Origin of the sequence: Salmonella sp. SAL04157, assembly GCF_046551635.1 — a bacterium.
Lineage (GTDB): Bacteria > Pseudomonadota > Gammaproteobacteria > Enterobacterales > Enterobacteriaceae > Salmonella > Salmonella enterica.
In genome coordinates, this window is record NZ_JBGDVS010000003.1 from 80,869 (window position 1) to 306,071 (window position 225,203).

The 225,203-nt window shown below is 51.8% G+C and carries 236 protein-coding genes, 4 tRNA genes, 2 other RNA genes, 18 pseudogenes and 1 riboswitch (1 of these 261 running past the window's edge); of the genes and pseudogenes, 101 read left to right on the forward strand and 159 right to left on the reverse strand.

The annotated features are described in order from the left end of the window. The first annotated feature begins 121 nt into the window (after positions 1-121). The 3 genes from ACLJRE_RS07085 to ACLJRE_RS07095 all read left to right on the forward strand — a co-directional run bounded on the left by ACLJRE_RS07085 (position 122) and on the right by ACLJRE_RS07095 (position 548). Positions 122-253, forward strand: a non-coding RNA gene (locus ACLJRE_RS07085) — RtT sRNA. Between the two features lie 34 nt (positions 254-287). Further along, positions 288-372 (forward strand) — tRNA-Tyr (locus ACLJRE_RS07090). 44 nt (positions 373-416) lie between these two features. Continuing rightward, a non-coding RNA gene (locus ACLJRE_RS07095) (RtT sRNA) lies at positions 417-548 on the forward strand. A gap of 210 nt (positions 549-758) precedes the next feature. Here the strand turns inward: ACLJRE_RS07095 and narI are convergent. The 5 genes from narI to ACLJRE_RS07120 form a co-directional block, all read right to left on the reverse strand. Beyond that, positions 759-1,436, reverse strand: coding sequence for a respiratory nitrate reductase subunit gamma (narI, locus tag ACLJRE_RS07100; RefSeq protein ID WP_000545592.1), 678 nt, complete (start codon positions 1,434-1,436; stop codon positions 759-761). Then, a complete protein-coding gene (gene narJ / locus ACLJRE_RS07105) occupies positions 1,436-2,146 on the reverse strand; it encodes a nitrate reductase molybdenum cofactor assembly chaperone (protein ID WP_000571668.1) in 711 nt (236 codons plus the stop codon). Before narJ ends, narI begins: the two co-directional genes overlap by 1 nt. After that, the gene (gene narH, locus ACLJRE_RS07110; protein WP_023212651.1) at positions 2,143-3,678 is read right to left on the reverse strand and encodes a nitrate reductase subunit beta; all 1,536 of its coding nucleotides are present in this window, start codon (positions 3,676-3,678) and stop codon (positions 2,143-2,145) included. Before narH ends, narJ begins: the two co-directional genes overlap by 4 nt. Beyond that, positions 3,675-7,418: a nitrate reductase subunit alpha gene (locus ACLJRE_RS07115; RefSeq protein ID WP_023212652.1), complete on the reverse strand. Its 3,744-nt coding sequence runs from the start codon at positions 7,416-7,418 to the stop codon at positions 3,675-3,677. Before ACLJRE_RS07115 ends, narH begins: the two co-directional genes overlap by 4 nt. Positions 7,419-7,804: 386 nt before the next feature. After that, positions 7,805-9,202, reverse strand: a complete 1,398-nt coding sequence (locus ACLJRE_RS07120; RefSeq protein WP_023212653.1) for a NarK family nitrate/nitrite MFS transporter — start codon at positions 9,200-9,202, stop codon at positions 7,805-7,807. 340 nt (positions 9,203-9,542) lie between these two features. Here ACLJRE_RS07120 and narX point away from each other — a divergent pair, with 340 nt between their 5' ends. Together narX and narL are read left to right on the forward strand one after the other, a co-directional pair. Further along, positions 9,543-11,339 (forward strand): nitrate/nitrite two-component system sensor histidine kinase NarX, encoded by a 1,797-nt coding sequence (gene narX, locus ACLJRE_RS07125; RefSeq protein ID WP_023212654.1) that lies wholly within the window; start codon positions 9,543-9,545, stop codon positions 11,337-11,339. Further along, positions 11,332-11,982 carry a two-component system response regulator NarL gene (gene narL, locus ACLJRE_RS07130; protein ID WP_001064598.1) on the forward strand — a complete coding sequence of 217 codons (651 nt, stop codon included), beginning with the start codon at positions 11,332-11,334 and terminating at the stop codon, positions 11,980-11,982. Before narX ends, narL begins: the two co-directional genes overlap by 8 nt. Here narL and ACLJRE_RS07135 read toward each other — a convergent pair whose 3' ends face one another. Further along, positions 11,983-13,407, reverse strand: a complete 1,425-nt coding sequence (locus ACLJRE_RS07135) for a YchO/YchP family invasin (protein WP_024147017.1) — start codon at positions 13,405-13,407, stop codon at positions 11,983-11,985. Positions 13,408-13,583: 176 nt separating this feature from the next. Between ACLJRE_RS07135 and ACLJRE_RS07140 the strand changes: the two genes are divergently transcribed. Beyond that, positions 13,584-13,937: a DsrE/DsrF/TusD sulfur relay family protein gene (locus tag ACLJRE_RS07140; RefSeq protein ID WP_001179795.1), complete on the forward strand. Its 354-nt coding sequence runs from the start codon at positions 13,584-13,586 to the stop codon at positions 13,935-13,937. 79 nt (positions 13,938-14,016) lie between these two features. On the opposite strand, the gene chaB is transcribed toward ACLJRE_RS07140, so the two are convergent. Further along, on the reverse strand, positions 14,017-14,247 hold the full coding sequence (chaB, locus tag ACLJRE_RS07145; RefSeq protein ID WP_001146392.1) for a putative cation transport regulator ChaB: 231 nt from the start codon (positions 14,245-14,247) through the stop codon (positions 14,017-14,019). A gap of 266 nt (positions 14,248-14,513) precedes the next feature. Here chaB and chaA point away from each other — a divergent pair, with 266 nt between their 5' ends. Beyond that, on the forward strand, positions 14,514-15,614 hold the full coding sequence (gene chaA, locus ACLJRE_RS07150; RefSeq protein WP_000148418.1) for a sodium-potassium/proton antiporter ChaA: 1,101 nt from the start codon (positions 14,514-14,516) through the stop codon (positions 15,612-15,614). Between the two features lie 53 nt (positions 15,615-15,667). On the opposite strand, the gene kdsA is transcribed toward chaA, so the two are convergent. Genes kdsA through hemA form a run of 6 tightly spaced genes read right to left on the reverse strand, consistent with a single transcriptional unit; the run spans position 15,668 to position 20,971 of the window. Continuing rightward, complete coding sequence (gene kdsA / locus ACLJRE_RS07155) at positions 15,668-16,522, reverse strand: 3-deoxy-8-phosphooctulonate synthase (RefSeq protein WP_000811046.1); 855 nt, start codon at positions 16,520-16,522, stop codon at positions 15,668-15,670. A gap of 37 nt (positions 16,523-16,559) precedes the next feature. Beyond that, on the reverse strand, positions 16,560-17,369 hold the full coding sequence (sirB1, locus tag ACLJRE_RS07160) for an invasion regulator SirB1 (protein WP_001257065.1): 810 nt from the start codon (positions 17,367-17,369) through the stop codon (positions 16,560-16,562). A 3-nt stretch (positions 17,370-17,372) separates the two neighbouring features. Beyond that, positions 17,373-17,762, reverse strand: a complete 390-nt coding sequence (gene sirB2 / locus ACLJRE_RS07165) for an invasion regulator SirB2 (RefSeq protein WP_000150667.1) — start codon at positions 17,760-17,762, stop codon at positions 17,373-17,375. Then, entirely contained in the window at positions 17,759-18,592 is an 834-nt protein-coding gene (gene prmC, locus ACLJRE_RS07170; protein WP_023212656.1) for a peptide chain release factor N(5)-glutamine methyltransferase, read from the reverse strand. The genes sirB2 and prmC overlap by 4 nt, the downstream gene beginning before the upstream one ends. Then, positions 18,592-19,674 (reverse strand): peptide chain release factor 1, encoded by a 1,083-nt coding sequence (prfA, locus tag ACLJRE_RS07175; RefSeq protein ID WP_000804708.1) that lies wholly within the window; start codon positions 19,672-19,674, stop codon positions 18,592-18,594. The genes prmC and prfA overlap by 1 nt, the downstream gene beginning before the upstream one ends. Before the next feature lie 40 nt (positions 19,675-19,714). Beyond that, positions 19,715-20,971 carry a glutamyl-tRNA reductase gene (hemA, locus tag ACLJRE_RS07180; RefSeq protein ID WP_000173208.1) on the reverse strand — a complete coding sequence of 419 codons (1,257 nt, stop codon included), beginning with the start codon at positions 20,969-20,971 and terminating at the stop codon, positions 19,715-19,717. A gap of 313 nt (positions 20,972-21,284) precedes the next feature. On the opposite strand from hemA, the gene lolB reads away from it, so the two are divergent. The 4 genes from lolB (at position 21,285) to dauA (ending at position 25,779) form a co-directional block, all read left to right on the forward strand. Then, positions 21,285-21,908, forward strand: coding sequence for a lipoprotein insertase outer membrane protein LolB (lolB, locus tag ACLJRE_RS07185; protein WP_000174484.1), 624 nt, complete (start codon positions 21,285-21,287; stop codon positions 21,906-21,908). Next, on the forward strand, positions 21,905-22,756 hold the full coding sequence (gene ispE, locus ACLJRE_RS07190; RefSeq protein ID WP_023212657.1) for a 4-(cytidine 5'-diphospho)-2-C-methyl-D-erythritol kinase: 852 nt from the start codon (positions 21,905-21,907) through the stop codon (positions 22,754-22,756). The genes lolB and ispE overlap by 4 nt, the downstream gene beginning before the upstream one ends. A 265-nt stretch (positions 22,757-23,021) precedes the next feature. Then, positions 23,022-23,969: a ribose-phosphate diphosphokinase gene (gene prs, locus ACLJRE_RS07195; RefSeq protein WP_001518537.1), complete on the forward strand. Its 948-nt coding sequence runs from the start codon at positions 23,022-23,024 to the stop codon at positions 23,967-23,969. A 124-nt stretch (positions 23,970-24,093) separates the two neighbouring features. Next, a complete protein-coding gene (dauA, locus tag ACLJRE_RS07200) occupies positions 24,094-25,779 on the forward strand; it encodes a C4-dicarboxylic acid transporter DauA (RefSeq protein WP_001037188.1) in 1,686 nt (561 codons plus the stop codon). 44 nt (positions 25,780-25,823) lie between these two features. Here dauA and ychH read toward each other — a convergent pair whose 3' ends face one another. Then, positions 25,824-26,102: a stress-induced protein YchH gene (ychH, locus tag ACLJRE_RS07205; RefSeq protein ID WP_000823878.1), complete on the reverse strand. Its 279-nt coding sequence runs from the start codon at positions 26,100-26,102 to the stop codon at positions 25,824-25,826. A gap of 275 nt (positions 26,103-26,377) precedes the next feature. On the opposite strand from ychH, the gene pth reads away from it, so the two are divergent. Together pth and ychF are read left to right on the forward strand one after the other, a co-directional pair. Further along, a complete protein-coding gene (gene pth, locus ACLJRE_RS07210) occupies positions 26,378-26,962 on the forward strand; it encodes an aminoacyl-tRNA hydrolase (protein WP_000985595.1) in 585 nt (194 codons plus the stop codon). Between the two features lie 116 nt (positions 26,963-27,078). Next, positions 27,079-28,170: a redox-regulated ATPase YchF gene (gene ychF, locus ACLJRE_RS07215; RefSeq protein WP_000505850.1), complete on the forward strand. Its 1,092-nt coding sequence runs from the start codon at positions 27,079-27,081 to the stop codon at positions 28,168-28,170. Positions 28,171-28,328: 158 nt separating this feature from the next. On the opposite strand, the gene ACLJRE_RS07220 is transcribed toward ychF, so the two are convergent. After that, positions 28,329-29,594 carry a DUF4427 domain-containing protein gene (locus ACLJRE_RS07220; RefSeq protein ID WP_023137110.1) on the reverse strand — a complete coding sequence of 422 codons (1,266 nt, stop codon included), beginning with the start codon at positions 29,592-29,594 and terminating at the stop codon, positions 28,329-28,331. A gap of 492 nt (positions 29,595-30,086) precedes the next feature. On the opposite strand from ACLJRE_RS07220, the gene hyaA reads away from it, so the two are divergent. From hyaA to ACLJRE_RS07275, 11 genes are all read left to right on the forward strand, one after another. Beyond that, complete coding sequence (gene hyaA / locus ACLJRE_RS07225; RefSeq protein ID WP_001058312.1) at positions 30,087-31,205, forward strand: hydrogenase 1 small subunit; 1,119 nt, start codon at positions 30,087-30,089, stop codon at positions 31,203-31,205. Then, positions 31,202-32,995, forward strand: coding sequence for a Ni/Fe-hydrogenase large subunit (gene hyaB / locus ACLJRE_RS07230; RefSeq protein WP_000070982.1), 1,794 nt, complete (start codon positions 31,202-31,204; stop codon positions 32,993-32,995). The genes hyaA and hyaB overlap by 4 nt, the downstream gene beginning before the upstream one ends. Before the next feature lie 18 nt (positions 32,996-33,013). Next, positions 33,014-33,745 (forward strand): Ni/Fe-hydrogenase b-type cytochrome subunit, encoded by a 732-nt coding sequence (gene hyaC / locus ACLJRE_RS07235; protein WP_000147032.1) that lies wholly within the window; start codon positions 33,014-33,016, stop codon positions 33,743-33,745. Further along, complete coding sequence (hyaD, locus tag ACLJRE_RS07240; protein ID WP_000993804.1) at positions 33,742-34,338, forward strand: hydrogenase 1 maturation protease; 597 nt, start codon at positions 33,742-33,744, stop codon at positions 34,336-34,338. The genes hyaC and hyaD overlap by 4 nt, the downstream gene beginning before the upstream one ends. Continuing rightward, positions 34,328-34,732 (forward strand): hydrogenase-1 operon protein HyaE, encoded by a 405-nt coding sequence (gene hyaE, locus ACLJRE_RS07245; RefSeq protein WP_001262570.1) that lies wholly within the window; start codon positions 34,328-34,330, stop codon positions 34,730-34,732. The genes hyaD and hyaE overlap by 11 nt, the downstream gene beginning before the upstream one ends. Further along, a complete protein-coding gene (locus ACLJRE_RS07250; RefSeq protein WP_023212659.1) occupies positions 34,729-35,577 on the forward strand; it encodes a hydrogenase expression/formation protein in 849 nt (282 codons plus the stop codon). The genes hyaE and ACLJRE_RS07250 overlap by 4 nt, the downstream gene beginning before the upstream one ends. Before the next feature lie 74 nt (positions 35,578-35,651). Next, entirely contained in the window at positions 35,652-37,196 is a 1,545-nt protein-coding gene (gene appC / locus ACLJRE_RS07255; RefSeq protein WP_023138859.1) for a cytochrome bd-II oxidase subunit 1, read from the forward strand. 11 nt (positions 37,197-37,207) lie between these two features. Continuing rightward, positions 37,208-38,344, forward strand: a complete 1,137-nt coding sequence (gene appB / locus ACLJRE_RS07260; protein ID WP_000888110.1) for a cytochrome d ubiquinol oxidase subunit II — start codon at positions 37,208-37,210, stop codon at positions 38,342-38,344. A gap of 12 nt (positions 38,345-38,356) precedes the next feature. Beyond that, complete coding sequence (cbdX, locus tag ACLJRE_RS07265) at positions 38,357-38,446, forward strand: cytochrome bd-II oxidase subunit CbdX (RefSeq protein WP_000270306.1); 90 nt, start codon at positions 38,357-38,359, stop codon at positions 38,444-38,446. Between the two features lie 394 nt (positions 38,447-38,840). Then, a complete protein-coding gene (locus ACLJRE_RS07270) occupies positions 38,841-40,115 on the forward strand; it encodes a Glu/Leu/Phe/Val family dehydrogenase (protein WP_001519734.1) in 1,275 nt (424 codons plus the stop codon). A gap of 213 nt (positions 40,116-40,328) precedes the next feature. Next, a complete protein-coding gene (locus tag ACLJRE_RS07275; protein ID WP_000612818.1) occupies positions 40,329-42,041 on the forward strand; it encodes an alpha,alpha-trehalase in 1,713 nt (570 codons plus the stop codon). Positions 42,042-42,103: 62 nt separating this feature from the next. Here the strand turns inward: ACLJRE_RS07275 and ACLJRE_RS07280 are convergent, their stop codons facing one another. Beyond that, positions 42,104-42,358 carry a GlsB/YeaQ/YmgE family stress response membrane protein gene (locus tag ACLJRE_RS07280; protein WP_000511320.1) on the reverse strand — a complete coding sequence of 85 codons (255 nt, stop codon included), beginning with the start codon at positions 42,356-42,358 and terminating at the stop codon, positions 42,104-42,106. 168 nt (positions 42,359-42,526) lie between these two features. On the opposite strand from ACLJRE_RS07280, the gene ycgR reads away from it, so the two are divergent. Continuing rightward, positions 42,527-43,261 carry a flagellar brake protein YcgR gene (gene ycgR, locus ACLJRE_RS07285; protein ID WP_000017411.1) on the forward strand — a complete coding sequence of 245 codons (735 nt, stop codon included), beginning with the start codon at positions 42,527-42,529 and terminating at the stop codon, positions 43,259-43,261. Positions 43,262-43,274: 13 nt separating this feature from the next. Here ycgR and emtA read toward each other — a convergent pair whose 3' ends face one another. Then, positions 43,275-43,886 (reverse strand): membrane-bound lytic murein transglycosylase EmtA, encoded by a 612-nt coding sequence (gene emtA, locus ACLJRE_RS07290; RefSeq protein WP_000776974.1) that lies wholly within the window; start codon positions 43,884-43,886, stop codon positions 43,275-43,277. Between the two features lie 170 nt (positions 43,887-44,056). On the opposite strand from emtA, the gene ldcA reads away from it, so the two are divergent. Together ldcA and ACLJRE_RS07300 are read left to right on the forward strand one after the other, a co-directional pair. Continuing rightward, on the forward strand, positions 44,057-44,971 hold the full coding sequence (ldcA, locus tag ACLJRE_RS07295; RefSeq protein ID WP_023212660.1) for a muramoyltetrapeptide carboxypeptidase: 915 nt from the start codon (positions 44,057-44,059) through the stop codon (positions 44,969-44,971). Positions 44,972-45,067: 96 nt separating this feature from the next. After that, positions 45,068-46,801 (forward strand): potassium/proton antiporter, encoded by a 1,734-nt coding sequence (locus tag ACLJRE_RS07300; RefSeq protein WP_000338376.1) that lies wholly within the window; start codon positions 45,068-45,070, stop codon positions 46,799-46,801. Between the two features lie 62 nt (positions 46,802-46,863). Here the strand turns inward: ACLJRE_RS07300 and dadX are convergent, their stop codons facing one another. Both dadX and ACLJRE_RS07310 read right to left on the reverse strand, forming a co-directional pair. Continuing rightward, positions 46,864-47,934, reverse strand: coding sequence for a catabolic alanine racemase DadX (dadX, locus tag ACLJRE_RS07305; protein ID WP_023212661.1), 1,071 nt, complete (start codon positions 47,932-47,934; stop codon positions 46,864-46,866). 13 nt (positions 47,935-47,947) lie between these two features. Then, complete coding sequence (locus ACLJRE_RS07310) at positions 47,948-49,246, reverse strand: D-amino acid dehydrogenase (protein WP_001266935.1); 1,299 nt, start codon at positions 49,244-49,246, stop codon at positions 47,948-47,950. Positions 49,247-49,568: 322 nt separating this feature from the next. Between ACLJRE_RS07310 and ACLJRE_RS07315 the strand changes: the two genes are divergently transcribed. Next, complete coding sequence (locus tag ACLJRE_RS07315; protein WP_000190831.1) at positions 49,569-51,101, forward strand: SpoVR family protein; 1,533 nt, start codon at positions 49,569-49,571, stop codon at positions 51,099-51,101. 46 nt (positions 51,102-51,147) lie between these two features. On the opposite strand, the gene fadR is transcribed toward ACLJRE_RS07315, so the two are convergent. Further along, positions 51,148-51,867 carry a fatty acid metabolism transcriptional regulator FadR gene (gene fadR / locus ACLJRE_RS07320; RefSeq protein WP_000234826.1) on the reverse strand — a complete coding sequence of 240 codons (720 nt, stop codon included), beginning with the start codon at positions 51,865-51,867 and terminating at the stop codon, positions 51,148-51,150. A 219-nt stretch (positions 51,868-52,086) separates the two neighbouring features. Between fadR and nhaB the strand changes: the two genes are divergently transcribed. The 3 genes from nhaB (at position 52,087) to ACLJRE_RS07335 (ending at position 54,753) form a co-directional block, all read left to right on the forward strand. Beyond that, positions 52,087-53,631, forward strand: a complete 1,545-nt coding sequence (nhaB, locus tag ACLJRE_RS07325; protein WP_410957347.1) for a Na(+)/H(+) antiporter NhaB — start codon at positions 52,087-52,089, stop codon at positions 53,629-53,631. Between the two features lie 141 nt (positions 53,632-53,772). Then, entirely contained in the window at positions 53,773-54,303 is a 531-nt protein-coding gene (gene dsbB, locus ACLJRE_RS07330; protein ID WP_000943475.1) for a disulfide bond formation protein DsbB, read from the forward strand. A gap of 108 nt (positions 54,304-54,411) precedes the next feature. Beyond that, on the forward strand, positions 54,412-54,753 hold the full coding sequence (locus ACLJRE_RS07335; RefSeq protein ID WP_000018967.1) for a DUF1971 domain-containing protein: 342 nt from the start codon (positions 54,412-54,414) through the stop codon (positions 54,751-54,753). A gap of 71 nt (positions 54,754-54,824) precedes the next feature. Here ACLJRE_RS07335 and ACLJRE_RS07340 read toward each other — a convergent pair whose 3' ends face one another. The 5 genes from ACLJRE_RS07340 to ACLJRE_RS07360 all read right to left on the reverse strand — a co-directional run bounded on the left by ACLJRE_RS07340 (position 54,825) and on the right by ACLJRE_RS07360 (position 57,221). Beyond that, a complete protein-coding gene (locus ACLJRE_RS07340; protein ID WP_001083582.1) occupies positions 54,825-54,998 on the reverse strand; it encodes a GnsA/GnsB family addiction module toxin in 174 nt (57 codons plus the stop codon). A 192-nt stretch (positions 54,999-55,190) separates the two neighbouring features. After that, a complete protein-coding gene (locus tag ACLJRE_RS07345; protein WP_001519337.1) occupies positions 55,191-55,328 on the reverse strand; it encodes a hypothetical protein in 138 nt (45 codons plus the stop codon). Positions 55,329-55,679: 351 nt separating this feature from the next. Further along, the gene (locus ACLJRE_RS07350; protein WP_001285703.1) at positions 55,680-56,126 is read right to left on the reverse strand and encodes a YcgN family cysteine cluster protein; all 447 of its coding nucleotides are present in this window, start codon (positions 56,124-56,126) and stop codon (positions 55,680-55,682) included. A 92-nt stretch (positions 56,127-56,218) separates the two neighbouring features. Then, a complete protein-coding gene (locus ACLJRE_RS07355; RefSeq protein ID WP_023196939.1) occupies positions 56,219-56,878 on the reverse strand; it encodes a fumarylacetoacetate hydrolase family protein in 660 nt (219 codons plus the stop codon). A gap of 49 nt (positions 56,879-56,927) precedes the next feature. Continuing rightward, complete coding sequence (locus tag ACLJRE_RS07360) at positions 56,928-57,221, reverse strand: YcgL domain-containing protein (protein WP_001537109.1); 294 nt, start codon at positions 57,219-57,221, stop codon at positions 56,928-56,930. Between the two features lie 125 nt (positions 57,222-57,346). Between ACLJRE_RS07360 and minC the strand changes: the two genes are divergently transcribed. Genes minC through minE form a run of 3 tightly spaced genes read left to right on the forward strand, consistent with a single transcriptional unit; the run spans position 57,347 to position 59,160 of the window. Continuing rightward, on the forward strand, positions 57,347-58,054 hold the full coding sequence (minC, locus tag ACLJRE_RS07365; protein ID WP_000072527.1) for a septum site-determining protein MinC: 708 nt from the start codon (positions 57,347-57,349) through the stop codon (positions 58,052-58,054). A 23-nt stretch (positions 58,055-58,077) separates the two neighbouring features. Next, positions 58,078-58,890, forward strand: a complete 813-nt coding sequence (minD, locus tag ACLJRE_RS07370) for a septum site-determining protein MinD (RefSeq protein WP_000101047.1) — start codon at positions 58,078-58,080, stop codon at positions 58,888-58,890. 3 nt (positions 58,891-58,893) lie between these two features. Then, positions 58,894-59,160 (forward strand): cell division topological specificity factor MinE, encoded by a 267-nt coding sequence (minE, locus tag ACLJRE_RS07375; protein WP_001185666.1) that lies wholly within the window; start codon positions 58,894-58,896, stop codon positions 59,158-59,160. A 121-nt stretch (positions 59,161-59,281) separates the two neighbouring features. Here minE and rnd read toward each other — a convergent pair whose 3' ends face one another. The 5 genes from rnd to ACLJRE_RS07400 all read right to left on the reverse strand — a co-directional run bounded on the left by rnd (position 59,282) and on the right by ACLJRE_RS07400 (position 65,688). Continuing rightward, complete coding sequence (gene rnd, locus ACLJRE_RS07380; protein ID WP_001109124.1) at positions 59,282-60,409, reverse strand: ribonuclease D; 1,128 nt, start codon at positions 60,407-60,409, stop codon at positions 59,282-59,284. A gap of 72 nt (positions 60,410-60,481) precedes the next feature. Continuing rightward, a complete protein-coding gene (gene fadD, locus ACLJRE_RS07385; RefSeq protein ID WP_000758418.1) occupies positions 60,482-62,167 on the reverse strand; it encodes a long-chain-fatty-acid--CoA ligase FadD in 1,686 nt (561 codons plus the stop codon). Positions 62,168-62,371: 204 nt separating this feature from the next. Then, entirely contained in the window at positions 62,372-62,953 is a 582-nt protein-coding gene (locus ACLJRE_RS07390; RefSeq protein ID WP_000290594.1) for a Slp family lipoprotein, read from the reverse strand. Between the two features lie 71 nt (positions 62,954-63,024). Continuing rightward, positions 63,025-63,720, reverse strand: a complete 696-nt coding sequence (gene tsaB / locus ACLJRE_RS07395; RefSeq protein WP_023212662.1) for a tRNA (adenosine(37)-N6)-threonylcarbamoyltransferase complex dimerization subunit type 1 TsaB — start codon at positions 63,718-63,720, stop codon at positions 63,025-63,027. Between the two features lie 57 nt (positions 63,721-63,777). Further along, entirely contained in the window at positions 63,778-65,688 is a 1,911-nt protein-coding gene (locus ACLJRE_RS07400) for an ATP-dependent DNA helicase (RefSeq protein ID WP_000128796.1), read from the reverse strand. Positions 65,689-65,818: 130 nt separating this feature from the next. Between ACLJRE_RS07400 and ACLJRE_RS07405 the strand changes: the two genes are divergently transcribed. After that, positions 65,819-66,163, forward strand: coding sequence for a RidA family protein (locus tag ACLJRE_RS07405; RefSeq protein ID WP_000029550.1), 345 nt, complete (start codon positions 65,819-65,821; stop codon positions 66,161-66,163). Between the two features lie 5 nt (positions 66,164-66,168). On the opposite strand, the gene ACLJRE_RS07410 is transcribed toward ACLJRE_RS07405, so the two are convergent. Further along, entirely contained in the window at positions 66,169-66,348 is a 180-nt protein-coding gene (locus ACLJRE_RS07410) for a YoaH family protein (RefSeq protein ID WP_000457328.1), read from the reverse strand. Between the two features lie 80 nt (positions 66,349-66,428). On the opposite strand from ACLJRE_RS07410, the gene pabB reads away from it, so the two are divergent. The 4 genes from pabB to ACLJRE_RS07430 all read left to right on the forward strand — a co-directional run bounded on the left by pabB (position 66,429) and on the right by ACLJRE_RS07430 (position 71,742). After that, positions 66,429-67,793: an aminodeoxychorismate synthase component 1 gene (gene pabB, locus ACLJRE_RS07415; protein WP_000978464.1), complete on the forward strand. Its 1,365-nt coding sequence runs from the start codon at positions 66,429-66,431 to the stop codon at positions 67,791-67,793. A gap of 3 nt (positions 67,794-67,796) precedes the next feature. After that, positions 67,797-68,375 (forward strand): CoA pyrophosphatase, encoded by a 579-nt coding sequence (locus ACLJRE_RS07420; RefSeq protein WP_023212663.1) that lies wholly within the window; start codon positions 67,797-67,799, stop codon positions 68,373-68,375. 263 nt (positions 68,376-68,638) lie between these two features. Next, a complete protein-coding gene (gene sdaA, locus ACLJRE_RS07425) occupies positions 68,639-70,003 on the forward strand; it encodes an L-serine ammonia-lyase (protein WP_000624280.1) in 1,365 nt (454 codons plus the stop codon). 137 nt (positions 70,004-70,140) lie between these two features. After that, a complete protein-coding gene (locus ACLJRE_RS07430; RefSeq protein WP_001192522.1) occupies positions 70,141-71,742 on the forward strand; it encodes an EAL domain-containing protein in 1,602 nt (533 codons plus the stop codon). 21 nt (positions 71,743-71,763) lie between these two features. Here the strand turns inward: ACLJRE_RS07430 and yoaE are convergent, their stop codons facing one another. Continuing rightward, positions 71,764-73,323, reverse strand: a complete 1,560-nt coding sequence (gene yoaE / locus ACLJRE_RS07435) for a CNNM family cation transport protein YoaE (protein WP_000421815.1) — start codon at positions 73,321-73,323, stop codon at positions 71,764-71,766. After that, positions 73,311-73,643, reverse strand: a complete 333-nt coding sequence (locus ACLJRE_RS07440; RefSeq protein WP_011233029.1) for a protein YoaL — start codon at positions 73,641-73,643, stop codon at positions 73,311-73,313. Before ACLJRE_RS07440 ends, yoaE begins: the two co-directional genes overlap by 13 nt. Positions 73,644-73,795: 152 nt before the next feature. Between ACLJRE_RS07440 and manX the strand changes: the two genes are divergently transcribed. The 5 genes from manX (at position 73,796) to mntP (ending at position 77,974) form a co-directional block, all read left to right on the forward strand. After that, entirely contained in the window at positions 73,796-74,764 is a 969-nt protein-coding gene (gene manX, locus ACLJRE_RS07445) for a PTS mannose transporter subunit IIAB (RefSeq protein ID WP_000150523.1), read from the forward strand. Positions 74,765-74,816: 52 nt separating this feature from the next. Beyond that, positions 74,817-75,617: a PTS mannose transporter subunit IIC gene (manY, locus tag ACLJRE_RS07450; protein WP_000406918.1), complete on the forward strand. Its 801-nt coding sequence runs from the start codon at positions 74,817-74,819 to the stop codon at positions 75,615-75,617. Between the two features lie 12 nt (positions 75,618-75,629). Next, a complete protein-coding gene (locus ACLJRE_RS07455) occupies positions 75,630-76,481 on the forward strand; it encodes a PTS mannose transporter subunit IID (RefSeq protein ID WP_001518647.1) in 852 nt (283 codons plus the stop codon). 58 nt (positions 76,482-76,539) lie between these two features. Beyond that, complete coding sequence (locus ACLJRE_RS07460) at positions 76,540-76,998, forward strand: DUF986 family protein (RefSeq protein WP_000156280.1); 459 nt, start codon at positions 76,540-76,542, stop codon at positions 76,996-76,998. Between the two features lie 196 nt (positions 76,999-77,194). Then, positions 77,195-77,296: riboswitch (yybP-ykoY riboswitch) on the forward strand. Positions 77,297-77,407: 111 nt separating this feature from the next. Beyond that, positions 77,408-77,974 carry a manganese efflux pump MntP gene (gene mntP / locus ACLJRE_RS07465; protein ID WP_001518359.1) on the forward strand — a complete coding sequence of 189 codons (567 nt, stop codon included), beginning with the start codon at positions 77,408-77,410 and terminating at the stop codon, positions 77,972-77,974. Here the strand turns inward: mntP and rlmA are convergent. The 6 genes from rlmA to mgrB form a co-directional block, all read right to left on the reverse strand. Further along, complete coding sequence (gene rlmA / locus ACLJRE_RS07470; protein ID WP_023212664.1) at positions 77,971-78,780, reverse strand: 23S rRNA (guanine(745)-N(1))-methyltransferase; 810 nt, start codon at positions 78,778-78,780, stop codon at positions 77,971-77,973. The two genes, mntP and rlmA, sit on opposite strands and share 4 nt — an antisense overlap. 65 nt (positions 78,781-78,845) lie before the next feature. After that, positions 78,846-80,591: a peptidoglycan glycosyltransferase FtsI gene (gene ftsI / locus ACLJRE_RS07475; RefSeq protein WP_000730322.1), complete on the reverse strand. Its 1,746-nt coding sequence runs from the start codon at positions 80,589-80,591 to the stop codon at positions 78,846-78,848. Between the two features lie 219 nt (positions 80,592-80,810). Next, positions 80,811-81,020 carry a transcription antiterminator/RNA stability regulator CspE gene (cspE, locus tag ACLJRE_RS07480; protein ID WP_001062678.1) on the reverse strand — a complete coding sequence of 70 codons (210 nt, stop codon included), beginning with the start codon at positions 81,018-81,020 and terminating at the stop codon, positions 80,811-80,813. Between the two features lie 12 nt (positions 81,021-81,032). Next, positions 81,033-81,176, reverse strand: coding sequence for a DUF2627 domain-containing protein (locus tag ACLJRE_RS07485; protein ID WP_001537930.1), 144 nt, complete (start codon positions 81,174-81,176; stop codon positions 81,033-81,035). 648 nt (positions 81,177-81,824) lie between these two features. Beyond that, positions 81,825-82,112: a YebO family protein gene (locus ACLJRE_RS07490; protein WP_001667129.1), complete on the reverse strand. Its 288-nt coding sequence runs from the start codon at positions 82,110-82,112 to the stop codon at positions 81,825-81,827. 70 nt (positions 82,113-82,182) lie between these two features. Beyond that, positions 82,183-82,326 (reverse strand): PhoP/PhoQ regulator MgrB, encoded by a 144-nt coding sequence (gene mgrB / locus ACLJRE_RS07495; RefSeq protein WP_000714547.1) that lies wholly within the window; start codon positions 82,324-82,326, stop codon positions 82,183-82,185. 157 nt (positions 82,327-82,483) lie between these two features. Between mgrB and yobH the strand changes: the two genes are divergently transcribed. Continuing rightward, entirely contained in the window at positions 82,484-82,723 is a 240-nt protein-coding gene (yobH, locus tag ACLJRE_RS07500) for an invasion protein YobH (RefSeq protein ID WP_001236780.1), read from the forward strand. Between the two features lie 211 nt (positions 82,724-82,934). On the opposite strand, the gene kdgR is transcribed toward yobH, so the two are convergent. Further along, positions 82,935-83,726 (reverse strand): DNA-binding transcriptional regulator KdgR, encoded by a 792-nt coding sequence (gene kdgR / locus ACLJRE_RS07505; RefSeq protein WP_001262195.1) that lies wholly within the window; start codon positions 83,724-83,726, stop codon positions 82,935-82,937. A gap of 175 nt (positions 83,727-83,901) precedes the next feature. On the opposite strand from kdgR, the gene ACLJRE_RS07510 reads away from it, so the two are divergent. Next, positions 83,902-85,275, forward strand: coding sequence for an MFS transporter (locus tag ACLJRE_RS07510; protein ID WP_410957349.1), 1,374 nt, complete (start codon positions 83,902-83,904; stop codon positions 85,273-85,275). A 47-nt stretch (positions 85,276-85,322) separates the two neighbouring features. On the opposite strand, the gene htpX is transcribed toward ACLJRE_RS07510, so the two are convergent. The 4 genes from htpX to ACLJRE_RS07530 form a co-directional block, all read right to left on the reverse strand. Beyond that, complete coding sequence (gene htpX, locus ACLJRE_RS07515; RefSeq protein ID WP_000984498.1) at positions 85,323-86,204, reverse strand: protease HtpX; 882 nt, start codon at positions 86,202-86,204, stop codon at positions 85,323-85,325. Between the two features lie 193 nt (positions 86,205-86,397). After that, on the reverse strand, positions 86,398-88,446 hold the full coding sequence (gene prc, locus ACLJRE_RS07520) for a carboxy terminal-processing peptidase (RefSeq protein WP_001091237.1): 2,049 nt from the start codon (positions 88,444-88,446) through the stop codon (positions 86,398-86,400). Between the two features lie 19 nt (positions 88,447-88,465). After that, positions 88,466-89,152, reverse strand: coding sequence for an RNA chaperone ProQ (gene proQ, locus ACLJRE_RS07525; RefSeq protein WP_000431401.1), 687 nt, complete (start codon positions 89,150-89,152; stop codon positions 88,466-88,468). 97 nt (positions 89,153-89,249) lie between these two features. Then, a complete protein-coding gene (locus tag ACLJRE_RS07530; protein WP_001518229.1) occupies positions 89,250-89,747 on the reverse strand; it encodes a GAF domain-containing protein in 498 nt (165 codons plus the stop codon). A gap of 128 nt (positions 89,748-89,875) precedes the next feature. Between ACLJRE_RS07530 and yebS the strand changes: the two genes are divergently transcribed. The 5 genes from yebS to ACLJRE_RS07555 all read left to right on the forward strand — a co-directional run bounded on the left by yebS (position 89,876) and on the right by ACLJRE_RS07555 (position 95,940). Further along, complete coding sequence (gene yebS / locus ACLJRE_RS07535; protein WP_023212561.1) at positions 89,876-91,159, forward strand: membrane integrity lipid transport subunit YebS; 1,284 nt, start codon at positions 89,876-89,878, stop codon at positions 91,157-91,159. Next, positions 91,128-93,767, forward strand: a complete 2,640-nt coding sequence (locus ACLJRE_RS07540) for a PqiB family protein (RefSeq protein WP_023212562.1) — start codon at positions 91,128-91,130, stop codon at positions 93,765-93,767. The genes yebS and ACLJRE_RS07540 overlap by 32 nt, the downstream gene beginning before the upstream one ends. 77 nt (positions 93,768-93,844) lie before the next feature. Further along, positions 93,845-95,284: a 16S rRNA (cytosine(1407)-C(5))-methyltransferase RsmF gene (rsmF, locus tag ACLJRE_RS07545; RefSeq protein ID WP_001633706.1), complete on the forward strand. Its 1,440-nt coding sequence runs from the start codon at positions 93,845-93,847 to the stop codon at positions 95,282-95,284. 117 nt (positions 95,285-95,401) lie between these two features. After that, a complete protein-coding gene (locus tag ACLJRE_RS07550; RefSeq protein WP_024131167.1) occupies positions 95,402-95,638 on the forward strand; it encodes a YebV family protein in 237 nt (78 codons plus the stop codon). A 110-nt stretch (positions 95,639-95,748) separates the two neighbouring features. Beyond that, positions 95,749-95,940 (forward strand): YebW family protein, encoded by a 192-nt coding sequence (locus ACLJRE_RS07555; RefSeq protein ID WP_000457838.1) that lies wholly within the window; start codon positions 95,749-95,751, stop codon positions 95,938-95,940. Between the two features lie 18 nt (positions 95,941-95,958). Here ACLJRE_RS07555 and pphA read toward each other — a convergent pair whose 3' ends face one another. The 3 genes from pphA to sopE2 form a co-directional block, all read right to left on the reverse strand. Beyond that, positions 95,959-96,609, reverse strand: a complete 651-nt coding sequence (gene pphA / locus ACLJRE_RS07560) for a protein-serine/threonine phosphatase (RefSeq protein ID WP_023212563.1) — start codon at positions 96,607-96,609, stop codon at positions 95,959-95,961. Positions 96,610-96,833: 224 nt separating this feature from the next. Then, positions 96,834-96,998, reverse strand: a complete 165-nt coding sequence (locus tag ACLJRE_RS07565) for a hypothetical protein (protein WP_001134848.1) — start codon at positions 96,996-96,998, stop codon at positions 96,834-96,836. 284 nt (positions 96,999-97,282) lie between these two features. Continuing rightward, positions 97,283-98,005 carry an SPI-1 type III secretion system guanine nucleotide exchange factor SopE2 gene (gene sopE2, locus ACLJRE_RS07570; protein WP_000182069.1) on the reverse strand — a complete coding sequence of 241 codons (723 nt, stop codon included), beginning with the start codon at positions 98,003-98,005 and terminating at the stop codon, positions 97,283-97,285. A 683-nt stretch (positions 98,006-98,688) separates the two neighbouring features. Here sopE2 and ACLJRE_RS07575 point away from each other — a divergent pair. Beyond that, positions 98,689-99,084: a DUF1398 domain-containing protein gene (locus ACLJRE_RS07575; RefSeq protein WP_000422887.1), complete on the forward strand. Its 396-nt coding sequence runs from the start codon at positions 98,689-98,691 to the stop codon at positions 99,082-99,084. A gap of 328 nt (positions 99,085-99,412) precedes the next feature. Then, complete coding sequence (locus ACLJRE_RS07580) at positions 99,413-99,889, forward strand: hypothetical protein (protein WP_023212564.1); 477 nt, start codon at positions 99,413-99,415, stop codon at positions 99,887-99,889. A 128-nt stretch (positions 99,890-100,017) separates the two neighbouring features. Here ACLJRE_RS07580 and ACLJRE_RS07585 read toward each other — a convergent pair whose 3' ends face one another. Continuing rightward, positions 100,018-100,437, reverse strand: a complete 420-nt coding sequence (locus ACLJRE_RS07585) for a GNAT family N-acetyltransferase (protein ID WP_000354406.1) — start codon at positions 100,435-100,437, stop codon at positions 100,018-100,020. A gap of 368 nt (positions 100,438-100,805) precedes the next feature. Between ACLJRE_RS07585 and ACLJRE_RS07590 the strand changes: the two genes are divergently transcribed. Next, positions 100,806-101,075: a hypothetical protein gene (locus ACLJRE_RS07590; RefSeq protein ID WP_077909932.1), complete on the forward strand. Its 270-nt coding sequence runs from the start codon at positions 100,806-100,808 to the stop codon at positions 101,073-101,075. A gap of 165 nt (positions 101,076-101,240) precedes the next feature. Next, on the forward strand, positions 101,241-101,381 hold the full coding sequence (locus tag ACLJRE_RS07595) for a hypothetical protein (protein ID WP_001576018.1): 141 nt from the start codon (positions 101,241-101,243) through the stop codon (positions 101,379-101,381). A gap of 145 nt (positions 101,382-101,526) precedes the next feature. On the opposite strand, the pseudogene ACLJRE_RS07600 reads toward ACLJRE_RS07595, so the two are convergent. Then, positions 101,527-102,055, reverse strand: a pseudogene (locus ACLJRE_RS07600) (transposase); the annotation flags it as partial. A gap of 9 nt (positions 102,056-102,064) precedes the next feature. Then, a pseudogene (locus tag ACLJRE_RS07605) lies at positions 102,065-102,232 on the reverse strand (DUF4113 domain-containing protein); the annotation flags it as partial. Between ACLJRE_RS07605 and ACLJRE_RS07610 the strand changes: the two are divergent. The 4 genes and pseudogenes from ACLJRE_RS07610 to ACLJRE_RS07625 form a co-directional block, all read left to right on the forward strand. Continuing rightward, a pseudogene (locus tag ACLJRE_RS07610) lies at positions 102,219-102,784 on the forward strand (fimbrial protein); the annotation flags it as partial. The pseudogenes ACLJRE_RS07605 and ACLJRE_RS07610 overlap by 14 nt on opposite strands. A 791-nt stretch (positions 102,785-103,575) precedes the next feature. Then, the gene (locus ACLJRE_RS07615) at positions 103,576-104,490 is read left to right on the forward strand and encodes a DMT family transporter (protein ID WP_001233453.1); all 915 of its coding nucleotides are present in this window, start codon (positions 103,576-103,578) and stop codon (positions 104,488-104,490) included. 132 nt (positions 104,491-104,622) lie between these two features. Further along, entirely contained in the window at positions 104,623-104,781 is a 159-nt protein-coding gene (locus tag ACLJRE_RS07620) for a DUF5993 family protein (protein ID WP_000480735.1), read from the forward strand. 9 nt (positions 104,782-104,790) lie between these two features. After that, a complete protein-coding gene (locus ACLJRE_RS07625; protein WP_000848066.1) occupies positions 104,791-105,405 on the forward strand; it encodes a disulfide bond formation protein B in 615 nt (204 codons plus the stop codon). Between the two features lie 326 nt (positions 105,406-105,731). Here ACLJRE_RS07625 and ACLJRE_RS07630 read toward each other — a convergent pair. After that, positions 105,732-105,878 (reverse strand): annotated as a pseudogene (locus ACLJRE_RS07630) (helix-turn-helix domain-containing protein); the annotation flags it as partial. Between the two features lie 14 nt (positions 105,879-105,892). On the opposite strand from ACLJRE_RS07630, the gene ACLJRE_RS07635 reads away from it, so the two are divergent. Then, the gene (locus tag ACLJRE_RS07635) at positions 105,893-106,039 is read left to right on the forward strand and encodes a hypothetical protein (protein ID WP_001537204.1); all 147 of its coding nucleotides are present in this window, start codon (positions 105,893-105,895) and stop codon (positions 106,037-106,039) included. Positions 106,040-106,552: 513 nt separating this feature from the next. Here ACLJRE_RS07635 and ACLJRE_RS07640 read toward each other — a convergent pair. After that, positions 106,553-106,678 (reverse strand): hypothetical protein, encoded by a 126-nt coding sequence (locus ACLJRE_RS07640; protein ID WP_000457876.1) that lies wholly within the window; start codon positions 106,676-106,678, stop codon positions 106,553-106,555. Between ACLJRE_RS07640 and ACLJRE_RS07645 the strand changes: the two are divergent. Then, positions 106,669-106,870 (forward strand): annotated as a pseudogene (locus ACLJRE_RS07645) (IS3 family transposase); the annotation flags it as partial. The gene ACLJRE_RS07640 and the pseudogene ACLJRE_RS07645 sit on opposite strands and share 10 nt — an antisense overlap. Before the next feature lie 377 nt (positions 106,871-107,247). After that, a complete protein-coding gene (locus tag ACLJRE_RS07650; RefSeq protein ID WP_031603924.1) occupies positions 107,248-107,448 on the forward strand; it encodes a PagK family vesicle-borne virulence factor in 201 nt (66 codons plus the stop codon). A gap of 96 nt (positions 107,449-107,544) precedes the next feature. On the opposite strand, the pseudogene ACLJRE_RS07655 reads toward ACLJRE_RS07650, so the two are convergent. The 5 genes and pseudogenes from ACLJRE_RS07655 to ACLJRE_RS07675 form a co-directional block, all read right to left on the reverse strand. Further along, positions 107,545-108,033 (reverse strand): annotated as a pseudogene (locus ACLJRE_RS07655) (tail fiber assembly protein); the annotation flags it as partial. Continuing rightward, positions 108,000-108,374, reverse strand: a pseudogene (locus tag ACLJRE_RS07660) (macro domain-containing protein); the annotation flags it as partial. The pseudogenes ACLJRE_RS07655 and ACLJRE_RS07660, both read right to left, overlap by 34 nt. Further along, a pseudogene (locus tag ACLJRE_RS07665) lies at positions 108,366-109,598 on the reverse strand (tail fiber protein); the annotation flags it as partial. The pseudogenes ACLJRE_RS07665 and ACLJRE_RS07660, both read right to left, overlap by 9 nt. Continuing rightward, positions 109,597-110,164, reverse strand: a pseudogene (locus ACLJRE_RS07670) (phage terminase large subunit family protein); the annotation flags it as partial. The pseudogenes ACLJRE_RS07665 and ACLJRE_RS07670, both read right to left, overlap by 2 nt. Next, on the reverse strand, positions 110,151-110,642 hold the full coding sequence (locus ACLJRE_RS07675) for a DUF1441 family protein (protein WP_001629197.1): 492 nt from the start codon (positions 110,640-110,642) through the stop codon (positions 110,151-110,153). The gene ACLJRE_RS07675 and the pseudogene ACLJRE_RS07670, both read right to left, overlap by 14 nt. A 54-nt stretch (positions 110,643-110,696) precedes the next feature. On the opposite strand from ACLJRE_RS07675, the gene ACLJRE_RS07680 reads away from it, so the two are divergent. Together ACLJRE_RS07680 and ACLJRE_RS07685 are read left to right on the forward strand one after the other, a co-directional pair. Then, a complete protein-coding gene (locus ACLJRE_RS07680; RefSeq protein ID WP_024134652.1) occupies positions 110,697-110,879 on the forward strand; it encodes a hypothetical protein in 183 nt (60 codons plus the stop codon). Between the two features lie 64 nt (positions 110,880-110,943). Further along, complete coding sequence (locus tag ACLJRE_RS07685) at positions 110,944-111,111, forward strand: lytic enzyme (protein WP_000789530.1); 168 nt, start codon at positions 110,944-110,946, stop codon at positions 111,109-111,111. A gap of 256 nt (positions 111,112-111,367) precedes the next feature. Here ACLJRE_RS07685 and ACLJRE_RS07690 read toward each other — a convergent pair whose 3' ends face one another. Continuing rightward, positions 111,368-111,901 carry a DUF2514 domain-containing protein gene (locus ACLJRE_RS07690; protein ID WP_001633683.1) on the reverse strand — a complete coding sequence of 178 codons (534 nt, stop codon included), beginning with the start codon at positions 111,899-111,901 and terminating at the stop codon, positions 111,368-111,370. Further along, a pseudogene (locus ACLJRE_RS07695) lies at positions 111,898-112,146 on the reverse strand (glycoside hydrolase family 19 protein); the annotation flags it as partial. The gene ACLJRE_RS07690 and the pseudogene ACLJRE_RS07695, both read right to left, overlap by 4 nt. Between ACLJRE_RS07695 and ACLJRE_RS07700 the strand changes: the two are divergent. Further along, positions 112,138-113,289 (forward strand): annotated as a pseudogene (locus ACLJRE_RS07700) (exonuclease VIII); the annotation flags it as partial. The pseudogenes ACLJRE_RS07695 and ACLJRE_RS07700 sit on opposite strands and share 9 nt — an antisense overlap. A 29-nt stretch (positions 113,290-113,318) precedes the next feature. Further along, on the forward strand, positions 113,319-114,398 hold the full coding sequence (locus ACLJRE_RS07705; protein WP_001633682.1) for a tyrosine-type recombinase/integrase: 1,080 nt from the start codon (positions 113,319-113,321) through the stop codon (positions 114,396-114,398). 382 nt (positions 114,399-114,780) lie between these two features. Here ACLJRE_RS07705 and ACLJRE_RS07710 read toward each other — a convergent pair whose 3' ends face one another. The 3 genes from ACLJRE_RS07710 to yobA are packed head-to-tail and all read right to left on the reverse strand — an operon-like array spanning position 114,781 to position 116,401. After that, entirely contained in the window at positions 114,781-115,134 is a 354-nt protein-coding gene (locus ACLJRE_RS07710; RefSeq protein ID WP_000722368.1) for a YebY family protein, read from the reverse strand. Positions 115,135-115,150: 16 nt separating this feature from the next. Beyond that, entirely contained in the window at positions 115,151-116,026 is an 876-nt protein-coding gene (copD, locus tag ACLJRE_RS07715) for a copper homeostasis membrane protein CopD (protein ID WP_001633680.1), read from the reverse strand. Next, positions 116,027-116,401, reverse strand: coding sequence for a CopC domain-containing protein YobA (yobA, locus tag ACLJRE_RS07720; RefSeq protein ID WP_001633679.1), 375 nt, complete (start codon positions 116,399-116,401; stop codon positions 116,027-116,029). It abuts the gene before it with no gap. Positions 116,402-116,538: 137 nt separating this feature from the next. Here yobA and ACLJRE_RS07725 point away from each other — a divergent pair, with 137 nt between their 5' ends. From ACLJRE_RS07725 to exoX, 3 genes are all read left to right on the forward strand, one after another. Next, the gene (locus ACLJRE_RS07725; RefSeq protein ID WP_000856225.1) at positions 116,539-116,769 is read left to right on the forward strand and encodes a DNA polymerase III subunit theta; all 231 of its coding nucleotides are present in this window, start codon (positions 116,539-116,541) and stop codon (positions 116,767-116,769) included. A gap of 107 nt (positions 116,770-116,876) precedes the next feature. After that, entirely contained in the window at positions 116,877-117,533 is a 657-nt protein-coding gene (locus ACLJRE_RS07730) for a carbon-nitrogen hydrolase family protein (RefSeq protein ID WP_000100257.1), read from the forward strand. Positions 117,534-117,556: 23 nt separating this feature from the next. Next, a complete protein-coding gene (gene exoX / locus ACLJRE_RS07735) occupies positions 117,557-118,255 on the forward strand; it encodes an exodeoxyribonuclease X (RefSeq protein WP_000944280.1) in 699 nt (232 codons plus the stop codon). Positions 118,256-118,291: 36 nt separating this feature from the next. Here exoX and ptrB read toward each other — a convergent pair whose 3' ends face one another. From ptrB to yebG, 4 genes are all read right to left on the reverse strand, one after another. After that, complete coding sequence (ptrB, locus tag ACLJRE_RS07740; protein WP_000936990.1) at positions 118,292-120,343, reverse strand: oligopeptidase B; 2,052 nt, start codon at positions 120,341-120,343, stop codon at positions 118,292-118,294. Between the two features lie 212 nt (positions 120,344-120,555). Beyond that, complete coding sequence (locus ACLJRE_RS07745) at positions 120,556-121,215, reverse strand: tellurite resistance TerB family protein (protein WP_000024707.1); 660 nt, start codon at positions 121,213-121,215, stop codon at positions 120,556-120,558. Between the two features lie 93 nt (positions 121,216-121,308). Further along, positions 121,309-121,662 carry a protein YebF gene (gene yebF, locus ACLJRE_RS07750; RefSeq protein WP_001042123.1) on the reverse strand — a complete coding sequence of 118 codons (354 nt, stop codon included), beginning with the start codon at positions 121,660-121,662 and terminating at the stop codon, positions 121,309-121,311. A 67-nt stretch (positions 121,663-121,729) separates the two neighbouring features. Then, positions 121,730-122,020 carry a DNA damage-inducible protein YebG gene (gene yebG, locus ACLJRE_RS07755; RefSeq protein ID WP_000257723.1) on the reverse strand — a complete coding sequence of 97 codons (291 nt, stop codon included), beginning with the start codon at positions 122,018-122,020 and terminating at the stop codon, positions 121,730-121,732. A gap of 130 nt (positions 122,021-122,150) precedes the next feature. On the opposite strand from yebG, the gene purT reads away from it, so the two are divergent. After that, positions 122,151-123,329, forward strand: coding sequence for a formate-dependent phosphoribosylglycinamide formyltransferase (gene purT / locus ACLJRE_RS07760; RefSeq protein ID WP_023212567.1), 1,179 nt, complete (start codon positions 122,151-122,153; stop codon positions 123,327-123,329). A 99-nt stretch (positions 123,330-123,428) separates the two neighbouring features. Here purT and kdgA read toward each other — a convergent pair whose 3' ends face one another. The 3 genes from kdgA to zwf all read right to left on the reverse strand — a co-directional run bounded on the left by kdgA (position 123,429) and on the right by zwf (position 127,629). Then, the gene (gene kdgA / locus ACLJRE_RS07765; RefSeq protein WP_000800494.1) at positions 123,429-124,070 is read right to left on the reverse strand and encodes a bifunctional 4-hydroxy-2-oxoglutarate aldolase/2-dehydro-3-deoxy-phosphogluconate aldolase; all 642 of its coding nucleotides are present in this window, start codon (positions 124,068-124,070) and stop codon (positions 123,429-123,431) included. A 37-nt stretch (positions 124,071-124,107) separates the two neighbouring features. Further along, on the reverse strand, positions 124,108-125,919 hold the full coding sequence (edd, locus tag ACLJRE_RS07770) for a phosphogluconate dehydratase (protein ID WP_001069118.1): 1,812 nt from the start codon (positions 125,917-125,919) through the stop codon (positions 124,108-124,110). 234 nt (positions 125,920-126,153) lie between these two features. Then, positions 126,154-127,629, reverse strand: coding sequence for a glucose-6-phosphate dehydrogenase (gene zwf / locus ACLJRE_RS07775; RefSeq protein WP_000301711.1), 1,476 nt, complete (start codon positions 127,627-127,629; stop codon positions 126,154-126,156). A 341-nt stretch (positions 127,630-127,970) separates the two neighbouring features. On the opposite strand from zwf, the gene ACLJRE_RS07780 reads away from it, so the two are divergent. Beyond that, positions 127,971-128,840 carry a MurR/RpiR family transcriptional regulator gene (locus ACLJRE_RS07780; RefSeq protein WP_001056719.1) on the forward strand — a complete coding sequence of 290 codons (870 nt, stop codon included), beginning with the start codon at positions 127,971-127,973 and terminating at the stop codon, positions 128,838-128,840. Between the two features lie 123 nt (positions 128,841-128,963). Further along, the gene (gene pyk, locus ACLJRE_RS07785) at positions 128,964-130,406 is read left to right on the forward strand and encodes a pyruvate kinase (protein WP_000091156.1); all 1,443 of its coding nucleotides are present in this window, start codon (positions 128,964-128,966) and stop codon (positions 130,404-130,406) included. Positions 130,407-130,478: 72 nt separating this feature from the next. Here pyk and lpxM read toward each other — a convergent pair whose 3' ends face one another. From lpxM to znuA, 3 genes are all read right to left on the reverse strand, one after another. Next, positions 130,479-131,450: a lauroyl-Kdo(2)-lipid IV(A) myristoyltransferase gene (lpxM, locus tag ACLJRE_RS07790; protein ID WP_000448397.1), complete on the reverse strand. Its 972-nt coding sequence runs from the start codon at positions 131,448-131,450 to the stop codon at positions 130,479-130,481. Positions 131,451-131,566: 116 nt separating this feature from the next. After that, a complete protein-coding gene (gene mepM, locus ACLJRE_RS07795; RefSeq protein WP_001184030.1) occupies positions 131,567-132,886 on the reverse strand; it encodes a murein DD-endopeptidase MepM in 1,320 nt (439 codons plus the stop codon). 15 nt (positions 132,887-132,901) lie between these two features. Continuing rightward, positions 132,902-133,846 (reverse strand): zinc ABC transporter substrate-binding protein ZnuA, encoded by a 945-nt coding sequence (znuA, locus tag ACLJRE_RS07800; RefSeq protein ID WP_000939597.1) that lies wholly within the window; start codon positions 133,844-133,846, stop codon positions 132,902-132,904. A gap of 78 nt (positions 133,847-133,924) precedes the next feature. Between znuA and znuC the strand changes: the two genes are divergently transcribed. Both znuC and znuB read left to right on the forward strand, forming a co-directional pair. Next, positions 133,925-134,680 carry a zinc ABC transporter ATP-binding protein ZnuC gene (gene znuC / locus ACLJRE_RS07805; RefSeq protein WP_000203023.1) on the forward strand — a complete coding sequence of 252 codons (756 nt, stop codon included), beginning with the start codon at positions 133,925-133,927 and terminating at the stop codon, positions 134,678-134,680. Next, entirely contained in the window at positions 134,677-135,462 is a 786-nt protein-coding gene (gene znuB / locus ACLJRE_RS07810) for a zinc ABC transporter permease subunit ZnuB (RefSeq protein ID WP_000571508.1), read from the forward strand. The genes znuC and znuB overlap by 4 nt, the downstream gene beginning before the upstream one ends. A gap of 78 nt (positions 135,463-135,540) precedes the next feature. Here znuB and ruvB read toward each other — a convergent pair whose 3' ends face one another. The 3 genes from ruvB to ACLJRE_RS07825 all read right to left on the reverse strand — a co-directional run bounded on the left by ruvB (position 135,541) and on the right by ACLJRE_RS07825 (position 138,222). Continuing rightward, complete coding sequence (ruvB, locus tag ACLJRE_RS07815) at positions 135,541-136,551, reverse strand: Holliday junction branch migration DNA helicase RuvB (protein ID WP_000568504.1); 1,011 nt, start codon at positions 136,549-136,551, stop codon at positions 135,541-135,543. 8 nt (positions 136,552-136,559) lie between these two features. Continuing rightward, on the reverse strand, positions 136,560-137,171 hold the full coding sequence (gene ruvA, locus ACLJRE_RS07820; protein ID WP_000580333.1) for a Holliday junction branch migration protein RuvA: 612 nt from the start codon (positions 137,169-137,171) through the stop codon (positions 136,560-136,562). A gap of 358 nt (positions 137,172-137,529) precedes the next feature. Then, positions 137,530-138,222 carry a hypothetical protein gene (locus ACLJRE_RS07825; RefSeq protein ID WP_023212497.1) on the reverse strand — a complete coding sequence of 231 codons (693 nt, stop codon included), beginning with the start codon at positions 138,220-138,222 and terminating at the stop codon, positions 137,530-137,532. Between the two features lie 208 nt (positions 138,223-138,430). Here ACLJRE_RS07825 and ACLJRE_RS07830 point away from each other — a divergent pair, with 208 nt between their 5' ends. Continuing rightward, the gene (locus ACLJRE_RS07830; RefSeq protein ID WP_000716739.1) at positions 138,431-139,030 is read left to right on the forward strand and encodes a YebB family permuted papain-like enzyme; all 600 of its coding nucleotides are present in this window, start codon (positions 138,431-138,433) and stop codon (positions 139,028-139,030) included. Position 139,031: 1 nt separating this feature from the next. On the opposite strand, the gene ruvC is transcribed toward ACLJRE_RS07830, so the two are convergent. The 4 genes from ruvC to aspS form a co-directional block, all read right to left on the reverse strand. After that, complete coding sequence (ruvC, locus tag ACLJRE_RS07835; protein WP_000022509.1) at positions 139,032-139,553, reverse strand: crossover junction endodeoxyribonuclease RuvC; 522 nt, start codon at positions 139,551-139,553, stop codon at positions 139,032-139,034. Positions 139,554-139,589: 36 nt separating this feature from the next. Next, entirely contained in the window at positions 139,590-140,330 is a 741-nt protein-coding gene (locus ACLJRE_RS07840) for a YebC/PmpR family DNA-binding transcriptional regulator (protein ID WP_000907242.1), read from the reverse strand. 29 nt (positions 140,331-140,359) lie between these two features. Continuing rightward, the gene (nudB, locus tag ACLJRE_RS07845; protein ID WP_000653693.1) at positions 140,360-140,812 is read right to left on the reverse strand and encodes a dihydroneopterin triphosphate diphosphatase; all 453 of its coding nucleotides are present in this window, start codon (positions 140,810-140,812) and stop codon (positions 140,360-140,362) included. A gap of 102 nt (positions 140,813-140,914) precedes the next feature. After that, the gene (gene aspS / locus ACLJRE_RS07850) at positions 140,915-142,687 is read right to left on the reverse strand and encodes an aspartate--tRNA ligase (protein WP_001258629.1); all 1,773 of its coding nucleotides are present in this window, start codon (positions 142,685-142,687) and stop codon (positions 140,915-140,917) included. Between the two features lie 324 nt (positions 142,688-143,011). On the opposite strand from aspS, the gene ACLJRE_RS07855 reads away from it, so the two are divergent. The 3 genes and pseudogenes from ACLJRE_RS07855 (at position 143,012) to ACLJRE_RS07865 (ending at position 144,572) form a co-directional block, all read left to right on the forward strand. Then, complete coding sequence (locus ACLJRE_RS07855; RefSeq protein ID WP_000916144.1) at positions 143,012-143,578, forward strand: hydrolase; 567 nt, start codon at positions 143,012-143,014, stop codon at positions 143,576-143,578. Further along, positions 143,575-143,670 (forward strand): annotated as a pseudogene (locus ACLJRE_RS07860) (hypothetical protein); the annotation flags it as partial. The gene ACLJRE_RS07855 and the pseudogene ACLJRE_RS07860, both read left to right, overlap by 4 nt. Before the next feature lie 230 nt (positions 143,671-143,900). Next, the gene (locus ACLJRE_RS07865) at positions 143,901-144,572 is read left to right on the forward strand and encodes an SOS response-associated peptidase (RefSeq protein WP_023223468.1); all 672 of its coding nucleotides are present in this window, start codon (positions 143,901-143,903) and stop codon (positions 144,570-144,572) included. Positions 144,573-144,597: 25 nt separating this feature from the next. Here the strand turns inward: ACLJRE_RS07865 and ACLJRE_RS07870 are convergent, their stop codons facing one another. The 48 genes and pseudogenes from ACLJRE_RS07870 to ACLJRE_RS08105 all read right to left on the reverse strand — a co-directional run bounded on the left by ACLJRE_RS07870 (position 144,598) and on the right by ACLJRE_RS08105 (position 177,383). After that, complete coding sequence (locus ACLJRE_RS07870) at positions 144,598-145,029, reverse strand: hypothetical protein (protein WP_023223469.1); 432 nt, start codon at positions 145,027-145,029, stop codon at positions 144,598-144,600. Positions 145,030-145,114: 85 nt separating this feature from the next. Next, complete coding sequence (locus ACLJRE_RS07875) at positions 145,115-146,383, reverse strand: Y-family DNA polymerase (protein WP_023223470.1); 1,269 nt, start codon at positions 146,381-146,383, stop codon at positions 145,115-145,117. A 2-nt stretch (positions 146,384-146,385) separates the two neighbouring features. After that, the gene (locus tag ACLJRE_RS07880) at positions 146,386-146,805 is read right to left on the reverse strand and encodes a translesion error-prone DNA polymerase V autoproteolytic subunit (protein ID WP_198902088.1); all 420 of its coding nucleotides are present in this window, start codon (positions 146,803-146,805) and stop codon (positions 146,386-146,388) included. 172 nt (positions 146,806-146,977) lie between these two features. After that, positions 146,978-147,109 (reverse strand): annotated as a pseudogene (locus tag ACLJRE_RS07885) (helix-turn-helix domain-containing protein); the annotation flags it as partial. Between the two features lie 33 nt (positions 147,110-147,142). Continuing rightward, positions 147,143-147,544: a tail fiber assembly protein gene (locus tag ACLJRE_RS07890; protein WP_096753325.1), complete on the reverse strand. Its 402-nt coding sequence runs from the start codon at positions 147,542-147,544 to the stop codon at positions 147,143-147,145. A gap of 6 nt (positions 147,545-147,550) precedes the next feature. Next, complete coding sequence (locus ACLJRE_RS07895) at positions 147,551-148,645, reverse strand: gp53-like domain-containing protein (RefSeq protein WP_079972651.1); 1,095 nt, start codon at positions 148,643-148,645, stop codon at positions 147,551-147,553. Continuing rightward, entirely contained in the window at positions 148,632-149,219 is a 588-nt protein-coding gene (locus ACLJRE_RS07900; protein ID WP_079972650.1) for a YmfQ family protein, read from the reverse strand. The genes ACLJRE_RS07895 and ACLJRE_RS07900 overlap by 14 nt, the downstream gene beginning before the upstream one ends. Positions 149,220-149,221: 2 nt before the next feature. Next, the gene (locus ACLJRE_RS07905) at positions 149,222-150,301 is read right to left on the reverse strand and encodes a baseplate J/gp47 family protein (protein ID WP_410957352.1); all 1,080 of its coding nucleotides are present in this window, start codon (positions 150,299-150,301) and stop codon (positions 149,222-149,224) included. Then, positions 150,294-150,707, reverse strand: coding sequence for a phage GP46 family protein (locus ACLJRE_RS07910; RefSeq protein WP_071646069.1), 414 nt, complete (start codon positions 150,705-150,707; stop codon positions 150,294-150,296). Before ACLJRE_RS07910 ends, ACLJRE_RS07905 begins: the two co-directional genes overlap by 8 nt. A gap of 4 nt (positions 150,708-150,711) precedes the next feature. Then, positions 150,712-151,245, reverse strand: coding sequence for a phage baseplate assembly protein V (locus tag ACLJRE_RS07915; protein ID WP_410957353.1), 534 nt, complete (start codon positions 151,243-151,245; stop codon positions 150,712-150,714). After that, a complete protein-coding gene (locus ACLJRE_RS07920; RefSeq protein WP_099826090.1) occupies positions 151,245-152,303 on the reverse strand; it encodes a phage baseplate assembly protein in 1,059 nt (352 codons plus the stop codon). Before ACLJRE_RS07920 ends, ACLJRE_RS07915 begins: the two co-directional genes overlap by 1 nt. Continuing rightward, positions 152,300-153,640: a DNA circularization protein gene (locus tag ACLJRE_RS07925; RefSeq protein ID WP_410040299.1), complete on the reverse strand. Its 1,341-nt coding sequence runs from the start codon at positions 153,638-153,640 to the stop codon at positions 152,300-152,302. The genes ACLJRE_RS07920 and ACLJRE_RS07925 overlap by 4 nt, the downstream gene beginning before the upstream one ends. A 59-nt stretch (positions 153,641-153,699) precedes the next feature. Next, positions 153,700-154,149, reverse strand: coding sequence for a hypothetical protein (locus ACLJRE_RS07930; protein WP_044144629.1), 450 nt, complete (start codon positions 154,147-154,149; stop codon positions 153,700-153,702). A gap of 16 nt (positions 154,150-154,165) precedes the next feature. Then, positions 154,166-156,091: a phage tail tape measure protein gene (locus tag ACLJRE_RS07935; RefSeq protein ID WP_410957354.1), complete on the reverse strand. Its 1,926-nt coding sequence runs from the start codon at positions 156,089-156,091 to the stop codon at positions 154,166-154,168. Positions 156,092-156,175: 84 nt separating this feature from the next. Further along, positions 156,176-156,502 carry a phage tail assembly protein gene (locus ACLJRE_RS07940; protein WP_410957355.1) on the reverse strand — a complete coding sequence of 109 codons (327 nt, stop codon included), beginning with the start codon at positions 156,500-156,502 and terminating at the stop codon, positions 156,176-156,178. After that, positions 156,496-156,855, reverse strand: a complete 360-nt coding sequence (locus tag ACLJRE_RS07945; RefSeq protein WP_410957356.1) for a phage tail tube protein — start codon at positions 156,853-156,855, stop codon at positions 156,496-156,498. The genes ACLJRE_RS07940 and ACLJRE_RS07945 overlap by 7 nt, the downstream gene beginning before the upstream one ends. Beyond that, a complete protein-coding gene (locus ACLJRE_RS07950) occupies positions 156,855-158,351 on the reverse strand; it encodes a phage tail sheath subtilisin-like domain-containing protein (protein ID WP_410957357.1) in 1,497 nt (498 codons plus the stop codon). Before ACLJRE_RS07950 ends, ACLJRE_RS07945 begins: the two co-directional genes overlap by 1 nt. Next, positions 158,341-158,505, reverse strand: a complete 165-nt coding sequence (locus tag ACLJRE_RS07955) for a DUF2635 domain-containing protein (RefSeq protein WP_000497739.1) — start codon at positions 158,503-158,505, stop codon at positions 158,341-158,343. The genes ACLJRE_RS07950 and ACLJRE_RS07955 overlap by 11 nt, the downstream gene beginning before the upstream one ends. 3 nt (positions 158,506-158,508) lie before the next feature. Further along, on the reverse strand, positions 158,509-159,069 hold the full coding sequence (locus ACLJRE_RS07960) for a hypothetical protein (protein ID WP_024155056.1): 561 nt from the start codon (positions 159,067-159,069) through the stop codon (positions 158,509-158,511). Further along, positions 159,066-159,578 (reverse strand): hypothetical protein, encoded by a 513-nt coding sequence (locus tag ACLJRE_RS07965; protein WP_024155055.1) that lies wholly within the window; start codon positions 159,576-159,578, stop codon positions 159,066-159,068. The genes ACLJRE_RS07960 and ACLJRE_RS07965 overlap by 4 nt, the downstream gene beginning before the upstream one ends. Beyond that, the gene (locus ACLJRE_RS07970; protein ID WP_024155054.1) at positions 159,550-159,954 is read right to left on the reverse strand and encodes a phage head closure protein; all 405 of its coding nucleotides are present in this window, start codon (positions 159,952-159,954) and stop codon (positions 159,550-159,552) included. Before ACLJRE_RS07970 ends, ACLJRE_RS07965 begins: the two co-directional genes overlap by 29 nt. Continuing rightward, a complete protein-coding gene (locus ACLJRE_RS07975; protein WP_410957358.1) occupies positions 159,951-160,274 on the reverse strand; it encodes a head-tail connector protein in 324 nt (107 codons plus the stop codon). The genes ACLJRE_RS07970 and ACLJRE_RS07975 overlap by 4 nt, the downstream gene beginning before the upstream one ends. Before the next feature lie 79 nt (positions 160,275-160,353). Further along, positions 160,354-161,583 (reverse strand): phage major capsid protein, encoded by a 1,230-nt coding sequence (locus ACLJRE_RS07980; RefSeq protein WP_410039198.1) that lies wholly within the window; start codon positions 161,581-161,583, stop codon positions 160,354-160,356. A gap of 9 nt (positions 161,584-161,592) precedes the next feature. After that, complete coding sequence (locus tag ACLJRE_RS07985) at positions 161,593-162,195, reverse strand: HK97 family phage prohead protease (RefSeq protein WP_024155051.1); 603 nt, start codon at positions 162,193-162,195, stop codon at positions 161,593-161,595. Further along, positions 162,188-162,322, reverse strand: a pseudogene (locus ACLJRE_RS07990) (phage portal protein); the annotation flags it as partial. The gene ACLJRE_RS07985 and the pseudogene ACLJRE_RS07990, both read right to left, overlap by 8 nt. Before the next feature lie 3 nt (positions 162,323-162,325). Further along, a pseudogene (locus ACLJRE_RS07995) lies at positions 162,326-163,405 on the reverse strand (phage portal protein); the annotation flags it as partial. Next, positions 163,395-163,556 (reverse strand): hypothetical protein, encoded by a 162-nt coding sequence (locus tag ACLJRE_RS08000; RefSeq protein ID WP_024155049.1) that lies wholly within the window; start codon positions 163,554-163,556, stop codon positions 163,395-163,397. The gene ACLJRE_RS08000 and the pseudogene ACLJRE_RS07995, both read right to left, overlap by 11 nt. Then, the gene (locus ACLJRE_RS08005; RefSeq protein WP_024155048.1) at positions 163,553-165,283 is read right to left on the reverse strand and encodes a terminase large subunit; all 1,731 of its coding nucleotides are present in this window, start codon (positions 165,281-165,283) and stop codon (positions 163,553-163,555) included. Before ACLJRE_RS08005 ends, ACLJRE_RS08000 begins: the two co-directional genes overlap by 4 nt. Beyond that, the gene (locus ACLJRE_RS08010; RefSeq protein ID WP_024155047.1) at positions 165,283-165,720 is read right to left on the reverse strand and encodes a phage terminase small subunit P27 family; all 438 of its coding nucleotides are present in this window, start codon (positions 165,718-165,720) and stop codon (positions 165,283-165,285) included. Before ACLJRE_RS08010 ends, ACLJRE_RS08005 begins: the two co-directional genes overlap by 1 nt. 145 nt (positions 165,721-165,865) lie before the next feature. Beyond that, the gene (locus tag ACLJRE_RS08015; protein ID WP_410957359.1) at positions 165,866-166,216 is read right to left on the reverse strand and encodes an HNH endonuclease; all 351 of its coding nucleotides are present in this window, start codon (positions 166,214-166,216) and stop codon (positions 165,866-165,868) included. Positions 166,217-166,239: 23 nt separating this feature from the next. After that, positions 166,240-166,779, reverse strand: coding sequence for a DUF2514 domain-containing protein (locus tag ACLJRE_RS08020; RefSeq protein WP_000127618.1), 540 nt, complete (start codon positions 166,777-166,779; stop codon positions 166,240-166,242). Beyond that, positions 166,776-167,393, reverse strand: coding sequence for a glycoside hydrolase family 19 protein (locus ACLJRE_RS08025; protein ID WP_001075993.1), 618 nt, complete (start codon positions 167,391-167,393; stop codon positions 166,776-166,778). The genes ACLJRE_RS08020 and ACLJRE_RS08025 overlap by 4 nt, the downstream gene beginning before the upstream one ends. Continuing rightward, a complete protein-coding gene (locus tag ACLJRE_RS08030) occupies positions 167,393-167,674 on the reverse strand; it encodes a phage holin family protein (RefSeq protein WP_000226307.1) in 282 nt (93 codons plus the stop codon). Before ACLJRE_RS08030 ends, ACLJRE_RS08025 begins: the two co-directional genes overlap by 1 nt. Beyond that, on the reverse strand, positions 167,661-168,050 hold the full coding sequence (locus tag ACLJRE_RS08035; protein ID WP_024134813.1) for a phage holin family protein: 390 nt from the start codon (positions 168,048-168,050) through the stop codon (positions 167,661-167,663). The genes ACLJRE_RS08030 and ACLJRE_RS08035 overlap by 14 nt, the downstream gene beginning before the upstream one ends. A gap of 88 nt (positions 168,051-168,138) precedes the next feature. Further along, positions 168,139-168,711: a hypothetical protein gene (locus ACLJRE_RS08040; protein WP_000765639.1), complete on the reverse strand. Its 573-nt coding sequence runs from the start codon at positions 168,709-168,711 to the stop codon at positions 168,139-168,141. 12 nt (positions 168,712-168,723) lie between these two features. After that, positions 168,724-169,467 (reverse strand): hypothetical protein, encoded by a 744-nt coding sequence (locus ACLJRE_RS08045; RefSeq protein ID WP_223163519.1) that lies wholly within the window; start codon positions 169,465-169,467, stop codon positions 168,724-168,726. A 379-nt stretch (positions 169,468-169,846) separates the two neighbouring features. Beyond that, complete coding sequence (locus ACLJRE_RS08050; protein ID WP_410957360.1) at positions 169,847-170,599, reverse strand: antitermination protein; 753 nt, start codon at positions 170,597-170,599, stop codon at positions 169,847-169,849. 13 nt (positions 170,600-170,612) lie between these two features. Then, positions 170,613-171,602, reverse strand: a complete 990-nt coding sequence (locus tag ACLJRE_RS08055; protein ID WP_012543375.1) for a DUF968 domain-containing protein — start codon at positions 171,600-171,602, stop codon at positions 170,613-170,615. A 7-nt stretch (positions 171,603-171,609) separates the two neighbouring features. Then, positions 171,610-172,470 carry a KilA-N domain-containing protein gene (locus ACLJRE_RS08060; RefSeq protein WP_410957361.1) on the reverse strand — a complete coding sequence of 287 codons (861 nt, stop codon included), beginning with the start codon at positions 172,468-172,470 and terminating at the stop codon, positions 171,610-171,612. A gap of 16 nt (positions 172,471-172,486) precedes the next feature. After that, positions 172,487-172,876 (reverse strand): RusA family crossover junction endodeoxyribonuclease, encoded by a 390-nt coding sequence (locus ACLJRE_RS08065; protein ID WP_000779148.1) that lies wholly within the window; start codon positions 172,874-172,876, stop codon positions 172,487-172,489. 8 nt (positions 172,877-172,884) lie between these two features. Next, positions 172,885-173,766, reverse strand: coding sequence for a DNA adenine methylase (locus ACLJRE_RS08070; protein ID WP_410957363.1), 882 nt, complete (start codon positions 173,764-173,766; stop codon positions 172,885-172,887). Then, positions 173,763-174,236, reverse strand: coding sequence for a PerC family transcriptional regulator (locus tag ACLJRE_RS08075; protein WP_410957364.1), 474 nt, complete (start codon positions 174,234-174,236; stop codon positions 173,763-173,765). The genes ACLJRE_RS08070 and ACLJRE_RS08075 overlap by 4 nt, the downstream gene beginning before the upstream one ends. Next, the gene (locus ACLJRE_RS08080; RefSeq protein WP_410957365.1) at positions 174,233-175,207 is read right to left on the reverse strand and encodes a conserved phage C-terminal domain-containing protein; all 975 of its coding nucleotides are present in this window, start codon (positions 175,205-175,207) and stop codon (positions 174,233-174,235) included. The genes ACLJRE_RS08075 and ACLJRE_RS08080 overlap by 4 nt, the downstream gene beginning before the upstream one ends. Continuing rightward, positions 175,204-175,428 carry a hypothetical protein gene (locus ACLJRE_RS08085; RefSeq protein WP_023223562.1) on the reverse strand — a complete coding sequence of 75 codons (225 nt, stop codon included), beginning with the start codon at positions 175,426-175,428 and terminating at the stop codon, positions 175,204-175,206. Before ACLJRE_RS08085 ends, ACLJRE_RS08080 begins: the two co-directional genes overlap by 4 nt. Then, positions 175,425-176,387 carry a Rha family phage regulatory protein gene (locus ACLJRE_RS08090; RefSeq protein ID WP_335695453.1) on the reverse strand — a complete coding sequence of 321 codons (963 nt, stop codon included), beginning with the start codon at positions 176,385-176,387 and terminating at the stop codon, positions 175,425-175,427. Before ACLJRE_RS08090 ends, ACLJRE_RS08085 begins: the two co-directional genes overlap by 4 nt. Then, a pseudogene (locus ACLJRE_RS08095) lies at positions 176,341-176,436 on the reverse strand (DUF4222 domain-containing protein); the annotation flags it as partial. The gene ACLJRE_RS08090 and the pseudogene ACLJRE_RS08095, both read right to left, overlap by 47 nt. 139 nt (positions 176,437-176,575) lie before the next feature. Beyond that, on the reverse strand, positions 176,576-177,130 hold the full coding sequence (locus ACLJRE_RS08100; RefSeq protein WP_000509731.1) for a YmfL family putative regulatory protein: 555 nt from the start codon (positions 177,128-177,130) through the stop codon (positions 176,576-176,578). A gap of 28 nt (positions 177,131-177,158) precedes the next feature. Then, entirely contained in the window at positions 177,159-177,383 is a 225-nt protein-coding gene (locus tag ACLJRE_RS08105) for a helix-turn-helix domain-containing protein (protein ID WP_001191666.1), read from the reverse strand. Between the two features lie 97 nt (positions 177,384-177,480). Between ACLJRE_RS08105 and ACLJRE_RS08110 the strand changes: the two genes are divergently transcribed. From ACLJRE_RS08110 to cmoB, 15 genes and pseudogenes are all read left to right on the forward strand, one after another. Beyond that, complete coding sequence (locus ACLJRE_RS08110) at positions 177,481-178,176, forward strand: XRE family transcriptional regulator (protein WP_410957366.1); 696 nt, start codon at positions 177,481-177,483, stop codon at positions 178,174-178,176. 814 nt (positions 178,177-178,990) lie between these two features. After that, complete coding sequence (locus tag ACLJRE_RS08115) at positions 178,991-179,362, forward strand: hypothetical protein (RefSeq protein WP_000997190.1); 372 nt, start codon at positions 178,991-178,993, stop codon at positions 179,360-179,362. Between the two features lie 57 nt (positions 179,363-179,419). Continuing rightward, a complete protein-coding gene (locus tag ACLJRE_RS08120) occupies positions 179,420-180,247 on the forward strand; it encodes a YfdQ family protein (RefSeq protein ID WP_023223560.1) in 828 nt (275 codons plus the stop codon). A 136-nt stretch (positions 180,248-180,383) separates the two neighbouring features. Then, positions 180,384-180,923, forward strand: a complete 540-nt coding sequence (locus ACLJRE_RS08125; protein ID WP_000008351.1) for a hypothetical protein — start codon at positions 180,384-180,386, stop codon at positions 180,921-180,923. Positions 180,924-181,035: 112 nt separating this feature from the next. Continuing rightward, positions 181,036-181,614, forward strand: coding sequence for an ead/Ea22-like family protein (locus tag ACLJRE_RS08130; protein WP_371062426.1), 579 nt, complete (start codon positions 181,036-181,038; stop codon positions 181,612-181,614). A 1-nt stretch (position 181,615) separates the two neighbouring features. Further along, positions 181,616-182,935: a phosphoadenosine phosphosulfate reductase family protein gene (locus ACLJRE_RS08135; RefSeq protein WP_410957367.1), complete on the forward strand. Its 1,320-nt coding sequence runs from the start codon at positions 181,616-181,618 to the stop codon at positions 182,933-182,935. A 10-nt stretch (positions 182,936-182,945) separates the two neighbouring features. Then, positions 182,946-183,066: pseudogene (locus ACLJRE_RS08140) on the forward strand (DUF550 domain-containing protein); the annotation flags it as partial. 165 nt (positions 183,067-183,231) lie between these two features. Continuing rightward, entirely contained in the window at positions 183,232-184,065 is an 834-nt protein-coding gene (locus tag ACLJRE_RS08145) for a hypothetical protein (protein WP_410957368.1), read from the forward strand. 3 nt (positions 184,066-184,068) lie between these two features. Then, positions 184,069-184,638 (forward strand): 3'-5' exonuclease, encoded by a 570-nt coding sequence (locus ACLJRE_RS08150; RefSeq protein WP_006669542.1) that lies wholly within the window; start codon positions 184,069-184,071, stop codon positions 184,636-184,638. 38 nt (positions 184,639-184,676) lie between these two features. Next, positions 184,677-184,913, forward strand: a complete 237-nt coding sequence (locus ACLJRE_RS08155) for an excisionase family protein (RefSeq protein ID WP_006669544.1) — start codon at positions 184,677-184,679, stop codon at positions 184,911-184,913. A gap of 58 nt (positions 184,914-184,971) precedes the next feature. Continuing rightward, positions 184,972-186,285 carry a tyrosine-type recombinase/integrase gene (locus tag ACLJRE_RS08160; RefSeq protein ID WP_006669545.1) on the forward strand — a complete coding sequence of 438 codons (1,314 nt, stop codon included), beginning with the start codon at positions 184,972-184,974 and terminating at the stop codon, positions 186,283-186,285. Further along, positions 186,264-187,037: a DUF72 domain-containing protein gene (locus tag ACLJRE_RS08165; RefSeq protein WP_045888880.1), complete on the forward strand. Its 774-nt coding sequence runs from the start codon at positions 186,264-186,266 to the stop codon at positions 187,035-187,037. Before ACLJRE_RS08160 ends, ACLJRE_RS08165 begins: the two co-directional genes overlap by 22 nt. A 52-nt stretch (positions 187,038-187,089) precedes the next feature. Continuing rightward, positions 187,090-187,485: an MAPEG family protein gene (locus tag ACLJRE_RS08170; protein WP_000252975.1), complete on the forward strand. Its 396-nt coding sequence runs from the start codon at positions 187,090-187,092 to the stop codon at positions 187,483-187,485. Between the two features lie 40 nt (positions 187,486-187,525). Then, positions 187,526-188,269, forward strand: coding sequence for a carboxy-S-adenosyl-L-methionine synthase CmoA (cmoA, locus tag ACLJRE_RS08175; protein WP_000019609.1), 744 nt, complete (start codon positions 187,526-187,528; stop codon positions 188,267-188,269). Further along, on the forward strand, positions 188,266-189,237 hold the full coding sequence (cmoB, locus tag ACLJRE_RS08180; protein WP_000569026.1) for a tRNA 5-methoxyuridine(34)/uridine 5-oxyacetic acid(34) synthase CmoB: 972 nt from the start codon (positions 188,266-188,268) through the stop codon (positions 189,235-189,237). Before cmoA ends, cmoB begins: the two co-directional genes overlap by 4 nt. Before the next feature lie 235 nt (positions 189,238-189,472). Here the strand turns inward: cmoB and cutC are convergent, their stop codons facing one another. Both cutC and ACLJRE_RS08190 read right to left on the reverse strand, forming a co-directional pair. Continuing rightward, on the reverse strand, positions 189,473-190,219 hold the full coding sequence (gene cutC, locus ACLJRE_RS08185; RefSeq protein WP_001185781.1) for a copper homeostasis protein CutC: 747 nt from the start codon (positions 190,217-190,219) through the stop codon (positions 189,473-189,475). Positions 190,220-190,238: 19 nt separating this feature from the next. After that, positions 190,239-190,808 carry a VOC family protein gene (locus tag ACLJRE_RS08190; RefSeq protein WP_000024794.1) on the reverse strand — a complete coding sequence of 190 codons (570 nt, stop codon included), beginning with the start codon at positions 190,806-190,808 and terminating at the stop codon, positions 190,239-190,241. Between the two features lie 236 nt (positions 190,809-191,044). Here ACLJRE_RS08190 and argS point away from each other — a divergent pair, with 236 nt between their 5' ends. Together argS and mrdA are read left to right on the forward strand one after the other, a co-directional pair. Then, the gene (argS, locus tag ACLJRE_RS08195; protein WP_023212498.1) at positions 191,045-192,778 is read left to right on the forward strand and encodes an arginine--tRNA ligase; all 1,734 of its coding nucleotides are present in this window, start codon (positions 191,045-191,047) and stop codon (positions 192,776-192,778) included. Positions 192,779-192,966: 188 nt separating this feature from the next. Further along, positions 192,967-194,838, forward strand: coding sequence for a penicillin-binding protein 2 (gene mrdA / locus ACLJRE_RS08200; RefSeq protein ID WP_000142868.1), 1,872 nt, complete (start codon positions 192,967-192,969; stop codon positions 194,836-194,838). A gap of 53 nt (positions 194,839-194,891) precedes the next feature. Here mrdA and ACLJRE_RS08205 read toward each other — a convergent pair whose 3' ends face one another. From ACLJRE_RS08205 to flhD, 15 genes are all read right to left on the reverse strand, one after another. Further along, positions 194,892-196,031: a glycoside hydrolase family 105 protein gene (locus tag ACLJRE_RS08205; protein ID WP_000989909.1), complete on the reverse strand. Its 1,140-nt coding sequence runs from the start codon at positions 196,029-196,031 to the stop codon at positions 194,892-194,894. A gap of 236 nt (positions 196,032-196,267) precedes the next feature. Next, positions 196,268-196,660, reverse strand: a complete 393-nt coding sequence (gene flhe, locus ACLJRE_RS08210; RefSeq protein ID WP_001233619.1) for a flagellar protein FlhE — start codon at positions 196,658-196,660, stop codon at positions 196,268-196,270. Beyond that, on the reverse strand, positions 196,660-198,738 hold the full coding sequence (flhA, locus tag ACLJRE_RS08215) for a flagellar biosynthesis protein FlhA (protein WP_023212499.1): 2,079 nt from the start codon (positions 198,736-198,738) through the stop codon (positions 196,660-196,662). The genes flhe and flhA overlap by 1 nt, the downstream gene beginning before the upstream one ends. After that, positions 198,731-199,882 (reverse strand): flagellar biosynthesis protein FlhB, encoded by a 1,152-nt coding sequence (flhB, locus tag ACLJRE_RS08220; RefSeq protein WP_000797093.1) that lies wholly within the window; start codon positions 199,880-199,882, stop codon positions 198,731-198,733. The genes flhA and flhB overlap by 8 nt, the downstream gene beginning before the upstream one ends. Before the next feature lie 193 nt (positions 199,883-200,075). Further along, the gene (gene cheZ / locus ACLJRE_RS08225) at positions 200,076-200,720 is read right to left on the reverse strand and encodes a protein phosphatase CheZ (RefSeq protein WP_000983586.1); all 645 of its coding nucleotides are present in this window, start codon (positions 200,718-200,720) and stop codon (positions 200,076-200,078) included. A gap of 10 nt (positions 200,721-200,730) precedes the next feature. After that, complete coding sequence (gene cheY / locus ACLJRE_RS08230) at positions 200,731-201,120, reverse strand: chemotaxis response regulator CheY (protein WP_000763861.1); 390 nt, start codon at positions 201,118-201,120, stop codon at positions 200,731-200,733. 17 nt (positions 201,121-201,137) lie between these two features. Further along, complete coding sequence (cheB, locus tag ACLJRE_RS08235; RefSeq protein WP_000036389.1) at positions 201,138-202,187, reverse strand: protein-glutamate methylesterase/protein glutamine deamidase; 1,050 nt, start codon at positions 202,185-202,187, stop codon at positions 201,138-201,140. Further along, positions 202,184-203,050, reverse strand: a complete 867-nt coding sequence (gene cheR / locus ACLJRE_RS08240) for a protein-glutamate O-methyltransferase CheR (RefSeq protein WP_000204362.1) — start codon at positions 203,048-203,050, stop codon at positions 202,184-202,186. Before cheR ends, cheB begins: the two co-directional genes overlap by 4 nt. A gap of 153 nt (positions 203,051-203,203) precedes the next feature. After that, on the reverse strand, positions 203,204-204,865 hold the full coding sequence (tar, locus tag ACLJRE_RS08245; RefSeq protein ID WP_000483279.1) for a methyl-accepting chemotaxis protein II: 1,662 nt from the start codon (positions 204,863-204,865) through the stop codon (positions 203,204-203,206). 236 nt (positions 204,866-205,101) lie between these two features. Continuing rightward, entirely contained in the window at positions 205,102-205,605 is a 504-nt protein-coding gene (cheW, locus tag ACLJRE_RS08250) for a chemotaxis protein CheW (protein WP_000147295.1), read from the reverse strand. Positions 205,606-205,625: 20 nt separating this feature from the next. Next, the gene (gene cheA, locus ACLJRE_RS08255) at positions 205,626-207,641 is read right to left on the reverse strand and encodes a chemotaxis protein CheA (protein WP_023212500.1); all 2,016 of its coding nucleotides are present in this window, start codon (positions 207,639-207,641) and stop codon (positions 205,626-205,628) included. A 4-nt stretch (positions 207,642-207,645) separates the two neighbouring features. After that, on the reverse strand, positions 207,646-208,575 hold the full coding sequence (gene motB / locus ACLJRE_RS08260; RefSeq protein WP_000795653.1) for a flagellar motor protein MotB: 930 nt from the start codon (positions 208,573-208,575) through the stop codon (positions 207,646-207,648). Continuing rightward, a complete protein-coding gene (gene motA / locus ACLJRE_RS08265; RefSeq protein ID WP_000906312.1) occupies positions 208,572-209,459 on the reverse strand; it encodes a flagellar motor stator protein MotA in 888 nt (295 codons plus the stop codon). Before motA ends, motB begins: the two co-directional genes overlap by 4 nt. 124 nt (positions 209,460-209,583) lie before the next feature. Next, positions 209,584-210,168: a flagellar transcriptional regulator FlhC gene (gene flhC / locus ACLJRE_RS08270; protein WP_000605987.1), complete on the reverse strand. Its 585-nt coding sequence runs from the start codon at positions 210,166-210,168 to the stop codon at positions 209,584-209,586. Then, positions 210,165-210,506 carry a flagellar transcriptional regulator FlhD gene (gene flhD / locus ACLJRE_RS08275; protein ID WP_001518146.1) on the reverse strand — a complete coding sequence of 114 codons (342 nt, stop codon included), beginning with the start codon at positions 210,504-210,506 and terminating at the stop codon, positions 210,165-210,167. Before flhD ends, flhC begins: the two co-directional genes overlap by 4 nt. A gap of 682 nt (positions 210,507-211,188) precedes the next feature. On the opposite strand from flhD, the gene ACLJRE_RS08280 reads away from it, so the two are divergent. Beyond that, complete coding sequence (locus tag ACLJRE_RS08280) at positions 211,189-211,305, forward strand: hypothetical protein (RefSeq protein ID WP_031601778.1); 117 nt, start codon at positions 211,189-211,191, stop codon at positions 211,303-211,305. Continuing rightward, entirely contained in the window at positions 211,302-211,730 is a 429-nt protein-coding gene (gene uspC, locus ACLJRE_RS08285) for a universal stress protein UspC (RefSeq protein WP_000122606.1), read from the forward strand. Before ACLJRE_RS08280 ends, uspC begins: the two co-directional genes overlap by 4 nt. Positions 211,731-211,747: 17 nt before the next feature. Here the strand turns inward: uspC and otsA are convergent, their stop codons facing one another. The 4 genes and pseudogenes from otsA to ACLJRE_RS08305 form a co-directional block, all read right to left on the reverse strand. Then, positions 211,748-213,169 (reverse strand): alpha,alpha-trehalose-phosphate synthase, encoded by a 1,422-nt coding sequence (gene otsA, locus ACLJRE_RS08290; protein ID WP_000089042.1) that lies wholly within the window; start codon positions 213,167-213,169, stop codon positions 211,748-211,750. Next, positions 213,144-213,947, reverse strand: coding sequence for a trehalose-phosphatase (gene otsB, locus ACLJRE_RS08295; protein ID WP_000840114.1), 804 nt, complete (start codon positions 213,945-213,947; stop codon positions 213,144-213,146). Before otsB ends, otsA begins: the two co-directional genes overlap by 26 nt. A 222-nt stretch (positions 213,948-214,169) precedes the next feature. Next, positions 214,170-214,351, reverse strand: a pseudogene (gene araH, locus ACLJRE_RS08300) (L-arabinose ABC transporter permease AraH); the annotation flags it as partial. A 228-nt stretch (positions 214,352-214,579) separates the two neighbouring features. Continuing rightward, complete coding sequence (locus ACLJRE_RS08305) at positions 214,580-215,137, reverse strand: DJ-1/PfpI family protein (RefSeq protein WP_000754801.1); 558 nt, start codon at positions 215,135-215,137, stop codon at positions 214,580-214,582. A gap of 550 nt (positions 215,138-215,687) precedes the next feature. Here ACLJRE_RS08305 and ACLJRE_RS08310 point away from each other — a divergent pair. Then, the gene (locus ACLJRE_RS08310; RefSeq protein WP_000741707.1) at positions 215,688-216,191 is read left to right on the forward strand and encodes a non-heme ferritin-like protein; all 504 of its coding nucleotides are present in this window, start codon (positions 215,688-215,690) and stop codon (positions 216,189-216,191) included. Between the two features lie 178 nt (positions 216,192-216,369). Here the strand turns inward: ACLJRE_RS08310 and ACLJRE_RS08315 are convergent, their stop codons facing one another. Beyond that, positions 216,370-217,008, reverse strand: a complete 639-nt coding sequence (locus ACLJRE_RS08315; RefSeq protein WP_000684804.1) for an RpiB/LacA/LacB family sugar-phosphate isomerase — start codon at positions 217,006-217,008, stop codon at positions 216,370-216,372. Positions 217,009-217,263: 255 nt separating this feature from the next. Here ACLJRE_RS08315 and ACLJRE_RS08320 point away from each other — a divergent pair, with 255 nt between their 5' ends. Next, positions 217,264-217,599: a YecR-like lipofamily protein gene (locus ACLJRE_RS08320; RefSeq protein ID WP_000803229.1), complete on the forward strand. Its 336-nt coding sequence runs from the start codon at positions 217,264-217,266 to the stop codon at positions 217,597-217,599. 239 nt (positions 217,600-217,838) lie between these two features. Continuing rightward, on the forward strand, positions 217,839-218,336 hold the full coding sequence (gene ftnA, locus ACLJRE_RS08325; RefSeq protein ID WP_000920619.1) for a non-heme ferritin: 498 nt from the start codon (positions 217,839-217,841) through the stop codon (positions 218,334-218,336). Positions 218,337-218,381: 45 nt separating this feature from the next. Here the strand turns inward: ftnA and ACLJRE_RS08330 are convergent, their stop codons facing one another. Continuing rightward, the gene (locus ACLJRE_RS08330) at positions 218,382-218,621 is read right to left on the reverse strand and encodes a YecH family metal-binding protein (protein ID WP_000377241.1); all 240 of its coding nucleotides are present in this window, start codon (positions 218,619-218,621) and stop codon (positions 218,382-218,384) included. Between the two features lie 226 nt (positions 218,622-218,847). Here ACLJRE_RS08330 and tyrP point away from each other — a divergent pair, with 226 nt between their 5' ends. Beyond that, the gene (gene tyrP / locus ACLJRE_RS08335; RefSeq protein WP_001562965.1) at positions 218,848-220,059 is read left to right on the forward strand and encodes a tyrosine transporter TyrP; all 1,212 of its coding nucleotides are present in this window, start codon (positions 218,848-218,850) and stop codon (positions 220,057-220,059) included. Positions 220,060-220,133: 74 nt separating this feature from the next. Here tyrP and ACLJRE_RS08340 read toward each other — a convergent pair whose 3' ends face one another. From ACLJRE_RS08340 to uvrC, 9 genes are all read right to left on the reverse strand, one after another. Then, the gene (locus tag ACLJRE_RS08340; RefSeq protein WP_023212501.1) at positions 220,134-220,799 is read right to left on the reverse strand and encodes a YecA family protein; all 666 of its coding nucleotides are present in this window, start codon (positions 220,797-220,799) and stop codon (positions 220,134-220,136) included. 238 nt (positions 220,800-221,037) lie between these two features. After that, positions 221,038-221,364: a hypothetical protein gene (locus ACLJRE_RS08345; protein WP_023212502.1), complete on the reverse strand. Its 327-nt coding sequence runs from the start codon at positions 221,362-221,364 to the stop codon at positions 221,038-221,040. Positions 221,365-221,576: 212 nt separating this feature from the next. After that, complete coding sequence (locus tag ACLJRE_RS08350) at positions 221,577-223,016, reverse strand: SH3 domain-containing C40 family peptidase (protein ID WP_077917719.1); 1,440 nt, start codon at positions 223,014-223,016, stop codon at positions 221,577-221,579. A 213-nt stretch (positions 223,017-223,229) separates the two neighbouring features. Further along, positions 223,230-223,562: a hypothetical protein gene (locus ACLJRE_RS08355; protein WP_001556026.1), complete on the reverse strand. Its 333-nt coding sequence runs from the start codon at positions 223,560-223,562 to the stop codon at positions 223,230-223,232. Between the two features lie 248 nt (positions 223,563-223,810). Next, positions 223,811-223,897 (reverse strand) — tRNA-Leu (locus ACLJRE_RS08360). 11 nt (positions 223,898-223,908) lie between these two features. Further along, positions 223,909-223,982: transfer RNA gene (locus tag ACLJRE_RS08365), tRNA-Cys, on the reverse strand. A 51-nt stretch (positions 223,983-224,033) separates the two neighbouring features. Beyond that, positions 224,034-224,109: transfer RNA gene (locus tag ACLJRE_RS08370), tRNA-Gly, on the reverse strand. A 151-nt stretch (positions 224,110-224,260) separates the two neighbouring features. Next, a complete protein-coding gene (gene pgsA, locus ACLJRE_RS08375; RefSeq protein ID WP_001160192.1) occupies positions 224,261-224,809 on the reverse strand; it encodes a CDP-diacylglycerol--glycerol-3-phosphate 3-phosphatidyltransferase in 549 nt (182 codons plus the stop codon). Between the two features lie 56 nt (positions 224,810-224,865). After that, positions 224,866-225,203 carry the 3' portion of an excinuclease ABC subunit UvrC gene (gene uvrC / locus ACLJRE_RS08380; protein WP_001289475.1) on the reverse strand. It continues 1,495 nt past the right edge of the window, so 338 of the gene's 1,833 nt are visible here — the last part of the coding sequence; the start codon falls outside the window, past its right edge; it ends in the stop codon at positions 224,866-224,868.

Sequence of the window (225,203 nt, forward strand, 5' to 3'; positions counted from 1 at the left end):
TCCCGAGCGGCCAAAGGGAGCAGACTGTAAATCTGCCGTCATCGACTTCGAAGGTTCGAATCCTTCCCCCACCACCATTATTCACTACAGCGATGTAGTTAACTTGATGAGCAATGCAGAAGTTTGCACTTGTCGGGGAAGGGTGAGAACCTTCGATTAAGGTTCGACTTGAGCGAAAGCGAGAGAACGTTGCCAACGGCAACGGCCCGTAGGGTGAGGAGCGAAGCGACGAATAATCCTTCCCCCACCACCATCTTCAAGCTTTACCTACAATTTGAATTACCCCTGGTGGGGTTCCCGAGCGGCCAAAGGGAGCAGACTGTAAATCTGCCGTCATCGACTTCGAAGGTTCGAATCCTTCCCCCACCACCATCACTCTCGTCGCGTATCTTATCCCCGTTAAGCACAGTGCCTCATATCTCTCCGTACGGGGAAGGATGAGAAGCTTCGACTAAGGTTCGATTCGAGCGAAAGCGAGAAAGCGTTGCCGCAGGCAACGACCCGAAGGGCGAAGCGCGCAGCGCTGAGTCAACCTTCCCCCACCACCATCACTTCCCAGTCGCACTTCAGCAAGATCAAACCTTAATGTCCTATATTCTGCCCTCAATACTTGCCCGCAATATGCCTGATGCGCTGCGCTTATCAGGCCTACAGGAGAGTTGACGCCTGCGTAGGCCGGATAAGGCATTTATGCCGCCATCCGGCAAACAGCCATAAAAAAACTCCGCCGAAGCGGAGTTTAGGGCATCGAGAGAAAATCAGTGACGTGCACGAACAATCTGGTATTTGCGGGTCAGGTACTCGACCGGCACGCTCCAGATATGCACCAGGCGCGAGAATGGGAATAACAGGAACAGCGTCATCCCCAGTACCAGGTGCATACGGAAGATAAAGGCTACACCGTCCAGATGTGCGGATGCGCCACCGTGGAAGGTCACAACTGACTGCGCCCACCCGACCAGCTTCATCATTTCACTCCCGTCCATATGCTGGGCGGAGAACGGAATGGTCAGCAGACCCAGCGCGCACTGAATCACCAGCAATGAGAGAATCAAAATATCTGCGGCGGTAGTAGTGGCGCGGACACGTGGGCTAAACAGGCGACGCTTGAGCAGTAAAATACCGCCAACCAGCGTCAGCACGCCGCAGGCGCCGCCGGCAATCATCGCCATCTTCTGTTTCACGTCGACCGGCAGAAAAGCTTCATACATCCAGTGCGGCGTTAACATGCCCAGGAAGTGACCGGCGAAAATACCCAGAATCCCAATGTGGAACAGGTTTGACGCCAGGTTCATTCCTTTGCGATCCAGCATCTGACTGGAAGCCGCCCGCCAGGTGTACTGGCCGTAGTCGTAACGTAACCAGCTACCGATCAGAAATACCGATCCGGCAATGTACGGGTAGATATCAAAGAAGAACATATTCAGGAAGTGCATTAGTGCTGTCCTCCGGTGGTGATATTCAGATATTGCGGCGCCACGGCCCCGGCAAAACGACGCTGGTGAGCGGAGATTTCCGACTCGCCACACCCTTGATCGGCGAAGAATTTCACCTGCTCTTCTTCCCAGACCGCATCCAGCGCTTGTGGGGTATCATCACGTGCTTCATTCGCAATTTTTTCAGCCACTTTATCGCTGTCGATAACGGTATTCGCCAGTTTTAACAGCAGATCGAACAGCACCGCATAACGGCTGTCACGCTGTTGCAAACGTGCGCTGAGCAGCGCCAGAATCGGCGCGATATCCTGTAACCCCCCTAACGCTTCGCTTTTCGGCAACTGCGCAAGGTATTCCAGATACAGCGGCAGATGATCGGGAAGTTCGCGGCTGTCGAGCTGCAAACCGTGCTGCTCATACTGTGCCATCAGGTCAACCATCGCCTGACCGCGATCGCGGGATTCCCCGTGTACATGTTCAAACAGCAGCAGCGATGTGGCGCGACCACGGTCAAACAGTTCACTGTAGGCGGCCTGTACATCCAGCATGTCCTGCGCGGTTAAATCGCGCAGGAAAACGCCCAGAGTCTGGGCATCCTCTTTATCCAGGTTCTCAGATGACGCGAGCGCATCGAACAACTCCTGCTGATGCTGCCACAGGGCAGCATCCGGGTACTCGAGCAGACGCGAAACAATGACGAGTTCAATCATGCGTGCGGCTCCGTTTTGCTGGTCACATCAACAGCGTCGATGCGGCGGCTGTTGAACAGATTGAATTTGGTATCAGACCCGTGGCAACCATCGCCGAAGGTAAAGCCACAACCGTTTTTCTCCGGGAATGCGTCACGCGCCAGTTCACGATGGCTGCTCGGTACCACAAAGCGATCTTCATAGTTGGCAATCGCCAGATAACGATACATTTCCTGCGCCTGGGCTTCGCTTAAACCCACCTCTTCCAGCGCGCGAGTATCCACTTTACCGTCTACGGTTTCCGCACGTTTGTAGTGACGCATCGCCAGCATCCGTTTCAGTGCCAACAGTACCGGCTGAGTGTCGCCAGCGGTCAACAGGTTCGCCAGGTACTGCACCGGGATACGCAGACTGTCTACATCCGGCAGAATACCGTTGCTGCCCAGCTCACCCGCGTCGGCGGCAGACTGAATCGGCGACAGCGGCGGCACGTACCAGACCATCGGCAGCGTGCGGTATTCCGGATGCAGCGGCAGCGCCAGCTTCCAGTCCATCGCCATTTTGTACACTGGCGATTGCTGCGCCGCATCGATCACGCTCTGCGGCACGCCGTCCTTCAGCGCCTGTTCAATGACAGCCGGATCGTTCGGATCGAGGAACACGTCCAGTTGACGCTGGTACAGATCTTTTTCGTTTTCCGTACTGGCGGCGCTTTCAATGGCATCGGCGTCATACAGCAGTACGCCAAGGTAGCGGATACGCCCCACGCAAGTTTCCGAGCAAACGGTCGGCTGACCGGCTTCGATACGCGGGTAGCAGAAGATGCACTTCTCGGACTTGCCGCTCTTCCAGTTGAAGTAAATTTTCTTGTACGGGCAACCGGTGATACACATCCGCCAGCCGCGGCACTTGTCCTGGTCGATCAGCACGATGCCATCTTCTTCACGCTTGTAGATAGCACCGCTCGGGCAGGTCGCCACGCACGCCGGATTGAGGCAGTGCTCGCACAGGCGCGGCAGGTACATCATGAAGGTGTTTTCGAACTGGCCGTACATCGCCTTCTGCATGTTTTCGAAATTCTGATCTTTGGCGCGTTTTTCGAACTCGCCGCCCAGAATCTCTTCCCAGTTTGGCCCGCTGGTAATTTTGTCCATCCGCTGGCCGGTAATCAGCGAGCGCGGACGCGCGATCGGCTGATGTTTGCTTTCCGGCGCGGTATGCAGGTTCTGGTAGTCGTAATCAAACGGCTCGTAGTAGTCGTCGATGCCCGGCAGATGCGGGTTAGCGAAGATTTTACCCAGCAGCAGCGCCCGGTTGCCTATGCGCGGCTGTAGTTTGCCGTTGATTTTGCGGATCCAGCCGCCTTTCCATTTTTCCTGATTTTCCCAGTCATTCGGAAAACCAACGCCAGGCTTACTTTCTACGTTGTTGAACCACGCGTATTCCATACCTTCGCGACTGGTCCAGACGTTTTTACAGGTGACTGAACAGGTATGACAGCCGATGCACTTATCGAGATTCAGCACCATGCCGACTTGTGAACGAATTTTCATTTTACGCTCTCCTGTACCTGGTCATTGCCTTCGCCATCCAACCAGTTAATGTTCTTCATCTTACGTACCACCACAAACTCATCGCGGTTGGAGCCGACGGTACCGTAGTAGTTAAAGCCGTAGGCTAACTGCGCATAGCCGCCGATCATATGGGTCGGTTTCGGCGTAATGCGCGTCACCGAGTTATGAATACCGCCGCGCTGCTGGGTAATTTCCGACCCCGGCAGGTTTACGATACGTTCCTGCGCGTGGTACATCATGGTCATGCCCGCCGGTACACGCTGGCTGACCACTGCGCGTGCGGTCAATGCGCCGTTACTGTTGAAGACTTCGATCCAGTCGTTATCTTCAATGCCCAGATCTTTGGCGTCGGTTTCGCTCATCCATACAATCGGGCCGCCACGCGACAAGGTCAGCATCAACAGGTTATCGCTGTAGGTCGAGTGGATACCCCATTTCTGGTGCGGCGTCAGGAAGTTGAGCGCCTTCTCCGGATTACCGTTGGATTTACGCCCCATCACCGCTTTCACCGAGCGGGTGTCGATCGGTGGACGATACACCAGCAGACTTTCGCCGAAGTCGCGCATCCACTGGTGATCCTGATACAACTGTTGGCGGCCAGACAGCGTACGCCATGGAATCAACTCGTGAACGTTGGTATAACCGGCGTTATAAGAAACGTGCTCATCTTCCAGACCAGACCAGGTCGGGCTGGATATAATTTTGCGCGGCTGGGCCTGAATATCGCGGAAGCGGATTTTCTCTTCTTCTTTATTGGTTGCCAGATGCGTATGGTCGCGACCGGTAAACTCGCTCAGCGCCGCCCAGGCTTTCACCGCCACCTGACCGTTGGTTTCCGGCGCTAACGTCAGGATCATCTCTGCCGCGTCAATCGCCGTGTTGAGCATCGGCTGGCCTTTCGCCGGACCGTCCGCTTTGGTGTAATTGAGCTTACGCAGCAAGTCCATTTCGCTCTGCGTGTTCCAGGCAATTCCTTTCCCGCCGTTGCCGATTTTCTCCATCAGCGGGCCGATAGAGGTAAATCGCTCATAGGTGGCCGGATAATCACGCTCAACGGTCATGATGTGCGGCGCGGTTTTCCCTGGAATCAGGTCGCATTCGCCTTTTTTCCAGTCTTTCACGTCCAGCGGCTGCGCCAGTTCAGCGGCAGAATCGTGCTGGATCGGCAGCGTCACGACGTCAGTCTCTTTACCCAGGTGGCCTACACAGACTTCGGAGAATTTCTTCGCAATGCCTTTGTAGATTTCCCAGTCGCTTTTCGATTCCCAGGCCGGATCTACGGCGGCAGACAGCGGATGAATAAACGGATGCATATCCGAGGTATTCATATCGTCTTTTTCATACCAGGTGGCGGTCGGCAGTACGATATCGGAGTACAGGCAGGTGCTCGACAGGCGGAAGTCCAGCGTCACCACCAGATCCAGTTTGCCGTCCAGGCCATTGTCACGCCACTCCACTTCTTCCGGCTTCACACCGCCCTGTTTACCCAGATCCAGCCCCTGAATACCATGCTCAGTACCCAGCAGATATTTCAGCATGTACTCATGGCCCTTACCGGAAGACCCAAGCAGGTTAGAACGCCAGATGAACAGGTTACGCGGGTGGTTTTTACCGTTTTCCGGCTGCTCGGCGGCAAAGCGAATCGAACCCTCTTTCAGGGATTTGACGGTATAATCTACCGGTGTCATACCGGCTTTTTCCGCTTCACGCGCAATATACAGCGGGTTAGTGCCTAACTGCGGCGCCGACGGCAACCAGCCCATACGCTCGGCGCGCACATTGAAGTCAATCAGATGACCGCTATAGCGGGATTTGTCCGCCATCGGCGACAGTAACTCCTCGGCGGTCACCGTCTCGTAGCGCCACTGGCTGGAGTGGTTATAGAAGTAAGAGGTGCTATTCATGTGACGCGCCGGACGCTGCCAGTCAAGGGCAAACGCCAGCGGCTGCCAGCCGGTCTGCGGACGCAGTTTTTCCTGGCCGACGTAGTGCGCCCAACCGCCGCCGCTCTGACCAACGCAACCACAGAACACCAACATATTGATCAGCCCGCGATAGTTCATATCGAGGTGATACCAGTGGTTCAGACCGGCGCCAACGATAATCATTGAACGCCCGTGCGTTTTGTCCGCGTTATCGGCGAACTCCCGTGCGATACGGATGATCTGCGCCCGCGGCACGCCGGTGATCTGCTCGGCCCATGCTGGCGTATACGCTTTGGTATCATCATAACTGGCGGCACAATTTTCATCGTTGAGGCCGCGTTCCAGACCATAGTTCGCCATGGTCAGATCGTAAACGGTGGTCACCAGCGCGGTAGAACCATCGGCCAGTTGCAGACGTTTTGCTGGCAGTTTATGCAGCAGGACGTTATCCAGCGCCACATGATTAAAGTACTCTGAACCTTCGCCGCCGAAATACGGGAAGCCCACGTCAGCAATCTCATCCTGGCTGCCCAGCAAGCTGAGCTGCAATTCAGTTTCTGCACCGGTAGCCCCGTCGCGCTGCTCGAGGTTCCATTTGCCTTTTTCACCCCAGCGGAAACCAATTGAACCGTTTGGCGCCACCATTTCACCGTTGCTGTTAATGGCGACGGTTTTCCATTCCGGGTTATTTTCCTGCCCCAGCGAATCAACGAGATCGGCAGCGCGCAGCATACGACCTGCGGCATAATAACCATCACGCTCTTCAAGCATCACCAGCATTGGCATGTCGGTATAGCGACGGACATAATCGGTGAAGTACTGGCGCGGGTTGTCGAGGTGGAACTCGCGCAGCATGACGTGGCCCATCGCCAGCGCCATCGCCGCATCGGTCCCCTGCTTCGGCGCCAGCCACAGATCGCACAGTTTGGCGATTTCAGCATAGTCCGGCGTCACCGCGACGGTTTTAGTGCCTTTGTAACGTACTTCGGTAAAGAAGTGGGCATCCGGCGTACGGGTTTGCGGCACGTTAGAGCCCCAGGCGATAATATAGCTGGAGTTGTACCAGTCAGCGGATTCCGGCACGTCGGTCTGCTCGCCCCAGGTCTGCGGGGAGGCTGGCGGCAGGTCGCAGTACCAGTCGTAAAAGCTCAGGCAGGTACCGCCAATCAGCGAAAGATAACGTGCGCCGGAAGCGTAGGAAACCATCGACATCGCCGGAATGGGTGAGAAGCCCGCGACGCGGTCAGGGCCATAGGTTTTCACGGTGTACACGTTGGAGGCGGCGATCAGCTCGTTCACTTCCTGCCATGAGGAGCGAACAAAGCCGCCACGACCACGCGCCTGTTTGAAGCTTTTGGCTTTATCGGCATCTTCAATGATGGAGGCCCATGCCTCTACCGGATCGCGATGCAGTTTTTTCGCCTCGCGCCACATCTTCATCAGACGTTTGCGCATTAGCGGATATTTCAGTCGGTTAGCGCTGTAGAGATACCAGGAGTAACTTGCCCCGCGCGGGCAGCCGCGAGGTTCATGGTTTGGCATATCAGGACGGGTGCGCGGGTAATCGGTTTGCTGTGTTTCCCAGGTCACCAGACCATTTTTGACATAAATTTTCCAGCTACAAGAACCGGTGCAGTTCACCCCATGGGTTGAGCGCACAATTTTGTCATGCTGCCAACGTTGGCGGTATCCGTCCTCCCAGTCCCGGTTTGTTTCGAGAAGCTGGCCGTGCCCATCGGCAAAGGTTTCGCCCTTCTGCTTGAAGTAGCGAAACCGGTCCAGGAATTTACTCATCGGGTTTCTCCTGTGTGGAACCTTACGGCTCTCTGATAAATCGACATTGCTTAACTAAGGGCGAAGGTAACGCGCTGAATGGGCGTGAGAATTGATAACGATCAAGGCGGACAGGGATGCAAATGGCGCGCAAACCTCCTGCATACTCCTTTTGGAGGAGGAATTTTATTTATATATCTTATTGATTTAAATGTATAAAATTAAATTTACGCACGACGTAAATGTTAAATTTTCAACAAGTGGGTATTAAGGGGTATCCCCTGGATGACCGATAAAGATGAGCGTGGTCAGCCCTGTCGAGCCTCTCTTTTTGACTATAAGTATGTTGTAACTAAATTCGGGTAAAAAAAAGCGCGGTCTAACGCCGCGCAAAGGATAATCAAAAGTTACTTTTTATTTTTAGAATGACGTCCATATACCGCCCAGGTAATAACGACGCAGGCGATATAGAAAATAAGAAAGACCTTCATCGCGCCGACTGGCGAACCAGTTAATGCTAAAGATGAACCAAATGCTTTCGGAATAAAAAAGCCGCCAATCGCGCCAATCGCGGAAATAAAGCCCAGCGCCGCCGCCGTATCGGTCGCCGCTTCACGCATGGCTTTTTCTTCCGACCCGCCTTCCGCTTTTACCCGGTCCATCGTCAGTTTACGGAAGATAACGGAGATCATCTGGAAGGTAGAACCACTCCCCAGCCCAGCCGTCAGGAACAGCGCCAGAAATACCCCGTAGAATGCGATAAAGCTACCGCCAACGCCGCCAGTAGGTAATGTCAGGAACAGCAGACCGCTGAAAATCGCCATCAGGACAAAGTTGATAAGCGTGACGCGAGTCCCCCCCAGACGGTCAGAAATTGCGCCGCCTGCCGAACGCGCCAGCGCGCCGATAAACGGACCGAAAAACGCATAATGCAGGATCTGCACATCCGGGAATTGCGTTTTAGACAGCATAGCGAACCCCGCGGAGAAACCGATAAACGATCCGAAGGTCGCCAGATACAGCAGACTCATGATCCACAGATGACCACGTTTGAGCACCGGCAGTTGCTCTTTTAGCGAGGCCTTAGACGTCGCCAGTTCGTTCATGCCGAACCACGCCGCCAGCGTAAAAATGGCCAGGAAAGGCACCCAAATCCAGGCTGCGTTCGCCAGATAGAGCTGAGAACCGTCCGGCTGCTCTACACCGTGGCTGCCAAAGGCGGCAAAGATAGAGAGCGAAACCACCAGCGGCGCAACCAGCTGCATCACGCTCACGCCCATATTGCCCAGACCGCCGTTCAGACCCAGCGCGCCGCCCTGCTTTTGTTTAGGAAAGAAAAAGCTGATGTTCGCCATACTGGAGGCAAAGTTCGCGCCGGCAAAACCACACAGCAAGGAAATAATAATGAAAGTGCTAAAGGGCGTACTGGTATCCTGAACGGCAAAGCCTAACCATACGCAAGGCACGATGAGGATACCGGTACTGAACGCTGTCCAGCGACGTCCGCCAAATAGCGGCACCATAAAGGAGTAAGGCACCCGTAGCAGCGCGCCGGAAACAGATGGCAGCGCAGTCAACATAAAGAGCTGATCGGTCGTAAAATTAAATCCCACTTTCGGCAGGTTCACCGCCACTGCGCTGAATAGCATCCAGACGCAAAACGCCAGCAGTAAACACGGGACAGAAATCCACAAATTACGGCTAGCGACACGATGGCCGCGCTGCTGCCAGAACGCCGGATCTTCCGGACGCCATTCCGTGATAACAGCGCCAGTTGCCCTTTCCGGGACGGATGAGTGACTCATAGACACCTCTGATTCTTGATTTGATGTCTGCCACATTAGGGTTTACTGCCGAAGGTAAGTTGATATAAATCAAAGGAAAAGTCGTCATCACCGGCGACTAAAAAGCGTTATTACCCTTAATGAGTAGGCTATTTTGGTAAAAAAGCTGTGGTTTTTCACCATGCTGTGTCTGTCTACTCCTTCCCGTCGCAGATACCTCTCTACGGCGGCAATTAAGGAGTAACTCGTTATAGGTATGGGTATACTCCGCTGTATCGTTGAGAATAGCGGCACAGCCGATTGACGCCCCTCTTTTTTGCTACGTTTTTTCGGCGACATTACCCCGAAGAAAGAAGGTAACATGTTTAAACGGTGTTTCTCTCCTCTTACGCTGGTTAACCAACTGGCGCTGATTGTCATGCTCTCTACCGCTATCGGCGTGGCGGGGATGGCGGTTTCCGGCTGGCTGGTTCAGGGCGTACAGGGTAGCGCTCATGCGATTAATAAAGCGGGCTCATTGCGTATGCAAAGCTATCGACTACTGGCCGCTGTCCCGCTGGATGCTAAAGATCAAAAGCTGCTGGATGAGATGGAGCAAACGGCATTCAGCCCTGAACTGACCCGCGCCGCTGAGCGAGACGGGCAGCAGAAGCAGCTTAAAGCGTTGCAGGATTACTGGCATAACGAACTCTCGCCAGGGCTACAGCACGCGCAAAACGCGCACGCGGTCGCAGAAGATGTCACGCGCTTTGTGGCGGGCCTGGATCGCCTGGTGACGTCGTTCGACCATACTACTGAATTGCGTATCGAACGCGTGGTATTAGTTCACCGGGTAATGGCGATCTTTATGGCGCTATTGCTGGTATTTACGATTATCTGGCTACGTGTTCGCCTTTTGCAGCCCTGGAAACAGTTATTATCAATGGCGCGCGCCGTCAGTCAGCGCGACTTTACCCAACGTGCCAATATCAGTGGACGCAATGAGATGGCCGCGTTGGGTTCTGCGCTCAATAATATGTCTGAAGAACTGGCCGAAAGTTATGCGGTACTGGAACAGCGCGTACAGGAAAAAACAGCCGGTCTGGAACATAAAAACCAGATTCTCTCGTTTTTGTGGCAAGCCAACCGCCGACTGCATTCACCGGCTCCGCTATGTGAACGTCTTTCACCGGTACTGAATGGCCTGCAAAATTTAACCCAGTTGCATGATATTGAGCTGCGAGTCTATGACCTGGAAGATGAAGATAATCACCAGGAATTTACCTGTCAGTCGGACATCAGTTGCGATGATAAAGGCTGCCACCTTTGCCCACGTAGCGCCCTGCCGATGATTAACGGCGGCACCACCTTAAAATGGCGGCTCACCGACTCTCACACCCAATACGGTATTTTGCTGGCGACGCTGCCCTATGGACGCCATCTCAGCCACGATCAGCAACAGTTGGTGGACACGCTGGTTGAACAGCTTACCGCGACTCTGGCGCTCGACAGGCATCAGGAGCGCCAGCAGCAGTTGATTGTCATGGAAGAGCGTGCCACCATTGCCCGCGAACTGCATGATTCTATTGCCCAGTCGCTCTCTTGTATGAAGATGCAGGTGAGCTGCCTGCAAATGCAGGGCGACGTGTTACCGGAAAGCAGCCGTGAGTTACTCAGCCAAATTCGCAATGAGCTAAACTGCTCATGGGCGCAACTGCGCGAACTGTTAACCACTTTCCGGTTACAGTTGACGGAACCCGGGCTACGTCCGGCGCTGGAGGCAAGCTGCCAGGAGTTCAGCGCCCGGTTTGGCTTTACGGTAAAACTGGATTATCAGCTTCCCCCCCGCCTGGTGCCTTCACACCAGGCGATACACCTGTTGCAAATTGCCAGGGAAGCCCTCAGCAACGCCCTTAAACACTCTCATGCCGACGATGTGGTGGTGACAGTGACGCAATGTGGCAAACAGGTCAAACTAAAAGTGCAGGATAATGGCTGCGGCGTCCCGGAAAACGCCGAACGCAGTAATCACTACGGCATGATCATCATGCGCGATCGGGCGCAAAGTTTGCGCGGCGATTGCCAGGTACGCCGACGCGAGACTGGAGGAACAGAGGTCACTGTTACTTTTATTCCAGAAACAAACTTCACAGAAACCCAGGGAGATACCCATGAATAATCAGGAACCGGCAACCATCCTGTTAATCGACGACCATCCGATGCTACGCACGGGTGTAAAGCAGCTTGTGAGTATGGCGCCCGATATCAGCGTGGTCGGAGAAGCCAGCAACGGTGAGCAGGGTATTGACCTGGCGGAATCGCTCGATCCCGATCTGATCCTCCTTGATTTGAATATGCCGGGAATGAATGGTCTCGAAACGCTGGATAAATTACGCGAAAAAGCGCTGTCAGGACGTATTGTCGTTTTCAGCGTATCCAACCATGAAGAAGATGTCGTCACGGCGCTAAAGCGCGGCGCGGACGGTTATCTGTTGAAAGACATGGAGCCGGAGGACTTGCTCAAAGCGTTACAACAGGCCGCCGCTGGCGAAATGGTATTAAGTGAAGCGTTAACGCCGGTACTGGCGGCCAGCCTGCGGGCCAACCGCGCCACCACCGATCGCGATGTAACGCAACTCACCCCGCGTGAGCGCGATATTCTGAAGCTCATCGCGCAGGGATTGCCAAATAAGATGATTGCCCGGCGTCTGGATATCACCGAAAGTACGGTCAAAGTGCACGTGAAACATATGCTCAAGAAAATGAAGCTGAAATCGCGCGTGGAGGCCGCCGTCTGGGTGCATCAGGAACGCATCTTTTAATTATTGCTCCTGGAACGGTTGCCAATGCGGATTATCGTCCGGCATCGTGATAAACGGTTCAGTCAGCGTGAGCGTGATCTCATTGGAAGAGACACGCTGACCTTTTTCATCCTCAACCACCACCGATAAACGCCAGCGATTTGCCGCGCCTTCGCGGTGATCCCAGGCCGGCATAATGATTGTCCAGCCCTCGGTACTGCGGGTGTCCGTTCCTGCCGTCAAACTTAAGGCCTGTGTATCGCCCTGCCAGCTCAAATGACGAATACCGTGCACGCTGCGCACCTGCAATTTTAACGCAACCGTCTCACCAGGCGTAAGATCCCAGGGCGGCGTCGCCAGAAAAACCGTTAACGTTTTACGCTGCCGATACTCCATTGTCGGCAGCGAGTTACGTCGCGGCGTATCATAGCGGCTACCGCGTAATGACTGGCTTTGCGCCACTTCACTGGCGGCAAGCTGCTTTTTGAGCGGCACGCCGAAGCGGTAGTTAAGCGTCAGCCCCAGGTTATTTTGACTGACCCCGCTCTCGCCCTGTTTGTGCTGGGCGGTCATGGTAAGCAAAGGTACTGGCGTATAGTTGAGACCCAGTTTTAACGCGACAGGATTGTGATACCCCGTTCCGGAGTCAAACAGATCCACGCTATCGCCAAAGTACTGCTCCAGACTAACGCTGGTATTGATATGCTGGTAAAACGGCAGCCGCATTTGCGCGTTGATATCATATCCGCGCGCCATTCGCTGTTCTAAGGTCGCCGTATGCGTCTGCCAGTCGGCAAAAGGCTGATAATAGTTGGCGGATAAACGCAAATATTCTCCCCACGCCTCCGCGCCAAAGCCGGCGCGCTGCAGATTTTCATCCAGCAGATTATCGTAAAAGGTATTATAGCCAAGAAGCCAGCCATCCTGCGCCCAGCGCTGTCCTACGCCAATGTTGCTTACCAGTCCGTCAGTCTGTTGCGTAAGACCAAGCTGGCTCCAGGTCAGATAGCGCTGTTTATCCTGTAAAGGGATAAACCAGCTTCCGCGACTGCCGTTAAAATGACCTTCGTTATCGACGTTAATATCCACGCTGGCGCTGCCCCAGGCTGATAGCCAGCTTTCAAGCTGCTGGTTAACCTGCTCGCTGACCACATCGCGTACCTGTCCGAAAGCAAATTGCCGCGCCTGTTCACCGGTATCCAGATCGTTATTTTTCATGCTGGCTTCGCCAAACGCTTTGGCCATCTCGGCAAAATGCTTTTCCCCTTCGTGGGATTCCGGCATCATGCCTAAATCCGGCAGACGGTTTTGCGTGAAAGGGTCTTGCGCCTGCGCACAGATCGTACCGCTGGCAGTCAGCAAGAGAAGCGAGAGTGAGAATGAACGAAAAACAATACGGCTCAACGTGTCGGCAACTTCTACAACAAAAGATAAGAGGAATGGCATCAGAGTAAACCATAACGTGTCCGGACAGGTTTTGCAGCCTTTTCTCGTGCTTCCAGGAATATCCTTATTTTTTCCGCAGAGCGTCCCGGGATTTTATCCACGCATTTGGCGGCACCCGGTTCCCGAGGTAACATAACGCCATTGCCGACAAAATTTCTCGAGGAGAAGGGTTATTCATGCAAAATATCGTCATTATCGCTAACGGCGCCGCCTACGGCAGCGAATCATTATTTAATAGCCTGCGTCTGGCCATTGCGCTGCGCGAGCAGGAAAGCCATCTCAATTTACGCCTGTTTTTGATGTCAGATGCCGTAACCGCAGGGTTACGCGGTCAAAAACCAGCCGAGGGCTACAATATTCAGCAAATGCTGGAAATTCTGACCGCGCAAAACGTACCGGTAAAATTATGCAAAACCTGTGCGGACGGACGTGGTATCACTCCCCTGCCGCTGATTGACGGTGTGGAAATCGGAACGCTGGTCGAGCTGGCGCAATGGACGCTGGCGGCGGACAAAGTGCTGACATTTTAAATCTGTACGCGGGAAAAGCTCCCGCGTCAGGATAGACTTCCGGCAAGAAAATCAGGCTAACACGCGAGTAATACCGCGTTTATTTTTTCTTATGCCATTTATCATCCTCGCCTTTTTCATAATCGTTTTTAACCGCCGCCCAGGCGACTTTGTGTGCGGTTTCCTCGCGGCTGGCGTCATCACGACGATCGGCTTTATCTTTATATTGCTCCCAGGCGCTATTAAACGCTTCTTTGTAAATGTCCTGGGCATGGGCTGGAAGAACATTCCGCACATTATCGGGTAAATCACTTTTGGCTTTATACGGCATCAGCGCCTCCGTCTTCAGGGAAAACATTAAGTGTGGTAAACAATGCGTTATTACGCCAGTCGAGGAGGATTTTTGCTTTTTACGGAAATTAACTTTTTGTTATTTAAACACTGTTAAAACAAGATGCTTGTTTTACTGACCTTGAAAGAAAAAAATCGTCTACGCCGTAAAACTACGTAAAAAACCACTAAAAAAATACAAATTTCTGCTATTTTTACCTTCTTTACTCTTTCCAAAATATTAACACCTGCACAAGGGAGACCCTCATGACACATGCCTGTGAGGCGGTGAAAACCCGCCATAAGGAGACTTCGCTTATTTTCCCGGTTCTTGCGCTGGTAGTGCTGTTCCTTTGGGGAAGCAGCCAGTCACTACCAGTGGTTATTGGCATCAATATCCTTGCACTTATTGGTATTTTAAGCAGCGCATTTAGCGTGGTCCGTCATGCCGATGTATTAGCGCATCGACTCGGCGAACCCTATGGATCGCTTATTTTAAGCCTGTCCGTCGTTATTCTTGAAGTGAGTTTAATTTCAGCGCTGATGGCCACCGGCGATGCTGCGCCAACGCTTATGCGTGATACGCTCTACTCTATTATTATGATTGTCACCGGGGGACTGGTCGGTTTCTCGTTGTTGTTGGGCGGGCGTAAATTCGCAACGCAATATATGAATTTATTCGGGATTAAGCAGTATCTTATCGCGCTGTTTCCGCTGGCGATTATTGTGCTGGTTTTTCCAATGGCATTGCCGCAAGCCAATTTCTCTACCGGTCAGGCATTATTGGTCGCGTTAATTTCCGCCGCGATGTACGGCGTATTTTTGTTGATTCAAACCAAAACGCACCAGAGCTTATTTATCTATGAACATGAAGATGAAGGCGATGATGACAATCCACACCACGGTAAACCCTCCGCGCACAGTAGCGGCTGGCATACGGTCTGGTTACTCATTCATTTAATTGCGGTCATTGCCGTTACCAAAATGAATGCCAGCCCGCTGGAGGCGTTGCTGACCAGCATGAACGCCCCGGTCGCCTTTACCGGTTTCCTGGTCGCGCTGTTAATTCTCTCGCCGGAAGGACTGGGCGCGCTGAAGGCGGTACTGAATAATCAGGTTCAACGGGCAATGAATCTGTTCTTCGGATCGGTGTTGGCGACGATTTCATTAACCGTGCCGGTCGTCACGCTCATCGCCTGGGCGACAGGTAATGATCTGGTGTTTGGTTTAGGCGCGCCGGAAATGGTAGTGATGGTAGCCTCGTTAGTGCTGTGCCATATTTCGTTCTCTACCGGACGCACCAACGTGCTAAACGGCGCGGCGCATCTGGCTTTATTTGCCGCCTATCTGATGACGATTTTTGCCTGATATAAAAAAGCCGGATAGTATCTTATCCGGCCTACACAAGCTAAAAACCGCAATCAGTTCTCGGTATCCAGCTCGTCGAAGCTTTTCACCAAATCATCAATCGCTTTTATCTGGGTCAGGAACTGCTCCAGTTTCGCCAGCGGCAGCGCGGAAGGACCGTCGCACTTCGCGTTAGCCGGGTCCGGATGCGACTCCAGGAACAGGCCCGCCAGACCGACAGCCATACCGGCGCGCGCCAGCTCGGTCACCTGACCACGACGACCGCCAGAGGCGGCGCCAAATGGGTCGCGGCATTGCAGCGCGTGGGTAACGTCGAAAATCACCGGCGAGTTGCCGGAGACCTTTTTCATCACGCTAAAGCCCAGCATATCTACCACCAGGTTGTCATAACCGAAGTTCGCGCCGCGGTCGCACAGAATCACCTTATCGTTGCCGCCCTCATGGAACTTATCCACGATATTGCCCATCTGACCTGGGCTTACGAACTGCGGCTTTTTCACGTTAATCACAGCGCCGGTTTTCGCCATCGCTTCCACCAGGTCGGTCTGGCGCGCCAGAAACGCCGGGAGCTGAATCACGTCAACCACATCAGCAACAGGCTGCGCCTGGCTGGCTTCATGGACGTCAGTGATCACTTTTACGCCAAATGTCTGTTTGAGTTCCTGGAAGATTTTCATCCCTTCTTCCAGACCCGGCCCACGGTAAGAGTGAATAGAGGAACGGTTGGCTTTATCAAAAGAGGCCTTGAACACGTAAGGAATACCCAGCTTCTGGGTAACGGTTACGTAGTGCTCACAAATGCGCATTGCCAGATCGCGTGACTCCAGCACGTTCATACCGCCAAACAGCACAAACGGCAGATCATTTGCCACCTTAATGTCGCCAATGTTAACCACTTTTTGTTTCATAGGATCGCCTTACACTTATAGGTAAAATGTCGGTTAATTAATGTAGAACAATTTGCTTGTGCGCAATGGTGTTGATCTGCGCACGAATCATTTCGCTGATCGGGTCTTCCGGACACTGTTCAACGAAGTAGCTTAAATCAGTCAGCGCAACGTGTTCACACTCAAGCTGCGCGTAGATCAACCCGCGGTCACGGATTTCGTAAGGATCTTCCGGGTTAAATTGCAACAATGCTTCGCTAACGCGCAGCGCCAGCTCCATTTGCCGTTCCTCCATCAGCGAGGATTTCAGCGTATCCAGTAGCTTACGAATCACTTCGGCGTTATCCGCCTCGTCCAAATCTTCGTTAAACAACTCGGCGACAGGACTAATATTGCCTTTTAACCAGACTTCGAGGGTATGTTCATCAAGCGTTTCACCGTTGAACGGGTTAATCAGCCACATTTCCCCTTCCAGCGATTCAATACGCAAAATCAACTGCGTTGGGAAGATAACGGGCACCAACGGCAAATCAAGACGGTTTGCTATCCATAATAAAATAGCGCCCAACGATACCGCGCTACCCTGGCGTTTTTTCAGGACTTTATCGAGCCATAAAGCATCAGAAAGACGGTAGACGCCGCGGGAATCCGTGAACCCCCACTCGCCGTAAAAAAGTGCCAGCAATTTTTCCAGTTGCTCATCCTGAGACAGGAGCTGGCTAATTTCTTCCTGCGCCAGACTGACCAGACGTTCCAGTTCGTCGTAGACAAACTGCGTGGGAAAATCCAGGCGAATCATCTCTGATGCCAGGATCATGCCATCACACAGCGGCGCATTGTTAAATTCGAAATCAGCTAACGACCTCATGACTTACCCCAGTAACGGTATTTTTGTGGTGGCGAGTTTAATGATGATGTACAGCACCACCAGCGCCAGCGGGAAAGCGATAAAACGCGCCTGCTGGCTGCGCGCCTGACGATAATCAAGCGCAATAAAACCCAAAACGATGTAGATGATAACGCCAAACAGTTTTTCAGTCAGCCATGAGCCCGACTCCGTGAATGGCAGGATGTGCGTTTTAACGATTAACCCAATACCGCTAAGCAGTAACAGGGTATCTATGACGGGAGGCACGATTCGTGTCCAGCGCGCGGCGGCCAACGCATGGCCGCAATAGCGCCACCAGTAACGAGCGACAAACAAACTGACGGAGAGCGCAACACAGATAAGATGAAGCGTGAGCAACATTGCAATTGTCATGGCGTAAAACGTCCGCAGGTCACGCGTTCATTACCACCATAATCACGACACGTTTCTACATCCGAGTAACCAGACCGCCTGAAAACCGCTCTTACCGCTTCGCCTTGCTGCCAACCGTGTTCCAACAGCAGGAAGCCGCCGGGCGTTAACATCAGGCGGGCGTTATCGATAATATGCGTAAGATCCGCCATACCGTTTTCGTCCGCCACCAACGCCGAGCGCGGTTCAAAGCGTACATCACCTTCGCTAAGGTGCGGGTCCTGCGCATCAATGTAGGGCGGATTGCTGACAATCATGTCGAACTGCTGCCCCGATAGCGCGCTGAACCAACAACTTTGCAGTATACGCACATTCCGGATGGCCAAATGTTCCGCGTTGCGTATCGCCAGCGCAACCGCATCAGGCATACGATCGACCGCAGTCACCTCGCAATCCGGTCGCTCGCAGGCCAGCGCCAGCGCAATCGCGCCGGTTCCGGTGCCTAAATCCAGAATACGACAGGTTTTGACCGGCAATCGCGCCAACGCCTGTTCAACCAGACATTCGGTATCCGGGCGCGGGATTAGCGTGGCGGGAGAAACGAAGAGCGGCAGCGACCAAAATTCGCGTAAGCCCGTCAGGTACGCAATGGGTTCGCCCTGTCTACGCCGCTGCAGCAGATCCGCGAGCTGTTGTTGCTGGACGTCAGTAAGCGGCGTTTCGCCAAAGGCCATGATATACGTCCGCCCCTTGCCCGTAACGTACTCAAGCAGGATCTCGGCGTCGCGCCGGGGGCTGTCGCTGTCCCGGAGCTGGTTTACCGCCTCATGCAGCCAGTGCTGAAAATCCATTATTCCTGCTCGGACAACGCGGCTAACAGGTCAGCCTGATGTTCCTGAACAATCGGCTCAATCAGCATATCCAACTTACCTTCCATCGTTTCATCAAGGCGATATAACGTCAGATTAATACGATGATCGGTCACGCGCCCCTGCGGGAAATTATAGGTCCGGTTACGATCGCTGCGATCGCCGCTGCCAAGCAGGTTGCGGCGCGTTGACGCCTCGGCCTGCTGGCGTTTTGCCGTTTCGGCGGCGTGAATACGCGCCCCGAGCACCGAGAGCGCTTTCGCTTTGTTTTTATGCTGCGAACGCTCGTCCTGGCATTCCACCACGATGCCGGTCGGCAAGTGGGTAATACGGATAGCGGAGTCGGTGGTGTTAACGTGCTGACCGCCCGCGCCGGAAGAACGAAACGTATCAATGCGCAGATCCGCCGGGTTAATATCCGGCAGCTCGGCTTCCGGCAGCTCCGGCATCACGGCGACGGTACAGGCGGAGGTATGGATACGCCCCTGCGACTCGGTCGCCGGAACACGCTGTACGCGGTGTCCGCCGGACTCAAATTTCAGTCGGCCATACACGCCGTCGCCGCTGATTTTGGCGATGATCTCTTTATAACCGCCATGCTCGCCTTCGCTCATGCTCATGATCTCCACGCGCCAGCGGCGCGATTCGGCATAACGGCTGTACATGCGGAACAGATCGCCGGCAAACAGCGCGGCTTCATCGCCGCCGGTGCCGGCGCGAACCTCAAGGAACGCGTTTCGTTCATCGTCCGGATCTTTCGGCAGCAGCAGTACCTGTAACTGTTGCTCCAGTTGTTCGCTTTTTTCTTTCGCTTCGCGCAGTTCTTCCTGCGCCATTTCTCGCATTTCAGGATCGTCGAGCATCATCTGAGCCGTCTCGATATCGTCCTGAACCTGTTGCCAGTCCGTAAAACAGCGAGAAACGTCGCTTAATTGCGCATATTCGCGCGACAATGCGCGAAAGCGGTCCTGGTCGGCGATAATTCCCGCATCGCCCAGCAACGCCTGAACTTCCTCATGGCGTTCGTGCAGGGCTTCCAGTTTGGCAACGATAGAAGGCTTCATAGGCGTAAATTCACCCTGTAAAAAAGTGTGGTGTGTGCTGCTACTCCAGCCCGAGGCTGTCGCGCAGAATATTCAGGCGTTCGTCATCCCCGTCACGGGCAGCCTGTTGAAGTGATTTCGTTGGCGCATGAATCAGGCGGTTGGTCAGTTTCCATGCCAGATCCTGCAAGATGGCTTGCGCATCGCCGCCCTGTTGAAGGGCCGACAGCGCTTTGGTAGTCAGTTCGTCACGAATCTGCTCCGACTGACTACGGTATTCCCGAATGGTCTCGCTGGCCCCCTGGGCGCGTAGCCAGGCCATAAACTCGCTGGCTTCCTGCTCAACAATCGTTTCCGCTTCCACCGCCGCAGCCTGACGCTGCGCCAGATTGTGCGAAATGATGCTCTGTAAATCATCGACGCTATAAAGATAAGCGTTCGCCAGTTTGCCGACTTCCGGCTCAACGTCGCGCGGTACGGCGATATCCACCAGCAGCATCGGCTGGTTGCGACGGCTTTTTAATGCGCGCTCCACCATGCCTTTACCGATAATCGGCAGCGGGCTAGCGGTCGAACTGATGATAATATCGGCATCCTGCAAACGGGCGTCGATATCGCTGAGCGAGATAACCTCAGCGCCTACTTCATCCGCCAGGGCTTGCGCGCGCTCGCGGGTTCGGTTGGCGATAATCATCTTTTGTACTTTATGCTCGCGCAGGTGACGCGCCACCAGTTCAATAGTTTCGCCCGCGCCAACTAACAGTACAGTGACCGTCGAGAGCGATTCAAAGATTTGGCGGGCGAGCGTACAGGCGGCAAACGCGACGGAGACGGCGCTGGCGCCGATATCGGTTTCAGTCCGCACTCGCTTGGCGACGGAAAAAGACTTCTGAAACATTCGCTCCAGCGCGCTGGCGTTAAGGTGGCCTTTTTGCGAATCCGCAAACGCTTTTTTCACCTGACCGAGGATTTGCGGTTCGCCCAGCACCAGTGAATCCAGACCGCTGGCGACGCGCATCAGGTGGCTGACGGCGTCATTGTCCTGATGCCAGTACAGACTGTTGCGCAGATCGTCCTCGTTCAGGTTATGGTAATCGCATAACCAGCGGATCAGCGCTTCCTGCAGGTTATCCTGCTCTTCCACGCTCAAATACAACTCTGTACGGTTACAAGTTGACAGCACGACCCCGCCCTGCACCATTGGCTGCGCAAGCAGGCTGTCCAGCGCCTGATCAAGCGTGTCCGGCGAAAACGTTACGCGTTCTCGCAGCGATACAGGTGCCGTTTTATGGTTAATACCGAGCGCTAAAAGGGTCATGTCTGCGGGAGTAGTACCAGCGTTGATATGGTTAGTCTGCTTGCATCATACAGGATGCGCGTGGTCAATAAAAGAGAGAGCCCCCTTTTGGAGTAATTGGCAGCGCTCGCTAATTTGATGATTTAAGACAACTTGAAAGTAGACGATGTCACCAGGCGGCGCTAGCATTAAAGGCTATAACTGTAACCGATAGCAAAAATTTGCCGAATCGCGGCGCGAACGTTTTTACAGCCTGCAGGTTCAGTTTTCAGGCCTGATAAGCGTAACGCCATCAGGCAATTATTGCACCGTATCACAAGGATTCGTCATCACTATGACCCTGCCCGATTTTCGCCTGATTCGTCTACTGCCGTTAGCAAGCCTGGTTCTCACCGCCTGTACGCTTCCTGGGCATAAAGGCCCGGGCAAGAGCCCGGATTCCCCTCAGTGGCGCCAGCATCAGCAAGAGGTGCGTCATCTGAATCAATACCAGACGCGCGGCGCCTTTGCTTACATCTCAGATGATCAGAAAGTCTATGCGCGCTTCTTCTGGCAACAGACCGGACAGGATCGCTACCGCCTGCTGCTTACCAACCCGCTGGGCAGCACCGAGCTGGAGCTTAACGCCCAGCCGGGCAACGTCCAGTTGGTGGATAACAAAGGCCAGCGTTATACCGCCGATGACGCCGAAGAGATGATCGGCAAACTCACCGGGATGCCGATTCCGTTAAACAGCCTGCGGCAGTGGATCCTCGGCCTGCCTGGCGATGCCACCGACTACAAACTGGACGACCAGTACCGCCTGAGCGAAGTGAACTACCGCCAGGATGGTAAAAACTGGAAAGTGGTTTACGGTGGCTATGACAGCAAAACGCAGCCTGCCATGCCTGCCAATATGGAGCTTTCAGACGGCAGTCAGCGCATTAAGCTGAAAATGGATAACTGGATTGTGAAATGATGACCCATTGGCCTTCTCCGGCAAAATTAAACCTGTTTTTATATATCACCGGACAGCGTGCAGACGGCTACCACACGCTGCAGACGCTGTTTCAGTTTCTGGATTATGGCGACACACTCCACATCGAACCGCGTCACGATGGCGAAATCCATTTATTAACGCCGGTTACCGGCGTTGAAAATGAAGACAATCTGATCGTCCGCGCCGCGCGGCTGTTGATGAAAGCCGCCTCGGAGAGTGGGCGCCTGCCCGCCGGAAGCGGCGCGGATATCAGCATTGAGAAGCGCCTTCCCATGGGCGGCGGTCTGGGCGGCGGCTCGTCTAACGCCGCGACCGTTCTGGTGGCGCTCAATCATCTTTGGCAATGCGGGCTTTCCATTGATGAACTGGCGACGCTCGGCCTAACGCTCGGCGCCGACGTCCCGGTCTTTGTTCGTGGCCACGCCGCGTTTGCCGAAGGCGTAGGCGAAATATTAACGCCGGTGAATCCGCCGGAAAAATGGTATCTGGTCGCGCACCCTGGCGTAAGCATTCCGACACCGGTTATCTTTAAAGATCCTCAATTGCCGCGTAATACGCCAAAAAGGTCAATAGATACGTTACTAAAATGTGAATTCAGCAATGATTGCGAGGTTATCGCAAGAAAACGTTTTCGCGAGGTTGATGCGGCGCTTTCCTGGCTGTTAGAATACGCGCCATCGCGCCTGACTGGGACAGGGGCCTGTGTCTTTGCTGAATTCGATACAGAGTCTTGTGCTCGCCAGGTGCTTGAGCAAGCCCCGGAATGGCTCAATGCTTTTGTGGCGAAGGGTGTCAACCTCTCCCCATTGCATCGAGAGTTACTCTAACGCATTCGGGTTTCAGGAAGATGGCGAAATGACGAGTCGCCGGTCATATATGCCGTATTTGACCGGTGTGAGACATCGATACCAGCGCACATGAAACGTGAATGAAGACGAGTAAGCCGGGCAAGCTGAGCTTCGGTGACAACGTCACCTTGTTCCAGACGTTGCATCGCGCTCTTTAATACACCGCCTGGATAGGATTTTGCCTGGCCCGCACAGTTTTCGGCAAATCTTTTCCACCAATGGACGCATGCCTGAGGTTCTTCTCGTGCCTGATATGAAGCTTTTTGCTGGTAACGCCACCCCGGAACTAGCACAACGTATTGCCAACCGCCTGTACACTTCTCTCGGCGACGCCGCCGTAGGTCGCTTTAGCGACGGCGAAGTCAGCGTACAAATCAACGAAAATGTACGCGGTGGTGATATTTTCATCATCCAGTCCACTTGTGCCCCAACCAACGACAACCTGATGGAATTGGTCGTTATGGTTGATGCCCTGCGTCGTGCTTCCGCAGGTCGTATCACCGCCGTTATCCCCTACTTTGGCTATGCACGTCAGGACCGTCGCGTACGTTCCGCCCGTGTGCCGATTACCGCAAAAGTTGTCGCTGACTTCCTGTCCAGCGTCGGCGTTGACCGCGTTCTCACCGTAGATCTGCATGCTGAACAGATCCAGGGCTTCTTTGACGTTCCGGTTGATAACGTGTTCGGTAGCCCAATCCTGCTCGAAGATATGCTGCAACTGAATCTGGATAACCCGATCGTGGTTTCTCCGGATATTGGCGGCGTGGTTCGTGCCCGCGCTATCGCTAAGCTGCTGAACGATACCGATATGGCTATCATTGATAAACGTCGTCCGCGCGCGAACGTTTCTCAGGTGATGCACATCATCGGCGACGTCGCTGGCCGTGACTGCGTGCTGGTTGATGATATGATCGATACCGGCGGTACTCTGTGCAAAGCAGCAGAAGCATTGAAAGAACGTGGCGCTAAACGCGTGTTTGCCTACGCGACGCACCCGATCTTCTCAGGCAATGCGGCAAACAACCTGCGCAACTCCGTCATTGATGAAGTCGTTGTCTGCGACACCATTCCGCTGACCGACGAAATCAAAGCGCTGCCGAACGTGCGTACCTTGACCCTGTCAGGTATGCTGGCCGAAGCGATTCGCCGCATCAGCAACGAAGAATCGATTTCCGCCATGTTCGAGCATTGATCGAACCCGGATCTCAAACCCGCTGCGGCGGGTTTTTTTGTCTGTAACACCCTTTTGTATGACTTATGCCTCCTTCACCTGCCATTTAGTTGACAGATGATGCGCTCATGGATGAAACATTATTGTGAACAAATTATTTTCCTCACATGTGATGCCTTTCCGCGCTCTCATCGATGCTTGCTGGAAAGAAAAATATACCGCCTCCCGGTTCACCCGTGATGTGATAGCCGGGATCACCGTCGGGATTATTGCTATCCCGCTGGCGATGGCGCTGGCAATTGGCAGTGGCGTTGCGCCGCAATATGGCCTCTATACCTCCGCTGTCGCCGGGATCGTGATCGCGCTAACCGGCGGCTCGCGCTTTAGCGTTTCCGGCCCTACCGCCGCGTTTGTGGTGATTTTGTATCCGGTATCGCAACAGTTTGGTCTGGCGGGCCTACTGGTCGCCACGCTGATGTCGGGCTTCTTCCTGATCCTTTTCGGCCTGGCGAGACTGGGGCGATTGATTGAATATATCCCGGTGTCGGTCACGTTGGGTTTTACCTCAGGGATTGGTATTACCATCGGTACCATGCAGATTAAAGATTTTCTTGGTCTGCAGATGGCCCATGTGCCAGAGCACTATTTGCAGAAAGTCGGCGCGCTGTTTATGGCGTTGCCCACCGTCAATATTGGCGATGCCGCCATTGGCGTGGTAACGCTGGGAACGTTGATTTTCTGGCCGCGTCTCGGTATTCGTCTGCCAGGACATCTTCCCGCGCTGCTGGCCGGTTGCGCCGTAATGGGGATTGTTAATCTGCTGGGCGGCAATGTGGCGACTATCGGCTCACAGTTCCATTACGTTCTGGCTGACGGCACCCAGGGCAACGGCATCCCGCAGCTCCTGCCGCAACTGATGCTGCCGTGGAGTCTTCCTGGCTCCGATTTCACGCTAAGCTGGGATTCACTGCGCGCGCTGCTGCCAGCGGCCTTCTCGATGGCAATGCTGGGGGCAATCGAATCATTGCTCTGCGCCGTCGTGCTGGACGGCATGACCGGCACCAAACATAAAGCTAACAGCGAACTTATCGGCCAGGGGCTGGGGAATATGGTCGCGCCGTTCTTTGGCGGCATCACCGCCACCGCCGCGATTGCCCGCTCTGCCGCCAACGTCCGCGCTGGCGCGACCTCTCCCGTCTCAGCGGTAATTCACGCTATCCTGGTTATTCTGGCGCTACTGGTCTTAGCCCCGCTACTCTCCTGGCTGCCGCTTTCCGCGATGGCGGCGCTACTGCTGATGGTGGCATGGAATATGAGTGAAGCCCATAAAGTGGTGGATCTGTTACGCCATGCACCGAAAGACGACATTATCGTTATGCTGCTGTGCATGTCATTAACGGTTCTGTTTGATATGGTCATCGCCATCAGCGTGGGGATTGTCCTTGCTTCCCTGCTGTTTATGCGCCGTATTGCGCGAATGACTCGACTTGCGCCGGTCAATGTCGATGTGCCTGAAGATGTGCTGGTGCTGCGTGTTATCGGGCCGCTCTTTTTCGCTGCGGCGGAAGGGCTGTTTACCGACCTTGAGTCACGTATTAAGGGCAAACGTATCGTCGTTCTGAAATGGGACGCAGTGCCAGTACTGGATGCAGGCGGGCTTGATGCTTTTCAGCGTTTTGTGAAGCGTCTGCCGGAGGGTTGCGAATTGCGTATCAGTAACCTGGAGTTCCAACCGCTGCGCACAATGGCGCGTGCCGGTATCAAACCTATTCCCGGGCGTCTGACCTTCTTCCCGAACAGGACGGAGGCGTTAGCGGATTTACTCAGTTAATGGACAATGCCCGGTGGCGATAACGCTTACCGGGCCTAAACCGGTTAGCTATGACGACGATTGTCGTTACGGCGGCAACGTTTGTCATAATGACGTACCCACCAATATTTGTCGCTCACCTGCTCATGCCCCCCTACACGAGCCCCCGCCAGCCAAAGAACTGCACCGACAAAAATGCTCAGTATTGCGCCATGCGCAAAAAATTGCGGCAAATTAAACTGCGGCAGTTGGTTTAAAATAGAGTAACCCACGCCGACAACCATCACGACCAGCCCCAACCCCATCAGCACGTTACCGAATAACGAAGCGTTTTTGCGTTTCATATGTCACCTCCGGAACTTTTGGGTTGTTTTTAGGAAATCCCCCTAAACTTTATGTGTAAAGTATAGACAACACTTCCATTTGTAAGTGCGGGTGCGATCACAAATGTAAAGTTTCATTTAACAAAACTTTACAAATAACACACTGAACAGTTTACATTTTTAATAATAAATGCTGGCAATTATTTAATTTACTTCAGAGTGTCGCTGTGTTTTGTCAAGCGGGCAGACAGACAGTAAACTACGCGCCAGTTATGGATCTACTCAGGACAAAAAACGTGGCAATTAAATTGATTGTTGGTCTGGCGAATCCCGGCGCGGAATATGCCGCGACGCGACACAATGCAGGCGCATGGTACGTCGATTTACTGGCGGAGCGCCTGCGCGCGCCGTTGCGTGAAGAGCCTAAATTCTTTGGCTATACCTCACGCATCACGCTGGAAGGGGAAGATGTTCGCCTGCTAGTACCCACCACGTTCATGAATCTCAGTGGTAAAGCAGTTGGCGCAATGGCCAGTTTTTACCGTATTCAGCCGGACGAAATTCTGGTCGCTCATGACGAGCTGGATCTCCCTCCGGGCGTGGCGAAATTTAAACTTGGCGGCGGCCACGGCGGCCACAATGGTCTGAAAGACATCATCAGCAAGCTGGGCAATAATCCCAACTTTCACCGCTTGCGCGTTGGAATTGGTCATCCAGGCGATAAAAATAAAGTTGTTGGTTTCGTGCTGGGTAAACCCCCTGTTTCTGAACAAAAATTAATTGATGAGGCCATTGACGAAGCGGCACGCTGTACGGAATTGTGGTTCAAAGAGGGTCTGGCCAAAGCAACAAGCCGTTTGCATACCTTTAAGGCGCAATAACCAGTGATGTGCGGCATTTTTGCCGCACGCCGTGTATAATAGGCGAAGTTATTTCCATTTCTGCAATCTGTTTTCTATAACAGGTTGATTATTAAGATATTAAGGTGAGTTAAATCATGGGATTCAAATGCGGTATCGTCGGTCTGCCCAACGTCGGGAAATCCACCCTGTTCAACGCGCTGACAAAAGCCGGTATTGAAGCGGCAAACTTTCCGTTCTGCACTATCGAACCGAATACCGGTGTCGTGCCGATGCCCGATCCGCGTCTGGACCAGTTGGCTGAGATTGTTAAACCGCAACGCATTCTACCAACCACGATGGAGTTCGTGGATATCGCCGGTCTGGTGAAAGGCGCGTCCAAAGGCGAAGGGTTGGGTAACCAGTTCCTGACCAATATCCGTGAAACCGAAGCTATCGGTCACGTGGTTCGCTGCTTTGAGAACGACAATATCATCCACGTGGCGGGTAAAGTAAATCCGGCAGAAGATATTGATGTTATCAATACCGAGCTGGCGCTGGCTGACCTCGATACCTGCGAGCGCGCTATCCATCGCGTACAGAAGAAAGCCAAAGGCGGCGATAAAGACGCCAAAGCGGAACTGGCCGCGCTGGAAAAATGCCTGCCGCACCTGGCCGAAGCGGGGATGCTGCGTTCGCTGGACCTGACGGACGAAGATAAAGCGGCTATCCGTTATTTAAGCTTCCTGACGCTGAAGCCGACGATGTATATCGCTAACGTCAATGAAGACGGTTTTGAAAATAACCCGTATCTCGACCAGGTTCGCGAAATCGCCGCCAAAGAAGGTTCGGTCGTGGTTCCGGTGTGTGCCGCCGTCGAAGCTGATATTGCTGAGCTGGATGATGACGAGCGCGACGAATTTATGGCTGAACTGGGTCTGGAAGAACCGGGGCTGAACCGCGTTATTCGCGCAGGTTATCGCCTGCTGAACCTCCAGACCTACTTTACCGCCGGGGTGAAAGAAGTTCGCGCATGGACCATTCCGGTTGGCGCAACCGCGCCGCAGGCGGCAGGTAAAATCCATACCGACTTCGAAAAAGGCTTTATCCGCGCCCAAACTATCGCCTTTGACGACTTTATTACCTATAAAGGTGAACAAGGCGCGAAAGAAGCCGGTAAGATGCGAGCGGAAGGCAAAGATTACATCGTTAAAGATGGCGATATAATGAACTTCCTGTTCAACGTCTAAATAACATTTGTTGTCTCATGAGGTTTCATTGAACCTCATGAGAGGCAAAGAAAGTCATAAAATCCACGCAGCCGCGTGGATTTTTTATTTCATAATATCTCAACTCATGCTGACAGGCTCAATTAACGCAGAGCTAACAGGGTAAGTTCTTTTCTTAATTACCAGTCGACATTCACTGTATGATTATAAAAAGGATGCTGTTCCTTTAGCGGCGTCTCATAACTTGGGATCGCATCATAATGATCTTTTCCCTGAACGGAATACCTTCCCGCTTCGATATCAAAACGATGTTTGAGCCATCCCGCAATATGACTTGCGAAAGCTTCTTTTCTTCTTAATGGCCAATCAACAGAAGCCAAATTAACATCTAATAAGTACCGCCCTTCTTTATTAACCTCGATCATTCCAGCCTGCAGTAACGCCCGTACCACCTGGGATTGGTTATCATGAATCCAGACCCAGGCATTTCCAAATTCCATTGCATAGCTATCATTTAGAAAATCTTTTTTTGAATATAATTCACTTACATAATCATTGATAGAATCAGCATAATTTTTTACTTTAGATGCAGATAAATCAAAAAAAGCTTCAAATCCGAAAGTATTATCATTAATACAAGTCAGTAACGCGCCCGGTTCCGAGAGCTGGGTCCATGATTGTAAACTCTCTACAGCTATAATGAATTTGAAAGTATTTCTTCCGATTACACCCCGGTCAATTAAAGTTAAAATATCGTGAGCTACGGTAGGGATATCTTCTACAAATGGGACGATTATTCCCGCACCATTTATTTCGCTTGATTTAAAATCAAACCCTGGGGTGCTTTCAATGTTTTCCGGAATACCATACTCTTTAATATGATTAAGGAAATTTTTAATATCGCCACGATATGGCCATCGCCATTCGCGTTCATGTGTCCAGTCAATCTTACCTGGAACATAAGTAACATATCTATATTGTTCAATCAAAGGAAGAACCGTTTCATCAAGAATACGTTCCCCGTTTCTGCCTTGCGAGTATCGAGCATTGTTATGCTGATCTAACCCATATATTACTGGCCTTGCCCCATAATTAAACATTTGCTCTTTAGGTAAAACGATTGCATATAAACCGATTTTTTCATTTCGTTCTAATCGGCGAACACCAGTTTCTAAATAAGCTGCAATCGGCATATCTGTAAAGCATACCACCGGGGAGTCACCATATACGGTTCGTTGCCCATTTCGGTATGACCAGGACGAGAAAATTTTATGACTGCGTAAAGATAATCGAAGTAAATATTTAGCATCAATGAAACATGCGTGGTGCTGATTATTAAAACCACAGTGTTCAGGCAAATAAATATGGCTACCGGTCTCTAAATCAACGTCCCGAAAAAAATGAATCAAATAATCGGACAAGTCAAATCTGATGTTATTTTTCATGGGACGCCCTCTTTCAAACGGTCTCTTTTTTGCATTCCTTTAAAACCAGCATCACTATTTTATATAAAAATCTTCACGAAGTATGCTTCTTTTAACGATGACATCAAATCCTCCCTCCTTTTGCGTCAACTTACGTATCCTGAAATGGCGAGACCAGGCTAAATCTACCCGAGGTCACTCGCTGAAACCTCATCCTGGAACAAGCTCAACCGTCCTTCCCCGCCACGGCCCTTTCGCCGAAAAACCGATAATGGGTATAAATATACCGCTATAAGCTATACCCACACACTTCACATTGTTTCTTATCGTTAATCCGATACGCTTTTTTCACATTATTTCTGGCGATATACGCCGGTGCAAAGTGAATCGGGCTCGTTTCCGCGCTCGCGCGTAACACAATGATTTGCCTTGCTGGCGGAACGTCAACGGACCCGCAAAAGCGCCTTATGCCCCTGGCGGAGCGTGGTGCAAAAAGGAGAAAAAATACGCGTTATGAATAACGAGGAGACCTTTTATCAAGCCATGCGTCGTAAGGGAGTGACCCGACGCAGCTTTCTCAAATTCTGTAGCCTTGCCGCCACATCGCTGGGACTGGGCGCCGGAATGACGCCAAAGATCGCCTGGGCGCTGGAGAATAAACCGCGGATTCCGGTGGTCTGGATTCATGGACTGGAATGCACCTGCTGTACCGAATCCTTTATCCGTTCCTCGCACCCGCTAGCCAAAGATGTGATCCTCTCGCTGATTTCCCTCGATTATGACGACACCCTGATGGCCGCCGCCGGCGCACAGGCCGAAGAAGTCTTTGACGATATTACCACTCGCTACGCCGGGAAATACATTCTGGCGGTGGAAGGCAATCCACCGTTAGGAGAACAAGGGATGTTCTGTATCAGCGGCGGTCGCCCGTTTATTGAAAAACTGAAGAAAGCCGCCGCGGGCGCCAGCGCTATTATTGCCTGGGGAAACTGCGCTTCCTGGGGTTGCGTCCAGGCCGCCCGCCCCAATCCGACCCAGGCAACGCCTATCGATAAAGTGATCACCGACAAGCCGATCGTGAAGGTCCCTGGATGTCCGCCAATCCCGGATGTCATGAGCGCCATTATCACCTATATGGTGACGTTTGATCGTCTGCCGGAACTCGATCGCATGGGCCGTCCACTAATGTTCTACGGTCAGCGTATCCACGATAAATGCTACCGCCGCGCCCATTTTGACGCCGGTGAATTTGTCGAGAGCTGGGATGATGACGCCGCCCGCAAGGGATACTGCCTGTACAAGATGGGCTGTAAAGGGCCAACCACCTATAACGCCTGCTCCTCCACACGCTGGAATGACGGCGTCTCCTTTCCTATCCAGTCCGGTCACGGATGTCTGGGATGTTCAGAAAATGGTTTCTGGGATCGCGGCTCGTTTTATAGCCGCGTGGTGGATATTCCTCAGATGGGTACCCATTCAACCGCCGATACGGTGGGGCTGACCGCGCTGGGCGTGGTCGCGGCGGGCGTTGGCGGTCACGCTGTCGCCAGCGCGCTCAACCAACGTAAACGCCACAAACAACAGTTAGCGCAAGCCGAACAACAGCCGGACAATGAGGATAAACAGGCATGAGTAACCAGTATCAAACCCAGGGTTATACCGTTAACGACGCCGGCCGTCGTCTGATCGTGGACCCGATTACCCGCATCGAAGGGCATATGCGCTGCGAAGTGAACATTGATGAGCAAAACGTCATTACCAATGCCGTTTCCTGCGGCACGATGTTCCGCGGGCTGGAGATCATTCTGCAAGGCCGTGACCCGCGTGACGCCTGGGCGTTTGTTGAACGTATTTGTGGTGTCTGTACCGGGGTACATGCTCTGGCATCGGTGTACGCTATCGAAGATGCGATTGGTATCCAGGTGCCGGATAACGCCAATATTATACGTAACATCATGCTGGCTACGTTGTGGTGTCACGATCATCTGGTCCATTTTTATCAGTTAGCCGGTATGGACTGGATTGATGTTCTGAATGCGCTGAAAGCCGATCCGCGCGCCACCTCGCAGTTGGCGCAAAGCCTTTCCGCCTGGCCGATGTCATCGCCGGGCTACTTCTTTGACGTACAAAATCGATTAAAGAAATTTGTCGATGGCGGTCAGCTTGGGATATTCCGTAACGGCTATTGGGGACATCCACAGTACAAACTGTCGCCAGAGGCTAATCTGATGGGTTTTGCCCACTATCTTGAAGCCCTCGACTTCCAGCGCGAGATCGTCAAAATCCATACCATATTTGGCGGTAAGAACCCCCATCCTAACTGGATCGTCGGCGGGATGCCGTGCGCGATCAATCTCGATCAAAGCGGCGCGGTCGGGGCTATCAATATGGAGCGCCTCAACCTGGTGCAGTCGATCATCACCCGCACCGCCGACTTCATTAACAACGTGATGGTTCCGGACGCGCTGGCTATCGGCCAGTTCAATAAAGCATGGAGTCAAATTGGCACCGGTCTGTCGGATAAATGCGTGCTGAGTTACGGCGCATTTCCGGACATTGCCAACGACTTCAGCCAGCAAAGCCTGTTAATGCCGGGCGGCGCGGTGGTCAATGGCGATTTTAAAAATGTCATGCCGGTAGATTTGGCCGATCCGCAGCAGATACAGGAGTTTGTGGATCACGCCTGGTACCGCTATCCGGACGATCGGCTGGGTCGTCATCCTTTTGACGGCATTACCGATCCCTGGTACAACCCGGGTGATGTCAAAGGCAGCGATACACATATCCAGCAGCTCAACGAGCAGGAACGTTACTCCTGGATTAAAGCGCCGCGCTGGCGGGGTCATGCCATGGAAGTCGGCCCGCTTGCCCGAACGCTTATCGCGTACCACAAAGGGGATGCCGCCACCATAGAGTCGGTAGATCGCATGATGTCCGCCCTTAAACTGCCGCTCTCCGGTATCCAGTCTACGCTTGGCCGTATTTTATGCCGCGCGCACGAAGCGCAATGGGCCGTCGGTAAGCTGCAGTATTTTTTCGACAGGCTTATGACCAACCTGAAAAACGGCGACCTGGCCACCGCCAATACCGAGAAATGGGAACCGGCCAGTTGGCCGCAGCACTGCCGCGGCATCGGTTTTACCGAAGCGCCTCGCGGAGCGTTGGGACACTGGGCGTCAATACGCGATCAGAAGATTGAACTCTATCAGTGCGTGGTTCCCACCACCTGGAACGCCAGCCCACGCGATCCTAAAAAACAGATCGGCGCCTATGAAGCGGCATTGATGGGAACGCAAATGGCGATTCCCGACCAACCGTTAGAAATCCTGAGGACGCTGCACAGCTTCGACCCCTGCCTCGCCTGTTCAACCCACGTGCTCGGCGACGACGGCAGCGAACTGATTGCCGTCCAGGTACGCTAAGCGTTAAGGAAAAGAACGATGACTGGAAAGCTATCTCCACGCGTCGGGGAGGCGCGTGATACTGCCGTCAGCCACTATGTGTTTGAAGCGCCGGTACGCCTGTGGCACTGGCTAACGGTGGCCTGCATGTTGGTACTGATGGTAACAGGCTACTTCATTGGCCGACCGCTGCCGTCAGTGAGTGGCGAGGCGACCTATCTGTTTTACATGGGCTATATCCGGCTGATCCACTTTGCCGCCGCGATGATCTTTACCGTGTTACTGCTGGGGCGAATTTATTGGGCCTGTGTCGGCAACCGCTATTCGCGAGAGCTGTTTATCGTCCCGGTCTGGCGTCGCAGTTGGTGGCAAGGCGCTTTCTCCGTGGTCCGCTGGTATCTGTTTCTGGAGAAAAAACCGGGGAGCGACATCGGACATAACCCTGTCGCGCAGGCCGCGATGTTCGGCTATTTCCTGTTATCGGTATTTATGATCCTCACCGGTTTCGCTCTGTTTGGCGAGCATAGCCAGTACGCCATCTTTGCGCCGTTCCGCTATGTAGTTGAATTTTTCTACTGGACCGGCGGCAACTCCATCGATATTCACAGTTGGCACCGACTGGGCATGTGGCTGATCGCCGCCTTCATCGTCGGGCACGTTTACCTCGCTATCCGGGAAGACATTATGTCCGACGATACGGTGATCTCCACCATGATCAATGGCTATCGCAGCCACAAATTCCCCAAACCGCACGACAAGGAGTCCTCATGAATGCGCAACGCGTAGTGGTGATGGGGTTAGGAAACCTGCTGTGGGCCGATGAAGGATTCGGTATCCGGGTCGCGGAGCGTTTGTATGCCCGATATCACTGGCCTGAAGAGGTAGAAATTGTGGACGGCGGTACGCAAGGGCTAAACCTGTTAGGTTATGTAGAGCAAGCCAGCCATCTCCTGCTCCTTGACGCGATCGATTATGGCCTGGCGCCGGGCAGCCTGCGAACCTATGCCGGCGAGAAAATCCCCGCGTATCTCAGCGCCAAAAAAATGAGCCTGCATCAAAACAGTTTTTCCGAAGTTCTGGCGCTGGCCGACATCCGCGGGCATCTGCCCTGTCACATTGCGCTGGTCGGCCTGCAACCGGCGCTACTGGACGACTACGGCGGTAGCCTGAGCGAAATAGCTCGCAGCCAGCTACCGGCGGCGGAACAGGCCGCCCTGGAGCAACTGGCCGCCTGGGGGATCGTACCGCAGGCAAACGAGGTCGCACGCTGCCTGAACTATAAATGCCTGTCGATGGAAAATTATGAGGGAGTGCGCATACGTCAGTATCAGACACGTCTGGAGGGCAAAAGAAGTGGCGAATGACACCCCGTTCTCTGCGCTATGGCAACGCCTGTTAACCCGGGGATGGCAACCGGTAGAGGCTTCCACGGTAGACGACTGGATCAAACTGGTTGGAGATGGCGTCATCCTGTTAAGTAGCGATCCGCGGCGTACGCCGGAAGTCAGCGATAACCCGGTGATGATTGCCGAACTCCTGCGTGAGTTCCCGCAGTTTGACTGGCAGGTGGCGGTGGCCGACCTTGAACAAAGCGAAGCTATCGGCGATCGCTTTAATGTTCGTCGGTTTCCGGCGACGTTGGTTTTTACAGACGGCGAGTTACGCGGCGCGCTCAGCGGCATTCATCCCTGGGCTGAACTGCTCACGCTGATGCGTTCGATGGTTGACACTCCCGCAGCGCAGGAGACAGCACAATGAGCAACGCCTTTTTTCATCTGCTGGGGCCAGGTACGCAGCCTGATGACGCCAGTTTCTCGATGAATCCCTTACCGCTCACCTGTCAGGTCAATGGCGACCCAAGTATGGCGGCGCTGGAGCGCTGCGCTCACAGCCCGGCGGTGATGGCATTGTTGACCGATCTGCGAGGTCAGCTTGCCCGGTGCATTCCGGAAGTCGGCGACGTGCTGGGATGGGAGTTATCTCCCCTGAATGCCGATGATCTCTCATTCCTCAATACGTTATTGGGAGAAGGCGAAGTCTCGGTACGCATTCAGCATCCGGACGGGAGTGAAAGCGAGATCCAGGAGACCATCTTCTGCGGCCTGTGGCGGGTACGCCATCTGCATAACCGACGCCTGCTGACGGATCGTCTGGAAGCGGGTAGCGCGCCCCTGACATTGTGGCAAGCGGCGACTGCCGATACGCTGTCTGACGACTCTCTGCTGCCTCCGCCTGTCGCTGGCCTGATGAATGGACTGCCGCTGGCCCATGAGTTATTGGCGCACGTACGCGATCCGGCGTTGCAACCTCACAGCATCAATTTGACCCAACTGCCACTCAGCGAGGCCGATCGTCTTTTTCTGGCGCGTTTATGCGGACACGGGAACATCCAAATTCGCATCTCCGGGTATGGCGAAAGCCAAATCAACGCCACAGCATTGCGCCATCTCTGGCATGTGCGCTGTCTGGACGCCCTTAAAGGGCCGTTGCTCGATAGCTATGAGATTTGTCCTTTGCCGGAGCTGGTACTGGCGGCACCGGAAGATCTGGCCGATTCGCGCCAGCGCCTGGATGAAGTCTGCCGATGGCTGGAGACGCGCTAACGCTCTCAACAGGAACGTAACCGGTGTCCGGTACTGATTAGCTTTTTACTCTCTTTCTGCCTACAGGAGTTAGCATGTGGGATGTCATTGACTTATCGCGCTGGCAGTTTGCGCTGACCGCGCTGTATCACTTTTTATTTGTTCCTCTTACGCTTGGGCTGATTTTTTTGCTGGCCGTCATGGAGACGATCTATGTGGTGACGGGGAAAACCGTCTACCGCGATATGACGCGTTTCTGGGGCAAGCTCTTCGGGATCAATTTTGCTCTCGGTGTGGCTACCGGCCTGACCATGGAGTTTCAGTTCGGGACTAACTGGTCGCTCTATTCCAACTATGTGGGCGATATTTTCGGCGCGCCGCTGGCGATGGAAGCGTTACTGGCCTTCTTTCTCGAATCCACTTTTGTCGGCCTGTTCTTTTTCGGCTGGCAGCGGCTGAATAAATACCAACACCTGCTGGTCACCTGGCTGGTGGCCTTCGGCTCCAATATTTCAGCATTATGGATTCTGAATGCCAATGGCTGGATGCAGCATCCTACCGGCGCTCATTTCAACATCGATACGTTACGGATGGAAATGAGCAGCTTCAGCGATCTGGTCTTTAACCCGGTGAGCCAGGTGAAATTCGTCCATACCGTCATGTCCGGTTATGTCACCGGCGCCATGTTTATTATGTCCATCAGCGCCTGGTATCTGCTACGTGGCCGCGAGCGTGAAGTGGCCTTGCGCTCGTTTGCTATCAGCTCAGTATTCGGCACCCTGGCCATTCTGGGAACCCTGCAACTGGGGGACAGTTCGGCCTACGAGGTCGCCCAAATTCAGCCGGTGAAACTGGCGGCGATGGAAGGCGAATGGCAAACCGAACCCGCGCCCGCGCCGTTTCATCTGATTGCCTGGCCGCAGCAGGAACAGGAGCGTAATGCGTTTGCCGTGAAGATCCCCGCTCTGCTGGGTATTCTGGCCACCCATTCGCTGGATACGCCGGTTCCGGGGTTAAAAAACCTGATGGACGACACTCTGCCGCGCCTGAAGCGTGGCCGGGAGGCCTGGCTACTCATGCAGGAGATAGCGCAAGGCAATCGCTCGCCGCAGGTACTGAATGCGTTTCACGCCGTTGAGGGCGATCTGGGGTACGGCATTCTGCTGGCGAAATATGCCCCGGATATGAACCATGTGACGCCGGAGCAGTATCGTGCGGCCCAGCGTGGCGCTATTCCTCAGGTGGCGCCGGTGTTCTGGAGTTTCCGTATTATGGTCGGCTGCGGTTCGCTGCTGTTAGTGGTGATGTTGATTGCGTTGATACAGACGCTGCGAATGCGTATCGACCAGCATCGCTGGGTATTGCGTATGACGCTCTGGAGCCTGCCGTTACCGTGGATTGCCATTGAAGCCGGTTGGTTTATGACGGAGTTTGGCCGTCAGCCCTGGGCGATTCAGGACATTCTGCCGACCTGGTACGCTCACTCCGCGCTGACGCCGGGCCAGTTGGCCTTCTCAATGGGACTTATCCTCGGACTTTACACCCTGTTTTTAATCGCGGAAGTCTATCTGATGCAGAAGTACGCGCGTCTTGGGCCAAGCGCCATGCAACATCAACAACAAGCGCAACAACAGGGATAAAGGAGACAATCATGTTGGATTATGAAACGTTGCGGTTCATTTGGTGGCTGCTGATCGGCGTTATCCTGGTGGCATTTATGGTAACTGACGGGTTTGATATGGGTGTCGGTTGCCTGCTCCCGCTGATAGCGCGCAACGATGACGAACGCCGGGTGTTGATCAATAGCGTCGGCGCCCACTGGGAAGGAAACCAGGTATGGTTGATTCTCGCGGGCGGGGCATTATTCGCCGCCTGGCCACGGGTCTATGCCGCCGCGTTTTCCGGTTTTTATGTGGCGATGATCCTGGTGCTGTGTGCCCTCTTCTTTCGCCCGCTGGCCTTTGATTATCGGGGAAAAATCGCCAATGCCCGCTGGCGCGCGCTGTGGGATACCGGTCTGGTTATTGGCAGCCTGGTTCCCCCAGTCGTATTCGGTATCGCGTTCGGCAACCTGTTTTTAGGCGTGCCGTTTGCCTTCACGCCGCAGCTTCATGTTGACTATTTTGGCACCTTCTGGCAGTTACTCTCGCCCTTTGCCCTACTGTGTGGATTATTGAGTCTGTCGTTGGTGATTATGCAAGGAGGCGTCTGGTTACAGTTGAAAACGGAGGGCGTTATTCGTCAACGGGCTCTGTCGGCCACCCGCCACAGCGCGCTGCTGATCGTGATCTGCTTCCTGCTGGCCGGTTACTGGCTGTGGGCCGGCGTTGATGGCTTTGTCTTACTCACGCAAGATGCCAACGGCCCTTCCAATCCGCTCTTAAAAGGCGTGGCGATACTCCCTGGCGCATGGATGAACCATTTTATACGCTCGCCGCTACTGCTCATCATCCCGTTGCTCGGTATGATCCTGCCGATTCTGGCTTTCTATGCCTGCCTTCGCGGTCAGACTATTCGTGGATTTCTGTTCGCTTCCCTGACCCAGGCCTGCGTCATCTTTACCGCCGGCATAACGCTATTTCCTTTTGTGATGCCGTCGAGTGTTAGTCCTCTCTCCAGCCTGACGGTGTGGGACAGCACCTCCAGCCAGATGACGCTCGAAATCATGCTGGTGATTGTGCTGATTTTTCTGCCGATCGTACTGCTCTATACGCTGTGGAGCTATTACAAAATGTTGGGGCGTATCAACCTGGAGACCCTCCGCCGCAACGATCATGAACTTTATTAGGGAGCGGAAGCGATGTGGTATTTACTGTGGTTTGTCGGCATTCTGCTGATGTGCTCACTGTCGACACTGGTGTTGGTATGGCTTGAGTCGCGTCAACAATAAAGAGGTAAACCGGGGTCAGCGCCGTCTGACTCCGGTTATTTTTATCTTTTTACGCGCCTGGTGAAGACGTTTCCCCGCCGACAGGACGACATAACATTGATACATGTCGTTATCATAATGTTTACTTTTAGAGGTGCGTCATAATTATGACAAATAGCCGCCTTGCACATATTACGCATATTTAAGCAATTAATTGCATAATTAGCGATATATCACCTCTTATATAGGATAGTTAACCACTTCCCATCCAAAATCATAACGAAAATCCAACTGCCTGCCATTTTTGATCTGAGTTAATTGTTTAAAAAAGTGTTAAATTTATCGCTACATGGTGTGATCTACTATGTACCACGGTCAATTAAAGAACATATTACTTTTATCACTAAGGTTTATCATGGATAAGTTATCTTACGCTTCAGATAGCAGCACATCTGCCTGGAATACCTACCTGCAACAAATCGAGCGTGTGGCCCCTTATCTGGGCGAGTTATCCCCCTGGGTGGATACTCTGCGCCACCCAAAACGCGCTCTGATCGTCGATATTCCGGTACAAATGGATGATGGCACTATTCGTCATTTCGAAGGATATCGCGTGCAGCACAACCTCTCCCGAGGTCCGGGTAAAGGCGGTGTTCGCTACCATCCTGACGTTGATCTCAATGAAGTGATGGCCCTGTCAGCATGGATGACCATCAAATGTGCCGCGCTGAATCTGCCGTACGGCGGCGCCAAAGGCGGCATCCGCGTCGATCCGTTCTCGCTGTCGGAAGGTGAACTGGAGCGTTTGACCCGCCGCTATACCAGCGAGATCGGCATTATCATCGGGCCGCAGAAAGATATTCCTGCGCCGGATGTCGGCACCAACGGTAAAGTGATGGCCTGGATGATGGATACGTATTCCATGAATCATGGCACGACGGTCACTGGCGTCGTCACCGGTAAGCCTATCCATCTTGGCGGTTCGCTGGGCCGTGAAAAAGCGACGGGGCGCGGCGTTTTCGTCAGCGGGCTGGAAGCCGCGCGTCGGGCGAATATCGCCGTTGAAGGCGCTCGCGTTGCGGTTCAGGGTTTTGGTAACGTCGGCAGCGAAGCCGCGCGTCTGTTTGCAGGCGCTGGCGCCCGTGTCGTGGCGATTCAGGATCATACCGCAACGCTGTTTAACGCCACCGGTATTGACATGAAGGCGCTCACGGCATGGCAGACAGAACACAAACAGATAGCCGGTTTCCCGGGCGCGGAAACTATCGCCAGCGATGCGTTCTGGCGTCTGGAGATGGATATTCTGATCCCGGCGGCGCTTGAAGGCCAGATAACTCGTCAGCGCGCGGAAGCCCTGACGTGTAAGCTGGTGCTGGAAGGGGCTAACGGCCCGACCTATCCGGATGCTGATGATGTTCTGGCCAGCCGTGGTATCCTTGTGGTGCCTGACGTGGTCTGTAACGCAGGCGGCGTAACCGTCAGCTACTTCGAATGGGTACAAGATATGGCCAGCTTCTTCTGGAGCGAAGAAGAGATCAACGCGCGCATGGACAAAATCATGACCGACGCTATCGTCCATGTCTGGGAGAAAGCGACTGAGAAATCCTGTTCTCTGCGCACCGCAGCCTATATTGTCGCCTGTGAGCGCATTCTGCTGGCCCGTAAAGATCGCGGTATCTATCCAGGTTAAGGCGACAAATCATTGCGCTAAAATCCACGTCCCGGCGTGGATTTTTTGTCTGTATACCCCGTTTTCCACGCGCGCGCCGATAAATTCTGTCTCAATAAAATGTCTGTTTGTTCGCAAAATAGCGGTTCAATCACGCGTATCTGGTCATCGTAGACTAAGGTTTTGTCATGGTAAATGCCGTTGGCTTTGGCTCACCGCTAAGGAGATAACTTGATGATACCCCCAGAGATTCGCCGTTCTGTTCTACTGCAGAAAGCCATAAAACTGGCGCTGGCAGGGACGCTGCTGACGTTTGCATCGTTTTCGGCGACTGCCGCAGACCCGTCTTCCGACACTGAAACTCCGCAGCCGCCGGATATTTTGCTTGGCCCGCTCTTTAATGATGTCCAGAATGCAAAACTCTTCCCCGATCAGAAAACCTTTGCTGACGCCATACCTAATAGCGATCCGCTCATGATTCTTGCGGATTATCGTATGCAGCGGAACCAGTCCGGCTTCGATTTGCGTCATTTTGTTGATGTTAACTTCACCCTGCCGAAAGCGGGTGAAAAATATGTCCCGCCTGCCGGGCAGTCATTGCGTGAACATATTGATGGCCTGTGGCCGGTGCTGACCCGTTCAACTAAAAACGTCGAAAAGTGGGACTCGCTCTTGCCGTTGCCTGAATCCTATGTCGTGCCGGGTGGGCGATTCAGAGAGATTTACTACTGGGACAGCTACTTTACGATGCTGGGGCTGGCGGAAAGCGGGCACTGGGATAAGGTGGCGGATATGGTGGCGAACTTTGGTTACGAAATTGACGCCTGGGGGCATATTCCCAACGGCAACCGTACCTACTACCTGAGTCGTTCGCAGCCGCCTTTCTTTGCGTTTATGGTTGAGTTACTGGCGGAACATGAAGGTGACGATGCGCTGAAAGAATACCTGCCGCAACTGCAAAAAGAGTACGCCTACTGGATGGAGGGCGTTGAGACATTGCAGCCAGGGCAACAAAACCAACGCGTCGTCAAACTGGAGGACGGCAGCGTTCTCAACCGCTACTGGGACGATCGGGATACGCCCCGCCCTGAATCCTGGGTTGAAGATATCGCTACCGCCAAAAGCAACCCCAACCGCCCGGCAACGGAGATCTATCGAGACCTCCGCTCTGCCGCCGCCTCTGGCTGGGATTTCAGCTCCCGCTGGATGGATAATCCGCAGCAGCTCAGTACCATTCGCACCACCACGATTGTCCCTGTCGATCTTAACGCTCTGCTGTATCAGCTGGAGAAGACCCTCGCCCGCGCCAGCGCTGCGGCGGGCGATCGGGCCAAAGCCTCGCAATATGACGCGCTGGCCAACGCGCGGCAAAAAGCCATTGAAATGCATCTGTGGAATAACAAAGAGGGTTGGTATGCCGACTACGATCTGCAGAACAATAAAATCCGCAACCAACTCACCGCTGCCGCGCTGTTCCCGCTCTATGTAAACGCCGCCGCGAAAGATCGCGCCGCGAAAGTGGCGGCGGCGGCCCAGGCGCATCTGCTACAGCCTGGCGGGCTGGCTACCACCTCGGTTAAAAGCGGACAGCAGTGGGATGCGCCAAACGGCTGGGCGCCGTTACAATGGGTCGCTGCCGAAGGATTGCAAAATTATGGGCAGGATGACGTGGCAATGGAAGTCACCTGGCGCTTTTTAACCAATGTGCAGCACACCTACGATCGCGAGAAAAAACTGGTCGAAAAATATGATGTCAGCAGTACCGGAACCGGCGGTGGCGGCGGCGAATATCCCCTTCAGGACGGCTTTGGCTGGACCAACGGCGTGACGCTGAAAATGCTCGATCTGATTTGTCCGCAGGAAAAACCGTGTGATAGCGTACCGTCTACTCGTCCGGCATCGTTAAGCGCAACGCCGACAAAAACGCCGTCTGCAGCGACGCAGTAACGCGTGTTTATAGTAGGTTGACCCGGTGCTGACCGGGTCAACGCTTAAACGTTTTGCAGCGGTTAGCCGCGTCGCAGAAGGCGGAAAATCACCAGCACCACGATCGCGCCCACCACGGCGACCAGGAAACTGTGCAGATTAAAGCCGCTGATACTGCCGCCAATACCAAACATCGTCGCCAGCCATCCGCCAACGACCGCCCCGACGATACCGAGAATACAGGTCAGGATAAATCCCCCGCCATCGCGCCCCGGCATAAGCAATTTGGCGATAACGCCGGCAATCAAACCAAAAATAATCCAGGCGATAATTCCCATTTGCAAACCCTCTTTCCAGTAAAAACGTTTTAAGTATAGGCAAAGTCGAGCGTCGCATTTCTGAACACTGATTTATCTCGCGGACATAAAAATTTATTTATCGCTATTAAGTTCTTTCTACCGATGCCGATAACCCAACGATAGTCTGCGTATCAGGGGTTATTTCGTGTGAGTGGTTACAATGAGCAGTTCCTGAAAAAAAATCCATTAGCGATATTAGGCGTGCTACGGGATTTAAATAAAAATCAGGTTCCACTGCGTATTTCATGGGCGCATGGTCAATTCATCAGTAAAATTTTGGCGGTAGACCCGGAAAAACTCATCGTAGATTACGGCAGCCAGGAATATGAAAATAGCGCCGTATTACGTGCCGGGCAGGTAGCCATTATCGCAGAAACGCAGGGCGCAAAAGTCGAGTTCACGTTGCCGCAACTCGTTACAGGTGAATATCAGCGGCTGCCGGCCTTTATCACGCCCCTGCCGTCGTCACTGTGGTTTGTCCAGCGCCGGGAGTATTTTCGCATTGGCGCGCCGCTGTATCCGCCTTATTACGGCGTCACCACGCTACCGGACACCCATACGTTACGTTTTCGCCTGTTTGATCTTTCCCTGGGCGGCATGGGCGCGCTACTGGAATCCGCCATCCCCGACGGGCTAACAGAAGGCGCGCGCTTTTCGCAGGTTGAACTGAACATGGGGCAATGGGGGATTTTTCACGTTGACGCCCAGCTTATCGCCATCAGCGAGCGTAAGGTGATTGATGGGAAAAATGAAACGATCACCACTCCCCGCCTGAGCTTTCGTTTCCTTAACGTTAGCCCGGCGGTGGAGCGGGAGTTGCAGCGGATTATTTTTTCGCTTGAGCGCGAGGCCCGAGAAAGAGCGAATAAAGTGCGAGAATAATCTTCACACTAAACTACATGGCGTCCAGCGCCTGCTGAAGCTTCCAGATATAGCGCGGCGCCTGCGGCGCGGGATGATTATCAACAACATGCTCAAAAAACTCGTCCGCATCCAGATCGTTAATTTTTTCTATCGCCTTCTTCCTGTCGGATGAAAAAGTACGCAATAACGCGCCTGCGCCGTTAGCATAAGAGACGACCAGCGCATATTGCATCACCTGCGGATCTTTGATGCCGGCCAGCGGCCCATTTTCCAGAATGCTCAGATACGCCGCGCCCATTGAGATGTTACGCTCAGGGTTTTTCAGCTCGCTGGTGGTCGGTTCGCCACGCCAGCCCATGCGACGGTAAACGTCGCGCCCGGAGGTCGACGCCTTTAACTGCATCAGGCCAATCGCATTGGATTTACTGACCGCGTTAGGGTTGCCGCCGGATTCAATGGCGATAATCGCGGTGATTAAATGCGGATCAACCCCCCATGCCGCCCCGGCTTTTTCACTGATGGGCATCCACTGCATCGCACGCTTTACAGGCACTTCGGCATTCCACGGCGGATTCCTGTAATCCTGTTTTGAGCTACAGCCAGCGAGTATTACTACCAAAAAAGCAAACCATCTTAATTTCACGTCATCTATCCTTATAGCCGTAACTTATCTGCCGAAGAGGTCATACCGCCCCGGCCAGGTACTTAGGTTGCCTCCCTGGTGCGCATCCAGAAACGTCGCACAACGAGGGACATCGCCTAATATATGCGGCATGATATACATTTGCATTCTATTGTCAGCAAGGAATTACCATGTCTCTGTTTCATTTAATCGCCCCCTCGGGCTACTGTATTAACCAACAGGCCGCGTTACGCGGCGTTCAGCGCCTGACTGACGCGGGTCATCAGGTGGAGAATGACGAGGTGATTCGTCGCCGCTATCAGCGTTTTGCCGGTACGGACGCGGAACGGCTGGCCGATGTTAATTCGCTGGCCTCGCTAACTTCGCCGGATACGATCGTCATGCCGGTTCGCGGCGGCTATGGCGCCAGCCGCTTGCTGGATCGTATCGACTGGCAGTCGCTCGCCTCCAGGCAACAGCGCAATCCCTTACTGATTTGCGGTCATAGCGATTTTACGGCGATTCAGGCTGGACTCCTGGCGCAGGCCAATGTCATCACCTTTAGCGGTCCTATGCTGGCGGCAAATTTTGGCGCCGAAACGCTGAATACGTTCACCGAGCAACATTTCTGGCTGGCGCTACGCAAGGCGCAATTTACCGTAGAGTGGCAAGGCGACGGCCCTCAGTGCAACGCACAGGGCACCTTATGGGGCGGAAATCTGGCGATGTTGATTTCCCTTATCGGTACGCCCTGGATGCCGACTATCGATAAAGGAATTTTAGTGCTGGAAGATGTCAATGAGCGTCCTTTCCGGGTGGAGCGTATGCTTTTGCAACTGGAGTACGCCGGAATTTTAAACCGTCAGAGCGCCATCGTTCTCGGCAGCTTTAGCGGCGCGGCGCCCAACGAGTATGACGCTGGCTATTCTCTGGAGAGCGTCTACGCGTTTTTACGTTCCCGTCTGTCCGTTCCGCTGATTACCGGTCTCGACTTCGGGCATGAACAGCGTACGGTGACGCTCCCTATCGGGGCAAACGCGACGCTTAAAAATACGCGCCAGGGGACTCAACTCACTTTATCTGGCCATCCTACGCTGCAATTGTAAAAAAAGTCCCCGACAGGCTAAGTAAAACGCTGCCCTGGCCGTTATTATGTTAATGTTAAATAATACGAAGTCGTGTGAGTCAGGAGATATAAAACGTTGGATGCTGCAACAATTATTAGTCTATTTATTTTAGGTTCCATCCTTGTAACCAGCAGTATCCTGTTAAGTTCATTCTCATCGCGACTGGGTATCCCGATTCTGGTCATTTTCCTCGCCATTGGGATGTTAGCGGGGGTGGATGGCATTGGCGGTATTCCTTTCGATAATTATCCTTTCGCTTATATGGTCAGTAACCTGGCGCTGGCGATTATTTTACTCGATGGCGGCATGCGCACCCAGGCCAGCTCTTTCCGGGTAGCGCTGGGCCCCGCGCTGTCGCTGGCGACGCTCGGCGTACTGATCACGTCGGGTTTAACAGGTATGATGGCCGCCTGGCTGTTTCATCTGGATCTTATTGAAGGTCTGCTCATTGGCGCGATAGTCGGTTCCACTGACGCCGCGGCGGTCTTTTCTCTGCTTGGCGGCAAAGGGCTAAACGAACGTGTAGGCTCCACGCTGGAGATCGAATCGGGAAGTAACGACCCGATGGCCGTTTTTCTGACCATTACATTAATTGAGATGATCCAGAAACATGAAACCGGTCTGGACTGGATGTTTGCCGTCCATATTATCCAGCAGTTCGGTCTCGGTATTGTTTTTGGTCTCGGCGGCGGTTACCTGCTACAGCAGATGATCAACCGCATTTCTCTGCCCAGCGGCCTGTATCCGATGTTGGCGCTCAGCGGCGGTATTCTGATTTTTGCTTTGACGACCGCGCTTGAAGGCAGCGGTATTCTAGCGGTCTATCTGTGCGGATTCCTGTTAGGAAACCGCCCGATTCGCAACCGTTACGGCATCCTGCAAAACTTTGACGGACTGGCCTGGCTGGCGCAGATCGCGATGTTCCTGGTCCTGGGGCTGTTGGTGACGCCTTCCGATCTGTGGCCGATTGCCGTCCCTGCGCTCATTCTCTCTATCTGGATGATTTTCTTCGCCCGCCCACTGTCGGTGTTTACCGGCCTGCTGCCATTTCGCGGCTTCAATCTTCGGGAGCGCATTTTCATCAGTTGGGTCGGACTGCGCGGCGCGGTGCCGATTATTCTCGCCGTTTTCCCGATGATGGCCGGGCTTGAAAACGCTCGCCTGTTCTTTAATGTCGCTTTCTTTGTGGTACTGGTGTCACTGCTCCTGCAGGGAACATCGCTGTCATGGGCGGCGAAAAGAGCCAAAGTGGTCGTGCCTCCGGTTGGCTGGCCAGTATCGCGCGTGGGGCTTGACATCCATCCTGATAATCCGTGGGAGCAATTCATCTATCAGTTGAGCGCCGACAAATGGTGCGTCGGCGCGGCGTTGCGCGACCTGCATATGCCGAACGAAACCCGCATTGCCGCGCTATTTCGCAATAATGAACTGTTTCACCCCACGGGTAGTACTCGTCTGCAGGAAGGCGACGTACTCTGCGTGATTGGCCGGGAGCGCGATCTGCCAGCGCTGGGCAAATTGTTTAGCCAGTCGCCGCCGGTTTCGTTAGATCAGCGTTTCTTTGGCGATTTTATCCTCGAAGCGAATGCGAAATTCGCCGACGTGGCGCTTATCTACGGGCTGGAAGAAGGAACGGAATACCGGGATAAACAACAAACCCTGGGTGAAATCATACAGCAACTGCTGGGCGCTGCGCCGGTCGTCGGCGATCAGGTGGAGTTTGGCGGCATGATTTGGACGGTAGCTGAAAAAGAAGATAACGTGGTACGCAAGATTGGGGTGCGCGTCGCCGAAGACGAAGCAGAATAAGGTCGCCTGGCAACGTCGACCCGCCCCCAAGTGGACCGGTCGACGCCTTAGCCTGAATTAGGTTACGTTGTCACAAACGGCACACGCGGCGCTACGGCGCACAGTAGCTCATAGCCCAGCGTGCCTGCCGCAGAGGCGACATCATCGACCTTAATTTCTTTGCCCCATAATTCAACCGGCGTGCCGATTCCCGCCTGCGGACACGGAGTCAAATCCACCGCCAGCATATCCATTGAAACGGTGCCTACTGTTCTGGTACGGATACCGTCCACCAGCACGGGCGTCCCGGTCGGCGCATGGCGTGGATAGCCATCGGCATAACCCGCCGCGACGATGCCAATGCGTTGTTCCTGAGTCACAGAATACCCTCCGCCATAGCCTACCCTTTCACCCGCGCTCAGCGTCTGCACGCCAATAATTTCGCTACTCAGCGTCATCACGGGTTTTAGCCCGGTATCGGCAATATCCCGCCACTGTCCTGACGGCGACGCGCCGTACAAAATAATGCCTGGCCTGACCCAGTCATAATGCGCCTGGGGATGCCACAGCGTCGCTGCCGAATTTGATAACGAGTATGCACACTGCAGGCCTTCTGTCGCCAGCGCAATACGTCTCATCGCCTCCCCGATACCTTCCGGATGATCGGCCTGAGCAAAATGTGACATCAGGGTCATTTCACCGACATTGCGCATTGTCCGCAATTGCTGCCAGACGGTCTGCACCCGCTCAGGCTGAAAACCGAGTCGGTTCATGCCGCTGTTGACTTTGACATAGATATCCAGCGGCGCGTTAAGCCGCGCATTTTGCAGCGCTTTCAACTGCCAGTTACTGTGGATGCAGGTGGTCAGCCGATAAGTGTCATACGCCTCCAGGTCTTGCGCATGGAAAAACCCCTCCAGCATCAATATCGGCCCCTTCCACCCGCGTTCACGCAGGGTAATCGCCTCTTCAAGGTTGAGCATAGCGAAACCATCTGTGGCGCCCAGCGCGCTCCAGACGCGTTCAATACCGTGGCCGTAGGCGTTGGCTTTCACTACCGACCAGACGCGCGCCTCTGGGGCCGCCCGGCGCACAATAGCCAAATTTTGTTTCATTACCTGTAAATCAAGGCTGGCCTGTATAGGGCGGGTCATTTCACTTCCTTTATCAGTTATGCGCACTATGCAAACGTTGCGGGCGGGTGGGCGTAAAATCGGAACGGTATCGCGCCACGCTCAGATCGTCGTAGGGTATCGCTGGCGTACGACCCGACAAGATATCGCTTAACAACTGCCCTGAACCGCAGGCCATCGTCCAGCCTAACGTGCCGTGTCCAGTATTAAGCCACAGATTTTTATAACGGGTACGTCCTACTACCGGCGTGCCGTCCGGCGTCATGGGGCGCAGGCCGGTCCAGAATGTGGCCTGCTCAATATGACCGCCGCGCGGAAAGAGATCGCGCACAACCATCTCCAGCGTCTCGCGGCGTGGTTGCAGTAAGTCGGTATTAAAGCCCACGATTTCCGCCATTCCCCCCACGCGAATACGCTTATCAAAACGCGTAATAGCGATTTTGTAGGTTTCATCAAGAATCGTCGATACCGGCGCGCCGTCTGGCTCGACGATTGGGATGGTTAATGAATAGCCTTTCAGCGGATACACCGGGATATCAACAATGCCTTTAAGCATCGCCGTCGAATACGATCCAAACGCCATGACATACGCATCTGCTTTAATGATCTCATCGGCGCATTTCACGCCGTAAATCTGATCATTTTCGTACAGTAATTTTTCCACGGGAGTATTAAAGCGAAAGGTTACGCCCGCCTGCTCCGCCATGCGCGCCAGACGCTGGGTAAAGAGCTGACAGTCCCCGGTTTCATCATTCGGTAAGCGCAGTCCGCCGGTTAATTTATGCGCAACCTCAGCCAGAGCGGGTTCAACTTCCGCCAGTCGGCTGGCTTCCAGGAGCTGATACGGCACCCCGGCATCTTCCAGCACGGCGATATCACGGGTGGCGTTCTCATACTGTTGCGCGGTGCGAAAGAGTTGTAGCGTTCCCCCCTGGCGGCCTTCATATTCGATACCGGTCGCGGCGCGTAGCGTTTTCAGACAGTCGCGACTATATTCCGCCAGACGCACCATGCGGCCTTTATTTTCCATATAATGCCGGGTATCGCAGTTACGCAGCATTTGCCACATCCACTTCAGTTGAAACGGGGTGCCATCCAGACGCACCGCCAGCGGCGCATGGCGCTGGAACATCCATTTTATCGCCTTCAGCGGTACGCCAGGGGCCGCCCAGGGCGCCGCATATCCCGGTGAAATTTGTCCGGCATTCGCCGCGCTGGTTTCTTGCGCCGGGCCGGATTCGCGATCGATGACGGTGACATCATGCCCCGCCTGACTCAAATACCAGGCGCTGGTCACGCCAACTACGCCACTCCCCAGGATGACAACTCGCATAGCCACTCCGTTAATAGTAAAAGAACAATCTTCTGATTACATCTTGATAACCCAGATGAAAATATTATTCAACATATGACTTTTTTATGGTGACGTGCTTCACATATACCCTAAAGACAAGCGATCCCACTGGTTTGGGATCTCCTGCTACGCGGCATGGCTATACAGCATAAAATGATGCCAATACCCGTTTTTTTGCCGTTCAGAGTGGAGGAAATCGCAAAGAAAAGTTTTCACGATCAAGTCGTTTTTTAACATGGTGTTCTATGCTTGAAAGGAGGCGCTCCATACAGATAGCGTCGCCAACAATGAGGGTGCGCGAATGGCAACGATTGATTCCATGAACAAGGACACCACACGTTTGAGCGATGGACCCGACTGGACATTTGATCTGCTGGATGTCTATCTGGCAGAGATAGACCGCGTGGCGAAACTCTACCAACTGGATACTTACCCGCACCAAATTGAAGTCATCACTTCCGAACAGATGATGGACGCCTACTCCAGCGTCGGGATGCCGATCAACTATCCGCATTGGTCGTTTGGCAAAAAGTTCATTGAGACGGAACGTCTGTATAAGCATGGTCAACAAGGACTGGCTTATGAAATTGTGATCAACTCTAATCCCTGCATTGCCTACCTGATGGAAGAGAATACCATCACCATGCAAGCGCTGGTCATGGCGCACGCCTGTTACGGACACAACTCCTTTTTTAAAAATAATTATCTCTTCCGGAGCTGGACGGATGCCAGCTCTATCGTCGATTACCTGATTTTCGCCCGAAATTACATTACCCGCTGTGAAGAACGCTACGGAGTGGATGAAGTAGAAAAACTGCTCGACTCCTGCCACGCGCTGATGAATTACGGCGTCGATCGTTATAAGCGCCCGCAGAAAATCTCGTTGCAGGAAGAGAAAGCGCGACAAAAAAGCCGGGAAGAGTATCTACAAAGCCAGGTGAATATGCTGTGGCGCACGCTGCCAAAACGCGAGGAAGAAAAAACTGTCGCCGAAGCACGCCGCTTTCCCGCTGAACCGCAGGAAAACCTGCTCTATTTTATGGAGAAAAACGCCCCGTTGCTCGAGCCGTGGCAGCGCGAAATTCTGCGCATCGTGCGTAAAGTCAGCCAGTATTTTTATCCGCAGAAACAGACGCAGGTCATGAACGAGGGCTGGGCGACCTTCTGGCACTACACCATCTTGAACCATCTCTATGATGAAGGCAAAGTGACGGAACGCTTTATGCTGGAGTTTTTACACAGCCATACCAATGTCGTATTCCAGCCGCCCTATAATAGCCCCTGGTATAGCGGAATTAACCCCTATGCGCTCGGCTTTGCCATGTTCCAGGATATCAAACGTATTTGTCAGTCGCCCACGGATGAAGATAAATACTGGTTTCCGGATATTGCCGGTTCCGACTGGCTGGAAACGCTGCACTTCGCCATGCGCGATTTTAAAGATGAAAGCTTTATCAGTCAGTTCCTGTCGCCAAAAGTGATGCGTGATTTCCGTTTCTTCACGGTACTTGATGATGACAGGCATAATTATCTGGAGATCTCCGCCATTCATAACGAAGAAGGTTATCGGGAGATTCGATCAAAACTGTCGTCACAGTATAACCTGAGCAACCTGGAGCCGAATATTCAGGTCTGGAATGTGGATTTACGTGGCGACAGATCGCTAACGTTGCGTTATATCCCGCATAACCGCGCGCCGCTGGATAAAGGCCGCAAAGAGGTGCTGAAACATGTGCATCGGTTATGGGGCTTTGATGTGATGCTGGAGCAACAAAATGAGGATGGCAGCGTAGAACTGCTGGAGCGTTGTCCGCCGCGCATGAACATGCTGTAATCGAGATGCTGCCCGGTAGTGTTTGCGCTTACCGGGCATCGCGGGATTATCGTCCCTGAATCGCTAAATCGCCGGGCAGATTTTTCTGCATCCGATGCCAAATCTCGCCGCTGTCATGCCCGTAACGCCGCACCGTTTCATACACCTGGTCGTGCGCGCCCTGCTCGCATAACGACGATAATTTATGATAGAAACCCAGTGCCAGACTGCGCGCTTCCGGATTGGCGAAATAGTGGCGACCAATGCGGGTGTATAACCCTTTCATGCCGTTCAGGATCAAGCCGTAAATAGGATTGCCGGAGGCGAATGCCAGACCACGAAAGATGTTATAGTCCAGATCGGCGAATGCATCGGCATGGTCGGCCACTTCGTGGGCTGTGGCCAGCACTTCCTGCGCCTTATCCGGGTGTTGACGCAACGCGGTACGAATAAAGATAGTAGAAATATTGGTACGCACCGACAACAAATTGTCGATCAGTTGCGGAACGCTTTCATGATCAAGGCGGGCCAGCGTTTCAAGGATATTCAGCCCTGACGTTTCCCAAAAATTATTAACCTTTGTCGGTTTGCCATGCTGAATGGTCAGCCAGCCATCTCGCGCCAACCGCTGTAACACCTCGCGTAATGTCGTGCGCGTCACGCCGATCAGTTCGGAGAGTTCTCGTTCTGCCGGTAAGATAGTGCCAGGAGGAAAGCGGTTATTCCAGATACTTTCAATAATATACTCTTCCGCGAAACCCGCCGGGCTCTGCGCCTTAATGACCATAGTGAGATTTCCATTACACAGCAAAACATAGTTGCACTCATCATACCAGACGGGCGTAACACCTGATAGCGGACGCAATGAAGAAAAAGGGGATCAAGGCACCATTTCTGATATCACCTGCCAATATCGTTAAGGACTTGCTTGCATTCGTCGCGCTCGCTACTCTCTGTGTTTAAACATAAAAACGCTATTTCATTTTTCTAGGTAAGGAAAAATTTCATGGAGATCTCATGGGGTCGCGCCATGTGGCGCAACTTTTTAGGCCAGTCGCCCGACTGGTACAAACTGGCACTACTTGTCTTTTTAATTGTTAACCCATTCATTTTCTTAGCTAATCCCTTTGTTGCCGGTTGGCTGCTGGTGGCAGAGTTTATCTTCACCCTGGCGATGGCGTTAAAGTGTTACCCCCTGCTGCCCGGCGGGTTACTGGCCATTGAAGCCGTCATCATCGGCATGACCAGCGCCGCCCATGTACGTGAAGAGGTTGCCGCCAACCTGGAAGTCTTGCTGCTGCTGATGTTTATGGTGGCAGGCATCTACTTTATGAAGCAGTTATTGCTGTTTATTTTTACCCGTCTGTTACTCAGTATCCGCTCGAAGATGGTTCTGTCGCTGGCCTTTTGCGTCGCCGCCGCGTTCTTGTCGGCTTTTCTTGACGCGCTTACCGTCGTTGCGGTGGTGATCAGCGTCGCCGTCGGTTTTTACGGGATTTACCATCGTGTGGCCTCATCGCGCGGCGAAGAGAACGATATGCTGGACGATAGCCATATCGATCCGCATTACAAAACGGTGCTGGAGCAATTCCGCGGATTCTTGCGTAGCCTGATGATGCATGCGGGCGTGGGGACGGCGCTGGGCGGCGTCATGACCATGGTCGGGGAGCCGCAAAACCTGATCATCGCTAAAGCGGCTGGCTGGCATTTCGGCGACTTCTTTTTACGGATGTCGCCTGTCACCGTCCCGGTACTGATATGTGGACTGTTAACCTGTATGCTGGTCGAGAAAATGCGCTGGTTTGGCTATGGCGAAACGTTGCCCGAAAAAGTCCGCGACGTCTTGCAGCAATTCGACGATCAAAGCCGTAAGAAGCGCACCCGCCAGGATAAAATTAAACTAATAGTCCAGGCAATTATTGGCGTCTGGCTGGTTACCGCCCTCGCCCTCCATCTCGCGGAGGTGGGGCTGATTGGTCTGTCGGTCATTATTCTGGCCACCGCGTTAACGGGTGTCACCGATGAACACGCCATCGGCAAAGCGTTTACCGAGTCGCTGCCGTTTACTGCGCTGTTAACCGTTTTCTTCTCCATTGTGGCGGTTATTATCGATCAACATATTTTCGCGCCGATTATTCAGTTTGTCTTGCAAGCCTCTGAACACGCGCAGCTAACGCTGTTCTATCTCTTTAACGGCCTGTTGTCTTCCATTTCGGATAACGTCTTTGTCGGCACCATTTATATCAACGAAGCGAAGGCGGCAATGGAAAACGGCGCTATCAGCTTAAAACAGTTTGAGCTGTTAGCCGTGGCCATCAATACCGGTACTAACCTGCCATCGGTAGCGACACCAAATGGTCAGGCGGCATTCTTATTCCTGCTGACCTCCGCGCTGGCGCCGTTAATCCGTCTCTCTTATGGCCGTATGGTCTGGATGGCGTTACCGTACACTATCGTACTGACCCTGATAGGGCTACTGTGCGTCGAATTCACTCTTGCGCCGGTCACCGAATGGATGACTCAGGCAGGATGGTTAGCAACGCTTTCGTAACGTTTGGCCGGGCAATACACCGCCCGGCTCCGATTTTTGCCTGATAATTATCCAATTACGCATTATTTCATTTCCCGCTAGTGGCGCACGAATTGAATTGGTTTACACTGCGGTCTCTACGCATGTTGCAGGGAAATTATTATGTTGCGATTTTTAAACCAGTGCTCACGGGGTCGGGGCGCATGGTTACTGATGGCGTTTACCGCCCTGGCGCTGGAAATGGTGGCGCTGTGGTTCCAGCACGTCATGTTACTTAAACCTTGCGTGCTATGTATTTACGAGCGTTGCGCCCTGTTTGGCGTGATGGGCGCGGGTCTGGTCGGCGCAATAGCGCCGAAAACGCCGCTGCGATACGTGGCAATGGTTATCTGGATTTACAGCGCCTGGCGGGGTCTACAACTGGCGTATGAACATACGATGATTCAGTTGCATCCCTCGCCGTTCATGACCTGTGACTTTATGGCGCGCTTTCCAGACTGGTTGCCGTTGGGTAAATGGCTGCCGCAGGTGTTTGTGGCATCCGGTGATTGCGCCGAACGCCAGTGGTCGTTTTTAACGCTGGAGATGCCGCAATGGCTGTTGGGGATCTTTGCCGCTTACCTTGTGGTGGCGATAGCCGTCGTCATAGCCCAGGCATTTAAGCCTAAAAAACGCGACCTGTTCGGTCGTTGATACACACGCTCCTTCGGGAGCGTTTTTTTTGCCCGAAGCGTTGTTTGCCAGTGATTGAAAGGTGTATATTAAATACATCTTTTAATCACCACATCAGGGAGATGTCTTATGTCCCACTTACGCATCCCGGCAAACTGGAAAGTTAAACGCTCTACCCCCTTTTTCACCAAAGAAAATGTTCCGGCGGCACTGCTCTCTCATCACAACACAGCGGCAGGCGTTTTCGGACAACTCTGCGTGATGGAAGGCACCGTGACCTACTATGGCTTTGCGAATGAAACCGCGACAGAACCCGAAGTGAAAGTGGTGATTAATGCCGGGCAATTCGCCACCAGTCCGCCGCAATACTGGCATCGGGTAGAGCTGAGCGATGATGCGCGGTTCAACATTCATTTTTGGGTAGAGGAAGACCATCAGGGCGAGGAAATGTATCAACAGAAAAAAGCCTGACATCGGTAAACCAGTCACCACTGGGCGGCGTCCCGCCCAGTAGCCAGGTAATTGATGGCGCTAATTAAACGCTAGAGTAGTTTAATTTTAACGTGGTATCCCTCAAGCCCTTTCATCGTTTCTCGCGGCGCGAACTCTATTTCGGAAACCTCTTGCCCGGTTTTCTTCCGTAGTTCGGCAACCTTTTTGCTAATGAGTGCCGCGATTTCCTCTTCTGCTTTATGTGTCAACTCTTCGCTGTTCATTGATTTCCTCCTTTGAGCTCGCAAACGGCTAAGCGCAAATAAGACAGTGTCGTCATGGACGCGCTACTATTTTAACGTACAAAAAATTATAGGCTATCTTTCTGAGGATTATCAGGATGTTTCGCTTTAGAAGATGCAAAAAACCGCCTGGCACAGACGGTGCATCAGGCGGTTGGTTAATAGCACAAGACGCTATCTACGAGGATCTTCAACCTCATTCTGGGTATCCGGGTCGAGAGGATCGTCTCCCTCTGGTGTATCCGGAATATTTTCACCAGGAAGCGGCTCATCCTCTGGTAATGGATCGACTAAATCAGGACGTTCAGACATAAAGCCTCCAACGAACCATAGTTATTAAAGATACCCTACAGCACTACTTTTGGTTTTTCTTTGGATTTTTTCCTTCGTCTTCGGGTGTCTTATCAGGCTTCCTGGGCTGATCCTTTGAAACGCGCAACGGTTGGTTATTCATGGAGTAACTCCTCAGGATAGGCAGCGATATACTGCTTTGAAAGTATAGAGTCGCCGCCATACGTGCGCGAGCGCAGCGACAAGGCGCGTCAGGGAAGAATAGAAGGCAGTGATAACGCCAGGTGACGGAATTTGCACGCAATTCCTGATTTCAGGGGCCGCCCGGCGTAAATTAAAGAATTGTAAACAATCAGCCGTTTTGCCGAAGACTTATTCTGCCCACGACGGTTTATTTAAAATATGATCCTGCCAGTCCCGTACTTCAGATTCTTTAACCGCGATATGACGGACAGAAATTCGCTCGCCATGCATAGCGGCTTTCGATCCAGTCAGCAGCGGATGCCACGTCGGCAAGGGCTTACCTTCCGCCAACAAACGGTAGGCGCAGGTCATCGGCAACCATTCAAAGTCTGGCAAGTTTTCGCGAGTGAGTTTGATACAGTCGGGTTCAAATTCAAAACGGCGTTCATAATGACGGCACTGGCACGTTTTGATATTTAATTGCCTGCACGCCACGTTGGTGAAGTAGATTTCATCTGTATCTTCATCCATCAGCTTATGCAGGCAGCATTGACCGCAGCCATCGCACAGCGACTCCCACTCGGCATCGGTCATTTCATCCAGGGTTTTACGTTGCCAGAAAGGTGTATCGCTCATTAAAGTATCCGCCATTGCACTAAAGCTGCACCTTATAACCAGTCTGGCCTGCAGATGCAAGTTTTACCGCCGCTGAAGGCGGCAAGCAGATTTTACAGAACGCGGGTAGACAACGTTTCGCCATTAAAACGAATGTCCAGCTCATCGCCGCTTAATAATGGCCCCACGCCTGCCGGCGTGCCGGTTAGCACCACGTCCCCGGCTTTGAGCGTAAAATAGCGGCTCATATAGGCGATAAGGGGCACAATAGGATGAATCATATCCGCGGTCGACCCTTGCTGGCGAACCTCGCCATTAACGTTAAGTCCGATAAGCGTATTTTGCGGATCGCCGCAGAAGGCCGCGACAGGGATGAAGCCTGAAATCGGACATGCGTTATCAAAACCTTTGGCTTTTTCCCAGGGCTGTCCGGCCTTTTTCATTTTCCCTTGAATATCGCGCAGGGTTAAATCAAGCGCCACGCCATAACCGGCTATCGCTTTACGTACATGATCTTCGGTCGCCTGGCGGAGCGTTGCGCCAATCAGCACAGCAAGCTCAACTTCATGATGAACAGCGCCCATATCCGCCGGAATCGCCAGCGGCTGGCGAATATCACACAATGCGGTTTCCGGCTTGATAAAAAGCACGGGTTCTTCCGGCGTCGCGCTGCCCATCTCCTTGATGTGATTTGCGTAATTACTGCCCACGCAGACCACTTTACTTACCGGGTAATCAAGCAAGGCGCCTTGCCAGTTACGATGTTGATACATATTTTCCCCTAAGATCATGATGGAATTCAGGCGCGGCGCCGAATACCGTTTAACGGTCAGCGTGCGACGTATTTTGTCCCACCGAAGAAAGATGTTGTTTCAGCAAATCTTCCGGCGGCGGCGGCAATTGTAAATAATAGCCCTGCTCGCTTAACGCCTGTTTTACTTTTTCGAGCTCAGCATTGACTAATTTTTTACGTCCATCAAGCGGCAGCATCATCGCTAACTGCGGCTGACCGAATCCTTTCATCAATGCTTCAGGCACCCGCGAAAAATCGTCTTTTTTTTCGACATACAAATAGGTTTGATCGCGCTTGCTACTTCTATAGATCACACAAAACATACTTTTACTCTGAATTAACGGGATGGTGACTTGCCTCAATATAATACTGACTATAACATGCCTTCTGGACTTCGGAATATCACTCCGTATCGGAGATGATAAATAGCAAATTGAGTAAGGCCAGGATGTCAAACACGCCAATCGAGCTTAAAGGCAGTAGCTTCACCTTATCAGTGGTTCATTTGCATGAAGCGGAACCAGAGGTTATTCGTCAGGCGTTAGAAGACAAAATAGCGCAGGCTCCTGCGTTTTTAAAACACGCCCCTGTCGTTATTAACGTTAGCGGTCTTGAAAGCCCGGTAAACTGGCCGGAACTGCATAAGATCGTGACCTCAACCGGCTTACGCATTATCGGCGTGAGCGGCTGTAAAGACGCCAGCCTGAAAGTAGAAATCGATCGGATGGGTCTTCCTTTACTGACTGAAGGTAAAGAGAAAGCGGTTCGGCCTGCGCCCGTTGAGCCGGCAACGCCCAGCGAACCGCCGCAAAACGCTAATCCCATCACAAAAACGCGATTAATTGATGTTCCGGTTCGTTCCGGTCAGCGCATTTATGCTCCACAATGTGATCTGATTGTTACAAGTCACGTCAGCGCTGGCGCAGAGCTTATCGCTGACGGCAATATCCATGTCTATGGCATGATGAGAGGTCGCGCGCTGGCAGGAGCGAGCGGCGATCGGGAAGCGCAAATTTTTTGTACCCATCTGACGGCAGAACTGGTCTCTATCGCAGGTGTTTACTGGCTGAGTGATAAAATCCCGGCAGAATTTTATGGCAAAGCGGCGCGCCTGCGTTTAGCAGACAACGCTTTGACAGTTCAACCGTTGAATTGATCCCTTTTTAACAAGGAATTTTTATGGCACGCATTATTGTTGTTACTTCGGGTAAAGGGGGCGTTGGCAAGACCACCTCCAGCGCGGCCATCGCTACAGGTTTGGCCCAGAAGGGAAAGAAAACTGTCGTCATTGATTTTGATATCGGACTGCGTAACCTCGATCTGATTATGGGGTGCGAACGTCGTGTCGTTTACGATTTTGTAAACGTCATTCAGGGCGATGCGACACTGAATCAGGCGCTGATCAAAGATAAGCGTACTGAAAATCTCTTCATTCTTCCGGCGTCGCAGACCCGGGATAAAGACGCGCTAACGCGCGAAGGCGTCGCTAAGGTACTGGACTCACTGAAAGCGATGGACTTTGAGTTCATCGTTTGCGACTCGCCGGCGGGTATCGAAACCGGGGCGCTGATGGCGCTCTATTTTGCCGATGAAGCGATCATCACGACCAACCCGGAAGTCTCTTCTGTCCGTGACTCAGACCGTATTCTGGGTATTCTGGCATCGAAATCTCGTCGCGCAGAAAATGGCGAAGAACCGATTAAAGAACATCTTCTGTTGACGCGCTACAATCCAGGCCGCGTCAATAAAGGCGACATGCTCAGCATGGAAGATGTACTGGAGATTCTGCGTATTAAACTCGTCGGGGTGATCCCGGAAGATCAATCCGTACTGCGCGCATCGAACCAGGGCGAACCGGTGATTCTTGACGCCACTGCGGATGCGGGTAAAGCCTATGCAGATACCGTAGATCGTCTGTTGGGAGAAGAACGTCCTTTCCGCTTCATTGAAGAAGAGAAGAAAGGTTTCCTCAAACGCCTGTTCGGAGGATAAATTATGGCATTACTGGATTTTTTTCTCTCGCGGAAAAAGAGTACCGCTAATATTGCAAAAGAGCGGTTGCAAATCATTGTCGCGGAACGTCGCCGTAGCGATGCCGAACCGCATTATTTACCGCAGTTACGTAAAGATATTCTTGAGGTCATTTGTAAATACGTACAAATCGATCCGGAAATGGTTACCGTCCAGCTTGAGCAAAAAGATGGTGATATCTCCATCCTTGAACTTAACGTAACGCTGCCGGAAGCCGAAGAGTCAAAATAAGCTCTTTTATGGGAAAATTCCTGGATTAAAAAAGGCAGAAGAATCTGCCTTTTTTATTTTTTTACATTATTCCGAATACGGACGTTTATTTCACTGGCCGTTTTCCCGGCAATTACCGTCGTTAACGCGGATACTCCTGCAACAGAAGAGTTAACTTCTCCGCCATCAGTTCGGCGCGCCAGCCGGAAATCAATTCCGGTTGCCCATTTTGCGGTTTTAATTTCCAGTGCCAGTTAAGCAACTGATTAATCTGCCGACGCGATGCCAGTAGCTCGCCGCTGACGTGATGCGACGCGCTCACCTCCGCCACCAGCGCTTTGATGGCCTTAAACGCTTTGCGATAGCCCGGCATGTCCATCAGATTCAACAGGGGTTCCGGCAATGCCTCTTCCGGTAACGCCTGTGCTTTCGCCACCAGCGATATCAACGTCTTGCCGTGAAAACGAATCTCGCTGCCGGAAAGCCCCAGGCTATCCAGCTCACCGAGACTGCCCGGCATATAACGCGCGACCGCCCACAGGTTTTCTTCACGCACAACAAAGTTCACCGCCATATCGCGCTCACGCGCCTTACGCAGCCGCCAGTCAGCTAAAAGTTGCAGACAGGCTAACTGGCGGGTACGCAGTTGCCAGGCATTAGTGATATCCCGCCATGCCTCTTCCGGCGCCTGAATCTCCTGACGACGCTGCTGCATCAATCGGCATTCATCAAGCGCGGCAGGCAGCCATCCTGCGGCTTCAGTTTCAATCATCAGCTTTTTGGCGATCGGTAACAGATACCAGACATCCGCCGCCGCGTATTCACACTGACGCTCGCTTAAAGGCCGGGCTAACCAGTCGGTACGAGATTCGCTTTTATCCAGCGCCACGCCCGTATACTCTTCTACCATCGCCGCAAAACCCCACGACAGCGGACGCCCGCAAAACGCCGCCAGAATTTGCGTATCAATCAGGGGTTCCGGCAGTTCACCAAACGCATTCAGAAATACTTCCAGATCTTCGCTACCCGCGTGCAGAAATTTGGTGATTCCCGTATCGCGCAACACCGCTTTTAACGGCGACCAGTCGCTGATGCCGAGCGGATCGATCAGGGCGACATTTGCCCCGTCAAATAACTGGATCAATCCTAACTGCGGGTAATAGGTGCGGGTACGGACAAATTCCGTATCTAAAGCAATAGCCGGACATGCGCGGACAGCCTCACACAGGCTCGCCAGCGCATCGTCCGTTTCAATCATTTGGTAATTCAAATCGTGTTCTCTTTGGTTCGCGCCAAAAAAAACGCCGGCTTAACCGGCGTCTCTCGTTAGCTGACTTAACGCTCAGGCTTTATTGTCTACTTTGCCACGGGCTTCGTCACGCAGTTCTCGTCGTAAAATTTTCCCAACGTTAGATTTTGGTAATTCCTCGCGAAACTCGACCTGTTTGGGCACCTTATATCCGGTCAGATGGCGACGGCAGAAGGTGATCAACGCATCGTCAGTCAATGCCGGATCTTTCTTAACCACAAAAAGCTTCACCGCTTCGCCGCTACTACCGGAAGGCACGCCAACCGCCGCGACTTCCTGCACGCCAGAATGCTGCATCACCACATCTTCAATTTCGTTTGGATAAACGTTGAAACCAGAAACCAGAATCATATCTTTCTTACGATCGACAATCCGCAGAAAGCCGTCTTCATCCATAACCGCAATATCGCCCGTATGCAGCCAACCATCTTTAATGATTTCATCCGTCGCGTCAGGACGCTGCCAGTATCCCAGCATAACCTGAGGGCCTTTCACGCAAAGCTCTCCGGCCTCACCCGGCGCGACTTCGTTATCATCGTCATCCACCAGTTTGGCTTCTGTTGACGGTACAGGCAGGCCGATACTGCCGCTGTGATAATCAATATCATGCGGGTTGACGCTCACCAGCGGGGCGCACTCGGTCAGCCCGTAGCCTTCCAGCAGGTATTGCCCGGTCAGCTTTACCCAACGTTCCGCAACGACGTTTTGCACCGGCATCCCGCCGCCGGCTGACAGATGCAGCGAAGAAAAATCCAGCTGTTGAAACTCTTTATTATTGAGCAGGGCGTTGAATAGCGTATTAACGCCGGTCATCGCCGTAAATGGATATTTCGCCAGCTCCTTGACCAGGCCGGGGATATCACGCGGATTGGTAATCAGCAGGTTTTGCCCACCCAGCTCGATAAAAAGCAGACAGTTCATGGTTAAGGCAAAAATGTGATACAGCGGCAGCGCGGTCACTACCAGCTCTTTCCCCGGGTGCAGCAGCGGCCCATAGGTCGCTTTCACCTGCTCCAGATTCGCCAGCATATTGCGGTGGGTCAACATCGCGCCTTTCGCCACGCCCGTCGTACCGCCGGTATATTGCAGGAAAGCCAGATCTTCAGCGACAACCTCGGGTTTGACATACTGCATACGGTAGCCATGCTGTAGCGCGCTGCGAAACGAGATCGCATCTGGCAAGTGGTATTTTGGCACCAGACGCTTGATGTATTTCACGACAAAGTTAACAACCGTACCTTTGGCGGTAGAAAGCTGGTCGCCCATCCGCGTCAGAATAACGTGCTGTACCGACGTTTTCTCGACTACTTTTTCCAGCGTATGGGCAAAGTTAGAAACAATAATGATTGCCGCCGCGCCGCTATCGTTAAGCTGATGCTCAAGTTCGCGCGGCGTGTAAAGCGGGTTAACGTTCACCACAATCATGCCGGCGCGTAAAATACCAAATAGCGCGACGGGATACTGCAACAGGTTTGGCATCATCAGCGCCACACGGTCGCCTTTTTTGAGTCCCAGCCCTTGTTGTAAATAAGCCGCAAATGCCCGACTACGTTCTTCTAATTTACGGAAGGTCATTACCTCCCCCATATTAACGAACGCAGGCTGATCGGCATAGCGCGTCGCCGCATGTTCAAACAGTTCAACCAGGGATTGATAACGGTCAGGGTTGATCTCCGCCGGAACATCAGCAGGATAACGGTTAAGCCAAACCTTCTTCAATGCATCACCTCTAAAATGAGTGTTCGTCGTCATCACAACCCCAGTTAATAAACAAGTCGTTAACATTATATTAACTCAGCGTACCAGTTTATTAATTACGCAACTGAAAGGTTGCGAAGCGCGTCACTATTTATTTTTATTATGTCTCTATGAATGCAGAAACAGCGGACCAGCCGCTGTTTCTTTTATTGATAAAACAAAGAGTTACTCTGTTACTATCGTCTGAACCTCTGCGGGTCCAGGGTTATACCACCCCCAACCGCCATAGCCATAAGGCCAGGCGCGTCCGCCGTAAAACCACGGATCGATCGGCTGTGGAGGCATGACGACCTGCTGAACAAGATGCCAGCGTTTATAGCCGGTAGCCTGCATCAGCATAAATTTATACGGCGTATTGCCGATTTTACCGTCAACCGTGCCGGTTATCGGGCCGACAACGGTAACTAACTGGCCACGGAAGTCCACCGGGTCCAGAAAACCGTTCACATCGGCAAAAATTCTGCCGCGCGAGGCTTCGCCCAGAACAGGACGCGCGCCGCTGTCGAGCGGTACGGTCGCGATTTCAAGCCGGGTTTTTCCCTGCTGATTTTGTACCGCCACAACTTTGCCGCCAAAACGCGCCTCTTGCCCGATATAGAGCTGCGGCGCATTCATCACCCGCACCAAATCCTGCTGCGGCGTCGGACTCGAACCTTTAATGGCATCCGGGATAGTCACGCAACCGCTCAGCATAAGTGCAAAAGCGCACGCCAGCGCCCCTTTTATTAACCGTTTTTGAACCGCCATGATGCGACTCCTTTTTCTCGACCTCTATTCCACCCCACAGCATAAAGTATGGGGGGTAATAGTAGTGAGAGTCATTCTTTGCCGGGAAGTTTCTTCCACGCCACTTCGTTACGCAAATAAACCGGCTCGGCATGTTCCACGGCAACGGTCTCTCCTGCCGCCAGCTTTTGACTGGCGATGGGTAACATATCTTCCGCTGCCGGGAGCGACACCTCCCCATCATGAAACGTCAGGCCGCACTCCTTCGCCAGATCGGGCCAGGCGGACCAACCCGTTCCTACGGTCGCCCACTCGCCGGAAAGCTGTTTCAACCGCTCGCCGACCCGTTCCGGTTTCAGCACCGCTTCCGTCTCTTCGCCCTGCCAGACGCCCTGCGCATCACGCTGGTATTCCGCCCAGTACACTTCGCCCATCCGCGCGTCAATCGCGGCGAGTACGCGGGTCGCGCCGGTTTTACGCCACGCGCCCTGCGCCATCGTGGCAAGCGTCGAAACACCGATCATCGGCAGATTTGCCCCTAACGCCAGCCCTTGCGCAATACCAATGCCGATACGCACGCCGGTAAAGCTGCCCGGACCGCGCCCAAACGCCAGCGCATCTATCTCATTGAGCGAGACGCCGCTGGCGGCCAGAATCTCCTGCACCATGGGCAGGATACGTTGAGTGTGTTCTCGTGGACAAAGCTCAAAGTGAGCATTGATAGTACCGTTGTTCCACAGGGCGACAGAACAGGCCTCTGTGGCGGTATCGATAGCCAGAATTCGCATGAGGTTTCGTGCTTAGATCAATAAAATAGCGCGCATCTTACCATACTCCGTAACAAATTACTCGGCGGATGGAATCGCAAGAAAGCGAACGGCACGGGCGATATCACGCGTGCGCGGCGCAGGAGGCAGGCTGGCGAGAAACGTGGCGCCATAGGGCCGCATCACCAGCCGGTTATCACAAATCACTAACACCCCGCGATCGTCCGCATCGCGAATCAGCCGCCCTACTCCCTGCTTCAGCGTAATCACCGCGTCGGGCAGTTGAACCTCATCAAACGGATCGCCGCCGCGCAAACGACAGTCTTCCATTCGCGCTTTTAACAACGGGTCGTCCGGGGAAGTAAACGGCAATTTGTCGATAATCACCAAAGATAACGTATCACCGCGCACGTCCACCCCTTCCCAGAAGCTGCTGGTGGCGACGAGCAGCGCGTTGCCGGCGCTAACAAATTGCTGTAACAGTTGGCCTTTACTGGTTTCCCCTTGCAACAATACCGGCAGCGTCATGGTGGCGCGAAACTGCTCCGCCAGATCGCGCATCATGGCGTGTGAGGTGCACAGCATAAAACATCGCCCGTTATTGGCTTCGATAATCGGCCTGAGCATAGCCGCCAACTGTCGCGCCGCGCCGGGCTGGTTGGTTTGCGGTAGGTTACGCGGTACGCAGAGTAACGCCTGGCGCGTATAGTCGAATGGGCTGGGCAGTAGCATGGATTCTGCCTGTTCAATTCCCAGACGGGCGGTAAAGTGGTGAAGATCATCATTTACCGACAACGTGGCCGAGGTAAAAATCCAGCTACCGGGCTTCTGTTCCATCACTTCTTTGAATTTGTCCGCCACGGTGAGCGGCGTCAGCGCCAGGGTGAAATGGCGCGAGGTGCACTCATACCAGTAGCTGTATCCCGGCTGATTGATCTCTTTTAAGCGTTTCAGCCGTGAACGGTATAGCGTGGCGCGTTCAAAAGCCGCATCCAGCAGCGCCGAACGGCCCAGCGACAGCTTCGCCACGTCGTAACAAAGCTCCAGCGTATCATCCAGCAGTAAAAATGCCCGTTGGATACGTGGGTCGGCTAACAGTTCACGCAAATTTCCCCGGTAGCCGGGCTCCCCCAGTTGCAGACGAAAATCCTGGGCGCTCTGGGCAAGGCGATCGGCGCATTTTTGCAACTGTTGAGTGTCTTTCAGTTCCGTCCGGTAGGCGATGGTGATGTCTTTTGCTAAATCCAGCAACTGACGGCTGGAGAGCGATTGTCCGAAATACTGGCTGGCGATGTCAGGCAGTTGGTGGGCTTCATCGAAGATCATTACTTCAGCCTGAGGGATAAGTTCGCCAAACCCGCTCTCTTTAACCACCATATCCGCAAGAAAAAGGTGGTGGTTTACAATCACCACATCCGCGTCCATCGCCTTTTTACGCGCTTTCACCACAAAGCACTCTTTGTAGAGCGGGCAATCGCTGCCAAGGCAGTTGTCGTTGGTACTGGTGACCAGCGGCCAGGCCTGGGAATCCTCCGCCACGCTGACGCAGGTGCTGATATCGCCATCCTGCGTCTGATTTGACCAGGAGCGCAGCAATATCACGTCGCTTAACGTTTGTACCGGTAAATCGCCGCCCGCCAGCGCTTGTTGTTCCAGACGCTCCAGGCAGAGGTAGTTTGAACGTCCTTTCAACAGGGCCGTCTTACCGGTAAACGCCAACGCTTTTGCTACCGTCGGCAGATCGCGGCTGTAGAGTTGATCCTGCAACGCTTTCGACCCGGTCGAAATAATGACTTTTTTCCCGGCGCGCAACGCCGGAGCAAGGTAAGCATAGGTCTTCCCGGTTCCGGTGCCGGCTTCAACAACCAGAGGCTGCGCATTTTCAATCGCTTGTGTTACGGCAACCGCCATTTGTCGCTGTGGTTCGCGCGGTTTAAAGCCGGTTATCGCTTTGGCCAGTTGGCCATCTGCTGCAAAATCGTCCGTCACACTGCCCCCTGTTAATTTGCACAGGGATTATGTCAGGGTAGAAAGGCTTACGCCAGTTACAGAGGTGACGGCGGCGCCACATTGTGGCAGTCTTGAACCATTCAAATGAAAAGCAAATGAGGAATAAGTAATGTCTATCGTGCGTATTGATGCCGAAGATCGTTGGTCAGACGTGGTGATCTACAATAATACGCTGTGGTATACCGGCGTGCCGGAAAACCTGGACGCCGACGCTTTTGAGCAAACGGCGAATACTCTGGCGCAAATTGATGCGGTGCTGGAAAAACAGGGCTCCAGTAAGTCACGTATTCTGGATGCCACTATTTTCCTGAGCGATAAAGCCGATTTTGCCGCCATGAATAAGGCGTGGGATGCGTGGGTCGTCGCAGGCCATGCGCCGGTACGCTGTACCGTACAGGCCGGGTTGATGAACCCGAAATATAAAGTTGAGATTAAGATTGTCGCAGCGGTATAAGCCGGTTATTCGTCTTCATCCTCAAAACGCGCCACTATCCGTTCGCCGGTATGGTTGGCGCGAAGTTCGCCCGCCACCTGGGCAATCGCTTCTCCGCTACTCATACCTTGCGACATCAATTCCTGGATACGTTCTACGGCTTTTTGCTGTTGTTCATGACTGAGTGAAGGTAAACCTGCAAACATGATTAACTCCTGCTAAATTGTTAGCGCTAATTATTTCACGCTACCCGGCGGTAAGCCAGTAGTGTTGTAACGAGTCAGGAATGATGAAGACGTTATCTCCCACTGTTATCACCTTACCCTGGCGTCCGGACGCCGCTGAACACTATTTTGCGCCCGTAAACCATTTGCCCTGGGCGATGCTGCTGCATTCAGGTGATGCTATTCATCCCTATAACCGTTTTGATATTCTGGTCGCCGATCCTGTCACCACGCTGACCACGCGCGCGCAGGAAACCACGGTATGTACTGCGCGCACAACTACCGTCACTCTCGACGATCCGTTACACGTTTTGCAGACTCAACTGGAGGCGCTGCCTTTTCATCCTCAGCCTGACCCTGACTTACCCTTTCAGGGCGGCGCGCTGGGTCTGTTTGGTTATGATTTAGGGCGGCGTTTCGAAATTTTGCCCGATACAGCCGCGCGCGATATCGCTTTACCCGATATGGCGATTGGCCTTTACGACTGGGCGCTGATTGTCGATCACCAAAAACAGGTGGTGTCGCTGATAAGCTATCACGATGCAGACGCCCGATATCGCTGGCTCACCAGCCAGCGCGCGCCGACCCGAACGCCCTTCAGGCTTACCTCGGCCTGGCAATCCAATATGACGCGTTGCGAGTATGGCGAGAAGTTTCGTCAGGTGCAGGCCTGGCTGCACAGCGGGGACTGCTATCAGGTCAATCTTTCCCAGCGTTTTCAGGCGAGCTACGAGGGTGATGAGTGGCAGGCTTTCGAACGCCTTAACCGCGCCAATCGCGCCCCGTTTAGCGCCTTTCTTCGTTTACATGACGGCGCCATATTGAGCCTTTCTCCCGAGCGTTTTATCCAACTGGAGAATGGTCATATTCAGACGCGCCCGATCAAAGGTACGCTTCCACGGCTTAACGATCCGCAGGCGGATCGTCAGCAGGCGCAGAAACTGGCCAACTCAATGAAAGATCGCGCTGAAAATTTGATGATCGTCGATTTAATGCGTAACGATATTGGCCGGGTCGCCGTGCCGGGTTCGGTGAAAGTGCCGGAACTGTTCGTCGTCGAACCATTTCCTGCCGTTCACCATCTGGTTAGCACCATTACCGCCCGTTTACCGGACTCGCTTCATGCTACCGACCTGCTGCGCGCGGCTTTCCCCGGCGGCTCCATTACCGGCGCGCCTAAAGTGCGGGCAATGGAAATTATCGACGAACTGGAGCCGCAGCGACGCAACGCCTGGTGCGGTAGCATCGGTTATCTGAGTTTCTGCGGCAAGATGGATACCAGTATTACTATCCGCACCGTCACGGCAACGCAGGGCCAACTCTATTGCTCAGCCGGCGGCGGTATCGTGGCCGATAGCAACGAAGAAGCGGAATATCAGGAAACTTTTGATAAAGTTAATCGTATCCTGCACCCACTGGAGAACTAATACGTGGATACCAGCCGTCTGACGCTCGATCATTTCTTATCGCGCTTTCAGCTTTTGCGCCCGCAGATGACTCATGAAACGTTAAATCAACGTCAGGCCGCCGTACTGATCCCTGTGGTTCGCCGCCCCAAGCCGGGGCTGCTGTTGACCCAGCGGGCTATTCATTTGCGCAAACACGCCGGACAGGTCGCCTTTCCCGGCGGGGCCGTGGACAGTACCGATGCTTCGCTTATCGCCGCAGCGCTTCGCGAAGCGCAGGAGGAAGTCGCCATCCCGCCGCAAGCCGTGGAAGTGATTGGCGTTTTACCGCCGGTGGACAGCGTGACCGGTTTTCAGGTCACCCCGGTGGTCGGCATTATTCCGCCAAACCTCCCCTGGCGCGCCAGTGAAGACGAAGTGTCTGCGGTGTTTGAAATGCCGCTGGCGCAAGCGTTGCAACTGGGTCGATATCATCCGCTTGATGTTTACCGTCGCGGCAATTCGCACCGCGTATGGCTCTCCTGGTATGAGCATTATTTCGTCTGGGGCATGACCGCAAACATTCTTCGTGAGCTGGCGCTGCAAATCGGCGTAAAGCCCTGACTGTACACAACGCCATTCACGTTGCCTCAAGGCGGTAACAATCGCCTCCCCCAAAGAGGCAGCCTGAAGGGCAACGTGTATATACTTAACTTTACGCGCGCAAGACACGACTTGAGATTACTGTCGCAATATTAGTAAAAACGCGGTTATTCATTAGTTTAATTCATGTGAATAGTTAAGCTGATGCCAGCGTTCCCTCTTACACTATGCGCAGTTATAACATCGTAACCGGAAGCCCCGGTTGCCCTGTCAGGAGTATTATCGTGATTAGCCTATTCGACATGTTTAAGGTAGGGATTGGTCCCTCCTCTTCCCACACTGTTGGCCCGATGAAGGCCGGTAAACAGTTCGTCGATGACCTGGTCGAAAAAGGATTACTGGATAACGTTACCCGCGTCGCTGTCGATGTCTACGGCTCGCTGTCGCTGACGGGGAAAGGTCACCATACCGATATCGCCATTATTATGGGTCTGGCGGGTAATGAACCCGCTACCGTGGATATTGATAGTATCCCCGGTTTTATTCGCGACGTCGAAACGCGCGGGCGTCTGTTACTGGCCCAGGGACGTCACGAAGTCGACTTCCCGAAAGATGACGGAATGCGTTTTCACAACGGCAATTTGCCGCTGCATGAAAACGGGATGCAGATCCACGCCTGGCATGACGACACGGTCATTTATAGCAAGACGTACTATTCCATCGGCGGCGGCTTTATCGTTGATGAAGCGCATTTCGGCCAGGAAGCGACGAATGAGGTTACTGTACCTTATCCGTTTAAATCGGCGAAAGAAATGCTGGAGTATTGCAACAGCACCGGCCTTTCACTCTCCGGCATGGTGATGCAAAACGAACTGGCGTTGCATAGCAAGAAAGAGATTGAAGAGTATTTCGGTCACGTCTGGCAGACCATGCAGGCCTGTATTGATCGCGGTATGAATACCGAAGGCGTGCTGCCGGGGCCGCTGCGCGTACCGCGTCGCGCCTCCGCGCTGCGTCGTATGCTGGTTTCCAGCGATAAGCTTTCCAGCGATCCGATGAACGTCATTGACTGGGTGAACATGTTTGCTCTGGCGGTGAACGAAGAGAACGCCGCAGGCGGTCGCGTCGTGACGGCGCCAACCAACGGCGCGTGCGGCATCGTTCCTGCGGTACTAGCTTACTACGACCATTTTATTGAGTCTGTCAGCCCGGATATTTACACCCGCTACTTCCTGGCGGCAGGCGCTATTGGCGCGCTGTATAAGATGAACGCGTCTATTTCCGGCGCGGAAGTCGGCTGTCAGGGCGAAGTCGGGGTCGCCTGTTCGATGGCGGCGGCAGGCCTTGCTGAACTGTTGGGCGCCAGCCCGGAACAGGTTTGCGTTGCCGCTGAAATCGGCATGGAGCATAACCTGGGGCTGACCTGCGACCCGGTTGCCGGTCAGGTGCAGGTGCCGTGTATCGAGCGTAACGCCATTGCTTCGGTTAAAGCGATTAACGCTGCGCGTATGGCCATGCGTCGAACCAGCGCGCCGCGCGTCTCGCTGGATAAAGTCATCGAAACGATGTACGAGACCGGAAAAGACATGAACGCCAAATACCGCGAAACATCGCGCGGCGGGTTGGCCATTAAAGTCCAGTGTGATTAAACGCCATTTCCCCTCCCTTCGCCCATCTGCTACGGATGGGCGAAATTTTTATCTCTTCCTCGTCGACTCCACGTTTCCCCACTACACTTGCTGTGTCGCGGTTGGCTTTTGTCGCCAACGCTTATTGGGCGGCCCGCATGCAAACAGCACAACGGATCATCAATCATTATCGCCGTAATCGTTTCATTGTTTGCACGATTTGTGCACTGGTCACGCTCATTCTTACGCTGAGCATCCGATTTATTTCGGAGCGGAACTTAAATCACCATCGCACGGTTGCATTTGCGAATCATGCCGTTGATGCGCTGGATAATGTGCTGCATCCTCTCCTGGTCGGACGAAACATACTGCTACCCTTACTTGAGCTTCCGTGCGCGACCGCGCATTTGCCGTTGCGTAAGCAAGCCGCCCGCCTGCAAACCATTCGTTCTATCGGGCTGGTAAAAGAGGGAATTCTCTACTGCTCAAGCATTTTTGGCGCCCGCAATACTCCCATACGCCAGCTTCAGCCCGATCTTCCCGCAGCTGGCGATCTGCTGCTACTTTCCACGGACCAATCGTTACTCAAGGGAAGCCCGATTCTCATTCAGTGGTATCCCGCCTCTGCCGATGGTCAGGATGGCGTGATGGAAATTGTGAATATTGGCTTGCTGACGACCATGCTACTTGAGCCGCAGCAGCCGCAAATTACCAGCGCCAGCCTGACGGTCGGCAAACGGCACCTGTTATATGGTCGGGGCGTGGTCGATACTCTTCCGGAATTAAAAAAAGATGAAGAGCGTTACCAGCTTTCATCGCGGCATTTCCCTTTTACTATCAGCGTCAGCGGGCCGTCGGCAGGCGTACTGGCGTTCAAACATCTCCCGACGCAGTTACCGCTGGCCGTATTGCTTAGCCTGTTGATCGGTTATATCGCCTGGCTGGCAACGGCCAGCAGAATGAGCTTTTCCTGGGAGATTAATCTGGCCCTTGCCGAACGGGAGTTTGAGCTATTTTGTCAGCCGTTGCTTAATGCCCGCACGCAGCAGTGTACCGGCGTTGAGATCCTGTTACGCTGGAACAACCCTCGCCAGGGCTGGATCTCACCGGATGTTTTTATTCCTATCGCCGAGGAGCATAACCTGATAGCGCCGCTGACCCGCTATGTGATTGCGGAAACCATTCGGCAGCGGCACTACTTCCCCATCAACCATCAGTTTCATATCGGCATCAATGTGGCGGCAAGCCATTTCCGACACGGCGTGCTTCTCAAAGATCTTAATCAGTACTGGTTTAGTGCGGAACCTGTTCAGCAACTGGTGCTGGAGCTCACGGAACGCGACGCGTTGCTTGACGTTGATTACCGCCTGATGCGCGAGCTGCATCGTAAAGGTGTCAAGTTGGCCATCGATGATTTTGGCACAGGAAACAGCTCGCTCTCCTGGTTGGAAAAACTGCGGCCGGATATTTTGAAAATCGATAAATCCTTCACCGCCGCCATCGGTACCGATGCGGTCAATTCAACGGTGACCGATATTATTATCGCGCTGGGGCAAAGACTGAATATTGAACTGGTGGCGGAAGGGGTCGAAAACCAGACGCAGGCACAGCATTTGCGCCAGCATGGCGTGCAAATGTTACAGGGCTATCTCTATGCGAAGCCGATGCCCATTAGCGAATTTCCACAGTGGCTGGCGGGCAGCGCGCCGCCGCCCGCCCGGCATAACGGACAGATTATGTCCGCGATGCCGCATCTATAGACTTGATTCCTGCGTGTGACGTTATTCCTCTTCGTCGTGGGCAGGCTGTTCTTTAACAATCCGAACCAGATCGACACGATAGTCGTTGGCCTCGACAATGGTGATCCGCAGGGGCGGAACATCAATGACATCGCCAACACGAGGAATATGGCCATTAGCGGCGATCACTAACCCCGCGACCGTCGCAATATCGCCCTCTTCGTTCACCAGATGGTCAACTTCCAGCGCCTGCTGTAGCGCATGGAGATCGGTGCCGCCCTTCACTATCCAGCCCTCGGCATCGGCAACGATTTCCGGCGTTTCATCGGCATCCGGGAACTCACCGGCAATCGCTTCCAGCACATCCAGCGGCGTAACCAGCCCCTGCACCACGCCGAACTCGTTAGTGACGATAACGAAACTGCCACGCGCGCGACGCAAAACGCCTAACAGATTGATAGGATCAAGCGTTTCCGGCACCACTATCGCCGGGGAAGAGGCGGCGATAGCCGCTACGTCCGCGCCCTCTTCCAGCGCCACCAGCAACTCTTTCGCGCGAACGATACCGATAATTTCATCCAGCTCGCCCCGACATACCGGGAACAGGCTATGCGGAGAAGAGAGTAACTGCTGACGGATTTCAGCTACGCTGAGATTCGCATCCACCCAACTAATTTCGCCTCGCGGCGTCATAATGCCGCGCAGGGAGCGCGACGCCAGAGTCAGTACGCCGTTAATCATGTAGCGTTCTTCTTCGGCGAAGGCGCCTTCCGACACCGATATCGCGGCCGGGCTATCCGTCTCATGTTGCGTACTCGCCTGGCGTTTACCGCCCATCAGACGCAGGATAGCGTCCGCAGTACGCGCGCGCAGCGGCAACGTGGACTGATGACGAATAAAGTTGCGGCGCGCAATCTGGTTAAACACCTCGATAACGATCGAGAAACCAATTGCCGCGTACAGGTAGCCTTTCGGAATATGGAAACCAAACCCTTCCGCCACCAGGCTCAGGCCGATCATCAGCAGGAAGCTCAGACAGAGCACCACCACCGTCGGATGCTGGTTGACAAAACGGGTCAGCGGTTTTGACGCCAGTAGCATCACCGCCATCGCAATCACCACCGCCGCCATCATAACCGGCAGATGGTTTACCATACCTACCGCCGTAATCACGGCGTCCAGCGAGAAGACCGCATCCAGGATGACAATCTGCGTGACTACCACCCAGAAGCTCGCATAGCCTTTACCGTGTCCGGTGTCATGCTCGCGGTTTTCCAGACGTTCATGCAGCTCGGTGGTCGCTTTAAACAACAGGAATATACCGCCCAGCAGCATAATTAAATCGCGGCCGGAGAAGGTAAAATCCCAGACGGTAAAGAGCGGCTTTGTTAAGGTCACCAGCCACGAAATAATGGACAGCAGCGCCAGACGCATAATCAGCGCCAGCGAGAGCCCGATAAGACGCGCTTTGTCACGCTGCTTTGGCGGCAATTTATCGGCGAGGATCGCGATAAAGACCAGGTTATCGATACCCAGGACAATTTCCAGGACGACGAGCGTGAGTAAACCCACCCAAATTGAGGGATCCATTAATAATTCCATGACAAGCTCCTGCTTAAGGAATGACTAAACGGCGCCCACAACATCTCAAAGGATGCAGGCGGTAACGCAATAAACAAAGTAAGGCTATGGCAAGATATGCCAGATTGACAGGCGCAAAACGGCCAAAGAGTGAAATGACGTCGGTGACGATCCATACAACGGGCTGCTGCCCTATACCCCATTCTAATTAAACGGAAGCTAAACATAACAGAGACAACTGGTTTTTGGCAAAGATTTACCTTCCTTTGCAAAGAGATGTAACCGGGATATTTTACACTTCGAAATTTCTCATTATCGAAAACAAAATTACGGATCTCCATCACACAAAATATTTTTTTCGATATCTAAAATAATTCACGAAAATCATGCGTTTTTCGTTGTAACCCTCATCTGAATCGATTCGCTTGCGGACGGCGATTCAAAAAATACATCTGTCAAGTTGATGTGTTGACAATAATAAAGGAGGTAGCAAGTGACCATTGCTATTGTTATAGGCACACATGGTTGGGCTGCAGAGCAGTTACTTAAAACAGCCGAAATGCTGTTAGGCGAGCAGGAAAACGTCGGCTGGATCGATTTCGTTCCAGGCGAAAATGCCGAAACGCTGATCGAAAAGTACAACGCTCAGTTGGCTAAACTCGATACCAGTAAAGGCGTGCTATTTCTCGTTGATACATGGGGAGGCAGTCCGTTTAATGCTGCCAGCCGCATTGTCGTCGATAAAGAGCGCTATGAAGTTATTGCCGGCGTCAACATCCCGATGCTGGTCGAAACGTTTATGGCTCGTGACGACGATCCGAGCTTTGACGAGCTGGTCGCACTGGCGGTAGAAACCGGTCGTGAAGGCGTAAAAGCGCTGAAAGCGAAACCGGTAGAAAAAGCCGCGCCAGCGCCAGTCGCCGCCGCGCCAAAAGCGGCCACGCCGGCAAAACCGATGGGCCCGAATGATTATATGGTTATCGGGCTTGCCCGTATTGATGACCGCCTCATTCACGGTCAGGTCGCTACCCGTTGGACCAAAGAGACCAATGTCAGCCGTATTATTGTTGTGAGCGATGAAGTCGCGGCGGATACCGTACGTAAAACGCTGCTGACGCAAGTTGCGCCGCCGGGCGTTACGGCGCATGTGGTTGACGTCGCGAAGATGATTCGCGTCTACAATAACCCGAAATACGCCGGTGAACGCGTGATGCTTCTGTTTACCAATCCTACCGACGTCGAGCGCATCGTTGAGGGCGGCGTGAAAGTCACTTCCGTGAACATTGGCGGTATGGCCTATCGTCAAGGTAAAACGCAGGTGAACAACGCCGTTTCCGTCGATGAAAAGGATATCGAAGCCTTTAAAAAGCTCAACGAGCGCGGCATCGAGCTTGAGGTGCGTAAAGTTTCCACCGATCCGAAACTGAAAATGATGGATTTAATTGCCAAAGTGGCGAAATAACCGCCGGCATTTAATTAGCTTTCACACTTAAGATAGCAATAGGAGAAGTACAATGGAGATTACCACTCTTCAGATTGTGCTGGTGTTCATCGTCGCATGTATCGCAGGTATGGAGTCGGTACTTGATGAATTTCAGTTCCACCGTCCGCTGATCGCCTGTACCTTAATCGGCGCCGTTCTGGGGGACATGAAAACCGGTATTATCATCGGCGGTACTCTGGAAATGATCGCTCTGGGCTGGATGAACATCGGTGCTGCCGTTGCGCCTGATGCCGCACTGGCGTCCATCATCTCTACCGTTCTGGTCATCGCCGGGCATCAAAGCATTGGCGCCGGTATCGCGCTGGCGATTCCGCTGGCGGCGGCAGGCCAGGTACTGACTATTATCGTTCGTACCATCACCGTGGCATTCCAGCACGCGGCGGACAAGGCGGCTGAAAACGGCAACCTGACGGCGCTCTCCTGGCTGCACGTTTCTTCTCTGTTCCTGCAGGCAATGCGTATCGCTATCCCGGCGGTTATCGTTGCCATCTCCGTAGGCACCAGCGAAGTACAGGGAATGCTGAATGCGATTCCTGAAGTCGTCACAGGCGGTCTGAACATCGCTGGCGGCATGATCGTCGTGGTTGGTTATGCGATGGTTATCAACATGATGCGCGCAGGCTACCTGATGCCGTTCTTCTACCTCGGTTTCGTCACCGCGGCTTTCACAAACTTCAACCTGGTCGCACTGGGTGTCATCGGCGCAGTGATGGCTATTCTTTACATCCAGCTGAGCCCGAAATACAACCGTGTAGCGGGCGCGCCTGCAGCGGCTGCTGGCAATAACGATCTCGACAACGAACTGGACTAACAGGTGAGCGAAATGGTTGATATGACTAAAACTACCACCGAGAAAAAACTCACTCCGAGCGATATTCGCGGCGTATTTCTTCGTTCTAACCTGTTCCAGGGGTCATGGAACTTCGAACGTATGCAAGCGCTGGGCTTCTGCTTCTCTATGGTGCCGGCGATTCGTCGCCTGTATCCGGAGAATAATGACGCGCGTAAACAGGCGATTAAACGTCACCTGGAGTTCTTTAACACTCATCCTTACGTTGCGGCGCCGGTACTGGGCGTGACCCTGGCAATGGAAGAAAAGCGTGCGAACGGCGCAGAGATTGACGATGGCGCTATCAACGGTATCAAAGTCGGTCTGATGGGACCGCTGGCAGGCGTCGGCGACCCTATCTTCTGGGGTACCGTCCGTCCGGTATTCGCGGCGCTGGGCGCAGGTATTGCGATGAGCGGCAGCCTGCTTGGTCCGCTGCTGTTTTTCATCCTGTTTAACCTGGTGCGTCTGGCGACCCGTTATTATGGCGTGGCTTATGGCTACCGCAAAGGCGTCGATATCGTTAAAGATATGGGCGGCGGCTTCCTGCAAAAACTGACTGAGGGGGCGTCAATCCTCGGCCTGTTTGTCATGGGGGCATTGGTTAACAAGTGGACGCATGTGAATATCCCGCTGGTGGTCTCCACCATCACCGGTCAGGATGGTCAGACACGCGTTACCACCGTGCAAACCATTCTCGACCAGCTGATGCCGGGGCTGGTTCCGCTACTGTTGACCTTTGCCTGTATGTGGCTGCTGCGTAAGAAAGTTAACCCGCTGTGGATTATCGTGGGCTTCTTCGTCATTGGTATCGCCGGCTACTCCGTAGGACTGCTGGGCCAGTAAGGCTGTTGTACACTACCGGGGCCAAACGGCCCCGTTTTTTTATTTCTCTGGAGGATAAATGACTATCACGGACCTGGTGCTGATTCTCTTTATTGCCGCATTATTGGCTTACGCTCTCTACGATCAGTTCATCATGCCCCGTCGCAATGGCCCCACTCTGCTTTCTATAGCCCTGCTTCGCCGTGGTCGCGTAGACAGCGTTATCTTCGTTGGGCTGGTCGCCATCCTTATTTATAACAACGTAACCAGCCACGGAGCGCAGATGACCACATGGTTATTAAGTGCGCTGGCGTTAATGGGGTTTTATATATTCTGGATCCGCACGCCACGGATCATCTTTAAACAACGTGGCTTTTTCTTCGCCAATGTCTGGATAGAATATAACCGTATTAAAGAGATGAATTTATCGGAGGACGGCGTACTGGTGATGCAATTAGAACAACGACGCTTGCTTATCCGTGTACGCAATATCGACGATCTGGAAAAAATATATAAGCTTCTTATTGAAAATCAATAACCTAAGATATAGCCTCAACTATGTTTTTCGAATTTTATTTCGAATCATAATATAGCTAAGGCTATATTTTCTATTGACCAATTGTTATTTAATTTAACGTTTTATTGATGAATAAATCTAAATGAAAATCGTTTTCAATTAGAAGACAAATAATATTTTATCGCTGTTGTTTTATATTCTAAAAATATGTTAATGTTGCGCCGTCAATTGGGGAGTAGCCGATTTCCAGACTCCGGAAATGTACGCGTCAACATACTCGTTGCAAAACGTGGCGCGTACGGACCAGCAGCCGCTGGTCAGGCGAGACCATAGGCGCATCAACTGCTGTGTATTTCGTCACAGAATGGCGACATGCATGTTTGCTGGGGGCAGTGATGTGTTTAATGGATACCCCGGTCAGGACGCTGTCATGCACTTTACTGCTACTGTTCTTCTCGCTTTCGGCATGTCGATGGATGCTTTCGCGGCATCAATTGGCAAAGGCGCCACCCTACATAAACCCAAATTCTCAGAAGCGTTGCGTACCGGTCTTATCTTTGGCGCGGTTGAAACGCTAACCCCGTTGATCGGCTGGGGGCTGGGGATATTGGCGAGTAAATTCGTTCTGGAATGGAACCACTGGATAGCCTTTGTTCTGCTGATCTTTCTGGGCGGACGCATGATCATCGAAGGTATCCGCGGCGGTAGTGATGAAGATGAAACACCGTTACGTCGCCACAGCTTTTGGCTATTAGTCACGACGGCTATCGCGACCAGCCTCGATGCGATGGCGGTTGGCGTCGGTCTGGCGTTTTTGCAGGTAAACATCATCGCAACCGCATTAGCTATCGGTTGCGCCACGCTTATCATGTCCACCCTCGGGATGATGATCGGTCGCTTTATCGGCCCAATGCTGGGTAAGCGTGCTGAAATTCTCGGCGGGGTCGTACTGATAGGAATTGGCGTCCAGATCCTCTGGACGCATTTTCACGGTTAACGGTTACGCTGCCAGAGATGAAGGTTGAAATCCGTCTGGCAGCTAAGTCCGGCGCTGGCGGCCAGTTGTTCCCACACGTCTGGCCTGGCGCGCCAGGCAAATGGCGTCATTTGCAACAGTGCTACAGCCGCTTCGGCGGTGAGCTGCATGTGATAAGCAAGGCGGGTACTCTGCTGCAATGTGAATCCGTCGAGCTGCTCGGTATACGGCGCATGTAAACGCACCTCATCATAAATGAGCCCTTTTAGTTCCATCAGATGATGCGACCCTGGCGTGGCGGTAACGACCCAACCACCAGGTTTCACCACACGCGCCAATTCCTGCGCCTTACACGGGGCGTAGATTCTGATCACCGCATCCATTGACGCATCGGCAAAGGGCAGTCGATGGCTTGACGCCACACAAAACTTCACCTGCGAATAGCGTTTCGCCGCCGCTTTGATCGCCGTTTTAGCAACGTCCAGTCCAAACGCGGTGACTCCCGGCAACGCCTCGGCAAAAGCATGAGTGTAATACCCCTCGCCGCAGCCGATATCCAGAATCGCCGTGGCCGACTGATCCAGCCGCTCACGCAACAGGTTAATCACGGCATCGCGCAGCGGCTGATAATGGCCCGCATCAAGAAACGCTCTCCTCGCCTGCATCATTTCGGCGCTGTCGCCCGGATCGCGCGAACGTTTATGCTGTACCGGCAGCAGATTGATGTAGCCCTCTTTCGCCACATCAAACTGATGGCGCTGTGGACATATAACGCTGTTATTAATCTGCGTAAGCGGCTGATGGCAAAGCGGACAGGTAAACGACATGACAACTCCGGACTGGGGCGCTAAAGGGCGCAAGTGTAACGCGAATTGCGCCCCGGGAAAATCCTTTACGAGCCCGGAACCGCAACGTGGCTGCCATGCATCACCAGAAGGTGATCTGAATCGGCTGGCATACCGTCTGGCTCAACATTTTCCAGCCGCAGCACATCGCCCATGATCTGGCTGAATACGGGCGCAGATACCGCGCCGCCATAATAAGCCCCATTTTGCGGATTATTAATCACCACCACCAGCGCAAATCTGGGGTTACTTGCCGGCGCGACGCCTGCGGTATATGCCACATACTTATCGACGTATTTACCATCATCGCCAATTTTTTTCGCCGTCCCGGTTTTGACCGCAATACGGTAGTCTCTTACTGCGGCTTTTGTTCCGCCGCCGCCAGGCAACGCGACGCTCTCCATCATATGTTCCACCTCGTGCACCAGTTCTTCCGGCATTACTCGCGTGCCGATCACGGGTGGATCAACTTTGGTGATCGATAACGGACGGTAGATACCAAAGCTGCCAATCGTGGCATAAACATGCGCCAGTTGCAGCGGCGTCACCATTAATCCATAGCCAAAAGCGAAGGTAGCGCGATCTAAATCACTCCAGTAACGGCGTTTCGGTAATAACCCGCTGCTCTCTCCGGTGAGACCCAGTCCGGTAGGCACGCCGAAACCAAAGCTTTTATAAGTATCCATTAATTTCTGCACCGGCATCGCCAGAGAAAGGTGAGAAACGCCGGTATCGCTGGATTTTTGCAAAATGCCGGTTAATGTCAGTTCCGGATAGTAACCGACGTCGCGGATACGGTGTCCATCGAGAGTAAAAGGATGGGTATCGATAACGCTGTCCGGCTGCACGATGCCCTGCTGTAACGCAGTCATAATGACCAATGGCTTCACAGTAGAACCGGGTTCGAAAGTGTCGCTAATCGCGCGGTTACGAAAATCGTCCAACTGCGCGCCTTCACGATTGTTCGGGTTGAAATCCGGGTAGCTCGCCATCGAGAGAATTTCACCCGTTGGGATGTTAATCAATACGGCAGCGCCGGATTCCGCTTTGTTCCAGATGACGGCGTTATCCAGCGCATCTTCGGTAACCGTTTGCAGACGTTCATCAATGCTAAGCTGAAGTTCATGAGCAGGAACCGGATTCACTTCCGTAATGTTCTCAATAACGTGACCAAATTTATCTTTACGCACCAGTCGGGAGCCCGGTTTTCCCGTCAGTTGCGCGTTAAAGCTTTTTTCAATACCTTCTATTCCCTGCCCGTCGATATTGGTAAAGCCGATCAAATTGGCCGCTACGTGTCCGGCAGGGTAAAAACGGCGCGACTCTTCCCGCAGGTTAATACCCGGTAGATTCAGTTTATCTATCCATTCGGCTTGCTGGGGTGAAACCTGGCGCGCAAGGTAGATAAAACGGCCTGCCGGGTTACTGTTTACCCGTTCCGCAAGCGTACTGAGCGACAGATGTAAGGCGCTGGCCAGCGCCTGCCAGCGCTCATTGTAGCCAACGCCGCCTTTGCTTATGATAGTCTTCGGATCGGCCCAGACAGCATTAACCGGAACGCTCACCGCTAAGGGTCGCCCTTCTCTGTCGGTGATCATGCCGCGTGGAGAGGCTGTGGTCACTTCACGAAGCGAGCGCATATCTTCTTGTTTCACCAGTTTCGACGGCGTAACAATTTGCAGCCATGCCACCCGCCCTAACAACAATGCCATACTGAGCAGAATGGCAGTGCAAAGTAGTGCAAAACGTATGGGCGTAAAATTACGGGTATCGCCGTCGCTTTTCTTTTTCACCTGATCTCCAGCCGAATCATTTTTCAGGTGATTGATTTAACGGGAAACGGACGGAAAAACCAGAAAAAACAATGCTAATAACATCGCGCCTTTGCAACAAATCGCTAACGAGAGCGCATCCAGACACATTTTGAAGGATATTGAATTAAAAAGCCCCGCTTTTAGCGAGGCTTTATATCTGAGGCTGACGCGACAAACGCATCAAATCAGTGGTGTCAATCAGATAGCTGTTACGTTAACAGCAGCCGGACCTTTCTGGCCGTCCTGAATTTCGAACTCAACGTTCTGGCCTTCAGCCAGAGTTTTGAAACCATTGCCCTGGATAGCGGAGAAGTGTACGAACACATCTTTGCTGCCGTCAGCCGGAGTAATGAAGCCAAAACCTTTGGATTCGTTGAACCACTTAACTTGACCTTTAATCTTTGCCATTTGCAAAATTCCTTAGAGTGTTTTCTTTGCCCGTAGGCATAACATAGATAAAACTGAGACATTACTGCTTGAGGCACTAATATAAGGTTCGGCAGAGAAGCGGTATTCAACGTCAACGTGTTTACTCAGGACTTCTTTACTGAAAATGCCACACATAAACAGAACTGTACCTCGTTTAACCCAAAGCCTGTTATCACATACAACGTTAATTATGGCAAGCCATTTTTAAACGTGTCTCGATCCGTCGCACAAATTACGAGAACCTTCACAAATTGACAGCACGTTTATGCAACAAAGTTGCGAAAGATATATCCTCACGCGCTGACGGACTCCTGACAACGTCACTGCTGAAAAGCCATTTTTCTACCATAGCTCAATAACTTCGCTTCTTCCAGTGCATCAAATCACATTTAAAAGCTGTATTTTTCATATCACTTTCTATGCTGAGTTATGCATAAATTGTCACAATGATAAAAAACACCTTTTAATCAAAATAATAGAAAAAAAAAGCGATTTTCGACACCGCTTTTTGTGATGTTCTGCGTCTTTACAGAATGCCTTAAAATAATGAACAAACAATGACAATCCATAAAGAGAGAGAAACGTTTCGCTTTTAATAGAGAATGAGCGGTATCACAAAAATGCCATATGTCCTTTTGTTATACATATAAAACTATGTTGCATATAAAGCCATATATTATGTAAGGCGTTGATGCCGTAGTATCAGTTGCAAACGGCAACGCGGAGAGATCCGACGGGGAAATGGGGCGTATGGCACTGGCGCCATTTGCGCCCCGGTAAGCATTATCGTTCTGCAACCAGACGAATGATGTCCTCATCCTCTTTTGGTTCGCTTGCCGCTGTTGCGGGTTCCGCTTCTTTTTCTGGTTCGTTTGCTTCGCAAAGGCGACGTAACAACGCGTTTTGCCGCTTCTGTTGATCCAATAACGCTTCGAGCAGTTCTATCTGCTCGTTGGCACGGGAACTTGCCCGGTTGACAAAGAACCAGAGCACCAGCCCCACCACCAGAACCACCATTGATACTATTAAAGATGCAAGAGAAAACGCACCAGAGTTTAAAACGTCGTTCATTTCACCACCTCAATGTAGAGACGTCATTCTACCACTGCTACACGGGAAGGAAATCTCTGGTGTAAAACGTTTACCAGGGAATAAATTTATTGATGGCGCAAATACCGCTGAAAAATTGTACATCCTGATCGCACATGATATTAAACACCTGCGCCCACAGCAACAGGCATACTACCACCACGATGCCGAGAACGACCCATCGAAATTTTTTCACTCCACTCTCCGATCTTACATCTTATGTCGCTAAATTATCATGAGTTACTTAAACCAGGAGTAACTGTAGCGGCATTATATGTTTTTAGGAATGATTCACTTGTTTCAATCAATGTACACGCTACTCTTATTCTAACTAAAAAAGAAAAGAGGTAGTAATGCGTTTGATCATTCGCGCAATTGTATTGTTTGCCCTGGTGTGGATAGGCCTGCTGATGAGCGGCTATGGCGTCCTGGTGGGAAGTAAAGTGAACGCTGCGGGGCTGGGTTTACAGTGCCATTACCTGACCGCACGCGGCACCAGCACGGCGCAATATCTCCATACCAACAGCGGCATTATTGGCTTTTCCGACTGTCCCATTTTCAGAAAAATCGCCACCGTGGTGGATAATGGCTAAGCGGCAATAAATAATTTCACAGTGAAACTATCGCCAATAATTCCCCTATATTGGCTGTTGTTCATAAGTACTGTTAAATAATATTTTAATAACCGTTAAATAAGCCGACAGATATTATCTACTTTTACGATTTCATCCCACCCGATGTTATAAAAAAAGCAGCTACATTTTTCGTAGCTGCTTTTTTTTAACGTCATGCTAATAACGTTGCTTAGAAGGGATAATCGTTGTAACCCATTTGTTCAGAAATTTTACGCGCGGCGGCGTGTAACATAGCCACATATTCCTGTAGGCGTTCTTCTGAAAAACGCAGCGTCGGGAACGAAATGCTTAACCCTGCGATGACTACGCCAAAACGGTCAAATACCGGTACGCCGATACAACGTAACCCTTCTTCCTGTTCTTCGTTATCTTCACCGTAGCCTTGCGCACGCACTTCATCCAACAGCGGCAACAACGCTTCAGTGCTGGTAATCGTGCGTCCAGTGCTTTGCTTATACTCTACGCCGTCGAGAATCTGCTTAACCTCATCACGGTCGCGCCAGGCCAGAAGCACTTTACCGATGGCCGTACTGTACAGCGGATTACGACGCCCAATACGTGAGTACATCCGCAGATTGTACATAGAGTCAATTTTATGGATATAGACAATGCTGTCTTCATCCAGCGCGCCAAGATGGATAGTTTCTTTTGTCAGACGAGACAGTTCGCGCATCTGAATGTCCGCACTGCGGATGAGATCAACATTTTGCAACGCTCGCGCGCCCAGCTCAAACAGCTTTAGCGTCAGAGAGTATTTTTCAGACTCCCCCTCCTGAGCCACGTAGCCCAGCGTTTTCATGGTTTGCAAAAAGCGATAAACGGTGCTTTTCGACATCATGACGCGCTGCGATAGCTCGGTAATCCCTATTTCACGCTCTTCACCCAGCGCCTGCAGAATGCCGAAAACTTTCAGCACAGAAGATACAGAATCAGGCTGCTTATCCAGATCTGCGTTTGCCATTTATCACCTCATTACGAGCGTTTTATAAAATTCAGAACGAGTTTTTATTATAATTTCACGCCAGGTCGCCCGCAATCCATCTTTGCTTACTTCGTTACAAATCTGCGACATAACAACTCAGTATTAATGCTAACATTATTATTCAGCTCATAATTCCCCTTATTACAAAATACTTATGGAAAAAACACGGGCCGATGGCCTGCCCCTCCCGCAGAGATACGGCGCTATCCTGACGATTATTATCGGTATTTCGATGGCGGTTCTGGATGGCGCAATCGCTAATGTCGCACTGCCAACCATTGCGACTGATTTACATGCCTCCCCTGCCAGCTCTATCTGGATTGTCAATGCGTACCAAATTGCCATTGTCGTCTCACTGCTTTCCCTGTCTTTTTTAGGCGACATGTTTGGTTATCGCCGGATCTACAAATGTGGTTTAGTGGTATTTCTGCTTTCATCATTGTTTTGCGCGCTTTCAGACTCGCTGCAGATGCTGACGCTGGCGCGCATCGCGCAGGGATTTGGCGGCGCGGCGCTAATGAGCGTAAACACGGCGCTGATTCGTCTTATCTACCCCCAGCGTCATCTGGGACGAGGTATGGGAATTAACTCTTTTATCGTCGCAGTCTCTTCCGCCGCGGGTCCGACGATCGCCGCGGCGATTTTGTCCATCTCATCATGGAAATGGCTGTTTCTGATTAATGTCCCGTTAGGTATCATCGCGTTAATTCTGGCCATACGCTTTTTACCAGCAAACATCGCCCATGACACTAAGCCGCGCTTTGACTTACCGAGCGCGGTAATGAATGCGCTCACATTTGGCCTGCTGATTACCGCATTGAGCGGATTTGCCCAGGGACAGTCGCTAACGTTGTTTGGCGCAGAGCTGCTCGTTCTGGTCGTGGTCGGGTTTTTCTTCGTGCGCCGCCAGCTTTCTTTGCCCGTCCCTTTGTTACCCATCGACTTGTTACGAATTCCGCTTTTTTCACTCTCGATCGGCACGTCAATTTGCTCGTTCTTCGCGCAAATGTTAGCCATGGTCTCGCTACCTTTTTATCTGCAAACCGTGCTGGGCCGTAGCGAAGTAAAAACCGGCCTGTTATTGACGCCCTGGCCGCTGGCAACGATGGTAATGGCGCCGCTGGCGGGATACCTGATAGAACGTCTTCATGCCGGTTTGCTGGGGGCGCTGGGAATGGTGATAATGGCAGCCGGGTTGTTTGCGCTGGTCATGTTGCCAGGCTCCCCCTCCGATCTGAATATTATCTGGCCGATGATCCTTTGCGGCGCAGGGTTTGGCCTGTTCCAGTCGCCGAATAATCACACCATTATCACTTCCGCGCCGCGTGAGCGCAGCGGTGGCGCCAGCGGGATGCTGGGCACGGCGCGACTGTTAGGCCAAAGTACTGGCGCCGCGCTGGTAGCGCTAATGTTGAACCAGTTTGGCGATAGCGGTACGCATCTTTCGTTGCTCGCGGCGGCGATCCTGGCGACTCTCGCGGCGGTAGTGAGCGGTTTACGTATTACGCAACCACGCGTTCAGACGTAAAAAAAGCGCGTCATTCGACGCGCTTTTCATACTTGCCAGTGGGCTTATTATTTCAGGTACTCACCGCTACGCAGCGCTTCAATGCGTTTATCCAGCGGTGGGTGCGTCATAAACAGCTCGCTTAACGATTTCGATTTACCGTTAATACAAAACGCCATCATGCTGGTCGCTTCTTGCGGCTCGTAGCTGGTTTTCAGGCGCTGCAACGCAGCAATCATTTTTTCACGGCCAACCAGCTTCGCCGATCCCGCATCGGCATGAAACTCACGGTAACGGGAGAACCACATGGTGATAATGCTCGCCAGAATACCGAAGACCAGTTCCAGCACCGTCGCAACGGCGAAATAGATTAGCGGATTACCGTTACTTCCTTCGCCCTCATCACGGTTGCCGCCCAGAAAACCAGCGGCAATTTGCGCGATAATGCGCGAAATAAAGATAACGAAGGTGTTAACCACCCCCTGAATCAACGTCATCGTCACCATATCGCCATTGGCAATATGGCTGATTTCATGCGCAATGACGGCTTCCGCTTCGTCAGGGCTCATGTTTTGCAACAAACCGGTGCTCACAGCGACCAATGAGGCGTCACGGCGTGCGCCCGTCGCAAACGCGTTAATGTCCGGCGCATGGTAGATAGCAACCTGCGGCATGGCGATACCGGCCTGGCGCGCTTGCGTTGCTACGGTGTTCATCAACCAGCGTTCTCTTTCATTGCGAGGCTGTTCAATAACTTCCCCTCCTACGGATTTTAACGCCATCCATTTGGACATCAGCAATGAAATAAAAGAACCGCCAAAACCAAACAGCAGCGCCATGATCAGCAAGCCTTGCACGCTGCTCGACTGTATCCCTGTCAGGCTCAGAACCAGCCCGAAAACGACCATCACGGCCAGGTTCGTCAGCAGGAAGAGCGCGATTCGCATCATAATTTTCTTTTAACCTCAATTTAACAAAGCGCACTATGCGATTACCCACATCGTATGGGTCTTATGGCTATTTTCAAGCATCACCAGGCGGTAAGTCACGAGAAAAACACAACTTTACATTTTGTAGCATTATCCTGACGACTTCTGCGCTTGTTAAAAAAAAACAGGCACAATTTTTTGTGCCTGTTTAGCGTTACTTATTGGCTGCCGCCTGCTCCGCTGGTTTTTCTTTTTCAAGATGCGCCAGATCCAGAGCAATCTTCACCGTTTCATCAAGGTACGGGTCCGGCTCCTGGTAATCCTTTGGCAGATCGTCCAGTTTCTTCAGCAACGGTTTACCCTCACGTTTAAACCGATCGTTAATACGCGCCAGACGCAGAGCGTCTTCTTCATTGTTCTCTTTCTCACGCTGCGCATAATTCAGAGAGACGATGTTGCGCTTATCCTTCATGGCATTGAAACGTGCGATATCCTTCATGATGTACTGAAACTCAGGATCTTTGGCGATACGCGCGTTGTGTTCTTTCAATAATTCCGGGCCAAACGGGGCCAAATCGTCCGATTTCACGTATTTCGCCGCATCAATGCTATCCCACGGCAAGGCGTTATCTTCAAATTTTTCTCCGGTTTCCGTCTCTTCATTGCCAGTCGGCATGATGATATCCGGCGTGACCCCTTTACGCTGCGTACTACCGCCGTTGACACGGTAAAACTTCTGAATGGTGTACTGCACCGAACCCAGCGCAGGCCATTCCGGGCGAAGCATCTGATCGTAAATTCGGTTTAGCGAACGATATTGCTGTACCGTACCTTTACCGAAGGTCGGCTCACCGACAATCAGCGCGCGCCCATAATCCTGCATCGCGGCAGCAAAGATTTCCGATGCCGAGGCACTGAAACGATCGACCAGCACCACCAGCGGGCCTTTGTAGTAGACCACGCCGTCGGTGTCGCTATCCTCACGCACTTTGCCGTTATTGTCGCGCACCTGAACTATCGGACCAGAAGGGATAAACAGACCGGAAAGCGAAACGGCTTCCGTCAGCGCCCCGCCGCCGTTTGAACGCAGATCGATAACGATGCTATTAACGTTCTGTTTTTCCAGCTTCTGAAGCTGAACTTTGACATCATCGGTCAAGCCGACATAGAAGCCTGGAATATCCAGTACGCCAACTTTTTCCTTGCCGACGGTTTTCACCGACATTTTAACCGCGCGATCTTCAAGACGAATCCGTTCACGCGTCAGCGTGATAATACGCGTTTTCGTCCCTTTGCCAGCCGGCAGTATTTCCAGTCGAACCTTGCTGCCTTTTGGCCCTTTGATCAGCGCCACCACATCGTCAAGACGCCAGCCAATGACGTCGACCATCGGTTTTCCGGCTTGCCCTACGCCGACGATACGATCGCCGACGCTAATCGACTTGCTCTTCGCTGCCGGGCCGCCGGCAACCAATGAGTTAATGACAGTATAATCGTCATCCATTTGCAGCACCGCGCCGATACCTTCCAGAGACAGGCTCATTTCGGTATTAAACTGCTCGGTATTGCGGGGAGAAAGATAATTCGTATGTGGGTCGATTTCACGCGCAAAAGCGGTCATCGCCAGCGAGAACACATCTTCACTGTTGGTCTGCGCCAGGCGACGAATAGCGAATTTGTAGCGACGCGTCAGCGTTTCGCGAATTTCTTTGTCGCTCTTGCCGGTGAGTTTCAGACTGAGCTCATCGAATTTCACTTTACCATCCCACAGCGCATTTAGCTCAGCCTCATCTTTCGGCCAGGGCGCTTTACTGCGGTCCAGGTTAAACGTATCGTTTCCGGTGAAATCCATTGGCCGTTCCAGCACTTTTAGCGCGTACTGGTAACGTTCAAACCGGCGCTTTTGCGCCAGGTTATAAAGATCGTAAAAAACATCCAGCTTACCCGTGCGCAGCTCATCGCCCAACACGGTTTTCTTTTTCGCAAACTGCTCGACATCGCTCGCCAACAAAACGTTGTGGCTATAGTCGAGAAGATTCAGATAGCGATCAAAAATCTTTGCCGAAAATGCCTCATCCAGATCGAACTGGCGATAGTGGGAGCGGGTAAAACGCGACGTTACGCGCTCACTCACCGTCGCATGTTGCGTCTCTTCCTTTAGTACGGGAATTTGATCGGCACGCGTAATATCTTCCACGGCGAAGGACTGGCCTGCTAATGCAAGCAGGCCAGCTAACGCGGTAAGCCTAAAAAAAGTGTTCATGCCAGGCCTGGCCTCCGTTTCAGAACACCAGGTGTTCTGCGCGTACAATCAAAGACATACCCGAATTCAGCTGTACACGGACACCATCTTTGGTGATTTCTAATACGGTGGCATCCATCGCATTATTACCCGCTTTCACCTTGAGGGACTGCCCTACGGTCAATACTGAAATATCAGAAACCGGCGTGTGCTTCTCTTCGCGAGGCGCACGCGGCGCTTTCGTCGTCGGTTTATCAGCCCGAGGTTTACGTTCAGCGCCTTCTTTACGACGCGCTACCGGGCGAGGTTTACGCTCGCGTCGCGGCGCGTCTTCTTTTTCGCCAGCCGCCGCGGCAGCTTCGCGTTTTTTCGCTTGCTGCTCTGCGCGCTGCGCCTGAACACGGGCTTTGGCTTCTTCAAGCTGCTTACGCGCATGTTCGACATGCTGTTCTTCCAGCTCGCCGCACGGATTGCCATCAAGGTCGACGCGCGTTGCGCCCGGCTTAACGCCGTACAGGTAACGCCAGCTTGAAGTATAAAGACGTAAAGCGGAACGAAGTTGCGTTTTGCTGAGGTTCATTTCGCCCCCAACTCGCTCTACCAGATCCTGAAAAATACCAATTTTCAGCGGGCGAGCTTCGCCTTCCGCACTAAAACAGTGAGGAAAACGCTCGGCCAGAAACGCGATAACTTCTTTACTGCTATTCAACTTAGGTTGATTTTCCATGAAATTTCCTGATTACAACGGACGTAGCCAACAAGCAGCAGGCATGAACAGGCGTCATTATAATGACGCCATCAGTAATTGCTACGTTATCCGTTGATTATCCTGCGACGCTCGCAAAGAATTTTTTGTAATCCGTCGTTGCAAGCACGGTTTCAAGCTGTGCGACCAGCGTACGCAGGCCGTGTTCATCTTCTTCGGTAAAACGGCCAAACGCCGTGCTATCTATATCCAGCACGCCGATAATCCGTTCGCCAACCGTGACAGGCAGCACAATTTCGGCGTTGCTGGCGGCATCACAGGCAATATGGCCGTCAAACGCATGAACATCATCAATACGTTGAACCTTATTCTGCGCTACCGCTGCGCCGCACACGCCGCGACCAACCGGAATCCGCACACAGGCGATTCGCCCCTGAAACGGCCCCAACACCAGCGTATCGCCTTCGAGGAGATAAAATCCTGCCCAGTTCACCTCGGTAAGACGTTCGAACAGTAGCGCGCTGGTATTCGCCAGCGTGGCCAGAAAGCTGGTTTCACCTGCCATTAACGACTGAAAATCGCGGTTTAATGCCGCGTATAGTTCTGTTTTGCTCATTATATAATCACTTCGTGGTCTTACTCCTAAACACAGGCTATTAAAATAAGCATTAAATGCGTTCTTGCTCAAGATTATTCCTGTCATGAGTTAAGATTACATTATTCTAACACTTTGATTCACGATACATGGCTCTGAACACCTCACACGTCACGCCAACAAAAAAGCTAACGATCAGGTCAATTAGCGAAGCGCTGCCGCGCAGCCACTACCAGCGCTGCCCTGAATGCGACATGCTGTTCAGCTTGCCGGAGATGAGCGCTCATCAAAGCGCTTATTGTCCTCGTTGCCAGGCCAAAATTCGCGATGGGCGCGACTGGTCGCTGACGCGGCTGACCGCGATGGCAGTAACCATGCTGCTATTGATGCCGTTTGCCTGGGGTGAACCGCTACTCCATATCTACCTGTTGGGCGTACGCATTGATGCCAATGTGATGCACGGCATCTGGCAAATGACGCAGCAGGGCGATCCGTTAACCGCCGCAATGGTGCTCTTTTGCGTGGTGGGCGCGCCGCTTATTCTGGTTTTTTCAATTGCTTATCTGTGGTTTGGCAGCCTCCTCGGCATGAATCTGCGTCCAGTCCTGCTGATGCTGGAAAAACTGAAAGAGTGGGTGATGCTGGACATCTATCTGGTCGGTATTGGCGTTGCCTCTATCAAAGTGCAGGACTATGCCTTTCTGCAGCCGGGCATCGGGCTTTTAGCATTCGTCTCGTTGGTGGTTCTTAGCATTCTGACTATGATTCATCTGAATGTGGAGCAACTATGGGAACGATTTTATCCGCAGCGCCCTGCTCAACGTGCGGACGAAAGATTGCGCGTCTGTCTTGGCTGCCACTTTAGCGGCTATCCGGATGCGAAAGGACGCTGCCCGCGTTGTCATATTCCGCTACGGTTACGCAGAAAACAGAGCATACAGAAGTGTTGGGCGGCCTTGCTGGCGTCTATTGTTTTTTTGCTGCCGGCAAACCTGCTGCCTATCTCGGTAATCTACATTAATGGCGGGCGTCAGGAAGATACTATCCTGTCGGGCATCATGTCGCTTGCCAGCAGCAATATCGCCGTCGCCGCCGTCGTTTTTATCGCCAGTATTTTGGTGCCGTTTACCAAAGTCATTGTGATGTTTACGCTACTGTTGAGTATCCATTTTAAATGCGAACAGGGACTGCGGGCGCGAATTCTGTTGCTGCGTCTGGTGACATGGATAGGCCGTTGGTCGATGCTGGATCTTTTCGTTATCTCGTTAACCATGTCTCTGATTAATCGCGATCAGATTCTGGCTTTTACTATGGGACCGGCTGCGTTTTATTTCGGCGCAGCGGTAATTTTGACTATTCTTGCAGTGGAATGGCTGGATAGCCGCTTACTTTGGGATGCACATGAGTCAGGAAACGCCCGCTTCGAAGACTGAAGCGCAAATTAAAACCAAACGCCGTATTTCACCTTTCTGGCTGCTACCGCTTATCGCGCTAATGATCGCAGGGTGGCTAGTATGGGATAGCTACCAGGATCGCGGCAATAGCGTGACTATCGATTTTATGTCGGCGGACGGTATCGTACCAGGCCGTACTCCCGTTCGCTATCAGGGAGTAGAAGTCGGCACCGTGGAAGATGTCAGCCTGAGCAAAGATCTGCGCAAAATTGAAGTTCGCGTCAGTATCAAATCAGATATGGAAGATGCGTTGCGCGAAGAGACGCAATTCTGGCTGGTGACGCCCAAAGCCTCGCTGGCGGGCGTTTCCGGCCTGGATGCGTTGGTCGGCGGGAATTACATCGGTATGATGCCAGGTAAAGGTAAGCCCAGAGATCATTTCGTCGCCCTGGATACACAGCCTAAATACCGGCTTAGCAACGGCGATCTGATGATTCATCTCAATGCACCGGATCTCGGTTCGCTTAATAGCGGTTCACTGGTCTATTTCCGTAAAATCCCTGTCGGACGGGTGTATGACTATTCGATTAACCCTAACAAACAAGGCGTGACGATTGACGTTCTAATTGAGCGACGGTTTACCGATCTGGTGAAAAAAGGCAGCCGTTTCTGGAATGTCTCCGGCATTGACGCCGATCTAAGCCTGAGCGGCGCGAAGGTGAAACTGGAGAGCCTCGCGGCCCTGGTCAATGGCGCGATTGCGTTTGACTCGCCGGACAATTCCAAACCCGCCGCCCAGGATGACACGTTCGGCTTATATAAAGATTTAGCCCACAGCCAACGAGGGGTAATCGTTAAACTTGAGCTGCCCAGCGGAGACGGTCTGAAGGCGGAATCTACGCCGCTCATGTACCAGGGACTGGAGGTGGGTGAGCTTTCTAAACTGACGCTCAACCCTGGCGGTAAAGTCACCGGAGAGATGACCGTCGATCCCAGCGTTGTTCCGCTGATGCGGGAAAATACGCGTATTGAGTTACGCAATCCCAAACTGTCGCTAAGTGACGCGAATATCAGTTCGTTGTTAACCGGAAAAACCTTCGAGCTGGTGCCGGGCGACGGCGAACCGCGCAGTGAATTTGTGGTGGTGCCGGGTGAAAAAGCCCTGCTGCATGAAGCGAATGCCTTAACCCTGACGCTGACAGCCCCGGAAAGTTACGGCATCGAACCGGGCCAGCCGTTAATTTTACATGGTGTAAAAATTGGCCAGGTCATCGAGCGCAACTTATCCAGTAAAGGCGTGTCATTCACCGTCGCGATTAAACCGCAGCACCGGGATTTGGTACAGGGCGACAGTAAATTCGTGGTCAACAGCCGGGTGGATGTTAAAGTCGGCCTTGACGGCGTAGAGTTCCTCGGCGCCAGCGCCAGCGAGTGGATTGACGGCGGAATTCGTATTTTACCCGGTACGAGCGGGAAGATGAAATCCACCTACCCGCTCTATGCTAACCTGGAAAAAGCGCTGGAAAATAGCCTCAGTGACTTACCGACTACCACCCTGACGCTGACGGCCGAAACGTTGCCGGATGTCCAGGCAGGTTCCGTCGTGCTGTATCGAAAATTTGAAGTAGGCGAAGTCATCACCGTTCGCCCACGCGCCAATACCTTTGACATCGACCTGCATATTAAGCCGGAGTATCGCCACCTGTTAACCAGCAATAGCGTGTTCTGGGCGGAAGGCGGCGCGAAGGTGCAACTTAACGGCAGCGGCCTAACGGTACAGGCCTCGCCACTCTCCCGCGCGCTGAAAGGGGCCATTAGTTTTGATAACCTGAGCGGCGCCAGCGCCAGCGCCAGCCGGCACAAAGGCGATAAACGCATTCTTTATGCTTCAGAAACCTCCGCTCGCGCGGTAGGCGGACAAATTACGCTGCACGCGTTCGACGCCGGAAAACTGGCGGAAGGGATGCCAATTCGTTACCTCGGTATTGATATCGGCCAGATCCAGACGCTGGAATTGATCACCGCACGTAATGAAGTGCAGGCAAAAGCCGTACTTTATCCGGAGTATGTACAGACATTTGCCCGCGCCGGAACACGTTTTTCCGTTATTACGCCACAAATTTCCGCGGCGGGCGTCGAGCATCTGGATACGATTCTCCAGCCCTATATTAACGTTGAGCCAGGACGCGGCGCGGCGCGGCGCGACTTTGAACTGCAGGAAGCCACGATTACCGACTCACGCTATCTGGATGGGTTAAGCATCGTCGTGGAGGCGCCAGAAGCAGGCTCGCTTAATATTGGCACCCCCGTCCTGTTCCGCGGTATCGAAGTGGGAACCGTCACCGGAATGTCCCTGGGGTCGCTCTCCGATCGCGTGATGATCACCTTGCGCATCAGTAAGCGTTACCAATATCTGGTGCGTAATAACTCCGTATTCTGGCTCGCCTCCGGCTATAGTCTCGACTTTGGTCTAACAGGCGGCGTGGTGAAAACGGGAACATTTAATCAGTTCATCCGTGGCGGTATCGCCTTCGCTACTCCACCTGGTACGCCGCTGGCACCAAAAGCGCAAGCCGGTAAGCATTTCCTGTTACAAGAGAGCGAACCGAAAGAGTGGCGTGAATGGGGTACCGCTCTGCCACGTTAAACACCAGGCTCCGGCGTACTCGCGCCGGAGCGTTTTATGCTACACTGCGCGCCTGTTTTTTTGCCGGCGATACACCTGTGGCTCAACACGCTGTCTATTTTCCTGACGCTTTTCTGACGCAAATGCGTGAAGCAATGCCTTCCACGCTCTCTTTTGATGAATTTATTTCGGCCTGCCAACGCCCGTTGCGCCGCAGTATACGCATCAATACGCTTAAAATATCCGTGGCTGATTTCCTTGCCCTAATCGCGCCCTACGGCTGGTCGCTCACGCCAATTCCGTGGTGTCATGAAGGATTCTGGATCGAGCGCGATGATGAAGAGGCATTGCCGCTTGGCAGTACCGCTGAGCATTTAAGCGGCCTGTTTTACATTCAGGAGGCCAGTTCGATGCTGCCGGTCGCGGCCCTGTTCGCCGATGGTAATCATCCGCAGCGGGTCATGGATATGGCAGCGGCGCCTGGTTCCAAAACCACGCAGATCGCTGCCCGCATGGGGAACCGCGGCGCCATTCTGGCCAACGAATTTTCGGCCAGCCGCGTCAAAGTTCTGCACGCTAATATCAGCCGATGTGGAATCGCCAATACCGCACTGACGCATTTCGATGGCCGCGTATTTGGCGCTGCGTTACCGGAGATGTTTGACGCTATCCTGCTGGATGCGCCCTGCTCTGGCGAAGGCGTAGTACGTAAAGATCCTGATGCGCTAAAAAACTGGTCGCCAGAAAGCAATCTGGATATCGCGGCGACACAGCGGGAACTGCTCGACAGCGCTTTTCATGCTTTACGACCCGGCGGCACGCTGGTCTACTCCACCTGCACGTTAAATCGCCAGGAAAACGAAGCGGTCTGCCTCTGGCTGAAAGAGACCTACGCCGACGCCGTTGAATTTTTGCCGCTGGGTGATCTGTTTCCTGACGCTGACCGCGCCCTCACCCCGGAAGGCTTCCTGCACGTCTTCCCGCAAATTTACGACTGCGAAGGATTCTTTGTCGCACGTCTGCGTAAAATGTCATCCCTTCCAGCCATGCCCGCGCCGGGGTATAAAGTGGGGGCGTTTCCTTTTACCCCCCTCAAAGGCCGTGAAGCATTACACGTTACCCAGGCGGCCAACGCCGTCGGACTGCTATGGGATGAAAATCTCCATCTTTGGCAGCGTGAAAAAGAGGTCTGGCTGTTCCCGGCAGAGATTGAATCACTGATCGGAAAAGTCCGTTTTTCCCGGCTCGGTATTAAGCTGGCTGAAAGTCATAATAAAGGCTATCGCTGGCAACATGAGGCGACGATAGCCCTTGCCTGCCCGACTCATGCTCACGCGTTCGAACTTTCTGCGCAAGAGGCGGAGGAGTGGTATCGCGGTCGGGATATTTATCCGCAAACACCCCCTGCCGCTGATGATGTCCTGGTGACGTTCCAGCATCAGCCGCTTGGTCTGGCAAAACGTATCGGTGCCAGAATAAAGAACAGTTACCCGCGTGAACTGGTACGTGATGGCAAACTCTTTACTGGTAATAGTTAAAAGGCGCACAAAAAAACCGCACTTTTTGACTGGCGCTTTTGCGTACGTTGACTACGCTGAAAAATGGACGGCTAAACTGGTCGTACCACAATTAGCGTATTAACGGAGAGCACGATGATGAAAACCAGTGTGCGCATTGGCGCTTTTGAAATCGACGATGCCGAATTACATGGCGAATCGCCGGGGGAGCGAACGTTAACTATCCCCTGTAAATCCGATCCGGATTTATGTATGCAACTGGACGCCTGGGATGCCGAAACTAGCGTTCCCGCCATTCTCAACGGGGAACATTCCGTTTTGTTCCGTAATCATTACGATCCTAAATCTGATGCCTGGGTCATGCGTCTTGCCTGACTCAAAAAGAACCCGTCGCCAGGCGGGTTATTTATTCTTCCTTTTCTCATTTCCCCCCTGCGCTAACCTCTCCTACACTATCGTGTAAAGTAGTTAACATTGAGGATGTAATGTTCGCGCTGGTACTTTTTGTATGTTACCTGGATGGAGGATGCGAGGATATTGTCGTGGACATCTACGATACCGAGCAGCAATGTCTTTATTCGATGGACGATCAACGGATTCGCCATGGCGGCTGTTTTCCGGTAGAGGATTTTATCGACGGCTTCTGGCGACCTGCGCAGCAATATAGCGATTTTTAACCCTGGTCGCTGATACCGCTATTGTATCCGCGCTAACGTCAATTGCCCGCCAAATACCGCGCCCGTATCAATATAGTGTACGTTGGCAAAATCCATGCGCCGGCGCAACGGCGTATGGCCAAACCAAAAATGATCGGCTCCGCTAATCCCGCCACGCTTATTTATGAGCCGTTCGCGGCTCCAGAGAACCTGATGTAAGTCGACCTTTTTTTGCCATTGATAGGTTGACGCTGGATAATCTGCATGAGCGATCACATGCGTGCTATGGCGGCAGCGAACTTCCAGTATCCAGGGCAGCCGCCGACAAAGGATAAAAAGCGCTTCAGCTTGCGCAGCGTGTTCAGCGGTCAGGCGGGTAAACCAGTCGCCACCATTCATCAACCACAGCGTCGACTGCAATGAGGCCCGCGCATCCAGCGCCATTTGTTCATGATTGCCGCGAACCGCCATCATCCAGGACTCACGCAGTAAAGCCAGGCAACCCAGGCTGTCCGGGCCTCTATCAATGAGATCGCCCACAGAAACTAACAAGTCTTGTTGCGGATCAAATCGACACTCACGTAACCTTTTCATTAACATTGAAAAACAGCCGTGAATATCGCCAACCACCCAGACATGCCGCCAATTCTTTGCCTCTATTCGCTGATAAATCTCTTCAGGCCGCATCATGTTTTTCCTGTCGTTCATTACCCAGGACAGATATAAAAAGATAGCGTGTGCAGATTTTTTTTGCTTAGTAAACGTGCTCTGTTGTAAATAGCGAATTTCATCAGTAGTGAGTAAATGCTTTGTTATCACCGCACTAAAATATAACTGGCTGCGCCAGGGGAGTATTATCCCCTGGCGCAGCGAGCTACTCACTATCGCCTGTTCACCTTCAATATTCTCCCTCCTTAAAAACATATCGGAAACATAAACCACATATCGACACCACAGGCTTCAGCACACTCTGTAGCTGAGTGAGATGCAAGGCAAACCAGCGCCAATGCAGGTGTCGTTACCGTGGCGACCATCGCCCCCACAAACAGGAGCAGCATAATTTTTTTTAAAGGCGGCATAACCTCTCCTGACAGTTAACAGACCATTAATCCTTATCGAGACATCATCCGTGCGCGGGTATCATAGACTTAACAACACGCAGCGTTACAAAAAAAGCTGTCTGGTTATACCGGTATTTAGAGTAATAACAATTATTTTAAGTTTTAAGGGTATCCATTTGATTTTTATATTAAAATAAATATGACGACGTTTTGTTAAAAGCGTCGCCATAAAAATGAATATATAGTTTCAGAAAATCTGCTATTAATTCATACGGTTAATAGCGGTATTGTGTTTGCTATCTTCAGGAGGCATTCTGAAGATACTTATTCGCAATATTTTCTATAGTTAACTGAAATTGTTGTGGCGTTGGCATCGTCCCCTTATTAAACAGCGGCGTAACTTCTTTCATAACGATTTTCTCAGCATGCGCTTTAAAAGACACCTGCTGATTATGATTTATAAACATATGCGGATATTTAATGCTCGCTGCAGCAATGAGGGGGACGACAAAAGGATTCGCCCCTGCCCCACCTGGAGTAAATACGCCGTTTTTCATCTCTCCAGGTAGCCCCGCATTCTGCGCAGCCTCTCCTATCTCTTTCAGAAATGGGGTAATACTGATCCCTTTACTGATGAGTAATTTACAACATTGATCTTTATTATTACTGTACACGGCTGCTAATATGGCTTCGCATGTCTGACGAGCATAGGCCGGATCTTTACTCGCATTACCTTTGATATCCAGGCTATTGAGCTTTTGCAGCATAAAATCTTTAACAGTTTTACTGGTTAATACTGCCCTCCCCTCAGAGGCGCTCCCACGATGAAAATGGGTAGTCGGTATGTCTGTTTGCAGATGCAGGCTAAAGCGATCTGACAAACTCGTCGACAGGCTGATAAAGCTATTTCTAACGGCAGTAATACTTTTTGCAAAAATGTCCTTCTCCGTTGTTTTTTCTTTTACTGGTTCAACGTCACTTCTATGGATTCTGTAGTGCTGGGTGGATAGTGTTATGTTAGTCACGGTAGTTCTCCTTTTAGATAACTATGCATAGCTACACTTTATTTATATTTCTTGCTTTCAAAAAATAGCCACCTTCTCCACAACCATTTTTACTCATTGATCTTTATAAATTTTATTTTCCTGATGGATTTTGTTCTTTTGTCACTTAGCCTGTTTTTTTTCGGCGCAAGGTGATCGACTTTTATCGAGGAACATTTTTATCGGGACAATCCTGAACAGGCAAAACATCACTTCAATTCAACTGCTGCGTCACACAAAACATTCATGAATATTATTATTTATGCTGATGTTGTTACGATTTTGCCCCCATTCACAGACTGGCGACCAATTATCCTGCCAGCGAGTTAGCCGCTTTTTCAAAACCTATAAAGTCGCCATGCCAAACCTCTCCGCCACTGTAACCCTTATCTAAATATCAATTAATTAACTGATTTTTATATATTATGACTTTTCATGGCGTTCAGAAAAACTACAAATGAAATGGATTGACTCATCTATTAGTGGTCAAAAAAACGCGCTACGAGAAATAATCAGTAACAATTGCAACACTATTCCAATCATAACGTAAACTATATGATACCAGACGATTATTATTGCTTTTAGGTAACATCTTTGTATGGCTGCTTTTAAGCAACAATACTCTAACACAACATATAACATTATAACTTACAATAGGTTAACAAATGGAATTACAGCTTATGCTTAACCACTTTTTCGAGCGCGTCAGAAAGGATGCAAATTTCAACGCATTTCTAATCGATCTGGAATATAATAATATCGCTTATTACATCTATTTTGTTGCTACCGGTAATGTGAAAATTATCACTCATGCAGGCCACTTCATTTCTATTAAAAGCAATAGAAAGCTGATTAAAGTCAATTCAACACCAAATACGCAATTAATAAAATTGACTTCAGCCAAACACTTTTCGGGGGAACATTCCTATGAAAAATACTGTACCGATCTGGCAACAGCAGGCGTTTTTAAATGGATTGTTGAATTAAACCAAAAAACTCGACAATACTGGTCGAAAGACAACCAATTATTATATATAGAAAATGTGGTCATGCCGCTTTAACAAGCCAGGGTAATAATAGCGTCAGTCGTGACATTCGGCGTGTTACGACTGCGGATTATCCATTTAGAGACCATAATGAGAGTCTGACTACGAGAGTTACCCTGTGCAGTCCGACCGGCGCAGCAACGTTTGACACGATTCCCGACAACAGCATCTCCTGGTGCAGGAGAAATGATTTTCAAAGCGATATCGACTAAAAGCTCAAAATATTTGCCTGCTATTTATATTCTATCTAATTAATACCCTCCAGGAAGTGTGGCATAATTGCAGAATCTGTCAGGATTCCGGGAGCATACCGGAGCGTAATCGAAAAACCATCTGGAGATGTATGAGCACGGATGAAATCAGTTATCAAATTCTTTACCGGTACTATCTGGAAAAGCTATACAGTACCCTTACCAGAAGAGTAGATAACGTGCTGTCATTTGCCCTCGTTTTTCTCGGGGTCGGCGTCACCATAAACGTCGGGAGTCCCTTTATTCTGGGGCCAGGCATTGTGGGTATCACCATACTAAAAAGAGTACTCCACTTCGGTACGCGATCAGCACAGGCCGACCGGCAGTCCCGCGCCTGGCTGAAACTTTTTAATACTCAGCACCGCTTTCCTTCAGATAAGACACTGTTCCTTGCCTTCACATCGCTTGAGCAAGACGCGAGCGAAGTATGGTCCATGCTTATTGGTCCTGCCATCGTCATGACTGAGACCGCCCTCGGAAAAACGCCCATTGAGCCATTGACGGCGGGTGAAAAACTCTGCGCATTTTTGAGTGGCGCGACGAAATCCCAGCCAGCAGATCGCAATTGAACTGTCTTCTAAACGCCTGTGCCAGAAGCGGACGCTGATCATGGTGTGTACAGGCCACCAGTACGATATATTATAAAGCCACCTGATTGCAGCTTTCATAAAACTATGGGTATTCAAATGCAGCAAAGCTATAAACCAGGCTTAATTAAATAATGCCTTTGCGAACCTACTTTAGGAAAGTCCGGTAGCGACATTTGAAGTATATAACCCTGTTTTTCATAAAAAGGGAGAGCCTGGAAGCTAAAGGTATCTACAAGTCCATGAACACAGCCTTTCCGCAAACCTTCTTTTTCGGCCATCTCCATAAGTTTGCTCCCCAGACCGTTGCTCCTTGCAGATTCACTTACCCAAAGATAGTCGATGCAGAGCCACGGACCTTTTCTGTCAGCAATTAATCCGCCTACCATTTCGCCGCTTTCGTTTCTGCAGTAGACCCCAAGCTGCCCATTTTTACTAAAATCGACGAACTGAGCATTGTAGCGTCTTAATCCGGTTAATAGTTCTTCTTTATCAAATTCAGTAACTTGATGTGTAATTTGAATGTCCATACATATCCAATTGAACAAGTTTGCATTTGGAATATAACGTTATAAGTAAGTTAATTAAATGTATCAATAGAAAGTTTATTTTTACTTCTGGGGGCAGGTCACGTCCGCTACTCGCTTCAAGCAGACTGTCAGTTGGAGTCTGAGCTGGTACAATTAATGTGCCACTGGTTAGAAATCAGTAATACGATTTTATCAGGCTGATGCTCTGGCCTGTCAGGATTTGAGGTATCCACCGGTTTACCAGCACCCTGTATTTGGCACCAGTGGAACCCACTTCCCGATCCAGGATATCCAGTACCCACCACCGAACCTCTTTCCCCAAAACATATGAGCAACCTCAAGCGCCTTGTCTGGATGATAACCACGGTATGAAGTTTGATAACACGTGGAATCAGGGCGTTTGGTACGCTCTCCGTTCAGCAACTGGACGCCCTTCTCCCCAGCCTTTCAGCGTTGAAAATTTGCCAGCGCTGGGTGAAGAGTGTAGGCGAATTATGAAAATCACTTCTGCCGTTTATACTTCGAAAAAGACGTTATCAAAAAGGTGGTTCGCAAGCGCGGAGTTATTAAACCTTTACTTAACGAAATACGGTTTAAGTTGCTTGAATTGCAGCAGAAAGAAAACGACGGCTTGCTGATGCTGGACAAATTAAGCGAGCATGGCATCAATGGACTGATACGCCGTCAATAAAAGGAAGGGTGCATGGACGATCTCGTCACATCACCAATCACAACAGAAGAGCACAAAACAACATTTCACAGCGTAAAGGATAAAACACGATGCCATTTTCAATCAAAAACATATGTTCAGGTCCACAAGGACACTACCCAGAAATCTCCAGACCTATACAGAACAAGCCAGTACCGAGGAATTGCACACTGATCTCAACAACATGCAAAATACAGGAGTATACAGTATTCAGCAGATGTTCCTGCAGTTTTGAAATGCGACCACCCGGTACAGAAGAAAGAACCCCACGACTAAAACTCTCAGCAACGGAGCTCTTATGGCTATCTAAAACAATAGAAACAGAGATGCGCAACACAAAAGAATGAGCCTGTCAGTAATTCTGTGTAACTGCCCAGTTATTAAAGGTGATCGCTCAGGCGGTCACCGAACTCGATAATAAAACGGCTCATCGCCAGCCACCAGTTCTGGATCGGCATACTCCATTTTTTTGACGCATCCTTGATTGCCAGATAAATAACTTTTCGTACTGAGTCATCCGTTGGGAACACCTTGCGTTTCTTAATCGCGGCACGGATCACGCAGTTCAGAGATTCGATTGCGTTTGTCGTATAGATGGCCTTGCGGATATCCGGCGGATAACTGAAGAGCGTATTGAGGTTTTCCCGGTGCGCACGCCAGCTTTTGCTGATTTGCGGATATTTATCGTCCCGGACTTTCGCGAACGCATCCATCGCCATCAGTGCCGCCTCTTCGGTCGGGCCTGAGGCCGCTGGTGGCGGCTTTGTAGTCTTTCCAGGACACGTATTTCAGGCAGTTACGCACCATATGGATAATGCATAGCTGGATATAAGTTTGCGGGAAGACGCTGTTTATCGCATCCGGGAAGCCCTTCAGACCATCCACACAGGCAATCAGGATGTCCTGAACATCAGGAAGAAGCAGGTCTTCATAGCGGGTGGTGTACCGGGGCGAAAGCATTTCTCGCTTCATAGCCCACTGTTGCGGCATCCCCTGCCCGGCGAAGTACAACGTCCCCTTCCCGTCTTTTGCGTTAAGATGGTCCAGTACTTCCATCAGCTTCGCACTACCGGCGCGCGGCGCGTTATGTAAAATCACAGATTATCCTGCGATCGTGAAAATTCCCCCTGTCGCCGTCGGCGTATTAGCCGCCGGGGGGAGTAGTCAGGTACCTTTCCACGTCAGCCTGGAATGTGAGTCCGGCGCCGTATCCAGCCCACGTCCAACCATTAGTGCCGCCAATGTCGCGATGGGGTTTGTCGTTAATCAACCCACCGCCGTGGCGGTGGCTCGTCGCTGGGGATACCCGCATCCGCAGGCGGTCTGTCGTGGCTACTGGACCCCCATTATGGCGAACCCGGCGTAGCTTCCGGAGTAGGAATTCGCATCTATAACGATGCCGGTACGCCGATTAATCTGTTGCCCGATCGTATCAGGACGGGCATCGGCAACGCCCGAGGCTGGTATGGCTATAAAGATTTAACCACACGGGTATCATCCGGTTCAGTAGAAACCTACAGCGGTGATTTTACTGCCTCACTTGAGGCGATCGGCGGACAAACAGTAACAGCAGGAAGCGTTAATGCGCAATTACAGGCATCGCGTCGTAGTGTGTCTGGCATCTATGTTACGTTATAAACTGTTTTGCTCTGGTAACCCATTATGTTCTGCGGCTACGTAATGGGTTTTACAAGCTCTCGTGATGAATCTGACTCAGAACAAATTCTTCCAGGTAGCCGTACGGCCAGGAGAAGTAATTTAGAAGCGGATCACAATTTTGTTAATTGATTAGATTTTATCCCAAATGGCGCCAGTATTAAGGTCGCCATATAAAAACATTCTATTACAACGAGTTATCTCCTCCTGCCTCCGCCCCGGCGCAAAGCTATAGTTTTTTCTATCTCCTTGTGAAACAAACAATTATTCTTGCTATGGCGCTGATTAACAATCGTTCGTGGGCAACGTACATTCAGCGAGTTTCAGAGCTTCCTGACGGAATTCCGCCGGTGCTGTTTCCGGGGCTTCTTACTGGTTGATACAGATCCTGCCTCTTACTTGAGAATTTACTCATTTAGCCGTATGTCCATTATGGGTGGATAAGATCATTTATCATCGTAAGGGTTGAAAGCGATAAGTTAAACTTGTCCTGGCTCAACAAGGGAACCCGACTAATGATGAGCTCTTCATCTTCAAGGCGTTTTATGCCTTCCAGCAAGAATAGACATTAAATCGACAACTGCTGCCAGGTCTTGCTGGCGCAGTGGACAATCGAGTGGTAACAGCCTGAGTCATTTCTTATTTTTCTCATTCAGCATAACTGCGTCTTCTGATAGAGAAATTTTTATCTAAACATATAAAAAACACAGTGAAGAAAACGCTACTTTTTTCTAGCTAAAAAGCTAAATTAATTTTTTTACGGAGAGGATCTTATGCGCAAGGTGTCGATATCTATATTATTCATGCTAGTTTCACTGACCTGGGGGACTACATGGTTGGCTATGCGAATTGCCGTTGAAACTATCCCTCCAGTGTTTGCAACCGGAATGAGGTTTATGTTTGCAGCACCTTTTTTAATCATCATTGCATGGTTAAGAAAAAAAACACTGTTGTTTCCTCCCGGACAACGATTATTCCAGTTTGTGATTTGCATCTTTTATTTTTCTATTCCTTTCTCACTAATGATTTATGGTGAAACCTATGTCAACTCTGGGCTTGCCGCCATTATCTTTGCGAATATGCCTGTGGCCGTTTTGATAGCATCGGTTTTGTTTCTAAATGAAAAAGCGAAACTAATGCAGATCGCGGGCTTAACTATCGCAATCACTGCATTGACGGGGATACTTCTTGAAGAAACGAATACAAGTACAGAGAGTCACTGGCAGGGTATCACTGCACTTATTTCTGCTGTGTTAATCCATGCCATAATATATACACAATGTAAGAAAAGAAGTTGTACTGTCTCTGTTATCACATTTAATGCACTCCCGTGCCTTTTAGCTGGGTTGATACTTTCTGCGACAGGATGGTTTTTTGAAAGACCACAAGTATCAACCTTCTCAGTACACTCAATATTAGCTACCCTGTATCTCGGGGCTTTTGCTGGAGTTTTTGGTATCCTGTGCTACTTTGCGCTTCAGCAAAAGGCTAATGCCTTCCAGGCTTCGCTTGTATTTCTTATCTTTCCGCTGATTGCGGTAAGTCTGGAAGACTATATTTATGGATATGCTATTTCAACACACTCAATGCTGCTTATTATACCATTAGCTATCGGGATATTTCTTACTCTTGTCGCCAGAAATATCCCTGTAACCAGCAGATGCCGGGATAATTCATCACAGAAATAATCGATTTATAATAACGCAAATAATTCCTGATGCCTTACTGAGCTCCAGCTAATGCGGGGTGGATAAGCTGGAATACAGACCCGGTAATACACAGCGATTATATTAACAAGCAATGTAATAAAGGAGTTTTTTATGTTCATGTTTCTGCCATTCTTGCTTGCACTGAGTGTGGCAATGGGAGCCATAAACAGAAAGGATAAAGTCAGCTACATTCTGTGGGCCGTTTTACTCATCGTCACTATTTTATCATTCATCCATCATATGACCAATTCGCTGACTTTGTCATTTTAAGGAGTGTGTATGAAAACGCATCATCATCCAACAACATTTGTTCATCTGATTAATCAGATGGGACTCCTTGGGATATGCGTTGCTCTGGTTGTAGCCTTTTATTATCAACTCGTTAGGCATGAGCTGCCTTGTCCAATTTGCTTATTACAGCGGGCTGGCCTCATCATCGCCGGTTTTGGCTTTTTATTTAACCTCTGCTTTGGTCTACGAGGTATACATTACGGGATGGTAATTATTGGCAGTATCCTGACCGGAGTTATGGCATCCCGGCAAATATGTTTGCATATCATGCCCGGTGACACAGGATATGGTTCTGCATTTTTTGGATTACACTTTTATACCTGGACTCTGATTACGTCAATTCTCATTATTATTGCTGTTGCGGTAGTTCTGGCAATCAGTAGCATGAATGTTGCATTTCGTTCATTGAATATTAATCCGGACCTGTTCAGTATTGTCGGTTGGGTATTTCTGTTACTGATTACTGCCAACCTTATTTCAACTGTACTGGAATGTGGCGGAGGGGAATGTGCTGCTAACCCGGTCACATATAAGCTACTGTCGAAACAGGATATTGCCTTTCTGAAAACAGGCCTCCTGACGAGGACAGTTCTCCGGTTATGACGCACTTTTAAAATGACTGATTGGTAAATATATAGCAAGCACCTGTCTTGTAGAAATTGGAATGGTTATGGGCTAACACGGAAGTTACAGTAACATTGAAATGTTGCAATAACAGGAATCAAACTTACAACCTTCGCATTACGAATTAGTAGAATCACATTTAACTAACTGTTTCAAATACACATTTCCGCATTCCCATTGCTCAACTCAATGGCACATGATGTTAGAAATAGAATGATGCTTCACCATGTTTGACACAAAAATGGCACACCCTATAAAGCATCCACAGCACATATTTGGGTGGCACGCACCGTGGAAATACTGCATTACCCTAACACAGGGAATTTTCTGTACAGCGTCGACAGCCCCGCATCATAAATAATCGCTACCTGCTGTCGCGGTACTCCTGCCCTAATAAGGCACCCTGCCTGCGCCCATTGCTCCGGCGTCAGTTTTGGCCTACGGCCACCAATGTAGTGGCACTGTAGTGGCACACTGGGTACTGAAGCAATGGCCACAACTGGCGCTTGATGCTATCAGCCAGATAACCTTCCAGATGGATAACAAACATAGCAGCTATCCTGCCTGTATCGGAATTGTAAAACCAGACGTTGACCATCTTCATCAAGGTTAAAGGAACAAAGAGCTCTTTAAAGTAACTCTTTGTTCCATTACGATAGTTTAAATATGATGTTCTGAATGGGCCTTCACTACATGAACAGGAAAGGCTCAGGATAACCACTTCTCAGACATTAAAAGCAAATGAGAAAACCAAGGGGGCCTACACCTGCCGCCAGGGAACAAACCTTTGCACAGTCTGCAGTGCTACCACCGTCCCCTATGCACCCCAGGGCGAACGCTGGCTGGGCAGCAGACGACAACAGCAGAAGAGTTGTTATGAATAAAACTTTACGTGATTTAATAAGAGAAAACATATTATTACCCTCATAGTAAGCAGTATTAAATAAGCCGGGATATATCTGATGTTCAATCAGTCCCTCATATAGGGTTAGCACCATAGCGAGTCGTTTTCACAAAAAACACAGACTGTTGAAACTTTATTTATCACTTTGACATTTGCAATACATGACACATGATTAGCTTCAGCCGCCATTATAGGGAAAGCTCCATTTCCATACTCATTTACTCACTTCTCCCTGCGGAAAAAGAAATGCAGTATAGCCAGCGTGGTGCTTTTGCTGAAACCAGGCGCGAGCAACACGGCAATGATGATCGGCGTCAGAATGAGTTCGGAATCAGCATTGGCAAACAAGGCGCACAGTCGTTAATACCCACCAGCAGTTCCGGCAGGACTGCGACAATGTCGTAAGAGAGGCCTTCAGCCAGGCAAAACAGCGCTACGGTGCGCCCCGGCTTGCTGAGGAAGTGAACCTGGGGCCTGAGGTACAATGTAAAAACGATAGCGTCCAGCCTGCGCCGTCAGGGTCTGCGGCGATCTCAGTCCGGAACAATTTGAAAACCAGAACCTCGCTTAAGGCTGTGTCCACAATACGCGGACAGGATCAAAACTGTTAGTGTGGCTGGCTTACAAGAATGAAGTGAAGTTGATTGATATAACAAACACTCCTGATAATGTTAACTGGCCTGTTCCTCCGGGGGGGCGAGCCAGCCATGATTTGAAAAGCACATGAAATCACTTTCACATGAATTAATTTACATTGAAAATAAAATATAATAGTGCTTATCATTTTTATTTAAGTTAAATATTTTATAAATGGTTTTTATTTACTCACCTGATGGTAATGAATAACGTTTAATATCTATAGTAAAGGATGCTGTAACCGTAAGGATAGTGTGCCACAATTTAACAGGTAACATATTATGAAACACGTTAAGAGCGTATTTTTAGCAATGGTTTTAATATTACCATCTTCACTATATCCTGCTCTTACAATAGCGGCAGACTCTCAAGATCATAAAAAAGAAGAAACAATTAAGCCAATGCCTAAAAAGTGGTGTAATCTTTGGCCTACTGACATACCCTTCCCTGAAGATTGGTTTAAAATGTGTAGAGGTTATTGAGTATAAATTTAATATACTAGCCAGTAACCATATCAGTTATGACAGACAGGCCTTCTTCATATTTGCTATAAATAAGGCCTGAGCTTTCCTGACAAATTATAAACTACTGGCTGGTTTCTCCGGCCAGACAGGCTTTAAAGTATCAACACGGTTTACCTGTACCCGGTACTTTCTCCATGCCAGAAGAGAAGCTTTTTCTTTATTGGTTGCTTCGTCCAGATCCACTGCATCCTGTAACGGCGCGATTTTTTCAGACGCTATTTGCAGGAGTCTGTTTTTCGTTCCTTCAGCTTCACGAAGTCTGGCTGCGGCCTCCGCAGCTTCATCATTCATCCAGACCTGAGCCTTACTATCCCATTTTTTGTATCCACCACCTGGTGAAACTGATGTGACGTTTTCAGGTAGCGGACCAAGATCGGAGATATAAACCTGATTGCCGGTTGTTGTGTCGTAAACCGTCTCGCCGCGGTGATCCTCCTGCAGACTCCACGTTTGGGTTTCAGCGTCAAAAACAGCAATATGACTGGAGGGAATATCAGGAGGGGCTATATCAGTACAATTTGCCGGGCGACGCTGTCCGGGGGGACCTGACCACATCCGGCCCCCATTGCAGGTAATGCAACAGATGTAATTTTCCGGTCTTCTCCGGCGCTTTTATTGTGCTGAAAAATTGCCAGTAACGCAGCCCGTGTTGCATTATAAACCGCGTCGGTGCCGTCAATAATCAGCGGAACGCGCATCGTCGGGGCGTGAACCAGCCACGGATGTTTACTGTTACCCGTTTCAATAACAAAGGCGGTGCCGACGGGCTGTTCCCCCAGGTATTCACGGATGATATTTTGCTGTACCCGTTCCTGTAATTGCGACCCGAAATATGCCGTAATAGCAGCATCCACACCGCCGTCCATAAGACCAAAGGTTTCCGCATTACCGTCTGCGTCCACAATAACGACGTGTCCGTGTGGACCGATATACATGGTGTGCTCGTGTCCTCCGATATAAACTGTATGCGCATGGTCGCCAGCGGCCTGTGTCCACGCACCACCTCCTAGCTGAAATGAAGTGTGATTGGAATCTCCCCAGTGTGAGTTGATATAACCGCCGAACTGGTTAGTATGATTGCCCGTGGTATTGGTCGATTTCGTGCCGTAATCAAAGGATGAGGTAGTTTTTGTCCCTAAGTCGATATCCTGCGCCCGCGCGGTGTACGAGTGCGATTTGTTGCCGTCCATCTCCTGAGAAAGTACAGCTCGCCCACTGGCGGGTTTACCTTTGATTGTCCAGCCTCACATGTCAGGGATAATGCCGGACGGATACGCTATAGCCAGTAACGGGTAAGCAGATTTATCAAACGATTGCCCCTGCATCAGAGCGTAACCTGCCGGAGTAGCATCAGACGGCCATGCTATCGGCGCCCCTACTGGATGCGAATCCGGAGGTGGGTTTAGTGTGGTATAGAGCATTGCCCATTCGGACCACTCAGCCTCGGCGGTATCTCGATGGCTGCGAATATATGCGGGCGCTGGCGCACCGTTTGTCCCGCTCCAGCCAATGAGAATTTCCCCATCACCGGTTCCGGTCAGACACAAAATATTCCCGTATTGCGTTGGATAACCGTTATTGTAAACCTCGCCCATTATCAGGCCGCTATCACTGCCTCTTGTCGTACCAGTCAGTGCCGGAAGCGCGCCGCGTGATGCCAGTCTGTTCGCTGCAACAGCCGTACCTGATGCAGGGAGCGCTCCGATATTTTGTACAAACAGCGGCTTTTCCGGAATATCGCCACCATTCTGTGATTTTTGTAACGCATCGGCGGCGTGATTTATCGTTTCCCGTAAACCAACATATTCGATAAGACCATCAGCGCTTTTTCCTGACAGCGCCGTCAGGGTTTCGTCCAGCGGCTGCTTGCCCGCCAGTTTATTCAGTACCGTGGTGGCAAAGTTCGGATCGTTTCCCAACGCGTCAGCCAGTTCCTGCAGGGTGTCCAGCGCTTCCGGCGCAGAACCAACCAACTGCGCCACTTTCGCAGCCACAAACGCTGCTGTGGCAATTTCAATACCTGCAGCTGTGGTTTCCGGCGTTGGTGCCGTTGGCGTGCCGGTCAGTGCCGGACTGTCCAGCGAGGCTTTGGTCTGTACCTCACCCATACCCCACCATGTTTTCCATCGCGGGCTGGAACCAGTCGCCGCAGTGTGGACAGGGCCAGTACCACCGACGGCGATCGCCCCGGTTATAAAGAGAAAGAATGCCTGTCGTGGGCGGGGCTTCGTGCGGCGAAGAACGCCGCCATTTCACATCGGTGATTTCCCGACCAGGCGAACTCTCTGCCAGTGTCATCCCCGCAGACATAAAGGTGGTGGTACGTTTGGATGCCAGGGAAAAACCATCTCCCTCGCCATCGATATCTTCAGGGAAACGGTCATAGTCGGTCAGCGCCACCCGCTTGTAATCCGACGAAGAAAAAACGATTATGGACGGCCAGCCAATTTTCAGGAATGAACCATCACGAAACATTTTATCGTGGACGTTGTTGTCATTTCGGGAAGGACTGAGACGCTAACGTGTCATCCCAAGGAACCGCCGTATTGGCACCGCGGGGAACAAACATAAATTATTTTATTCCTTCCGCTACCGGCATTCTGCGTGGAGGCCTGAGATATTCAGCAACCTCCCGGCGTACTGCCGCTGCAGAGCCATATTTATTCCCCGTCATCGTCTGCGGTCTCCTGTATTGCCTTAACTAACAGTATTCTGACCTCATCCATCACATCCTGGGCCTCGTTTAGCTGATCCGCAGACCATCCCTTATCCTTTTCCAGTTTATCCGGCCAGACTTCAAGTACCTGCGTAATGGCCTTGACTATCGCCGCCATTTGTTGACGGACTTCCGGCAACGGGACGACCTGCTTCATCTCTTTTTCCAGCCAGAGACGCCCCTTTTCGGAGTCAAACCAGCCCTTACGCTCTTTTGGAGTCATTTTATTCGGGTCCTGATGTTCAGCAGGCTGGGAAACTGGCGTTTCCATCAGTACGCGGATCACATCCGTCAGGAGATACAGCTTATTTTTTTCATTGCTTCCCGGTGCCAGGGGAACGCCCGAGAGACGACTGACAACCGTCTGTCGATGTAACCCTGTAATAGCGGCAAGCTGACTGATATTGCATTTGAGGTTCTTCAGTTCGCCGTCCATTTTTACCTCTGGGGCTGTTTCTTAGCGCGCCCTCCCCCGGAAAAACAAAATATGATGAACAAAAAACATACAAACCATCACCTTTTAAAAAATGACATTAAAACAGAGAGTTACAACATGATGATGCATGAAAAATCAAAAATGCGCCAAATCCCGCGCCGCTGCCGCCCCGTGGCAGACCGCCCCGCCGGGAGTACCTTTTTAAAATGCGAACAATTATCAACAACTACCACTTAATGATTATTTATTTCATTTTGCGATATTGATTATCATTTTCAATAACAACACACAGAGAACATAAATGAAAAACATCATCACTATTATCGTAGCCATTATTATCGTTTTTTATGCAGGTATGTGGTCGCAGAAATTCCTGATGGAAGATGAGTGCCTTGATTCAGGTGGTTCATACAATGAAAATGGAATTTGCAATATTGCAGGCAGTCATCAGGATGTTCCCCCTAAGTAAGCAGAATGCTTTTTAAATTCGTTACCCACCTCTACAGATAAAGAGGCGAATGGTCACTAAAAGTAAAATCCATTGCAGAAGAATTTCCGGAAAGTTGTTATTCCAGCACCCCGACAGGTTATTCAGACAGATTTCAGCTATATCAAAACTGAGTGAGTACTTATCAGTTTCATCTGGTGAAAAACCTGTTCTTATTCATCTGGTTCCATCTGATGATATGTAGTCACTTTTTTACAGCAATATTACAGGGGGAGTTTCAATGCCTCCTGTAATTATTTGACTCTCTCACCGAATCATATACTCGTTCACACGTCATTCCTGCCCGGTAGCGCTCGTCAGCGATTCCAGCATAATGTTTAGCTTCTTCTGCAATATCTCCGAGCATGTTGGCAAGCATTCTGGCGTCGGCGTTGGTTGTTTTGCTTCTGACGGCAGCGGCAAGATTTGCGGTGTGCTTTGCGGCGTCCAGGCGGGTGGCAAGTTTTTTTGCTTCGGTACGCAGCTGGCTAACAGTGGCAGACAGGCCAGCAGCAGTGGCAGCAGATTTAGCGGCTTGCGCTTGTGCATCTTTCACAGCCTCATCACGGGCAATAACGCGGCCCTGTTCAATAATACGGGCGGCGGTCTGGGCGTTGACTTCCTGAGAGGATTCAGCGCTGTCGCGATCTGCCCATTTTTTTTGCCAGCCCCTGTCACTCCAGACATTACCGACGATAAACGCACCAGCCATCAGCAAAATAAACACCAGCTGCAACCAGTATCTTTTCAGAAGAGCAGATAACAGATTCATACCAGCACCGATTTTGCTTTCTCAAAGCGCTCCCGCTGATCACCGATGCCGTTCTGCCCTCCGTTGATGATCTGCATAACACGTACCAGGTCGCCGGAATATTTCAGACACCCTTTAGTCACAAAAAACCACGCTGCGGATCGGGCGGCATGACGTTCCAGCTCAAGCTGTCCCGGATTCGCCACCAGATCCAGTTTCAGGGCAACGCCACATCTGGTGTAATTCTCCAGCCCAGTAATCCTGATCTTCGCCGGACGTGGTGCGAAAGCTTTGTTGCCGTTCATGGCGTTCGCGATCCGGACTGGTACGAATATGTGCCTGATAACACCCCAACAACCCATGAAGAAAATGCAGCAAGGCTTCGTCAGGCGGGCAAATGTCTGCGGGATATTGAGGCAGGGAGATTTCAGTGTGATGAAGAAAAACCGCAACCGACAGGCGAACTGGCAGATGAACCAGCAACGCCTGAAGCAGTGGAACAGGACACAACTGAACATCATCCGGATCCACAGCCGCTGGAGAATGAGCCACCTGTAAGCCAGACAGAAGCAGGCTACCAGAAAATACGGGCAGAACTGCACGAAGCACGTAAAAACATTCCACCCAAAAACCCGGTTGATGTTGGTAAACAACTGGCAGCCGTGCGCGGTGAATATGCCGAAGACATCAGCGACCCGAACGATCCGAAGTGGGTTCCTAACAATTACAGCGCCTCAAATCAGGGTGAAAAAGAAGAAGTGGTGCCGGAGGAAAAACAACTAGCAGCAGAGCCGGAGGCTGTCACCAGAAACGCGGACGGGACTTTCGATGTATCAGCGCTATTTCCGCCCCCCTCAAACCAGACCGAAAAAACGGAAGCCAGAACAGAAAGAGATGGAGAAACGCCGAAAGAGAGCAACCAGCAGGAAACGGCTGGCGATACAGGGCAGGAAATTACAACGGACGGTGGATCAGGTACTGGCGGTGATGAAGCTGGCGAAGCGGCAGATCCCGTAGAAAACGGAAATTTCACTGTCCCTGATGATATACAGCCAGGCATTTACTATGACATCCCTAACGAGGCGTATCACGCTGGCCCGGGGGTCAGTAAATCACAGCTTGATGATATCGCAGATACACCTGCAATTTATCTTTGGCGCAAAAATGCCCCCGTGGACACGGAGAAAACAAAATCTCTCGATACAGGAACGGCTTTTCACTGCCGGGTACTGGAACCAGAGGAATTCAGTAAACGCTTCATCATCGCACCGGAGTTTAACCGCCGTACCAGTGCAGGAAAAGAAGAAGAGAAAACCTTTCTGGAAGAGTGCGCACGGACAGGAATAACCGTGCTTACGGCAGAAGAAGGCCGGAAAATCGAACTTATGTACCAGAGTGTGATGGCGTTAACCGAGTGCATTGCTGGAGAAGTTGATCAGTGAGTCGAAAAAAGTACGATGCTAACCTCCCGAGGAACCTCACCTACCGTAAGGCCAGTAAATCTTTTTTCTGGCGTAACCCGGTAACTGACAAGGAATTTCCGCTCGGTCAGATCGCCCGCAGGGACGCTATCACACAGACCATAGAGGCAAACAACTTCATAGCGCAAAACCACACGCCAGTGGCGCTTATTGAAAAGCTAAAAGGAACGGACTCATTCACTGTGTCCGCATGGATTGATCGCTATGAGGTTTTATTACAGCGCCGGAGTCTGTCGGTTAATACCTACAAGATTCGCGGTAATCAATTAGTGACCGTACGCGAAAAAATGGGGGAAATAATACTGGCAGAAGTAACAACCCGGCACATTGCCAAGTTTCTTGAGTCGTGGATAACCGAGGGAAAAAACACTATGGCGGGAGCAATGAGATCAGTTCTATCTGACATGTTCAGAGAAGCTATTGTCGAAGGGCATATTGTGAAAAACCCGGTGGAAGCAACCCGGATACCAGAGATTAAGGTTGCCAGGGAACGCTTGCAACTGGAAGCGTGTAACGCCACACGGGCGGCAGCAGAGCATATGCCTGCATGGTTCCCTCTCGCGATGGATTTAGCGCTCGTTACTGGTCAACGTAGGGAGGATATCGTAAATATGAAATTTAGTGATGTTTTTGACAACCGCTTATACGTAACTCAGATTAAAACCGGAATGAAAATAGCCATTCCCCTCTCCCTGACACTTCAGGCAACGGGGTTACGTCTGGGAACGGTAATCGATCGCTGCCGACTGGTAAGCCGAACTGATTTCATGATCAGTGCCGGAATCAGGAAAAATAGCCCGACCGGGAATATTCATCCGGATGGATTGACAAAGACATTTGTAAAAGCAAGAAAAGCCTCCGGCGTTAACTTCAGCAATAATCCACCGACATTTCACGAGATCCGAAGTCTGGCCGGGCGGCTGTACAAAAACGAGCACGGCGAGGTGTTCGCCCAAAAACTCCTGGGCCACACCTCAGAGAACACCACGAAACTCTATCTCGATGAGCGTGATGATAAAGCTTATATGATGCTCTAATACTCCAATTTTCGTTGTGAAATAAATGTTAAATTTAATTTGATTGTGATATAACCAAAAAGACCGGAATACAGAAATTCGGAAAAATTTCGGAAAATCTCGGATCGTTAATTGTAAGTGGCTGATTTATAATAAAAATAAAAAGAGACCGAATACGATTCCTGTATTCGGTCCAGGGAAATGGCTCTTGGGAGAGAGCCGTGCGCTAAAAGTTGGCATTAATGCAGGCTAAATCGCCTTGCCCTTTAAGAATAGATGACGACGCCAGGTTTTCCAGTTTGTGACGAAGGTGATTGAAAAAACCTGGCGTTTTGTCTGTCATCAGAGATAAAAAAACCGTAAGCCTTTTCGTAAAGGTTTACGGTTTTTTATTAAAAATCAGTCAGCTATTGGATGGATCACAAAGCTTTTGCGCACGTTCGATAAACGGCGCCAGACTCATTTTCTCACCGGGCTTCGCCGGGTTATCGATTTGAATGACGGCGATAGGCTGAGCGCGCGTTTTACCCTCCGCTACTTGCTGTTCGGCAATGGCATTCAAGGGATACTGCACCAGCGTACTGGGGTTGATCACATAGAGCGCCTGGCCAGGCCGACAGGTCAACATGACCTCTTCCCGATTAAACGCCCACTTGTCTTTTCCTACTTCAAAACGACTTACGGTAATCACCTGCGGCGCCGCCAACGCTACGCCCGAAGTGGCCAGCAGAAGCGCCGGAAGGAGTATTTTTTTCATTCGTTATGCCAGTCCATCAGAAAGGTTCGAGGGTTGCAAACAGGCTGACGATCGCCAGAACTATGCCTCCAACGCCCCATTCAATTTGCGTCATCCTGACAAACCATAGGTCAGTCCGGGGATTTTCCTGTCGCATACGTGGTACGAGAACATACCGATTCGTCAGCGCAATTGCTACCATAAGCACCACCAGCGCACATTTTAACAAAAGCAACTGTCCATAGGTGGTCTGCCAGATAGCGGTAAATCCCGTGATAAATAGCGTGTTGCCAATGCCTGTGAACAATACGCCCGCCACAAAAAAGTGACCATAACGAGAAAAACGCATCATGGCGCTAATAGCATGTTGACGCCAGCGTCCCTGAGCCATGCGCATACAATAAACCACTGGCAACAGCCCACCAAACCAGGCTGCGGCACAGAGTAAATGCAGAGCATGGTTAATCTGCTGTAATGTTCCCGCTACACCGTCGCGCATCGTCGCATGTCCAACGCCTGCCAGCAGGATAAACTGAGCAACGGTTAGAATAAGAAGCCGTCGTTGCATTTTTACCGGCGCAATGACTACCACCGCCAGCGTGACCAGCGCGAGGATAATTTGCCATATCCAGACCGCGCCAAAGCGGGTTTGCAGTACCGCGCCCCACACCGAGACGGAAAAAACATCGGGCCAGCCGCCGCCCATCAGTCCGCCCTGAATCGCCAGCATGAAAGCCGCGCTGATAACGCTCCAGGCGGCAGCATGTCGTTGCAGATGTAAAAATCGACGCGTCATTAAACGACGAATTGGTGCGGGTGCCAGCCAGGCGCCGTAAAGCGCGCAGCCGTAGACCAGCATCAAACTAGCAAAATGAATAAATCGGAGAGTTATCCAGACGAATGTCAGCATCATTTATTTCACGCTGAAGGTGTATTTCCCTTTTGTTTTATGCCCATCCACCGATACAACGTGCCAGTCTACCGTGTAAGCGCCAGATTTTAACGGCTGCTCAAGCGGGATGATCAACTGCGTTTTATCCTGTTCATTTCGCTTTGCCGGGCGCGTTTTGATGGACTCTTGCTGAGGGCCAGTAATGGTTGCGCCGCTGAATCCTGACTCAATCCCTTCAGAAAAATTCAGGGTCAGCGCCTGTGGCGAGGCCGTAACGGCAGCATTCGCCGCTGGATACTGATGCGTCAGGTGCGCATGTGCCCAGGCCGCTGGCGTCGCAAATGTCGATGCCAACAGCAGTAAAGCTAAACGTCGCGATGGTGCAGAAGAAACCATATTCACTATTCCTTTTTGTTATACCTACGTTACAAAGAATAACCTTCAACAATCAATGAGTCGAGGATCATCATTTCCATCTTGCCATTACCGCGGACTCTTAGTACCTTCTGGCGGCAACAAAAAAGGAGACGCGTATGAAAACGAATCTGGCTCAGCTTGAACAAGCGGAAATGGATAAAGTCAATGTGGACCTGGCGGCAGCCGGGGTGGCATTTAAAGAGCGCTACAATATGCCAGTTGTCGCGGAGGTGGTCGAACGTGAGCAGCCAGAGCATCTACGCGCCTGGTTTCGCGAGCGGCTGATTGCCCATCGTCTGGCTTCCGTATCACTATCCCGACTCCCTTACGAACCCAAAGTTAAATAAAAATTATATAACGTTACACTTCCTTACATGCAGACGACTACATTATAAGGCGATTCTTAACCTATGCTTTTTAGAATGGCTGTAGAGACTATGAAAAGGAAGTCATTATGTCCTCCTGGAAAATTGCTGCTGCGCAGTATGCGCCCCTGAACGCCTCGCCGGCGGAGCATGTTGCCCATCATCTGGAATATATTGAGCTTGCGGCTCGTCAACAGTGCGAACTGCTGGTCTTTCCGTCACTGTCGCTATTAGGCTGCGACGAAAGAAATAAATCGTTGCCCGCCCCGCCTGACGAGGCGCTTTTACAGCCGCTCACTCATGCGGCCGATACTCACCATATGACTATCATTGTGGGTATGCCTGTTGAGCATAACTGCCGCTTCGTAAAAGGCATCGCTATTTTTGCCCCATGGCTAACGTCGCCGCTCATGTTTCACAAAAGTCATGGCGCCTGTATTGCCAGGCAGCGAAGCGCTATCAACGTGGTGGATGAGCAGCCAGAAGGTGGTGATATAGATCCCTCATTTACGTTATTCACAACCAGTCAATGTCTTAACGAGCCTGAACTCCATGCCTCTACCTCACGCTTACAACGTTTTTCGCATAAATATGCGCTGGCCGTACTGATGGCCAATGCCTGTGGCAGTAGCGCGCTGTGGGATGAAAGCGGGCAACTTATTGTTCGTGCCGATTGCGGTTCGCTATTACTGACGGGTCTGCGCACAACCGAGGGTTGGCAAGGCGATATCATTCCATTACGCTAAGGTCTTTCGGTGAGGAATGAATCATGTTGCGGATTATAGACACGGAAACCTGCGGGCTGCAGGGCGGGATCGTAGAGATAGCCTCTGTTGATGTCATTGATGGCAACATTGTCAATCCCATGAGTCACCTGATACGCCCCGATCGCCCTATTACGCCGCAGGCGATGGCGATACACCGTATTACCGAAGCCATGGTCGCCGATAAGCCGTGGATTGAAGATGTCATACCGCTTTATTACGGTAGTGAGTGGTATGTCGCTCACAATGCCAGTTTCGACAGACGCGTATTACCTGAATTGCCGGGTGAGTGGATCTGTACCATGAAGTTGTCGCGACGCCTGTGGCCGGGAATAAAATACAGCAATATGGCGCTCTATAAATCGCGCAAACTAAGCGTACAAACGCCGCCGGGGCTGCATCATCACCGGGCGCTTTATGATTGCTATATCACCGCCGCCTTGCTGATTGATATTATGCGAACCACCGGCTGGACCGCGGAAGAAATGGTCAATATCACGGGCCGTCCTGCGCTGTTAACCACTTTCCCGTTCGGTAAATACCGCGGTAAGGCGGTATCTGAAGTCGCAAAACGCGATCCGGGCTATTTACGCTGGCTTTTTAATAACCTTGATAATATGAGCCCGGAACTTCGCCTGACGCTTAAACACTACCTGGAAGATGTTCAGGCTGACGAGCAACGCAGCAATGGAACACCACAATAACCCGAGACGCTCACAAGCCGTTGCGGGCGCGCGCGTCTATGCGCTATGTAAGGTTCCCTGCGCCAGGCCGATTAAAAAGGCGAACTCCAGCGCGACGCCTTCGTAGGATTTAAACCGCCCCGACTTACCACCGTGCCCGGAGTCCATATCCGTACATAACAGCAGCAGACGTTGGTCCGTTTTTAGCTCGCGTAATTTTGCCACCCACTTCGCCGGTTCCCAGTATTGCACCTGGGAATCGTGCAATCCTGTCGTCACCAGCAGGTGCGGATAGTCCTGCGCTTTGACATTGTCATAAGGACTATAGCTTTTCATATAGTCATAATACTCAATATCCTGCGGGTTCCCCCACTCTTCAAACTCTCCTGTCGTTAGTGGGATCGACTCATCCAGCATCGTGGTTAATACATCAACAAAGGGTACCTGGGCAATAACGCCGTGGAAAAGCTCGGGGCGTTCGTTGATAGCGACGCCCATTAACATTCCGCCCGCGCTCCCGCCCATCCCATAACACAGCGACGGTGAACCGTAACCCAGTTTTAATAAGGCATCGCAGGCATCAAGATAGTCATTAAAAGTATTCCGCTTTTTGAGGAATTTGCCATCTTCATACCACTGCTGCCCCAGCTCACCGCCGCCGCGAACGTGTACGATTGCGTAAACAAAGCCACGATCCAGCAAGCTCAGTCGGCTGCTGCTGAAGTCGGCGTCAATACTGGAACCGTAAGATCCGTAGCCGTAAACCAGAAGCGGATTTTGCCCTTTACGAAAATACTTCTGATGATAAACCAGCGATACCGGCACTTCGACGCCGTCGCGTGCGGTGATCCACAGGTGTTCGCTCTGATAACAGCCAGAATCAAACCCAGGCACTTCCGTCTGTTTAAGTACCCGTCGCTCTCCGGTATCCATATCCAGTTCAAACAAGGTATCTGGCGTCGTCATTGAAGAATAGCCGTAACGCAGCCGGGAGGTCTCAGGTTCGGGATTATAGGCAAGCCACGTCACGTAAGCCGGATCGTCAAAGGCAATGCCTATCACTTCACGGGTTTTACGGTTAATTTGCCGCAGGCTGGTAAGCCCCCGTTGACGCTCTTCTACCACTAACCAGTCGGTAAACAGGGTAAACCCTTCCAGCATAATATGCTCGCGCGGAGGGATCAGCTCTTCCCAGGCGTTTTCATTGCGCACGCGGGTACGGTACAACCCAAAGTTTTTACCGTTCCGGTTAGAACGCAGGTAAAACTTATGTTGATAGTGATCGAGACTATATTCATGGTCTTTGCGACGCGGTAAAAATGAAAACGGCTCGGCATCGGCCAGTTCCGCGTCAAGTAACAGCACTTCGCTAGTGGTGGCGCTGGCAAGATGAATCACCACATAATGCTGCGAAGTGGTTTTATGCAGGCTGACATAAAAGGTATCGTCTTTCTCCTCATATACCAGTTCATCTTGCGATGACGGAGTGCCAATCGTGTGCCGCCAAACCTGATAGGGCAGCAGCGTCTTCTTATGCTTACGCACATAGTAAAGGGTCAGGGAATCATTAGCCCAGACAAATTCAGGCGCAACGTTATCCAGCAGTTCCGGATACCAGTTACCGCTTTCGAGGTTACGAAAACGCAACCCATACTGACGACGGGATAAATAATCTTCCGCCAGCGCCATGATGGTATTATCCGGCGTAATGGCAAGTCCGCCGAGCGTATAAAATTCGCTGTGCGCGGCCCGCTGGTTCGCATCGAGCAAGGTTTCCCACACATCCCACTCTTCGCTTAACGCCGATTGTCGTTGATAGATGGCATATTCGCAGCCGGGTTCATAGATATAACGGTAGCGATAGCCGTTTTTCACATACGGAGCGGAAACTTCTCTGGGCGGGATGCGATCGATAATTTCTTTTAGAATGCGGTCCTGTAACGCCTGCTGAGAGGACATGACCTTCCGGCCATACTCATTTTCCTGATGCAGGTAATCAAGGACTTCCGGCTGCGAGCGAGTGTCATCTCGCAGCCAGTAATAATTATCAATGCGCGTATCGCCATGTACGGTCATGGCATAGGGAATTCGATTGGCTTTTGGCAACATGTCGTTTTTTCTTTTGCGTTAATATTTGTTATATATCACGCGGCAAACACAGCGGCGTAGCATGGTAGTCCCGGTCGCTCACCTCGGTAAGCGCCTGAGATGTCACTGCTTCGCCGCTATCCTGCAACATGAATGACGTAAACTATCCATCCTATAAGGGTGGCAAAAGACACGCATGATGCAAGCGAAACATGTTACTTAATGGCAGGTTATCAGCCTGGTAGCGCCTGTTTTTGCTGCTGCAAGTCCTGCTCGATACCGTCCCGAACCTCCTGAGGAATTTTTAGCGCGTCTCCTAACGCATTCAGATAGCTACGTTCCATAAAGTGGTCAATATCAATGGCGGCGCAGCTCAGGAAGTAGATTTCCAGGGCTTCTTCTTCATTGCGAACACCCTGTGCCAGACGTTGTGGATCAAGCGGCTGCTCAATAGCTTTCTCGATAAACACACGCCCTTGCTCTTCTACACCTGATTCTCGCAGTTGGTGCTCAATCGCCGCGCGTTCTTTAGCATCAATATGCCCATCGCTTTTTGCAGCAAAAACCAGCGCCAGGATCAGTCGCTCAGTGCGAACATCCAGCGGCGTACTTTGGCTGCCGAATTGCGGCTCCCCCTGATGCGCAGCGCGTACTTTATCTTTGTACTTATTCCACAATACGGAACCCGCCACCGCGCCGCCGCCCACCAGCAAAGCGCCAGTACCGTATTTGGTTAATAATTTGCGCGAAGACTTATTGGCGACCAACAGTCCAGCCAGACCGCCCAGCGCGCCGGGAACCAGCAGTTTATTTAACCCCTGTTCACCGGAAGGCGATGCGGAAGCGCCTTTTTGCCCAAGAAGTGATTGTAATTGGTTCAACCAGTTAGCCATAGTACCCCTCAAATACAGACCAATAATGGTCAAGCGTACCTGAGGGGATGTCAGGAATTGTCTGTTCCGGCAAAAGAAGCGCAAATTACGCTGCTAGCGGGGCTTATATTCCGCCTTGCCGGCTTTGCAATCAACGATGACCTGATAATGAATATCGGCGCTTTTACCGCGAACGGTTAGCGGAACTGTCCATTTATCATTTTGACCCACAACGTCCTGCACATTAACCCACGCGACCGGGTCAGCCTGCCCGACCTTTTTTTGGTCGTCTGCCCACCGCACGATACGATTTTGCTGGTAGTCGCGCTTCACGCTTGCCGCAATCCCGGCGGCATCCAGCCCTTCGCACTGCGGAAACTTAACCGATTTACTCTCGGTGGATGCCGCAAATGCCGATACGCTGGCGGATAACAACAGCAGGCTCAACAACGCTCCTCTTTTATTCATACTTTTCTCCTTAGCACAATGATTCAGGAAAAGCATGGTACAAAACGCCGGGAGCGCAAGTACGGGTTCAGGCGGCTTGCTTTTTCGTTTTACTCGCGGCGTCCTTTTCAACCGCCTGCGGAGAAGGCAACTTACCGGTTTTGAGGATAGTGCTTAACACCTCTTTATGTTCCGCCAGCCACAGCGACAACGCTTCGCGCTGCCCATCTTCCAGCACGACTGGCGACTGCTCAAGCCAGGTATCAAGAAGATCGGCAGTATCGAGCATTTTGTCCCAGGCGTCGGCTTCCTTTTTACTGGTAAATGACATCTTCTCCTCACCCTCGCGAATGACTACGTATTTAACTTCAACCGCCATTTTGCAGCCCCTTATTTACCTGTGTTTATATACAGTATATTGCAAGGCGGCAAGAAAAGCAATCTATTCGAAAAGACATACGCAAACGTTTTCGTATATACTGCGCGCAGGTAAATAAGGGGACAGAAATATGACGCTATTAGGCACTGCGCTGCGTCCGGCAGCAACGCGGGTGATGTTATTAGGGGCAGGAGAATTGGGAAAAGAGGTGGCGATTGAATGCCAACGCCTGGGGATCGAGGTTATCGCCGTCGATCGCTATCCTGATGCTCCCGCCATGCATGTGGCTCACCGTTCACACGTCATTAATATGCTGGACGGCGAGGCGCTACGTCATGTGATTACAGAGGAAAAACCGCATTATATCGTGCCGGAAATAGAAGCGATCGCCACCGATACGTTGCGCGAGCTGGAGGGCGAAGGGCTGAATGTCGTGCCTTGCGCCCGTGCAACGCAGCTCACGATGAACCGCGAAGGGATCCGTCGCCTGGCCGCAGAAGAATTAGGACTGCCGACATCGACGTATCGCTTTGCCGACAATGAGGCCAGTTTTCATGATGCGGTAGCCGCAGTGGGTTTTCCTTGCATCGTCAAACCGGTCATGAGCTCTTCCGGCAAAGGCCAGAGCTTTATCCGCTCGGCCGAACAGCTCGCGCAGGCATGGGAGTATGCTCAACAGGGCGGACGCGCTGGCGCGGGTCGCGTGATTGTGGAAGGCGTGGTTAAATTTGATTTTGAAATTACGCTGCTCACCGTTAGCGCCGTCGATGGCGTGCATTTCTGCGCGCCGGTCGGTCATCGTCAGCAAGATGGCGACTATCGCGAATCCTGGCAGCCACAGCAGATGAGCGAACTGGCGCTGAAGCGGGCGCAAGAGATTGCCCGTCATGTGGTACTGGCGTTAGGCGGTCATGGCCTGTTCGGCGTTGAACTCTTCGTCTGTGGCGATGAAGTCATTTTCAGCGAAGTCTCCCCTCGCCCGCACGATACCGGAATGGTCACGTTGATTTCTCAGGATCTCTCTGAGTTTGCGCTGCATGTGCGCGCCTTTCTGGGAATGCCCGTAGGCGCTATTCGCCAGTATGGTCCCGCTGCCTCGGCCGTGATTCTGCCGCAGCTTACCAGTCAAAATGTGACGTTTGATAATGTTCACGCGGCGGTAGGGGCCGGAGTGCAGGTACGGCTGTTTGGTAAGCCTGAGATCGACGGCACCCGTCGTCTTGGTGTAGCGTTAGCGACAGGTGAAAACGTTGAAGAAGCGGTGATAAGAGCGAAAAAGGCCGCCAGCCGCGTGACGGTAAAAGGCTAATGCGCCATCGCCTGATGGCGACGTTAGCGCATTTTTATCAGGCCTGCCAGATCGCCACTCGTAAGCCCGATAAGCAAGCGCCATCGGGCATTTAACGGCTTACTGCTTCGCGCCTTCTACCGCTTCGCGCGCCAGTTTGGTGATGCGATCGTAATCACCCGCTTCCAGCGCGTCGGCCGGCACCAGCCAGGAACCGCCGATGCACAACACGCTTTTCAGCGCCAGATAGTCACGATAGTTTGCCGGAGAGATGCCGCCGGTTGGGCAGAAACGTACCTGAGAAAACGGGCCGGCAATCGCCTGCAACGCTTTAGTGCCGCCATTCGCTTCCGCTGGGAAGAATTTGAACTCTTTCAGACCATAGTCCATGCCCAACATCAGTTCAGAAACGGTACTAATACCGGGAATCAATGGGATAGTGCCTGCCGTCGCGGCTTTCAGCAGTGGCTCAGTCAGTCCCGGGCTAATCGCAAACTGCGCGCCCGCTTCCGTCACCTCCGCCAACTGCTGCGGATTGAGAACGGTTCCGGCGCCGACAATCGCTTCCGGCACGTCTTTAGCGATAGCGCGAATAGCATCCATCGCGCAGGCCGTACGTAAAGTCACTTCCAGAACGCGAACGCCCCCGGCCACCAGCGCTTTAGCCATCGGCACCGCGTGCTCCAGTTTATTGACTACAATGACCGGGACAACCGGGCCGGTGGTCAGGATTGCTTCTGCACTTGTTTTCCAGTTTTTCATCGGAATTCTTCTCTCGCCTGATTACTAGTGTGTCATCTTAAAAAGTGATACAGGTTGCGCCCTGCTCCGCACCCGACAGCTTTTCGCGCAGCGCGCCAAACAACTCACGCCCCGTTCCGACGCGCGACGCGCTCAGGTCCGGAATATGAGGCTGACGAGCGGCAAGTTCCGCCTCGTCGACCAGCAGAGTTAACTCACCTGTCTGCCCATTCACGCGAATGATGTCGCCATCGCGCACTTTTGCCAGTAAGCCGCCATCGTAGGCTTCCGGCGTTACGTGGATAGCTGAAGGCACTTTACCCGAAGCGCCTGAAAGTCGTCCATCAGTAACTAACGCGATTTTGAAACGGCGGTCCAATAATACACCAAGTGGCGGCATGAGTTTATGTAATTCTGGCATTCCATTCGCTTTTGGTCCCTGATGACGCACGACAACGACACAATCCCGATCAAGCAGGCCCGCGTCAAACGCAGGCAGCACATCATGCTGACTTTCAAATACCATGGCAGGCGCTTCAATGATCTGGTTTTCAACCGGTACCGCAGACGTCTTCATTACTGCGCGTCCCAGATTACCGCTTAGCACCTTAGTACCGCCGTGAGGAGAGAACGGCTTATCAAAAGAGGCAATGACATCGTTATCCAGTGACCTTTCCGCGCCTTCACGCCAGTCCAGCTCGCCGTTGTTGAGCCAGGGCTCCAGCGTATAGCGTTTCAGGCCGAAGCCTGCGACAGTATTAACGTCTTCGTGCAGCAATCCGGCATTGAGCAGCTCACGCATCAATACCGGTACACCGCCCGCCGCCTGGAAGTGGTTAATGTCCGCCGGACCGTTCGGGTACAGACGTGCCATCAACGGAACCACTTCCGACAAATCCGAGAAGTCATCCCAGTTGATCAGAATGCCCGCCGCGCGCGCCATTGCAACCAGATGCATGGTGTGGTTGGTGGAGCCGCCGGTAGCCAGCAGCGCGACAATGCCGTTCACCACAACTTTTTCGTCGATCATTTTACCGAGCGGCATCCACGTATTGCCGTTGCCGGTAAGACGTGTTACCTGACGTGCGGCAGCGGCAGTCAATGCCTCGCGCAGCGGCGCATCCGGATGCACAAACGAAGAACCCGGCAACTGCATTCCCATAAACTCCACCACCATCTGGTTGGTGTTGGCGGTGCCGTAAAATGTACAGGTGCCCGGCGCATGGTAAGAGGCGGCTTCTGACTCCAGCAGCGCCATTCTGTCTACTTTTCCTTCCGCATATAGCTGACGAATACGGACTTTTTCTTTATTCGGCAGGCCGCTCGCCATCGGGCCTGACGGAACAAAAATCGCGGGTAAATGGCCAAAAGAGAGCGCGGCCATCGCCAGCCCCGGAACGATTTTGTCGCATACGCCGAGGAATAACGCGCCGTCAAACATATTGTGAGAGAGGCCTACTGCTGCCGACATCGCTATCACTTCGCGGCTGAGTAATGACAACTCCATGCCATCCTGCCCTTGCGTAACGCCATCGCACATTGCCGGTACGCCGCCTGCGACCTGACCTACCGCATTCACGGAATGCAGGGCCTGACGAATAATTTCCGGATAATGTTCATACGGTTGATGCGCAGAGAGCATGTCATTGTAGGAGGTGATGATGGCGATATTATTGCGCAACATACTTTTCAGCGAGGCTTTGTCCTCTGGCTGACAGGCGGCGAAACCATGCGCCAGGTTGCCGCAGGCCAGTTGAGATCGGTGGACCGTGGCGGTTTTCGCCTGCTCAATGCGGGCAAGATAGGCTTTGCGGGTCTGCTGCGAGCGTTCGACAATGCGCTGTGTTACGCGTAACAAATTAGGATTCATAGAGGCTCCTGAAATTTATCTGTCCGGCTACCGGGTTTACCATGCGTTTTATCAATGTGGAAAGACAGTGAAATACATGATGTCCGGTGATAATGGGGCAAAATCGTTTCAGGCAGTGTAATAAAAAAAGCCTCGCAGGTGAATCCACACGAGGCTTAAAAGTGCAAAAATGATTCTACAATCTGTGTTAGATCATGTTACCGGTAAAATACCACCTAAGAGTGAGTGGCAAATTTACTCAAACTCATTCCACGAACGACCGTCACGGGTAATCATCGCCACGGACGCTACCGGTCCCCAGGTGCCCGCCTGATACGGCTTCGGCGCGTCGTTGTCCATCGCCCATGCTTCGGTAATGGAGTCCACCCACTTCCAGGCTTCTTCCACTTCGTCACGGCGGACAAACAGCGCCTGAATGCCACGCATCGTTTCCAGCAGCAGGCGCTCATATGCATCCGCCAGGTGCGTCTGATTAAAGGTCTCGGAGTAGCTCAGATCAAGCTTCGTGATCTGCAGATTATGCTTATGATCCAGCCCCGGTACTTTGTTAAGCACCTGAATATCTACGCCTTCATCTGGCTGCAGGCGAATCGTCAATTTGTTCTGCGGCAGGTCTTGCCAGGACTCTTTAAAGAGGTTCAGTTCAGGCGTCTTGAAATAAACCACGACTTCAGAGCACTTGGTTGGCAGACGCTTGCCGGTGCGCAGATAGAATGGCACGCCCGCCCAACGCCAGTTATCGATGTCGACGCGTATAGCGACGAAAGTTTCGGTGTTGCTGCTTTTATTCGCGCCCTCTTCTTCCAGATAGCCCGGCACCTTTTGACCCTGCGCAAAGCCAGCGGTGTATTGACCACGAACCGTTTTTTCACGCACGTTGGAGCGATCAATACGGCGCAGCGATTTCAACACTTTGACTTTTTCATCGCGAATACTGTCGGCGCTCAGGTCAGACGGCGGTGACATGGCAATCATGCAGAGAATTTGCAGCAAGTGGTTCTGGATCATATCGCGCATCTGACCGGCCTGGTCAAAATATCCCCAGCGTCCTTCAATCCCCACCTCTTCCGCTACGGTAATCTCAACGTGATCGATAGTGCGGTTATCCCAGTTATTAACGAATAACGAGTTGGCAAAACGCAGCGCCAGCAGGTTGAGAACCGTTTCTTTGCCCAGATAGTGGTCGATACGATACACCTGGCACTCTTCAAAGTATTCGCCGACCCGATCGTTAATCTCACGCGAGGTCGCCAGCGAAGTACCCAACGGTTTTTCCATCACGACGCGCGCCGGTTTGGCGTTGAGTTTAGCCTCCCCTAACCCTTTGCAAATAGCGCCAAACGTGCTGGGCGGCATCGCAAAATAGTTAATGGTGGTGCGGTTTTTTTGATCCAGCATATCGCCCAGGCGACTAAACGCAGGCGTATCGTTCACGTCAAGATTACAAAAATCCAGACGGCCGCTCAGCGTATCCCACAAGCCTTCATCAATTTTTTCCTTCATGAAGGTTTCCAGCGCCTCACGCACGACGTGGGTATAAGCTTCTTTATCCCAGTCCGCGCGCCCCACCCCAATGATCCGGGTATCCGGATGGATCTGGCCGGCTTTCTCAAGCTGATACAGGGAAGGCAGCAGTTTCCGGCGCGCCAGGTCGCCTTTCGCGCCGAAAATGACCAGGTCACATGCCTGGGCTGTTTGCGTTACCGCCATGTCATTCTCCTCAGTTAATCTCCTGGTACTTTAGCCAGGATATCGTTGTAATTTTATTACACAGCACTGTACTGCTTTTACGAGATTACGGAAACCGTAAACGCCTTTTCATGGGTGAACCGGCGTTTGATTGGCAATATAATCGGCAAAACGCCTAATAAAATTGTCGCTTTTCCACACAAGCTGGAACTTAAAATCCGACGTCGGTCATGTAATGAAAAAAAACGACATCTTTTTTAGCCATTTTGCCCCCTTTGACAGCCGCCAGGAGTAATATCTAACAAAACGCGCTCGGTTTCGCGCATCATTGAAATCGCTAATACCCATGAGCCTTGCTAATCATGAATATGCTGGAAAAAGTCCAGTCTCAACTGGAACATTTAAGCAAATCTGAACGAAAAGTCGCCGATGTTATTCTGGCCGCCCCAGGCAGATCGATTCACTTAAGCATTGCCATGCTGGCCCAGGAAGCTAACGTTAGCGAGCCAACGGTGAACCGTTTCTGTCGCAGCATGAATACCCGCGGCTTTCCTGATTTTAAACTGCATCTGGCGCAAAGTCTGGCAAATGGCACCCCCTATGTTAATCGCAATGTGGATGAAGATGACAGCGTTGAGGCCTATACAGGAAAAATCTTCGAGTCCGCCATGGCCAGTCTCGACCATGTTCGTCAGTCGCTGGATAAATCGGCCGTCAACCGCGCCGTCGATTTACTGACCCAGGCAAAAAAAATCGCCTTTTTTGGTCTTGGTTCCTCCGCCGCGGTCGCGCATGACGCCATGAATAAGTTTTTTCGCTTCAATGTGCCGGTGATTTACTCCGACGATATCGTGCTGCAACGGATGAGCTGTATGAATTGTAACGATGATGACGTCGTGGTGCTCATTTCGCATACTGGCAGAACCAAGAGCCTGGTGGAACTGGCGCAGTTGGCGCGGGAAAACGATGCGATGGTGATCGCCCTGACCTCCGCTGGAACGCCGCTGGCGCGCGAAGCCACGCTGGCCATTACCCTCGACGTACCGGAAGATACAGACATTTATATGCCCATGGTCTCTCGACTTGCTCAGCTGACCGTGATAGATGTGCTGGCAACGGGATTTACTTTGCGTCGCGGGGCAAAATTCAGAGATAACTTGAAGCGTGTCAAGGAAGCGCTCAAGGAATCGCGTTTTGATAAAGAATTACTCATCAGGAGTGATGACCGCTAAAAGCAATAACAATGTTCTACCCTTTTCGTCATCCGGGGACGTTCATTTTATACCGTTAAGGTTTCAGAACGACCGGTTCAATGTTCACGCAACACCAAGTTGTTTTAGTCAACGGAGTATTACATGTCCAGAAGGCTTCGCAGAACCAAAATCGTTACCACGTTAGGCCCGGCAACTGACCGCGATAACAACCTTGAGAAGGTTATCGCCGCGGGCGCAAACGTCGTACGTATGAACTTCTCTCACGGCTCGCCGGAAGATCATAAAATGCGTGCTGATAAAGTCCGTGAGATTGCCGCCAAACTGGGGCGTCATGTGGCTATTTTAGGCGACCTGCAAGGGCCAAAAATTCGCGTTTCCACTTTTAAAGAAGGCAAAGTGTTCCTCAATATCGGGGACAAATTTCTGTTAGACGCTAACCTGGGTAAAGGTGAAGGCGACAAAGAAAAAGTCGGCATTGATTACAAAGGGTTGCCGGCAGATGTCGTTCCTGGCGATATCCTGCTGCTTGACGATGGTCGAGTGCAGTTGAAAGTGCTTGAAGTCCAGGGCATGAAAGTCTTTACCGAGGTCACCGTCGGCGGCCCGCTGTCTAACAATAAAGGCATTAACAAGCTCGGCGGCGGGCTTTCTGCTGAAGCGCTGACCGAAAAAGACAAAGCCGATATTCAAACCGCTGCGTTGATAGGCGTTGACTATCTGGCCGTCTCCTTCCCGCGCTGCGGCGAAGATCTGAACTATGCACGCCGCCTGGCGCGCGACGCCGGCTGCGACGCGAAAATTGTGGCTAAGGTCGAACGCGCCGAAGCGGTATGCGACCAAAACGCCATGGACGATATCATTCTGGCCTCTGACGTTGTGATGGTCGCACGTGGCGACCTGGGCGTTGAAATCGGCGATCCGGAGCTGGTTGGTATTCAGAAGGCGCTGATTCGCCGTGCGCGTCAGCTAAACCGCGCGGTCATCACCGCAACGCAGATGATGGAGTCGATGATCACCAACCCGATGCCGACCCGTGCGGAAGTGATGGACGTGGCGAACGCCGTCCTGGATGGCACGGATGCGGTTATGCTGTCTGCCGAAACCGCAGCCGGTCAGTATCCTTCTGAAACCGTTGCCGCAATGGCGCGCGTCTGCCTGGGCGCAGAAAAAATCCCCAGCATCAATGTGTCTAAACACCGTCTCGACGTGCAGTTTGACAACGTTGAAGAAGCCATTGCCATGTCTGCGATGTATGCGGCAAACCATCTGAAAGGCGTTACCGCGATCATCACCATGACGGAATCCGGTCGTACCGCGCTAATGACTTCCCGTATCAGCTCCGGCCTGCCGATTTTCGCCATGTCGCGCCATGAACGCACGCTGAACCTGACCGCGCTCTACCGCGGAGTAACGCCGGTGCATTTTGATAGCGCGGCTGATGGCGTTGTCGCGGCGCATGAAGCTGTTAATCTGCTGCGCGATAAAGGGTATCTGGTTTCCGGCGACCTGGTGATCGTGACTCAGGGCGATGTCATGAGCACCGTCGGTTCAACCAATACCACGCGTATTTTGACCGTTGAGTAAAACTCCCCCACGCCTGTTCATCAGGTAGTACAGGGTTTGTCAGCATAAAGCCTCTCTTACGAGAGGCTTTATTTATTTGATGGGATAAAGATCTTTACGCTTATACGGCTGAATCTCGCCTGGCTTGCGGGTTTTGAGCAGCTTCAGGATCCAGGTGTACTGTTCCGGATGCGGGCCGACAAAAATTTCGACCTCTTCGTTCATCCGTCTGGCGATAGTGTGGTCGTCAGCCGTGAGCAGATCGTCCATCGGCGGGCGAATCTGGATAGTCAGGCGATGCGTTTTACCATTATACACCGGGAAAAGCGGTATCACGCGTGCGCGGCACACTTTCATCAGCCGACCAATCGCAGGCAGCGTCGCTTTGTATGTCGCAAAGAAATCAACGAATTCACTATGCTCCGGGCCGTGATCCTGGTCCGGCAGGTAGTAACCCCAGTAGCCCTGACGAACAGACTGAATAAAGGGTTTAATCCCGTCATTTCGCGCATGCAAACGTCCGCCAAAACGCCGACGCACGGTGTTCCAGATATAGTCAAAAACCGGATTACCCTGATTATGAAACATCGCCGCCATTTTTTGCCCCTGAGAGGCCATCAGCATGGCTGGAATGTCGACGCCCCAGCCATGCGGAACGAGAAAAATGACTTTTTCGTCGTTACGACGCATCTCCTCAATGATTTCCAGACCTTCCCAGTCAACACGCTGTTGAATTTTTTCCGGACCGCGCATCGCCAACTCAGCCATCATCGCCATTGCCTGTGGCGCGGTGGCGAACATCTCATCGACAATCGCTTCGCGCTCAGCTTCGCTACGCTGCGGAAAGCACAATGACAGATTAATTAGCGCCCGGCGACGAGAACTCTTCCCCAGCCGTCCGGCAAAACGCCCCAGCGTCGCCAGCAAAGGGTCGCGGAATGATGCCGGCGTTAATGCGATCCCCGCCATTGCCGCCGCGCCCAACCAGGCGCCCCAATACTGCGGATAGCGAAAGGATTTTTCGAACTCAGGGATATACTCACTATTATTTTTTTTGGTTTCCATGCTTTTCCAGGGTCTGCTGACGCGAAAAGGAATTGTGAATAGTGTAGCGACGTCTGCGTCTCACACAAAACAAAAAAGCCGGCACACATCGCGTACCGGCTCTGTCAGCGCATTTGTTAATCGAAGCGCAGTTGTGGCAGAACCTCTTTCACCTGTGCCAGGTATTCACGACGATCTGACCCCGTCAGACCTTCCGTGCGCGGCAATTTTGCTGTCAGAGGGTTAACGGCTTGCTGGTTTATCCATACCTCATAATGCAGATGCGGCCCTGTGGAACGCCCGGTGTTACCAGAAAGCGCAATACGATCGCCACGTTTCACTTTTTGCCCCGGTTTCACCAGCAGCTTACGCAAGTGCATGTAACGTGTGGTGTAGGTGCGTCCATGACGAATCGCAATGTAGTAACCGGCAGCGCCGCTACGTTTAGCGACCACGACCTCGCCATCCCCCACCGACAGCACCGGCGTACCCTGCGGCATCGCAAAGTCAACGCCACGATGCGGCGCAACGCGTCCGGTAACCGGGTTCAGACGACGCGGATTGAAGTTGGAGGAGATGCGGAACTGTTTTGCGGTCGGGAAGCGTAAAAAGCCTTTCGCCAGGCCAACACCGTTACGGTCATAGAATTTACCGTCAGCGGCGCGAATGGCGTAGTAATCTTTACCATCGGAACGCATCCGCACGCCCAACAACTGACTCTGTTCACGCTTGCCATCCAGCATCTCGCGCGACATCAGAACCGAAAATTCATCGCCCTTTTTCAGCTTGCGAAAATCCATCTGCCACTGCATGGCTTTTATCACTGCGCTGATTTCGCTGCTGGTTAAACCTGCCTCTTTCGCGCTGGCGACAAAGCTACCCCCTACCGTACCTTTCAGCAGACTGTTGACCCAGTCCCCCTGCTGCATTTCACTGCTCATTTTAAAACCGTTGGCAGTGCGATCGTAGGTACGCGTTTCACGGCGGGAGACTTCCCATGTCAGACGCTGTAAATCGCCATCGGCGGTCAGTGTCCAGGAAAGCTGTTGGCCAATTTTCAGATTGCGCAGCTCCTTATCAGAAGCGGCAAGTCGGCTAATATCGCTCATATCGATGCCGTACTGATTCAGAATGCTGCTTAACGTATCGCCTGTGGAGACGACGTATTCATGGACGCCGACTTCGCCTGCGGTTTTATCGTCCAGCTCATCCTGAGGAATAGCTTCATCTTCCTGCGCGGCCTGATCAATGGGTTCGCTGGCCTCCGGTAAGAGGGAACGAGTCTCGCTTTTCTCCAGTTCAATAGTTTTAACGATTGGCGCGGATTCTGGGTGGTAAACATAGGGCCGCCATACGGCGACGGCCAGTGTCAGAACGGTAAGTGACCCCAGCATAACGCGGTGGGGTCGGGGCAGATTATTAAATGCCAGGGCGACAGAGCGGGCTATCTGTTGCACGTATTCACTTCCTCGTTAATCTCCTTTCAGGCAGCTCGCATACTGGTTGGCTAATTGGCTTAAAAACGCTGAATAGCTTGTTTTACCCAGTTTAATGTTCGTCCCGAGGGGGTCCAGTGTTCCCATTCGAACGGATGTCCCTCTCGCCACGGCTTCCACGACCGCTGGCCTGAATTGTGGCTCAGCAAAAACGCAGGTTGCTTTTTGCTCAACCAACTGTGTTCTTATTTCATGTAAACGCTGCGCGCCAGGTTGTATCTCAGGGTTCACGGTAAAGTGACCGAGCGGGGTGAGTCCGTAGTGTTTTTCGTAGTAACCGTAGGCGTCATGAAAAACGAAATACCCTTTCCCCTTGAGCGGCGCGAGCTCGTTACCGACCTGTTTATCGGTTGCGGCTAATTGTGCCTCAAAATCCTTCAGGTTGGCGTCGAGTTTGGCTCGACTTTGCGGCATAAGTTCCACTAATTTTTCATGGATTGCAACCGCTGTAGCCCGCGCTATCTCTGGGGAGAGCCAAAGATGCATGTTATATTCGCCGTGATGGTGATGTACGTCACCTTTTTCCTCATCGGCGCCCGTATGCGCATGTTCATCCTCATCATCATCCGCGCCCTTCATGAGTAACGGTTTTACATCGGCAAGTTGCGCAATGGTAACCTGCTTATTATCAGGGATATTCCTGACCGACTTCTCCATAAAGGCTTCCATTTCCGGGCCAACCCAGACGACTAAGTCCGCGCCCTGTAAGCGTTTTACGTCTGATGGACGCAATGAATAATCATGCTCGGATGCCCCATCCGGAAGTAATACTTGCGTATCCGTAACGCCATCAGCAATGGCGGAAGCGATGAACCCAAGCGGTTTAAGCGAAGCGACAACGGCAGCGTCGGCAGCCTGGGTTGCACTCCCCCAAAGCGCGGCGGATAATGCTGCGAAAAGAAGCGTATTTTTCTGTAACATAATGCGACTAATCATCGTAATGAATGTGTGAAATGTGATATTATAACATTCTATCACTTCTGCAAGCCTAAAATTAACATGACAAGTTTAGTTTCACTGGAAAACGTCTCGGTCTCATTTGGTCAACGCCGCGTCCTCTCTGACGTGTCGCTTGAATTGAGCCCTGGAAAAATTTTAACGCTTCTCGGCCCTAACGGCGCGGGGAAGTCAACGCTTGTACGCGTGGTTTTAGGACTGGTAGCCCCTGATGAAGGGGTGATCAAGCGCAACGGGCAACTCCGTATCGGCTATGTCCCGCAAAAGCTCTATCTCGATACCACGCTTCCGCTGACGGTAAACCGATTTTTACGTTTACGTCCCGGCACGCAAAAAACGGATATTCTCCCGGCGCTTAAACGCGTTCAGGCCGGACATTTGATTGACGCGCCCATGCAAAAACTCTCCGGCGGCGAGACACAGCGCGTACTGCTGGCGCGTGCTCTGCTTAACAGGCCGCAGTTGCTGGTACTTGATGAGCCGACGCAAGGCGTGGATGTCAACGGCCAGGTCGCGTTATACGACCTTATCGATCAGCTGCGTCGCGAACTCGATTGCGCCGTGTTGATGGTGTCACATGATCTACATCTGGTCATGGCAAAGACGGATGAAGTGTTATGCCTGAACCATCATATTTGCTGTTCCGGCGCGCCGGAAGTGGTGTCTATGCATCCGGAATTTATCTCTATGTTTGGCCCGCGAGGCGCGGAGCAATTAGGGATTTATCGCCATCATCATAATCATCGCCACGATTTACAGGGTCGTATTGTACTGCGCCGGGGAAATGGTCACTCATGATTGAATTATTACTGCCCGGCTGGCTGGCCGGGATGATGCTGGCCTGCGCCGCTGGTCCTTTGGGCTCATTTGTGGTCTGGCGTCGGATGTCCTATTTTGGCGATACGCTGGCTCACGCGTCGCTTCTGGGCGTGGCGTTTGGCCTGTTGCTGGACGTTAACCCCTTTTATGCGGTAATCGCCGTTACGCTGCTGCTGGCCGCCGGTCTGGTATGGCTGGAGAAACGCCCTCACCTCGCGATTGATACCTTACTGGGCATTATGGCGCACAGCGCCTTATCTTTAGGACTGGTCGTGGTCAGCCTGATGTCCAACGTCCGCGTTGATTTAATGGCTTATCTGTTTGGCGATTTGCTGGCCGTCACGCCGGAAGATCTTATCTCGATCGCTATTGGGGTCGTTATTGTGCTGGCCATTCTCTTCTGGCAGTGGCGCAACTTGCTGTCAATGACTATCAGTCCGGATCTTGCCTTTGTCGATGGCGTGAAGTTACAGCGCGTGAAGCTGCTATTGATGCTGGTAACGGCGTTAACTATCGGCGTAGCGATGAAGTTTGTCGGAGCGCTGATCATTACGTCGCTACTGATTATCCCCGCCGCAACCGCGCGTCGCTTTGCCCGTACGCCAGAGCAGATGGCGGGCGTCGCCGTTGGTGTAGGTATGATAGCGGTTACAGGTGGACTGACCTTCTCAGCCTTTTATGATACCCCGGCAGGGCCATCCGTAGTGCTGTGTGCCGCGCTACTGTTTATCTTCAGTATGATGAAAAAGCAGGCAAGCTAAGCGTGTGTTGCCCGGTGGCGCTGCGCTTACCGGGCCTACAAAATCGCCCAGGTCTGATGAGCGCAGCGACTTCAGGCGCTAAGGCATCTCTGGCGGCGTGATCCCGAAATGGTTCCAGGCGCGCACCGTTGCCATACGCCCACGCGGCGTGCGCTGCAAAAAGCCTTGCTGAATCAGATACGGCTCCAGCACATCCTCAATGGTTTCACGCTCTTCGCCAATCGCCGCCGCCAGGTTATCCAGTCCCACCGGTCCACCGAAGAATTTATCAATAACCGCCAGCAGCAGCTTGCGATCCATATAGTCAAACCCTTCCGCATCGACGTTCAGCATATCCAGCGCCTGCGCGGCAATTTCCGCTGAAATAGCCCCGTCATGCTTCACCTCGGCGAAATCACGCACACGTCTGAGCAGGCGGTTGGCTATACGCGGCGTACCGCGCGCCCGACGCGCCACTTCCAGCGCGCCGTCATCGCTCATCTCAAGCCCCATGTGCCTTGCGCTGCGCCCGACGATGTGCTGCAGATCGGGCACCTGGTAGAACTCCAGGCGCTGCACAATACCAAAACGGTCGCGTAGCGGGGACGTTAACGACCCGGCGCGCGTCGTCGCGCCAATGAGCGTAAACGGCGGCAGATCGATTTTAATTGAACGTGCAGCAGGCCCTTCGCCAATCATAATATCCAACTGGTAATCTTCCATCGCCGGATAGAGTACCTCTTCCACCACCGGTGAAAGCCGGTGAATCTCATCAATAAACAGCACATCATGCGGTTCAAGATTGGTGAGCATAGCCGCCAGATCGCCTGCTTTTTCCAGCACCGGGCCAGACGTGGTTCGGAGATTGACGCCCATTTCATTGGCAACGATATTCGCCAGAGTCGTTTTACCTAACCCTGGCGGGCCGAAAATCAGCAAGTGATCTAGTGCGTCGCCACGCAGTTTTGCCGCCTGAATAAAGATCTCCATCTGGGAGCGCACCTGCGGTTGGCCGACATATTCCGCCAATAACTTCGGGCGAATGGCGCGATCGGCGACGTCTTCTGCGATCGTGGCGCCTGCTGAAATCAGGCGATCTGCTTCTATCATCCTTTACCTCATAACGCGGCGCGTAACGCGTCGCGAATCAGTGTTTCACTGCTTGCATCCGGACGGGCGATCTTGCTTACCATCCGACTGGCTTCTTGCGGTTTATAACCCAGCGCCACCAGCGCAGCAACTGCTTCTTGCTCAGCATCTTCCGAGCCTGGGCTGGCCGGCGACGTCAATACCAAGTCGACCGCTGGCGTAAAGAGATCGCCATGTAGCCCTTTAAAGCGGTCTTTCATTTCGACAATCAGCCTTTCGGCGGTTTTCTTGCCGATACCCGGCAACTTCACCAGTGCGCCAAGCTCTTCGCGCTCAACCGCATTCACGAACTGCTGCGCCGACATGCCGGAGAGAATCGCCAGCGCTAGCTTAGGCCCGACGCCATTCGTTTTAATTAGCTCTTTAAACAGCGTGCGCTCTTGCTTATTGTTGAATCCGTACAGCAACTGCGCATCTTCACGCACCACAAAGTGGGTGAAGACGATTGCCTCCTGCCCGGCCTCCGGCAGCTCGTAAAAGCAGGTCATAGGCATATGTACTTCATAGCCTACGCCCCCTGTCTCCAGCAGCACGATCGGGGGTTGTTTTTCGAGAATAATGCCTCTGAGTCTGCCTATCACATGACGCTCCTGCGTAAAGGGCTGAAAAGATAATGCACTATCATAAAAAAAGACTGGATGTTTATCCAGATGAAAAACACGTATCCCGATATTTCTGTACTCCGACAACCCGCGATGGTTAACGACGGGTACGCTCCCCGCTGCGTACAAAATAAGTCGTACACACATTGACAACTTTTTGCGTCCTACGCGAATAACTTTTTGCCAACATGCCGTGGCGCACGTTCGGTAGTCTTCAATAATGAGTATCCTGATAACACTAATACTGTATCCAGTACGAATGCCAACAGCGGAACATCGGGCCTCCCAAAAACAGACCCGAGAATAGATGTAATAATATTAACCACTAGCGCTGAATTTAATCGCATGTTGTTTTATCATCGCGCATAACAGATTTTAATTCACCATGACACAATAAATATTGTGCAAACTCATTTTTCATGCCATCGAAATTCACGGCTGGTATCCCTTCTGAATAATTATAATAAATATTCACATACTCTTCGCTACTAAAAAGTGCCTGTCGTTTTGCTGCTAACCCACGACCTTTTGCTGCAATATACTGGAAGCAGTGGCCGCTGGCGCCACAGCTCCGCCCATCATCAACAATATATATATCGGCAGCGTTAAACAACTGTTCCAGCCAGCACTGGCGAATCGTTCCGGCCGCACAAACCAAAAATAATGATGCGCTAATCATCCACCCGGATTTTTTTACCGATGTCATAGCCAGGAAAGCCATAAAGCACGCTGCCTGCAGGCACAAAACCAGTTCTTTATTCCCGGCAACCAAATGCCACTGGTTAAATACTAAGGTAATGAAAACTGAACTCAATGTTGCCAACAGTCGGGTTCTGAACCGCCTGGCAGGGAGAAGTAAAAATAATAATGAAATCGTCCCTGGCTTTAATAAAAAAACAACGGTATTAGCCTCTGCCATATCAATACTCAAACAATAACAAAAACTAATAAACAGATAAAAGATAATAGCAACAAAAATATAAGAAAAATAAAACATCCAACCTATTCTCATTGGTCTATCATCAACCACGTCATACTCCCTGTCAATATGAGAGATCAGATAATGAGAAATTTACCACCTTAATTCCCCTCAGATATATTTGCGACATTAATTCCAATAAATGAAATATTCACCATGCATATTTCGATGACACTAAGGCTTGTCATTTATCTGGTATAATGCTAACTACCCTGTAGAATAAATAAAAGGAATTTATTTCAAATAATGGAATGCAGAGATGAAAAAACATTATCCTGTCCAATATGAAACCGGGGATATCGTCTTTACCTGTATAGGTGCCGCGCTTTTCGGCCAGATATCCACCGCTTCACAGTGCTGGAGCAACCATGTTGGGATTATTATTGGTCATAATGGTGATGACTATCTGGTGGCGGAAAGCCGCGTCCCCCTCTCAACCGTCACCACGCTGTCACTGTTTATACAACGTTCAGCCGGACAACGTTACGCGGTTCGTCGCCTGTGCGGCGGCCTGACGGTCGAACAGAAACTCGCCATCATGGAGCAGGTTCCCGCCCGGCTGAATAAGTTTTATCACACGGGGTTTAAATACGAGTCATCACGCCAGTTCTGCTCGAAATTTGTGTTTGATATCTATAAAGAAGCATTGTGTATTCCGGTAGGCGATATTGAGACATTCGAAGAATTACTTCACAGCAATCCTGATGCGAAACTCGCCTTCTGGAAGTTCTGGTTTTTAGGTTCAATCCCGTGGGATCGTAAGACGGTGACGCCCGCCAGCCTGTGGCAACATCCCAATTTAGAATTAATTAGCGCCTGTGGAATTGAAACCCCTCAACGCGAGGCTGAGGGAGAATGATTTAGCGCAACCTTCCCCGCGCCAGATTGAGTCGGCTCTCGCTCATTTGCATCGCGTTCTGGCTAACGTGGCAATGCGTAATGGCGATAGCCAGCGCATCCGCGGCATCGGCCTGCGGGTTAGCGGGCAGTTTGAGCAACGTGCGCACCATATGCTGAACCTGGCTTTTTTCCGCGCTACCAATACCGACGACGGTTTGCTTCACCTGACGCGCCGCGTATTCAAACACGGGCAGTTCCTGATTGACCGCGGCGACAATCGCGACGCCGCGCGCCTGTCCCAGCTTGAGGGCTGAGTCGGCATTTTTCGCCATAAACACCTGTTCGATAGCAAAATAGTCCGGCTGGAACTGCGTGATGATTTCCGTCACGCCTGCGTATATAAGCTTCAAACGAGACGGCAAATCATCGACTTTGGTGCGAATACATCCGCTGCCCAGATAGGTCAGTTGTCTGCCTACCTGGCGGATAACGCCATAACCGGTAATGCGCGAGCCGGGGTCAATACCGAGAATAATCGACACGCTATACCCCCTGCCCGCCGGCGTTTAACAGCACCATTACAGGGTCGCCGCCACCTCATCAGAGATCTCACCGTTATGGTAGACTTCCTGAACATCGTCACAGTCTTCCAGCATATCGATCAGACGTAGCAGTTTCGGCGCGGTTTCCGCATCCATATCCGCTTTAGTTGACGGGATCATGGACACTTCGGCGCTGTCTGCTTTCAGACCCGCCGCTTCCAGCGCGTCACGCACTTTGCCCATCTCTTCCCAGGCAGTGTAAACATCAATCGCGCCATCATCATAGGTCACAACATCTTCCGCGCCGGCTTCCAGAGCGGCTTCCATGATGGTGTCTTCATCGCCTTTCTCAAAGGAGATGACCCCTTTCTTACTGAACAGGTACGCCACTGAGCCATCGGTACCCAGATTACCGCCGCACTTGCTGAAAGCATGACGCACTTCCGCTACGGTACGGTTACGGTTGTCGCTCAGACACTCAATCATAATGGCCGTGCCGCCAGGACCATAACCTTCATAGATGATGGTTTCCATGTTCGAGTCTTCATCACCACCCACACCGCGAGCGATGGCACGGTTCAGAGTGTCGCGGGTCATGTTGTTGGCCAGCGCTTTATCTACAGCCGCGCGCAGACGCGGGTTGGCATCCGGATCGCCGCCGCCCAATTTAGCTGCCGTTACCAGTTCACGAATAATTTTAGTGAAGATTTTACCGCGCTTGGCATCCTGCGCAGCTTTACGATGTCTGGTGTTGGCCCATTTACTATGACCTGCCATAAATATTTCCTCAAAAAAAGCGCGCCTTTTCAGGCGACGTTAATGACAAACTCTTCAATCGCTTGCCGGTTACTCCAGGACTTGGTAAGCGCCGCCGCGTCAGGCGCATCAAGCCACTGGTACGTCAGATGTTCAGTGAATATCACCTGCCGCTCATGCGGTAACGCAAGGCAGAACCAGAATTCTGTATTGTGCATGACGCCCGGCGCATAGCGATGACGTAAATGTGAAAAAATTTCAAACTCCACCGTACGTTGGCAGTCGATTAAGGTCAGTTGCTCTGCCGCAACATCAATCGTGACCTCCTCTTTGACTTCACGTACGGCGGCCTGCAACGCGGTCTCCCCTTCTTCTATGCTGCCAGTCACTGACTGCCAAAAATCCGGGTCATCGCGTCGCTGCAACATTAGCACCCGTTTCGTATCCTGCGCGAAAATAACCACCAGGACCGAAACGGGGCGCTTGTACACTTTATCCTTCACGCGACCTCGTTGTTGGCTGTTGGGTGACGCCGCGCATTGATGAGACTCCCCCTTGCGGGCCGCCGCGATATCACGCGAATGATGTCGTGTACATTGTTCATATCAGTTATTCTCGGCTTTCTTCACAACCTGAATCCCTAACTCCGTCAACGCTGCCTGGTTGGCGAAACTCGGCGCTTCGGTCATCAGACACGCGGCGGCGGTCGTTTTCGGGAAGGCGATAACATCACGAATATTGTCGGTGCCGGTCAACAGCATGGTCAGACGGTCCAGACCAAACGCCAGGCCCGCATGCGGCGGCGTACCGTATTTCAACGCATCCAACAGGAAGCCGAACTTTTCGCGCTGCTCCTGCTCATTGATACCGAGAATACCAAATACGGTTTGCTGCATTTCACCGTTGTGAATACGCACCGAACCGCCGCCCACTTCATAGCCGTTAATCACCATATCGTAAGCGTTAGCGACGGCTTCTTCCGGCGCAGTTTTCAGTTCAGACGCCGTCATGTCACGCGGGGCGGTGAACGGATGGTGCATCGCGGTCAGACCGCCTTCGCCGTCGTCTTCGAACATCGGGAAGTCAATCACCCACAGCGGCGCCCATTTGTCTTCGTCGGTCAGGCTCAGGTCTTTGCCCAGTTTCAGACGCAGCGCGCCCAGCGCATCGGCAACCACTTTTTTGTTATCTGCGCCGAAGAAGATCATGTCGCCGTCCTGCGCGCCGGTACGTTCAAGGATAGCGTCGACGATGTCGGCGGTCAGGAACTTGGCCACCGGACTGTTAATCCCGTCCAGACCTTTCGCGCGCTCGTTAACTTTGATATACGCCAGGCCTTTCGCGCCGTAGATCTTAACAAAGTTACCGTAATCGTCGATCTGCTTACGGCTAAGCTGTGCGCCGCCAGGCACACGCAGCGCTGCCACGCGGCCTTTCGGATCGTTAGCCGGGCCCGCGAAGACCGCGAACTCTACCGATTTCAGCAGGTCAGCGACATCCACCAGCTCCATCGGGTTACGCAGGTCTGGTTTGTCGGAACCGTAACGACGTTCCGCTTCGGCAAACGTCATGACCGGGAAATCCCCCAGATCCACGCCTTTCACTTCCAGCCACAAATGGCGCACCAGCGCTTCCATCACTTCGCGCACCTGTGGCGCGGTCATGAAGGAGGTCTCGACGTCGATCTGAGTAAACTCCGGCTGACGGTCAGCACGTAAGTCTTCATCACGGAAGCATTTGACTATCTGATAGTAACGGTCGAAACCGGACATCATCAGGAGCTGTTTGAACAGCTGCGGCGACTGCGGCAGCGCGTAGAATTTACCTTTGTGCACGCGCGAAGGCACCAGATAGTCGCGCGCGCCTTCCGGCGTGGCTTTGGTCAGCATCGGCGTTTCAATATCAAGGAAACCGTGATCGTCCATAAAACGACGCACCAGGCTGGTAATTTTGGCGCGAGTTTTCAGGCGCTGCGCCATTTCCGGACGACGCAAATCCAGATAGCGGTACTTGAGACGCGCCTCTTCGGTATTAACGTGGTTAGCGTCAAGCGGCAGTGAGTCTGCGCGGTTGATGATAGTGAGAGAGGACGCCAGCACTTCAATTTCGCCGGTCGCCATATCCGCATTGACGTTTTTCGCGTCACGCGCACGCACGGTGCCCGTAACCTGAATGCAGAACTCATTACGCAGTTCAGAGGCCAGCTTTAACGCGTCCGCACGATCCGGATCGAAGAACACCTGCACAATACCTTCGCGGTCGCGCATATCGATAAAGATCAGGCTACCAAGATCACGACGACGGTTGACCCAACCACACAGAGTCACCTGCTGCCCCACGTGGGACAGACGTAGCTGTCCGCAATATTCTGTACGCATGAGATATCCCTTAACTTAGCCGCAGGCGGATTGTTGCCTGCCATGCAGGCGACGAAGTCGCAGCTTTAGCTGTATGTCACAACTGGATGAAAAAAGGCGGCTATTATACTGGAAATTCTGCCGCACGATAAGAGTCAATCCAGCATGGGAGCGATAACTTGCCCGTTTCATGCGGTATCGACGCCTGGTTCATACTGACTGTACCCGGGTTTTTCACGCGGGTATTGCGTATGCTCACAAAAATTAACAATATTTGTCGCCGCTTTCCTCTTTAATCGCGCTTAAGGTGTAGTGAAATCCGCTATTTTTAGGAGAGTGATTATCATGCTGAAACTCAACGCGACCACAACCGCCCTGGTGGTTATTGATTTACAGGAAGGAATTCTTCCGTTTGCCGGCGGCCCGTATACGGCAAATGAGGTGGTCGCCCGCGCCGCGCGGCTGGCGGAAAAGTGTCGCGCCAACGGCTCACCCGTGGTTATGGTACGCGTCGGATGGTCTGATGATTATGCCGAAGCGTTAAAACAGCCGGTGGATGCCGCAACGCCTGCGCACGCATTGCCGGAAAACTGGTGGACCTGGCCTACGGCATTGGGTAAAAAGGACAGCGATCTGGAAGTGACTAAACGCCAGTGGGGCGCGTTTTACGGCACCGACCTGGAATTACAGCTTCGCCGCCGGGGTATCGACACCATCATATTGTGCGGGATCTCAACCAATATCGGCGTCGAATCCACAGCGCGTAACGCCTGGGAGTTAGGATTTAACCTTATTATTGCCGAAGATGCCTGTAGCGCCGCCAGCAGTGAGCAGCATCAGAGTAGTATGACGCATATTTTCCCGCGCATTGGCCGGGTACGCAGCGTAGAGGATATTTTAAACGCCTTATGATCTACATTGGCTTGCCGCAATGGTCGCACCCGAAATGGGCGCGGCTCGGCATCACCAGTCTGGAAGAGTATGCCCGCCACTTTAACTGCGTGACGCGGGCATTTTAAAAATCATTAAAGAACGCCCAAGAGCATGTGTTTTCTTTAGTAGAATCAATTCATTACTAATCTAGTGCATATAAATTTCGGCAAAGTTCATATGTGCAATAATGTCCCATTCATGCCCCATAATAGATATTTTTGTCCCATCCTTGCCCCATAAATCCACCGCCTACTGTCCATAACTTCTATACTTTCTGTCTGTTGTAAATTTGGAGGTTTCTATGTGCGGACGCTTTGCCCAGTCAATGACGCGTGAAGACTACCTCATTCTTCTCGCTGAAGAAGCAGAACGCAACATCCCATATGATCCTGAACCGATCGGGAGATTCAACGTAGCACCAGGCACCAAAGTTTTGCTACTAAGTGAACGTGATGAAAAATTACATCTCGACCCGGTGCTTTGGGGTTACGCTCCCGGATGGTGGGATAAAGCTCCACTGATTAACGCCCGCGTCGAGACAGCGTCCTCCAGCAGAATGTTTAAGCCACTATGGCAGCATGGCCGAGCTATCTGTTTTGCCGATGGATGGTTCGAGTGGAAGAAGGAAGGCGACAAGAAGCAGCCGTATTTCATTCACAGGAAGGACGGTAAGCCTATCTTCATGGCGGCGATCGGCAGTACACCGTTCGAACGCGGCGATGACGCAGAGGGATTCCTGATTGTCACATCAGCTGCTGATCAAATGCTGGTCGATATTCATGACCGCCGGCCGCTGGTTCTCACACCGGAAGCGGCCCGGGAATGGATGCGCCAAGATATTGGCGGGAAGGAAGCGGAAGACATAGCTATCGACGGCACTGTGCCAGCAGAGAAGTTTATCTGGCACGCTGTTACTGACGCAGTGGGGAATGTTAAAAATCAAGCTTCAAATTTGATAAAGCCTATTAAATAGGCCTTATCTCATGTGCATGATTTAATCAGCGGATCGCATATGATTCATCTTTCTGAATGTTAAACACATCACTAAGGACGCCATCAAGCTCTCCTTGCATATCTCCGACAAAACAAATTTTTGAATTGGCTTCAGCTTTCTTAAGAATGGACTTCACCTTATTTTTTAATGGCGTAGGACCAATTTTAATCTCTTGAATGGTAAGGGTATCATTTGGAGATGGATGATTCATGAGTACTTCTAAAGCAGCCCTACCGACAAGCGAAAAGTGAACATCACCATTTTCGATTTTTCCGCCAGAAAGGCAGCAGTAGTATTTCTTTCTATCGTAATCGACTTCCAGAGCCATAAACATCATATCTGTATCTTCAGAAAGTCCAAGTTGCTCCTGGAGTTCTTTTAGCGTTTCCTCGTTCGGCTTAACACCTCTAATCATACGCGATTTAATAGTTGGCATAAAACACCCTCTTGAAGTAAGTTAATGAATCAATTGAAAAAATAATCCATTAATTTACCATTGAAAGGGTAATTTTACTATTGAGCTATTTCACAATTAGTAAATCCGACCATCGTGTAGTGTAACGAGGGGAAAGCATCTCCCTTTTCATCTGCCATTGCTGCTGGATACCCTGCCCGGCGAAATAGAGCGTTCCCCGTCCTCCTTCAGCATTCAGGCGATCCAGCACACTCATCAACTTCTCACTGCCGGCGCGCGGCGCGTTATCGTCGAACAGGTTTAGTTGCGCGACGCCCTGACTGAAAAAGTCACCCAGCATCACACCCGCTTTCTGGTAGCGATAGCCGTCGCGCCAGATTTTATCCAGGCACTTCACAGCCGCATTGATAATGTCGCGTGAATCCTGCGTGGGGATAAGAACCTTCACTGCGGCGCTATTCCCATAGTAGGGCTCGTTTAGGGCAAAGGGGGAAGTTTTGACGAATGTTGAAATGAAACGACAGTACTGGTGTTCACCGCGGAGTTTTTCTGCCGCGCGCGCAGCGTAGCTGCAAATGGCCTGGCGCATATCCTCATAATCTGTGACCCGCTCGCCGAAGGAGCGGCTACAAACGATTTCCTGCTTTGCCGGCGCAAATTCTTCAAGCTCCAGACATGGCTCTCCGCGAAGCTCTCTCACGGTACGCTCCAGCACGACATTGAAGTGTTTCCTGATGATCCAGGTACTTTGTTCAGAGAGATCGAGAGCAGTTTTGATGCCCAGGGCATTGAGCTTCTTACTGATGCGCCTGCCGACACCCCAGACATCCTCTACGGGTATCAGGGCCAGCAGCCGACGCTGGCGGTCAATGTTCGACAAGTCAACCACCCCGCCGGTCTGGCGCTGCCACTTTTTCGCAGCATGGTTAGCCAGCTTGGCAAGGGTTTTCGTCTGGGCAATGCCTACACCGACAGTCAGGTGCGTGCGCTTCAGGACCGTCGCTCTTATCTCGCGCCCGAAATCTGTCAGATCCCGGCAGCTTCGTACACCAGTCAGATCACAAAAAGCCTCATCAATGCTGTAAATTTCTACCCGCGGCGACATCTCCTCGAGTGTGGTCATTACCCGGTTCGACATATCAGCGTAAAGCTCATAATTACTGCTGAAGCAAACAACGCCAAATTGCTTGAAGCGTTCTTTCTGTTTAAAGTATGGCTCACCCATTGCGATACCGAGCTGCTTCGCCTCGGTGCTGCGCGCAATCACACAACCATCGTTGTTCGACAGTACGACAACCGGACGCCCTCTCAAATCTGGTCTGAATACAGTTTCACAACTGGCGTAAAACGAATTAACATCGCAAAGTGCGAACATGCTCAGCTCACTGCTTTAACGATGAAAGTAACGACGCCGAATACGTCCAGCGTGTCTTCGCTGCCGACGATGATCGGCGAATAAGCGCTGTTCATCGGATTGAGCTGAACTGTAGGTCGCAGCTGCAGGCGTTTAACAGTAAACTCCCCATCCACGGCTGCAATAACAATATCGCCGTGTTCAGCGGTTCGTGAGCTATCCACCACCAGCAGATCACCGTCGTTGATGCCTGCTTCAATCATTGAATCCCCCGTTGCTTTGACAAAATACGTTGAGCTCGGATGAGAAACGAGCAACTCATTAAGATCGATACGCTGCTCAATGTAGTCCGCCGCGGGACTGGGGAATCCACACGGCACTAAGTAACTGAAAAATGGGAGAGAAATAATTTCGCGCAACTCTGTAGGTCTGAAAAATTCCATAATCCATACCTCAAATACTGTTTTTATATACAGTAGTTTCATTTGAACATGTGCGCAAGATACCGGAGTCGCTACGGTTGTTTAAATATTCATCGCTTCGTTTGTAAGTTTCTATCTCAATTCAAATTATAGGTTTTGTAAATTTTCTGGTTGTATTGTCATATGCGCATATTTAAACCAGTTTGGAGACCGGGAATTTTCTGTACAACGTCGACAGCCCCACGTCATAAATGATCGCCACACGCTGTCGCGGTATTCCCGCCCCAATCAGGCGCCCGGCCTGCGCCCATTGTTCCGGGGGGAGCAGGCCGGACAATAGCCTTTATTGTGGATTTAGTCAGGCTGGTTTTTCGGGCCAGTCTGGGTTAGCTGTATCCACCCGGTTTACCATTACGCTATAAAGTTCCCATGCTTCCAGCCGTTTAATCTCTTCATCTGTGGCAATTTTCAGTTTTACCGCCCGCGCCAGTGGCGCAATAACTGACTCTGCCTCAGCAAGAAGTTCCGCTTTTCTGGCTTCAGCCTGTGCAACCAGCTCTTCAGGCGTATATTCGCGATGCTCAACCAGTACCGGGCCTCCTTTCCTGTGCTCGATATATTTTCCGTCCACCTGGCCCTGCATAAGCTCGCGATAATACTCATCTGTCAGGGGAATTAAATCGTCAGGGTAATTATCGGATTCGGTATCCGGTTGCCAGAAAAAACCTTTTTCTTTAAAGCTGTAATAATATTCGCTCATTGATATTTATCTCCCAATCGCAAACCAGGCTACAGGAAAATTATTGACCAGATTGGCCATTCCTGATGACTTGGTGGCGGCAAAAAACTGACTGTTGCTCACCGGGTATCCGAATGCGTTATCCACCTGGGTGCCCTGAGCGTTGGTATTGGTTACAAAAACGGCAAAGCAACCAACAGGGAAAGCGCGCGGGAAATTGTAGGTTCCGTTTGAGTTACCAAGTGTTCCCCACTGCATTATAAATCCGGTGCTGTCGTCCAGAATCCAGCCCCAGTCCTGAATGCTGCCGGTATTTTTACGGGCGAAAGTCTGGTTAACATAATCCCATGTGGCGCGAGTGTTGATGTTGTTGTCACGAACTGCCAGTTCACTATTGATCCAGTCAATCGTTCCACGGGTATTTAGCTGATTAGTAATCCAGATACTCAGCCAGTTATTCCCCCACACTGAACTAAAAATGTCACCATTAGTGGTCATGCGCGCATTATCGAAATGAATATCGGTGAGCATGTGTAATCCGTTGCCATCGATATAACCCACTTTGGCACCGTTACAGTAAATATCCAGTACGCCATCCGCGCTGCCGATAAATCCACTGTCACTGTCACCGATATTTATACACGGTGTGCTGCCGTCAAAAACGCCGGTTCCGATATTGCCGATACTCACGCGTTTTGTTGGATTGAGGGTTTCTTTTAAACCGATATTTTGTACAAACCGCGGCTTGTCAGGAATGTCTGCACCGTTCTGTGATTTTTGTAACGCATCGGCGGCACGATTTATCGTTTCTTCTAAACCAACGTTCTGGAGAAACAGCGGCTTATTCGGGATGTCCGCGCCATTCTGTTTTTTTTCAAGACGGGTTTTAACCTGTTCGTCGATCAGCCTGCCAATGGCGGCGTGAAGCTGCGTATGTTCGCCTTTACTGAGTGGTATGCCGGCGGCTTCAATAACAGTGCAGACCTCTTCCTGGACTGCATCCCACATATCACTGTTGAGATCCGTTGCGCGGCGGCCCGTGGCGGGATCACCATTCGTAAATCCGTTTTTTCCCTGACCAAATTTATCTTTTTGCGCGGTGGGCGTATCAATTCTGTGCATTCTCTTTTCCTTCCGGATAAGCAAAAACGACAACCGTATGCGATGGACAAAGCTTATCAATCACACATTCAGCAACAGTATCGCCCCACGTTCTGATCGCAGAATCGCAGGTGCTTGTACAGGTCTGCCAGCTGATATTCGCATCAGCCGGAATATTCACACGCCAGTAGTAACGCCAGAATTCCCCCCATTCAGGATCGGGTGTGCTGTCGAGATTCTGAAACTGCTCAATGGTGGCATCGGTATACCCCAGGGCATCAAGCTGTTCCCGATAAAACCTCTCGTTTATACCACCGGCAACATTCGCCTTTGCATCCAGCCGTTGCTGGCGCTGCTGTAATGTCTGCACACCTTCCGGTGCACAGGAGTCAGGCAGTCCATACAGCTGTTCATAACGGTCTATGAGCTCCGTAGTTCTGGCCGGATCAATTTCAGCCATCAGTTCATCCGCTCTCTGATGTACCCGGTTCAGCGACGGCGCCAGCCCTTCAATCAGTGGATTTTCTCCGTCCCAGGCAGGTCCTTCCGGCAGAAGGTGATAAAGTAACTGCGTATATTCGTCCTGCAACGCCATAGTTATCCGTTCTCCCCGGTATAGGTGGCCCAGGTTATATTCCCCAGGACAGGCAGTTCAGTTTTTCCCAGTACCACATCTGCCGCCGGCACACGCAGCTGATGTGCCACCTCCCCGGTCGCCAGACTTATCGCCTCGCTGATTCGCGAAACATAAATTTTTCCGGACGGCGCGCCATCACGCAGCATCAGCGCATTCAGTTCCGCAATAATGGCAGTACGAATTTCCGGGGTATCTTTGGCCAGTGCGATTGTTACCGGAATGCTTTTTTCAGTGGCAGCGAAGACAAAGAGTCCGCCGCCAGCGACAGGTGCCAGCGGCAAAATATGGTCACGTACAGCTTTGACGAGATCGTCTCCAGGCGCCGGATTAATCGGGTTACTGGTAGCCACCATCACACCAACGGTGCCGGTACCCTTATAATGACGGAATGTCCACGCACGGGTTATACCCGCAATTTCCTTTGCCCAGATGACGTAATCCGGATCAGCGCCCCCCTGTGGTATCCAGTAATAGCGCTCCATGACGCGCGCGCGCCACGTTTCAAGCTCCTCTGTATCAGCCCCCCCGATCAGAGTGTCAGCGTAACCTGTAGAAGGAATACCAGTAATCGGCGTGCCAAGACGTAACGCTGTACCATCGTCAGTATTACCGGCAGTTCCCGCCACATCAGCAATAACCGGCACACGTAACAGGCCGCCGGAAGCTTTCACCGTCTGCTGGGTCGTGAATGTAACCTGATCATCACGCTGGATCTGCGTACCTGCGGGCAGCGTTGGCGTCCCGCTTATTCCATCCCAGCGCACATAGCCCGCCGCGGCCACAGCATCCTTTCGGGGGCAACGCTTAATCCTGGCGTGACGATAAAGCCAGTCCTCATCACACATATCAGGCAGCATATTGCGGGCCAGGTAATCGATATAACCATACAGCGTATGTACGGCAGCAGCCTGTACCCGGCTGTAAACCTCGGCATCCATGCGACGTAACACAACATCCTGCTGAAAACGGGTCAGTAAATCGCTGCGGATGGTGGCTATCAGTTGCGGGAGTTCAGGCCGTGCAAATTGACTGTCAACCATCGAGTTCACTCCAGATGTCATCAAAGGTAATGTTGTGAATGGTGCCGTCACGCTGGTAGATGGTTATTCCGGCCGCCAGCATATCGATCCCGGTACGTTCTGCGGTTACGTCAACCCGTGCCGCCACGCCATCGTCTGTCATCCACGCCAGCGCCTGCTGCATGTATTCGCGGGCGTCCTGTGGCGTTTTATTGGTGAGTTTACGGCGTTTCAGCAGGTAGAGGCGGGAACCGATGCGGTCATTCTGAACAGCAGGCCAGGTGTCCCCCCACCAGCCGTATGGCTGTAGGGTCCTGTCATCCCGCTCCGCCCGGCGCCAGGTAAAAAGAGAAATCACCACTGCCCGCGTCAGAAGGTCGAGCGAAGCCGTGGCATCCTTACGGATTCCATTAACATAAAGGATCATGATATCAGCTCATGGGTTGGCCAGGCTTATCGGTTATACCGCCGCCATCGCCATTTTCGTTATGGGTATGACCGTTATAGGTCGTGCGCATTTCAGCCATCGTTTTTCCACTGCTGTCACAGTTGTCCCTGATATCGCCAGTGGATTCGATCGGCATTTCAAAACGGGCTTTAGTGGCATTCGTGAAAATAACCGGCTTTCCGCCGCCATTTACCACTATTCCGGCACGGGTTAATATGACAGACTGCCCCTGATCGTCATATAGCGCGACTTCCCCGCGCGCCAGCCCTTTCAGTCTGAAGCGGCGGTCAGCCACAACCACTGCCACTCCGTGCGAACGGTCACCGCCGGGAAACAATACCAGCGCCTCTGCGCCATTCTGTGCTGCAGAGGTGAAACCGTAAGGTTCAAGATGCTCCACATTCTCTTTTTTTTCACCGGCAATAAGTTTCAGTCCGGCAGTCTGGCATTTTCTGACGGTATCAATCGCGGTAATGACTGCGCGCGTTACCATGTTCTGTAGAGGATGGTTAGCCATCAGAAATCCGCCTCCTCACTGACTTTTTTCTTCGCTTTCGGCCTGAATGGTTCAGGAAGATAAGCATCCGCAGGCCCCACCCGGATTTCGGTCAGGGTGCCGTTATTGTCCTGGCTGTACGTCACTTCGGCGATCACCAGCGTTTCATTGTCAAAACCGTTCAGCGGGTCATACACCACCACGGCCTGATTCGGTTTCCACAATTCGCCATTCCCCTGTCTCCATCCCTGTACGGTATAGGTGGTTTCCAGCGTTTTCGCCGCACGCTGACGGGCTTCAAACTCACAGCGTGATTTGCAGCTGTCAGTTGTGGCAGTTCCTGACTGCTGAATGGTGTGGGGACGATACCGCGTGACGCCTGCATCACCAGTACTCTGCCGGATAGCAGCAATGGTTGCCTCGCCGAAATCGTCATCCGTACCAGGACGTTGCCCCGTAACCAGATAACTGGAGAAACGCTCGCGAACACTACGCTCGGTATCACAGGAAAGAATATTTTCGCCAAGTACCAGTGCCGTGGCTGCTTTCATACTGCCCGGCCTGCCGAGAACCAGCCGTCCCCGTTCGTCGTCATATGCCAGCGCCTGAGCCTGTTCAAGCAACCTGTTCAGACAGTCCACAACCGTTTCGCCATGTTCCGGCTGAGCCTCAATAACGGCGGCTTCCGGCGCGCCTGCATCAACAACGTCCACACCGAATGGCCGGGCAAGTGCGCTGGCGATCAGGAATAAATTTTTCCCGTTATGCTGTGCAGGCGATGCAGAACAGTCGATAAGATCTGCCGTTTTGCTGCGCCCGACAATGCCCGTCATAATGGTCTGCGCATCATAACGTAGCGGCAACGCCTCAACCCAGCCGGTAATGACTAAATCATCGCCAATAAGTACCTCAACAGAGTCACCATTTTTTACTGGCGGTACGTCTTCTCCACCAGGCCACTGCCGGGTGATCGAGACATTAAAGTCCCGGGCAATACGATCAATGCCTGCACTGATCCGTACTGACGTCCATCCTCCCCAGTCACGCCCGTTGACGCGTAAAAAAACCGTATTATTCATCGTACCGGAACCCTCAGCGGCTCTACCGGGACAAATCCCGGATGGGGAACGGGATTACGCGTGAGGATGTCAGATTCCCGCCCGGCGTCGTCATACCAGGTCGCAGCCAGTACCAGTGCAGGCAGAACATCATCAGGCGTTCGCAATGCAGTACGTTCAACCTGTGCCAGTCGTGCAGAAATATCGCGATTGAGATCCGTCCGCATAACGGAAATTTGCTGGAAAAGCACATCATCCCGGATACGCAACTGCTCCTGGTCAATCGCAGCATTGAGCGCGGTCCGGATAGCTTTCAGATCTTCATAATTCGGTGGAGAGCTGCCATTACTGACTGTCTGTACACCATCCAGCGCCGGGTGCATGACAATGATAATGTCTGAGTCACGGCCTGTTCCTGCAGGCTGATTTACGCCCCGGACACCAGGTACATCACGCGGCTGCTTCAGTGTTGTCACGGCGTGGGCGGCTGTGCTGATGGCTGTTGTCCTGATGGCGGCTGCGATCATATTGCGTTGCATTTTCTGTTTCGCAGCAGATCCGGAGTCAGTGGGCCAGGTGCCACGGGGGGAAAGACCGGGATCAAGCGTGATACCTGACATCGTTTTTATCATCGTGACCAGATCCGATGTACTGCCTCTGAGCCTGTCACCGGAGCGCCAGGCTTTTTGCAGTGCGTTAACGAAATCACTTGCGGCGCTCGGTGGCATCAGAATGACAGACAAATCCCCCTGTAACAGCCGCATTGCGGCAGACACGCCGGAGTCAACCATCCTGAAAGCATCGGCAACATCGCCCAGCATGGAGGCAGCATCGGCAATAACATCGTTCTGGATAAAATCAGAAATACCTGACAACGAGAATGTGGAAAACATACTGTCAATCGCATCGTCGAAAAGCCCGCCTGATGTTTCCAGGCGCTTCGCCGTTGCCATTCCTGCCACCGGAAAAGAAAGTTCACCACTTTCCACAAACTGAAAGGAGACACGACACATGCGCCCTTCTGTACTGCTGTGAGTGATCCTGACCTGTCCGTCAATGCTGCCCTGCATTTCGCCATACTGCGGATGGACCAGCGTACCAGGGCCTGCGGTTTCAATGGCACTAATAAGACGATCCCGCCTGTCTGCGTAATCATCACCGACAAGATAAGCATTTATCGTCAGGCGGCGCGTGGCGCGGCCTAAATCCTCCGTCCAGGGCTTATCCCTGTTCGGATATTCATGCACCTGTACGCGGCGTCCAAACGTACTTTCATCATCTTCAACGGAGAAAGGTACTCCACGAAATGATGCATCACGCAGGCGACCGCGCCAGCCTGTTGAGGAGAAAAAAGCCATAGTTACCCCAAAAGAAAACCCGCATTAAGCGGGCTTCTATGTCGTCGATAAAGTGATTATTACGGTTTTATCACTTTACATTTGACTTCCGTAACACCGGACGTGCCGTTTTTATTTATTCCTGCTTTCACTTCACCATTTTTCATAACCTTCACGAAAAATTGTCCACCGCGAATTATAAAACCAAAATACCAACCACTTATGATATCTGACATGATGTCGTTGTTTGGATAGATTGGAATAATACTTTTCATTTCTGCAGGAGTATCGTCTGTGTTTTTGAATACAAACACCCCCTTGCTCATCCCATAAGTATAATCGGCATGAGTAACCAAAACACGCCCGCTTGCTGATTGAGCAGGACAAGTAATATCCAGAGATGTAGAGACCTCTCCTGTTGAGTTTATTGCTGCTTCAATTTCATTGACGAAATCAGTTGTAGGTGTTTTTTTTGCGAATACAGGGAAAGACAAAACCATCACACAAGCAGCAACCAATATTTTATTCATACTCCATCTCCAGATATTATTTATTACTGAAGGGAGAATACCCTACATCATGGGTAATGTTCATTAAAGGATTTCCCGTTTTCGGTATGTCCAGCACCCTCATGCCCTGTGGTGCATTCTCAAATGTCACTTTGAGTTCACTGCGCTGTGTTGATGGCGGTACAGCTCGCTCGAGTACGCCAGAACGCCGGGTCAGTGGCACATAAGGCTGATAACGCCCCTGCGGAATCGGGGTGTCCATGCCAAGAAGCTCTTTAAGTCTGGGAATAAAACCGTTATACCCCCGTTCACGCTCTTTCGTTTGCAGCTTCTGTACAGCGAATGCGCCAGTATCCATACCCGCATCCTTCGCGCCCTGCTCCAGATCCTTAAGCTCTTTAAAGAGTGACACCGCCACGCCAATTGTCAGCGTCATGGCCCCCATCCGGCCAATTTTACCCAGCAGACCGGAAAGCTGTCCTGCCAGCAGGACGGACTGCTGCAGGGTACCAATAGTCCTGACGGTAAAAGAACCAGCCATAACCAGGCCAATCCCTTCAATCACCGTATCCCATCCGCCCATCGCCTGCGCAACGTTATCGACCTCCTGCCATACCGCCTTAATCACCGGAGCAACATCGTCCCAGTTCTCAATGATCAGCATAGCGCCGGCCACCAGCGCCGCAATGGCGACTTTCGCCGGAGAGAGGTTAATGACACTGTTCAGGATTTTGACAGCCCGGGACAGGCTGCCGATGGATACGCCAACAGCCAGCAGCGCCGCGCCGAACTTCGCAGCAGACTGAACCAGTTCAGGATTAGCCCGGACAAACGCCCTGACCTGCTCCAGATAAGGCATCACCGCCAGCGCAGCCTCATTTATCGCAGGCAGGAAGGTCTCGCCCAGCGTGACCGAAATCGCATTGACGCTGTTTTTCAGCAGAACCAGCTGGTTTTCGGTTGTGGCCGCGCGGGATGCGTATTCCTTCTGCATCGAGCTGCCATATTCCTGGGCATCAGCCACACGATCAAAATTGGTGCGTAACAAATCCAGGTTGGTCAGCAGCGGGGCAATCGCGCTAAGTGACTCCTTGCCAAACAGTGCATTCATGACGGCGGCCTGTTTAGCTTTTGGCACTTTCGCGAGCGAGTCCAGCACCTTCAGCATGGCCCCGCGCGAATCCTTTTGCATATCCTCAGCGAGTTTCCGGGGATTAAGCTTCAGGAAAGCCATAGCCTGTTTCTGGGCTTTGGTTGCCGAATTACCTGCGGTTAACGACAGCATGAAGTTTTTGATGCCGGTTGAGGCAATTTCTGATTCAACCCCCATCCCGGCAATGGTGGCGCCCATCGCGGCAATTTCGCCGGATGCCACCCCGGCAACACCGCCAAGCGGACCAATCCGCGTCACGATATCGGAAATTTTCTTCGCATTTGCCGGGCCGGTATTCCCCAGATAGTTGATTTTATCGGCCAGGACAACCACGTCTTCCTGCGTCAGTTTGAACGCTGTCCGCCACTGCGCCATCATCTGGCCGGACTCTTCGGCAGTGGTATCAAACGCCACACCCATTTTCACTGCGTCGTTCGCAAACTGCATCAGGTCACTGCGCGCAATCCCAGCCTGTCCGCCTGCCGCCACAATTTCGGCAATCCCTTCCGCCGCCATCGGTAACTGTGTGGACAGCGCCAGGATATCGTCACTCATCTGCGCGAATGCTTTTTTATCATCCAGGCCGTCAACCACCTTCCGGATGTCAGCCATTTTTGACTCAAAGCCGATCGCAGCATTCACGGGCAGCGCCAGCGCCCCAAGAACAGCGGTCCCGGCAGCGGCAGCACCGATCGCCAGCCCGGCCATTTCTTTCTGAAATCCCTTCAGTTCCCGCTGCATCCCTTTCAGCGGACCCGATAACTGGTCAACGGCAGTGATAATGGCCTTTAACTGGAAACTGTCAGCCATGCTTCATTTCCTCATTGATACGGACAGCCTCCGACTCCAGCTCCAGAAAATCGGATATCGCCGCCCGCCGGAGCTCCAGGGGATTTATTCGCCAGAAGTATGCGGTGTTGTAGACCCGCTTTCTGAGTCCTCCTCCGTCTCCGACCGGGTAAAAAAATTGAGGATCAACATACAGGCTTTGAAAATATCCAGTTTTGCCAGTTGCGCTGCCGAGGAGCGTGGAATACCTGCCAGTACAGGGATATATTTCAGCGCAACCGAACTGTCCAGCCGGACGCCGCCGTCACCGGAAACGGTGAACGGAAAACCAATGGCTTCGATTTCATCGTAGGACGGTTCGCGCAGCTCCAGCACATGAAGCTTTTCGTTATGCGCCATAATCGGCTTTTTGAGCACAAGTTCTTTTACCACTGGTAAAATCCCTCCTCACCGTGGAACTCAAGATCCACGGTGCCCTCTTCCGGGTTATGGTTGGCTTCGCCGTGCAGCCAGGCGTTTGAGAGAACATACACCTGACCATTTGCCAGCTCTGATGTGATTGTCATGACATCAGAAGACGTAATTTTATCGACCGGGAAGTTTTTCGGCACTTTGGCGGTCACCTTCGTATACGGTGCCCGGCTGGTTTCCTTGTAGTCAACGGAACCATCCAGGCCAATCACGTCGTCACGAACTTTGGTGTTCATGGGGACTTCAATCCCTCCGGTTACCGACAGTTGCTGTCCGTCGATTTTGAAATACGTTGTTCCCGCAATTTTTCCCATTATGCAGCCTCCTCGCTGTACTGCAGACGGAACTGGTTAAGCACCGCAAACACACGTAACTGATTGACATAATCAGGCGGAAACAGCACATCCAGGCGGTTCGAATCGTTCGCGTTACGCTCAACTATCAGATGTTGCTGGAACAGATCGAAATTTTCCACGATGCCTTCCCGCTCCATCTGGCGATATGTTGATCCCAGCTCACCACGGATAACGGCAGGCGTGACAATGGCCTGACCAGACCCGAAACGCGTACCATCATTAGCAAGTTTATGGCGCCCGTATTTACTGGTAATAACAGATTTCAGACGGCGCAACACATAAGCACTGGTATGCAGCGTCTCGCTGTCAAGGTAGCTGTTATCCGCCACACCATACGCATTTTTCCTGTACGTCGTGATATCCCGCTGAATACGCAGCACGCCGCTTTCCACATACGCCGTTGCCACACCGTGGGAAAGTAACGTCTGCTGTTCAGTCGTCGTGAAGCGTTTGCCTTTCGGTGCCGGCAGCATGTCCACCAGTTCCCCGGTCTGGGTCGGGCGCGCCGGATCGTTACGGATAAAAACCGCAGCACGGGCAGTACGGCTTGCAGCCAGTTCATCAGCAGGCGTCTGGGTGTCTTTCTCATAGCCCGCCAGGGTGATGTGCTGCAGGTTAAACTGGTCACCCGCGGCCACAAGCTCCGACAGCGTCCCCGTCTTCGCCGTATAAACGTGACCATACAACTGCCGGACATAACTCCAGCGGCCGCTGGAATCATTCATTTCAGTTGCCATCGTGTTCACCGATGCCGTGTCGTTAAACGGAAGGCCGATATAATCGAACGGCTCATCTCCCATCGCTGCCACCGCGTCGTTAAGAGCAGGCGCACCAGCCCCCTTCACACCGCTGGCAATCGTAATATTCACCCCGGCCGGTAACACCTCCCCACCGCCAAAGCCGTAATAATTGAGAGTGACCGGAATTTCATTTCCATATAACCCCTTGTGGCGCGCAGTCAGTGTCACCACCCCCGCTTCTGATGTTGCCGTAAAGGGAAGATCATGGTTTGCATTGACCGCATCCTTAATGCTCACGGCCACCGCCGCAGCATCATCGCCGCTGGTCACGGGAGCCTGAACGCGGGTTCGGCCGGTATAGACATTCACCGTTCCGGTTTCCGTCGCTTCGCCAGTTACCGTCAAAGCGACGGTTGCTGCCGCGCCTGTGGATTCAGGTACGGCAATGACATACAGTTCGCCAAATGGATCGGTCTTACGGTACGCCCCGACCATACGGGCCAGCTGGCTTCCGGCACCGCAAATCTGACGGGCATAATCAACCGATGACACCAGAACAAGACTGTTGACGGCAATTGACGCATCATTGCTGGCGTGACCAATCAGCAGTGATGCCCCGCTGTCCCGGGCGGTATTTGCCGCCGAGTTATCCATCTCGGCATAAAACAGCGGAACCCGTGTATCTGACGGGATGGAATTAAAACTAATCGCCATTTGTTTTCACCTTTTTATTCGTGCGCCGGACATCACCAGCGGCCTCGCGGCGCAGCCAGTAGTTATTCTCATCAACATTTCGACCTCCTTCAGGTAAAAGGTCGCCACGGGCCGGATCGGGAACCGATCGCCCTTTTGCGGGTTTCACAAACATGGTTTATTCCTGAAATGTAATTTCGGTGTGGTGCTCGATGTCGCCATCTGGCCCGGTACCGGGTTCGATAAAATCAACATCAATACTGAGCGTTTTAAGGTCGGGCAGGCCGTCCAGATCATCCTGCTGGCGGGTGTCTGTTTCGGTAATTTCATACTTCATCGTGAAGTCGAACTGGTAATACAGTTCGTGGCGGTTCAGATCGAGAAGCATCCCACCCGCATACTGAATTTCATGCGCCTGCGGATCCGGCTCCCACCCCAGCAGCGCCTTCCAGATTTCCTGCCTGACGTCGTGAACTGCGTCGTAAGAAGCCCACTGCCCTTTTTCATCCCGTTCGTTGCTGAGTACCACGATGACGGAAAAACCCTCCGTTAAATCCTGCCAGTAGTCGGTCTGCGATTTCTGCTCACCCGTGACGTCTTCGGCTGGCACAACATACGCGGCTGGTAGTCTGAGCTTTCCGGCCTCCGGTATCGCTTTAAACTGCGCTGCGCCACCCACACGGTTTTCAAACCGAGGGCAACGGCTGCGAAGTGCCGCAATAATCGGGGTTAATTTCATTTTTTCTTCCTTCGCTGAGGACGGAGTGATTTTCGCAATTCGCGGGAGAGCACATAACGTGTCCAGCTGCGGCGTTTATCCAGAACCTCAGTCATGTAGTTGTTACGTGGTTCCACACGCCAGCCGCTGCCGCCTGATGCGCCGCGATGATGGCCTTTCTTACGCTTCGCCCCACGGCGAACACCGTAGAACAGAAAGGCGGGGTAAAAGGCACCGTTGATATGCCGGTTGCCCTCGCCGTTTTTCTGGTTAGGCGCGATCTTCACCATGAGCCCCGGACGTTTTTTTGACGCACGGGGTACGTAGTAGCCGATAGAACGCGCCAGCTGGCCGGTGCGGTACGAGGGGTTTTCGCCTGGCTTCGAGCGACCACGTTTCATGACCAGTCGCCTCGCATCGCGCATGTGAACCTGACCGAGTTTGACGAACGCCCGTCGCATTCTCGCCCGGTTAAACACCAGTTCTTCAGGTTGTTCGAAATCAACGTGTAAAAATGCTTTCTGCGGCATAGTCACTCCCGTTATCGGTACCCAGCTCTTCGCACTCGAGCAACAGGAAACGGCGTTTACTGTTCAGATCCCGGACGCGTTTGACCCGATAAGAAATATCATCGTGAACCACTTCATGATCGGCGGTAATGCCGCGGCGAAAACGGATGGTGAAATAATGCGTCACCTTATTTTCAACCTGCACAGACCCCTGATACGCTGCCGCGCCGGGTTGCGCTTTTTTGGCCCACGTCCGGATCTGCTCCGGATAAGTAGGTGACACGCCAAAATCATCCGCTGGCACATCAACGCGCCATCTGATAATGATGCGCTGGTCCAGTTCGCCCGGATCGGGCAAAAGGTATGTGGCGCAGGCCTGCGCCTGCCGGAGTTTCATAGCGGGATGTACCTGTAAGGACCGACGAGCCAGTTAAAGCTCATCGGCAGTTCGACTTTCTCAACTTCGGTGACGGTTGAGCGGTTCTCGTAGAAATGCGTCAGCAGTAGCAGCATCCCCATCCTGATGTCATCCGAGAGAATAAGCCCCTCCGGATCGTCGTCTGGCACCCCCGCCTCCGACGCATAAAGTCTCCGGTTCAGAAAATTTTCTGTCCGTGCCTGAACCGCACGCCCCAGCAGATCAAGAAACTTGTCTTCATCGGTGTAATCGTTGTCAAGCCTTAGCTGAGCCTTGATTTCCTCAGGAGAAAGCAACATAGGATCCTCCTGTGCCCGCCAGATGGCAGGCACAAAAAAACCGCTTAGCGCGGCATGGTTTGTTCAGAGATGGAGTTTATTAGCTGCTTGCAGATCCTTTACCCACCAGCGCTTTAATGGCTGAAGTGTCTTCAAGGATGCAGTCAAAGCGATGGAATGCCAGGAAGCCGGTCTGGTCGTATTCTGCGTAACGTTCAACCAGGCGCTTCAGGATCATGTAGCGTACACGACGAATAATGAAGCGGTTAAAGTCACCGCAGAACATGAATTTCTTACCTGCTCCAATGTCGTCGATCTCCTGATCGATAACATACGGTACATTCAGTACAGAGGCTGGCGCCACGCCAACAATATCCGGCAACCAAAGCGGGCGACCCTGACCATCTTCCATTTCGCTGATGAGTTTCAGGGTATTGTCATTGAAAGCGAGGCGGAATTTCGGCCCACGACGATAAGCCGGATCGATACTGTGTTTGAGCGCCAGAATTTCCTGCCATTTCACCGCCGTTGCAGCGGCTGTCTGGGTGGTTCCGGTCACAGAAACCGCCAGCCCTTTCGGTTGCTTCGGCGTACCAGCGCCAGTCCCCTGGATCAGATAGCGGGCTTCACCGCGACCAATACGTTCCGCGATGCGCCGGGCAAGATAGGCTTCCATGTCGATCGCGCTGTCCTGCAACAACTCGTTGGATACGCGGATGATTTTAGAGGTCATTTTCAGCGCTCCAAGGCTGTCCATGCCAAATTCGGTATCTTCTTCGCCAGCTTCTTCGTTTTCGCCCAGCAACACACCCATCTCAGCAGTCCCATCCGCGGTAGCCCATTCCATGGTGCGTCCATCAGAGGTCGTCAGGATTTGCGCCACGCTGGCGATACCTCCGTAAGCTTTCATCTGCTCGACCACTTTCGCGAGGAAGGTATCCGGCACGGTGTAGCCACCCTTTTCATCCGGTGCGACCCCCTGAGCGCGCAGTTCACGAAGGGCCTTACGTTCTTCAGAGGTCAGCTCGCTGGCGCCGTGGCGCATCCATTTATCAAAAATCTGGCCGCGCTGCTCATCCGGCTTTTTACTGCTATCCTTACCCAGATTGTTGCGCTGCTCATCGCTGTTATCATCGATGTATTTCTGGTCCATATCGCGCAATTCTTCTTCGCGGGCAATACGTTCATCCAGTCCTTCCAGCTCAGATTTAGCCTTATTCCATTCGGTACGCTGCTCTTCCGTCCACGGGTTATCACCGATTTTTTCATTCAGCGCGCGCATATCGGTCGCAATGGTGTTACGTTTCTGCTTCAGTTCATGCAATTTCATGTTTTTTCCTTACGCGTTTAGAAGGGTCAGGACGCGCTCACGCGCCATTCGTTGGTTAATGGCTTTCTGCAGTGCGCTACTATTGCGCGCTTCCTGCCAGGCTTTCATAGAGCGGACGGCGGAATCCGCCTCCTGGTATGCCGGATATGTCACAGGGCTGACATCCAGCAGACGGGAAAAACGAGTAATCTCACGAATGACCACACCATCCTCGTCCTGGTACCATTCCTCTCCGTCGCGGGCGACGCGAAAAGCAAAAGAGGACTGGTTAATATCTCCGCGCTGCATCGGCGCCAGCACCAGATCCCGTATGGTCTGGGTTTCGGGTGCCGTAATGTCATAACGCAGGCCTCGTTCATCAACAGTCAGTGCCAGGGTGCCGGCACTGCTGCGCCCCAGAATGAAATTAGGATCATGGTTGAACAGTGCCCGGACGTCATCCTTCAGCACCTCATCAAACGCACCGGGCCGGATGATTTCGCGAAACGAACCGAAAATTAGTTCAGAACGGCTGTCAAAAACCGAACCGTACCCGATGATCCGGCTGGGCTCGCTGTCGTGCGTTTCAGCACGCACCTCGCCGCTGTAACAGCGAATTTCTCGTTCACTCATCTTGAGTATTCTCCTGGGTTGTGGATTTGGCTGGCCGGGAGGCGTTGACGCTGACGAGCATTTCATCGAGGCCGGCTTTCGGATTCATGTCCTCAAACGCGCGCGCCTCATTGCGGCTCATCCAGCCGTCGGTGATGGCGTAGTGATAGAACTCCGCGCGCTCTTTTGCGGTCCCGCGCAGCAGACCAGCCAGGTTAAAGCGGACATAATACCCGGCCTTTCGTTCGGCGCTGGTAAATAATCGGCGGTTCAGCTCCTGTTCCCAGTTCGTTACCCACGGCATCATCGTGTAACGGACAAACTGAATCGCCTGTTCGGAGATGTTGGAGAAGGTGGCTTTTTCGAGGTCGTTGATCATATGCGCCGGCACGTTGAAAATTCCGGCAATCATTGAACGATTGAGCTTCATCATGTCGATGAGCTGAGCGTCGACCGGGGAGACTGTCAGCGCTTTATAGTCCAGTTCTGCCGGGAGCAGCATCGTCCTGTTTTCCTGGCTGCGTAGCATCGCCGTGGCTTTTTGCCACATCTCTTTCAGTCTTTTCCAGGAGCCGTCATTCAACTCCCCTTTTACTGAAACAATGCCCGCTGGTCTGGCGTTGCCGCTGAAAAAACTTTCCGTGTATTTCTGGCCGCTCATGCCCATCCCGATTGTTTCGGCGTGCTGCAGTACCGGACTGAGCCCCATTTTCTGATCGTTACCCAGCGCCCTGACATGGATCATGTCGTCAGGATTGATGGCAAAGGAACCTTCTTCGTTATAAACACCATAGGTATAACGTCCGCCAGTGTTGAGCAGCGTTGTTTCCCATGGCATACATGCTTCAAGGCCGGTCACTTCACCGGTCCGGCGGTGGCGAATTACCCGCGTGAAACCATTCCCCCAGCCCAGAATGTGCCGCTGTTTGAGCTCTCGCCACTTATAGCTGGTCTGCCAGGTGTTTGGTTCGTCATGAACCAGATAAAACGCAGGATGATCGCGGGCGGTTTCGACCTTCTTCCCGGTGCGCCGCATAACGTGCAGGGGCATCTGCGCAACATTCGACGAAATAACATAGATACAGGCATACACCGCCGCCAGTTTCATTGCCGTCCGGGGATTGACAATTACATCGCAGTTAAAAATACCGTCATTTTCAGCGGCTTCAACCGTGATCGGTACGGCAGGATTTTCCAGCGAGTTGCTTCTAAAAATGGCGTCAATCAGCATGTTTTATTCTCCTGGCTGCCAGCAGCGCCCACAGCAGCAGGCCACAACCACCAGCCATAAGAGCAACCGCCGCGCCAAATTTCAGGCAAATGCCTCCCACAATCGCGCCGAAGCCTGCCAGTCCGGCCACATCGATAATTATTGATTTCACAGGAATAACAGGTCCTCATCAGGGTCGAGATTAGAAAGGAAGTCTTTCGGCTCATTCAGCATCGCGCGGCCAACCCCCATCATCAGGCCCACTGCACCATCGATTTTGTTGCCTGCGCCTTCTTTCACCGGGCGCACAACATCGTCACTGCCAGGTAAGTACTTGCCGACAACGTTTGATATGCACCATGTCATCAGAGGATTGCCGTCATGATGGAATCGGTCAGCAGCGATTGCAGCCTCAATCTCACGCATCGGGTCGCTCATGTTGGTGTAGTTCTGGGTAATGGTGACAGGTTCAAGCCCTTCATCCTGCAACATATGAGAAAGGCCGGTTGCACCGTAGGGGTCAATTGGGCTCGCCGCTATTTTCACCGTTTTCCGTAATTTCAGAATCGCTTCAAGGATAAGGCGATAATCCACTTCTGCACCGTCTGACGGAACCAGCACGCCCTGATTAACAAAAGACTGATAACGGTCTGCAATAGTTTTCAGCGCCGGGTCCGTGGCGTAGACGGTGTCTTCCGGTACCCAGAACATAGGCGAGACGCAGTAATAATGGCTCAGGCCGTCTATTTCACGGCGGAACACCGGCACCACTGCGTTAAGGTCAAGTTTTGATGCCAGGTCGATGCCGAGATAACACTCCTCACCCGCAAAATCGGACAGTCTGAGCGTTTTGTCTGCTGCAGCCATCCACTTCTGCAGGTTGTAGTAAGCCGCTTTAGAACTCACCCATTTGTTGAAATGCTTGGTGAGTATTTTGTTGGTCTGGCCTGGCGTGGACATCGCCAGCAACTGTTTAGCCTTGAGGAATCCCTCTTTCACCGAAATATTGTAATTCGGGTTGGCTTTGATCAGCGCTTCCGGCTGTGTCCAGTCATCGTCATCATCCAGGGTATAGATGATCCCGAAAATTGCCTCGTTTTCACCACCTTCCCGGATGCGCTCCAGTATCTCGACAACCTGAGTACGTTTTTCATAGCAAGGCGAGGCAATATCAAAGCCTGCCGTGGTGATGATCAGCGTGATGGGCTGCTCCCTCGCTCCCATCCCGGTAGTCATTGTGGTGTAGAGCGCATCAGTATCATGCTCGTGATACTCATCGATGATCGCACATGATGGTGAGTCGCCATCTCCCGGGTCACCGATAATTGGCGCGAACAGGGAACCATCCGGGCGAGTCATTTTCTTCGCCCAGGGTTTGATACAGTACTTCTGACGCAACGCCGGCAGCTTTTTCACCATCGCCAGTGCAGGCGCAAAAACTTTCCAGGCTTGTTTTTCCGTTGTGGCACCACAGTAAACTTCCGCTGCGTACTCGCCATCTGCACAGAACATATAGTTACCGACGGCGGCCGCAATCGCCGATTTCCCATTTTTACGCGGCACCTCGATGTAAATCTCAGTGAAGCGGCGAAAACCGGTATCCTTGCGCACCCAGCCAAACGGCACGCCCAGCGCAAATTTTTGCCAGGGTTCAAACTCTATCCGCAACTTCCGGCGAGCCCACTCTCCGGAGGTGTGCGGCATTTTCTGGGAAAAGCGAAGGAAACGTTCTGCTTTATTTTTATCGAAGCGGTAAGGCCAACGTGGATCTTTGGCACGTTCCAGGTCGTCCAGATGTCGCTGACAGGCAAGAATGGTTAACCGGCAGGCCAGTATCTTCCCGTTCACGACGTCCCGCGCATACTGGTTCGCCGCATTGACGTTCGGATATGTAGCCATCAGTCAAACTCATCAAATTCATTCCCTTCATCGTCCGGATCATTTTTTCCGCTGGTCATTCTTATGCGGCTGAGCGGGTCTAACCCGAGAAGTGAACCCAGACGGGCGAGCTGCGAAACGGAGTCATTACGGACATTGACTGCAGGGTGTTTTTTCTCACCACCCATTTCACTTGATACGGTCAGGCCGTCTTTCGAGATGACTTTTTCGGCCTCAACCATCAAGTGAAACGCATTGCAGTACGCCAGGAGTAGCGGCGCGTCTTCAAGATCAAAAACGCCCCGCTCAATTAAAATTTTGCTCTGCGTTTTCCATATACGGATCGCGATATCGCTCATTAACTCTTCCGGCGGTGCGATCCTGGTCAGTTTGCTTTTCTGGCCAGAAGGCAAATTACGCTTACGGCCACCACCGGAAGATCTCACAGCAGTACCCATCAAAACCTCCAGTTCAATAGGTTTAACCTTCCGGGAAAAAGTTTCTTATTTTGGGCGCATAAAAATTTGATGAGGCGGGCAGTCCGGAAGACGTCAGGTCACAGAGATTTGACCTCCCCTCCCCTCAGACAGTTGAGAGTTATTATCACTTCAGCCGTTCACAGGCCGTCTTCGCCTTATGACACGGCCAGCACAGACTCTGCAGATTACTGTCGGCATCAGTTCCGCCATGCGCTTTAGGGATAATGTGGTCAACAGTTTTCGCCTCACGCACCACACCGGCACGCAGACATAACTGACATAAACCTTTATCACGCTTCAGTATGCGCTCACGGATAACGTCCCACTTCGAACCATAACCGCGTTGATGACGGGATTGTCCTGGCTTGTATTGTTTCCAGCCCTCGCTTCTGTGGCTTACACAATATCCGGATGGATCTGTTGTTGTACTGCGACAGCCGCGAACACGACAGGATTTAGGTGTTCTTGGTGGCATATAAACTCCGGTAAAAAGCACCGCTAGTGCGGGGCTATGGGATTGTTGGTTGACTCTCTCACCGAGTTGTAAATACGCTCACACGTCATTCCTGCGCGGTAGCTTTCGTCAGATCGCTCAGCATAATATCGAGCTTCTTCTGCAAGGCGTCCGAGCATGTCGGCGAGCACTGCGGCGTCGGCTCCGGCTGTTTTGCTTCTGACGGCAGCGGCAAGATCTGAGGTGTGCTTTGCGGCGTCCAGGCGGGCGGCAAGTTTTGTTGCTTCGGTACGCAGCTGGCTAACAGTGGCAGACAGGCCAGCAGCAGTGGCAGCAGATTTAGCGGCTTGTGCTTGTGCATCTTTTACAGCCTCATCACGGGCAATTATGCGCCCTTGTTCAATCCAGCGTGCGGCAGTCTGCGCGTTCGCTTCCTGTGAAGATTCCATGCTATTGCGGTCAGCCCACTTCTTTTGCCAGCCCCGATCACTCCAGATGATCCCGGCAAGAAATGCACCAGCCAACATCAGCAAAACAATGATTGTTTTCCACCGCGCCTTAACGAAAGCAAAGACCGCTGTCATACCAGCAACGCCGCCCGCGCTTTGTTATAACGACTATTTCTGTCAGCCAGTCCATTCTGGCCACCGTTGATGATCTGCGTTACACGGACAACATCACCTGAATACATCAGGCAACCACGTAATGTGAAAAACCATGCAGCAGAACGGGCTGCATGCTTCTCCTGTGCCAGCAACTCTGGTGTGCTGATCAGATCAAGCTTCAGCGCAGCTCCGCATTTGACGTAGTTCTCGCGGCCGGTGATTTGAAGCAGACCACGCCCGCGATACTTCCAGCCATCTCCGGCGTCTTTGTTACCCATGCGGCCACCGTAAACCAGATTGGCTATTTGCGGCTGGTGGGCAACCTGGCGACCATCAATACGCCCCAGCATTTCACACTGATACGGCGTCAGGCGTTTACCAAACGTCTTTTTCAGCGCCTCCACCGAATAATTGAAGCTTTCCTTCAGAACAGTAAATCCTGCTGATTCATGTCCCGTTTGTGCAATAAACATGGCCTGATCATTAACTGCTGTAATACCAAACTCTTTCATTGCCGCATCAATGTGCGGAAACCAGCGTGCAGAAAGCCCGGCGCTAATACCAGCCGCCTGCTGAAATTGTTGTTGATTCATCAGTGCCTCAGTGCATCGACCAGACGCGCCACATTACCGCGAGCCCACAGCACAGCGGCGCAGATAAGGATATTCACCATCACCACCAGCCAGTGGGATGATTCATATAAACCAAAAACAAACCGGAAAGGGACGCTGGCATATACCAGCACCATGACATAGGCCAGTAACGAAATCAGGGGGCGGTGTGTCGCATCACCGCGTCGGTAAAACATCAGAACGATGACTATCACCCCACAAATTACGGCATTCAGAACTGCAGAAGGGTCATTTGCTACCATCTGCTCCCCCTCCCCTGATACGAGAAAGAATACTGAACAGGCTGTTCAGATCCTGACTGTTAAGAAAAGTGAGAAACTTTATACACATTGCAGAAATAATCACTGCACCAAGTGCATCCAGTGGTTTTTCATAATGCGTTATTGCCGCAAGCTTAGTACCTATCAGCCCGGCGCCAAGCACTCCCACAATAAATGATGTAATAAAATAAGCGACCAGCCTGATGCGTCCGATGTTGGTTGCCGTGGCGACATAAAACACCGCGCCGGCAAAAGCACCGAATACCACACCATAATCAGTTCCGGTTGCCAGACCGAATACACTGGCCCCCATTAATCCACCAGCCAACACTGTCGCACTGGATACAGGTTCGGACATTCATCCCCCTCTGGTTATGTGGGTCCTCTCAGTTATGAGGGGAAATAAAAAAGGCCGCCCGAAGGCAGCCTCAAAGTATTTAGATTTTTTACAGCGATGATTGGTGGAACCGAACTGCAAGGAAGTAAAGTCCCAGCAAAGTTGTTGTTATGATATTCATTAAGATAAATATATAAACGCCAACAAATACCGTTTTAAGCCACAAGATTGCATCAGGAGAACAGAATGTGAGCAGCCACAAATGGAAAGGCTTCCCAATCAGAATAGAAATCATCCCTAAGCAAAATAACATAAAACTCACAAGAGCTAGATAACCAAAAAGGTAACAAACAAAGCGCCTGCGCGTCAGTTCTACAGTAAGCTTCTGCCCTCGGAATTTCTCTACTAGAGTCGGAGGTACGCCCGCCATTACTTCGTCGATCGAAGAGCTAGAAAAAGTAGAAACCGCAGCCAGTGCTGCGATATAAAAACCAATCAAGACTTGAAGTAACCCATTAACCTGAAGCAGGAGTCCGTTAGTCTCGATTAAAGAAATTTTGCTAGCGTGAAAATAATAAACAATAGTGACGATTAGAGAAACTGCAGCTGGTATTTTGTAATCATACCAGTCCTTTTCCTCATGCTTGATGCGGAGATAACTCAGCGGTGAAAAAAGTTTCATATGAAACTCCCGTTAGAGCAACCCTATCATTTTTGTTTCAAGCTGCAGATGTACTGTGCTTTCACATTGGTTGATGAGGTTACCTAATATTACCCTCTCACTTTTAGTGAACAGTTTTGTGGCAGCATCTTCGTTACGGTCAAGATCCAAACTGGCTTGCTTGCCATCTTTTGAGTAACTAATTGAAACCTTGGTATATCCAGACTGCTGCCCTTTCTTTCTTAAAATCTCTAACAACCTTTCTTTATCTTTCAATGGCGGCTGTCTAATGATTTTATACTTTACGGACCTTTCTGAGAGCTCAGTGTACGCCGTTTGGTCCAATCCACCTTTCCTTCTTGTACTCACAAGTTTAACGTTATGAATCTTTGCACCTTTTAATGCATCCATCAGCGTTTGTGAACCATGAGAATAGATTTCCAGCTTTGGGCGGTGCTGGCACATACCTTTAGTTGCAGGATTTTTAAACTCACATCCAGCGAAGGCTTCTCTGAGCATAGCATTTAAAAATGGCTCAAGAACTGACTTACTGATACCGGGGACAGATTCAACGAGAGTTTTGTGGTGATCGGCAGTGTTTTTGACAACATCTGTGGATATTACAATGTGACAAGAAACTGCGATACCTTCACCGGCAAGCTTAGGTTCTACTCTAAGGTTGCCTGTTGTTAACTCACCAAAAACAGGGTCAGAACCATTTTTATCACAAAGCTGGATAAGTAGAGTCGCCTGGCTATCCCCAATAGAATATTTCATCTCCGAAATCCTAAGCGCTCTAGACCTATGATTGTATAACTTTACAGCACTCCCTGAGCTCACCAGTACCTTCAATTTCTTGAGTATGTCTTCAATGGGAATACTCGGCGCCGCTGCGTGTGTAGGCGTAAAAGCAAAGTCAAAAAAGGAAACCCAACGTTCGTTATTAGAGAGCACAATGTCACCACTTAATTTTAGTTCTTGTCCATACAATAACTTAGCAAGACAAAAAATAAAGTGATCACAAATAAAAAACCCACTCGGAGGCGGGTTCTTGAGACTTATCAACGATAGACATACAAAGCCCATCGTTGGGAGAATCTTATCCATATTTTTTGAAATATGCAAGCATCATGTCGCTATCTTCGTTAAAAATCTTTCATCTTGTCACCTTTCTTAATTGCGCTTCTGCATATGCTTCTTCCTGCCAGCATTTTGTAACCAGTTTATCAATGACGTCTGCATATCCTTTGTACCACTGATAATCCGTCAGATCCGGTACCAGTTTCTGGACATGGTTCCGCGCCAGTGTGGTTGGTAAACGACTAAACCGGTTTCCATTGCAACGCCCACAAATCTTATAAACAGGCGCGCCATGAAGCCGAGTTCTTTTTTCATCCAAGACAATACCTTTACCCTTACACCCTCTGCACACCGTGCTGACTTCTCCCTTACCATGACAATGCTGACATAGTTCCTTCTCCCACTCCTCTTTGATGACGGGTTCACCATTTCTGGAGTGTTTCACCACTTCACGTAATACATGATGAAATCCCGTACCAGCACAATGCTCACAGCGAGCCTTGCTTGCAGCAGATCTGGAATAATCAGCAAATGCAAAATTCACGAGGTAAGGAACAATCTGTAACCGAGTTTCTTCACTCAATTTATTCAGTGTCGGGTTATCCAGTGCCACCGCGTAATGAATCAGCCCTTCAATCGCGAAGTCAGGATTCTGAATACCAACTTTTGCCAGGAATAAAGCAAACCCCAGTGGTGCTTTCGATTGCACCATCCCCTGCGCCGCCATTACATCCGTAATCGTCAAAGATTCGGAGGTTGTCGCCGGAGCGTCATCGCTCAATTTTGGAGATTTTGGTGAGTAATATTTTGGTAAGGCTTCAAGGTTCATGCGTGTTCTCCATTTACGCCAGCACGCCGATCGCCAGCGCGCGATCGATGAAACGAAATATCAACTCCAGTTGAGAGCCGTATTTCTCTTCGAATGCCACGGTGTCCGCATGTAACTCATTGTGATGCGTTCTGCACAACGGCAGCACAAAGAGGTCATGCGCCTTTGTTCCCATCCCTCCCTGACCGTGGCCTGTCAGGTGGTGCGGATCATCCGCCTGCTTCCCGCAGCACGCGCACGGCTGGGATTTAACCCAGCGGGTATATCTTTCATTGATCCATCGACGGCGTTTCGGACGTAACATGAAGCTTTCCGGCGATTCCGGATCAACCCTGAGTGCCAGTACCTTTTTCGCCTTATCCTGTACAATGCTGGTGGCCGGCACCGAGGGGACAATTTCACTTTCACGGGTAGCTGACTGGACAATTGCCTTCGGCATCCTTAATGCTTTTCTCGCAGCGCTCTCCGGTAAGACTTCTGCCAGGTCATTGCGTACCATCCACCAGCACAGTTCCGGGAGCGTGACTGCGTGCATATCGTCAAAACCCAGATCACGACAAACAACCGATAAAACCCATTTTGTCGTGTTCTCCACAGCTATTGATTCCAGCCGTTCCGTAAACTGTTCGCGCAGCAGGTTATCGCAGTGCCAGCACAGTCGGATTGCCCCCGGTGCGTGGCGCATGGTTGTCATCTGTTCGCTGTGCCAGACTGAATGCGGCCACTGACAGCCATTCCCCCGGAGTAGCCAGCTTTCCAGACTATCGAGACCACCAGCACGATAGATAACCGACTCATTACGGAACACATCACGAACAGCAGGATCATCCGCCAGCGGCTGTGATACCGCCGGGACCGCGCCGCAGGCGAAAGATGAATATTGTTCCGGCTCTGGTTCAAGCAGAACACGCCCCTGCATAAACAGGGGCATCAGTTCCGATCCCGGCCTGAACAATACAACGCCCATACGAGGAGCAATTTCAGGGGTCAGTAACGCTCTCACGATCACCTCAATGAACGGTATCGAGCAGCTTCAGCAGCTCAGGGAATTTGGATTCGAAGAAATGCGGCTGCGTCTCGCGAGGGTTTGCCGGGCTGGTGATGTTTTTGCCGAACATGCAGCCTTTCGCCGTCAGCGACCAAAATTTTTTAATGCCGTTAATCGCGGAGCGACTGTAACGCTCACGATGTTCAACAACACCCAGCTTTGCTAACTGCTGATACGCCTGATTAGCCGTCATCCGGATACCATGCTGTTTTAACAGCGCGCTCAGTGCAAGCGTCGGGCGGCTTGAACCATCCGGCGCGCCAGCCGGAGCATCAATGGCATATTGTGGCGCCAGGTTAGGTAGTCCCACTGCCTCCTGGAGTTTCTGGCACGCGCCCAGTACCGATGAATTGGACAGGTTTAACTCTTTGCGCATAAAACCCAGCAGAATCACCCCCGCCTGCATCTTATCGGCAGCCATACCAGAAGATATTTGTGGCGCACTGGTAATCCGATCGAACGTGCGGATCACCTTGAGATGGAAAGACGGACTGATCCACATTGCATAAGCAAATACCAGTTCTTTGCATACGTATGTACCTTGTTCAGCACCACCGCGAACAGTATTTACTGGAGCACGTACCAAACTTCGGGTATCACTACCGCCCTGAAAAAAGCTAACAGATTGATTTTGTTCCGAGGGTGGAATTCCGCCCTCGGTGAAAAGTTGCTCAATCAGGTCACGGGTTTGCTTATTATCAAGCCAGTATTTCGGACGATATTTCTGCTCTCCACCAGCAGCACGGTGCAAATCGTTAAGACAATAGCGCCCATGAACGTCGCGGCGAACTTCGATACCATCAATGACCATTAAATTATTCATGCTTCTTTCTCCATTTTCAGGCGGCTGCACCCGCCCCTGTTTCAAATTTCGTGATCGTGATTTCTACCTTCCCCTTCGGGAAAACTGGTCCCCACTCCACCAGCATTCTCTTTACCTGGCTGTCGTCCTCCCAGACTCCTGCGTGAGTCAGTGCGTCGAACAGCGCTTTGTTGTAGTTGTCCAAATCCCTGATCCGCTTATCTGGCGGATACAGGATGATTTCTACCGCTGCCGGGGCTGTTGAAGGTTTTGGCAGACGGCGTAACTGCTCAATCACTGCCGCGCACGCCTCGCTCTGATACTTCCGGCCGCTGGCGCTGACCATGTGACGACCTTTAAGCGGTCCCTTATTCGGAGCCCGCCAGTAGGTGTTAACGCTGGGTGGAAATGGCAATGTCAGTTTCATGCCGCCCCCTACAGAATCGCCACGAGATCTTTCGCTGTCTCGCGGGTACTGCCCTTGCTCGATATTGAGCGGCGGGCGCTGATATAGCGGATTTCAAAGCCGTGCTGTGAGTACAGGTCGATAACGCGCGGCGCGGTGGAGTTACTGATCACAACCCTGGCGCCGCGCTGATGAGCAGCAACGCAACATTCCGCCAGTGCGATATGATCATCCCAGGTAAAGCCACCAGCGGCGTAGTGAGTAAAACCAGCCGTACCAGGCATCGGTTCATAGGGCGGATCGCAGTACACAACATCCCCCTCACCCGCCAGCGTCAGCGTCCGGCGAAATCCCGCCGCCATGAATACGCAGTTGTGCGCCATTTCGGTAAATGCCCTGATTTCTTCTTCCGGGAAATAAGGCGACGGGTATTTGCCCCAGCCAACGTTAAACTGGTTGTTGCGGTTGTACCGGATCAGGCCATTGAAGCAGTGACGATTAAGGAAAAGGAAAGCGGCGGCGCGTTCCGGAGCGTCCATCACCTGAGCATTGAACTCTTCCCGTAGCGCCATATAGCTTTCAGCGTCATTGAGACGGTCAAACATTACCCTAGCATGTCTTATCACCGCACCAGGTACAACAGCCAGCATCTGATACAGATTGATAAGGTCGGTATTCACATCGGCCAGCAGGAAGCAGGCGTGTTTGTCTGAGTTGAGAAACACCGAACCACCGCCGACAAACGGTTCAATCAGGCGCATACCTGCCGGAATGACCTGGTAAAGATCGGGTAACATGGAATATTTACCGCCTGCCCATTTCAGGAACGGGCGACGCCAGGTGCGCGAAGCGGATTCATCAACAGATATCGTTACATCACTGCTTTCAATACAAACGGATTCACTGGTCATTCCACGTTCCCCACAAATCGCCCTGCCAGATAAACCTGCTCTACGGGTCTGATTCTCTTTTTGATGCGGTTCAGACACTTCTGACGGCGGCGTAAAAATTCCTCGCGTTCGTAGATAAACTGGCTTTCGCTAAATGCCTCCAGCCACACTATCGATGCACGATTAAATAACCCTCTGGATTCCAGTTCTTCAGCGCGGCTTACCAGCTTTGCAATCACCATCGGATCACCCGAACCTGTATGACCTGACCTTTTCTGTCGTAACGTCAAAATCACTGCCTCGTCTTTACCCGCGTAATAGAGAAATACATCTCCATCCAGGCGGCGGTTAACACGCTTACACCGATACAACTTGCTCGCTGAACGCTGCACATCAAAGCGTGCGTATTCAGGAAAAGCATCGGCAATCTCATTTGATGTCAGCCCCGGATTAAGCTCGATAAACGCCTGCACTTTTGCTAACAGACTCATCCTCTGAATCCCTCCGGAATCGTTGTATCAACCGGACCAAAAGCCATCACATCGCGCTTCTTCACACCCCAGTCAGCGCGTTTAGGCCGCCCCTTCTGATCCCAGCGGGTAGCGCTTTGCAGATAGCTCTCGAATTTCTTCGGACCGAACAGCGTTTCCGGGCGCATGTACTGGTACTGCTCGTCGTTCTCGTGCCAGTGCTCATGCTTCAGGTCGATAACCAGTTGCAGATCAGCAACGCTGTACCCCTCACGCAGTCGGGCACGGATGTTTTCCAGGGAGGTTTTTGACTTCTGATACCGGGAGCCACTTACCTGGTTCAGGTGGGTTAAAACCTCAATCGCCTGATCGGTGAGCGTCACTTCGGGGTCGGGTTGCTCAGCAACCGGACAAAAAGGGGTTTTACTCTCCTGTGTAATCTCCTGAGTAGTCTCTGTGTAATCTCCTGTAGGAAAGATTGTGGGATCGCCACATGCTTGTTCGTTGGGTTGCCCCGTACTTGTTTGCGGGGTTTCCACATTCTTGTTTGCGGCATCACCGCAATCTGGTTTGCGGGGTTGCACCAATCCAGATTGCGGGGTTTCCACATTCTGGAAGTCCCGCAATCTGGTTTTCTCCTGAGCGCCCTTTTTCACTGGCTTCGCCGTTTCCAGCAACAGCGCTTCAAGCCGTTCGGTGTTGATGCGGTAGTGCATGGTGGCAGGTACACCGCGACGGGCTTCTTCCAGTACACCAAGTGCTACCAGACGTTTACGTGCTGTTTCCTGTTCGTCGCGGGTTAGCGCCGTTTCACTGGCAATATCAGCCTGTGTTTTGTACATCCAGCCGCCATCCATCCGGTTATGCCAGTAAACAAGCTGGGACAGGAATACTGCCGCAACCGGGCCAGCTTTTACCTTCCCGGCTTTCAGTTTTGCAAAAGCAGGGTTGTAGGCGATGGGGCGATCGAGTAATTGAATAAGGGAACTCATGCAGCACCTCCGAGATGCTTCATGTTTTTGCCGGAACGAAAGGCAATAAGAGGCATGTTGACGCGGTAATTACGCCCAAGAGGCTCACAGACAACCTTCTGACATTCGCGATCGACCAGGCTAATACGCAGAACGTACCCTTCTGGTGTGCTGTACCACTGTCCTGGACGAGGGCAATGAAAACGTTGGCTGGTGAACCGATTAAAAATATTCCGGATCACTTGCGCCCCCTTACCTCTGAACGGTTCAGTGTCATATTGATAAGGCTCGCAAGCGCCGCAGCGTCATTGATGCGGTCGTACAGGCTTACGGCCAGCGGAGATTCCACTTTTTCCAGCATGGGATAAAGCTGCTGTAACCAGACCTGATGAATGGATGAAATGTAGGAATAAAGAACACTGGCATTATGTGCTGCATCGCTCAGCACCGATGGAGTTGAAAGTTGTTTCTCCATCTGGTTAAAGGCGTTGATGTATGCCTCTTTAAACTGAGCAGCACGTTTACCAGTGAAACCCATTGCCAGGAACGCAAAACCATCGCGTGTTATTTGATAGCATGGGAGTTTGCGGGTACCGCCGTTGGGCTGATTTATTGAAATCGATGTAAACGCAAAATTGCGTTGACGAAATAGAGTGGAACATTCGAGAGATTCTATTTTACGGATAACATCAGCGTGACGCTTGATGAAGTAGTCGGCAACAGCCAGGGAGGAAGTAACGGCTTGGCCGTTAATAATTCTAATTTCAGGTTGAGCGAGGGTTGGGACAGTAGCCATGATGGCAGCCTCCGTGTGTGGTAAAAATCCTCCACCACCGGAAACGCCAATTTCACTGGTGGTGAACTGAGCAGGGTTGGCGTAACCGGCACACACGGAAACCGGCGCACCTTGCGGTGCCCCCACCCAGCCCACCATAATTTGGATATAGCCGAGCTGCGACAATAAAAAAGACGCTGGGGCGTCATTTGTCGCCGTGTGTATTTCCAGGACGCCAATCCCGGCACCCGCTTTATAAGGTGCCTGAACAGTGTAACGTCCCGGAATTGCAGAATCAATGTGTTCCTGGCGCTTCACACTCAACAAAATCACGCCTGAATTTCCACAACGGGCTAAAACACTCATGCGGGTAGCCCTTGCGCAGATAGATAACGCGCTCAGTTTCTGGTTCCCAGCGAATGACATGGACATAAAGTCCCCTTCCATCCCGAAACCAGCGGTTAAGCTCCTGCACGATTCACCCCCCACGGTCAGGCTGTGTTCCCTGTGGTTACGCACGACCAGACTATTTGGTAATCTGCATTCATGACGCAACGGCCGGTGCTCATACATCCCCGGTTGTTGCGACAAACGGTTATTTACCGTTAAACTGTTCATGCGTTGGTTTTCTCCATAAAATTTGACGCCACGGCGCCCGGAGCTGCACACTCGCGGGCGTCACCCTTTTCTGGCGCGCAAAAAACTCTGTATACCAGTGTCGAATGCTGTTGCAGCTTTGCGATCGCCTGATACAACTCCTCATCAATCACGGCTTTTTCATGTGGCTCAATAACGCCATCTTCGATAGCTACCCTGATTTGCTGGGAATAACTGGTGATCTGCTCAATCGCTTCCAGCAGGCGCTGATTAATATCTGCGTTATCCACTTCTTCCATATCTGCCAGCGGAACAAAAACGCCACCTGATGCCCTGGCTACTGAATGTGCCAGGTGATAGGTTCCTCCGGCACGTTGCAGTACCAGCGCCCACCCAATCGGGAAGATCTGATCACCACCAGTACGCAGGCGGTTAAACAGAGCATCTTTGGTGACATCCAGCCATTCCGCAGCTTCTTCATAACCGCCATGCAGACTGGAAATCGTCTTTTTAATCGCAGCCACCAGCCAGCGGGGCTGCTTTTCAACTTTCCATTCAGGTTCATGTCCCACGGATCTACTCCTTCTGCTGTGGTGGCGGTCAAATCGCTGAATCACTAAGCTGATATCTGTTTGGATACAAAATTTGCATCTCGCTAATTTCTCCGGCGTAAAATTGAGCCAGGCGCTCAGCAAGCTCTGTTGAAGGAGCCTGCTCGCATCTTTCAACCCGGCTTAATGTTGCAGGATCAACCTGAACCCCTTTAGCGACGTGCTGTAACGTATAACCATGCGATTTCCGCAATTTTCTCAATGGTGATTGCATAAAACCTCCTTCTTTTGCGTATATCGCATGTTATTTCATACGGCAAATTTGCGCAAGTTGATTTGCACAATGCGCAAAAAATTAATGTAATGAACGCATGAATATAGGAAACCGTGTCAGACAATTTCGCCGCGCGAAGAACATGAAAATTGCTGAGCTAGCAGAAGCCATCGGCGTGGATGCCGCAAACATCTCTCGTCTGGAGACTGGCAAGCAAAAGCAATTCACCGAACAAACACTTTCTAGGCTGGCTGACTGCTTAGGTGTTGATATAGCAGAACTCTTTACCTCAGACTCAAAAGGTAATACTGTATGTAAACACAGTGATATAAGGAAGGATTCAGCTAACGTGAAGGATTTGTTCCGTATCGAGATACTGGATGTCAGTGCAAGCGCCGGTAATGGACTCATTCAGGGCGGTGATGTTATCGATGTAATCCATGCTATCGAATATAACAAGGACAAAGCATTAGCTATGTTTGGCGGGCGCCCTGCCGCTGAGCTTAAAGTGATTAACGTGCGCGGTGACAGCATGGCGCCAACAATTGAACCGGGAGATCTTATTTTTGTCGATATAAGCATCAACCAGTTCGATGGTGATGGCATCTATGTCTTTGGCTTTGATGATAAAATATACGTAAAAAGGCTGCAGATGATCCCCGATAAATTATTGGTGATATCTGATAACACTAACTACAGGGAATGGAGTATTACCAAAGACAATGAGTGCAGGTTCGGCGTTTTTGGCAAGGTTCTGATAAGCCAGACGCAGTCACTCAAACGACACAATTAATAGAAAGCGTCGACAAGGCCACCATTATGGTGGCTTTTTTTTTGACTCAAAATTGCATATATCGCAATTTTATACTTGCGCAATGTGCAATTTAAATGTAATTTGCATTCATAGAGCAGCGAACAGGCAGGACGCCCACGAAGTAGCCGCCGGTGGCATACGAATGACCGGATGATTCGCTGAAAGGTGTCTTCGGGAGGGGTTGCGGAACTGGGTTGACCACCAGCAACAGATAACTCAGCCGACAACACGGAGCCGTTTAACCCACGGCGTCGGAGTGTAAATACCGTAGGGGTTGTACCGACTGGTCATCGGTGCCCCGCCCGAAGATACCTGTAGCCAGTGCAAGCGATATTCTGGCGGCCCGTTCCATTACGTTAGCGGAAACCGCCAGCTTTTTCAGGAGAGCAACAGATAAGAGTTTTTCCGCGCGGTAAAGCGCTTCTGTTAAGAGAGAGAACTCTTATCGTTGTGGTGAATGCGGCTCAGCGCACGCGGGTAAGGTTGAAGCTGATAGTCGATCCTCTGTAGTTAAGCACCCGTCTGGCGTGCAACCTTCGCCAGATACCGGGAGGCACCCGGCACCACAACGTTATTGCTGTGTGAAGTCTTGTCGGCGTCCGGCTCTTCCAACAACAGGAGGAAGGCGACAGTGTTCTGCCGTGACGCCGACCTTTTTACACAACAGAAAAGAGCATCTCCGCGCGACGGGCTCATTACCCAATCCACCCGGAAAGCTGTTATAGCAGGTGCTCTTTTCTGTTTTGTGGAGAAACCAACTGGCGGTGGCAACCGCCATCTTGAGGGGTTAACGATGAATGATGACCGCATGACCGTAGTGCCCGACTTTCTGGGCGAACTGGATGCCGGCGTGTTCATGAACAAAATCGCGGCAGCGCTGAATACTGTCGGATTAGGCGTTCTGAATAACGGCAATAAAGGCAAGGTAGTCCTCACCTTTGATTTTGAGCGCATGGGAAATTCAGTCGAAGAGAAGCGCGTCAAAATTAAACACAAGCTGCAGTACAGCACTCCGACGCCGCGCGGTAAAGCGTCAGAAGAGGACACAACAGAAACCCCAATGTGGGTTAACAAGGGCGGAAAGCTCACCATACTGCAGGAAGATCAGGGTCAACTGTTCAGTATTAAAGGCACTACTGACGGAAAGCTTAAAGCGGCTCAGTGAACCGCAGCTAACCAATTCACTGCCACCACTTCGATCATTAGTTAATAAGGAATTTTTATGTCTCAGTTAGACAGCGGCACTTTTCAGCAGGTAAAAGACCTGGTTCTTTCTGGCTATCACCTGAACGATATTCAGGGGCTGGCTTGCCCGACAGCATTATTGCCTGCCGGGACAGGTGTTGAAAGCCTCGAACGCTTTGCTCTGGAGCGTTTCCGCTTCCGCGGCGCCATGACTACCACCAGCATTGAAGACTTTGTCCGTTATTCAAAGGGCTATGCCAGTGCAACCGAAAAAGCACGCTGCTTTATTGATGCTGACCATATGACAGCTCGCTCAGTTTTCAATATTGGTACGCTGGATAACCCCGGTCATGCAGACAACGTTGCTTCTATCACGCTGAAACAGACTGCACCATTCCGCGCCCTGCTCCAGATCAACGGGGAACGCCTGAAACAAAAACAGATCGCCGAATGGCTTGAAGACTGGAGCGATTATCTCCAGGCGTTCGATTCTGACGGTAACACAATGCAGATTTCACAGGCTGCCCAGGCTGTTCGCCGCATTACGATCCAACAGGCAACCCAGCAGGATCATGAAGATGGCGATTTCAGCGGTAAGAAATCCCTTATGCAAAGCATTGAGGCCAGCAGCAAAGACGTTATGCCGGTGGCTTTTGAGTTCAAATGTGTTCCATATGAGGGTCTCGGTGAACGTGCGTTCAGCCTCCGCAACAGCCTGTTGACCGGTGATGAACCTCGCTTTGTTCTGCGTATCGTACAACTGGAAGCGCAGGAGGAAGCGATCGCCAATGAATTCCGCGACCTGCTGATCAGCAAATTCGACGGTGAATCAGTAGAAACGTTCATCGGTAACTTTAAAGCGTAATTGCTCTGCATTAAATCCCCGGCGCCGCGGGGATTTATTGAAGTGTAATTCTGTTAATTATCGCCACCCGGCGAGGGATTCGCACAACCAAAATTCACGCGGTGCAGCGCGAAATAAATTATAAGGAGAACCAACGATGAGTTTTATTCAAACACTTTCAGGTAAACAATTTGATTATCTCAGCGCAACTATTGACGACATTGATATTGAAGATATCGCCGTGGCGCTTTCCAATATTTGCCGCTTCTCCGGACATCTCCCTGAATTTTATAGCGTGGCGCAGCATTCCGTACTGTGCAGCCAGCTTGTATCACCGGAGTTTGCCTTTGAAGCCCTGATGCACGACGCAGCCGAAGCGTATTGCCAGGATATCCCTGCCCCATTAAAAGCGTTACTGCCTGATTATCGCGAGATTGAGAAACGTACCGATCAACTGATCCGCTTTAAGTTTGGCTTGCCACTGGAAGAAGCCAGCGTAGTGAAGTATGCAGATCTGACCATGCTGGCAACTGAACGCCGCGATCTGGATATTGATGACAGTATTCCCTGGGTAATACTGGAAGGTATCCCCCCGACAGATTTATTCGAAATCTACCCACTTCGCCCCGGTCAGGCTTTCGGCCTGTTTATGGCCCGCTTTAATGAACTGATGGAGCTACGGCAATGTGCTGCATGAAAGATAAAGAGTCTGTAGTGAAGGCAATCAGATCAAGACGTTTGTGGGAGCGCGTTGAAGGCGGTGCAGCATGACAATCGACAAGCAGGCGCTACGTGAAGAGTTCCGCTACATGCAGGTGCACTATAGCGACCCAGCAGACCGTGCACGCCAGGTTATTTATATCACCGCAGAGGCGCTGCTGGATGAGAATCTTCAACTCCAGCGGGAAAAAGACGCAATAGAGGCCGTAGCGCTGGCGCTGCGTGATGATATGCGACAGGCGCGGGAGCAACTGGAGGCCGCAGAGAAGCGTATTGCTGATGGGAGTAAGCGCATAGCAGAACTGGAGAACAGCGAAACCCAGCTTATCAATGAGCGTGATGCTGCTGAATCTGCGCTGGCCGATATGTACCAAGCCGCAACAGGAGAGCGTCCAGAATGGAGCAATATGTTTGGTTTTGCTGACGCCGTTGATGTGGTGGAAGAACGACTGGCGACGCTGGAGGCCAACCAAAGCCAAACCACGCCAACAGGAATTCAGCTCATCACAGAAGCCATAGGTGCGCACGGCTATATCGTTGGCTGCCTGTTGCAAGGTCGCCCTGATTTGGCGCTGGAAGAATCGAGAAAGTGGGTATCCGCTTTCGGTCAGGCGGCGGAAATAGTTAGTGCGCAAGACGCCGCTGGCATCAAGGTTAAGGGGGAGTAAGATGAGCGCTAACGCAGCAATAATCGTCCCTTCAGATATCAGCATGATGGTTCGTGAAATTGAGTTGGCTTATAACCGTTATCTCACTGAATTTCGCATTCCGGACGACCACAAAATTATTGTGAATTTTTCTGCCGGAAAGGACAGCACCACCACGGCGACGATTGCCAACCATCTGTTCGGCGACCGCGTACAAAACGTAATGGCAGATACAGACAATGAACATGAATTGACCGTTGATTTTGCACGAAATATTCATCATCAAATTGGTTGTAAGCCGGTGCAGATAGTTAAGCGCGTTTACACTGAATCTGAGTTTGAACGCCGCCGCCAATCCCTGATTAAGCGCTGGGCACAGTGTCAGCCTATCCGTATGGGTGCCTATCGCGGCGTGGTTATGCCATCTCTTGCCCGGTCGGATACTAAGTTCGGCCAGGCATGGCAGCGTACCGCCGAACGGTGGGGAATTGAGTTTGAAACACCGCTAGAAGCTGCGTTGTCGGTCATGCGTCCAAGCGGCAATTCATTCCTGGATGCGGCCCTGTTGCATGGAAAATTCCCGATGATGCGCGACCGCTTTTGTACTGAAGAACTGAAAATTCAGATTGCGTTCGATGCTGCAATAAAGCCACTTCTTGATGATGGAGAGGTAGTCGTTCAGTGGTCTGGCGTGCGTGCAGATGAGTCCGACAAACGTGCCGGTTACGCAAGATTTGCATGTGATGAACGTGACCCGGGCTTCCTCTACAACTTCCTGCCAATCCACAAATGGACGGCGACTGACGTATTCGCGCTGCATAAATATTTCGGTATTAAGCCTAACCCACTTTATTTGCAGGGGGCTGACCGGGTCGGATGTATGAACTGTGTTTTATGCACGAAAGAGGAAATCGCGCAAACCGCCGCACGATGGCCTGAGCATATCGAAAAGCATCACGCATGGGAAAAAAAGGTTCGTCTCGCGTCCCGCTGGGTACACTGGATGAGCGTGGGAACTGAAAGTCAGGCGTGGATGCGCTCTCAGTTAGGCGTTCGGGAAGTCACCTGGTTTAATGAGGATGAGTTCACAGGGGAAGAAATAGCGATGCGCAAGCGGTATCCGGTAAACCTCGGACAGGAAGTCAGGCTGCATGGACTTGAACCTGACGTTCAGCGAATCGAATGGTCTGGTTTCTACGGTCCGCGCGGTGGAATGGGTGCGCCATCTGCGCAGGATGTTGTTGAATGGGCCAAAACAGGACGAGGTGGCAAGGTCTATGACCTGGTAAAAGCGAGCCTTGACACGGCTGTGTGTTCATCCCGCTACGGTTTATGTGAATAAGGACTAACCCATGACCACTATCACCAAAGAACGTATCGAATTGTTCATTAAAAGTCCGCTTGAAAACGGGCTTACCCGTGGCGAACAAATGGAACTGGCGCGTATCGCGCTGGCATCGCTGGACGCTGATAAACAAGAATTAAAAATCGCTGAGCTTATTAATAAATTCTACGAGCGCTACCCGCTTGCATCATTCAATAAAGATACAGATAGAGCCGAGGCGTTAGGTTATTTCCTGGCTGGCGCTGAATTGCAGTGTTTTGGTGAGTTTATTAAATACGAGGAATTGTTCGGAGATGAATAACAAACTAACAGACGAACTCGTTTCAAATGCAACACTGATTCGGCTCATTCAGTGGGCTGAGCAGCACAATAGCCATTATGTTGCAGCGGCCCTGCGCGAGCTACAGGAACGCCGCAAGGCTGATAGCGCGGAGCCAGCCGGATACCACGTCATCAAAGAGTGCGGAAAGGTTGGCTGTAGTGTTGCAACACTTGAGGAAGCTGAGAAAACTCGGGATTTCTGGAATAAAAAGTGGATTATCAGGCCTTATTTCTACTCCGCAGCGCCAGCGCCGGTAGTGCCTGAAAAAATGAACTTTTCCACCGCATGCAACTTTGTGCAAATCAACGGAATGGCGAAGGAGGACCGGGCAACTCTTGCAATGAGAGCATGGAATGCCTGTCGTGCCGCCATGCTTCAGGGGGCCGAACCTGTAAGTGATCGTGATGAGTTGCCAGTCATCGGCTGGTTGCGTAGTGATTACAACAGCGACGACAAACGCGACCCTAACGCTCCGTTGTTTATGCTGGGTAGCAATGACCCGTCAGATGCCTGGGGAGTTAAGTACATCCCGCTTTCTGGCAACTCTCCGGTAATTCCGGGTGGTTGGGTTATGGTGCCGAAGAAACTAACTGCTGAGAACGGCGCTAAGAGTTTGCTATCCGGTGAGTTTTTAGAAACTACTTTTATAAGCTGTCCTGAATGCTTTGCCGACGAGGAATGTGAAAGCTGCGACGGCAGTGGGCGAATTAAGATTGAGGTTCCTGTCAGTTGGACGACGATTAAGGCTATTTGGAATAAAGGCGTTGAACATTTTCGTAGCAGCACCGCAACAGGGGACAACTAATTTATGAATAACTTGATGATCGACCTTGAAACTATGGGTAAAAAACCTAACGCGCCTGTTGTCTCCATCGGTGCTGTGTTCTTCGATCCGCAAAGTGGTGAAATTGGACCTGAGTTCTATACCGCCGTTAGCCTTGAAAGCGCAATGGAACAAGGTGCCGTTCCTGATGGCGATACCATTCTATGGTGGTTAAGACAAAGCCCGGAAGCGCGGTCGGCTATTTGCGTTGATGCTATGCCCATTACGACGGCATTATCTGAACTGACTCAGTTCATCGGACGCCACGCGGATAACATGAAGTACATGAAGGTTTGGGGGAACGGGGCTACATTCGACAACGTCATTTTACGCGGTGCTTATGAACGTGCCGGCAAAATCTGCCCGTGGCCATTCTGGAATGATCACGATGTGAGAACACTGGTTACTCTAGGTCGTTCGATTGGTTTCGATCCTAAAAAAGATATGCCATTTATAGGTGAACAGCATAACGCACTGGCCGACGCGCGCCACCAGGCAAAATACGTGTCCGCGATATGGCAGAAGCTGATTCCGACCATCAGTAACAATCTGTAATTTCACCTGGGTGCAGCCAGGGTAATGGATGAATAACCATGAGCAATATTTTACAGTTAGCCCCTAACGAGTGGGTTTGTGAAAGCGTTCTTATCGCGGTTACCGGGCTCAAACCCGGAACTATCCTCCGGGCCAGAAAAGAGTGCTGGATGGTTGGGCGGGAATATATCCACGTATCGCCTGACGGTAATCCTAAACCTTCCAGTGAGTGCATGTATAACAGAAAGGCTGTAGATGCCTGGGTCGCCTCAATGAAAAACAAGCAGCCAGGGTGATTTGATGCCATGAAAAAGGTAAGCTCATATCGCTCTTGGGCGTCTGGAGGTAACACCAATGGATAAAATCACGTATCCAACAGGCGTCGAAAACCACGGTGGCAGTCTGCGCATCTGGTTTAATTTTAAAGGTAAGCGTGTCAGGGAAAACCTCGGTGTCCCTGACACCGCTAAGAACAGGAAGATCGCCGGGGAGCTGCGGACATCGGTGTGTTTTGCCATCCGCACAGGAACCTTTGATTATGCAATGCAATTTCCTGACTCCCCTAATCTCAAGGCTTTTGGTGTAAGTAAGAAAGAAATTACAGTGAAAGAACTTGAAGAAAAATGGCTGGATCTGAAACGGATGGAAATCTGCTCGAACGCATTCAATCGCTATGAGTCTGTCGCAAGGAATGTAGTGCCGAGGATCGGAGGTAATCGACTGGTGTCAGCAGTCACCAAAGAGGAATTGCTGTATCTCAGGAAAGATTTGCTAACCGGCTACCAGAATCCAACGAAAGGAAAAGCTCCTGCAAAAGGGCGAAGCGTCGTTACGGTGAATTATTACATGACGACAATTGCTGGAATGTTTCAGTTTGCTGCAGATCACGGTTACATAGAAGCAAACCCCTTCGAAGGGATCAAGCCTTTTAAAAAAGCCAGGGCAGAGCCAGATCCGCTAACTCGTGACGAATTTATTCGCCTGATAGATGCATGCCGACATCAGCAGACGAAAAACCTGTGGTCACTTGCAGTATACACAGGGGTACGTCACGGGGAGCTGACCTCCCTGGCCTGGGAGGATATCGATCTTGAAGCTGGAACAATAACAATCAGGCGTAATTATACAAAACTGGGAGAATTCACTCTACCGAAAACTGAGGCGAGCACGAACAGGGTCATACATCTTATCCAGCCTGCGATAAACGTCCTGAAGAATCAGGCGGAAATGACCAGGCTAGGAAAGCGGCATCACATTGATGTTCAGCTGCGCGAGTACGGCAGAACGGAGGGTCACGAATGTACATTTGTCTTCAACCCTCAACTGATCAGAAGATGTCAGCATGTTGGGTTCATCTACAAAGTCGACTCGATAGGCGATTTATGGGACGCAGCGATGAAGCGAGCAGGGATAAGGCACAGAAAAGCATATCAGTCGCGTCACACGTATGCGTGCTGGTCACTGTCAGCTGGCGCTAACCCCAGCTTCATTGCCAGTCAGATGGGCCATGCGAGCGCCCAGATGGTCTTCAATGTATACGGTGCGTGGATGGCAGACAGCAGTCGTGAGCAGATCGTAATGCTGAATCAGCGGCTTGCGGATTTTGCCCCACAGATGCCCCAAAGCCTACATAGCAGTACCAGAGCATTATTGAAATCAGTAAGTTAGTTAAGAACGCCCGACATGTTAACTGCGTGGAGGGCAACACCACGCTTTACGCGCTGCCGAAAGCGGAAATTGTCGATCGCTGGTATGCGCAAACTACGGACGATTTCCGTTTTTGCTTTAAATTTCCCGCGACCATTTCTCACCAGGCCGCGCTGCGCCATTGCGACGATCTGGTACAGGCGTTTTTTACCCGCCTGGCGCCGCTGGAAACGCGTATTGGCCAATACTGGCTGCAGTTGCCCGCCGCCTTTGGACCGCGCGATCTCCCCGCCTTATGGCAGTTTCTTGATGCGCTCCCCGCCACGTTTACCTATGGCGTAGAAGTTCGTCATCCGTGTTTTTTTGACAAGGGTGAGGATGAACAGCGGCTCAATCGCGGGTTACACGCGCGCGGCGTAAACCGCGTGATCCTGGATAGTCGTCCGGTACATGCCGCCCATCCCCACAGCGAGGCCGTCCGCGACGCGCAGCGAAAAAAACCCAAAGTCCCGGTACATGCAGTCGTGACGGCCAGCCACCCGATGGTGCGTTTTATCGGTAGCGATAATATGGCGCAAAACCGTGAGTTTTTCGCCGCCTGGTTGCAGAAACTCCCGCAGTGGCGGCAGACCACCACGCCTTTTTTGTTTTTACATACTCCGGATATCGCGCAGGCGCCGGAACTGGTGAATACGCTTTGGCATGATTTACGCAGCGTCTTACCGGAAATCGGCACTGCTCCGTCCATTCCACAGCAATCTTCTCTTTTCTGAAAATGCCCCCTATCATAGACAGTGCCATCAGCCATTTTAAAAGGGAGTTTGTATGGTAAGCGCGCTGTATGCCGTTTTGGGTGCGTTATTATTAATGAAGTTCTCTTTTAATGTCGTTCGCTTGCGAATGCAGTACCGTGTCGCCTATGGCGACGGCGGTTTTAGCGAATTGCAAAGCGCCATCCGTATTCATGGCAACGCGGTGGAATATATTCCTGTCGCGCTGGTGCTGCTGCTGTTTATGGAAATGAACGGCGCCGAAACGTGGATGGTGCATATCTGCGGCATCATTTTAATCGCCGGTCGGCTGATGCATTATTACGGTTTTCACCACCGCCTGTTCCGCTGGCGGCGGGCGGGGATGAGCGCGACCTGGTGCGCATTGTTGCTGATGGTGCTGGCAAACCTGTGGTATATGCCCTGGGAGTTGGTTTTCTCCCTGTATTAGCGCACAATATGCGCCTTTATTTTTCCCGGATGTATACGTTATGTCTCACCGCGACACGCTTTTTTCTGCGCCTATCGCCCGTCTCGGCGACTGGACTTTTGATGAACGAGTAGCCGAAGTTTTCCCCGACATGATTCAGCGTTCGGTACCAGGCTACTCCAACATCATCTCCATGATTGGCATGTTGGCTGAACGCTTTGTGCAGCCGAACACGCAGGTCTACGATCTGGGCTGCTCGCTGGGTGCCGCGACGCTGTCTGTTCGGCGTAATATCCGCCATGAGCATTGTCGCATTATCGCCGTCGATAACTCCCCGGCCATGATTGAACGCTGCCGCCGTCATATTGATGCGTATAAAGCGCCTACGCCGGTTGAAGTCGTTGAAGGCGATATCCGCGATATCACTATTGAAAACGCCTCGATGGTGGTGCTGAATTTTACCCTGCAATTCCTTGAACCTGCCGAACGCCAGGCATTGCTGGATAAGATTTACCTGGGGTTGAATCCCGGCGGCGCGCTGGTACTGTCGGAAAAATTTAGCTTTGAAGACGCGAAAGTGGGCGAGCTGTTATTCAACATGCACCACGATTTTAAACGCGCTAATGGGTACAGCGAACTGGAGATCAGCCAGAAGCGCAGTATGCTGGAAAACGTGATGCTCACCGACTCGGTGGAAACACATAAAGCGCGCCTGCGTCAGGCGGGTTTCGAACACAGTGAACTGTGGTTCCAGTGCTTTAATTTCGGGTCGCTTGTCGCGTTAAAAGCCGGAGTTGCCGCATGATCGAGTTTGGTAACTTTTATCAGCTCATTGCTAAAAATCATCTCTCCCACTGGCTGGAAACATTGCCCGCGCAGATTGCCGCCTGGCAACGCGAGCAGCAGCATGGCTTGTTTAAACAGTGGTCGAACGCGGTAGAATTTTTACCGGAAATTACGCCCTGGCGGCTGGATTTACTGCACAGTGTCACGGCGGAAAGCGAAACGCCGCTCAGCGAAGGTCAGCTAAAGCGTATCGATACGTTGCTGCGTAATCTGATGCCGTGGCGTAAAGGCCCGTTCTCGCTTTATGGCGTAGATATTGATACCGAATGGCGCTCCGACTGGAAGTGGGATCGCGTACTGCCGCATCTGTCAGATTTAACCGGCCGGACGATCCTTGATGTCGGCTGCGGCAGCGGCTATCACCTGTGGCGGATGATTGGCGCAGGCGCACATCTGGCGGTCGGCATCGATCCTACGCAGCTTTTCCTCTGCCAGTTTGAGGCGGTGCGTAAACTGTTGGGTAACGATCAGCGCGCGCATCTGCTGCCGTTGGGCATTGAACAACTCCCGGCGCTGAAAGCATTTGATACCGTCTTCTCGATGGGGGTGCTTTATCACCGTCGCTCGCCGCTGGAGCATCTGTGGCAGTTAAAAGATCAGTTGGTCAACGAGGGTGAACTGGTACTGGAAACGCTGGTCGTCGACGGCGACGAAAATACCGTTTTGGTGCCCGGGGATCGCTACGCGCAGATGCGTAATGTCTATTTTATTCCTTCCGCGCCGGCATTAAAAAAATGGCTGGAAAAATGCGGCTTTATTGATGTACGTATCGCTGACGTTTGCGTCACTACCACCGAAGAGCAGCGCCGTACCGAGTGGATGGTTACCGAGTCGCTGGCCGATTTTCTTGACCCGAACGATCGCAGCAAGACGGTGGAAGGCTATCCCGCCCCGCAGCGCGCGGTGCTGATTGCGCGTAAACCGTGATGGATTGCCGAATGACCGTTACGTATAGCACCGTTTCTCCAAAATAGTTCAAGTTGCAGCAAGGCGGCAACGCAGCAAATCCCCGGGAACGTAGGTAGCTACGTGACCGGGGTGCGCGAGGCGGCCAACGCTGCTGCGGCTTGAAATATGAAGGAGAAAAAAAGGCCCCTGTTGAATTGGCAGGGGCCTGGTACGAGCAAGCATCATATTGGGCGACATGATGCAACGGTAAAAATCATTTGGCCTGATGGCGAACAATGATTCCTTTCATTTCAGCGACCGCCGCACCCTCTACCCTATAGCGAGAATACTCGTCCGCCTGTATATCGGCAGACATCGATAACCCCTGATTGCGATAGCGCATCGGCGAAGGCAGTAAGACTCCGGCGGAACTGTGTACTTCCCGTACTCCGGCATCGAGGAAATTCTGCAGGTTATTTGCACGAACCCCCGCACCAGCCATAATGATTGGAGCATCCCCCTGGGCAATAAGTTCCATAATTATTGATAAACCTTGCGCCGCATCGGCTTTTTGCCCGGAAGTCAGTACTCTTGATACGCCTGCGTCAGCCAGATTCTTTAGCGCATTGAAGGGATTAGCGCACATATCGAAGGCGCGGTGGAATGTCACTGCCAGCGGTCCGGCCGCCGCCATTATTTTTTCCATTCGCGACATATCGACATCCCCATCAACGGTCAACACGCCAGTAACCAGCCCGGGAAACCCCAACTCTCTGACGAGGCGGATATCTTCCAGCATGGCGGCAAATTCGCCGTCAGTGTAGTAAAAATCCCCGCCACGAGGACGAATAATCGGATGTACGGGAATCGTAATATGCTCGCGCACGCTGCGTAAGACGCCCAGCGAAGGCGTAAGCCCGCCTTCTTTCGGCGCGGCGCACAGTTCGATACGATCCGCGCCGTTTCGCTGCGCGGTGAGCGCGCATTCCATGCTGTAACAACAGATCTCAAGTAACGCCATATTCACTCCGCTCGGCAGGTTAATGGGCCGCCTGTTCGCTGGCGACAATCGCTTCAATCGACCATGGATGAAATTTTACCGTGATGCGGCCATCGGTCACGGCCAGCGTAGGGTTTGGCAAACGTTCATGCTCGCCCTGTGGCGAACTGGTTTTAACCACGATCCCCGGCTGACTAAGCCCCTCATCCGACAACAACGCCAGCGCCCTCGCGTTCAAGGTCTCCGGCTCGCCGGGCAGCACGATTTCAATATGCTCCCACCCTTCGTGTGGATAGCGTTTTTCTCCCGGCCACGGTAATTCAATAACAGAAAACCGCCAGTGTTCCACACATACCGGTTCATGCAGTTTAAACAGACAAATCGGCCTGCCGTTGATGATATTTTCCGACAGTAGCTCGCCGCATTGTTCAAAACCGCGACGCCAACGCTCCGCCGTCGTATTCTGGTGACAGCGCAATGAAATGTGATCGGCCTCAAGGGCGCTAATCTGCAGACCAAGGCGAGTGGAAAGTTCTCTGAACGCCAGAGTGAATCGAGGTAAATCTGCGGAAATATCATGCAGTTCATCAATGTGTTGCCAGTTCGCCATATCAGGACGCTCTTCTTGCTGTGAAAACCGCTAATTTACGCTGTTGCGCCCCGGCAACCAATCTTTGATTTGATTGGGCGTTTATTGAATGCTTATGCAGATTATTGTTGCGTATATTTCAGGCGACGCGCCGCGCGCGCAATGCTGACGCCAACGGGCATTTGCAGTATACTCCCGCCCTAATTCTTAAACTGGCGCGGGTAATACAGCCCGCTTCATAAACGTAAGGTATTCCGGTGAATATTCAGGCTCTTCTCTCAGAAAAAGTTAGTCAGGCCATGATTGCTGCAGGCGCGCCTGCAGATTGCGAGCCCCAGGTTCGTCAGTCAGCCAAAGTTCAGTTCGGCGACTATCAGGCCAACGGCGTGATGGCAGTTGCGAAAAAACTGGGTATGGCCCCCCGACAACTTGCAGAGCAGGTGCTGACTCATCTGGATCTCAGCGGCATCGCCAGCAAGGTTGAAATCGCCGGCCCTGGCTTTATCAATATTTTCCTCGAACCGGCTTTTCTCGCTGAACAGGTGCAGCAGGCGCTGGCCTCCGATCGTCTGGGCGTTTCTCAGCCGACTCGCCAGACGATTGTCGTCGACTACTCCGCGCCCAACGTCGCGAAAGAGATGCACGTTGGTCATCTACGCTCCACGATTATCGGCGATGCGGCTGTGCGCACGCTGGAGTTTCTGGGCCATCATGTTATTCGCGCTAACCACGTCGGCGACTGGGGCACCCAGTTCGGTATGCTGATCGCCTGGCTGGAAAAACAGCAGCAGGAAAACGCGGGCGACATGGCGCTGGCGGATCTCGAAGGATTCTACCGCGATGCGAAAAAGCATTATGACGAAGATGAAGCGTTTGCCGAGCGCGCGCGTAACTACGTCGTCAAATTGCAGAGCGGTGATACCTATTTCCGTGAGATGTGGCGTAAGCTGGTTGACATCACGATGACGCAAAACCAGATCACCTATGATCGTCTGAACGTCACTCTGACGCGTGACGATGTGATGGGCGAAAGTCTGTATAATCCGATGCTGCCGGGCATCGTCGCCGATCTGAAAGCCAAAGGCCTGGCGGTTGAAAGCGAAGGCGCCACGGTGGTTTTCCTTGATGAGTTTAAAAACAAGGAAGGCGACCCGATGGGCGTCATTATTCAGAAGAAAGATGGCGGTTATCTGTATACCACTACCGATATCGCCTGCGCCAAATACCGTTACGAAACGCTGCACGCCGACCGCGTGCTCTACTACATTGACTCCCGTCAGCACCAGCACCTGATGCAAGCCTGGACCATTGTGCGCAAAGCCGGTTATGTGCCGGATTCCGTTCCGCTGGAACACCACATGTTCGGCATGATGTTGGGTAAAGACGGTAAACCGTTTAAAACTCGCGCGGGCGGTACGGTGAAACTGGCGGATCTGTTGGATGAGGCGCTGGAGCGCGCGCGTCGTCTGGTGGCGGAGAAGAACCCGGATATGCCGGCTGACGAGCTGGAAAAACTGGCTAACGCCGTCGGTATTGGCGCGGTGAAATACGCCGATCTGTCAAAAAACCGCACCACTGACTATATCTTCGACTGGGATAATATGTTGGCTTTCGAAGGCAATACCGCTCCTTATATGCAGTATGCCTATACGCGTGTGCTGTCTGTTTTCCGTAAAGCGGACATCGACGAGCAGGCGCTGGCGAGCGCGCCGGTTATCATTAGCGAAGATCGCGAAGCGCAACTCGCTGCCCGTCTGCTGCAGTTTGAAGAAACCCTGACGGTGGTCGCGCGTGAAGGTACGCCGCACGTCATGTGCGCGTATCTGTATGACGTCGCCGGGCTGTTCTCCGGCTTCTACGAGCACTGCCCTATTCTCAGCGCCGAGAATGATGCGGTTCGCAATAGCCGCCTAAAACTGGCGCAACTGACGGCGAAGACGCTGAAACTGGGTCTGGATACGTTGGGTATCGAAACCGTAGAACGCATGTAAACGCGCCGTCGTTAACATCATCAGGCCTGACTCCGGATAACGGACTCAGGCCTTTTTATTGCCACAGCGGTATATCTGTAACAAATCACAAGGAATGACACATTTCTATAGAGAGATGGAACATCTTTTACCTGTGCTGGCGCTGACCGCCCCGTATCATTAGGCGGCGGATTGTTCAGGTACAGGTAATGACTTTTAAAGACTTTGATGCGGAAGAGAAACTCTTCCTGAGACGTGTGATTGTGGCGTTTGGTGTAGTGGTTGTCTGCTTTGGTATCCTGATCTTCAACCTCTATAACTTGCAAATCCGCCAGCACCACTACTACACCACCCGTTCGAATGAGAACGATATCAAGATGCTACCCGTCGCGCCCACGCGCGGCATCATTTACGATCGCAACGGCATTCCGCTGGTGCGTAACGTAACCTGGTATGATATCGCGGTTACGCCCTATAAAATTGCCGATATGGATGCGCTGCTAAAACAGCTCACCCCTATTGTTGATCTCTCCCCCGATGATATCGCCGACTTTCGCCGCGCGCTAAAATCCAGTAGCCGCTATCGTCCGGTAGTGCTCAAAAACGCGCTAACGGATGTTGAAATCGCACGCTTTGCGGTCAATCAGTTTCATTTCAACGGCGTCACGATCAATAGCTATCAGGATCGGCAGTATCCTTACGGCGCGGAGCTGGCGCATGTTCTCGGTTACGTGTCAAAGATAAACGATAACGACCTTAAAGCGCTGGATAAAAAAGGGCTGGCAGAGAATTACGCGGCGGACCATAACATCGGTAAACAGGGGATTGAGCGTTACTACGAAAACGATCTTCATGGCAAAACCGGTTATCAGGAGGTCGAGGTGGATAATCACGGGCGTATTGTCCGCCTGCTGAAAGACGTTCCTCCCATCGCGGGTAAGAATATTCACCTGACGCTGGATCTCCATTTACAAGAGTACATTGAAAGTTTGCTGGCCGGGCAGCGTGCTGCCGTACTGGTTGAAGATCCGCACGATGGTTCAGTGCTGGCGATGGTATCTATGCCCAGCTACGACCCGAACCCCTTTGTAAAAGGCATTAGCTATCAGGATTACGGCAAACTGCTGCACGATAAAAATCTGCCGCTGATCAACCGCGTGACGCAAGGGCTTTATCCCCCGGCGTCAACGGTTAAACCCTATATGGCGATGTCCGCGCTGTTATGCGGGATTATTACGCCGCAAACCACCTTCTTTGGCGCGCCAACCTGGACGCTTCCCGGCACGCAGCGGCATTACCGGGACTGGAAAAAAACCGGACACGGTATGCTGGATGTCACTAAAGCGATTGAGGAATCTGCGGATACCTTTTTCTATCAGGTTGCTTATATGATGGGTATTGACCGTATCGACACGATGTTGTCTCAGTTCGGCTATGGCAAACCGACGGGGATCGACCTTAATGAAGAGTATGACGGGCTGCTTCCCAGCCGCGCATGGAAACAGCGGGTCCATAAAAAAGCCTGGTATCAGGGCGATACCATCTCTGTCGGCATCGGCCAGGGCTACTGGATTGCCACCCCCATCCAGATGGTAAAAGCGATGGTGGCGCTCATCAACAACGGTAAGGTGATTGCCCCTCACCTGTTACTCAATGAAGAGAGCGGCAAAACGGTGGTTCCGTATCGCCCTTCAGGAACACCGGCACAGATAGCCGATCCGGCGTCGCCATACTGGGGACTAGTGCGTCAGGCGATGTACGGCATGGCGAATGCACCCAACGGAACGGGCTATAAGTTCTTTCACACCGCGCCCTACGGCATTGCGGCCAAAAGCGGCACGTCGCAGGTGTTTAGCCTGAAAGAAAATCAGACCTACAATGCGAAAATGATCCCCATTCGCCTGCGCGATCATGTGTTTTATACCGCTTTTGCACCGTATAAAAACCCTAAGGTCGCTATTGCCTTGATTCTGGAAAACGGCGGAAGCGACGGCGTTACCGCCGCGCCCATCATGCGAAAAATCCTTGACCACCTGTTTGATCCACAGGCTGATACCACACAGTCGGGTCAGGCGCCATAGTCAAATAAGCAAAGCGCCATCAGACAAGGATACGCCCGGAATATCTGCATACATCAGAAATAGTTACGCAGATATTCCGTCAAACACAGCATTGCCATCGCCTGCCCGTAAGGCATAGAGGTCAACGGAATATGACGGTAAAAATCGAGATCGTGGCCCATGCCAGTGCCAAATGACGTTTGCAGCAGTTCACCTTCCGGCGAGATATGTTTCACTATCCCCCGAATAGCTTTTTCCGCCACCTGCGCATAGTGCCGCCCGACATAGCGTTTGCGCACCGCTTTAAGAATACCGTAGGCAAAACCCGCCGTCGCCGACGCCTCAAGATAAGAGTGCGGATCGTCAAGCAGCGTATGCCACAAACCGCTTTCATCCTGACATTTCGCCAGCGCGGCGATCTGCGCATTCAGTACCTGGACCAGGTAACGGCGCACGGCATTATTTTCCGGCAAGTCCAGCAGTTCAAGAAAATCCGGGATCACAATGGTCAGCCAACTGTTGCCGCGCGCCCAGCGAGCGTTAGCGAAATTATGATGACCGTCATAGCTCCAGCCGTGGAACCACAGCCCCGTCTCTTTATCCATCAAATTCTGCACGTGTAGCAGGAACTGATAGGTTGCCTCTTCCACATATTCCGGCCGGTTCAGCAGCTTACCGATTTTCGCCAGCGGCAGCACCGTCATCATTAGCGTGTCGTCCCACATCTGCTGATGATTTTCCTCCGCCAGCGTGATGTGCTGCATTCCGCCGTGATCGGTACGGGGCATTTCATTCATCGCCCATTCGGCCCACGTTTCCAGCCACGGTAAATACGCTGGATTACGCGTCTCTTCATAGCGATACGCCAGCGTTAAAAATGGCGCCATCGTATTAACGTTTTTCGTCGTCGCGCCTTCCGCAAAACGATCGGCAAACCAGTCATCAATGATCTTACGCATCGTCTGGTCGCCGGTCTGTTGGTAATAGTGATACATTCCGTACAGGCCCACGCCGTGCGTCCACTCCCATCCGGCCCAGCCTTTAGTATCGATCACGCGTCCATCGTCCAGTCGCAATAAAAATTCGCCTGTCTCATCTTTAATATTGACCAGGTTATGCGTCACCTTTTGCACCAGGGCTTTTAGTTCATCTCTGGCGATAAAATGCTCAGGCTGACGCAATAGCGGACTGTGTTTGACTGGATAAACCATCATTTGCTTAACCTCTGTGTAATGTCGAATTCAGTGCTGCGTGCAGTTTTACCGCCGACGCAGTCGATTCGCTACAGTAAAAGCTAAGCTGGGCGGAAACCTTTTTGTTTCTGCCATTGCCAGAGCGTAAATGGCAAAAACGCAAAGAGTCCGGCAACCTACCTCACCATTTTATAAAACGGCGTTTCTATTTATTCAAAAAGAGAGTCAGGTCTGCTACCTGGCAAAGAAAGGGGCGGTTAGCGGTAGTTCACAATCACCTGATTGCTCCGCACTTTTAACGCCGGGATAAGTCGGCCGCCGCCGGGGACTTCCCAGACAAAGCGGAGCGGCTCGACTGCGGGAACATGAGCAAAACCGTGGGTCGTGCCACTCTGACCATCAAGTTCTACGCAACGGGACTGGGAACATAAACGTACCCGTAAGCCCGCGGGGGTCGGGCCATTCAGTTCATAACGCCAGGCGACCAACGTCATCACACCGGAAACCGGCTGACGCGCCGACAATGGCGAAGACGATGCGGAAACGCCCCGGTAATTTAAGGTTACGCCCATACCGCTATCCTGCCACGCGCCTTCGCCTGCGGCCTGAACCGTCAGGGGAAAGAGCAACAACGCCAGCCATTTACGCATTATTTTCCTCCAATGGTCGCCGTCATGCGGATATGACGGTTATCGGAAAGCTCAAGGTTCGACAACACCACCAGCTGCGGTAAACTGCGCCGCAAAAAGCGGGACAATAATGGACGTAGCGCATGGTTAACCAGCAATACCGGCGGCGCGCCAAGCATCTCCTGGCGAGAAAGCGCCTCTTGCGTCTGCGCCAGCAGGCGATCCGCCAACCCCGGCTCAAGTCCACCGCCGCCCTGCAATGCCTGAAGCAGCAAACGCTCCAGCGCGGTATCCAGGCCAATCACCTGCACTTCTTCATTACCGGGGAACCACTGTTGCGTAATCGCTCGTCCTAATGCCACGCGTACCACGGCGGTTAATTCATGCGGATCGCTTTGTAACGGCGCATGTTCCGCCAGCGTTTCCAGAATGGTGCGCATATCGCGAATCGGGACTTTTTCCGCCAGTAAGTTTTGCAGGACTTTATGTAAAGTCGTGAGGGTCACGACGCCGGGGACCAGATCTTCCGTGAGTTTAGGCATCTCCTGAGAGACACGATCCAACAGTTGCTGCGCTTCCTGGCGGCCAAACAGTTCGGCGGAGAATTGGCCAATCAAGTGGTTAAGGTGCGTCGCCACAACGGTACTGGCTTCAACAACGGTAAAGCCCTGAATTTGCGCCTGCTCTTTCAGGGCGCTTTCAATCCAGATGGCATCAAGGCCAAAAGCTGGATCGACGGTTTTCTCACCCGGTAGCGTTCCCGCCGCCGTGCCGGGGTTAATAGCCAGCCAGCGTCCCGGATAGGCGTCCCCGCTGCCAATCTCTACCCCTTTCATCAAAATACGGTAGCGCGCAGGCTGTAAATCCATATTGTCGCGAATATGGACAACCGGCGGCAGGAACCCCATATCCTGCGCGAATTTTTTACGAATACTGCGAATACGTCCGAGCAATTCGCCATCCTGTTGAAAATCCACCATCGGGATCAGGCGGTAGCCCACTTCCATCCCCAGTGAATCCTCAAGCTGTACGTCATTCCAGGTGGCTTCGACCACCGAGTTATTTTCCGGCATTTTTACCGGCTGCGGCTCCTCCGGCGCTTTTTCTTCACGCCCGCGCAGCCACCATGCCAGGCCGAGCAAAGCGGCGGTAAAGAGTAAAAATACCAGGTTAGGCATTCCTGGCACCATGCCAAGCAGCCCCAGCACCGCCGCCGCCAGCAGCATCACCCTTGGATTACTGAACAGTTGGCCAACCATCTGCTCGCCTACATCCTGATCGGTACTGACGCGGGTCACAATGACGCCCGCCGCCGTGGAGATAACCAGCGCCGGGATCTGGGCGACCAGGCCGTCGCCAATGGTCAGCATGGTGTAGCTTTCCGCCGCGCTGCCTATGCTCATTCCGTGCTGCAATACGCCGACCAGCAGCCCGCCTACCACGTTAATGACCATGATGAGAATACCGGCGATGGCGTCGCCGCGCACAAATTTACTTGCCCCGTCCATCGAGCCGTAGAAATCGGCTTCCTGAGTGACTTCCGAACGCCGTTTTTTGGCCTCGTCTTCACCAATCAGACCGGCATTAAGATCGGCGTCAATCGCCATTTGCTTGCCGGGCATACCGTCCAGCACAAAGCGCGCACCGACTTCGGCAATACGTCCGGCGCCTTTGGTGATGACCATGAAGTTGATAATGACGAGGATGATAAAAACCACAATCCCGATCGCGAAGTTACCGCCGACCAGGAAATGACCAAACGCCTCCACCACCTTTCCCGCCGCCGCCGCGCCGGTATGCCCTTCCATCAAAATAATGCGCGTTGAGGCTACGTTAAGCGCCAGACGCAGTAGCGTGGTAAACAGCAGAATGGTCGGAAACGCGGCAAAATCCAGAGTACGCTGGGTAAACATCGCCACCAGCAGCACCATAATCGATAGCGCAATATTAAAGGTAAACAATAAGTCGAGGATAAAAGCAGGTAGCGGCAGCACCATCATCGACAAAATCAGCAGAATGAGGATCGGCCCGGCAAGAATTTGCCATTGCGTCGATTTCAGGTTGCTGGGCAGGCGCAGCATCGCGACCAGATTAGCCATCAGTATTCTTCTCGTTCATAAAATCCAGCGCTTCTGGCACCGGAAGGTTCTCAGGTTGTGGAGGACGTTGCCCGCCCGCAAGCCGCCAGCGTTTAAGCTGCCAGACCCAGGCCAACACTTCCGCAACGGCAGCATATAACTGCCCGGGAATTTGCTGACCGATTTCGGCGTGGCGATATAATGCCCGCGCCAGCGGCGGCGCTTCTAAAGTGGGAACCCGATGTTCAGCGCCGATCTCGCGAATGCGCAGCGCTATTAATCCAGCCCCCTTCGCGACCACTTTCGGCGCGCTCATTTTGTTTTCGTCATACTGCAGCGCCACGGAATAGTGCGTCGGGTTAGTGACAATGACGTCCGCTTTCGGCACATCTTCCATCATGCGGCGCTGCGCGGCGGCGCGTTGCATCTGGCGAATTTTGCCCTTAACATGCGGATCGCCTTCGCTCTCTTTAAATTCGTCGCGAATGTCCTGTCGCGACATGCGTAATTTTTTCAGGTGGCTAAAGATCTGGAAAAACACGTCAAATCCCACCATCGGAATCACGCCCAGTACCACCAGTAACGCGCAGAGTCCAACCAGATCCAGCGCATTCCCCATTGCGACGATCGGCGACTCCGCCATCAGGCGCATCATTTGCGGCCAGTTATGCCAGAGATAAAAGCCGGTAACGCAGCCGACCAGCGTGGATTTCAACACCGCTTTTAGCAGTTCCGCGCCGGTCTGCGCCGAAAACATGCGCTTAATTCCCGGCAGCGGGTTTAATTTAGAAAATTTTGGCTGTAGCGACTTACCGCTAAAAATCAGGCCGCCAAGCATGACCGGCGAGATAAGCGCCACCAGCACCACGCCCGCGATGAGCGGTAGCAGTGCCATCATCGCCGCTTTAATCAGCAAAATTATCTGCCCCAGGATCAGGTTAGGATCGTTCACCATACTATGATCGAAGTGCAGGCCTGCTGAGAGCATTCCCGCCAGTTGCCGCGCTAACGACTCGCCGCCGAACCAAATAATACAAACGCCCACCAGCAATATCAGCAGTGAGGTCAGTTCTCTGGAACGGGGGATCTGCCCTTCTTCCCGCGCTTTTTCAAGTCGGTGGGGTGTGGGGGCTTCTGTTTTGTCGTCGTCGCTCTCTTCTGCCACGCAGCAAACCCTGGATAGATTGATAAGCGAGAATGATGCCAGAACCGCTTTACGCCAATGGGCAGAGTAAGCGGTAAAAAAGGCGGGGTTTATGGCGTTAATAGAGATAGCCGGATACGATAAGAAAGTCTCGTATCCGGCCTGGTTGACGGATTCGGACCCGATAAGCGCAGCGCCATCAGGTCAAAAAAGCTTAAAAGCCAAGACTGTCCAGCAGGTCGTCCACCTGATCCTGACTGGCGACGACGCCAGCTTTCGAGGTATCCACCTGCGGGCCGTTGAGTAAGCTTTCGTTCTCGCGTTTTGGTCGCGCGCTCTGTTCCGGGATGTTTTCCAGCAGCACCATTAACAACTGGCGCTCAATCTCCTGAATCACGTCCATCATGCGTTTGATCACCTGACCCGTCAGATCCTGGAAATCCTGCGCCATCATGATGTCCAGCAGTTGCGCGTTAGTAAAGCTGGTATGGCCCGGGACATCCCTGAGAAACTGGCGCGTATCCGTCACCAGTTCACGGGCGTCGGAAAGCTCGATCGGATTGTCAAACCACTCGTCCCAACGTTGGGTTAGCGCTTTCGCCTCTTTTTCCATCGCATCCTGATGCGGCTGCGAAGCTTCGACACTGTTTAGCGCGCGTTCCGCCGCCTGCGCCGTCATCTGGACGACGTAATCCAGACGGTCGCGCGCATCAGGGATCGCCTCCGCCGCTTCGGCAATCGCCTGGTCCAGCCCCAGTTCACGCAGGCTGTCGCGCAGCATTCGGGTCAGACTACCGATGCGCGCAATGATGTCTCCTGCTGAGCCTTCATCAGCAGGCTTGATAGATGGTTGCATCATCATCGCATCCTCACATGCCCAGTTTCTCAAAGATTTTGTTGAGCTTCTCTTCCAGAGTCGCTGCGGTGAACGGTTTTACGACATAACCGCTGGCGCCAGCCTGTGCGGCGGCGATAATATTCTCTTTCTTGGCTTCCGCCGTGACCATCAACACGGGTAACGCCGACATGGCGCTATCGGCGCGAATGGTTTTCAGTAGCTCCAGGCCATCCATGTTCGGCATGTTCCAGTCGGAGATAATAAAACCAAAGCCGCCCGCCTGGAGCTTGTTCAGCGCATCGACGCCGTCTTCGGCCTCTTCCACATTGTTAAATCCAAGCTCTTTTAAGAGGTTGCGCACGATACGACGCATGGTCGAAAAGTCATCCACAACCAAAAATTTAAGCTCTTTATCCGCCATAAAATACTACTCCTGGTTCAAATACGTATCGCCTGTCCGGCACTGATTTTCGCCAGCATCTGCTGGCTTACCTGGCTAAGATCGACCACTTCGCTTACGCCACCCATATTGATGGCCTCGCGCGGCATGCCGAACACCACACAACTTGCTTCGTTTTGCGCAATGGTCCAGGCGCCAGCCTGGTACATCGCTAACATTCCAGCGGCGCCATCGTTGCCCATCCCCGTAAGAATGACGCCTACGGCGTTGCGCCCCGCGTGTTTCGCCACCGAATGAAACAGCACATCCACGGAAGGCCGATGCCGGTTTACCGGCGGGCCATCATGAATTTTGATTTGATAATTCGCCCCGCTACGCGCCAGCTCCATATGCTTGTCGCCGGGCGCAATGTAGGCATGACCTGGCAATACGCGTTCGCCGTCCTCGGCCTCCTTCACGCTGATTTGACAGAGTTTATTCAGGCGCTCGGCAAACGAGCGGGTAAAGCCAGGCGGCATATGCTGCGTAATAATCACTGCCGGACTGGAAAGCGGCAGCGGTTGCAGCACATGTCGGATAGCTTCAGTACCGCCCGTTGAAGCGCCGATAGCAATCAGTTTTTCCGAACTGAGCAGCGGACCGGCTTTTAAGGTTGCCGGGGCCGCCATCGGTTTATGTGCGGCGATGCGGGCCCGCGCGGCGGTACGCACTTTTTCGGCAATCATCTCGCTATACGCCAGCATACCTTCACGAATGCCAAGCTGCGGTTTGGTGACAAAATCGATGGCCCCCAACTCCAGCGCCCGTAGCGTCACTTCGGAACCTTTCCCGGTCAGCGAAGAGACCATCACCACCGGCATCGGTCGCAGGCGCATCAGTTTTTCCAGAAAATCGAGGCCGTCCATACGCGGCATCTCAACGTCCAGGGTCAATACGTCCGGATTAAATTTTTTGATGAGATCCCTGGCGACCAACGGGTCCGGCGCAGTCGCCACCATCTCCATATCGCTATGGCTATTAATAATTTCAGTCATGATTTGGCGCATTAACGCGGAATCATCAACTGACAATACCCTGATTTTACTCATGCTTTATCCTTACTTAGCGCATACACCGTCTGTCCGCGCAGGCTAAACTCGCGCACGAGGTTGCTAAAGTTTTCTGAGTGACCGGCAAACAACAGTCCGTCAGGTTTAAGGAGTGGAACAAAACGGCGCAGAATGTCCTCCTGAGTCGTTTTATCAAAATAGATCATGACGTTACGGCAAAAAATCGCGTCAAAGGGACCGGGTACGTTGTACTGCTTTTCCAACAAATTAACGGAGGAAAATTCAACATAATTGGCCAGTTCCTGACGCACGCGCACCAGTCCTTCATGCGGCCCCGTACCGCGCATGAAGTAACGTTGTAGCTGCTGCGGCGATAACGTTTTCAGTTCGCTGAGGCGATAAATACCGCTTCTCGCTTTTTCCAGCACTTCAGTATCAATATCGCTGGCGAATACTTTCCAGCGACCGGGGGCCATCCCTAACGCATCCGCCAGCGTAATGGCGATACTGTAAGGTTCTTCTCCTGTCGATGCCGCCGCACTCCAGACGCGGTACTCGCCGTGGCGGCGACGCGCATGTTCCGCAAGGATGGGAAAATGGTGCGCCTCGCGAAAAAAAGCGGTCAGGTTGGTAGTCAGAGCGTTGATAAAAGCCTGCCACTCAGCGCTGTTTTGATTAGCCTCCAGCATACTGAGATAACGGCCAAAATCATCCAGTCCCAGGGCACGCAGCCGACGGACCAGGCGGTTATAAACCATATCCCGCTTATGGTCGGCCAGCACGATCCCTGCGCGCTGGTAGATTAATTGACATATCCGACGAAAATGCGCGTCGGACAGCGCGAGGCGCTGTGTCATCTGTAACAATACTGACGTTTGCCCGGAGGGCAGAGATGATGTCATAGCGCCTTCTTAATCACATTCAAAATACAACGGGCGCGCCCTGCGGCAGCGCCATGCTTCCCGTATTACACATTTTTTGCTTTTATCTATGCGAACCAGACGAAAGGGATCGGCGGGTTCGCAAATTAATCGATAACCGACAGCGCACGTCGATCAGAAGGTTTCCCAGTTCGCATCATCCCCGGCGGCTAAGGGCCGCGGCGTATTGCCGGACTGAGCGTCCACTGACAAACGCATCTCAGGTTTATTTACCGCCAGCGGTCGCGATGCAAGGCGGAAAGCCGATACCGCCTGGGTCAGACGGCTGGCCTGCTCTTCCAGCGCGGCGGCGGCCGCTGCGGATTCCTGAACCAGCGAGGCGTTCTGTTGCGTTACGCGATCCATTTCGGAAACGGCCAAAGCGACCTGATCGATACCCCGGCTTTGCTCATCCGAGGCGGAGGCGATTTCGCCCATGATATCCGTGACGCGCGTAACGGCATTGACGATGTCAGTCATGGTTTCCCCGGCGCTTTCCACCAGCACTGAACCGGTATCGACACGCGAGACGGAATCTTCAATCAACGCTTTTATTTCTTTCGCCGCCTGGGCGCTGCGGCTGGCCAGATTACGCACCTCGCCTGCCACGACCGCAAAACCGCGCCCCTGCTCTCCCGCGCGCGCCGCTTCTACCGCCGCGTTCAGCGCCAGAATGTTAGTCTGGAAGGCAATACCGTCGATAACGCTGATAATGTCAGCGATTTTTTTCGAACTGTCGGCAATTTCGTGCATAGTGTTTACTACGCCGTCGACCACTTTGCCGCCATGACGCGCGGTCTCGGAGGCGCTTTGCGCCAGTTGCGAAGCCTGACGGGCGTTATCGGCGTTTTGCTTCACGGTGGCCGTCAGTTGTTCCATGCTGGCCGCCGTCTCTTCCAGAGCGGAGGCTTGTTGTTCGGTACGGGAAGAGAGGTCGGTATTACCGGCGGCAATTTCGCTGGTGCCGGAATAAATCGCATCCGAACCTTCACGAACCTGCGTCACGGTGTCAATCAGTGAGCGTTGCATATGTTCAACCGTTCCCGCCAGTTCGCCAATTTCATTACGTCCTGAGACGGTGAGCGTTTTCGTCAGATCGCCGCTGGCAATTTCACGGATATGAGTAATCACTCGCGCTAATGGGTTAAGCAGGGCATGACGAATGCCGAACCAAACCACCATCAAAATCAGCACCAGCACGACCGCAAGAACCCCCAGTTGCCATTGCGCAAAACGGTAGTCATGAGCGCTTTGATCAAATGTCTGGCGGTACAGGTTTTCGCTCACCCGGGCGTAATTGCCCAGCGCCTCGCCCAACGCGTTTTGCATTCCCTGGGTTGGCTGGGCGAAGTAGGCATCCATATTGCCATTGTCCAGAAACTGAATAAGTTCGGTTAATGCGGCCTGATAGCGCTGATATTTTTCATCGACGTTCGCGCTGGCCTCCGCCATCGCTGGCAATGGCGTCATGTTTTTGAAATTGGCGTAGTGCGCCGCCGCCTGTGCGAGGGTCGTTTTTGCATTCTGGAGTAAATCCGTTTTGGCGCTGCTCTGCTGGTTAGAAGCGTCCATCATCATGCGTGCGGCGGAGCGGCTCAGGTTAATGCGCGTTTGCAGCATTAAGTCCCATGTCGACGTGAGTTCGCTTTGTTGCTGGCGTAATTCGTTAGAAATAACAAAACCTTGCTGGTTATGCTGTAATGAAGAAAACAGCAAACCACCGGAAACAAGCTGTAGCAGTGCGAAAACCCCCAGCACCATCATCAGCATTGTGACAACGCGGATACGGTTAAACATAAGGCACCTTCCTGATAACGAGTTATCAACGTTATCGGCACCTGCGGTGATAACTTTACTTTTGCAAAAAGGAAATACGCTGTTCCGGAAGACGATATTGACAATAACAGTGTCGCAGCGGCGATGCCGGCGCAAAATGCAGGGGCTGGGCGCGGGCGATGAAGAGGCACTCTCACCGCTGGCGGAAGCATAACGGTGAATATTGCCGGATGGCGCGACGCCATCCGGCAACGTTATTACGCGACGTGTGATGCTGCGATATCCAGCAGCGCCATCTCTTCGCTGTTAAGCAGTTTTTCGATATTCACCAGAATCAGCATACGCTCGCCGAGCGCGCCCAATCCCGTCAAATATTCTGTTGACAAGGTCACGGCAAATTCTGGCGCCGGACGGATTTGTTCCGCCGTTAACGACAGTACGTCAGACACACCGTCTACCACTATCCCGACGACGCGTTGCCCCAGATTCAGTACGATCACTACCGTATTGTCATCATACTCAACGTCGCCTTCGCAGAATTTCACGCGCAGATCGACAATGGGTACAATCACGCCGCGCAGGTTAGTCACCCCTTTTATAAAGGCCGGTGTATTGGCGATACGCGTCACCTGGTCATAGCCACGGATCTCCTGCACTTTCAGGATATCGATGCCGTACTCTTCATTTCCCAGTGTAAACACCAGGAATTCCTGACCTGACGGCTCGCCGGCCAGTTTGCTTACATTACTCATACCGGTCATATTATTCCCTTCTCACTCAATCAGGCGGCTGTGATCGCCATACGTTGTTCGCGGTTTAAACCCTGCAATGCGGAAACATCAACAATCAGCGCGACGCTGCCGTCGCCCAGGATCGTCGCGGCGGAAATCCCCGGTACCTTGCGATAATTGCTTTCCAGATTTTTGACCACCACCTGGTGCTGACCGATGAGCTGATCGACCAGCAGCGCGTAACGGCGTCCCGCGCTTTGCAGGATCACAACAATGCCCTGCGTGGCTTCGGTTTTCGCCCCGTCCACGTCAAACACTTTCCACAATTCGACCAGCGGCAAATACTCGCCGCGAACTTCCAGAACCCGTTCGCCGCCCGCCAGCGGATGAAGATCCTCTTCACGCGGTTGCAGCGACTCCATCACCGCATTCAACGGCAGGATAAAAACTTCCCCCGCCACGCGAACCGACATCCCATCGAGGATGGCCAGCGTCAGCGGCAGCAGAATACGAATCGTGGTGCCGGAGCCTTGTTTTGACTGGATCTCAACGTGACCGCCCATCTCCTGAATGTTACGTTTCACCACATCCATGCCAACGCCGCGACCGGAGACATCCGTGACCTGTTCCGCAGTTGAGAATCCCGGCGCGAAGATCAACATGCCCACTTCATCGTCGGTCATGTTTTCATTCACCGCCATCCCCTGCGACATGGCCTTCGCCAGGATACGCTCACGGTTAAGCCCCGCGCCGTCATCGGTCACTTCAATACAAATATTCCCGCCCTGATGTTCCGCGGAAAGAATCAGATTGCCGACAACATTTTTCCCCGCCTCAAGGCGTTTTTCCGGCATTTCAATCCCGTGGTCGAGACTGTTGCGCACCAGGTGCGTCAGCGGGTCGATAATGCGTTCGATCAGGCTTTTATCAAGTTCAGTGGAGCTCCCCACCAGCGTCAACTCTACCTGCTTGCCCAGTTTACCCGCTAAATCGCGTACCAGACGCGGGAAACGGCTGAAGACGTACTCCATAGGCATCATGCGAATCGACATCACCGACTCTTGTAAGTCGCGGGCGTTACGTTGTAACTGACCCATACTGGTAATGAGATCGCCGTGGTTTACCGGGTCCAGCTCGTTAGAACGCTGGGCCAACATTGACTGGGTAATCACTAACTCGCCGACCAGGTTTATAAGCTGATCCACTTTCTCTACCGCCACGCGAATGCTGGTGGACTCGCGTTCACGCGCAGGTTTTTCACGCCCCGCATGATGTTCATGCGCCGCGCTTTTGGCGGCTGGCGCAACGACTGCCGGAGACGCTACCGGCGCTACCTCGGTTTTCTCTTGCGCTTTTTCAACCGGCGCGGCGACCACTTTTTCAAAAGCGATCTGATCGGCCTCAATGACAAAACAGAGCACCGCGACAATGTCATCTTCCGCGACGCTGCCATCCAGAGTTGCCGACAGTGAATCCGTTCCCTTAACGACATCCGTCAGAGTAGCCAGATTGCCCAACTCTTCTTCAAGCAGATCGACCTCATTGGCTTTCAACCGTGAAAGTACAATGCGCAGTTTACTCTCGTCACGAGGCGATTCGGTTTCGGCTACGCTCTCTTCCTGGATCGCCGCGCTTAGTGCCGCGGTTTCTACGACCGCCGGCGTGGTTTCGCCTTTCGCCTCCAGCGCCAACTGGCGTAGCGCATTGCAGATATATTCGAAGCTTGCGGCATCCGGCTCTTCGGAGTTTTTATAGGCGTCGAGCTGTTCCTGCATAATATCTTTCGTTTCCAAAAACAGGTTGATAATGTCGGTATTGAGCTGCATTTCACCGCGTCGGGCTTCATCCAGCAGGTTTTCCATTAAATGCGTGGTTTCCTGCAGAATAGTGAAGCCGAATGTGCCCGCGCCGCCTTTAATGGAGTGCGCCGCGCGAAAAATGGCGTTCAGTTGTTCAGCGTCCGGGGATTCCGGCACCAAATCCAGCAGATGCTGCTCCATATCAGCCAACAGCTCGTCAGCTTCATCAAAAAATGTCTGATAAAAATCGCTAATATCCATGCTCACGCTATCACCTCGGTTCCGCTTTTGGCGATGTGGGTACGCTTGCCGGCGGGGCTGCCGCAGGCTGTTGTAATACACTTACCGGCTCATTCTGGCTTTCAGCGTTTTCATGCAAAATGGCCTGTTCCGCCTGTTTGTTTAACACCAGCAGGCTTATACGGCGGTTGATGGCGTCATCAGGACCGCGATCGCTCAGCCGCATCGTGGCGGCCATGCCAACCACCCGTAATACTTTTCCGTTATCCAGCCCGCCAGCGACCAGTTCGCGACGAGAGGCATTGGCGCGATCGGCGGATAACTCCCAGTTGCTATAGCCTTTTTCGCCGTTCGCGTAGGGAAAGTCATCGGTATGGCCGGCCAGGCTAATGCGATTAGGTATACCGTTTAACACTGGCGCAATCGCACGCAGGATATCGCGCATATACGGCTCAACTTCGGCGCTGCCGGTTTTAAACATCGGGCGGTTCTGGCTGTCGATAATCTGGATGCGCAACCCCTCCTGAACTAAATCAATTTTCAGATGCGGACGTAACGCGCGCAGTTTGGGATCGGACTCGATCAGTTGATCCAGATCGCCGCGCAGTTTGTTTAAGCGACTCTGCTCCATCCGTTTTTTCAGCTCGTCGATATTCGGCTGCTTTTCCACTTCACCCTGCTGTTGGGTGTAATCATCGCCGCCGCCTGGTATCGGGCTCTCGCTATTGGCAATCCGGTTCCCCCCCGTTACCGCGGTGGCCAACGGCGTACGAAAATATTCGGCAATCTGAATTAATTCTTTAGGGCTGGAGATGGAAATCAGCCACATCACCAGAAAAAAAGCCATCATCGCCGTCATAAAATCGGCGTAGGCAATTTTCCAGGAACCGTGCGCCCCGCCGCCGTGCGGTTTGTGCCTGCGGCGTTTTACGACGACAATGGGATGAGCCTGATTTTTCATGCTTCCTCAGTCGTCTGCTGCTGGTTTGGGTTTCTCACTGCGCGAACATGTTCTTCCAACTCAATAAACGATGGACGCTCACTGGAATAAAGCGTTTTACGACCAAATTCCACGGCAATCGGCGGCGCATAGCCGTTCAGATTAGACAGCAGTGTAATTTTTACGCACTGCATCATCTTGGTGGTTTCGGCGCTCTTCTGGCGCAAAACGGTCGCTAACGGTGAAATGAATCCATAAGCCAGTAAAATACCGAGGAACGTACCTACCATGGCATGGGCAATCAGCGCCCCCAACTCCGCTGCCGGACGATCGGCTGAAGCCAGAGCGTGAACCACCCCCATTACCGCCGCGACGATACCAAAGGCAGGCAGCGAATCCCCCACCATCGCCAGGCTGTTGGCCGGGACTTCCGCCTCGCTTTCATGGGTTTCAATCTCTTCATCCATCAACGCTTCAATTTCGAACGTATTCATGTTGCCGCTGATGATCAGGCGCAGATAATCGACAATAAAATCAAGCATTACCGCATCGGCCAGAATACGCGGATAACTGGCGAAGATTTCACTCTCTTTCGGATTTTCAATATCGCGTTCAAGGGAGAACATCCCCTGCTGGCGTGATTTGGCCATCAGGCGATAGAGCAACGCCAGCAAATCCATGTACATAGATTTCGTGTATTTCGAACGACGAAATAACAACGGGATCGCTTTCATCGTGCCTTTGATGGCCTTCCCGTTGTTGCCGACAATGAACGCCCCTATCCCCGCGCCGCCAATGATGACCAGTTCAGCAGGTTGATAGAGTGCCCCAAGGTGTCCGCCGGTCATGACATAACCGCCGAAAACTGTACCGATAACCACCAGGTAACCTAATAAGATAAGCACGACATCATCCTTCCGCTGTTGACTATGACAGGATGCGCAGTCGGGCGATTAACGCGAAGGCAAGGCAAAAAAAAGCAGCGGTAATGACTTACCGCTGCTGGAGTGTTTGTCCACACCGTTTCGGTTAAACAGCCTGTTCGATCTGTTCATCCAGCAGTTGTGGAATAATATCGGCAGCATCTCGGGAAAGTTTACGTCTTTTTACTGCGCGGGATGGCGGCTGGCATAAACTACACGCAAAGCTGCCCACGGGCTGATGCGCATGGGTAATAAAGTTCCCACCGCAGCAGTTACAGCTCGACAATTCAAGCAACCCACTTTCAACAAAACGCACCAGCGTCCATGCGCGAGTCAGCGCCAACAACGGCCCTTCAGGCGGTTGCGGACACTGCTCAAGATAAAGCCGATAAGCTTTAATCACCGCATCCACACCGCTGCATAAGCCGGTCTTCAGTAAAAATTGCCAGGCGTTGCAGAACATGGAGGCATGAATATTTTGCTCCCAGGTCATAAACCAGTCTGTCGAAAATGGCAGCATCCCTTTAGGCGGCGGGCTACCGCGTAATTCTTTGTACAGCCTGATGAGGCGACCACGGCTGAGCTGTGTTTCGCTTTCCAGCATTTGTAGACGAGCGCCAAGATTAATCAACTCCATCGCCAACTGGATATCGCGAGCTTCCTGAACAATGCTTTTTTCACTCATTATCATGCCCTTTTCTTACGCGCCGTATCGTCCACTTCATTGAGCAGACGCGTTGAAAGCATGATACCTGTGTGAATCTGCTGTAAATCATCGACGCGCGAATCCTGAGTCAAACGGGTGATCGTCTGATGATCGTCAAACCGGAAATGACAAACTAACTGGTTCGTCTCCGCCAGTTTGACCATCTGCGGCAAGGTCAACGCGCCCAGTGTGTTTGCCATCTCTTCGTTGATACCGAGGCGGAACATCGCAGATGCTTTGTCCTGGACGATCAAACGCTGTGCAAGGAGTAAATATGACAAATTGATGTCATAAATGTGTTTTAGCAACTCGGATGTATGCATTGTTCCCATCCAGAATAACCAACTTTATTTTTGTGCGACGTAGCCGCACCCCGTGATGTCGCCGGGAAGGCCCGGTAAAAGAAGCAAAAAGGTCAAATGCATAGCAGCGCTCAGACATTGTGGACATTGTGACGTATAACGCAGCTTCCCACTGAGATTCGCCTTACACGTTTACATCAATTTTTACAAATGCCTAAGATTTTTCCTAATTCGACGCAACTCTACTCGTCAGCTTCGTGACATACAACGGAGCGGGACGGCGATTTTAGAAAATATGTGATGTAGATCACATAATTTAACAGAATACTTACTATAAAACCATCAGCATGGCTTTTACTTTGTTTAATTAATAACCTAATGTTCACTTTTTCTATTCCACACTGCTGAATAGGGGGACGTCAACACCAAATTCTTTTTTGTTTCTCTCTGTTAAAATAACGCCAGGATAATAGATAACAGGCTATTATTTCTATTTTAGAAACGATTCTATTTTACCTTTAGTAAACAGTGGCTTAAATATTAAACGTTATTAATTAATCTCGTCACAGCATACGCCCTCCTCTGTTAAAAATAAGCTCATTTGATTTAACTTTTAGCTTTCCTTGTTCACCCGTTTAAATAAAGCATCCTGGTGGTGTGTAAAAAGTGTCTTATGCCACGATTCTTTACATAAGAATAATTAATGATTAATTATGATGTCCTTCACATTAATGTGGCATTAACGCATTGCAGAAATGCGCTAAACAGAGTAAAGCTAAAGCACAATCTCATATTCTTGCAATCAAGGAGCGAGTTATGAGCTACACCCATATTCTTGTCGCCGTTGCCGTCACCCCGGAAAGTCACCAGCTACTGGCTAAAGCGGTCTCTATCGCCCGCCCTGTTCAGGCGAAAGTAAGCCTGATTACTCTCGCTTCCGATCCCGAACTGTATAACCAGTTCGCCGCGCCCATGATGGAGGATTTACGCGCGGTTATGCATGAGGAAACTGAGAATTTTCTTAAGATGCTGGGGGAAAAGGCGGATTATCCGATTGAACAAACTTTCATCGCATCAGGTGAGTTAAGCCAGCATATTTTGGCTGTGTGCCGCAAACACCATGTTGATCTGGTCATTTGCGGCAACCATAACCACAGTTTCTTTTCGCGCGCGTCCTGCTCGGCAAAAAGTGTCGTCAGCGCCAGCCAGGTAGATGTGTTGCTGGTGCCGTTAGCGGGCGACTAGTCGCCGCTCGCAATATTTCAGGCCAGCTTAGGGAACGTCGCCACGTTGTTCTGCTGCTGACGCTCAGGGCTACGCGGCGTGACCTCCTTTAGGTCATGAATAAAACGCTCCTGCCAGCGGTTAATGTCATTTTTAACGATCACGTCCAGCATTTCCGCATGGCGCGAAATACGCTCGGCAAGGGGCATCGTTAACGCACGATTGAGCGCCGCCGCCACGTCATCCCGATCGTAAGGATTGACGATTAACGCCGACGTCAGTTCATTCGCCGCGCCGGCAAACTGTGACAGTACCAGTACGCCAGGATTAGCGGGGTCCTGCGCGGCGACAAACTCTTTCGCCACCAGGTTCATCCCGTCACGCAACGGGGTGACGAGCCCGACGTCTGAATAACGGAATATCTTCATTAACAGTTTACGGTCAAAATGCTGATTCAGATAATAGAGCGGCGTCCAGCCCAATTGTCCATATTTCCCATTAATCCGGCCTGCTTCCGTCTCAAGCTGGTGGCGAATATCCTGATATGCCTGTACTTCGCCGCGTGACGTAGGCGCAATTTGGGTATAACGAATTTTTCCCCGATGCTGCGGGTAGTTTTCCAGTAGCGCTTCATACGCCAGAAAGCGTTCCGGCAGCCCTTTCGAATAATCCAGCCGCTCAACGGAAAAAATATTCTTCACATTTTTCAGTTCCGCCTTGAGCTGCGCCAGTTTAGGCGGCAACGGCCCGGCTGCCTGCAGAGCAATCTCATCGGGCTCAATACCGATAGGATACACTTCTGTCTGGAAGTCTTTACCCCACGCGATATGCTGCTTGCCGCTGCGAGTCGTGACTCGCGTTTGACTCGAAAGGCTATCCAGAAAAGCCAGGCGATCATTTTCTGTCTGGAACCCGAGCAGATCAAAGTCACACAACTGCTCCAGCAGTTCATCATGCGGCGGTAAAGCGTTAAAAATCTCCGGGGTCGGGAATGGAATATGCAGGAAAAAACCAATTCGGTTGTTCACGCCGCGTTTACGCAGCTCGCTGGCAAACGGTAACAGGTGGTAGTCATGCACCCAAATGATGTCGTTCTCTTTAATGAGGGGCAATAACTTATCCGCTAATAACGCATTCACCCGCATATAGCCTTCCCATGCAGGACGCTGAAACTGTACCAGGTCCAGACGATAATGGAACGCAGGCCAGAGAACCGCATTGGAAAATTGACAGTAATAATCTTCGTAATCTTGTTCACTCAGGTTAAACGATGCCCAGGTAATATTACCTTTTGTCACCTTTTTTAATGGCTCATCCTCGTTACCTGTCTCGCCACTCCAGCCGAACCACAACCCGCCAGCCGCTTTTAGCGCGCCAAGCACGCCAACGGCGAGGCCGCCGGCGCCGCCTTTATTATCCGGGGGGGCAATTCGATTAGATACTACGACTAAACGACTCATAGCCATCTCTCCTGTTATTCATTACTTGTTGTTCTTGTTGTGGATAATTGATTTGCTCCAGCCAGCGCCAGACATCGGGTACGCTTTCCAGCCGCCATGCCGCCTGGGTTGCCCCGACGCCCACTTTTACGGAAATTCCGCCAGCGTGATTCACCACGCCAAAGCCAGCCTCATCGGTCAAATCGTCGCCCACAAAAACGGGAATCCGTCCCGCAAAGGGCGCCTCCTGCATAAAGGCGGCAATCGCTTCGCCTTTATTGGTTCCCTTAGGTTTGATTTCCACAACACATTTACCGGGCTGCAACGCCAGTTGCGGCCAGTGCTGCGTAACGTGTTGCGCAAGCGCCAATAGCGCCGCTTCATGTTCCGGAGCCTGACGGTAGTGCAGCGCAAACGCCATCCCCTTCGTCTCCAGCTCCGTTCCGGGCAGCGCTACAAGCGTCGAACGTAATAACGCCTCCACCTCACGGACTACCGCTTCAGGAAGGCGCACGATATGGGTTTTACCATTGATGTCACGACGCTCTGCCCCGTGAACGCCAGCGAGCGGAAAGCGAAAAGGCTTCGCCAAAGCATCCAGCTCAGTCATTGAACGCCCTGAAATCAATGCCAGTGCCCCTGCGTTGTGCGCCGCAAGACGGTCTAACAACTGAAGGATTTTATGCGGTACCACTACCTGATCTGGATGAGGCTTTATCTCTGCCAATGTGCCATCAAGGTCAAAAAAATACGCATAGTTCGCAGTGAGTTCGGGGGATACGGTTAACGGTTCTGCCACCCTGGTCTCCTCCTTATCATCATATTGAGACTCACAAACGGTCTCATTAGTCATGTAAGTATAGACAGTGTGACGCTGCTCGCCATTTAGAAAGACCATCGCCAGCCGGGGTAGCGGCTGGCGATGTCGTGAAGCTATACTGTTTAGTTGAGTGTTAATTCATCAAATCGTACGCTTCGCTTTTTGCTTATAATAGTCGAAGATAACTGCTGCCAGAAGGATTCAGCCGCGAACCACGTACTGTGCAAAAGGTGAAATGTTGAACAGGTTCATCGCGTTCTCCACCGTTCCTGATATCAGTACGCTCGCCACCACATATGAGACTTTTCCGAGGCCGCCTTTCAGGAATCCCCCCCTAAGACACACGCAGAAATAACGATTAACTCATAACCCAGGGAAGTCATTGACCAGCTTTAGCGTTTTTTATGTAGGGTAAAGTCAAACGATTCTTGTTAGAGAGGACGTAAAACGGTGCACTATCTTTCATTCATTAGATAAATGCTGATGGCAGGAATAGTTTTAGCGAAAAATGACATAACCCAGAGCGAATTCATCAGCCAAAAGGCAGGAAAGCCAGCACATTAATCCATAACATCAGCCAGCTAATCCTTACGGCCCTGGGTGAATAACGATTACCAGGAATAATAGATATGTTCAGCCTGTTCGCGAACCGGCACATCGTCTCCCAGCAGTCTGGCGGAAAGGGTTAGCGCGAAATCAAAGACATGCCCCAAGCCTTTGCCGCTAATTAAATTACCATCTTCAACAACGGGCGCATCCACATAGACACCTTCCGGAACCGCTTTCCACAGGTCGCCGGAACAGACATAACGACGCCCCTTCAGCAATCCGTGAGCACCCAGCACCCTTGCCGCCGCGGAACAGATAGGACAAATTAATTTGCCTGCCGCATCATGACGCGCAACGAAAGCGATCACCGCCGGATTAGCCGCCAGATTAGCGCTCCCCTGCGGACCGCCCGGCAGCACTACCGCATCGAAAAGCGCCTGCTGGCGTTCACTCAGCGTGCTGTCCGCAACCATAGGAATATCATGGTAACTCACCACCGCCCGTGATTCAGCACACGCCAGCGTTTCGACGTCGATATGCAAACGTCGCAGAATATCAAGAGTAACAATGGCCTCTGCTTCTTCAAATCCTGGTGCCAACAGCACCGCGACCTTTTTCATTGACTGCTCCTTGTTAACGAGTCACCCATCAAAACTGCGCTCAACCGAATAACGTGCTCGTATGATTAATGACATTAAAAATGATCTACCGCAAAATCGGCTAGTTTATAAAAACAGGCATATTTGCTCTCAACCGTTTATGCGTGTGATATCCAGACTGGCTAATGTTTATTTTATTGAAATTACCATACTTGAAAGGCTTACCCCATGATCTGAAACAATGTTTCACAAATTACAAATCTATATAATATCATTTAACTTTCAAAGTGTTGCAACTGCTCCACACCAAAAATCATTACACCTGAAAAAATCACACCGCTGAAAATGTAAAAAAAGATAAACAATTGCATTTAAGGATTTTCTTATTTTTATTGACGCGCTATTCTCATTACCGATCGATAAACAGGAAATGAGATCGCATAAGGGACTGGCGGAACGGAGTTCTTCTGCTAAGAGTATTTATTGTGCATAGAGGTAAGAATGTGACAACGACCCGTTGCATTCTCGTCTGTCATGCACATCAACACTTTCTGGAAATAAGGATATTGTTATGGCAGCTGTAGGAATGGTTCAAAAGCTCAACACGCCAATGAACCTTGAGTTTTACGCATCAAATCTTTACCTCCATCTAAGCGAATGGTGTTCTGAACACAGTTTAACAGGCACCGCCACCTTTCTTCGTACCCAGGCGCAAGGCAACGTGACGCAAATGATGCGCATGTTTAATTTTATGAAAAACGCCGGCGCCACCCCTATCGTTAAAGCCATTGACGTTCCGGGTGAAGAGCTCTGCTCTCTGGAAGAATTGTTCCAGAAAACCCTGGAGGATTATCAGCAACGCGCCAGCACGCTGTCGCGTCTGGCAGATGAAGCGAAAGCGCTGAATGATGCCTCAACGCTCGATTTTCTCCATACCCTGGAAAAAGAGCAGCAGCAGGATGGCGTACTTTTACAAACTATTCTCGAAGAAGTTCGCAGCGCTAAACGAGCAGGGTTATGCCTGGCGCAAACCGATCAGCATCTCCTTAACGTTGTGACCTATCAGCATCACTGATAGCGGCACACCGAGCGACAATATTGAGACGTTATTAGCCGGATAGCAACGCGAAGCAGCTTATCCGGCCTACACCGTTTCTGGTCTGTTTGCCAGAGGTGGCGCCTGTCGCTACTGGCGTATTATCGGCACATCATGCCAGCCGACAGGCGCGAAACGTCTCTGTCTTGTCTGGGCATTACCCCAGCATCTCACGTACAAACGCTTCTATTTCTTTATTCTGGCCGTTTTCAAACAAACATTGCTGGAAACGCGGCCCTGAAACCGCCGTTTTAACCAGTTCAGGATCGATAGCCCGTAGTGTATCCAGATAATTCTCTTTGACGACCGCGGCCTTAACCTGGTTCAAAATGCCCGCATTGCGTACCTGCGGCGCTTTGCGCTCAGGCGGATACCCCTCGCCTTTACGCCCGGTAAACGCTTTTTCAAAGATGAAACGCACGTTCAGCTCAGCGCCCCAGCCAAAGCCTTTCGCAAATGGCAGGGACAACGCATTGCCGTTGTTGATCTGCGCAAACAGAAAAGCATCTGCCGGATCGATGCAATAGCCACAAATGACACCAGGATGAATATTTAACGACATCAGCGCGCCCTGCCCGGTGCCACAGCCAGTAACCACAAAATCAACCGCGTTTGCATTAAGCAGAATACTCGCCATGATGCCTAAATGAATGTACGTCAGGTGATGGTCATTTTCGTCGCACATGCCGACGTTAAAAACCGGAAATCCCTTTTCATTGGCGACGGCGCTAAGTTCGTTATAAATGATGGCATTTTTGCTGGCCTGGCTATTTTCCATCATCAGTGCAATTTTCATCGTGTTCCTCCTGAATGCAGACGGCCGCGCCTGCGTAAATCATGACGTTTTTCCCACATTACACATTTGCGAACACACATTCAAATTTAATGAAACGAAGTTTCATTAAATGAAAAGACGCTCACACATTTTCTGTTCCCGCTGTAAACCCCCTGCCGTTACCTTTAATCAAGGCGAATCCGTAAGTTATTCCAGCCATTGACGGTGCAAGACACGAGGTAGCATGGTCTGATACCGAATTGTCGGAGCGATTTTATGAAGCCTCTTATTTTTACTCTTTCACTGCTAGCCCTGACGGGATGCACCATTACTCGACAAGCGCAGGTCAGCGAAGCCAGCCCGATAAGCGGCATCGTGCGCCTGACGTATAACCAGCCGCTATTTTTTACTTCACGGACAGATGACTATGTATCTCACGGGACCGCAACACGCGAATGCCAGCAGATGGGCTATGCCGATGCCGTTTCGTTTGGTCAGCCGGTAGGAACCTGTAGCATTTATGCGGGCTCGTTGTGTCTGAACACCCGATTTACCCTCTCCTGGCAGTGCCGGGGCGTTGCCGTCCCGCAAATCATGCCGCTTTATTATTAAGGCGGCTGGCTTAACGCCGACACCATCTACAATGGAGGAGAGTGCAAGGTCGCTATTGCCAGCATGAAGGTGCTGGCTTTCCTTTATTTTTATACACTATACACTGGCGTTAATGCGTTTTATTCCCATTCGTATTTTTAATAATTAAATTTAATATTTTACCTTTTGCAAATAATAAAATAACAAATTATAGTGGCGCCACATTACTGTATATCTTTTGCTATTTGTGGAGCGGAACCATGCTGAAAACAGAAATGATCGACAAACTGAATGAGCAAATGAATCTGGAGTTGTACTCCTCCCTGCTCTATCAACAAATGAGCGCGTGGTGCAGCTATCACAGTTTTGAAGGCGCGGCCGCATTTCTTCGTCGCCATGCGCAAGAAGAGATGACGCATATGCAGCGCCTGTTTGACTACCTTACCGATACCGGAAGCCTGCCGCGCATTAATACCGTTTCTTCGCCCTTCGCTGAGTACACCTCACTGGATGAGCTGTTCCGCGCGACCTATGAGCATGAGCAGCTTATTACGCAAAAAATTAATGAACTGGCTCATGCCGCAATGACCAGCCAGGATTATCCGACATTTAATTTCTTGCAGTGGTATGTGGCAGAACAGCATGAAGAAGAAAAACTGTTCAAATCTATTATTGATAAATTAACGCTGGCGGGAAAAAGCGGCGAAGGGCTTTATTTCATTGATAAAGAACTCTCCACACTGGATACGCAAAATTAATCCAACACGTCCTTACACGGTGAGACGAGCTCTCACCGTGGCGTATTAGTGGCGGCAGATTTTACTCTCATGCGTTGAAAAACCGTCCTCCACGGCAATAAACTTTCCTTTCGCCGCCAGAAACACGACCAGTTCCGCCGCCGTCATATCTGACGCTGAACAGGTGTGAAATCGTGCCCGCTCGCCAAAGCGCGCTTTTATTGCCGCCTCCAGCGAGGTATGCGTGTACTGCTCGCCCGACTCAATCATCATATTGAGTACTTCGTGACCGTGAATGGAATCCATAACCCCTCCTGAATAAAACTCGTAGCCTAATGTGTCCGTGTGCGAGCGACTTTGCGCTAGCGCAGGTTTGCGGCGGTTGTCCGCATCTCTTCCCATATTCGCTTTTATGCCCGGAACTGTAAATTTTACAGTACACCCATTGTAACGACCATTTGACGAAAATAGCGTAATGCCTTACCCTGCGCCGCGGATATCACCGTTCTTTGTTACCGGGGTAGTAGAAAGCGTGAAAAACAGAACTCTGGGCAGTATTTTTATCGTGGCAGGCACCACTATCGGCGCCGGGATGCTGGCAATGCCGCTGGCAGCGGCTGGCGTTGGTTTCAGCGTCACGCTGGGATTGTTGATTGGCCTGTGGGCGCTGATGTGTTATACCGCGCTACTATTACTGGAGGTATATCAACACGTTCCGGCAGATACCGGGCTGGGCTCGTTGGCAAAACGCTATCTTGGACGTTACGGACAGTGGCTTACGGGATTCAGTATGATGTTCTTAATGTATGCGCTCACCGCCGCCTACATTTCCGGAGCCGGAGAATTACTGGCATCCAGTATTAATAACTGGCTTGGCGCCACGCTCTCGCCCGCTGCCGGGGTGCTGCTGTTCACCTTTGTTGCCGGTGGGGTGGTGTGTGTGGGCACCTCGCTGGTCGACCTTTTTAACCGCTTCCTGTTTAGCGCAAAGATCATTTTTCTGGTCATCATGCTTGCGTTGCTCACGCCACATATTCATAAAGTAAATCTTCTTACGCTTCCTTTACAGCAGGGGCTGGCGTTATCCGCCATACCGGTCATTTTCACCTCGTTTGGTTTTCACGGAAGCGTACCGAGTATTGTGAGTTATATGAACGGCAACATTCGCCGGCTGCGTTGGGTCTTTATGACGGGTAGTGCCATTCCGTTAGTGGCCTATATTTTTTGGCAGCTCGCCACGCTGGGAAGTATCGACTCGCCGACATTCAGAGGGCTACTGGCCAGCCATGCCGGGTTAAATGGCCTGCTGCAGGCACTCAGAGAAGTGGTCGCTTCGCCACATGTCGAACTGGCGGTCCACCTGTTCGCCGATCTGGCGCTGGCGACCTCTTTTCTGGGCGTAGCGCTAGGATTATTTGATTACCTGGCCGATCTATTCCAGCGCCGCAGTACGGTGTCCGGACGTCTGCAAACCGGGCTGATTACCTTTCTGCCGCCGCTGGCGTTTGCGCTTTTCTACCCACGTGGATTTGTGATGGCATTAGGCTATGCCGGCGTAGCGCTGGCAGTGCTGGCACTGCTCATCCCTGCTATGCTGGTCTGGCAATGCCGTAAACAGAGCCCTCAGGCGGGATATCGTGTGGCAGGCGGCACGCCAGCGCTGGCGCTGGTGTTTATCTGCGGCATTGTCGTGATTGGCGTCCAGTTTTCGATCGCACTGGGGTTCCTGCCCGATCCAGGTTAACGCCAGGCAAAGATTACCGGGCCCGGACGCCGTCCAGGCTCGATAATCATCACGCTATGGCCGTTTACGAGCCATTAATGCAGGCAGCACTGCTTAAATTTTTTGCCGCTCCCGCATGGACAAGGATCGTTACGCCCCACTTTCACCTCTGCTTTTATCGGCATCTGTAGCGGCGTCGTGTGCGGATGCGCCATCCACCAGGCATGAAGCTCAAGCGCCGCGATACGGATAGCGTCAACGCTTTTATCGAACTCTTCCGGGCTCATTTTATCCAACAGCGCAAAGTTTTCTTCAGTGCCGTGTAAGGCAATCGCTTCCAGCGCCGGTTTTAGCGTATCCGGCAAGTCAGACCAGTCGGACAGCGACACTCCGCGCATGTAACCAAAGCACCATTCTTCAACAATCGTTAATTCATGGCCATCAACTTCTCGCAGGCCAAACAGCGGCTCGAACTGTTCTGGATAATCTTCAAGCCGGGCGGCTGTGTCCGCCATGTGCTGGAACACCAGATCCATAAATCGCGTCATTTCTTTTTCAGATGTCCAGCGCGGTACGTACGCGGGTCCCCCCCATATCGCGACCAGCCACTGTTCCGGCTCGATGGGACGCGGAGAACTTAGTACCGCAGTAATCAGACCGTCCAGCTCCGCGACATCCAAAATGGCCTGATCGGTATTGTATTTCGTCAGCACATCATCCAGCCATTCCAGCTCGTTCTCGTTTAATGGTTCCATTTTCATAACGCTTTTCCTCAGTGATGACTTCCGCCTGTAGGCCTCTTACATTGCAGCGGATAAAAATAATTTTTTTGCAGGCAGTTTGGATGGCAACCATCAGGGGCCAGATTAACACGAAATGAGGAGGATTCCGGAAGTTAACGCACAAAAGGAGGATCAGGGCGCAGATTTTCCGCCAGGAAACGCTCGCCCCACACAAAAGCGAGAGATGGGTTTCTCGCTATATTATACTCATGCTAACTTATACCACCGCCGAGGACAGATAAAACCGCCCTCTCAAATAGAGCTTATTTTCAGTAAAAAAGTGTTTAATGAGTTCGTCTACCGCTTCTCTGTCAGCAGAAAAGGTTATTTCCATAAACAGCGTATCGTACCCTATTTTGATATTTTTTTTCTTACAGTAAACACGGATCTCATCCTGCACACTCAGCAACGGCAGGCTAAATGTGTATAGCTGTTGCGGTTCTTTTTTCGCCGCTTTCTCAAAAACTTTAGTGACCAGATCCCCAAGATCGCGCTCTGACCGGGCACCGTTATTAAAATGCAATAAATTACGTCTTTTTACCACCCAGCCTCCAGCCAGATACCGCCAACAATAACTCTCACTTCAATGTGTGAGGCACATAATCACATCCAGAATCAGCTCCAGATAGTATTTCAAATAAACAGCCCGCACTATAGCGCATACTTTTTTCAGACACAGTTTACAGGGATACTCTCTTTATATCCACGCGCACGGTTGCCTTAATCATGTCTTCCGCGATAACACAGTTTGTCAACCTATTCTATATAACCAAGCTTAAACAGAACCTTACCAGCCAGCGATATCAGCTCAGGATTTTCAGGATAAAAACGCAGTAACGGCAAAAATACCGCCTCACCGATAATGCTCCGGCTATTAGCATGGTTTGGGCGCAATCCCCAGATATTCTGATAAGTCATCGGCACGACCTGCCCATTCATGGTTGTGTTACCGATATACAGCATAATATGCCCTGGAATATAGACCAACGTAGTAAACGGTTTTCCGTATCTGGTGAGATAATCGATCCGCATTTGGGGATTTTTATGACTAAGATCGACCACCCGTCCAGCAGACTCTACCTGCGCGGATGAATGTCTGGGCAGGAATATGCCAAACGGCATTAACAGGCTGCGGACTTCGGCTGAACAATCATTATAAAAGTTAAAATTTCCCCAACCGTAGGGGGCGCCGTGCATTGCTTTCATTAGCACGGCGATATTTTCCGGCGTCATTTTCCACGGCATAGCCGTAAACTCGTTACCGCTTAGCCAGACCCAATGGATAAACGCACGACCATTGCTATCGCGAACTGGCGCCGCAATCAGGAACTGGCCCGCCCGTTGATGTCGGAACGGTAAAATAGTGCCCGGTCGCCCGGTGAAATAATAGACGCCTGCGGCATGGACAGAAACCGGCGCGTTGATAAATGCCCCCAGTTGCTTATGAGCAAGCAAAACCCACTGTGTTATAAATTTCTGATCCGCACTGGCAATATCTTCACTATGAACCCAGCCAGTTACCGCTGGTGAAACGACATATTGCCAGCGTTGGTCTTTGCTCTTCGTCAGCGTATAGACCGGCGTACCGGGACGCAGCGAAGACATTTGTAAATTATCAAACGGATACCCCTCGCCCGCCTGACGGGGATCGTTAAAGAGCGGGTCGTCCGTTGGCAGCGCTCTGACTAAACTTTCTCTGACCATAATTCCTCGCCGGGAGGCATGATAGATATTGTCAATCTGCGTATCCGTATTCCCTCTAACCTCCTCTTTCCAGCGAGAGGTATAAAGTCTGAAGTTTTCCCCCCAATAAGCACTGCCGTCGCTAAGAAACTGCTTAATACTGGCATCCCGGGCCTGTGCTGCGTTTTTTTTCAGCAATGCGGTAATATAAAAATCATTCCACGGCGAGTGCGCTTCACTGTCCATTCCGAAATAATGAGATTTTAGTGCGTTAAAGTAGCGTTGTTGGGTAGCACTATCAATAACCGGAATAGTGTAATCAGCCGAGTCCGGAGGTATCCATTTATCAACCGACTGTGAATAATCCGCTAACGGAAAGCGTGTTTTTGTCGGGTCAATATAGCTCCCTGTGAGAATTTCATCTTTGGCTGTTGATCGGTAGGTCGTCTGGTGGCAAGCGGTGAGGCACAATGGTATCAATAAAACGGCCCAGGTTTTCTTTTGCATCATCATCTCCGTAAAGCGGGGAAAGCATAATATAGAGACTGACCAAAACCGCCATTCACGAAAACCCGAAATTATCTGTAGTTGACCTGTTATTAAGACAATATTGCAAAACGTGATTAAAGCATGAAGCGGATCACATTACCTTATGATGAATATTAGTTCGCTATCTACCTTTAATTAAATTGTGCAGAAAACACCCCTGAACAGTTATATACTCGTTTAATTTGCATAAATACTCCACTGACCCGCCCCTGTTTTTTTCAGACAATACATACTGTAGCGCGTCAGTTCTACTTTTTTTATATACTCTGCAAAGTCGTTTTCATCGACGTAGCCAATAAAATTACGCGCATCACATGTCGAAGAGGAAAGCTCACCGGGAAGAGAGTAGGTTACGATTGCACTCTCAGGCTCATACAAAATAAAAAAAAGTAAAAAAGCGCAACCTACAATCCCAATATTAATGAAGCTAATAAATAATTTTGCATTATCGGTATATTTCACTGGCAGACCTACTCTCTTTAATAAAGCAGGCATAAAACATATCAGCATTTTTTATAGAGATTAATGGATTTTATCGGCTGATTTACCCGACGTTTAGTATTTACCAGCCATAAGTTCTTGCGGGTCGGTAGCACATAACTGCTGTACTGGCAGAAATGCCGCTACCGATGTTTTTACTGTATATCGCGCTGGAAAGTTCACGCTCGCGGTCGGCATACAAATTGAAGACACAAAAAAACCACCCGTAGGTGGTTTCACGACACTGCTTATTGCTTTGATTATTCTTGTCTTTCCCATGGTACCCGGAGCGGGACTTGAACCCGCACAGCGCGAACGCCGAGGGATTTTAAATCCCTTGTGTCTACCGATTCCACCATCCGGGCTCGGGAAAAATTGGAGGCGCGTTCCGGAGTCGAACCGGACTAGACGGATTTGCAATCCGCTACATAACCGCTTTGTTAACGCGCCAAATTTTTTTGCTTTTCAGCCAGCATCCGCTTTACGCCAATGCTTTTAAACTGGAGCGGGAAACGAGACTCGAACTCGCGACCCCGACCTTGGCAAGGTCGTGCTCTACCAACTGAGCTATTCCCGCAGTATCAAGCAACTTTGTTAATCACTTGATTTTGTTATCGTCTGGCAATCAGTGCTGCCGTTCGATGCGTTGCATTCTACTTACCTGACGCACTGAGTCAACGATATTTTTCGTCACTCACGATCGTTTGCTGAAATTTGCGGCGAAACGATCACTGATCAAGCAAATCTCCGCGTGCAGCGCTCAAATATTGCAACATGGACCACAACGTTAGCACCGCTGCAACAAAGAAAAGCGCGATCCCGGCATACTCTACCCAGATATTCGGACGCCACAAGAGCCACGCCAGCGCCACCATCTGCGCGGTAGTTTTGACTTTACCGATCCAGGAGACCGCTACACTACTGCGTTTGCCCAGCTCAGCCATCCATTCACGCAGAGCAGAGATAATAATTTCGCGGGCTATCATCGTCGCCGCAGGTAACGTCACCCACCAGCTATGATAATGCTCGGTGACCAGCACCATGGCGATCGCCACCAGCACCTTGTCGGCGACGGGGTCGAGGAAAGCGCCGAAACGCGTACTCTGGTTCCAGCGTCGCGCCAGAAAGCCGTCAAACCAGTCGGTAATAGCGGCAATACAGAAAATCAGCGCGCTGACCATCGGCGCCCAGGCGAACGGCAAATAAAACACCACGACAAAGAATGGAATCAGGATGACGCGAAACAGCGTGAGCAACGTAGGGATATTAAATTGCATAGTGACGGGTAACTATCTGTTGTCAGTGAAATTACCCCTATGTTGCTACAGTGGCCTCAATGTTTCAACGACCAGAAGATCTTTTCTGCCAGACCTTGCGAAATACCCGGCACTTTTGCAATTTCTTCTACGCTGGCGTTACGTAGTCCTTGCAAACCGCCCATATATTTCAGCAGCATCTGGCGACGTTTAGGCCCAACGCCTTCAATAGTTTCCAGCGTACTGGTATTTTTAACCTTTGCGCGTTTTTTACGGTGTCCGCCGATCGCGTGATCGTGCGACTCATCGCGAATATGCTGAATAACATGCAGCGCCGGCGAGTCCGGCGGCAGGCTAAACCCCTCTCCTTCCGGTTCAAAAAAGAGTGTTTCCAGACCGGCCTTTCTGTCTGCGC

Excerpts from the sequence above, each read along its gene's own strand:
- narI (WP_000545592.1), bottom strand. The coding sequence starts at position 1,436 with ATGCACTTCCTGAATATGTTCTTCTTTGATATCTACCCGTACATTGCC.
- narJ (WP_000571668.1), bottom strand. The coding sequence starts at position 2,146 with ATGATTGAACTCGTCATTGTTTCGCGTCTGCTCGAGTACCCGGATGCT.
- narH (WP_023212651.1), bottom strand. The coding sequence starts at position 3,678 with ATGAAAATTCGTTCACAAGTCGGCATGGTGCTGAATCTCGATAAGTGC.
- ACLJRE_RS07115 (WP_023212652.1), bottom strand. The coding sequence starts at position 7,418 with ATGAGTAAATTCCTGGACCGGTTTCGCTACTTCAAGCAGAAGGGCGAA.
- ACLJRE_RS07120 (WP_023212653.1), bottom strand. The coding sequence starts at position 9,202 with ATGAGTCACTCATCCGTCCCGGAAAGGGCAACTGGCGCTGTTATCACG.
- narX (WP_023212654.1), top strand. The coding sequence starts at position 9,543 with ATGTTTAAACGGTGTTTCTCTCCTCTTACGCTGGTTAACCAACTGGCG.
- narL (WP_001064598.1), top strand. The coding sequence starts at position 11,332 with ATGAATAATCAGGAACCGGCAACCATCCTGTTAATCGACGACCATCCG.
- ACLJRE_RS07135 (WP_024147017.1), bottom strand. The coding sequence starts at position 13,407 with ATGCCATTCCTCTTATCTTTTGTTGTAGAAGTTGCCGACACGTTGAGC.
- ACLJRE_RS07140 (WP_001179795.1), top strand. The coding sequence starts at position 13,584 with ATGCAAAATATCGTCATTATCGCTAACGGCGCCGCCTACGGCAGCGAA.
- chaB (WP_001146392.1), bottom strand. The coding sequence starts at position 14,247 with ATGCCGTATAAAGCCAAAAGTGATTTACCCGATAATGTGCGGAATGTT.
- chaA (WP_000148418.1), top strand. The coding sequence starts at position 14,514 with ATGACACATGCCTGTGAGGCGGTGAAAACCCGCCATAAGGAGACTTCG.
- kdsA (WP_000811046.1), bottom strand. The coding sequence starts at position 16,522 with ATGAAACAAAAAGTGGTTAACATTGGCGACATTAAGGTGGCAAATGAT.
- sirB1 (WP_001257065.1), bottom strand. The coding sequence starts at position 17,369 with ATGAGGTCGTTAGCTGATTTCGAATTTAACAATGCGCCGCTGTGTGAT.
- sirB2 (WP_000150667.1), bottom strand. The coding sequence starts at position 17,762 with ATGACAATTGCAATGTTGCTCACGCTTCATCTTATCTGTGTTGCGCTC.
- prmC (WP_023212656.1), bottom strand. The coding sequence starts at position 18,592 with ATGGATTTTCAGCACTGGCTGCATGAGGCGGTAAACCAGCTCCGGGAC.
- prfA (WP_000804708.1), bottom strand. The coding sequence starts at position 19,674 with ATGAAGCCTTCTATCGTTGCCAAACTGGAAGCCCTGCACGAACGCCAT.
- hemA (WP_000173208.1), bottom strand. The coding sequence starts at position 20,971 with ATGACCCTTTTAGCGCTCGGTATTAACCATAAAACGGCACCTGTATCG.
- lolB (WP_000174484.1), top strand. The coding sequence starts at position 21,285 with ATGACCCTGCCCGATTTTCGCCTGATTCGTCTACTGCCGTTAGCAAGC.
- ispE (WP_023212657.1), top strand. The coding sequence starts at position 21,905 with ATGATGACCCATTGGCCTTCTCCGGCAAAATTAAACCTGTTTTTATAT.
- ychH (WP_000823878.1), bottom strand. The coding sequence starts at position 26,102 with ATGAAACGCAAAAACGCTTCGTTATTCGGTAACGTGCTGATGGGGTTG.
- ychF (WP_000505850.1), top strand. The coding sequence starts at position 27,079 with ATGGGATTCAAATGCGGTATCGTCGGTCTGCCCAACGTCGGGAAATCC.
- ACLJRE_RS07220 (WP_023137110.1), bottom strand. The coding sequence starts at position 29,594 with ATGAAAAATAACATCAGATTTGACTTGTCCGATTATTTGATTCATTTT.
- hyaA (WP_001058312.1), top strand. The coding sequence starts at position 30,087 with ATGAATAACGAGGAGACCTTTTATCAAGCCATGCGTCGTAAGGGAGTG.
- hyaB (WP_000070982.1), top strand. The coding sequence starts at position 31,202 with ATGAGTAACCAGTATCAAACCCAGGGTTATACCGTTAACGACGCCGGC.
- hyaC (WP_000147032.1), top strand. The coding sequence starts at position 33,014 with ATGACTGGAAAGCTATCTCCACGCGTCGGGGAGGCGCGTGATACTGCC.
- hyaD (WP_000993804.1), top strand. The coding sequence starts at position 33,742 with ATGAATGCGCAACGCGTAGTGGTGATGGGGTTAGGAAACCTGCTGTGG.
- ACLJRE_RS07250 (WP_023212659.1), top strand. The coding sequence starts at position 34,729 with ATGAGCAACGCCTTTTTTCATCTGCTGGGGCCAGGTACGCAGCCTGAT.
- appC (WP_023138859.1), top strand. The coding sequence starts at position 35,652 with ATGTGGGATGTCATTGACTTATCGCGCTGGCAGTTTGCGCTGACCGCG.
- appB (WP_000888110.1), top strand. The coding sequence starts at position 37,208 with ATGTTGGATTATGAAACGTTGCGGTTCATTTGGTGGCTGCTGATCGGC.
- cbdX (WP_000270306.1), top strand. The coding sequence starts at position 38,357 with ATGTGGTATTTACTGTGGTTTGTCGGCATTCTGCTGATGTGCTCACTG.
- ACLJRE_RS07270 (WP_001519734.1), top strand. The coding sequence starts at position 38,841 with ATGGATAAGTTATCTTACGCTTCAGATAGCAGCACATCTGCCTGGAAT.
- ACLJRE_RS07275 (WP_000612818.1), top strand. The coding sequence starts at position 40,329 with ATGATACCCCCAGAGATTCGCCGTTCTGTTCTACTGCAGAAAGCCATA.
- ACLJRE_RS07280 (WP_000511320.1), bottom strand. The coding sequence starts at position 42,358 with ATGGGAATTATCGCCTGGATTATTTTTGGTTTGATTGCCGGCGTTATC.
- ldcA (WP_023212660.1), top strand. The coding sequence starts at position 44,057 with ATGTCTCTGTTTCATTTAATCGCCCCCTCGGGCTACTGTATTAACCAA.
- dadX (WP_023212661.1), bottom strand. The coding sequence starts at position 47,934 with ATGACCCGCCCTATACAGGCCAGCCTTGATTTACAGGTAATGAAACAA.
- ACLJRE_RS07310 (WP_001266935.1), bottom strand. The coding sequence starts at position 49,246 with ATGCGAGTTGTCATCCTGGGGAGTGGCGTAGTTGGCGTGACCAGCGCC.
- ACLJRE_RS07315 (WP_000190831.1), top strand. The coding sequence starts at position 49,569 with ATGGCAACGATTGATTCCATGAACAAGGACACCACACGTTTGAGCGAT.
- fadR (WP_000234826.1), bottom strand. The coding sequence starts at position 51,867 with ATGGTCATTAAGGCGCAGAGCCCGGCGGGTTTCGCGGAAGAGTATATT.
- nhaB (WP_410957347.1), top strand. The coding sequence starts at position 52,087 with ATGGAGATCTCATGGGGTCGCGCCATGTGGCGCAACTTTTTAGGCCAG.
- dsbB (WP_000943475.1), top strand. The coding sequence starts at position 53,773 with ATGTTGCGATTTTTAAACCAGTGCTCACGGGGTCGGGGCGCATGGTTA.
- ACLJRE_RS07335 (WP_000018967.1), top strand. The coding sequence starts at position 54,412 with ATGTCCCACTTACGCATCCCGGCAAACTGGAAAGTTAAACGCTCTACC.
- ACLJRE_RS07340 (WP_001083582.1), bottom strand. The coding sequence starts at position 54,998 with ATGAACAGCGAAGAGTTGACACATAAAGCAGAAGAGGAAATCGCGGCA.
- ACLJRE_RS07345 (WP_001519337.1), bottom strand. The coding sequence starts at position 55,328 with ATGTCTGAACGTCCTGATTTAGTCGATCCATTACCAGAGGATGAGCCG.
- ACLJRE_RS07350 (WP_001285703.1), bottom strand. The coding sequence starts at position 56,126 with ATGAGCGATACACCTTTCTGGCAACGTAAAACCCTGGATGAAATGACC.
- ACLJRE_RS07355 (WP_023196939.1), bottom strand. The coding sequence starts at position 56,878 with ATGTATCAACATCGTAACTGGCAAGGCGCCTTGCTTGATTACCCGGTA.
- ACLJRE_RS07360 (WP_001537109.1), bottom strand. The coding sequence starts at position 57,221 with ATGTTTTGTGTGATCTATAGAAGTAGCAAGCGCGATCAAACCTATTTG.
- minC (WP_000072527.1), top strand. The coding sequence starts at position 57,347 with ATGTCAAACACGCCAATCGAGCTTAAAGGCAGTAGCTTCACCTTATCA.
- minD (WP_000101047.1), top strand. The coding sequence starts at position 58,078 with ATGGCACGCATTATTGTTGTTACTTCGGGTAAAGGGGGCGTTGGCAAG.
- minE (WP_001185666.1), top strand. The coding sequence starts at position 58,894 with ATGGCATTACTGGATTTTTTTCTCTCGCGGAAAAAGAGTACCGCTAAT.
- ACLJRE_RS07390 (WP_000290594.1), bottom strand. The coding sequence starts at position 62,953 with ATGGCGGTTCAAAAACGGTTAATAAAAGGGGCGCTGGCGTGCGCTTTT.
- tsaB (WP_023212662.1), bottom strand. The coding sequence starts at position 63,720 with ATGCGAATTCTGGCTATCGATACCGCCACAGAGGCCTGTTCTGTCGCC.
- ACLJRE_RS07405 (WP_000029550.1), top strand. The coding sequence starts at position 65,819 with ATGTCTATCGTGCGTATTGATGCCGAAGATCGTTGGTCAGACGTGGTG.
- ACLJRE_RS07410 (WP_000457328.1), bottom strand. The coding sequence starts at position 66,348 with ATGTTTGCAGGTTTACCTTCACTCAGTCATGAACAACAGCAAAAAGCC.
- pabB (WP_000978464.1), top strand. The coding sequence starts at position 66,429 with ATGATGAAGACGTTATCTCCCACTGTTATCACCTTACCCTGGCGTCCG.
- ACLJRE_RS07430 (WP_001192522.1), top strand. The coding sequence starts at position 70,141 with ATGCAAACAGCACAACGGATCATCAATCATTATCGCCGTAATCGTTTC.
- yoaE (WP_000421815.1), bottom strand. The coding sequence starts at position 73,323 with ATGGAATTATTAATGGATCCCTCAATTTGGGTGGGTTTACTCACGCTC.
- ACLJRE_RS07440 (WP_011233029.1), bottom strand. The coding sequence starts at position 73,643 with ATGGAGATCCGTAATTTTGTTTTCGATAATGAGAAATTTCGAAGTGTA.
- manY (WP_000406918.1), top strand. The coding sequence starts at position 74,817 with ATGGAGATTACCACTCTTCAGATTGTGCTGGTGTTCATCGTCGCATGT.
- ACLJRE_RS07455 (WP_001518647.1), top strand. The coding sequence starts at position 75,630 with ATGGTTGATATGACTAAAACTACCACCGAGAAAAAACTCACTCCGAGC.
- ACLJRE_RS07460 (WP_000156280.1), top strand. The coding sequence starts at position 76,540 with ATGACTATCACGGACCTGGTGCTGATTCTCTTTATTGCCGCATTATTG.
- mntP (WP_001518359.1), top strand. The coding sequence starts at position 77,408 with ATGCACTTTACTGCTACTGTTCTTCTCGCTTTCGGCATGTCGATGGAT.
- rlmA (WP_023212664.1), bottom strand. The coding sequence starts at position 78,780 with ATGTCGTTTACCTGTCCGCTTTGCCATCAGCCGCTTACGCAGATTAAT.
- cspE (WP_001062678.1), bottom strand. The coding sequence starts at position 81,020 with ATGGCAAAGATTAAAGGTCAAGTTAAGTGGTTCAACGAATCCAAAGGT.
- ACLJRE_RS07485 (WP_001537930.1), bottom strand. The coding sequence starts at position 81,176 with ATGTGTGGCATTTTCAGTAAAGAAGTCCTGAGTAAACACGTTGACGTT.
- ACLJRE_RS07490 (WP_001667129.1), bottom strand. The coding sequence starts at position 82,112 with ATGAACGACGTTTTAAACTCTGGTGCGTTTTCTCTTGCATCTTTAATA.
- yobH (WP_001236780.1), top strand. The coding sequence starts at position 82,484 with ATGCGTTTGATCATTCGCGCAATTGTATTGTTTGCCCTGGTGTGGATA.
- kdgR (WP_001262195.1), bottom strand. The coding sequence starts at position 83,726 with ATGGCAAACGCAGATCTGGATAAGCAGCCTGATTCTGTATCTTCTGTG.
- ACLJRE_RS07510 (WP_410957349.1), top strand. The coding sequence starts at position 83,902 with ATGGAAAAAACACGGGCCGATGGCCTGCCCCTCCCGCAGAGATACGGC.
- htpX (WP_000984498.1), bottom strand. The coding sequence starts at position 86,204 with ATGATGCGAATCGCGCTCTTCCTGCTGACGAACCTGGCCGTGATGGTC.
- prc (WP_001091237.1), bottom strand. The coding sequence starts at position 88,446 with ATGAACACTTTTTTTAGGCTTACCGCGTTAGCTGGCCTGCTTGCATTA.
- proQ (WP_000431401.1), bottom strand. The coding sequence starts at position 89,152 with ATGGAAAATCAACCTAAGTTGAATAGCAGTAAAGAAGTTATCGCGTTT.
- ACLJRE_RS07530 (WP_001518229.1), bottom strand. The coding sequence starts at position 89,747 with ATGAGCAAAACAGAACTATACGCGGCATTAAACCGCGATTTTCAGTCG.
- yebS (WP_023212561.1), top strand. The coding sequence starts at position 89,876 with ATGGCTCTGAACACCTCACACGTCACGCCAACAAAAAAGCTAACGATC.
- ACLJRE_RS07540 (WP_023212562.1), top strand. The coding sequence starts at position 91,128 with ATGAGTCAGGAAACGCCCGCTTCGAAGACTGAAGCGCAAATTAAAACC.
- ACLJRE_RS07550 (WP_024131167.1), top strand. The coding sequence starts at position 95,402 with ATGAAAACCAGTGTGCGCATTGGCGCTTTTGAAATCGACGATGCCGAA.
- ACLJRE_RS07555 (WP_000457838.1), top strand. The coding sequence starts at position 95,749 with ATGTTCGCGCTGGTACTTTTTGTATGTTACCTGGATGGAGGATGCGAG.
- pphA (WP_023212563.1), bottom strand. The coding sequence starts at position 96,609 with ATGATGCGGCCTGAAGAGATTTATCAGCGAATAGAGGCAAAGAATTGG.
- ACLJRE_RS07565 (WP_001134848.1), bottom strand. The coding sequence starts at position 96,998 with ATGCCGCCTTTAAAAAAAATTATGCTGCTCCTGTTTGTGGGGGCGATG.
- ACLJRE_RS07575 (WP_000422887.1), top strand. The coding sequence starts at position 98,689 with ATGGAATTACAGCTTATGCTTAACCACTTTTTCGAGCGCGTCAGAAAG.
- ACLJRE_RS07580 (WP_023212564.1), top strand. The coding sequence starts at position 99,413 with ATGAGCACGGATGAAATCAGTTATCAAATTCTTTACCGGTACTATCTG.
- ACLJRE_RS07585 (WP_000354406.1), bottom strand. The coding sequence starts at position 100,437 with ATGGACATTCAAATTACACATCAAGTTACTGAATTTGATAAAGAAGAA.
- ACLJRE_RS07590 (WP_077909932.1), top strand. The coding sequence starts at position 100,806 with ATGAAGTTTGATAACACGTGGAATCAGGGCGTTTGGTACGCTCTCCGT.
- ACLJRE_RS07595 (WP_001576018.1), top strand. The coding sequence starts at position 101,241 with ATGTTCAGGTCCACAAGGACACTACCCAGAAATCTCCAGACCTATACA.
- ACLJRE_RS07615 (WP_001233453.1), top strand. The coding sequence starts at position 103,576 with ATGCGCAAGGTGTCGATATCTATATTATTCATGCTAGTTTCACTGACC.
- ACLJRE_RS07620 (WP_000480735.1), top strand. The coding sequence starts at position 104,623 with ATGTTCATGTTTCTGCCATTCTTGCTTGCACTGAGTGTGGCAATGGGA.
- ACLJRE_RS07625 (WP_000848066.1), top strand. The coding sequence starts at position 104,791 with ATGAAAACGCATCATCATCCAACAACATTTGTTCATCTGATTAATCAG.
- ACLJRE_RS07650 (WP_031603924.1), top strand. The coding sequence starts at position 107,248 with ATGAAACACGTTAAGAGCGTATTTTTAGCAATGGTTTTAATATTACCA.
- ACLJRE_RS07675 (WP_001629197.1), bottom strand. The coding sequence starts at position 110,642 with ATGGACGGCGAACTGAAGAACCTCAAATGCAATATCAGTCAGCTTGCC.
- ACLJRE_RS07680 (WP_024134652.1), top strand. The coding sequence starts at position 110,697 with ATGAACAAAAAACATACAAACCATCACCTTTTAAAAAATGACATTAAA.
- ACLJRE_RS07685 (WP_000789530.1), top strand. The coding sequence starts at position 110,944 with ATGAAAAACATCATCACTATTATCGTAGCCATTATTATCGTTTTTTAT.
- ACLJRE_RS07690 (WP_001633683.1), bottom strand. The coding sequence starts at position 111,901 with ATGAATCTGTTATCTGCTCTTCTGAAAAGATACTGGTTGCAGCTGGTG.
- ACLJRE_RS07710 (WP_000722368.1), bottom strand. The coding sequence starts at position 115,134 with ATGAAAAAAATACTCCTTCCGGCGCTTCTGCTGGCCACTTCGGGCGTA.
- copD (WP_001633680.1), bottom strand. The coding sequence starts at position 116,026 with ATGATGCTGACATTCGTCTGGATAACTCTCCGATTTATTCATTTTGCT.
- yobA (WP_001633679.1), bottom strand. The coding sequence starts at position 116,401 with ATGGTTTCTTCTGCACCATCGCGACGTTTAGCTTTACTGCTGTTGGCA.
- ACLJRE_RS07725 (WP_000856225.1), top strand. The coding sequence starts at position 116,539 with ATGAAAACGAATCTGGCTCAGCTTGAACAAGCGGAAATGGATAAAGTC.
- ACLJRE_RS07730 (WP_000100257.1), top strand. The coding sequence starts at position 116,877 with ATGTCCTCCTGGAAAATTGCTGCTGCGCAGTATGCGCCCCTGAACGCC.
- exoX (WP_000944280.1), top strand. The coding sequence starts at position 117,557 with ATGTTGCGGATTATAGACACGGAAACCTGCGGGCTGCAGGGCGGGATC.
- ptrB (WP_000936990.1), bottom strand. The coding sequence starts at position 120,343 with ATGTTGCCAAAAGCCAATCGAATTCCCTATGCCATGACCGTACATGGC.
- ACLJRE_RS07745 (WP_000024707.1), bottom strand. The coding sequence starts at position 121,215 with ATGGCTAACTGGTTGAACCAATTACAATCACTTCTTGGGCAAAAAGGC.
- yebF (WP_001042123.1), bottom strand. The coding sequence starts at position 121,662 with ATGAATAAAAGAGGAGCGTTGTTGAGCCTGCTGTTGTTATCCGCCAGC.
- yebG (WP_000257723.1), bottom strand. The coding sequence starts at position 122,020 with ATGGCGGTTGAAGTTAAATACGTAGTCATTCGCGAGGGTGAGGAGAAG.
- purT (WP_023212567.1), top strand. The coding sequence starts at position 122,151 with ATGACGCTATTAGGCACTGCGCTGCGTCCGGCAGCAACGCGGGTGATG.
- kdgA (WP_000800494.1), bottom strand. The coding sequence starts at position 124,070 with ATGAAAAACTGGAAAACAAGTGCAGAAGCAATCCTGACCACCGGCCCG.
- edd (WP_001069118.1), bottom strand. The coding sequence starts at position 125,919 with ATGAATCCTAATTTGTTACGCGTAACACAGCGCATTGTCGAACGCTCG.
- zwf (WP_000301711.1), bottom strand. The coding sequence starts at position 127,629 with ATGGCGGTAACGCAAACAGCCCAGGCATGTGACCTGGTCATTTTCGGC.
- ACLJRE_RS07780 (WP_001056719.1), top strand. The coding sequence starts at position 127,971 with ATGAATATGCTGGAAAAAGTCCAGTCTCAACTGGAACATTTAAGCAAA.
- pyk (WP_000091156.1), top strand. The coding sequence starts at position 128,964 with ATGTCCAGAAGGCTTCGCAGAACCAAAATCGTTACCACGTTAGGCCCG.
- lpxM (WP_000448397.1), bottom strand. The coding sequence starts at position 131,450 with ATGGAAACCAAAAAAAATAATAGTGAGTATATCCCTGAGTTCGAAAAA.
- znuA (WP_000939597.1), bottom strand. The coding sequence starts at position 133,846 with ATGTTACAGAAAAATACGCTTCTTTTCGCAGCATTATCCGCCGCGCTT.
- znuC (WP_000203023.1), top strand. The coding sequence starts at position 133,925 with ATGACAAGTTTAGTTTCACTGGAAAACGTCTCGGTCTCATTTGGTCAA.
- znuB (WP_000571508.1), top strand. The coding sequence starts at position 134,677 with ATGATTGAATTATTACTGCCCGGCTGGCTGGCCGGGATGATGCTGGCC.
- ruvB (WP_000568504.1), bottom strand. The coding sequence starts at position 136,551 with ATGATAGAAGCAGATCGCCTGATTTCAGCAGGCGCCACGATCGCAGAA.
- ACLJRE_RS07830 (WP_000716739.1), top strand. The coding sequence starts at position 138,431 with ATGAAAAAACATTATCCTGTCCAATATGAAACCGGGGATATCGTCTTT.
- ACLJRE_RS07840 (WP_000907242.1), bottom strand. The coding sequence starts at position 140,330 with ATGGCAGGTCATAGTAAATGGGCCAACACCAGACATCGTAAAGCTGCG.
- aspS (WP_001258629.1), bottom strand. The coding sequence starts at position 142,687 with ATGCGTACAGAATATTGCGGACAGCTACGTCTGTCCCACGTGGGGCAG.
- ACLJRE_RS07855 (WP_000916144.1), top strand. The coding sequence starts at position 143,012 with ATGCTGAAACTCAACGCGACCACAACCGCCCTGGTGGTTATTGATTTA.
- ACLJRE_RS07865 (WP_023223468.1), top strand. The coding sequence starts at position 143,901 with ATGTGCGGACGCTTTGCCCAGTCAATGACGCGTGAAGACTACCTCATT.
- ACLJRE_RS07870 (WP_023223469.1), bottom strand. The coding sequence starts at position 145,029 with ATGCCAACTATTAAATCGCGTATGATTAGAGGTGTTAAGCCGAACGAG.
- ACLJRE_RS07875 (WP_023223470.1), bottom strand. The coding sequence starts at position 146,383 with ATGTTCGCACTTTGCGATGTTAATTCGTTTTACGCCAGTTGTGAAACT.
- ACLJRE_RS07880 (WP_198902088.1), bottom strand. The coding sequence starts at position 146,805 with ATGGAATTTTTCAGACCTACAGAGTTGCGCGAAATTATTTCTCTCCCA.
- ACLJRE_RS07890 (WP_096753325.1), bottom strand. The coding sequence starts at position 147,544 with ATGAGCGAATATTATTACAGCTTTAAAGAAAAAGGTTTTTTCTGGCAA.
- ACLJRE_RS07895 (WP_079972651.1), bottom strand. The coding sequence starts at position 148,645 with ATGCACAGAATTGATACGCCCACCGCGCAAAAAGATAAATTTGGTCAG.
- ACLJRE_RS07900 (WP_079972650.1), bottom strand. The coding sequence starts at position 149,219 with ATGGCGTTGCAGGACGAATATACGCAGTTACTTTATCACCTTCTGCCG.
- ACLJRE_RS07905 (WP_410957352.1), bottom strand. The coding sequence starts at position 150,301 with ATGGTTGACAGTCAATTTGCACGGCCTGAACTCCCGCAACTGATAGCC.
- ACLJRE_RS07910 (WP_071646069.1), bottom strand. The coding sequence starts at position 150,707 with ATGATCCTTTATGTTAATGGAATCCGTAAGGATGCCACGGCTTCGCTC.
- ACLJRE_RS07915 (WP_410957353.1), bottom strand. The coding sequence starts at position 151,245 with ATGGCTAACCATCCTCTACAGAACATGGTAACGCGCGCAGTCATTACC.
- ACLJRE_RS07920 (WP_099826090.1), bottom strand. The coding sequence starts at position 152,303 with ATGAATAATACGGTTTTTTTACGCGTCAACGGGCGTGACTGGGGAGGA.
- ACLJRE_RS07925 (WP_410040299.1), bottom strand. The coding sequence starts at position 153,640 with ATGGCTTTTTTCTCCTCAACAGGCTGGCGCGGTCGCCTGCGTGATGCA.
- ACLJRE_RS07930 (WP_044144629.1), bottom strand. The coding sequence starts at position 154,149 with ATGAATAAAATATTGGTTGCTGCTTGTGTGATGGTTTTGTCTTTCCCT.
- ACLJRE_RS07935 (WP_410957354.1), bottom strand. The coding sequence starts at position 156,091 with ATGGCTGACAGTTTCCAGTTAAAGGCCATTATCACTGCCGTTGACCAG.
- ACLJRE_RS07945 (WP_410957356.1), bottom strand. The coding sequence starts at position 156,855 with ATGGGAAAAATTGCGGGAACAACGTATTTCAAAATCGACGGACAGCAA.
- ACLJRE_RS07950 (WP_410957357.1), bottom strand. The coding sequence starts at position 158,351 with ATGGCGATTAGTTTTAATTCCATCCCGTCAGATACACGGGTTCCGCTG.
- ACLJRE_RS07955 (WP_000497739.1), bottom strand. The coding sequence starts at position 158,505 with ATGTTTGTGAAACCCGCAAAAGGGCGATCGGTTCCCGATCCGGCCCGT.
- ACLJRE_RS07960 (WP_024155056.1), bottom strand. The coding sequence starts at position 159,069 with ATGAAATTAACCCCGATTATTGCGGCACTTCGCAGCCGTTGCCCTCGG.
- ACLJRE_RS07965 (WP_024155055.1), bottom strand. The coding sequence starts at position 159,578 with ATGCCGCAGAAAGCATTTTTACACGTTGATTTCGAACAACCTGAAGAA.
- ACLJRE_RS07970 (WP_024155054.1), bottom strand. The coding sequence starts at position 159,954 with ATGAAACTCCGGCAGGCGCAGGCCTGCGCCACATACCTTTTGCCCGAT.
- ACLJRE_RS07975 (WP_410957358.1), bottom strand. The coding sequence starts at position 160,274 with ATGTTGCTTTCTCCTGAGGAAATCAAGGCTCAGCTAAGGCTTGACAAC.
- ACLJRE_RS07980 (WP_410039198.1), bottom strand. The coding sequence starts at position 161,583 with ATGAAATTGCATGAACTGAAGCAGAAACGTAACACCATTGCGACCGAT.
- ACLJRE_RS07985 (WP_024155051.1), bottom strand. The coding sequence starts at position 162,195 with ATGAGTGAACGAGAAATTCGCTGTTACAGCGGCGAGGTGCGTGCTGAA.
- ACLJRE_RS08005 (WP_024155048.1), bottom strand. The coding sequence starts at position 165,283 with ATGGCTACATATCCGAACGTCAATGCGGCGAACCAGTATGCGCGGGAC.
- ACLJRE_RS08010 (WP_024155047.1), bottom strand. The coding sequence starts at position 165,720 with ATGGGTACTGCTGTGAGATCTTCCGGTGGTGGCCGTAAGCGTAATTTG.
- ACLJRE_RS08015 (WP_410957359.1), bottom strand. The coding sequence starts at position 166,216 with ATGCCACCAAGAACACCTAAATCCTGTCGTGTTCGCGGCTGTCGCAGT.
- ACLJRE_RS08020 (WP_000127618.1), bottom strand. The coding sequence starts at position 166,779 with ATGACAGCGGTCTTTGCTTTCGTTAAGGCGCGGTGGAAAACAATCATT.
- ACLJRE_RS08025 (WP_001075993.1), bottom strand. The coding sequence starts at position 167,393 with ATGAATCAACAACAATTTCAGCAGGCGGCTGGTATTAGCGCCGGGCTT.
- ACLJRE_RS08030 (WP_000226307.1), bottom strand. The coding sequence starts at position 167,674 with ATGGTAGCAAATGACCCTTCTGCAGTTCTGAATGCCGTAATTTGTGGG.
- ACLJRE_RS08035 (WP_024134813.1), bottom strand. The coding sequence starts at position 168,050 with ATGTCCGAACCTGTATCCAGTGCGACAGTGTTGGCTGGTGGATTAATG.
- ACLJRE_RS08040 (WP_000765639.1), bottom strand. The coding sequence starts at position 168,711 with ATGAAACTTTTTTCACCGCTGAGTTATCTCCGCATCAAGCATGAGGAA.
- ACLJRE_RS08045 (WP_223163519.1), bottom strand. The coding sequence starts at position 169,467 with ATGAAATATTCTATTGGGGATAGCCAGGCGACTCTACTTATCCAGCTT.
- ACLJRE_RS08050 (WP_410957360.1), bottom strand. The coding sequence starts at position 170,599 with ATGAACCTTGAAGCCTTACCAAAATATTACTCACCAAAATCTCCAAAA.
- ACLJRE_RS08060 (WP_410957361.1), bottom strand. The coding sequence starts at position 172,470 with ATGAATAATTTAATGGTCATTGATGGTATCGAAGTTCGCCGCGACGTT.
- ACLJRE_RS08065 (WP_000779148.1), bottom strand. The coding sequence starts at position 172,876 with ATGAAACTGACATTGCCATTTCCACCCAGCGTTAACACCTACTGGCGG.
- ACLJRE_RS08070 (WP_410957363.1), bottom strand. The coding sequence starts at position 173,766 with ATGACCAGTGAATCCGTTTGTATTGAAAGCAGTGATGTAACGATATCT.
- ACLJRE_RS08075 (WP_410957364.1), bottom strand. The coding sequence starts at position 174,236 with ATGAGTCTGTTAGCAAAAGTGCAGGCGTTTATCGAGCTTAATCCGGGG.
- ACLJRE_RS08080 (WP_410957365.1), bottom strand. The coding sequence starts at position 175,207 with ATGAGTTCCCTTATTCAATTACTCGATCGCCCCATCGCCTACAACCCT.
- ACLJRE_RS08090 (WP_335695453.1), bottom strand. The coding sequence starts at position 176,387 with ATGTCATTCGCTGGGAACCAGAAACTGAGCGCGTTATCTATCTGCGCA.
- ACLJRE_RS08105 (WP_001191666.1), bottom strand. The coding sequence starts at position 177,383 with ATGCAATCACCATTGAGAAAATTGCGGAAATCGCATGGTTATACGTTA.
- ACLJRE_RS08110 (WP_410957366.1), top strand. The coding sequence starts at position 177,481 with ATGAATATAGGAAACCGTGTCAGACAATTTCGCCGCGCGAAGAACATG.
- ACLJRE_RS08115 (WP_000997190.1), top strand. The coding sequence starts at position 178,991 with ATGAATGATGACCGCATGACCGTAGTGCCCGACTTTCTGGGCGAACTG.
- ACLJRE_RS08120 (WP_023223560.1), top strand. The coding sequence starts at position 179,420 with ATGTCTCAGTTAGACAGCGGCACTTTTCAGCAGGTAAAAGACCTGGTT.
- ACLJRE_RS08125 (WP_000008351.1), top strand. The coding sequence starts at position 180,384 with ATGAGTTTTATTCAAACACTTTCAGGTAAACAATTTGATTATCTCAGC.
- ACLJRE_RS08130 (WP_371062426.1), top strand. The coding sequence starts at position 181,036 with ATGCAGGTGCACTATAGCGACCCAGCAGACCGTGCACGCCAGGTTATT.
- ACLJRE_RS08135 (WP_410957367.1), top strand. The coding sequence starts at position 181,616 with ATGAGCGCTAACGCAGCAATAATCGTCCCTTCAGATATCAGCATGATG.
- ACLJRE_RS08145 (WP_410957368.1), top strand. The coding sequence starts at position 183,232 with ATGAATAACAAACTAACAGACGAACTCGTTTCAAATGCAACACTGATT.
- ACLJRE_RS08150 (WP_006669542.1), top strand. The coding sequence starts at position 184,069 with ATGAATAACTTGATGATCGACCTTGAAACTATGGGTAAAAAACCTAAC.
- ACLJRE_RS08155 (WP_006669544.1), top strand. The coding sequence starts at position 184,677 with ATGAGCAATATTTTACAGTTAGCCCCTAACGAGTGGGTTTGTGAAAGC.
- ACLJRE_RS08160 (WP_006669545.1), top strand. The coding sequence starts at position 184,972 with ATGGATAAAATCACGTATCCAACAGGCGTCGAAAACCACGGTGGCAGT.
- ACLJRE_RS08170 (WP_000252975.1), top strand. The coding sequence starts at position 187,090 with ATGGTAAGCGCGCTGTATGCCGTTTTGGGTGCGTTATTATTAATGAAG.
- cmoA (WP_000019609.1), top strand. The coding sequence starts at position 187,526 with ATGTCTCACCGCGACACGCTTTTTTCTGCGCCTATCGCCCGTCTCGGC.
- cmoB (WP_000569026.1), top strand. The coding sequence starts at position 188,266 with ATGATCGAGTTTGGTAACTTTTATCAGCTCATTGCTAAAAATCATCTC.
- cutC (WP_001185781.1), bottom strand. The coding sequence starts at position 190,219 with ATGGCGTTACTTGAGATCTGTTGTTACAGCATGGAATGCGCGCTCACC.
- ACLJRE_RS08190 (WP_000024794.1), bottom strand. The coding sequence starts at position 190,808 with ATGGCGAACTGGCAACACATTGATGAACTGCATGATATTTCCGCAGAT.
- mrdA (WP_000142868.1), top strand. The coding sequence starts at position 192,967 with ATGACTTTTAAAGACTTTGATGCGGAAGAGAAACTCTTCCTGAGACGT.
- ACLJRE_RS08205 (WP_000989909.1), bottom strand. The coding sequence starts at position 196,031 with ATGATGGTTTATCCAGTCAAACACAGTCCGCTATTGCGTCAGCCTGAG.
- flhe (WP_001233619.1), bottom strand. The coding sequence starts at position 196,660 with ATGCGTAAATGGCTGGCGTTGTTGCTCTTTCCCCTGACGGTTCAGGCC.
- flhA (WP_023212499.1), bottom strand. The coding sequence starts at position 198,738 with ATGGCTAATCTGGTCGCGATGCTGCGCCTGCCCAGCAACCTGAAATCG.
- cheZ (WP_000983586.1), bottom strand. The coding sequence starts at position 200,720 with ATGATGCAACCATCTATCAAGCCTGCTGATGAAGGCTCAGCAGGAGAC.
- cheY (WP_000763861.1), bottom strand. The coding sequence starts at position 201,120 with ATGGCGGATAAAGAGCTTAAATTTTTGGTTGTGGATGACTTTTCGACC.
- cheB (WP_000036389.1), bottom strand. The coding sequence starts at position 202,187 with ATGAGTAAAATCAGGGTATTGTCAGTTGATGATTCCGCGTTAATGCGC.
- cheR (WP_000204362.1), bottom strand. The coding sequence starts at position 203,050 with ATGACATCATCTCTGCCCTCCGGGCAAACGTCAGTATTGTTACAGATG.
- tar (WP_000483279.1), bottom strand. The coding sequence starts at position 204,865 with ATGTTTAACCGTATCCGCGTTGTCACAATGCTGATGATGGTGCTGGGG.
- cheW (WP_000147295.1), bottom strand. The coding sequence starts at position 205,605 with ATGACCGGTATGAGTAATGTAAGCAAACTGGCCGGCGAGCCGTCAGGT.
- motB (WP_000795653.1), bottom strand. The coding sequence starts at position 208,575 with ATGAAAAATCAGGCTCATCCCATTGTCGTCGTAAAACGCCGCAGGCAC.
- flhC (WP_000605987.1), bottom strand. The coding sequence starts at position 210,168 with ATGATAATGAGTGAAAAAAGCATTGTTCAGGAAGCTCGCGATATCCAG.
- flhD (WP_001518146.1), bottom strand. The coding sequence starts at position 210,506 with ATGCATACATCCGAGTTGCTAAAACACATTTATGACATCAATTTGTCA.
- ACLJRE_RS08280 (WP_031601778.1), top strand. The coding sequence starts at position 211,189 with ATGATTAATTATGATGTCCTTCACATTAATGTGGCATTAACGCATTGC.
- uspC (WP_000122606.1), top strand. The coding sequence starts at position 211,302 with ATGAGCTACACCCATATTCTTGTCGCCGTTGCCGTCACCCCGGAAAGT.
- otsA (WP_000089042.1), bottom strand. The coding sequence starts at position 213,169 with ATGAGTCGTTTAGTCGTAGTATCTAATCGAATTGCCCCCCCGGATAAT.
- ACLJRE_RS08305 (WP_000754801.1), bottom strand. The coding sequence starts at position 215,137 with ATGAAAAAGGTCGCGGTGCTGTTGGCACCAGGATTTGAAGAAGCAGAG.
- ACLJRE_RS08310 (WP_000741707.1), top strand. The coding sequence starts at position 215,688 with ATGGCAGCTGTAGGAATGGTTCAAAAGCTCAACACGCCAATGAACCTT.
- ACLJRE_RS08315 (WP_000684804.1), bottom strand. The coding sequence starts at position 217,008 with ATGAAAATTGCACTGATGATGGAAAATAGCCAGGCCAGCAAAAATGCC.
- ACLJRE_RS08320 (WP_000803229.1), top strand. The coding sequence starts at position 217,264 with ATGAAGCCTCTTATTTTTACTCTTTCACTGCTAGCCCTGACGGGATGC.
- ftnA (WP_000920619.1), top strand. The coding sequence starts at position 217,839 with ATGCTGAAAACAGAAATGATCGACAAACTGAATGAGCAAATGAATCTG.
- ACLJRE_RS08330 (WP_000377241.1), bottom strand. The coding sequence starts at position 218,621 with ATGGATTCCATTCACGGTCACGAAGTACTCAATATGATGATTGAGTCG.
- ACLJRE_RS08340 (WP_023212501.1), bottom strand. The coding sequence starts at position 220,799 with ATGAAAATGGAACCATTAAACGAGAACGAGCTGGAATGGCTGGATGAT.
- ACLJRE_RS08350 (WP_077917719.1), bottom strand. The coding sequence starts at position 223,016 with ATGATGATGCAAAAGAAAACCTGGGCCGTTTTATTGATACCATTGTGC.
- ACLJRE_RS08355 (WP_001556026.1), bottom strand. The coding sequence starts at position 223,562 with ATGCTGATATGTTTTATGCCTGCTTTATTAAAGAGAGTAGGTCTGCCA.
- pgsA (WP_001160192.1), bottom strand. The coding sequence starts at position 224,809 with ATGCAATTTAATATCCCTACGTTGCTCACGCTGTTTCGCGTCATCCTG.